Below are 230,686 nucleotides of genomic sequence, written 5' to 3' on the forward strand. Positions count from 1 at the left end.
GCCTGGTGGAATACCTGCACGTTTACCTGTAACCGTAATGGGGCTGCTGTTGCTGCCCCATAAGAGGACTATCATGGCAAAGCTCAATATTTTGGCTTTCGGTGCCGACGCCAGTGGGCAGCAATTGGCGACTGCGGCTATCCAACACGCCATCGATATCGCCGCGCCGGGGGATACCGTTGTGGTACCGCCGGGCCGTTATCTGACCGGTGCGCTATTTCTGAAAAACCACCTCATCTTCGAATTGCAAACCGGGGCTGTGTTGCTCGGTAGCCGCGAACTAGAGGACTACCCATTGCGACAGACTCGGGTGGCCGGTATTGATATGGTCTGGCCGACAGGCATCATCAATATCCTGCAATGTCATGATGTCTGTGTTTGCGGTAGTGGAACCATCGACGGCCAAGGGGCTGTCTGGTGGCATAAATTCTGGGGTACAGACGAAAACGGCGGCATGCTGGCAGATTACAGCCAGCGCGGCTTGCGGTGGGTGGTGGATTATGACTGCCAACGACCACGCAATCTGGTGGTATACCGTAGCGAACAGGTGGAAATGAGTGGTTTTACTTCACGTGAATCCGGCTTCTGGAATATTCACCTCTGCTATTCACAGCATCTATACCTGCACCATCTGCAAGTAGAAAACTCTGGCGGTCCAAGTACTGATGGTATCGATATCGACTCCTCGCAGCAGGTGCGAGTGGAACATTGTCGGGTGTCCTGCAATGACGACAATATCTGCGTGAAAGCTGGCCGAGGTGCTGAGGCTGAGCGTATTGGTGCCACCGCGCGGGATATTGTGATCCGCGAGTGCGAATTACTGCACGGTTCTGGCATTACGCTGGGTAGCGAAACCTCGGGTGGTATCGAACAGGTATTGATTGAAAACATTACCTTCAGCGGTACTGGGGTAGGTTTTCGCATCAAGTCGGCCCGTAATCGAGGGGGCTTTATTCGCCATGTGCGCGTAAGTGGATTGCAAATGACGGATGTTCACTATCCATTTATGTTTCAACTCAACTGGTTCCCAGCTTACAGCTACAGCCCGATAACCGCCAATGAGTCGATGCCCGCTCACTGGCAATCGCTCAGCCAGAGCGTGGAAGGAGAAGCAGGGCTTACTCAGGTGGAAAATATTACTATTTCAACGGTGCGAAGTGTACTTTCGAGCAGTGAGGTATTTAGCCGGGCCTTCTTTATTGAGGGCAATAGCGAAAAACCAATCGACAATCTGCACTTTAGCAACGTCACGCTAGTGGCGCAGGAGTTTGGCAAGATTGCCGGAGTAAACAATCTGCGGCTGGACAACGTACAAATTAGTGCCAACCAACCAACCCAGGCTGAAAACGACGAGTATGCACGTTAAGTTTAATCGGGCGTTAGTTGAAGGGGCGCTGAGTTTTTATTTTTAGCTTTATTATTTTACAGATAATTGCGCTCAATATAATTATTACCAATGTTATTTCAAGCATAACGGATACAAATAGCGCCTCTGACGAAAGCGTGTGTGAATTTAGTTGAAATTGAGGTGGGCCTCATTTCAATATTCAACCCGGTCTTATTCTTGAAACGGGTAATGGATATTCGGTATATAAGTTTTATTTACGAACGACCTGTACGATTAACTGATTGGATCTCTCTGGGCTGGACAGAAAATCAATAATTTCGAGTATATAGCCGAGGGGGTTATAAAATTGCCAACAGGGACGAACTGTATAATAACAGTATGAGTATAGCTTTAGAGCAGCCTATAACGTCAATGCTTGGATACTTTTCATAGAAATAGGAAATGTGTCGGTAAGGAGTGATAGCAGTGAAAGACAAAGCCAATTTTGTATAGGGCTTGGGCATATATTCTGATAAATGTTCCATTAATCCGGTGATTGTTGGTCACGGAATAAAAAATCGGTCAGAAACCGATTTGAGCAGTGCTCGAACAGGCCCGAGAGGCGAGTCTCAGAGATGATATGCATTAAGCCCAGAAGAGAATCAGTGGTTGGGATAAACGAGGCAATCCTACGCACATAACTTACGGGACGACAGAGAGTGGTATTTTCGTATTCAAAGGAGAAAAAAGAGTGAAAAAGGTTGCGGTTTTACTGGCCCCAGGGTTCGAGGAAGGGGAGGCTATAGTTACTATAGATATTTTACACCGATTAAAGATAAAGGTAGAAACACTCTCCTGCACTTCAAGTAAAAAGGTAGTGAGTTACCATAACATCCCAATGGTGGCAGACAATACGTTGAAAAAGGCTTTCGACACAAATTATGATGCCGTGGTGTTGCCCGGTGGGCCGGAAGGCAGCGTGTTTCTTGCAAATAGCCAGGAAGTGGTGAGTTTTGTGCGTCGCCATGACGAAGCAGGCAAATTAATTTGTCCAATTTGCTCAGCCTCTGCCCGAGTATTGGGGGGGAACGGCCTACTCAAAGGTCGGCGCTACGTGTGCTCTGGCGATTTATGGCAAAATGTCAGTGATGGTGTTTATGTTGACCAAAATGTTGTGGAAGACGGTAATTTAATCAGTGGAAAAGGGTTTGGTTTGGTATTTGATTTTGCTTTTACCATCGCAACCCGTTTGCTGGGTGACAGTGTCCCAGCAAATGTTCATGCTGAACACATTTATTATTCGTGGCAGGAATAGAGGTAGTGATAGTGTTGTTGCCATAACTTGCTGTTTCCTTGAACTCTTGTCGGAATTTCGCTCAATGAGCGGGAGTGCTTACCCGTCAAATCGACAGTAGGGTTGAACAGCCGCCTTAGTGACAATGGCGAAACTCGGCAGTGTAACCAGTAGGTGCCCAGCCCCAATCCATTGGGAGGATATTCCCTACTCGAAAAACGTTTGTTCAAAAAAGCAAAGGATGGTGTTGGCTTTTCTGTCAGTTACGCGTTCCATCAAAACTTCAGGCAGGGCATGCACCCAGCCCAATTTTTTCGTCCGTTCCTTACGGAATCAACTTATGTGCCTTAAGCTGGTCGAAGAGTTCAAAGAAGCTGTCACGCGTACTGCGATAGCCGGTAAAGCCAGCCTTGCGGCTTTTACTTATATCGGTGAACACTTCCATCGGCCTGCCGAGATCGGCATCGGTGTGCCACCATGAGGCTAAGCGACTGACATCCGGCTCCTGCAGATGATAACGCTTGGCGACCTCGCGCCACTGCTTGTCCGCCTGCTGCATGCGATCTTCCAGTGGCTGCGGCACACCGCTGAACGGTACCGCTTCGATACCAAAGTAGTCAGCGACTTCACCCCACATCCACTTCCAGCGGAAAACGTCGCCGTTGACCACATTGAAATCTTCATTCTTCGCATTGTCACTGGTGGCGGCCCACAGCAGCTGATCGGCTAGCAGATGTGCATCGGTCATATCTGTAATACCCTCCCACTGCGCCTGTGAGCCAGGGAAGACAAACGGCTTATTGTTGGCTTTGCAGAGCGTGGCATAAACCGCCAGTGTCTGGCCCATGTTCATTGCGTTGCCGAGCGCAAAACCGATAATGGTATGCGGACGGTGGACGCTCCAATTGAAACCGTATTTTTCAGCAGCGGCAAAAAACTCATCTTCCTGCGCGTAATAGAAGTTGTCGACCGGTTGGCGGCCCTGCTCTTCGCGAAATGGCGTCATTGGCACTTCGCCTTTTCCGTACGCGTCAAACGGACCGAGATAGTGTTTCAGACCGGTGATCAGTGCTGCATGACCGCCTTTCAGGCGGTTGCCAAGGGCATCAAGCACGTTGCGTACCATCGCGGCATTGACGCGGATGTTCTCTTTTTCATTTTCCTGGCGAGCCCATACGCTAAAAAAGACGTTGTCCACACTGATATCCTTGAGCGCTTGTTTGACCGCCTTAGCGTCAGTGAGGTCAACTTGAATCGCCTGACAGCTTTCTGGCACTGGCGTGCGGCCTCGTGACAGCCCATAAACCTGCCAACCTTGTGCGATAAGGGTTTCAGTTAGAGCTGTGCCGTTGATGCCGCTGGCGCCAACAATAAGTGCGCGTGATGTCATATAAACTCCGGTGATAATCCATGCTAAAGGACGAATGTTAAAAAAGTGTATCAGGGAAACAGCGAAAGCAATCGGGTACAGTTGCTCACCGGCATGTAGGGTACAAGAGTTGAGCCGAAAATGCTGATGGTGCTATTAGTGTGTGATGGGGAATACCATCATGCACTAAGTGTCAAAGACTCGACTGAATATCCAGCTTCACTATTTCCGCTATTGATAACAGTGCCCACATGATAACGGCTTAAAAAAATAAACTCATCTTTAGTAATAGCACACATCCTGCTCTGCTCTGGTTTTATGTGCATAACGTAAAATAACGAACTGAATCGAATCAGCTTTTAACTGAATTTCACTGCGCAATATCACTAAATAAATGCAATTAAGATAATAATTTACATATAAATGTGTATTAACCCACAAATTAATCCATTGTAACGTGCCAATGTTCCGTGAATTGAAAGCTGTCACATTTTTATACCGTGGTCGTCACTAGGCTTAAGTTGCTTTAACTTAATCAATTCAGCAAAAGGTATAAAGAATGAAAAAAATCATTGTAACGGGCATGGTAATGGGGCTGATGTCATGGCAGGTCGCGGCACAATCTTTCGTGCTGACCGATGCTGAAGCCGGTATGGACAAGGGTGACTGGCAAACTAGCAGCAAAAAGCTGAAGCTGGCGGGTGCGGATTTCAGCATCGAGCAGAAAGTGCTGCACGGCGGTAAACAGGAAGGTTCCAAAGTCCTGACTATCACCAGTAAAGGGCTGACTATTGCACTCAGTCCGACACGCGGCATGGATTTACTCTATGTCAGCGGTGATAACATTCGACTTGGCTGGGATTCACCAGTTAATGAAGTGGTCAATCCGGCGTTTATCAATCTCGAAAGCCGCAACGGTGTAGGCTGGCTGGAAGGATTTAACGAGATGATGGTGCGTTGCGGCTTTGAATGGACTGGGCACCCTGTGGTTGCTGACGGTATGATTTACACGCTGCACGGCCGTGCGGGTAATACGCCAGCATCGAAAGTGGTCGTGGACATTGCAGACACTGCGCCCTATGAAATTACAGTGCGCGGCCTGATTAAAGAACACACGTTCAAGAAAGCTAAACTGGAAACCTGGACTGAACTGCGTTATGTACCAGGCAGCCACTCCTGGACCATACACGACACCCTGACTAACCAGTCCGACTACCCGCATGACTACCAGATAATCTATCACAGCAATTTTGGTCAGCCGCTTCTCGAGCAGGGTGCGCGTTTCGTCGCCCCAGTGAAATCTATTTCACCTTTCAATGACTACGCCCAAAAAGGCATGAAAGACTGGCAGACTTACGCGGGGCCGACCAAGAACTTTGATGAAATGGTGTTTAACATGGTGCCTTACGCCGATGCGCAGGGCAAAACTCTGGCTGGCATAGTCAATCAAGCGGGTAACAAAGGTGCGTCGATTGAGTTTAATACCCATCAGTTGCCACTGCTGACTCTGTGGAAAAACACGGATACGTTGAAACAGGGTTATGTCACCGGCATCGAACCAGGCACCAACTACGCTTATCCGGTGACCATCGAGCGGAAACAGGGCCGAGTTAAACAGTTGCAACCGGGACAGAGTACGGTGTTTGAACTGACCTACTCACTGTTGCCGGATGCTGATGCAGTGAGTAAATTTGAACAACGCGTTAAAACAATTCAGGGCACACAGAAAACCGAAACCAGTGATAAACCTATCGCTGTTGAGTGATTATCCTGAAATATGCGTTTTTCTCAAGGCGCCTTGATGGCGTCTTTTTCCATTTAAAGTGTGTAGCACTGTGTCGTCAACGATGACACCCTGCATATTTGCATCTGTATGAACAGTAAGGTCCTATAGGGGGCAGTAGAACAACAGCCTCATTTTTAGAACTTCATCAACCCTAGCTCGCACAACTGCATTTACACCCATAATCGCTGTTGAGCGAGTGTTTGAAAAGCTGGCTGAGCGTTTTTCCTGAGTTGCTGATGTCCAGTTTGTAACGCGTTTGCGAACTTTATCGGGTGGTTGCAAATACAGTCATCGCCGTTGATGTGTTAGCAAAAGGCGATATGATGACCATAATCTCCATGCTTCACATCAGTTCAACCATCAATCAGAGGACAGGGATGGATATTATCCTTTTGAAACACCTTCTCACTCAATGCGTTATTTTTCTCCAGTTCGCACTGGAGGCGATGTCAGTATTGTGTGTGTTTATTGGCTTACTAAGAACGTTCTACGTCATGGTTGTCTACCGTGGGAGTACGCTCTTCAGTTCGAGAACCCGCCTGTCTTTAGGCAGTGGGTTGGCTATTGCCCTGGAATTCCAACTGGCGGCAGATATTTTGGCGACAACGGTGAATCCTGAGATGGAGGAACTGATAAAGCTGTCTGTTATCGCGGTTATCCGTACTTTCCTGAATTATTTTTTATCCAAAGAACTCGATGCGCAACCGAAAGAAAATGCGGGTAACGAAGAAAAAGCATAGTGAGTGTGTGATATTGGTATGAGCTGAACGCGTTTCTGAGTGGTCATTAACATCAGGATAAGGGAACGTTCGGGGACGCTCGCGCAGTTCATTGCGTAAAGTGAGGTACCTGACACTGAAATTTAAAACTATTCTTTACTGTTGGGGGGATGTATTTCCCGATTCACACGTACCTTTGCCTGATCATCCTTAGCCGTTTATCCGCGGTTGTGAGAATTGTGTCAGCCAATCGGTTTGCCGCCAGCAAATCCTCCCGACTGACGCCTGCTCCGGCAGGCGTAATAATAGTCATTATGCGCCCTCTTTGACCTGATAAACAACGTCGATCACGCTGCTGTAACCCCCAGAGTGTCTCGTTCACGACGCGGTGGATCTGATCGCCAAACTGTCTGGCAACTTCGCTTTAATCACCACAAAATATGATGTGTTATCAGTGAAAGTTGATATACCATATCTAGGATCATACAAAATGTAAAACTCCTATTTGCAACAATAGATAATGGATAAACCTACCATGAAGCCGCCCTTGAGAATTGTTTCTATTATCTTTTTGACTTTACTTGTAACCAGTTGCAGTTCGCTACGCAAGACGGTATATCCTCCTCCTTACCTTGGTTCGCCAACTGAAATCAGCACTTATGAAGTGAAAGGTTTACATTTTGTTACTACGGTGACTTTCAACGGTATGTTCGCTGAACAGCAAATTAAAGAATACGCGGAAAAGCATCATTACCGTTATTATGTCATTATTCGAGGAAACTCCGGAGCTAACGATTTCGTGGAAAAAATGAGTGCTAAAATGTACCGATAAATTATTTAATAATTACTCTTACGAATTATACTTTGGCAAGTAATGGGTATGAAAAAGACCCCATTCTTACAATAGATTATTTGTCACTACTGATTTTTTGTATTTCACTCATATTAGGTGGTTGGATTTAATCCTATATTTCCAGACGTAAGATCATCCTTATGTTAGTTATCCACGCTGGGATCGATATTTCCATAGCGAGTGATATTGCCGATGTGTTATCCATTTTTAGCCCGGCCATACTCCACTGGCCCTTTCACGATCTCGACTCCCATTGCTTTCTTTCCATGAAGGTTTTGAGGCTCGTGTATTTGTGTGATGGCTGTGGTCAGTTTGGGGGCGGAGGATAGCACCTTTACCGGCAGTCACCGCCGTCATTTTCTGCTCCAGACTTTGCTGCACAATGGCAATTTTATCTTGAGGAGTATGATGTCTGCAGCGCTTAGCACCAGTGAACACTTCAACAGTAAGAAGGCAAGAACTTTTAGTTGACCAAGCCAAACACGCCAGCAACTAGTAATGAATTTTTTGATAGCCGCGTGAGCAAGATCCATTTATGCTCGCTGGTGGGGCCGCAGTCACTCTTTGTAAAGAGAATTTAAGGCTAAACAGAGAGTTAAACATTTTATCCTATCCAGGGTAAGCGAGTAACAATGCAGATAATGAATTTAAAACAAGCCAGAATAACCAGTTTTATCTTTGTGATGGGGGGCATACTGCTGCTGTTGCCGCTGAATCTTCTCTCCTGTTTTATGGCCGGTTTTCTGGTCTATGAGATTGTGAACATCCTCACACCACATTTTCAAAAAGTGATCGGCGATAAACGGGCGCGATGGTTGGTTGTGGCAGTGATCAGTACTCTTGTCGTCAGCTTGCTGACCACAATTATCGGTACTATCGTTGGTTATCTGATGCAGGATATGAAGAATATCTCCGGTATCAACACCCGTATTGCGTTCATACTGCAGGATGTCCAGCAGGAAGTGGCAAAATATCTGCCGGGCTATCTGCCGTTGAGCGTGGTGGAACTGAAAAACGAGATCCTTAGCCGTTTGCAGCAACATCTTGTGCTGTTGCAGACCATGGGCAAAAGCATCCTACATGGCTTGGTCACCATGTTGATCGGTATGGTACTTGGGGCGATAGTTTCTCTGTGCAGCATTGATAGTACTGGGGATCGACCATTGCTAAAGAGTGAGTTGATGAAAAGGATCTCGCTGCTGTCACAGGCGTTTCGCAACATCGTATTTGCTCAGGTTAAAATATCGACGATTAATACCGTCTTCTCCGCTATTTTTCTCCTCGGTGTGCTACCTCTGTGTGGGATTTATATTCCATTAGCGAAAACGTTGGTGGTGTTTACCTTTATCTTTGGCCTGCTGCCAGTGATAGGCAATCTTATCTCCAATACTATTGTTTTTATTTCTGGTCTGTCGGTATCACTCGGTGTTGCGTTGATTGCGCTGCTTTACCTGATTGTGATCCACAAGTTTGAGTATTTCCTCAATGCTCGTATTGTTGGTACTAAGATCAATGCCCATTCTTGGGAGATCCTGCTGGCAATGTTGATATTCGAAGCGGCATTCGGGCTAGCGGGTGTAGTTGCCGCCCCTATCTATTATGCCTACTTAAAAAGTGAACTCAGAGAAGCGAAGCTGATATGAGTGCTATCCGGCTGCTGCGAATTTAAACGCGGCAGCGGTGTTATTGATCCATGCATAAGCGTTGTCATGCCGGTCGTGGTCAGGGCTCAGCCATACTGTTTATTCAGTTAAAGCCTTGGGGGAAATGCCATGAAAGCATCTTCGATTTACTTGTGGATCGGCCGATATCAACGATTTTATCGATCAAGATCAGGTCAAGCGCATCTATATTCAGGTTACTGTTCGACGCAATAAAACCATAGTCTTCCCACACGTTCTTCAGTAGCACGTCTATTTCTATTGGTTCATTCAGATGTTGGATAAATTCAGCAATAGCCGGGTTGGAAATGTCACCCCTGATCTTCGTCATTTAACACCATCAATATCTTTTCTGATGGATTAAACACAATCGTAAGATTAAGTATATATATCATCTATAACTCTAATGGGCTAAAAAACCTTTTAATCGGCGCTAAATCAAAAATGGCAATACTGTCTTCGGCTAAGCCTCTCTTATAAATTTTCTTTTTGAAATATTTTTTATGACTGACAGCTCTTTTTTGTGGCAAAGGAAACAGGGTCAACCAACACTGACATGAAGAACGATATCACTCAATGGGCATTAAGGGCCACTACAGGCAGAATTAAACATTTAATCACTGCAGACAGTCTCATACTATTAAAGCACCTCCTTACCACATTTTACTTTACAAGTTGATTATACTAATTTCTTTACTTTAAAGATAATTTCTAAGAATAATAAAATGTATAAATTAAATTATCGATATAAAAATCTATGTTTAAGCTAAATAAATGCTCAAATATACTTTCTTTAAAACCTTGTTATGATTGTGTCATCCTGATTTAGCCAAGGTGTCGTAGCCAACACCGGTTTATATCACCTTTTTTGTTCAGGGGAGCAACAGCATTAGCACCGCATACCGATATTCAGTAAAAATAGAGTTTTCTATGACCGTATGACCGAGGTAACCGACAGTGATTTTATCCTCTGTCGATAAACAACCGCGTTTTTAGGTGGGCAATATTTAATCGCTCGATTTAAATCAGTATGTACATATTAATAATAAATTAATTATCGTTAATTATATTTTATTTATCTGTATTAACGCTCCCTATTATGTAATAGCGGGGGCATTTATCTGTGGTTAAAACAACCACGTTATATATCGGGTAACCGAAAATCAATATCACCATGAAGGAATTGTTCCATGCGTAAAACTATTTTCTCTCTGACTCCCGCCGCGTTGGTCTTACTGGCGGTAGCCGGGAATGCACAAGCAACCTCTAACGCCCAATTGACGGTTACCGCTAACGTTGTTGCGTCAACCTGTGATGTTTCTTTGTCGACCAATAATCTGGACCTGGGTAACTATGCAGCATCTGCATTTAGCGGTGTTGCCACCCCAATCCCTGCCAGCAAAAAGTCATTCACTGTGGGCTTGAACAACTGTGATGCGCCGGGTGCTGCGGGTGATAAAGCCTATTTGGTGGTGAGCGGGCCAGTTCTGGGGGGGAACCCGAACATGTTTAACTCTACCGGTACTAACACCGGCATCATGTTGAACCAGGTTGCGACACCAACCACCTATATCAACAACAATGAGAAGCTGTTGGTAGCGACTGCAGGCTCAACGCCAGCCGCAGGTGACTTTAATACCAAGACACTGAATCTGCAGGCCGGTCTGGCGTCAACCACCGCAACGGGTATCAGCATCGGTGCGGTTAGCGCGCCTATCCTGTTTGCCTTTGCCTATAACTGATTGTCCTGATGGCAGGTGGCTTCAGCCACCTGCCATTGTGACCTTTTTCCTTTTTACTCTGTAACGAAAGAATAACGCGCCTGACACTGTTTATTCCGATGATGATGGCGCTGCTGTTTTACCCACCCGACGTATTTACCCACAAGGCGCCGGTAGTCGTGCTGTCACCGTACGTAACACTTGCCTTACCGGGTGCGGGCGTCGTGTATTCAAACAGCTTCTGCCATGATTTTTTCTGATTTTGATGGACAGGTTCACGTCATGCACAACATAACAATAAAAAACAGGCGTAACAGGCCCATCGTGTCGTTCGTTATGGCCGGAGTCTGGCTGCTGGCCGGGGCATTCCCTGTCTGGGCGCGTGACTATTTTGACCCCCGTCTGTTGTCATTGGGCGGCGCGCAGTCGACCAGCACCGACTTGAGTGCATTTGAATCCGCCGGCCAGGTCGCAGAGGGCCATTATCTGGTCACATTGTGGATGAATCAGTCGGATCAGGGGCAGCACACCCTTAACTTTAAAAAGAATGCACAAGGTCAGGTGCAACCGGAACTGACGCCCGCGCTCCTCCATGAATTGGGGGTCAATACTGCGGCGTTGCCGGGGTTCAGCGCATTGCCACCGGACCAGCCGGTCAATGATTTGGCCGCCCTTATTCCTGATGCACAGGTGCACTTTGACTTATCCCAATTGCGGCTGGACATCAGTGTGCCGCAGATTGCCATGCAGCAAAACGCCGCCGGTTATGTCGACCCCGCATTGTGGGACGACGGCGTGCCCGCGTTGCTGATGAACTATAGCCTGAATGGCAGCCGAAACTGGCAACGTGCGCGGGCTGGAATGGACAGCAGCGAACAGACCAATCTGTTTGCCAGTTTGCGTAACGGGCTGAACTGGCAGGCCTGGCGTTTGCGCAGTGACATGACCTATACCCGCAGCCAGAACAGTGGCACTGCGTCGTCGAGCCAGCAAAACACCCGCTTTTCCAATACCTATTTACAGCGCGATATTCATGCCTTGCGCGCTGAGGTGCTGGCGGGGGAAAGCAGTACCGGCAATGAGGTGTTCGACAGTATTCCGTTTCGCGGTATTAAGCTGAATTCCAGCGAAGAAATGCTGCCTAACAGCCTGCGGGGGTTTGCCCCGGAGATTTCCGGTATTGCGCAAAGTAATGCGCGGGTGACGGTCAGCCAGAACGGCAATGTGGTGTATCAAACCTATGTTGCACCGGGGCCGTTTCGCATTAATGACCTCTATCAGACCAGTCAGGGCGGGGATTTGACGGTCACTATCACTGAGGCTGACGGCACGGTGCGCAGCCAGACAATGGCGTTCTCTTCTTTACCGGTGATGCAACGCCCCGGCGCCCTCAAATATGAGTTTACCACCGGGCGTTACGACGGCGGGATAACGCAAGGCTCGCGTGAGGCCACGTTTGCACTGGGCACCTTTATTTATGGTTTGCCCTATGACATCACCCTGTACGGCGGTGGGCTGATGGCTGACGACTATCTCTCTTTTGTGGCGGGGTCGGGCCTGTCACTGGGGACTTTTGGCGCGCTTTCAGCCGATGTCACCACCTCCACAGCCCGATTGCAGGGGCAGGATGAACAGCAACAAGGCCGCTCTTATCGGCTGCGTTATGCCAAAAGCCTGTTGAGCACCGGCACCGCTGTGGATTTGGCGGCCTACCGGTATTCGACCCGCCACTATTACAGTTTCTCGGATTTCAACAATCTGGGGTATGAACTCAATGACAGTCAGGTGCCCTGGGCCTTAGAGCGTCAGCGTTCCAATTTTCAGATGCGCGTCAGCCAGCAACTGGGGGACTGGGGGGCTTTGTATCTGTCGGCCTCCCGCAATGATTTTTGGGGCAATAACCAGGTGAATAACACGGTCTCAGCCGGTTACAACACCAGTTACCGGGGTGTCAGTCTCGGTGTGGCTTACAGCATTGACCGGATAAAAGGTGACGAGGGGTGGCCTGAAAATCGGCAGTTATCCATGAACATGCAGGTGCCGTTTAGCCTGTTTAGTTCATCCCCGGCGGTGAGCCGCCACTATGTTAACTATCAAATGACGCATAATAATCAGGGGCAGGTACAGCAGCAGGTTGGGGTCAGCGGCAATGCGCTGGATGACCGTCTTTCTTACAGCGCGATGCAGAGCCAGTCAAATGGCAGCAGTGGTGACAATTCCACCCTGAATGCGGGCTATCAGGGCAGTAAAGGGATGGCAAACATGGGGTACAGCTACAGCAATCAGTTCCGTTCGCTGAACCTCAGCGGTAACGGCAATCTGGTTGTCCACCCGGAAGGGGTGACGTTGGGGCAAATGCTGGGCAGTTCGGTGGCGATAGTGAGTGCGCCAGGCGCGGAGGGTGTCGAGGTGATGAACGGGAATGTGCGCACCGACAGCCGGGGTTATGCGGTGGTGCCGTATTTATCGAACTACCAGAACAACAATATCAGCCTGAACCCGGCCACGTTGCCGGATGATGTCGACATGGCGAAATCGAGCCTGAAGGTCTACCCGACCAAAGGGGCGGTGGTGATGGCGAAGTTTGATACGCGGGTGGGGTATCAGGCGCTGGTGACGTTGCGCCGGGGGGAAAGCAACATTCCGTTTGGGGCACTGGTGACGGTGGAAGGCGGTTCCGGGAGTGAAAACAACACCGGTATTGTTGGCGACGCCGGTCAGGTGTACCTGAGTGGGCTGCCGGAAAAGGGCCGACTGATGACGAAATGGGGCCAGGGTGCGGACCAGCAGTGCCGCGCAGTGTTTGATTTGGCGGGCAGTGCAGCAAGCTCGGGGAGTAACCCTGTTCGCCAATTAACAGCGCGTTGTGACGCGAGTTAATCGCCTGGGTATCCGGTAAGCATGAATTTGTTGGGGAGAAAACACCATGAAAAATAACCGTCAATGTGTGCGACACAGAATATCTCGCTACTCCCTTGGCCTGTGCCTGCTGGCGCTGATGGGGCAGTCTGCGGTGGCGGACACCATTACCATTGGTAAAGGCAGTGGTATTGTGTGGGAGGGGTTGCCATTTAGTGTCTCAAATATCGTAACAGTACAATCGGCGAGCACTTCTTCCAGTCTATATTATGGGGTGGCTTCTTTTGTTAAAACGCCTCAGTCAGGTGCTGGCTGTACTATCGGGGCATTAACGACTATCGCGGGCTACCAGGCATATAAAATTGCTCCAGGTGTTGGGATTGTTCCCAGAGCGAATATCAGTGCAAATTATACGTTGGCGAACAATACGTCAGAGACACTCACGGGTACGATGGGTTTACCGGAAACACGGGCGGTGACCTCGAATGGGAGTATTATTACCAATCCACTGTCAACGGGCAGGCAATGGTGCGTGCCGCCAAGAATGAGTGCTGTTGATTATTTCTATAAGGCGGGTACGCCTATAAATGCGACTGCAGCAGGAACTGTGATTATTGTAGCCGATGGAACGCAGACCAGTCAGAATAATATCGCCCTTGATTTATGGTTTGAAACCATTACATATAACTCAATCGCAAATAAACAAGTTATTCCTGCAGGTACGGTATTACGTATTTCAACATTGGAATGTACGGTCAATACACCAGTCATGATTGATTTTGGCACTGTTGCTAAAAATCTCCAGAGCGGTGCTGAACTGAGCTCCTTGTCATACCCGTTTATAACGCAATGCTCACAACCCTCGGCTCAGGTTAATGCCAACATTAATGTACAATTTAGGGCATTAACCAGCTTATATGGCGGTGTAGCAGCTCGCCTGGCATTAAATGAAGGCGGTGGTTATATTACCGGTGAAATTAATAATGCGGTGACGGGCAGTGGGAGTTGCAATTCAACCAACGGGGTGAAATTTAATAGTACACCACTAAAAATAGGCAGTATTACCAGTGCTCAGACGAGTCAGACAATTACCAATCAGGTGACGTGGCGCTTATGTTCGGGGGGCAGTTCACTGCCGACGGGGACTGTAAGCGCGGCAGCCGAAATGCTGGTGACGTTTAACTGATTTAAGTATTAACGTCGTAGTAACCTTGGGCTATCACGTTAATTCTTTTCGCGAAAACAAGGATAAAAATCGCTGTTCAATCAGATAGTCTCGTTTTCCGATTCACTATCGATTATTGGAAAGGTTTAATCTAAATAATTATTACGACGATTAGACTTATTCGCTAATGGGATATTCTAGAGAGCATTTAGACGGTCATAGATATACCCTATGACCGAAGGGTTAAATTCTATGGGAGTTAACAGAGTAAAAGAATATGAAAGTATAATTCATACTGCAATCTGTGTGGCTATTGCCAAGAGCGTGATCTGGTTTTTAAAAATTACAGTTCCTTATTAGTGTGGGTCATTTTTTTTGGCACTATATTATGGCATTTTTATAGTTATTATTATAATGAGGTGTAAAATGCAGGTGTTTATGGCTAAAGAGGCCGTAGAAATGGGAATTGTCATTGGAGTAAGGCTTAGGCATTGCGGTGAGGGTTGGATTATTGAAATAAGCTTATATGGGACCGATAATATTGAAATTATTGAACTCCAGCGGGGAGGTGCACGGATTTTTAAAACACTAGATGCTGCTATGAAAATGATAGATAGAATAGGCTATGTATCAGAAATTAAAATTGCGGCATGAAGATATATACGCTGTCATTGTGTTATGTATTGTGACGATCGATATTCAATATGGAAGTATTTTGGATTATCGATCACACAATGAAGCTCTTCCATTCTTGTGTTAATGCCACAAAATACTCTCATATTGTAGAGTCATTAAATTATGCGCATAATTTATAGTTGGAGTGCGTGATGGGAAAACGTGCTGTCGTCCTTTTTTGAGGCTGGTTACGCATTATAACAATTTGAGCGGCTACCCCTTCGCCAAATCTAAAGCCCAAGCTTATTGCAAGCTTGGGCTGTATGCTTTTTCAGATGGTGCATAGAGAGCCGATATTACTTGGCCTGCGCCTCGAGAGTAAATGTCTCTTGTATCGCGGCCGTCTCATGAACCATGACGGTTTCTGTGCGCGCTTTTGCCACGCCACGACAGCCTTCACCGTAGTGTTCACCTTCCCAACGCCCAACTAATGCTGCACCAACGGCGTTACTCATCACGTTAGTGGCAGAACGGCCCATATCAAGGAAGGGATCAACGCCCATCAGTAGAATCAACCCTGCTTCCGGGATATTGAACTGGCTCAATGTTGCGGCAATAACCACTAACGACGCACGCGGAACACCTGCCATGCCCTTTGAGGTTAACATCAGAATCAACAACATGGTGACTTGCTCACCCATGCTCAGATGGATATTACATGCCTGAGCAATAAATATGACCGCGAACGAACAATATGCCATGGAGCCTACAAGGTTAAAGGAATAACCAATCGGCAACACAAAGCTGGCAATTTTGTTGGACACGCCAAACTCTTCTAATTTTTCTAACGTGCCAGGGAAAGCGGCTTCAGAACTTGAGGTGGTAAAGGCTAACAGCGCGGGTTCGCTGATACCTTTAATTAAGCGCAATGTGCAGCGGCCAATCAGAAGGATTGAACAGCCAATCAAAATAAGCCACAGCAGGCCGAGGGTGAGATAGAACTCGCCCATAAAGATGCCAGCACTGACTAATACACTTAAGCCACGCTCAGAAATCATGGCTGAAATGGCAGCAAATACCGTCAGTGGGGCAAACAACATGACATAACCTGTGAGCTTCAGCATCAGGTGTGCTAACGAGTCTAATACCGAAACGATAGGGGCAGCTTTTTCACCGATGGCGGACAGACTAATCCCCATAAATATTGAGAATACAACAATTTGCAGGATTTCATTACGTGCCATCGCATCCACAATACTGGTTGGGATAGCGTGTGAGATAAACACCTTAGCGGAGAATGGCACTGGTGCGATACCGTCAACAGCACTGGCCGTTGCTGCCACGAAGTTAATCCCATCACCCGGTCTCAGCAGGTTAACAATTACCAACCCGAGTAGAATGGAAATGAATGCAGCGCAAATGAACAGGAACAGCGTTTTTGAGAAAACGCGCCCTAAGGTTTTGGCATCACCCATTTTTGCAATCCCAACGACTAATGTTGAGATGATCAACGGAGCAATGATCATTTTGATCAATCGCAGGAAAATGTCGGTGAAAATAGATATTTCAGATGAGTACGACTTGGCGAACTCAGGGCTGCTAAAGGAATTAATTAAAAACCCGACAATAATACCTATTATCAGACCCAATATGATCATTGTGGTCAAATTTTTTGATTTCATAAGGATTCCATTTATAAGTAGAGTGGTATCGTTGTTCTAAAATCATTTAATAACGGTACTGATGTTGTATTTGCCTCTATATTAATCACGGCGCAGGGAGAGACGAATAACGCAGCTCAGTGCACCGGATTATTTGGGTGTTTTTCTATTAATACAGCTAATGGAACTGATACGGCTGATACTATGCTAAATAGTAAACTCGAGCTTCAATAATGGCGCATGTTGCTGAGCACCATAGACATCAGTATCGCCTACCGCGCCCGATACCAGGTTGCGCGGCATGACCACCTTGACAGCATTAGCGGGATCGAACCAAACGATACGATGGACAAATTTGGGTTCAATTTTATAGAGCTGCGCAATCAATTCTTTTTTAAATTGCCCTGACGCTTTAATGCTTGAATATATTTCCTTGTCTTTAAATAAAATATCCAGCACCAATTCATAAGGACCGGCATTTTTCGATCTGACGACGTGTGCCAAATCTAAAATTGATTTTTTCATGCTACCACTCCTTCGGTTGTTACATTTTCCAGGCGGAATTTAAATGCAACTTCTGGCGTGTATTCCATCAAATGATAAATGGAGAATTCATAAACCAGTCCTGCACGAATATCTGACGGAGAGAATGGGAAGGCCAAATTACCCGCAGTAGCTATTCGCCCGGCATAACCATAATGAAGCAGAGTAGAGCGGGCGAGTGAACATATGCTATCGGCCATGGCTTGAGTCGGTGCGACAACATCCAGCAAAATACCCAATTCATATGAAGTGGTATCCGGCTCTGGCTCCATTTTACCCATGACTCCGTTCTTACCGTACAGATGGAAATTGAGCTTCACCGCGTCAGGATCGATTTTCAGGTTTTTTTCGACACTGTTGCGCACTTCGACCAAAATATTATCGATACCGGCAATCATGATGGAATCACGGGTGCCAGCAATACTCAGGGTACGATAGCCTACTGGGCGCGCGCCTTCTAACTTCACGGTGTATGGCGTGTTTTCATGTACTGATCCGCTGACACGAACCTGTCCATTGCCGACATTTTCAAAGCGGCAGGCTTTCAGGTTCAACACGCCGCCGGGGCCGGGCAAGAAGTAAGGGTCTGACTTTTCATACAGGGTATGTGCTGCGGCCGAGGTTTCAGTAAATTGGCGTTTCTCGTTGAAGGTTTTTAAAGTGAAGCCAGTTTCGTCCAGAATACCCATTGCACAGTCAGAACCTGATCCCGGAGTTGCTGCAATAGCAGCACATTCCAAAATCTTGCCGCAATGCAACGCCAGACCTTCATCGAATCCTTTCATAATCGGTAACGCTGCAAAGCAGGCGGGATCATAAGCACGGCCACCTAACACCACTTGCGCGCCAGCTTGCAATGCTTCCTGAAAAGGCTCGATCCCCATTTGAGCAACGATATAGGTCGTGGCATCAATGGCTTCATGAGTCAGTTCTGGGACAAAATCCAGCGATTGAATCTTGCCAGCATCAAGGGCGGCATGGACCACCTCTTTACTGACGTCGGCAGGGATAACGGCCAGCGTAAAATTGAGAGATTCCTCTTTGGCAATCTCTAAAATTATCTGGCGGCACCACTCCAGATGCGGTGCAGCCCCTGAACCACCCGCAGTACCGATAACCACAGGAATACCATTCTTCACCCCTGCGGTAATCATATAGCGCAGATCGCGTTTTACCCCAGCGCGGTCGGTAAAAGGTTTACCGGCACCCAGATAGTGAGGGCCGGGATCAGAGGAACCCGCATCAACGGCGATTAAATCAGGCGACTCCTCCATCGCTTTCATAAAGCTCTCTTCCGGGAATCCGTACCCCAAGATGGCCGTTGGTGAGAGAATTTTAAAAGTCTTAGACATATCAGTTAGCCTTTGCATTAAGTTGCGCGATGGTGCGAGACATCTCGTTGAACACAATGTTCATCCCTTCATCAAAACCCATCCCTGGTTTGATTAGCATACGCATTGGACGGGAGGCGATAGCGACATGCACACAAGTGCGGGCGCTGATATCAGTTTCGTTACAGGTACCACCTTGGTACGCTTCCATCCCTTTTTTATTGCAGTAAAGAACCGCGTCCACGATGTTGTGAATACTGCCTAAATCAGGGGTTTTGATCTGCACCATGTGACAACTACCCGCATCAGTAAAATCGATGATGTCTTGATAGGTGTTACACCATTCATCGGCCACAATTTTGACTTTCGAACCGAGTTTTGCCAGATTGCGGGTAATTTCAGTTAACAGGCGGATTTGGTCTGGCTTATTGCCTGCATCAACCGGCCCTTCGATATACAGATCCAGATCGCCGGCTTGTTCTTGCAGACTGGCGATGTACTCGGCGCACCGCATTGGGTCCATGTCAAAAATCAGGCCAATGGTGCCGTAAACATCGATATGCAGATTCGGTTTGTAGCTAGGGTCAACGCGCAGTTCAGCTACGCGTTTGGCTAACCAACTCACATAATCACGCAGTTTTTCGCCATTGCGGCCCAGTTTTTCATCAACGTTGTTGATAAGGCCGTGCGGCAGTACATCGACGCCTTTAACGATCATTTTATCCACGGCGATATAACGATCATCGCCACTTTGACCAAACAACGGAATAGGTTTGGCAACCAGCGGCAGGTGCCATTCGTCACACACTACCTCGGCTTTTAAACGCCCGGTGGCTAACGCAGTGGCATCCAGCAATGCCTGGGAAAGCCCATAACGAATGGCGGTATGTAGCTGTTTGCCATCAATGGTCACGTCGTCAAAGAAACGGGCATTCAGGCGAAACTCACTGACATCGCGCCCTTCCAGTAGGGGTTTGATATGTTTTTCTAAGAAAGGAACGAAATTTGCTGCAATAAACAAAGGATCACGACCACCAGCGCCTGAGTATTGCACTGCGGCACAGTCACCCACTGCCACGGCCCCATTTTCTAAAATTAATTGGACATTGACGCATTCACCCGCCTGCCGAATGGCAGTAAATCCCTCAGTAACAGGCTTGCCTTGATAGATAAACCCATCCAATTTCGCGCCATTTTTGATGGCTTGTTGGTCATCGAAGTAGAAAGATGAGTAACCGGCGGTGAACAGAGCGTGTTTGATTTTCATTATGGTCTTCCTATTAATTTACTGTGGGATACAGCGTTAATGTCATCAATGATCATTTGGAATGAAGGTGCACGACCTTCTTCTTTAGCGCGTTCAGCAACAAAGTCATGATGGAGCGCTAGCACATCTTTAGGCAGTGGAACTGAACCCGGATCGAAGACACGAATGGCACCGTGGTTATCGCGGATGGGCATCATCTTGCCGGAGTTACAGGTGGCGGGTGCAAATGGCACATCAAGCACACCCGCTTCAAAGGCACGCACGGTACCTATCGCAATATCGCCCTGTCCCAATTCCAGCACTTTGTTCATAACGGCGCGAACTTCGCGCTTAATCAAATCGACCTCGCGGTCAACCTCCAGACAAGGTGGGAATTTTTGGTCGCGTACCATGTTCAGCATTTGGTTCGAGGCTCTTAGCCCTTGACCATTTGCCTCAGCGGTTGGGATCCCGTAGGCCTCATGTGGGCTTTTGGTAATAACCTTGGTAGCGCCTGCCATGCCCGCCACTGCGGCCCCCCAAGAGATAACCGCAAATGCGCGGGATTCATCTTCCGGGAACCCGCCCATCCATTGATGGAACACGGTACTCAACTCGTAATTGTCGTAGCCATTGGCGTGGAAATATTCATGGGCTAGCTCGCGTAATGATTGAATAGCCGCAATATCTTGCACAATGTTACCCACCTGGCCGTAGCCCACGGTGATAGACCGGACACCTTGTTCCAGCGCGAGTAACCCTTCAATAATCGCGACCGCATGGGACACAAACGGCGGGATTAAGGTGCCGGTCAATGGGCCAAATGGTTCGCGGTTGATACGAATGCCATGTTCTTCATACACCCCAATCAAGCGATCGCAGTATTGCCAGTCACGAATGGATTTCTCCAGCGTTACGCGTTTTGCATAAGGGATGTTGTAGGAGATACCGCCGCCTTCGTAACTGGTAAAGCCACTGGCCATCGCTATTTCGGCCAGCAGCCGTGCATCAGGTGTTCCGTGCCGGATCTGTAATGGTTTAGACAAGCTTTCAGTAATGCTGCGACAAGCTGTGACACCGTGGTTGACGACCGGTAAACCATTGAGTTTTGATGTCCCTGCTTCGATAGATTTTTGGATGCCGATGGCCGCATCTTCGTAACGATTAAGGCGGGTATAGGCATCAATCGTGGTGGGCAGGAGGTCGCAATCTTTTTGCAACGCTGTCAGCAGTGCGATATGTTCTTCGATTAATGCGACCCCAGCACGAGGTTGGCTCAACGTAATGCCTTGGCGGTCTGCTTCAAATAACGCCCTGGCAAAATTTTTCGACTCAGGAATTGTTTGCTGATACTTAACGCCATCTTCAAATTTCTCAACGTCTTTGCCGGTGTGCCACGTTTGTAAAACGTGAAAACGTTCTGACATAAAGTGATCTAAAGAAATCTTTTTGTTGCGAAGTTCCATCATGACTCCAGTTTTTACTTGTTCAAAATTCGAACGCCAGTTTGGGCGGCAGCTTTAGGAAAGCGACGGGCGACATTAGCCAACAGGGGAAGTAAACCTTGTGTATCTCTGTAATACTCAAACTTGCTGGGGAGCAGTACTTGCTTGCCCTCATCATCTAAATTGCGATATTTCAGCCAGTTATGAATATCGAATGATTCTGCCCGGGAGAGCCACCCGCCAGTGCCAATGACCTTTTTAACCAGGCTTAAGTCGCGGCCGACCTGTAGGTCAATGTTGCCTGCACAGGTACAAACCTGTGTTTTTTTGCCCGCATGACGTTCAGTGGCATATCCGACACAAATCCCAGCCAACAGTTGGTCGAAGACAATTTCTTCATCGCTACGGGGTAAATAGCCCGGATGCGCAGTGACATGGGTTAAATATCGATAAAAAGCATCAATTTGGTTTTGTTGATGTGAGAAGTAATGAGCAATCATCGGCATACCGGTTTCGCCAGCATTCATCGCTGAAACGCGCATCCCCAGGTCACCTTCTACGGTTCGTTTAATCAGCGGTTCTGGGATCCCGTGTATCACGGTATCGGGCAACATATGACTGTTATAGGAGGAATAAACATCGGTGGTAGCACCCCCCATATCTATCAACATGAACGTTTCCCAATCGGGCACGTATTGGCGAATTTGTTGTACCAGTTCGAAGACTGAATAGGGCGTAGGCAGAGGGTCTTCACCCGTTTGATCAACGATGACGTCTAAACCTTTCCCTCTAATAATCTTTTTGAGGAAAATATTACAAATAGCTTTACGTGCATCAAACGGATTAGGGCTGTCGAGATTAGGCAGCACGTTATTAACGATAGTTAAATCTTTATCACCGAGGATCTCCAACACGTCATCTTGCAGGTCACGATTTCCGGCATAAATAATGGAACACTTCAATTTAGATTGCGCCAATAGTTTTGCGTTCGACAGGCCATGAGAGTAGTCACCGCCGTCAGTACCACCGGTAAATAACAGGATATCCGGCGGTGATGCTTCTAAAGCCCGCACATCTGATTTATTCAGGTTATAGGCGAAGTGTTGTGACACTTTAGCCCCCGCAGAATGCGCGGTGACTTTGGCCGATTCGAGGGTGATATTGGGCACCAGCCCAATAGCAGCAACCGCTAATCCACCTTTGGCCGATGAGGAATAATCAATATTGACCTGCCCTGACGCTAATAAAGGCCGTGCATCGGCAACATTTAGGATCTTGTTCAATACCGAAAAAAATCCTTCAGCCAAATGGTGTGGCGTAGTAGGAGATAACGCATAATTCTTCACATCAATATGGTCATCATCTCCCACCTCGAACACTGCTCCTTTTGTCCAGGTGGAGCCGATATCGATAGAAACGGTGATCATTGCACGCCCCCAGCCGCTGCTTCTGATTGCATAGCATGTTCGATATCGCCTTTCATCAAAGAACAGACTAATTCCAGATCAGTGTCGGGTGCGAAGACGCGGTTGAATCCCATCTCTTTGAATTTTGACTCAATTTCTGAAAAGGCATGTTTACCAATAACCAAATTTCCGCCGACATACAGCAATATTTCGCCAATTCCGCGTTCAATGCAGTTCTCACGCATACCAATACAATCCACTTCACCGTGTCCATAGATAGAGGAGATGACAATGGCCTGAGCACCGGTTTCAATGGCAGCATCAATATATTCATCTTGACTCACCATCACTCCGAGATTGATGACGTTGAAGTTGTGCACTGTAAACACTCGGTCTAGCACCTTATTACCAACAGCATGGCAATCAGCACCAATGACGCCAATAACAATTGTTGGATTTTGCATGTTAAGTCCTCTATGTAGATTACGATCCGTATATTGGTTTTGTGAGTAGAGAGCCAAATTTATGCTTTTAGCTTTCCACGCGTAAATCAAGATTATTTATTTTATTCTTCAGGTATCGATGGCAATTCACTGGGAATTGGCTGGCTTATAATGTGCTTTTCTAACAAATCGAATACAATTGATTTATTGTCAGGACATCTTGAAAAAAATAAAAAAGTAAAATTAATTATTTCAAATACCCGAAGTTAATTTAATAAATCCTTTAAAATCATGGTGTTGATTTTATTATTTATTAATTGTTACTATATGGTTATAATTATCATTAAAAATCAATGTGATTATTTAGAGTGAAAGTGTGATCCATTTAAAACTTATGACTTAATTCTGTTTATGTGACATTCATCATATTTGAATCTCTAGGGGTTAGCTTGGTTTACTGCTAATTACCCATATTTGATGGACTAATATAAAATATTTTATAGATGTGAGGGTTATAATGTTAAAAGTAATGATGAGTTACTATCACATGAGATAAATATTAAAAAATGATTTGTGCGAAAATAGTATTCTTATCAACGTACACCACCCGCCACCATTTTGACGATATGAATATGTGGATAGTGCTTAATTATCTGTTGTTGATGCAGTGTGCTGATAAGGCGGTCTACGTCGTGCTGTTGATGATTGAACAACAAACCGATAACGCTGCCGCTATGGGCTACGTTCAAACCATAGATTCCGCTGTGCTCAACGATATCCAGTAATTGATGAAATTTAGGCTTAGGCAGCATTGACTGACTGGCGGTGGCACTTAGCGTGGTGGCTTCGCCCAAACGATAGTGGCACTGGGTGTCGTTAGCCTGCTGAAATTGTTGCATAGCACAGGCTAAATTGGTTGCCTGTTTAAGTAATAAGGGTTGGCGATTTCGTTTATGGAACTCTTCGGTTAACAGCGTTTGTGTACTTTCAAGCAGCAGAATGTCGATGCCGGGTCGCCAGGTAAAGGGATGATGACTTTGCGCGGTCTGGTGATCAAAAAGGGTGAGATCTTTAAATATCGTGCTGTCGGTGGGTTCAAGTGCTACACAGAGTTTGGCCAGTGACTCGTCACTCAGTGATTTGCCCAGTAAGCGGCTGGTCGCGATAGCCGCTGCGGCAATATCAGCGGTGCTACTGGCTAATCCTTTAGCCACGGGAATAGTGGATTCAAATTCAATACATATATTCTCGCTGTATTGCGCAGGCTCGCCAAAATGCGCTAACACTTGCCTGACCATTTGGCGCATACGCGGTCGTTCACGCCAGCCCGGTTCCCCTTCAGTGACTGAAACGGTGCTAAACCAGTTAATCGGGCAAGAGATAAGTTTTTCTCCGCCAAAAATCCACCCTTGGATCAGTTCACCACAAGAGGCAGGGCAACGGGCTTCAGCCATGAAAAAGAGCCTGTTGCCAGATGTGGTCTGGATACCGGATATAACTGACGGGTTGAATACCGTTCTTATGCACGACTGGCCCCCAGGACCAAATAACTATTGCTGACCACATACTTAGATTACCTGCAATAGTGGTTCATGACTGATATCAATTTGGCGCGCAGTAAAAGCCAGAACATCACTAAGATTGACCACATGACCAATGACTAACAGCGCGGGGGCATGTAATTTTTTGCGTACAATTTCATCTTTTAGCGTGGTCAGTGTTCCTTTCGCTATCTCTTGTCGTTGCTGACTGGCATACATCACGGCGGCGGCGGGGGTGTCAGGGGATTTACCTCCGTCGATTAAGCGTTGGCAGATCTCCTCTTGTCGCGTCATCCCCATTAATACGATTAACGTCCCATCCAGTTGTGCCAAAACATCCCAGTTTTGTGGTTCATTTCCCTGACACATATGCCCGGTAACCACATGAAAGCTGGAAGCGTAGTGACGATGAGTCACGGGGATACCGGCATAGGCTAAACCGCCAATAGCGGAGCTGATACCCGGAATAATTTCAAAAGGGATCTCTTCATGAGCAAGTGCCTCGGCTTCTTCTCCGCCCCGGCCAAATACATAAGGGTCGCCCCCTTTAAGACGAACAACATTTTTACCCGCCAAGGCATGCTCAACCAGGATTTGATTAATTTGCTCTTGCGGGACTGGATGATGGTTTGAGGTTTTCCCGACATTAATAATCTGGCAATGGGGTGGTGCTTGAGAAATTAACTCAAGATTAACCAGACGGTCATGCACAATAACTTGTGCTTCACGAATGGCTAGCAATCCTTTTACAGTGATTAGAGATGCATCCCCCGGCCCTGCGCCAACTAACAATACTTTTCCTTTACTCATTCGAGCAACCTTTATGAACGATAAGGTTTATAATTTTATATAAAATTAATCACCAAAAATGCGTTATATAAAAACGGAATATGATCATTAAACTCCGCATCATTATTCATAAATATTGGATTATATATTTGACCTTGCTCCCAATATTTAATCATTTTATGGAATGATCTCTTTCAAATATTTTGTGTTTGATTATTAACACTCTAACTACATGATTTTTATGTTTAATTATTTTATTGTTTTATTTGTGTTAACGCTGAAGTATCAATATTTAAATGTGCAATGTCCTTCGTTATAGTTTTGGTTCATCCGCTTATTTTTTATCTTTAATATGATATTGTTATTAATAATTATGAAGGCTATCACAAAAATGATGGAGAGCCATGTCTATCTAAATAGAAATGTGTATTTTAAAAATCAAAAAAAGAAGAGTTGTCATCAATATTTGAATATTAGTTGTACCCAAGTATGCACAACTATTTAATCGGTTTTTTATGAAATAACGGGTGAGCCATAATGCGGTGTAAAATTCCTAAAACTGACTTATTAGTGACATTTGAAGCGGTTGCTCAATATGAAAGCTACACGCGAGCGGCAGAAAAGTTAGCATTAACACAAAGTGCTGTTTTTCGTCAAATCACAGCACTGGAGGAGCTACTTAATGTGTCATTATTCCACCATGTTCGTAAACGAATTTTCCTCAATGATGCGGGTCGTTATTATCTTGGCTTAGTCAGAGATACATTGGAGCAACTGGAAAGGGATACGCAAAGCATTATGTCTTACCAATCGACTCAGCAAGTGTTGGAGTTGGCGGTGACGCCAACATTTAGCACTCATTGGCTCATTCCAAACCTCAGTGACTTCCACGAGAAGCATCCTGAAATTGTCCTCAATTTAGTGGCGCTGACTACACCTGCTGATTTTCTGAATCTGAAATATGATGCGGCAATTATGCGTGAGGATTTCTGTAGCCCGTGGGCTGAAAATGAGCATTTGTTTGAAGAAGAACTGGTTCCTGTATGTAGCCGGATGTTATGGCGAGATGATAAAAAAGTGATGCGTGCGGAGCAGTTGATGGATGAATTTACGTTGCTTCATCAAACAACTCGTTTAGATTCGTGGCATGACTGGTTTACATTGTCGGGCGTTAATAGTCCTAAAGTACGGATGGGGCCGCGTTTTGATCTTTTATCAATGTTGATTTCTGCTGTGCGTTCCAATCTTGGTGTGGCTTTATTACCTCGGTTTGCGATTCACAAGGATTTGGAAAATGGCGATATGGTCATTCCATGTGATTTACCCATGAGCACTGGGAACCACTTTGTACTGACCTACAAAGAAGGTAAAAGAGGGCTGATAAGTTTGCAGAAATTAAGTCGTTGGCTCCATGATAAATCGAAGGAAGAAGAGCTAAAAAGAACATGGGGTAATTGATTTTTTTAAATTGACGGGTACGGATCCATACTATTTTTTAAAATATAATCTATATATTAGGTATGACACTCAATTAGTATCATGTTCTAACATTATGGTAATAATTGAGTTTCGTATTTTACTATATTATGATTATAGCGCAGCCATTTTGGTATGTGCATGTTTCTAATGGATTATTATCTTGGTCTTTCCCTCATTTTTTACTGTGACAATTGAGGGGGAGTTAATCACCAATAAGCATTATGTGTTGCAGATAGAACAATTGCTTTTTATTTTACTCTATTAATAATAGCACTGTGACATAGGCAGTTTGCTGAGGTTGTTTTTATTCTTTGATTTTTAGATGCAAAGGGTCAGCGATATTTTCTTACTATTTCCCATTCAGCTAATCGAGTGAAAATAATGTATAAAAATGATTTTTTCTACCAAGATCTCTTCCCTCTTTCTGAGGACAGCACAGAATATTATTTATTAACAGATAAGTATGTTTCCACTATTGAGGTTGATGGCAACGAAGTATTAAAAGTTGAACCTGAAGCACTGACATTAGTCTCCCAGCAAGCTTTCCATGACGCTTCATTCTTCCTGCGCCCAGCACATCAGCAGCAAGTTGCCGCTATTTTGCATGATCCACAGGCGAGCGAAAACGACAAATATGTTGCACTGCAATTATTGAGAAATTCTGAGATTTCAGCTAAAGGTATTTTGCCGAACTGCCAGGATACGGGGACATCCACCATTGTGGCGAAAAAAGGCCAACGGGTTTGGACTGATACCGATGATGCCCAAGCACTATCACGCGGCATCTATAACACCTTCCGTCAGGATAATCTGCGCTACTCGCAAAATGCGGCGTTAGATATGTATAACGAAGTGAATACCGGTACCAATCTTCCTGGGCAAATCGATATTTTTGCTACTTCGGGTATGCAATATTCGTTCTTATTTGTGAATAAGGGCGGCGGTTCAGCCAATAAAGCGGCGCTTTATCAGGAAACAAAAGCGGTGTTGGAACCGGCAAAGCTCAAAGCATTTTTAATTGAGAAAATGAAGAGCCTGGGAACGGCTGCCTGTCCCCCTTATCATATTGCTTTTGTCGTCGGAGGCACCTCCGCTGAATTAACCTTGAAGACCGCCAAACTCGCCTCGACAAAATATTACGATAACTTACCTGGTGAGGGTAATGCACACGGCCAGGCTTTCCGTGATAAGGCACTGGAGGACGACCTGCTACAGGCTTCACGCGAATTTGGCTTAGGCGCTCAGTTTGGTGGCAAATATTTCGCTCATGATGTTCGGGTTATTCGCTTGCCGCGTCATGGTGGCTCTTGCCCGATAGGGATGGCTATTTCATGTTCTTCTGACCGAAATATTAAAGCCAAAATTAATAAAAATGGTATATGGCTGGAGAAATTAGAACGTCACCCTGAGCGATATATACCTGAAGATTTGCGGATTAATAATGAAGGGACCGTCGTTAACATTGATCTTAACCGCCCGATGGATGAAATTCGTCAACAGCTTTCACTTTACCCAGTATCCACCCGCGTATCACTCAATGGCCCGTTGATTGTTGCCCGCGATATTGTGCATGCCAAACTGCAACAGCGTTTGGAACAGAATCAGCCATTACCTCAATACATGAAAGATCACCCCGTCTATTATGCGGGACCTGCAAAAAAACCGGATGAATTGGTGTCCGGCTCGATGGGACCAACGACTGGAGGGCGCATGGATCCTTATGTCGATCTGTTCCAATCCCAGGGGGGCAGCTTAATCATGTTGGCAAAAGGCAATCGTAGCCAGCAGGTTACCGAATCATGCCATAAACACGGTGGTTTCTATTTGGGCAGTATCGGCGGTTCTGCGGCCATTCTGGCGCAGGAGTATATCGAAAGCCTGGAATGCCTCGAGTATCCCGAACTGGGAATGGAAGCGGTGTGGAAGATGGAAGTCAGGAATTTTCCGGCTTTCATATTAGTTGATGACAAAGGCAACTCATTCTTTGATCAAATTCAAATGAAGGCCTGTGCTGGCTGTCAGAAATAACGTTGTGTTGAGGAAACCACGATGCATGAAGAACGGTATCAGCAGCGGCAGCAGCATCTTAAACAACAAGTAGAGGAGCGGGTTGCTGCCGCGACAAAAAGCGGCGGGATCATTATGGTATTTACCGGTAATGGTAAAGGGAAAAGTACCGCCGCATTTGGAACCGCAACCAGAGCCGTTGGCCATGATATGCGAGTAGGTGCGCTTCAGTTTATCAAGGGGGACTGGGAGTGTGGTGAACGTAACTTGCTAGAACGTAATGGGGTTGAGTTTCATATCATGGCAACCGGCTTTACCTGGGATACTCAAGATAAAGCGGCTGATACCCAAGCAGCCAGGCTGGTGTGGGAGCAGGGCGTGCGGATGTTATCTGACCCTGGTTACCATCTTGTGGTTTTGGATGAGCTCACTTATATGCTCACTTACGGTTATTTGAGCTTGGACGAGGTGTTGGCGGCGCTAAAAAATCGGCCGGCACATCAAAGTGTGGTCATCACCGGGCGAGCCTGCCACCGGGAAATTATTGCACTGGCAGATACAGTCAGTGAGTTACGGCCAGTGAAGCATGCATTTGATCATGGCATTAAGGCGCAGAAAGGTATTGATTGGTGATGGAAGCCTGATTATCAGGACTCATGCGCTTACTTATTCATCAATCTGTTGTTTTATGAAGCGGAATACAAATAATTTGTTGATAACGCTTGATTGTTTGTTCTGAGTTATACTATATTGCGCGCCAAGGAAACGTACTAACGTTCCAAAAAATTTCGCCGGCATAGCTCAGTTGGTAGAGCAACTGACTTGTAATCAGTAGGTCCCGAGTTCGACTCTTGGTGCCGGCACCAATTAAAAACCCGTTATCTGAATAAGATAACGGGTTTTTGCTTTTATACTGCTTGCTCAATTGCGGCGGGGTTACCCCTACCGCAATTGAGCCGATGTTAGCTATTCTTCGCCAATTGAGCGACTAATCGATTCACGCCATCACTCATATTGCTAAACTTAGTCAGTTGGGTACGGGTGACCACGATAAAAACCCCAATGTTCTTTTCTGGAATCATCGCCATATAGGTAATAAATCCACCGCCGCCACCGGTTTTTTGCATAATCCCCGGTAGTTCCGCATTGGGTGCCATGTAGACCCAGCCTAATCCCAACGCATCTGCCTGACCGGCAACATCCATACCTTTTAATGACACCAAATCACGGCGTTGGAAATAGAGCGCTTGTTCGCGTTTTGCAGAGCTTTTGCGCGCGCTGTTATCCGAAGCTAAGAATTGCTGCATCCAGCGCTGCATATCTTCTGGCGTTGAGTAAATCCCACCACTTCCGGCAGCCGCAAGGGTGTTTTCACAACGGCTGCTGCCTACCCCTACCATTAGGCGATTACATTGTTCCGCCGTGGGTGTCAGGGTGGTATTTTTCATCCCCAGTGGCGTAGTGATTTTATCACGCAGTAAACTGGTATAAGGCTTGCCTGACGCCCGTGATAGTGCGTCGGCCAACAAGTCGTAGGCCAAATTGGAATAGGCCGCTTTTACTCCTGGCGGTACGGTAACCTTGGCCTGATTCATCCACTGCCAGCGGTTATCTTTAGTCGGCCAAGTAAACACGGGTCTTTTTTGCGGGCCACCGGGTTGTTCGCGCGGCAAGCCACTGGTATGACTGGCCAGATTTAGCAAGGTAATGGGTTGTTTTGCATTATAAGCAGGAACACGCGCACCCTTAGGGGCGTATTTTCGCAGGGGGTCGGTCAATTTTACTGTGCCGTCATCGGCCAGTTTTACCATCACTTCGCTGGTCATTAGCTTGGTAATCGATGCAATACGAATCAGTGAGTCTGGCCGTGGACGCAGATTGTTACCGGGTTTGGTTTCACCAAAACTGCGGTTGACCACTTGATTGTTATCAATAACCACCAGAGCCATCCCCATGGCACCACTGTTATAGAAAATATGTTCGGCATATTGATCAACAACTTGTGAGGTCAAAAGCTCTGTCTTGGCATAGCTGTGCAATGGAATAGTGAATAGAGCAGCGGCCAGTAGCGGGGCAGTGAAATGTTTCAACAATCTTTTATCCATGTTCAAAAAACAAAGTAAGTGGTCGTACACTTATAGTAATCGGATATTTGTATAAAACATGCTGAAATTTTCAGACAGACGAATAATTTACATTACCGGGAATCCTTTACCGGAGGTTACGGTAAAAACGCGGGGAAATTGAACAATAACAGCGCTAGGGTTAGCGTAAAATAGAACTATAAGGGGATGTAGCGTGGTAAAAAACGCATCGATGTTGGCCGATGCGTTTTGTGGTTATTGCCAGGAATCAATTAGCTTTCAGTCACAGGCTTAGGGGCCACATTGGATGATTCTTTCATGCCAAGGTGATTGTTGCCCCAACACTGTTCATACTTCCAGCCGGTCAGTTCTTCAGCAACCGCCCTGGCGTGGGCCGGAATATCCGCCATGGCACCACCACCTTTAATACGGTCAATTTCTTCCAGCAGGATTTTGTGATTCTTACGATCCAGTTTCATTTGCGTGGTGTAGTAGATAGCCACCAGTGCCAGAGCGATAACGCCGATGGCAAATACCCCTACAATGGCTTGTACGGCAACTTCTGGCTGACTCGATTGCCCGGAGACAAAACCAAAGCGACTTAATGTCCAGCCCATAGCGAAAACAATAATCGAACGTACCATTTTACCTGCAAAGGTCATGGCACCGGCGTAGATCCCTTCACGGCGACGGCCGGTCAATACTTCGTCCACATCCGCCAGGAAGGTATAAACCGTCCACGGAATATAATAAATCCCCCCGGTGCTTAAACCGAAAACAGCGGTAATACAGAACAGCACAATGACCGTTGTTGTTTGCGACCAACCAGTGAAATAGAGCGCCGCATAAGCAATCACACTGACGATAACCACTTGCAGAGCAATGCGAAACGGGCGAGCAAAACCCATTTTGACGCAGATACCGATAAAGATTGCAGTGGAAATTAACTGCATGATTGAACTGAAACTATTGAGCTGAGAAACCAATGCAGCATCTTGACCCAAACCAAAAATAATAAAGTAGGTAAATGCAGAAGCAAATAACCATTCCGCGCCAAAGCCAAACAGGTACATCCCTAGATGCTTGCGGAAAATACGCAGATGGAAAGTAGACGCCATATCAACACACAGCTTTTTCAGCGCCTGACCGAGACTGCTGGTGGTTTCACGGACCACTTCGCTGGCTGGGCGTTCCCATGATGAGCTGTATAGCCAAATCATCGCACCGCACATAATCAGACCGTAGGCGATACCGGTATACAGGAAGGGCGTGGCGGAGTCTTTACCGTAAATGGCAATAAACTGGCCAGGAATGAAGGCGGCCAAAAAGTTGGCTACTTTGCCAAAAATGGCTTTAGAACCGGTTAATTTAGAGCGTTTGGCAAAATCAGTGGTCATCTCGGTCGCCAATGTTTCATATGGCACCATGATGGAGGTATAAATCAGTTCAAACAGGGCGTAAGTCAGTAGGTAATACCAGAAGCCAAAACCGCTCATCCATAACATTGGATAGACAAGTACCAGCGGAATACCCAGCAAGATAAAGAAGCGCCGACGACCAAAGATACGGCCCAACCGAGTGTTGTAGAAGTTATCGGTGATATAGCCCATCACCGGATTACTAATCGCGTCAAGAATACTGGCGATTGAAAAAATAGTCGCGGCTTCTACGACAGACAGTCCGCAAAAGGTGGTATAGAAGTACATCAGCCAGGCTCCGCTGATTGCCAGTGCCCCACTTCCCAGTAAGTTGGCACTCCCGTACGCCAGCGTATGCCTTGTTGAAATCTGTTTACTCATTTTTACTGCCACCTCAAATTAAAACAATGTTTCATTAATAATGGATAAGCGTTTCTTTATAAAGGTATGGCGTTTATAAAAATGAGTGTTCGATCACGAAAAAGGGTTTTATGGACAGGAACGACGTGTATTTCAGTAAAAATTGATAAGAATCAAATTAGTGGGTAGTGTGGATAATCAGCAAAAAAACAGCCTATCCAAGATAGTGTGAATAACTAATAATGCCCTTTTGTGGCAATAATGACCGTGATAGGTGTGGCAAGATTTTAACCAGCAGAATTAAATATCATCACTAGAATTAGCGCTATGACTTACAGTGTGGAAATATCATTTCTGTGAACGGGTGAATTATTGTGGGTATAGCCCATGAATGAATGTTGGCCGCAATGGCGGCTGGCGGTGAAGGATGTAAGATGGCAAAGAAAAACCCCTATTATGATGCCAGTAAGCCACACCACACTGAGTTTGGATTCCAGAACCTGGAGCCGGCGGCTCATCATCCACAAGATTTGAAGCGTTGGCGCGAAGAACGAAAACGGCAGTCGCTCCCAAAACCGCCACAGCAAGGATATGCGCAGTTTGTCACTGACTGGTGGCAAGCGGCTGATTTTAGCGGGCAGCAAGATGCACTGTGGTGGCTAGGCCATGCGTCATTGTTATTGCGGGTCAGTGGGAAAACTGTTTTGTTTGATCCGGTACTCTCTGGCCGCGCTTCTCCGCTTAATTTTTACGGGCCAGCACGGAAAACACCTGTACCTGCCAGCGTAAAGGAATTACCCCATATAGATGTGGTGGTGATTTCTCACAACCATTACGACCACTTGGATGTGACAACGATCAGCCAATTATTGCGCCGCTTCCCTGAGGCGATTTTTCTGGCGCCGTTAGGGTTGAAAAGTTGGTTACGGCAACATGGTGCTCGCCATGTTCATGAACTGGATTGGTGGGATAAACACCTCGCGGCTGAATTTGAGTTTCATTGCGTCCCCGCACGACATTGGAGTATGCGTACACCTTGGAATCGCAATCAAAGCTTGTGGTCTGGTTGGGTGGTCAAACGTAATGATATTAACTTCTACTTCACCGGTGATACGGGTTATTGCCAACAATTGCTGACCATTGGCGCTAGGTTAGGGCCATTCAATTATGCCGCCTTGCCCATTGGTGCTTATGCTCCACGCTGGTTTATGCAGGCGCAACATATGGATCCACAGCAGTCGGTGCAGTTATTTAAACAATTACAACAGCCTAAGACGGTTCCTATTCATTGGGGGGTGTTTGAACTGGCCGATGAATCACTGGATGAACCACCACAGCAACTCAAGCTGGCATTAACTGAGGCGGGAGTGGAACACGATAATTTTACACCGATTAAAATTGGTGCGCGAATATTGCTGGGGTAGGAGAGTTTCAGCGAGTTACTTTCAACCCGCTGAAACTAAATGCTATTTGTTAGATGTGTAACAACTATCGAACTAGATCCTAAATTGATTCACCGCGCTGGTTAAATCAGTGGCTTGAGCTTGCAACGCTGCAGAGGCTGCGGTGGATTCCTGCACTAATGCGGCATTTTGTTGCACCATGGTGTCCAATTGTGCAACCGCACTATTTATTTCGTGAATGCCGCGCATTTGTTCGTCTGCTGCGTTAGTGATTTCCGACATTATGGTGGTGACATCCGATACGCTGCTGACAATTTCGGTCATGGTATTACTGGCTTGGCGTACCTGACCAGAGCCAGACGCCACACTGCTAACTGTCGATTCGATCAGCGTTTTGATCTCTTTCGCTGCTTGTGCACTGCGTTGTGCCAATGTACGAACTTCCCCTGCGACTACCGCAAAACCACGGCCTTGTTCACCGGCTCGTGCTGCTTCTACTGCGGCGTTAAGTGCCAGGATATTGGTTTGGAAGGCAATACCGTCGATCACACTGGTGATATCGCCGATTTTGCCTGATGCAGCTTCAATCGATTCCATTGTGGTGATGACTTTAGCAATTACGTCGCCACCACGTGAGGCATCACTAGCTGCCGACAGTACCGCAGTATTAGCCTGCCGTGCCGCGCTGGCGGAATGTGCTACCGTCGCCGAGATTTGTTCCAATGCGGCTGAGGTTTGCTGCAAACTTGCGGCCGCGGACTCTGTTCGGCCAGACAAATCCTGATTGCCTGCCGCTATCTCATTGGCAGCAATTCGCACTGATTCGCTGGTATCACGGATTTGCGCCATGACGACACTCAGTTTGTCGGCAAAATTGTTGAATGAAAGGGCAATTTTTGCCACCTCATCATTGCCTTCTACTGGCAGCCGCTGAGTTAAGTCTTCCGAACCAGAACTGATAGCATCCATGGCTTTATGTACATGGGTCAGCGGTGCCAAAGCACGTTTGGTAATGAGGCTAATGATAACAACAGCAATTAAAATAATGATTATCAGCGTTACCAGCGATGTAGTCAGTAATGACCGCATACCAGTAGTGGCCTGAGCTTTGTCCAGTGCGACAACAGTAAACCATTGAGTCCCTGGTACTGGCTGGGCCAGCAGCAATTTGCTGTTGTCGCCAATATTGGCCGCGACAGGCTCAGTTGAGGTTAACAGTGTTTTGAGGTCCAGTGTCGGTGCAATATCGCTCAGTGGCTTAAGGGTTAGCTTGGCATCTTGATGAGCGATAATAGTGCCATCAGCATCAATTAACATACCAAAACTGTCTTCAGTCGGATGGATGGATTTCACGTTTGCAATAACGCTGTCCATGGTGACATCAGCAGCCAATACCCCTTTAACGCTGCCGTCCTGAATAATCGGCAATGCGAAAGTTACCACTAGCTGATTGGTTCCAGCATCAATATAGGGTGGGGTGACCATGGGTTTACCCGCTTTAACCGCTTGTAGATACCACGGCCGGCCAGTGGGGTCGTAGCCAGCGGGAATGCCATCTGGATTGGAGAAAATAGCGGTTTTGTTGGCGTAACCGATATAAACGTTAATGAAGTTACCGGCGGCCGCAACTTGTCGCAGTGCCGCTATCGGGTCAGCCGCCAGTGCGCTGTCTTTTAGTGACACAATCATTTGTGTTTTAGAGGCAACCCAATCGGCGATTCCAACACCATGGCTGGCGGTGACGGCGGTCAGGGTGTTATCTATCGCACTATTGTTATATTTGTTGGCAACCGAGTAGTTAAAATAGGTGTTAATGGCCAGGGAGCCTGCCACGATGATGATACAGGCAGCCAAGATACGTGAACGAATGGAATCAAGCATAGAGCGTCCTAAATAAGAGGGATGGCATGATCCAAGTAACGGCTTGGCAGAGATAAACTTGAGCTGAGTCACAGTAACAAACTGTAATTAATACGCCATTGTTAATACTTCTTTATGTAATAGTGACAAGGTGAGGGGATTTTATTGGCATCTATATCCAATAAAAACATAAACTTGATTATTCATTGCCACTTAATTTGGAGGCAATAATTCAAATAAAGTTGAAAAAAATAGTGGTATTAAAAGTGTAAAATTAGCATCAATGCGAGTAAAACAGCAGTTCACAGGCCGCATTGATGCTGAAGTATTGCAATAACAAGACCATTACCAGGTTAAAATTTATACTGTAAACCTATGGCGATGGTCTGATTTTGGTGAGCAATACCGGCGCTATTAGCTGCATTTGCTAAAACACCTGCACCAGAATCGATTATTTGTGTATCTCCCTTTCCTTCGGCGTGCCTGTTCCAAGACGCTTCCACAAATAATTTGGTGTTATCGGTCACGTAGTAACCCACATCAACCACTACCGCGTAATAGCGAGAACCTTTGCTGCTGTCTTTAAATGAAAGTTGGCGTAAATAGTGTTCATCATTACCATAGGCATTTACCCAACGGCTGTATTTCAGCAAAGTATTAAACTCAAATTTTTGGTAATGATAGCGACTGACTAAGCCAAGATAGGACATTTCAAATTTTTGTTTATAACCAATGCCGGTAACACTATCAGATGCTGTAAATAGGTTATTGCCATTATTGTAATTATAGTTTCCACCATAAGAGGTCCAACTATTGTTATTGCGCTGATAACCGCCCATCAGACCAATACGGTAATTTTTTTGTTTTAAAAACCAAAATTTCGTATTAAGATCGATTTCATTAGCATAATTCAAATGGGTTTTTTCATGATGAGACCAATCAGTCCACTTAGATTGCCCTGGCATCGTCCAATCATAATCATCCATGACCCCAGTGCCGGAGGATAATGTGGACCATCCTCGTGCGGTTAATGTTAACCGTGATAACAGATCCCACGATATATCTACTTTTACAATAGGTATATTTTCTGCTTTCCAGTCTATCTGACTTAGCTTGTGGCCATTATATTCGGGCTGATAAACAAACTCTTGCGATTCTGCATTCAATAATCCCAATGAGGTGCTAATAGCCAGATCCTCTGTTACATCCGAGTTATAGCTGGCTACTGCCGTATGGCAGGTGATAATCAGCGGTAATACAGAAAGACTTCTCTTTACCCATCTATTCTTTTCCATCATTAACCTTTAATTTTGTTAAAAATCGATGGTAAAAGTTAACATTGATGGGAGATTAAATTTTTAAATTAAAGATTAAAAGAAAATTAAAAGGATTAAACGATGACTTAATAATGAACCAAGATGACGCATTAATATGAGCCGGGCCTGATTACCCGGCTAAATCGTTTTCAAAACTCATTAACCAGCCATTCATCGGCCTCATCAAACATTTCTTCAACTAACCGGTTCAGTACTGATTTTTCTTGTTTATTAGCATCTGTGTTGATGCCATTGGCTTGCATTGGTTTAACCTTAACTTCAGCATCAGGAAACACCCGATGCACGCGCTTGGTTAACTCTGCCTTAATCATTTCAGCGGCGTTGGGCAGGCCGGCGACATTCCGTTTGTCATAAATCAATTCAACACGCATGACTTTTTCCTGAATGAATGGATACTGTGTTAATATACAGTATTGGTGGGCGCCAGACAACGCCGTTTTACACGCTTTGAAGCGGAAAAATAACATTTACTGGTTTTTTAATGCAAATAAAATAACCGCAGGTGATTAAAGATGGAAATCACTGGCGGTTATTTTTTGTGTGGATGTTTATCTGGTTGTTTATACAAGTGATTTATATTTTCCAACCGCAGTCGGGTATCGGTATTTATCAAGGTGGGACTAATTTATTTCCAGCCAACGAGCATCAACCACCACACCCAGTATCTTACAGTTACCATTGAGTTCGATTAATCGGTAGGAGGGATTCAATGGTTTCAAATACTTAACGCCAGCATCAACAATGAATTTCTTAAATGTTGCTTCGTTATCGTCAGTCAGTGGAAGGCAACGGTGGATTAACCCTGGTGCTCCCTGCGTGGTCAAGTTGGATAATGACGCCGTGTTAAACGGCTATATTGACCGTCGGGATTGCGCCATTGCGGTCACAACGCACCAAGTCAGTGCCTCGGGGCGTGGTAAGTGCCAGGATCTGGTGGATTGCTCCGCTGAGTCGACAAACAGCGTGATTAGCCAGTCCACGGTGTTGCAGATTGCGCAAAAGCTGTCCGAACCCAACGCACCGAGCTAACAGCAATTCGCTCCGATTATCGTGCATGGCCAACAAGGGATAACTGGCCATTGATCGATTTACCTGAACTGCCACAATGGCTTTTAATTGAAGCGGTCAATCAAGGTTATCGAGTACCTGATTGGCCGGTCGTAAAATAGTGCCAGTGCGCGAAGCCGGGCTTAATAGCCCGGTCTATTCATATTGGCTCTACTGAGTAACAGCTATGAGTTCAGTTCGCAGCCACAACTGGCTCGTTAGTGACCCCATTTCATGTTAAATTCGCTATCTTGGGCCATTGCGTTGCATAAGTGCCTTGGTTACAGGTGGCTAACGGGAATCTAGGTATCAGTATGTTTACATATAAAGAAATATCAGCGCTGAACGAACTGGAATTGATCGTTTATAATTACATCATAAAAAATACTGACAAAGTGATGTATATGACCATCAGAGAACTGGCTGATGCAGCGGGTGTTTCTACTACCACGGTTTTACGATTCTGCAAAAAAATGAATTGTGATGGCTATTCTGAATTCCGGGTGCGGTTTAAATTATATGTAGAGCATGACGAAAAACCACCGGTTAGTTTTGGTATTAGTGAGATAATTAGCTATTTTAAAAGTATTAATAATAGCGAGTTTGATGATTTATTGGATACGGTTGCAGCGCAAATAGCCGCCACGCCCCGAATTATCTTTGTGGGTATAGGAACATCTGGGGCATTAGGGAAATACAGCGCGCGTTTCTTCTCGAATATCGGTAAGTTCAGTACTTATATTGACGATCCTTACTATCCTATTAACAGCGATATGTATCAGGATGCCATTGCCATCATGTTCTCCGTATCGGGCGAGACGGAAGAGATTATTCGAATTGCCAATCAGTTCAGCTTACATAACTGCAAAATAATTAGTCTAACAAATAGTGATAATTCAACACTTGCCAAAATGGCTGACCTTAATATCTCCTATCATATGCCCCCTATTGTATTGGAAGGGAATTATAATATTACCACTCAAATCCCTGTATTATATATAATAGAAACCATTGGCAAAAAACTCCCGCAACTAATTAATAAGAAAGCACCATAAAACACCGTGTTTTTTGAGTGTGACATATTCCAATTCACGGTTTTTGTTATATCGTGACTTCGCTTTTCTTTTTGCTAGAATCTAATCTCAATCGGCTACGAATATTAATAATAAGCCAATGACGTTCTGGTTATCTTAGGCTCAGTACCCGCGACAGGAGATTAATAATGGCAATAGATTACGTACTGACCGCTCAGGAAATTATCCAATATATTGGTGGTGATGGTAATGTGATTAACGTCACACATTGTGCGACCCGCTTACGGTTTATATTGAAAGACAATAAAATTGTCGATAAAGAACGCTTAAATCGTGTTAAAGGTGTCATCACCGTTATTGAAGCGGGTGGGCAAATGCAAGTGGTGATCGGTAATCATGTCGGTGATGCTTATAAACATGTCATCAGCTTGATTAATATCGATGAAAGTACCCCGGTTGTCGCACCCAAGGTCGGTATTGTCAGCCGTTTGATGGATATTATCTCCAGTATTTTCGCTCCATTCCTTTATCCGTTAGCCGCCTGCGGTATTTTACAAGGGATTATTTCATTTCTTGCCGCGATTGGCTGGATGGATGCGGCGAGTGGCACCTACCGAATTCTGAATTTTGTTTCCTGGACTGGTTTTACCTTCCTGCCCGTGCTGGTGGCCTTTACCGCGGCCAAGAAATTCAATGTTAATCCTTTCACCGCGGTCATTACCGCTTGTGCACTGATCAGCCCTGATTATATGAATATGCTGACGGCCAATAAAATTACTACGCTGAATTCGGCCGATCCAGCCGTTCAGCAGCTAATGCAAGAAGCACTGAATAATCCGCAAGTTGCCCATATTTTAAACACTATTGCGGGTATTCCCTTATCATCGCCAACCTTGGATTTCTTCGGTATTCCAGTGCAATACCTGAGTTATACCGCCTCGGTTATTCCGATCATTTTGATGGTATGGGCCATGTCTTACGTGCAGCGCTTCTTTGAGCGGATCCTGCCAATGGTGGTGCGCAATCTATTCACCCCAATGTTCTGTATTGCCATCATGGTGCCACTCACGTTATTGGTGTTCGGCCCGGTGGGTAATCTGATCGGCGGTGCGATTGGTGGTGTTTATAACACGCTTTATAACCTTAGCCCGGCAGTGGCTGGGTTTATGGTCGGCGCTTTCTGGCAACCGCTGGTTACACTGGGTGTGCATTGGGGGATCACGCCAGTTACCGTTGGTAACTACGCGACGCTGGGTTATGACACCTTTACTGGTCTGCAAGCTTCCGCCGTCTTTGCCATGGCGGGCACCATGTTTGGCGTTTACTTAAAAACCCGCAATAGTGAGATGAAGGGTATTTCACTGTCGGCAGGTATCACCGCGTTGTTCGGTATTACCGAACCGGCAATTTATGGTGTGGCATTACGTCTAAAAAAACCGTTCTTATGCAGTTGTGCTGCGGGCGGAATCGGTGGTGCTATCGCAGGGGCGTCTAATGCGGTGTCATGGAGTTACTGCTTACCGGGTATTGCGGTATTACCGGTCTTTTTCAAAGAGGGCCATATGGCGCAGTTCCTTGGTTTCTTGCTGTCGATCACAGTAGCGTTCGTGTTGGGTACACTTTTCACTTGGTTGGTTGGGTTTACTGATGAACCTGAAAGTGTGCAACAGCAAAACAGTGCTAAAGCATCTGGCGCGCCGCTTGCTCAGGCGCAAATGAATCGGGGCTAACCGCTTAACCGTTGAGGCGGTTAGTCCGTTATTGATTTTCATTTTAAGGGCGCACAGTTGCCCACAGTATTAAGGGAGAAAATAATGAGCTACAAACAATTACCGAAAGATTTCTTATGGGGTGGTGCAGTTGCAGCCCATCAGGTTGAAGGCGGCTGGGATAAAGGCGGCAAAGGTGTGAGCATCGCCGATGTATTGTCGGGTGGCGCGCATGGCGTTGACCGGGTGATGACTGATGGTGTACAGGACGGCTACCGTTATCCTAACCATGAAGCCGTTGATTTTTATGGCCATTACAAACAAGACATTGCGCTGTTTGCTGAGATGGGCTTCAAATGCTTCCGTACTTCTATTGCCTGGACGCGTATCTTCCCGAACGGTGATGAGCAGCAACCCAATGAAGCCGGGTTACAATTTTACGATGATATGTTTGATGAGTTACTGAAATACGGTATCGAGCCGGTTATTACTTTATCTCACTTCGAAATGCCCTGGCATCTGGTGAAAGAATACGGTGGTTGGAAAAACCGTCAGGTGGTCGATTTCTTCGTGAAGTTCAGTGAAGTGGTGATGGCGCGTTATAAAAGCAAAGTTAAATACTGGATGACCTTTAACGAGATCAATAATCAGCGCAACTGGAAGTATCCGCTATTTGGTTATTGCTGTTCGGGCGTGGTGTTTACCGAGCAAGAAAATCCAGAGGAAACGCTGTACCAAGTGCTGCATCATCAGTTTGTTGCCAGTGCCAAGGTCGTCAAGCTTGGTCATGCCATTAATCCTGAGTTCAAAATTGGTTGTATGGTGGCGATGGTGCCGTTGTATCCGTTCTCCTGCCATCCTGATGACATGATGTATTCAGTAGAAGCTATGCGTGAGCGTTATCTGTTTGGTGACGTTCATATGCGCGGTTACTACCCTTCCTATATTCTAAATGAGTGGGAACGTCGCGGATTCACCATCAAAATGGAAGAGGGTGATCTTGATACTCTGCGTGATGGCTGTGCTGATTATATGGGGCTGAGTTATTACATGAGTAATGCCGTTTCTGCCATTAACCCTGGCAGCGGTCATTCACTTTCCGGCTTTGAAGGCAGCGTGCCAAATCCACACGTTAAAGCGTCAGACTGGGGATGGCAGATTGACCCTGTCGGCTTACGTTATTCGCTGAGTGTATTGTACGAGCGTTACCAAAAGCCGTTGTTTATTGTTGAAAATGGTTTTGGCGCGATCGACAAAGTGGCTGCCGACGGTATGGTCCACGATGATTACCGCATTGCTTATCTCAAAGCCCACATTGAGCAAATGAAAAAAGCGGTATTTGAAGATGGTGTTGATTTAATGGGCTATACCCCATGGGGCTGTATTGATTGTGTATCATTCACTACGGGTGAATATAGCAAACGTTATGGCTTTATCTACGTGGATAAAAATGATGATGGCACTGGCACTATGGCGCGTTCACGCAAATTAAGTTTTGACTGGTATAAGCAAGTGATTGCCAGCAATGGTGAAGTGCTCTAAACCCGCGATAATCCCGTAATGTTGGAAAGGCTGATTATAATTTTGGCCTTTCCATTAATTTCCCCTTGCCCAATTTTATCCCTCACCTCAGGCGTAATAAACGCAGTTTGTTACATTTCGTATTAATGAAAAATATGTTTAAAATCAATTTGTTACTTTTTATTTATCGTGTCTGTAGGATATAGCTGACATATCCTTAAAAAAAGCTGGGTTATTCTCTTACCCTAAGCGATAACATCATGCTTTGCATGGGGATATTCGCCAGGGTTAATTCAGTTTTTTTGTGTAAAAAGGATTAGAAATGAAAGGGCAGTTATTAGTTGTAGCGCTGTTGGCCGCTAGTTTTTCAGTCTGTGCGTCGGAACATGCACATTGGGGATATGAAGGTCAGGAAGATCCTGCACATTGGGGAAAGCTCTCACCGGATTTCTCTCTGTGCGAAACAGGTAAAAATCAGTCGCCAATTAATATTCATGGTGCATTGAAAACCCATCACGACCAACTGGAGTTGACGTTCCAACCAGGTAAACAGCAAATCGTGAATAACGGCCATACGATTCAAGTTAATGTCAGTGCGGGCAATACCTTGAAATTGGACGGTGATACTTTCACATTGCAACAATTCCATTTCCATGCGCCAAGTGAAAACGAGATTGATGGCAAACAGTTCCCGTTAGAAGCCCATTTTGTTTATAAAGATAAAGATGGGGCACTGGCGGTGCTCGCACTCATGTTCCAAGAGGGGCAAGCCAATCCGCAACTGTCACAGGCATGGCAGCAAATGCCAACAGCCATTGATCAAATGGCAATATTAAATAAGCCTATTGATATTAACTCATTGTTACCTAAACAATTTAATTTCTATCGGTTTAGTGGTTCACTGACCACACCACCTTGTTCTGAAGGTGTCAGTTGGATGGTGCTTGAGCAGCCTGTGAGCGCTTCTGCTGAACAAATTAATCAATTCCGCTCTGTAGTTCATCATACGAATAATCGCCCTGTACAGCCACTTAATGGCCGAGTCATTATCGATTAAAACTATGTATGAGTCGCACTATCCTGTCTTCTGGCAGGTAGTGCGTGTAGTCTTTTGTTGTCTGGTTATTTCACTTGGTTATCGTGGAGCACTTAGATGAAAAGGGATAGCGGTACCTGAACGAATCTAATCGAGGATAAAAGCTACTGTCCCCAAAAAGCGCTGAGGTACCATTCCAATTTATGTCAGTGATGGGCAGATACTACGGATTAAATACCACAGAAGATCGCATGGACTTCAATAAGTCCAGCGCGGCAGCAGCTAAATATCTGGCAGATCTACTCAAAGATTTTGATGATGATGTGAATAAGACTGTAGCTTCCTATAATTGGGGACAGAATAACGTCAAGACTATCTCCAGAAGATTATGCTGGGCTTACCCTGCCATTTATTCACAGTCTGGCACGTTAGCTGCCAACACCGCTGATATTAATGCGTTAACTCCAGCGTCTATCGCCTCCCAATAAGCTATGTTGGCGGTGCTGATTAGATTGTTAGCGCTATTGTTCAAGTTATGAGAGATAGCAAGGCAGAGGTAGAACTGACGATTATTGATAGTAGAACTGGAGAACGTCGAGTTATTACTGAGAATCAAAGTGGAAAGGTAACAACTTCCATAAACTATCCATAACCTGATAGTATGTGAAAAATAAAATTTTAGGGGATAGAAATAAGTACTTGGCAAACTTTGTTATTTTTCTTCTTTGTTTTTTTAGTGGCTTTATTTTATTCATTCAAAAAAGAACCATCCAGAAAGCGGACTGTAATGAGGTTTATTGCAATAGGGATTGCGGTCTGTGCAGGGATAATATCCTTTATACTTTATAATAAAATGCAAGAGTTAAAAGGGTATCCCAGTGATGTAAATAACTTTTATGCGAAGAATGGAACGCTATGTTTTAGTTATCAAAACGTATCAAGAATGCTTAATGAGCAAAGGCAGCTAGAAATTTCTAGCTTCAGGATTGTTAATTCTAATTTAGTCATTATAGAAACTCCAAATAATGGCCGGTTCAAAATAACAAAGGGATCTGGTCAGGATGGTTTTTATATTAATCCACTTGAATGAAAACGTTATAAGTAATCGCTGAAGATACCGACCCGCCCTGTGCGGGTTTTTTCACTTCTGGAGGGGATCATTGATCAGCAATGTACTTTCTGAGTTGTTGGGGACCGGTGGTGATAGTTGACGGTGGTCCGAGCATCAGGTACCGCAGCAGCGCATGCAGCAGAAGAAAACTCAATTATTGAATGATGCAACAGTGAAAATCACACTGTTACAAGATGCGGTCGATACGGGCATGGCAACGGATGTAGAGAAAGAACAGCTTACGGTATGGAAAACTTATCGCGTCTTGCTGAGTCGTATTGATATATCAAAAGCGCCAAGCATTGAGTGGCCAGTTGCACCTGACGCATAAATACAAAACCAAGCTTAATGGCCCGGCTATTCATTAGCACGACGAGTGAAAACGCCTTTAATTGTGCTACGTTGATTGTCAGAGTAGTTGACCTTTTTTTGCCTACACATTTCGCTTTGAACACTTCTTAATCTAAATCAAATTAGACTATCATGCTTTGTAATTGGCTTTATTTAGATTAAAAAGCATTTAAATTAAAATCATCGATATAAAAAACTATATTTTTGGCTAAAAAAAGCTCAAATGTATTTTTTTTATAATATCGTTATCATTATGACCTTCTGATTTTTTAGTTAGCATGCCTATCTGGTTTACTTTTGTATATAACAGATTTTTATTATGGGGCGATTTAGCTAGCCGTCATTATTGATTTTTTTAAGTTTTTCCTGTGGAGCGAAAGAATATAGAATGAATCGTCTAAAGCTACTTACTCTTATGATGATGTTAATAGGAAATTCTGCTTTAGCAGACACAATTACCATCGGTAAAGGTAGTGGTATTGTATGGGAGGGGATGCCGTTTAATGTGACCAATAATGATACTGTGTACACTCCTTCGTCTCCAGTTAATAATAACTCTATCTTTCCCATAGCGTTTATTACAGGGTTGAATAATGCGTTCGAGTGTCAAGATAGTAGTGATCTTACGATGATTGCCGGGTATCGAGCTATCCGAATCGCACCTGGTGTTGGGCTAATCCCTAGAGCAACTATTAATGCCAGTTATGTGCTGGCTAATGGCACGCCAGAGATACTCACCGGTACGATTGGGTTACCAAACACGCAGGGAACCACATCGCCGAGTGGGAATTCAATCACCAGCCCTGACGGATATGCCTGGTGTTTAGCCCCTAGAATGACCAGTATAATCAACTTTTACAAAATCGGCACTGCTATAAGGGCAACCGCGATAGGAACCTGGGTGATGGTGGCTGACGGTACACAAACCAGCCAAGACAATATTACATTACCTTTTTACTCATCTTTTTGGACACAAATGCCTACAGCTATTCTAAACCAACAGATTTTACCCAGTAATATTTCATTACGTATTTCGACCCTGAAGTGTACGGTCAGTACTCCTACCCAGATTAATTTTGGTGCTGTGGCTTTAAATCGTCAAAGCGGTGCCGAACTGGCTTCACAGACCAATTCCTTGATGGCCCAGTGTACGCAAGACAGCTCTGCGGGTATTGCTGCCAATATTAACGTGCAGTTCCGGGCACTCACCGGCCTGTATGAAAGTACGCCAAGCCGCCTGGCACTCAGTCAGGGAGGTGGCTATATTACCGGTGAGATTAATAATGGTGTCACCGGCAGTGGTAGCTGTAATGCAACCACCGGGCTGCCCTTTGATAACACCCTGCTAAAAGTGGGTAACATCACCAGTACACAAGCAAGCCAGACCACCAGTAATCAGGTAACGTGGCGTTTATGCTCGGGGGGCATTTCGCTTCCGACCGGGTCGGTGGATGCAGCCGCAGAAATGTTGGTGACGTTTAACTGAGTGTAATATTGAAAGTCAGCTTACTTACTCAATATGAATAAATGCACTCAGTGAAGCGGCTGGTTTTATTAAGCTAACTCGGCCTGATACCTGATGTAATCCCCCAAAGTATAAAATACAAAACCGGGCTTAATGGCCCGGTCTATCAGCTATATTCCTAGTCTCTTTCATGTCGGGGTTTTTCCCTTGGGTTTCCCCTGAGTTTCCCTACCACTAATCCCACAAACAAAAAAACCAACCCTAACGGATTGGTTTTCTTAAGGTATTTTGGTCGGCATGAGAGGATTTGAACCTCCGACCCCCGACACCCCATGACGGTGCGCTACCAAGCTGCGCTACATGCCGATGCTATGGCACTTATACTACATTTTACCGTTATTAATGCAAGGCTTGGCAAAACGTTCGCTTGTTTTTTGAGCGTGCTAACATCTGTTTTTTGAGCTAGTTCGCAATAAACCGTTTTATATCCGTCAACACCTGCAGCAGTAATGGGAGTTGAGGCTTTTCATGTTTGATTTCATTGCCTTGCTCATCATAGGTGCGGTATTCACCGTTATTATCTAATACAATAGTCTGCGTTGGCGTAGTAATGACTAACATGCCATTGTCACCGGTCGCCACCCAGTTATTATTGCGCTGTGCGGCGAACAAATCTTCCCCTTGCGAATAATCCTCAGATGCAGTTTTGACGTGTAATAACCGTTGCATCAGTGTTGTCATGATATCTTCATGATTGGTCAGTTTATTCACGGCCTGCGCTGGCGTACCCGGCCAGTGAACCACTAATGGCACTTGTAGTTGCTGGCGGTTAAAGCTGGTGCCTGCACCCCAGGTATCATTACCTCTGTCATTAAACTCAACACCATGGGCCGCAGTAATAATAACTACGGTTTTATCGAGTTGGTCGCGCTGTTTAAGCGTCTCCAGGATGGCTGCAATCTGCTGATCCACATCTTTTGCACCTGCCTGATAATGGCGGATAAAATCAGTCGGTAACGCAACCTTCTGCCCGGCAACCTGGTCTTGTGCTTCAACGGCTCCATTGAGGTTAATGTATGAGAACCACGGAGCACTATTGTTGAGCGTGGACAACCATTGTTGCCACTGCGCCGTAGTTTCGCTATCCGGTTGTACAGCGGGGGCCGGTAATGTGAAATCAGCTAATAGCGCCTGACGATAGAGTGGCGACTCAAAACCATCGGATGAGAACAGACCAAACTGATAACCCTGCGCGCTTAATGCCGTAATAAAGGCCGAAGGTTCGCGTGCGGAGAGAATGCCGTCTAAATAAGTAGGCGAAATGCCATAAAACAGGCCAAATAAGCCCGTATCCTGACGGTTGCCTGAGCTGTAGTGGTTGTCAAACTGAATATTTGAACGACCAAATTCTGCCAAGGCAGGCATATCTTTTTGCAAGCTGCTGGCACGGATGCCATCAACCACAATGAGTAACAGATTATAACCACTGCCTTTATCGCTGAAAGTAATCGGGTTGAGTGGATATTCAACCGCCAGTGCATCTGGGTTGCCTTGCTCCACCAGACGGCGTTGATATTCCTGCTGATCGAGCAAACCGTGTTTCTCAAGGAACTTACGTGCAGTCATCGGGTAAGATAGCGGCAGGTTTGCGCGTTGCATACTGATTGGGCGATAGAAATTGGCATCAGCCCAAATATAAATCAGATGAGAGGCAAAGAACGCAGAAATAAACACTGCCACCAATGGCTTAACAAAGCGTTGCCGGTTAAGGCTACGTAGCTTTTGCCAGGCCCAAGTGCCGAAAAGCATCTCGACCAGGAAAATGACTGGCACGGCAATAAACATTAATTGCCAATCACGCGCCAACTCGGTTTGGTCTGGGTTAACCACTAATTCCCATACCACCGCATTAAGGTGTAAATGGAAACGGGTGAAAACTTCAGTATCAACCAACAGCAGGGTCAGGCCCGCAGTGGCAAAGGCGGCAGAAAGAAAACGGAGTAGTCGCTGCGACATCACCACAAAGGTGAGTGGGAATATCACCAACAAATAAGCAGCAAAAACGATAAAACTAAAGTGCCCGAGCCAACTGACGAGGGCATAGACACGGCCAACCAGCGATGAGGGCCAATCGGAGACAAACAGATAGCGGCTACCCAGCACCAGGCTGAAAATAATATTAAACAGGGCGAACCAGTGCCCCCAGCTAATCATCTGGGAGACTTTTTCACGATAGCGCTGACGATTTGTCACCATATTGAGATTACAGTCTTGGCCGATAAATTAATGAGATTTATCTTCACTTATTGAAGCCTGAAGAGCTTCAGCGAAAGAACGTGCCAATACTTTACGTTGCGCTGGGGCCACGCTGGTATTGATCAAATTTGTTACCATATTCCCCAACACCATCAAAGAAAGATCGGTTGGAGTGCGGTTTTTTTCCATTACGCTGACTAATTCAGACAGCAGTTTTTCGACTTGTTCGTCGCTATAACGGGATGATTGTGCCATAAAAAGTGTGCTCAATACCTGACAAAGTCCCACATCTTACCGTATAGAGACGCGCTTTTCCGCTATTTTATAGCATTAAGAATCATTAGCCATTAATTGAGGGGCACGAATGCTTTTGAGTTGCAGCTCTTTGGCATCAGTGATTGAATACGCCCCTAGCCAAAAGGAGTATTTATCATGAGTCTGGATATTGACCAGATAGCCTTACATCAGCTTATCAAGCGTGATGAACAAACGCTTGATGTGGTGTTGCGCGATTCTCTGTTACCTGCCAATGCTGTAGTTGAAGAAATGATGGCCGAGCTGCATCGTGTCTACAGCGCCAAAAGTAAAGCTTACGGGCTATTTAATGAGCAGAGCGAGCTGGCCGAAGCGCTGAAACGAAGCCGTAAGGGTGATGAAGACTTCCTCAGCTTTAGCCGTGCTGCCACCGGGCGGTTACGTGATGAGTTAGCCAAATATCCGTTTGCCGAAGGCGGTGTGGTGCTGTTTTGCCAATACCGTTATCTGGCCGTGGAGTATTTGCTTATCTCGGTGCTGAGCAGTTGCCATAGTATGCGAGTGAATGAGCAGCTTGATCTCAGTACCACCCATTATCTCGATATTAACCGTGCTGATATTGTTGCCCGTATCGATTTAACCGAATGGGAAAATAACCCAGAATCCACTCGTTACCTCACGTTCTTGAAAGGGCGGGTAGGGCGCAAAGTGTCCGATTTCTTTATGGATTTCTTGTCTGCGGCTGAGGGACTGGATACCAAAGCACAAAACCGGGGCTTATTACAGGCGGTTGATGATTACTGTGCGGATGCTGAACTTGGCAAAAATGAGCGTCAGGCATACCGTCAACAGGTTTATAGCTATTGTAATGAGCAGTTGCAAGCAGGTGAAGAGATTGCGCTGCAGGCGCTTTCTCAAGAGCTGCCAAAGCTGGGTGAAAAAGATTTCCAGCAATTCTCGGCTGAACAGGGCTATGCACTGGAAGAGAGTTTCCCGGCAGATCGCGGTACTTTGCGCCAGTTGACCAAATTTGCTGGCAGTGGTGGTGGGCTGAGTATCAATTTTGATGCATTGCTGCTGGGTGAGCGTATTTTCTGGGACGCGGCGACAGACACGCTGACCATCAAAGGCACACCACCTAATCTGCGAGATCAGTTACAGCGGAATTCAGGCAAAAAGTAGCGGTTACCCTGTGACGCTAGCCAATAAAAAACGCCGCATAAGCGGCGTTTTTTATTTCGGCGTCCCGAATATCGAAAGCGACGCGATTAAACGCGAACGAAGTCGATATGAGTCAGTTTTGGCTTGAAAGCGTGACGCTGAACAGCCTGTACTTTAACTTTGGTTTCTTTACCGTCAACAACCAGAGTCAGTACGGAATCATAAAAGCCCGGTTTCAATTCAAGGTTCTTGGTGGTGTCATGGTCAAGAGCAATAGAGATAGCTGCTTCAGAACCACCGTAAATGATTGCCGGAAATTTATTTGCTGCACGCAGGCGGCGGCTCGCACCCTTACCCTGGTCGTTACGTACTTCTACATTGATAGTGGTCATTTTGTTTTCTCTTAAAGAAAATTTACCCTGCTACAGGCGACCCAGCAACAGGTTCGATACTCGGCTTTGATTGGGTAAACCCAGAGCAAAGCGGGCGGCATTCTAGCGAAATATCAGCCAGACAGCAAATAAAACTGCGAAAATCTCAGGCTAAATGCGGCTTAGGCAAGGGAGTCAGCCCGCCGGAAACGCCCCTGATAATCAAATATCTTCTCTCTAATTTGCCACCATTGCCCACGGCGGCGGGCAACGACAAAATCGGGATAACGTAACAGGGCTTGTTGCGCGATGATATCGGCCGCGGTTTGCCATTTCAGTGCCACACCGGGTGCCCGTTGGTGTGGGCGCAGGAAAATTTGTTCAAATGCCATACGCTGCGCGGCGGTGGTTAAGCGAAAACGTTCGCTGGTATCAGTGCCGTCTTCGTCGTAGTAGGTGATTTTCAGCCACTCGCCTTTGGCGTCATGACCCATCTCCAGACTCATCCCGCCACAACGCAGCACCAGAGCGTCTTTTAATTTTAAGGCGGCTTTTAGCATATCATCGGGATCGACCAGAACTTCCTGGCACTGGTGACAGCGGCGGGCAGCAATGTCATTTTCCGCCCCACAATGCGGGCAGGACTTAAAGCGAAAACGATAATCACATTGCGCCCGCGTGCCTTGTTCGTCTTCAAACCAACCCTGACAGCGGCGACCATAGTGTTCAATGATGTCACCTGACTCGGTGCATTTTCCCCAGAAGATATTGGCGAAGCCGCAATCCGGGCAAAATACCTGAACCGGCTGACTGCCACTATGTGGCTTGCTGGTACCCACTTCAGGGGTAAAAAGGTCATGGGGATTGCCAGCGTAGTCCAGAATCAGGCAATCTTCTTTACCCGGTGATAAGCGCAAGCCACGGCCAACTATCTGTTGATACAGGCTGACTGATTCAGTCGGGCGAAGAATGGCAATCAGATCAACATGGGGGGCATCAAAGCCGGTTGTTAACACCGCCACATTAACCAGATAACGCAGTTGTTGCTGCTTAAAGGCGGTGATTAACGCATCGCGCTCATTTGGTGGCGTATTGGCACTCACCAGTGCAGCCTCGCCTTTAGGCAGTAAACCATACACCTCTTTGGCGTGTTCAACTGTCGCGGCAAAAATCATTACCCCGCGACGTTGAGCGGCATATTCAATTATCTGATTAACAATATGCGGAGTAATTCGTTGCTGCTGTTTAAGTTCACGGTCTAAATCTGCCTCTCGGAACATGCCGTCACTGTTGCTGGTCAGGCGACTGAAATCATACTGCACCACGGGCATATCCAACCGCTCTGGGGGGACCAGAAAACCGTGCTTGATCATGTAGCGCAAGGGTAATTCATAAATACAATCGCGGAACAGGGACTTTTCATCACCACGGATAATACCGTGATAATGGAATTGATAAATCCAGCCTTTTCCCAACCGGTAAGGTGTGGCGGTCAGCCCCAGTAAGCGCAGCCGGGGGTTGGTTGCGCGCAAATGCTGGATAATTTGCTGATACTGGCTGTCATCGTCATCACTGATACGATGGCATTCATCAATAATTAGCAGCGAAAAGGCACTATCAAACAGGGGCAGGTTCCGTGCTACCGACTGCACACTGCCAAACACCACTTTCCCTGCGCTTTGGCGCTGTTGCAAGCCAGCGGCGAAAATATCTGCCTCTAAGCCGTAGGCGCAATATTTGGCATGATTCTGTGCCACCAGCTCTTTGACATGTGCCAGTACCAAAACGCGCCCACGGGCCAGTTTCGCCAATTCGGCGATCACCAGGCTTTTGCCCGCCCCCGTCGGTAGAACAATCAGGGCGGGTTCACTGTGGCGGCGAAAATGGGCAAGGGTGGCATCCACCGCCTCTTGCTGATAGGGGCGTAGTGTAAATGCCATTAGCGCGCCTGCCCGATGGTTTTCAACCCATGCTCCTGCAACACTTTCCTGCGCGTATGCGTGACATTTCTCTCTCTTATTATAATTAAACGCTTTCTAATATTATGCCTGTCTGAGGCGGTTGGCGCGAGGCCCCAAGTTATCCTTGGTGGGGTATCGTGATAGATTGCGCCATCTAAGGGGATAAGCCGTTTCTCAATAACGGCTTTTTACGTAACTGTTTCTAGGATGATATGGCAACCGCCGCTATACTGATGGGTCTGGTAGGCAGCAAATGATTTTCTCCCAACTGCTTCATTCATTTCACACCGTATTATGCGCATCCTGCTGTCGTTGGCAGGTGTGATTGCGGGTATCGTGCCCATCAACGGCACGACAATACAACAGGCAAAGTAGATTCAATGCGATTGGACAAGTTTTTATCTCAGCAATTAGGTGTCAGCCGGGCGTTGGTAGCGCGCGAGCTGCGGGCAAAACGGGTCACTATTGATGGCGAGGTGGTCAAAAGTGGTGCGATTAAGCTGACACCGGAACAAGACGTGAGATTTGATGGCAACCCATTACAACAAACTGTTGGCCCACGTTATTTTATGCTGAACAAACCGCAGGGTTATGTGTGTTCAACAGAAGACCCAGACCACCCGACCGTGCTGTATTTCCTCGATGAACCCGTGGCATACAAACTCCATGCTGCCGGGCGGTTGGATATCGATACCACCGGATTGGTGCTAATGACTGACGATGGCCAGTGGTCGCATCGGATCACCTCACCACGCCATCATTGCGAAAAAACCTATCTGGTAACACTGGAACATCCGCTGGCTGATGACACTGCACAACAGTTTACGGAGGGCGTGCAGTTGCATAATGAAAAATCGCTGACCAAACCGGCTCAACTTGAGGTCATAGAGCCTCAATTGGTGCGTTTAACCCTCAGTGAAGGGCGTTATCATCAGGTGAAACGGATGTTCGCGGCGGTGGGGAATCGGGTTGTAGAACTGCACCGTGAGCGAATTGGCGACATCAAACTTGATGACGATTTAGCGCCAGGCGAGTACCGCCCGTTGACCGCAGAAGAGATTGCCAGTGTCGGCGCACCTCATCTGTAATTGATTTTCTATTACAGCGCGGGCTGTCTTGCCGTTGATATTACACTAAATGTTTCGAGTTGCAGGAAGGCGGCAAGCGATAGAGTCCCGATGAGTTGACGGGAGTCAATGATTCGGGTGAAAGAGCGTAGCCAACGCACATGCGGCTTGAAGTATGACGGGTATAACCCGCAGTAGGTTATTGAAGGAGTTGTTGAACGTGCATGCCAGTACTCAACATGAAGAGAAGAACCGGACATCCCACGTTGGCTTGATCTTTATCCTTGGTTTGCTATCGATGCTAATGCCTCTGGCCATTGATATGTATTTGCCGAGTATGCCGATTATTGCACAAGAGTTTGGTGTCGAGAGCGGTGCGGTGCAGATGACCCTTAGCGCCTATGTACTGGGGTTCGCCATCGGGCAAATGTTCTATGGGCCAATGGCGGATAGCATTGGGCGCAAGCCGGTTATCTTTTGGGGTACGCTAATATTTGCGCTTGCAGGTATGGCCTGTGCCATGGCGCAATCAATTGAACAACTGATTAACTTGCGTTTCCTGCATGGTTTGTCCGCTGCCGCCGCGAGTGTGGTGATTAATGCACTGATGCGCGATATGTTCACCAAAGATGACTTCTCACGCATGATGTCTTTTGTGGTGTTAGTCATGACCATTGCACCCTTGCTGGCACCGATTATCGGTGGTGCATTGTTAGTGTGGTTTAGCTGGCACGCTATTTTTTGGACGATGGCGGGTGCTGCATTGGTTGGTGCGATTCTGGTTGCACTGTTTATCAAAGAAACCTTGCCACGAGAGAAGCGGCAAAGGTTCCATTTGCGCACCACCATCGGTAATTTTGCTACGTTATTCCGCCATAAACGGGTACTGAGCTATATGCTCGCCAGCGGTTTTTCTTTTGCCGGTATGTTCTCATTCCTCAGTGCTGGTCCCTTTGTCTATATTGATTTAAATGGTGTTTCCCCGCAAAACTTTGGCTATTACTTTGCGTTGAATATCGTTTTCTTGTTCTTGATGACATTGATTAATAGCCGCAATGTACGCCGCTTCGGGGCGCTTAAAATGTTCCGATTTGGCATGCTAGTGCAATTTGTGATGGGTATCTGGCTGCTGGTGGTTTGCGCCACGGGTATGGGGTTCTGGGCGCTAGTATTGGGTGTCGCGGCTTATGTCGGTTGCATTTCCATGATCACTTCGAATGCTATGGCGGTCATTTTGGATGACTTCCCACATATGGCCGGTACCGCCTCTTCTCTGGCAGGGACCTTACGCTTTGGTATTGGTGCGGTAGTGGGAACGCTGTTGTCGATGGCACCTTCCCGTAGTGCCTGGCCGATGGTCAGCTCAATGGCATTTTGTATTATTGTTGCCATGCTGTTGTATCTTTATGCCAGTCGCCCACATAAAAACGCGGTGAAATAACGGTAATCACACCCATTATCAAGGCTAAGCTATGGGTGCTTATCCGTTAATGGTTGCAGCAGAAGGTGAAGGGCCGCCTGAGGGTGTTCCCTTTACCCCATTATTTATCGTCAGTTTATTTATTGCTCCCTTATTCGATTATTTCCCTCATTTATTCCCGTCAAAATCGCCCGAATTGCCACTTAAAAACGCGCAGTTCTTGCGCTCAATCAATATAGTAAGCATGCATATCATTATTTATTGCATAGTTATGATTGGCACCATATTGTTAACTTTTTGAGCGTTCATATAAAAAATCGTCAATTGTGATTAACGCATTTTTATCAGATATTTCTGTCATCTAAACCGTTACGCGGATCCGTTAATCTATATATTTATCAATTAATTAATGTCATTCTGAGTCATAGAAATAACAGCTAATTGTTCGTTAAATGTAAAATTTTGACAGGCATTAAGTAATGGGTTTGCAAGAAAAATGGTTGAGATGGTCGCCATAAAGGTATAAATATAACGAAAAATGGGATCTAAATCTCAAACTGATAGTTTCAGTCTGATATGAAGGGCTGACGCGCGATTAAAAAAACAACACAAAAATGGCTTTGTTGGTTTTAAGTTTCTAAATTGTTATCAATGTTGTGTTTTGATGGGGGTTGAATCAGGCACAATGCCAACTTAACGGCTATAACTTTAATGAGTGTGAGTCATTGTGGTGCTTTTGTAATTTTTTGATTTTTTATTTTTACTAGGAAAAACACGTGAATAATATTCAACTTTCGGTAGTACATCGTCTGCCGCAAAGTTACCGTTGGTTATCTGGCTTTATCGGGGTCAAAGTTGAACCGATACCACTGACAACGATAGACGACAACAATAATAACCTTATGGGGCTGAAGTTACTCAGCCACGATGGTAGCGATGCGCAGCTTATCATGCAGCGGCTCCACCTCTCTCTACAAGAGATACAAGTGGATTCTGCGATAGTTGAGTGGGAAGGTGAACCTTGTCTATTTGTTCACACTCAAGATGAGAGTGCCACCATGTGCCGTTTGAAAGATGTCGGTGTTGCCATTGCCGAAACCCTGACCGCTTTGTATCCCTTCTGATTCGCTATTGCGCGTTGGTCGGTATTTTGTGTCACGGTGCTTTGTTATGGCCGCAACCTGACCTCAATCTGACGAGTCCGCAAATTGTAACAATAGCTGAGTATACTGCTGTTGGGGCGCGGCAAATATGGCCTGACAGTCACCTTGCTCCACCACCTCGCCTTGCCTTAACACAATGACCTGATGGCAGAGTGAGCGCACTACCTGCAAATCATGGCTGATAAATAAATAGCTGAGCTGATAACGCTGCTGAAGGGATTTCAGCAACGCCAATATTTGTGCCTGTACCGATTTATCCAATGAAGAGGTTGGCTCGTCGAGAATAAGCAACTGAGGTTGCAGGATCAGCGCACGGGCAATCGCAATACGTTGGCGCTGGCCACCAGAAAACTCGGTTGGATAGCGATAACGGGTGACCGGATCTAATCCCACTTCTTCCATCGCCTTGATCACCCGTTGTTCACGGTGCACGGCACTGAGTCTTTGATGGACTTCCAGCCCTTCAGCAATGATCTGCTGGACATTCAGGCGTGGATTTAGCGCAGAGTAGGGGTCTTGAAATACCACCTGAATTCGGCTGCGATAGGGCAGCATCTGTTTAGGGGTAAACTTGTGTAATGGCTGCCCGCTAAACCAAATCTCACCCTTTGAGGGTAACAAACGCAGTAATGCCAACCCTGATGTACTTTTCCCTGAACCTGATTCACCCACTAAGCCAAGGCTCTCACCGGGATTAAGGGTAAAACTGAGATCTTTCAACGCATAGTGGTAATCGACTGTGCGCCGTAATAAACCACGCTTGATAGGAAAGGCTACCTGTAGCCCTTTTACTTCAAGCAAAGGTTGTAGACCTGGCGTGAGGGGCAGTGGATCACCTTGTGGCTCGGCGTCTAATAATTGGCGTGTGTAGGGGTGTTGTGGGGTGCTAAACAGCGCCTGACGGCTATTCTGCTCCACCTTGCGGCCTTCACGCATCACTGCCACGTTATCTGCCAATCTGCGCACGATATTCAGGTTATGGGTGATAAATAGCAAACTCATGCCCATCTCTTGCTTTAACTCTTTCAGCAAACTCAAAATCTGGGCTTGAACCGAAACATCCAGCGCAGTAGTCGGTTCATCGGCAATCAGTAATTTAGGTTGGGTCAATACCGCCATTGCGATCATCACCCGCTGGCGTTCTCCACCAGAAAGTTGATGGGGGAAATCGCCCAAACGCCCTTTGGCATTACGAATGCCCACGCGATCGAGACATTGAATAATCTCAACTCTGGCCGCCTCCCGGCGCATACCGCGATGCAGTGACAACACTTCGGCCAACTGTTTTTCAATGGTGTGCAGGGGGTTAAGTGACACCATTGGCTCTTGAAAAATCATTGAAATCTGATTGCCGCGCACTTGCCGCAGCGTTGGTTCATCAGCATGCAGCAGTGATTTCCCGGCAAACAAAATATCCCCGCCGGGATAGACCACCGGAGGTGAGGGCAGTAAACGCAATATCGACAGGGCCGTGACACTTTTGCCTGAACCCGATTCGCCAACCAGTGCCAGTGTCTCACCGGCATTGATTTGCAATGACAGCTCGCTGACCACCTCGCGATCAATATTCGCCTGACGAAATGCAACACTGAGATTTTGAATATCCAGAAGTGGTAAGGTCGCCATATCAGTACACCTTGCTTGGGTCAAAGGCGTCACGTACTGCTTCGCCGATAAAGATCAACAGCGACAACAGCACTGCCAATACCAGGAATGCCGTGATGCCAAGCCAGGGAGCCTGAAGGTTATTTTTGCCTTCTAATAGCAAACCGCCTAATGACGGTGACCCCATCGGCAGGCCAAAACCGAGGAAATCCAGTGACGTTAGCGTTGTTATCGAACCGCACAGGATAAAGGGCAGGAAGGTCAGTGTTGCCACCATGGCATTAGGCAGCATATGGCGCGACATAATAACCCGGTCACCCACCCCCATGGCCCGCGCTGCACGGATGTAGTCATAATTTCGGGTGCGTAGAAATTCAGCCCGCACGACACCCACTAATCCCATCCAACCAAACAGCACGGTGATGGCTAACAGCCACCAAAAGTTGGGTTGGACGATACTGGACAGCAGAATCACTAAAAACAGTGTCGGCATCCCCGACCACACCTCGATAAACCGCTGACCCCACAAGTCAATTTTGCCGCCGTAATAACCTTGTACAGCGCCAGCACAAATACCAATGACGCTGGAGAACAGGGTTAATGTCAGGCCGAATAGCAGCGAGATACGAAAACCATAAATGACTTTGGCCAATACATCGCCGCCGGTACTGTCGGTACCCAGCAAGTTGGTGCGGCTAGGTGGTGAAGGGAAAGGGACATCGGTTGCAAAGTTGATGGTGTTATTACTAAAGCGAATCGGTGCCCAGATAGCCCAGCCATTGTGATTAATTCGACCAATTACATAGGGGTCTTGATAATCTGCCGCAGTGGTTAAAATACCGCCAAAGGTCGATTCGCTATAATTAGTCATAAAGGGCATATAAATTCTACCCTGATAGTTCACCAGCAGTGGTTTGTCATTGGCAATCAGTTCGGCAAACAGGCTGATAATAAACAGTGTCAGGAAGATCCACAGTGACCAGTAGCCACGGCGATTATTACGAAAACGCGCCCAGCGGGCCTGATTAATAGCACTTAGCCGTATCATTATTGGCGGCCCTCAAAATCAATCCGTGGATCAACCAAGGTGTAGGTGATATCACTGAGGATATTCAGCAGTAAACCAATCAGGGTGAAAATATAAAGGGTGCCAAACATCACTGGATAATCGCGCTGCAAAGTGGCGTCATAGCCCAGTAGTCCTAGCCCATTGAGTGAGAACATCACTTCGATCAACAGTGAGCCGGTGAAAAACATACTGATAAAGGTGGCGGGGAAGCCTGCGATGACCAGCAACATGGCATTGCGGAATACATGGCGATACAGAATTTTTTCTTCGGGTAACCCCTTGGCGCGCGCAGTAACGACATATTGTTTACGGATTTCATCAAGAAACGAGTTTTTAGTTAGCATCGTCAATGTGGCGAAACCGCCTATCACGGTAGCCAGTACCGGTAAGGTGATATGCCACAAGTAATCCGTTACTTTGCCGTACCACGGCAGGGTGTCAAAGTTACTGGAAACCAGCCCTCGCAGTGGGAATAGATCGAAATAACTGCCACCGGAAAACAGTACCACCAGTAAAATCGCAAACAGAAACGAAGGAATGGCGTACCCGATAATAATCAGCGTACTGCTCCAGGTATCAAAGGCTGTGCCATTGCGCACCGCCTTTTTAATGCCTAAAGGGATCGAAACCAGATAAATAATCAGCGTGCTCCATAGCCCGAGTGAAATAGAAACCGGCAGGCTATGTTTCACTAACGACATGACTGATTCGCCCCGGAACAAACTGTCGCCAAAATCAAAGCGAACATAGCTCCATAGCATATCGAAATAGCGCTGGTGCAGCGGCTTGTCAAAACCAAAGCGTTGTTTGATTTCGGCAATGACTTCTGGGTCTAACCCACGTGAACCACGATAGTTGCTATCACCCACTTGTGCTGCATTGAGACCGACTTTGGCACCACCCAGCCCGCCATCACCGCCCCCAGCCGTAAATCCACTGGAGTGACCCAATTCGATATTGGCAATCGCCTGATCAACTGGCCCGCCGGGCGCAATTTGGACGATAAAAAAGTTGATAGTAATAATTGCCCACAGCGTGGGAATAACCAGCAATAGTCGCCGTAACAGATATCCACCCACAGCAGCCCCCTAGTGACGTTCTGTTGGCAGGCGAGCTGCCTTGTTGACATCAAACCACCAGCTATCGAACCCGAGCGAATAGGTGGGGCGGTCTGCCGGCATCGAGAATTTATCCCAATAGGCAAAGCGGGCATGATTGGAGTACCACATCGGAATCATCAGGTAGTTCCAAGTCAACACCCGATCAAGTGCCCGGCCAAGGGACTGTAACGCCTCAGGCTGGTCCTGATGTTTGATAATCTCAGCAATCAATTGGTCAATAGCCGGATCTTTAATACCTGAAGAATTATAACTAGAGTCGATATAAGCCGAGCTCCACCAGATTTGCAGATTTGGGCTAGGGTAGGGGAAGGCACTGTAAACTGTCGGGATCATATCGTAATCCCGACTGCGCAGGCGGTTAACAAACTGAGAACTGTCAACTTCGCGAATATTCATGGTAATGCCCAAACGCTGCAAATTATGCTTAAACGGTTGAACATATTGGAAGTTACTGCCACTGAGTAACAGCAATTCAAACACAAAAGGCTTACCGGTTTTACTGTTAACCAATTGCTGGTTTTTCACTTCCCAGCCTGCTTCGCTGAGTAGTTCACGCGCTTTTAACAGATTATCCCGCGAATCGCCGCTGCCATCGGTTTGAGGTGGCAGATAAATCTGCGTGAACACCTCTGGTGGTACTTTGCCCTTCAACGGAGCCAGCCAAGCCAGTTCAGCGCTATCTGGATAACCTTTTGCCGCATATTCAGTATTTTGGAAGAAGCTATTGGTACGCTGATAGCTATTGAAATAGAAGGCTTTATTCATCCAGTCAAAGTCAAAAGCTAACGTAAGGGCTTGACGAACTCGTCGATCGCTAAAAATCGGGCGTTGAACGTTAAATGCCAACCATCTCGTATTTTGTGCCGAGTTATCGACAATATCCTGCTTGGCGATATAGCTTTTCGCAAAGTTGCCACCCACATATTGTGTCGCCCAACTCTTCGGTGAGGTTTCTTCACGGAAATCAAATGCGCCGGCTTTAAAGGCTTCCAATGCAACTTTATCATCCAGGTAGTAGTCGTAGCGGATAGTATCAAAGTTATATTGGCCGCGATTAACTGGCAGATTGGCTGCCCAGTAGTCTCTCACCCGTTCATAGGTAACAAACTGGCCCATCTTATATTTGCCGATGCGATAAGGGCCGCTGCCAACGGGGGGTTTGCTGAGTGGGTCACTCAGTTTATGGTTTTGCCAGAAATGAGCAGGCATCACCGGTAAACCAAACAAACCTAACATTTTATCTTTATTCGGTTCCGGGAATTCAAAACGCACCGTCAGCCGCGAAATGGCTTTCACCTGCACGCCTTTATAAATAATACGAAATTGTGGCACCCCTTCGGTCATAAACTTATTGAAGGTAAATGCGACATCTTGTGCGGTAATCGGGGTGCCATCATGAAAACGGGCGCGCGGATTTATATCAACTTCAATCCAACGGAAGTCAGGTGCAAAGCGGGCGGATTCGGCAATTAATGGATAGTAACTGCCAATCTCATCGTCTGAGGTACCAAATAGTGAGTCATACAGCCGCTCAGTGCGCATCGCTGGATTGCCACGTAACGCATAACGGTTAAAGTTATCGAAGGTACCAATGGCGGATAGCGTGATATCTCCGCCTTTGGGGGCGGCTGGATTGACGTAATCAAAATGGCTGAAATCGGCTGAATACTTAGGTTCACCCAGTATAGCAAAAGAGACGCCTTCTTTGATGGTTTCAGCCTGTAGGCCAAAACTCAGGGCTGAAAGTACCAAGGCAGCAAATAGGCGTGACAACATATTGGCGGTAAGCTCCTGCGTTTCATTCCGATAATAATAATCTTAAACGAAATTACCAGTTTGCAGGGGATTAAAGCAAACATTAAGCCAAATATCCTTGTTACTTTAAGCCGTAGCAGTGGTAGTGGCGGCGACTCTGCCAAATAACGCACTTGAATCAGCTCATTGAGGCCATACGAGCTCAGTTAGACCGTGGCGTCAATGACTTTGGATAGGGTTTTGGGCTTACTATCTTTTTTATTACAAAATGCAACGAGAGCCTCAATAGATAGTGGTTTGCTGAGTAAGTAACCTTGTAAGTACTTAACGCCGTGTTGCGCCAAATATTGGAGCTGTTGCTCTGTTTCAACACCTTCAGCGACAGTTTCAATATTGAGCTTATTTGCCAACATTAATACTGAGTCTAATACCGGTGCTGCCACGGTATTAATACCAATGGTACTGACAAATCCACGATCAATTTTAATATAGTCTAAAGTAAAACGTTCTAAATAGATCAGGGCGCTGTGGCCGGTACCAAAGTCATCGACAGCGATTTGTATCCCCTGAGAACGCAGCCAGGCAAACTGTTTAATCGCCAGTTCTTCTTCAACCATGCCTCGCTCGGTAATTTCGAATACCGGTGCCACGATATCCGTATTTAATTGTTTTAACATCTGAGAAACATCTTTGCGGAAACTATCATCAGCAAGATGGACCGGGGAAATATTAAAGGCCAGTTTAGTCCCAACTTGAAGGTGGTCTGCCATTAATTTACTGTCTCTGACAATTAACTCAAATAGGTGGCGGGTTAATGGTTGGATCAGATGCTGAGTTTCCGCATAGGGAATAAAAAGATCCGGGGATATTCGCCCTTCAATCGGATGTTGCCAGCGAATAAGCGCTTCCAAGCCAGATATTGAACGGTCGTGTGAGCGAAATACCGGCTGATATTCAACGAAGAATTCGCCGCGCCTAATACCGCGCAAAATTTCAGCTTCAGCACTTTGGCTGGCGATTAAAATATAATAAGCAAGGATGCCGACCAGACCGGAAAGTAATAGCCCCCCTAACAGGGTTATGCGAATATCATCAGCCGTCAGGCTGGTATGATAAATCAATATTTTAATCGGGTAGCCCGGTAGCTGAACTTCACGCGCGGCTCGAGACGGTAACTGGCTGATGGGTAAAACCTTAGTGTCAAAAGTCGTTACCGCGAACCCATCAATAATAATGGCTAAACCATTTACTTGATTACTAGAAGAGTTAAGTAATAAATAGGGGTGTAAGGTTAATTCCAATGTTGCCAATACACCGGTATTACCACGCCCAGCCTCGCGCAACCACACCCCGACCGCCGGTTTACTTGGCATCATCGGTGTTCCTTGCTGAATTTTAAAATCCAGTGGCTGGGATAAGTTTATTTTAGGATATAGCGCACTGCCCGCGACGTGCATATCGCCTGTTGCTGAAGAACAATAAGCGATACCGTCCCTAACCAATAAAAATGCTCTGACACCATTAGTAAATGCAGCCCGATAGTGGAGTGCCGGACTGGCTTGCTCACAACTCTTGGCACTTAGCGGGATAAGTTGAGACATGGTGGTAGTCAGTTCATTTAGAAACTGAGATGCATAGGAGATAATATGATCACTTTGTGTTGTTAATTTATGCTCGCTACTGCGATAAAGTAATGACAACGTAATAACGACAAAGCAAATAAAGAAACAGAGTGAGAGGATGACACTTTTTTTTACAAGATGGCGTTTGGATAAAATATTGCGGGAGAACGCACTGTTTGAACCCATGTTACGCCGCTCCTCAGCATGATCGATAAAGTGTGATGAGTATAAGTTAAGTTAACAGCGCAACGCCATCAGTTTGCCAATGTGCATTGTTAACAGTAATTAGCCTAGCCAATTGAATCTCCATTCATATAAATCAAAGATGCGGTTTAAATGCATCAAATAAATGAAACAAGCAAAGTTCATTTATACCGAGATATTTAGCAATATGCTTCGGTAAAACAAATCTCCAGCTTATTAACTCGTTCTACATGATTTTATAAAATGAATCGCTGGTAGAGATACCTGAACACCAGGAAGCTCATGGTTAAGCGGGAATAATCTTACACAGAAAATTCTTGGATTTCGCGCCTCTCAGACAAAAAAGGATGTTTCCTACAAATTGGCTGGAAATTTGGCCGGATACGAATCGATGAGGAGGTATGCTTAGACAATAAAAAACGCTACCAATGGCAGCGTTTTACAGTTTCGTTTGGTATCTCGGACAACAGGAATAAAATCAGCTAACTGCGCGAACCGCTGCTTAACACACGACGCCCATCGCGATAACGCTTATTCCAATAATCTTCGTTTAGGCTCGATATCGTCACGCCGACACTGGTCGATGCATGAACAAATTTATCATTACCTAAGTAGATACCGACATGGCGGCCAGTCGAACCTGCACGGAACAGCACCAAATCACCGGGGCGCAATTTAGTTCGTTGGATTTTTTTGCCAAGATCTTGCTGCTCAGAGGTTGAGCGTGGCAAATCCATACCAAATTGTTCACGGAAAGTGGTTTGTACAAATGCGGAGCAATCAATACCGCGTTTGCTGCTACCGCCTAAACGATAACGAACACCTTTCCACCCTGCATACTGTTCTAAAATCTTCGACTTGACGTCAACGTTGCGTACCATCGCTTCGAATTCATCCTGAGAGGCTTGCAGTAAAAGCCCATCTTTGTCATTAACTGCACGCATCTCAGTTTGCGCATTATGTAAGTTCGAAGTCTGTGATGAACTACACGCGGATAACATTACCGCTACTGCAACCGCAGGAATTACCCGCAGAATATATCTCATAATAGGTTGAGACTTGACCATTGTTGTTGTTTTCCCTTGCTGTCCTTACGACGGATGTCGCTACCAAAAAAACCAAACGAATCGAGATTATTGATTGAGATCCGATTAGACAATCACTTAACTGAATAACTGTGCTAGAACGCACAATATTAATCATGCAAGAGGCGAATGACCCAAATCCGAACACAAACGTTTTCGAGATTACCGTAATGATTAATAAAAGGCGAGACCTTTTACAACCATTATTATAGCTAAAGGTTATGTAACATAATGTAAGATTTCAGATTAAAAGTGGATAGCTGGATTTGTAGCCGTTTGGTAACAATAAAGAACCGAAAACGTTAAGGTGAGAGAAAGGCAAAAAATAGACTTTTTTGCCTTAATATAAGGCTGATAGCGTTATTGGCTTTTCGCCCCTGGGAGATTATGGTTAATGACATTAATTATCTTGTCACTTAATGGTGTCAGCAATACCCAGCCCATCCCAACCAGCACTATCGACAGTGAGCCGACAGCAATGTCAGTAAACCAATGTGCGCCAATCATCACCCGTGGCATTGAGAAGATAACGACGATCAGCAGGGCGATGGCAAAAGCACCTTGGGAAAAATAGCGCAGCATAAAGCAGGCAAAAATCATCAGCATCATGCCATGGTCACCGGGGAAACTATCACTGGATGCATCTTTGGTTGGAATACCGGTTAATTCACTGACGCGATTGATATTGTCAAACGTCAGGGTTGGACTAGGATGCGAGACGGGCAGTAGATGGCCTAATTGATTGAGGACCACCGCAGTTAATAGCATTACAACCCCGGTGACTATCAGGCGGCGACGGCCTGCTGGCGTTTCCTTCATATAGAAGTACAAATAAAGTAGCCCCATACATACAAGGGAAATAACATCGAAAATCCGGTTGTTAGTGATTGCCACCAAATGCAGAAATAGGGGGCTGGACAGCAGATGTTGGTTAAAATAGTAAAATATTGCTGAATCTATTTTAAACCAAATGCCATGGTTCGCCGGGATATACCAAGATAGAAACAGGGCAATCCCAATAAAATTGAGCAGTAATATTGTCGGTAAATTACGACGGGTCATGCGGAACCTATAAATTGTCAATGTATAAATTGTGTAACAAATAAAAATCGAGGCACATTATAGCCCCTTATGTAGTCTGATATTCAGTAATTCATGCTGAAGCGTATTCCAATCCGCTTCAGTGGCACTAATCAGTTCAATCCGGCTGTCCAGCGGTGCTATTTGGCGTGTTTCTATTTGCAAGTCCGCGCCTTGTCGATTAACCACCAAGGTGCCTTCAGCAATACGCATAACCCCTTTAACCCGCTCCACCGGATTTAACCGTATCCATTCCAACAATGGGACGGTATCAAACACCGTTTCTGCATTAAATACCCAACCACAGCTATGATAACCTTGCCCCTGATTTAGTGCCCGCCGCCAAGGTTCGATACCTTTCAAACTGAGTGCTGCGAGACCTTTTTGCCGTACTGAGCCGTGGTGATGTGTACCGTCGGGTAATTCATTATTATTACTGTGGGCGATATCCAACAGTGCCGCATCTATCTTCCCCTGTTCGGCATAATAGAGCGGGCGTGATAACGCTTGAAGTTCATGCCATTGTTGCAATACGTTGTTGTCCTGTGGGGTATAGGTATCCTGTTTATTTGCCACAATGATATCTGCGGCCGCCAGTTGGTCGCGGAAGTTCTCATTTTCTGCATAACGCGGTTCACTTAACTGGCGGGCATCCACCAGACAGAGGGTGGCACGCAGGTCAATCCAGGGTTGGTAAACATCAGAGGTTAGTAAAGACAAGATCTGTTTTGGATGCCCCAATCCAGTCGGCTCGATTAATAACCGATCCGGTTTTGCCTGCTGTAGCAGCATATTCAAACCCACTTGCATCGGTAACCCATTAACACAACACATGCATCCACCCGGTATTTCTTTTAATACCGCACCGCTGTCGGCTAGTAGCGCACCATCAATACCGATTTCACCAAATTCATTGACCAATACCGCCCATTTCTCATTCTCCGGTTTTTGTGACAATAAATGGCGGATTGTGGTGGTTTTGCCACACCCCAAAAAGCCGGTAATCAAGTTCGTTTTTGTCATCAGAGATCTCCGATCATAAATTTATTTTCAATAACCCCTCAAGAAAAGGCTCAAGTGTGTCGATGTTATTAGAAGAGGGTATAACACCAGCCAAGCTTATTATTAAACGAAAAAGGCTGAAAGACAGACAATTTCCTAGGCGTCTTAGGAACCTCGCCTAATAGCCTTGCCAGGTTAAGCAATATAATTCACTTCTACGAGGGATTTTAGTGGGTTATAGGCGAAGTCGGGCAATAAAAAATGCTCTGTCGTTCCCATCGAATTGGCTGGAATCCTCTATCATTTAAAATGACAGATATGAAAGTCGAGGTGGTTATGATGAATCTCCGAGTGCTTATTATGGTAGCAATAATGTCTTCATGGATAGTTTCTTTTGCTGCAAGTAGTGCGCAATCTGGCCGATCTGCCTCAGGAACAATCACATTTTATGGAGCCATTGTAGATAGTCCATGTGATACCGCTTTCATCGATAGTACCATTACAACGCGTTGTTATCGTAATGGTCAAACGCTGACTCAAAGGCAAACTGTCTCTGCCAGAATGCCTCTTACTGCCCGTTTACCCGGTAATTTAGCGTCCTCCCGTATGGAGTGGCTGAACCCGCAGCGTAATCTGGGAATCCTCACTGTCACTTATCTCTAATCTATTCAAACATTATGATGTATACATACAAGCACGGCTTATCACAGTGATAAGTCGTGCTAGATGCATGATGCTATTTGAATAAAATCATCTTGCCTGGCGGCAATGATATTGTTCGACCACATGATATACTCCTCCTTATTCAGACACCCTTTGGTCAGGCCAATTTGGTATTGTTTAGCCAATGCCTGATGCAGGAAATAAGGCTATGCGGTTATATCAGGAAGTAGGCAGTCAATTGCGCGAGGCAATTGTCAGCGGGCAATATAGCTTGGGCGATCGTTTACCGCCTGAACGTGACATCGCCGAAAATTTCAGTGTCAGTCGCAGTGTGGTTCGTGAAGCACTGATTATGCTGGAGTTGGAAAAATTGGTTGAGGTACGCAAAGGTTCAGGTGTCTATGTGGTTAATGTGCCTGCGATGCCAGCAAACGGTGAGTCTGCTGTTACTGCGGATTGTGGTTACGGCCCATTTGAACTGTTACAAGCCCGCCAATTACTGGAAAGCGAAGTTGCTGCTTTTGCTGCCATGCAGGCGACTAAAGCCGATATCATCAAAATGCGCCACGCTATCGAGCAGGAAAAGACCGCACTGGCCGCCGGAGCTGTGGATGAAAGTGCCGACGAGCTGTTTCATTATCTGCTGGCGCAATCAACGCAAAATAGCGTGCTGGCCAATATGGTTACTGAGGCCTGGCAAGCGCGCAAAACCAGCGCTATGTGGCAAGTCGCTCACAGTCACACCCTTGATTTTAACTACCGGTGGCAGTGGCTGGAAGATCACCAGAAAATCTTACAAGCGGTGTTACGCCGTGACAGCAAAGCAGCCAAGCAAGCCATGTGGCAGCATTTGGAAAATGTAAAACTGAAGTTGCTTGAGCTTTCAGATGCGGATCATCCAGATTTCGATGGTTATTTGTTTGAGTCTGCACCGTACCAGCTTGAAGAGTAATTTACCCTTCGGCCTTGAAGCTACAGGGGTGTTGGCTGCGCTCACGCACCCGAATCACTTACTTGAGTAAGCTCATCGGGATTCATTTGCTTGCCGCCTACCTGTAACTCCAATGACTTTGGGTAAACCCTTCGGCTTTGAAGCTACAGGGGTGTTGGCTGCGCTCACGAACTCGATTGGAATTAATGAGCCTCATTCGGTAAGCGGGCTAAATTAATCCTGCTGCGCCAAACGTTTTACACTCTCTTTTGCGCCAAATTGTTGCAAGCTGAGATAAGCCTCGGTAACCGCATCAACAAATACCTGCTGCTGTGGTAAGGACTCGCCAAACAGTGATTTCAGCGATAGCAAACTCTGTACCCGGGCCACGCCATCTTCACTACTGGCGACACACTTTTTAAAACTGTCAGCCATGGGATCACGGATATCGATGGCCTGGCCGTTATCGTCGATACCCCCTACATAGCGCATCCAACCGGCGATACCCAATGCCAGACAGCGGTAGGCTCCGCCATGTTGTAAATGCCAACGCACAGAATCGAGCATCCGTTGAGGTAGTTTTTGGCTGCCGTCCATCGCAATCTGCCAGGTGCGGTGCTTTAACGCCGGGTTACTGTAACGCTCAATCAATTGATCAGCATAGGCGTTAAGATCCACCCCGGTGACGCGCAAGGTTGGCGCTTGTTCATCCATCATCAGGCGGCGAGCGGTTAGGCGATAGTTACTGTCGTCCATGCAATCATTAATATGTTGATAACCAGCCAGATAACCCAAATAGGAGAGATACGAGTGGCTGCCGTTTAACATGCGCAACTTCATTTCTTCGAACGGCAAGACATCATCGACTAATTGCACTCCAGCCAGTTCCCAGTCCGGGCGTCCCGCGACAAATTTGTCTTCAACCACCCACTGAATAAACGGTTCACAGGCAATGCCACAAGGGTCTGCTACGCTCAGGGTATCGGCAATTTCCTGCAAGGTTTCGGTGGTGGCAGCCGGAACAATACGGTCGACCATGGTGTTAGGGAAGGTGACATGTTGACTGATCCAACTGGCCAGTTCCGGGTCTCGGGCCATAGCCAGACCGAGGACGGCATTTTTCACTACGTGACCATTTTCTGGAATATTATCGCAAGAAAGCACCGTAAAAGGCGGCAGGCCACGTAAGCGGCGTAAGCGCAGGGCCTCTACCAGAATACCGGGAGCAGAGGTCGGCGCATCGGGTATCGCCAGATCTGCGCGGATAAACTCATTTTGCAGATCCAATTGGCCGCTACCTGGTTCGATGCAGTAGCCTTTCTCAGTAATCGTCAGGGAAACAATGGTTACTTGTGGTTCGGCCAGTTTCTCCAACACTTGGATTATGCCATCTAAGCGGGCATGGACTGACTCACATACTGAGCCGACAACAATGGCCTGATTACCTTGTGCCCCTTTTTCCAGTACGGAAAAGAGATGATTCTGTTGGCGTAAATTTTGAATCAAAACGTCGCCACCAAACAAGCTGACTTCGCAGATGCCCCAATCGCCTCCTTGCTTATTTAATACTCGGTCAGTGAGCAGTGCCTGATGGGCGCGATGAAATGCACCAAAGCCAATGTGAATAATGCGGCTTTTCAGTGCTGTTCTATCATAAGTAGGCTGCTGTACGGTTGAGGGAAGGGGGCTGTTGGCAATGGTGTTCATACGTGGCTCCAAAATCATTCACCCCACGATTATTACAAAGGGGCTGACATAAAAGGTGGCAAATAAAAAGTTGTTAGACCAGTTTTAGTCGGCTGTTTGTAGGAAAGAAGCCACACCATACTGACCTTTTTCTTTTGCTCGTTGCCATGAATATCGGCTTGCAGTGTAAAGCCATATGACAGAAAATAAAATTGGTAAGTCCAATATTGGTTATATTCGTGAGGTGGATCAACCAATGAGGTTTTGCTTTTTGACACCCGGCGGTTAAAAAGTAAGGATAAAGCTGAGTGATACCTATTGGAAATCGGTATAACAACATTTTTAGCACCTGAACAGTTTACGCAGAGAAGGTAAAAATAAATGGAACAAACATGGCGTTGGTATGGCCCGCATGATCCGGTGTCGCTGGATGATATCCGTCAGGCAGGGGCAACTGGAGTAGTGACTGCATTACATCATATTCCGAATGGCGAAGTATGGCCGGTGAGTGAGATCAAACAACGCCAGGCAGAGCTTGCCGCAAAAGGTTTGGTATGGTCGGTGGTCGAAAGTGTCCCGATTCATGAAGAAATAAAAACTCACAGCGGCAACTATCAGCAACATATTGAAAATTATAAGCAGACGCTGCGTAATCTGGCGGACTGCGGTATTGATACCGTGTGCTATAACTTTATGCCGGTGCTGGACTGGACACGCACGGATCTGGAGTATCAACTGCCAGATGGTTCCAAAGCATTGCGTTTCGATCAGATAGCATTTGCAACCTTCGAACTGCATATCCTTAAACGTCCGGGCGCGGTGAATGATTACACGGCGGAAGAACAGGCGCAGGCAGCAGATTACTTTGATGCGATGTCTGAGGCGGATATCGCCAAGCTGACGGGCAATATTATTGCTGGTCTGCCGGGGGCGGAGGAAGGGTATACACTGGATCAATTCCGCGCACGTTTGGCCGAGTATGACGGTATCGATAAAGCGCAACTGCGTGAAAATATGGCTTACTTCCTACAGGCGATTATACCGGTTGCCGAACAGGTCGGTCTGCGTATGGCTGTTCACCCAGATGATCCGCCGCGCCCAATCCTTGGCCTGCCGCGTATTGTTTCCACCATTGAAGATATGCAGTGGCTAAAAGAGACGGTTGATAGTATTCATAACGGTTTTACTATGTGCACCGGCTCTTATGGGGTGCGGGCAGACAATGATCTGGTGAAGATGATCGAAACCTTTGGCGACCGTATTCATTTTACGCATTTACGTTCGACCTGCCGCGAAGGGAACCCAAAGACCTTCCATGAAGGCGGCCATCTGCAAGGCGATGTAGACATGTATTCAGTCGTCAAAGCCATCTTGACCGAAGAGCAACGCCGCCAGGCTGCTGGTGATATGCGCCCGATCCCAATGCGACCAGACCACGGTCATCAGATGTTGGATGATTTACATAAGAAAACCAATCCGGGTTATTCGGCGATTGGCCGTTTGAAAGGGTTAGCTGAGGTGCGTGGTGTGGAGTTGGCGCTGAAGCGGGCGTTCTTCCCTGAGCTAAAATAGCCTGCCATCTTTCAATACATTAAGGGCCAGAAATGGCCCTTAACTGTTTTATACCCAACCATACCCAATAGATTTCAAGATGCAGGAAGGCGGCAAGCGAGATACAAATCGGTCGGGAACCGATTTGTACAGCATTTATGCTAGCCCGCAGGGTGAGGCTCATTAATCCCGATGAGCTTACATAAGTAAGTGATTCGGGTTATTGAGAGCAGCCAACACACCTGCAACTTGAAAGATGAAGAGTATTGGGTGTTATTCAGCGCGGCCCATATAACGACGCTCCGCAATATGAATACGGATTTTCTCACCAGGGCTGATATATTCCGGCACCTGAATAGATAAGCCTGTGCTCATCACCGCAGGCTTGTTACGGGCGCTAGCAGATGCGCCTTTGATGCTGGGTGCAGTGTCAACAATTTCCATATCAACAGTCTGTGGCAATTCCAGCGCCAATAATTGGCCATCCATCGTCAGAACCTGCATGCCTGGCATCCCCCCTTCAGGAATAAATAACAGCTCTTCTTCGATCTGCTCTTTCTTGAAGTTATAAGGGGTGAAATCTTCATCATCCATAAAGACATATTCGTCGCCATCGATGTAAGAGAAGTTCACTGACCGGCGGGTCAGGGTGATGGTATCGAGGATCTCATCACCTTTAAAACGCTCTTCTACTTTTAAGCCGGTACGCACGTCGGAAAAACGCATTTTATACAGCGTACTTGCGCCACGGGCGCTTGGGCTTTGCACATCAATATCTTTCACCAGCAACAATTTGCCGTTGAGGTTGACCGCCATACCACGTTTTATTTCATTAGCTCTTGCCATTTATTAACCGCCAATCAGGATTGAAGATAAGTTGCGACAAGTTACTCGCGCCGCGAGTTTCAGGCAAGCAAATATCACCTTCATTGTTGAAGTCTCAGGGGGTGTTTGCTGGCGACCTGACGGCAACGCTAAACTCTGTGGCTATGGTGCTAAAAAGAGTGATATTCCCGGTGTAAAACCGGGCCTAGCGATAGACCGGTAACCAGCCCAATAGTGCGGCAATATGGGTAACGGCATTGATCAAACCAAACAGGATAATAAAGCCAATCATCAAACGCCCACCGGGAGCGCGATAAGCCGCCTGTGGGAAGCGTTTACGGCTGGCCCGCGCCATCAGTGCTGGCACAATCACCGCCCAAATGGTGGCCGCTAAACCGGCAAAGCCAATGGCATATAAGAAGCCATTTGGGAACAACAGCGCGCCGAGGGTAGGTGGCACAAAAGTGATAAGCGCTGACTTGGTTCGCCCGTTACGGGTATCACTAAACTTAAAGAAGTCAGCGATATAATCAAACAGACCCAGCGACACCCCAAGGAATGAACTGGCCAGTGCCATATAAGAGAAGGCATTAAGTAACTGGCTGGTGGCCTGACTGGCTGAAATGGTGTCCATCTGTTTTAGCAGACTACCAATATTGCCACCGTCGGCAATAACCAGTTTGAACGCGTCACGGCTGATATTGCCTTGAATGGCATACTGCCATAGGACATAAATGATTAACGCGATCAGTGTGCCGTACAACAGGCTACGTACCACCGCTTTGCTGTCTTTGTGATAGTACTTCACCAACCCCGGTACATTGCCGTGGTAACCAAACGAGGTTAACAAGTAGGGCAGTGCCGCCAGCGCATAGGGCAAATAGTGGGCACTGCTATCGGTTTGATTAAACAACACGGCACTTTGCACATGGCTGAACATGTCACCAACCGACATGATAAATGTAATAACCATACCGCCGATCAATATCGTACTTAAGCGATCTACTGCGCGGGTGGATAACCAAACGATAAATGCGACCAATAGCGCAAAGATAAATCCGGCTCCGGTCTGACCAATTCCCGCGACATTTTGCAGGGTGTGGGAAATGATTGAGCCACCGGCAGAGATATAAGCGTAAGTCAGAATATAGAGCACAAAGGTTATCGACAACCCATTGATGGAACTCCAGACCTTGCCAAGCAGGTCTTGCACCATGGTGTGAAAGCTGGCCCCACTAGGATAATTCAGGTTAGCTTCCAGAATCATCAGGCCAGAAATCAGCATACAAGCCCAAGTATAAATCAGCAGCATAACTGAGCCGCTAAACCATACCCCGGCTGTTACGATTGGGATTGAGAACATCCCCGCACCCACAGCGGTTCCGGCGACTATCATCGCACCGCCAAGGACGGAAGGGCGCGATAACGGTTGGGATACATCCATCGACATCTGTAACTCCAAGTATCCTTTATCCTTGACGCTGCGGTAACGCCAATGATTTTGGGTATCAATTATAGGTTAATAGTTCTTTTGTACTAGCTTGATGGTACAGGTTGGTGAGGGAACTGTAAACAGATGAATATACTCACAGGGATTGCATGGTTAGTGATTAGTCTGGTAACAGCATTATCTTGTGACTGAATATCGTACAAATTAGAATTTTTTAGGTTGAAAAGTGAACTGAAAATGAGTGGATGCAAAGAGGCGGCTGTGGTGTGGGTCTGTCATTGCCCCATTAGGCACGGATAGTGCTGGTAGTTAATGGGAGGGATTGCTATTGTCGGCTATTATTCCACCAGCCTACAGGAGCTTGCTGATGGATTGTCGCTCAGATTGCGGTGCCTGCTGTATTGCTCCTTCTATTTCCAGCCCGATCCCTGGTATGCCATTCGGTAAGCCTGCCAATACCCGTTGTCTGCACTTGGACGATGCTATGCGTTGCGCCATTTTTCATTCTCCTTCTCGCCCGGCAGTATGTGCCAGCTTACAAGCATTGCGGGAGATGTGTGCTGATACCCGAGAACAAGCGTTGGTCTATTTGATTAAGCTGGAAGCGGATACCGCCCCTTCGTGATAGAACGGGCGGTATTATTACGTCAAGTCTGATAGGCGCGTTACTTCTTATTAGTCATCGGTGTTGCTTCGATGACGAGTGTTTCCAGTGGTTTTAGCGTAACAATCACCGGCTTACTGTAATCGAGTGGCAGAGTTGCATTAGTGCCATATACCGTTTTAAGTGTGAAGCTCGTTACTTCGCCGCTCGGAATTTCGAAGTTTTTAGTGAGATCTAAATAGTAGCTTTGTTCTTTGTCGGATGGATTACGCAATCCAAATACCGCTTTATCTTTATTCCATGAGGCCCAGCCATAAACGTCCAGCGCTGTAGGGTCACCGCCAATCCAATGGGTATCAACCAGCACATCGCTATTTTTCCGTGACCATTTAGCGGCGGTCGCCAACGTATCCCATTTGTTGTTATTTAACATGGATGGCGTGATGTAAAGTTCTTGTAGTTGGGTTCCCGTTGCAAAGTAGCTCCAGACCTGATCAGCAAAGTCATGGTCGGTCTGTACTTTTTCCAACCCAAAATAGGCATTTTCCGCGCTAACAATGCCGTGGTACATCAGCGAGTTTATCGGGAATAGCGGGCCTTTGCGCACGATGGAGCGGTAGGTTTCAGCATCACGGTAAGTCATCCATTGCTGAGCGGGGGAACCTTTGCCAAACAGGTTGATATCATCGCCCTGACGCCAGATAGCGTCCGCGTAGAACAGCCATGAGGGGCTGGCATCGGTGCCGGTGGTCAGGTTGATAAACAGATCTTTATTGGCCTCGCGCATGTTTTTAATCAGCTCGATGGAGGCGTCAAAATCAGAGGCGAACTGGCTGCCTGGGATATACGAATTGGCGTTACCCATACCGTCTAGCTTGAAGGAGGTGATATGTTCGTTTTTGATAAGCTTAATGATTTGCTCATTAAAATTACGGAAGTAATTGGGGCCGGAGAGCGCGAATTTCCCATCAACGGTTTCGAAGCCGTTTTCTTTGGCGTGTGAGACGCGAATATCGCGCGGTTTGTTATAGCCTCCCCAAGGTGACAGCCATAAACCTACCGAGGTATGTAAGCTGTCAGCTTTCTGTTTCACCCCCCCGAATCCCTTACTAAATGCTGGGCCAAACAGCCATTTACCGGTGCGGTCATCCCAGCCGTCATCCAGTAGAAAACCATCAAGTTTTACCCCGCGTTTTTTAATCAGTTCGTCGGCGTAGGTATCCATCCGGTTGAGCACTTCTTGTTCTGTGTAGGTGGTGAAGAAACCAATATCCATCCAGCTATTGTAGTGAAGGTAGGGCTGATATGGGCGCGCGCGCATGCTGTTGATAAATTGGTTGAAGCTGCGACGTAACTGGTTGTTTTCTTCAAAAGTGCCGAAATACAGGGTGAAGCTGACGGGCGTCTCCACTTTAATCGGTGTTTTTAACGCAACATTCAGATTGGTTGTCGTTTCATATGCATAGGTATTGACGATCGGTTTTTCCGGCAGAATAAAGAAGCTGTCAGCGATAATGGGAGAGCTATTAATTGCGCCGTCTACATAAGGTGCCTGGGATTGCCCTTTGGTTGGGAAGAAGGTGATTTTCGCAACATCCCGTGCCTGACCTTTGGCCTGAATCCGGTAGTCAATACTGGCGTATTGACCTTTTAGTACGTTGAGCACCACGGTGACATCAAAATCTTTATGTTCATAGTTGATATGAATTGCATCATCTTTTTGGCTGACATTTTTAATTTTAAAATCGGCCGCGTGAATAACCTCTTCGTTGGGCAGTGTTAGAAAGAACAATTCTACAGGCGCAAGTTTGCGGCCTGAAAGCTTATCTTTTATCACCACCGCTGAGTTTGCATCGTCAAAAGAGAGGGCGATTTTATTGTTATTCAGCAAGTATTCGGAGGCAAAGGCGGCATTGCTCATCAGCAATAATAATAACGAGCTCTTTATGATTGTTCTCATACGATATCCTTGTTATTTGAGGTCCAGAAAGGTTATTTACATTTTGAGTCGGTGCTTTGAGTCTGATAATTATTAAAATTCATGATGTTACCCGACGATAGCCGGGCAACATTTTGATGACACAAGATTTATAGCGAGGTTTCAGTTTCGGGGATTAACTTATTAGCTGATCCGCAGACGATGATTTTACTGCGCACAACGTCTTTCATGGCATCCATACCGACGCGCATGTAATAGCGCGGGTCGTTACCTTCTGGGTTATCACCAAACCATTTTTTTACCGCCGCCGCGAAGGCGATTTTCAACTCAGTTGCTACGTTTACTTTGCAAACACCCAGTTCAATGGCTCGTCTGACATAGTCATCAGGGACATCGCTCGCGCCGTGTAGAACCAATGGAATATCGACGGTTTCATGGATTTCTGCCAGGCGCTGGAAATCAATTTTGGGCTGTTTGGCGTACAGGCCGTGGGCTGTTCCGATAGCAACCGCGAGGCTATCGACACCGGTAAGTTCCACAAAGCGACGCGCTTCTTGCGGGTCAGTGAGAAAAGCGCTCTCCTCATCGACATCCATATCGTCTTCCACCCCTCCCAGACGCCCTAACTCAGCTTCAACACTACAATCGTGGCGATGACAAAAATCGACGACACTCTTCACCAGAGACACATTCTCAGCAAATGGGAAGTGGCTACCGTCAATCATCGCACTGCGTACACCGGCGTTGACCTTGCGGCTGATATCGTCTAGTGATTCGTGATGGTCGAGATGCAGCGCGAGCGGCATGCCATAACTTTCAGAGTAGGCTTCGCACAATGCGTAGATTTCTTCAAAAGCGATGTGCTTAAAGGTGCCGGGCGTACCCGCAAGGATCACCGGTGATTGCATCTCTTTGCAAACTTCTAGAATGGCCTGAATGGTTTCCGCGTTATGGATATTAAAAGCAGGTACGGCGTAGCGCCGAGCCTGCGCATCCTGCAAAAGATATTTGGTAGAAATAATGCTCATGTAGTGATCCTCTCAGCCTTTCCAGGGATGAATAACGACGCCTTTCACTACACGGTTTACCGTGCCGCTGGCGGAAGGGGTGTCGGGGGTGATACCTGCTTTGATAGATTCGCTGAGAGCGAAAATCTGTGTGTACATCAGGAAGCAGAACGCCTGTTCGACATCAATAAACTCTCGGGCTGCGGGTAACAAAATATGCGGACCTGCGCCGATTGCTGGGCTGGATTCGGCACAAATCGCTACGACGCGCATCGCTTGTTGGTCGCGGCGCAGCTCAGCCAGTAAGTCGAGGTCGTATTGGCGGGTATAAGGGTGGCTTGAAACAAACACCACAACCAGCGTTTCAGCGTTAACCAGTGATTTTGGTCCGTGGCGAAAGCCGGTGGGGGACTCATAAAACGCAGCCAATTTACCTGCCGTTAGCTCCAGCACTTTCAGTGCTGATTCGCGCGCCACACCTTGCAATCCGCCACTGCCGAGGTAAACAATCCGTTTAAAGGGCAGGTCACCAAATACGGCAGTGCTAAAGTCGCCCTGCGAAGCAACTATCTGCTTACAGCGCGTTGCTACATCCTGAAAGCTGGTGCTGTTGATGACATCGGGGGCGAAGACGGCCAAACAACTGGCCATCATGGTACTGATGCTACTGGTCATGGCGAAACCACGGTCATGGGTTTCAGTTGGCATTAACAGCGCCAGTGCGTTATCACTTTTCAACGCATTGTGATACAAGCTGCCGGCTTCATTGCAGGTGATGACCAGATGGTGGCACTGGCTGACGAGTTGGTTGGCTAAGTCTACTGCGGCGACGCTTTCAGGGCTGTTACCAGAGCGTGCAAAGGAGATGAGCAGTGTCGGGCGTTGGGGAGATAAATAGTCAGCAGGATTAGTAACGAGGTCTGTTGTGGGCACTGCGACAAAATTTCTCCCGCTATGGCGCGACAGCCACGGCGCAATAATATCGCCGATAAATGCTGAGGTACCGGCACCTGTCAGGACAATCTGTAGGTCAGATGTTTGTAGGAGCGGCGCAAGGAAAGTGTCGATATCGCTACGTTGACGTTCAATGTTTTTTAACGATCGGATCCAGCTTGCTGGTTGCTGGCGGATCTCTTTTTCAGTCCAGGTTGATGTGCCGCAAGTATCGGCAGATTGGGTTTCGCTCATAACTCAGTCCTTAGTAGTGCATATTCAATGGGTCAGTACAAAGTAGAACATGACAATCTTTCGTTTCATTTCATTTCATCAATTTTATGTCTAAGTGAAAATCTATAGAAAAGAAAACGAAAGGTCAATATAAGAAAAGTAATAAAACGAAAAACGTGATCTGAAAGTGGGTTACTGGTTGTTACTATTTTGATTTATATGAATATATTATATTTATTTAATAAATGGTTTAGAGTCAGAAGAAAGGAAAAGAAAGGTTTGTGGCAGAATTAGCCACAAACCAAAGTGATATGTAATGAAAGGTCTACAGGGCGATTCGCTGTCCATCAATCCAAATGGTTTGTAGCATGAGCCGTGAATCCAGCGCGATAATGTTGGCTCGTTTACCTGCCGCCAGAGAGCCGTATGTGTGGTCAAGCCCCAGCATTTTGGCCGGGTGCAGCGAGGCCATATGAATCGCATCCGCAGCAGGTACACCCACGTTATTGACCAGATTTCGCACCGCTGCATCCAACGAAAGTGTACTTCCGGCCAGCCCGCCAGAGGCAGTACGGACAATACCCTGTTGCATTGTTACTGGATGACCGCAAATCGCATAGTCGCCATCAGGCATTCCAGCCGCGCTCATCGCATCGGTTATCAGCAATATTCGAGGCTTGGCGCAGGTACAACAAAGGCTCATTACTGCGGGGTGAACATGGTGGCCATCTGCTATCAACTCAAGCCATGCTCGCTTATCGGTGAGCCCTGCGCCAACCATGCCGGGATTACGATGATGGAGACCTGTCATACCGTTAAAGCAATGCACCAGTCCATCGGCTCCCACATCAAACGCACGAATAGTTTCTTCATAGTTCGCCGCGCTGTGGCCGAGCATGACCTTTATCCCCTGGCTTTTTAGATGCTTAATTGCCGCCAGCGCACCCGATTTCTCTGGTGCCAATGCCACAACACGTAATGTGTTTTGTGACACGTCAATCAACCTATTTAGCTCGGTAATGTCCAGCTCACGGAACAGCTCCGGTGGATGTGCCCCTTTGTTCTGCGGGGTGAAGTAAGGGCCTTCAAGATAGCTACCCAACACCGTCGCACCTTGTCCACCTTGATGGTAGCGCTGCGCAATACGCCGCAGTGCACACTCTATTTCCCCAAGGGGCGCGGTGACGGTGGTCGGCAACCAGCCGCCAACCCCTTCGCGTGCTTTATACAATGCGAGCTGATCCAGTACCTCTGGCGAGTCATCCATGACATCGACACCATCACCGCCGTGGACATGAATATCGATATAGGCTGGGCACAGTAGTTCAACGTCGCGCAGCGCAACCCCTGTGGGGATTGGCTCGATGGCAACGATGGTGTTGCCATCTATGCGTAACTGATGATCGTCGAGCCAGCCTTGCTCGGTCAGCACCCGCCTGGCTCGCAACAGTACTGTCATATTCCTTCCTCGACAGGCGCGGCTTCGCGATAACGGCCCATTTCGTCCACCAGACTGGTCAACCCTCGGTGACCACACTCTAGCGCCTGAAGGCGGAACTCTTTACTACTGAGGCCATCGCGCTCCAGCACCATCTCCAGCAAAAGCTGTAAATTTACCCCAGTGATCACTTCACGTTCTGCTTTCTGCATTGCCAGCGTCGAGGCAACGCGGAAGGGAGTACCTCCGAGCAAATCCGTCAAAAAAATTAGCCCTTCTTTTTCATCCAGATTAGCTAATGCCTCTTCAAACTGAGCGGTAAGCAGCGCGGTGGAGGAGCTTTCAGGAAAATCGATGGCTATCACTTGCTGTTGTTCGCCAAGTATTTGTTTCATCGCTTTTTCCAGCCCGGTGGCAAACCCACCGTGACCGCTAAGAATAATGCTTAACATGGCGTTTCCTCTTGCTTATAAAAAGTGACCAAACTTTCCGACAACGCCTAATACCACGGTCAGCCCGATGAGTCGCAGAGGGCTCCAGCCACGGCGCACTAGCCAGTACATCGTGAGGGTGTATACCAGTGGGAGGAAGGCTGGCATCAGTTTGTCGATAACATCGGTTTGCAGCTTAACCACGGCATCGCCTGCGGTGATTTCAAGCGTGGTGGACAAACGAACGTAGGTGGCGACAAGTGCACCGATCACCGTCATCCCAACGATAGAAGCCGCTCGCCCCACTTTAAGGGTATTGGCTTTGATAAGCGGGATAGCCGCGACACCCATGCGATAGGCATAGTGAGCAAGCCCGAAACGAAGCCCAAGATGGACGACATTAAACATCACGAGAAACACGATCGCGCCGAGGATCGAACCTTGCAGGGCTAAACTGGCTCCAATACCGCCACAGATGGGGAGCAAGGTCAGCCAGAACATCGCATCACCAATTCCCCCCAGTGGCGCACCAACGGCGATTTTCGTACTTTGAATACTGTTCACATCCTGCTTTGAACGTTCCATCGCCAGGATGATGCCGATGACAAACGTCACCAGGAAAGGATGGGTGTTGAAGAACCCCATATGGCCTTTCATCGCCCGCGCCAGATCATTTTTATTGGTGTGGATCTTTTTCAGTGCAGGCAATATGCCATACAGCCAGCCGGAAGCTTGCATACGCTCATAGTTAAATGAGGCTTGCAGCAACATGGAACGCCATGCCACGCGGTTGATATCTTTCTTTGTCAGTTCCGCACCGATACTTTGGTCTTCATAGATATTGTCGTTGCTATCAATGACCGCCTTTTCAGTGGCGTTAGCGCTTGGCAGAACCTGAGTATTAGATGCCATCTTCAAATTCCTCTTTCTGAGTGCTGGAAGTCTGCTGTGGAGTTGAGTCTTTACGCATGAAATCGATTAACGCCATTGCCAAGGCTGCGGCGGCAATCGCCAGTACCGGCAGTTTCAGCCAGGCCGCAGCAACAAAGCCAAGAATGAAGTAAGGGATATAAACGTTTTTCATCATTATTTTCAGCAATACGGCAAAGCCGATTGCAGGCATGATGCCACCTGCCACACCAAGGCCGTCTATCAGGCGGGCTGGCAAGACATCAATGACCGTCTTCGCATGCTCAGCACCAAAATAGATGGGCAAGAATGCGCACAGAAAATAGAACGTACCCAGAGCCAGCAAGGCCAGATAGTTAACGCGTTCAATGCCGTCGGTATCCGCATTTGCCGCCATCCGGTCACAGCGCGCCATCACACCAGACATGATAGAGAACAAGAAGGTGATGCCCATTTGCACCGCCACGGCGAACGGCACTGCAACTCCAACCGCGACCTCCGGTTTTACACCGGCAGTAATAGCAAAGGCTGTGCCGACAATAGTACCGATAATCACATTCGGCGGTTGGGCACCGGCCAGTGGAGCAAGCCCCATCCAGACCAGTTCCAGAGTACCACCGGTGAGTATCCCCATATGAAGGTCGCCAAGGATCAGGCCAACCAGCGGCCCCAGGACCACCGGGCGGTGCATATGTGTCAGGCCGTTGAACATATCCAAGCCAGCAATAAAGGCCAGAATCCCCAACGCGGATGCCTGTAATAAGCTAATTTCCATAGAAAATACCTCAGAGGAGTTTGTAGAGATCCTGAGCGGGCTCGGTCGGCACGCCCTGAATAAAACATTCCACCCCTGCTTTTCTCAGGCCATAGAAAGCGGCAATATCCTGATCATCGACAGAGACGGTTTTCGCTATTTGTTGTTTACCTTCGGCATAATGCATGTTGCCGACATTGATTCGGGTCACGGGTACGTCACCGTTGACCAGTGTTAGAAAGTCTTCGGGATTTTTGCAGACCAGTAAAATTTTCTGCCGATCGGTTGCACGATGAATATTGTCGATCACTTTTTGCAGTGGCCAGAAGCGCACGGCAATTCCTTCTGCCAGAACCATTTCCATCAGGTTTTGTTGAACCTGATCTTCGGCAACTTCATCATTGGCAACCAACACCAGATTTGCGCCGGCAAAACCAACCCATTGAACGCCAACCTGGCCGTGAATCAGGCGCTCATCAATACGACTTAATACAATGTTTGGCATGTTTTCTTCCTTATTATCATTGTGTTAATGGGATGGCGATGTTCCCATGCAGGCGGCATGGTACTGGCGCAATACATCCTGAATATGGTCAATAATCAGTTCGTGCGGTGTTGCCGCAAGCTGGCCTTCACGGACCTTAACGTATTGAAGTGGCAGATACTGGCTGATCAACGGCAAGGGCAGCGGTTTATCCGTTAAATTATTTACTAACCGAGCATAAGCCTCGTCAATGTGGTGATCAGGCCAGTAGTAACGAACGCGATCAGAATAGCTGTAGCCGCGCGCCAGACGACGTTCATCGTTATTACCGTGGTAATGCTGTTTCCAGTGCTCCGGGTGTTCCTGCATGACGCTTTCCAGTACATCTCGTAGCCCCGAACATTGGTATGCGGGGCGTAGTTCCTGCTCGATAGCGGCCAGTGAAAATAGCGCTTCACGCAGCGCGAAAGTAAGTGCCGGACCGACTTTCAAAATGGCAAAGTGGTGCTGAACTAGCTGTTGTAGGGCGAACGGAGTTTGGTAATCAGTGGAGTGAGCTTCAAAGACCATCGTGTCAAACTCTTCGATAGTCCGACTCAGAGCAAGAGATTTCTCAGGTTGATAATCAATAACATGAGTATGATCGAATTCTACACCGGGTTGGACGACTAGCCCGATAATGCGTGGCCACAGATCGTGCAGACCTTGTTGTTCAAAAGCATGACGATGAGCCTCGAGCGTTGCTTTTGCCGCCTGGGGGGAGGTGACCACCAGCGTTGACAGCGTTTCATGTGCTCCTCCTGGAACAGGGACTTCCGTTCCAATAACATAAACCAGATCAGACGAACCTTGTTTTTCTTTGCGGGTCTGTTCTGCAATTAAGGCAAGCCTTGCTGCTCTCCCGGCGACGATTTCGTCTGTTAATGGCTCGGGGTCATCTGCACAAGACATACTGCAATCAAGGTGAATTTTCTTAAAGCCAGCTGCGACATAATGGCGAATAAGTTCTTCTGCATGAGACATGGCCTCTGCGGCAGGGGCGTTTTGCCAGCGATTTGGCCCCAGATGATCGCCCCCTAACACCAACTGATTACGAGGGAAGTGATGTTTATCCGCCATTTGCTCAACAAAACCACGGAAATCATCTGGGGTCATACCGGTATAGCCGCCATACTGATCCACCTGATTGGAGGTGGCTTCTATTAATAAGATGGATTGCGCGTCTCGGGCGTGGCGCATTGCTGCTTCCAGAACCAATGGGTGAGCAGAACAGACGGCAAAAATGCCACATCGCTTATCGTGCTTATGGTCGGCCACAAACTCGGTTAAATGTTTCACTTTCCTCTCCGTATGGGGTTTTGATTACTTGTTACTTTCGGTTTGTTTCATTGATACTGCTTTATGGGTTGATAAAAACAAAACGAAAGATAACGGAAATGAGATCTGTTTCGCAAAAGAAACATAATGAAAGGCTTTTTTATCGGGTGGTTGCACGGTTTGGCGTAATGTAAAGACTTGCTTTCCGGCAAAAGAAAGGCGTTAATAGATGAAGTGAAATGAAACGAAAGGCTTTTGGGAAGGATCTGATATGAGCAATACCGATTCAGTAATGGACAAGCGTATAACGGGCACCAGTGAAAGGCGTGAGCAGATCATTCAGCGGCTTCGTCAGCAAGGAAGTGTTCAGGTTAATGATTTATCGTCATTCTTTGGTGTTTCTACAGTGACTATCCGCAACGATTTGGCCTTTCTGGAAAAGCAGGGGATTGCTGTACGTGCATATGGCGGTGCGCTGGTGTGTGATGCTGGCACACCTGGCGTTGAACCCACGGTAGAAGATAAAAGCTCCCTTAATATTTCTTTAAAGCGTGATATTGCTCGCGTTGCTGCAAATCTGATTAAACCTGGGCACCGTGTGATTCTGGACTCGGGCACGACCACTAATGAAATAGCGCGTCATATGCGTAATCATAAGGAGGTCATTGCTATGACAAACGGCATGAATGTGGCGAACGCGCTACTTGAGGCTGAAGGGGTGGAATTGCTGATGACAGGAGGGCACTTACGCCGCCAGTCCCTTTCCTTCTATGGGGATCAGGCTGACCAGTCCTTGCAAAATTATCATTTCGATATACTTTTTCTCGGTGTAGACGCCATCAGTCTTGAGCGTGGTGTGAGCACGCATAATGAAGACGAAGCGCGCCTAAATCGCCGGATGTGTGAAGTCGCGGAACGCATCATTGTGGTCACTGATTCCAGTAAATTTAACCGCTCCAGCCTGCATAAAATAATTGATACCCAGCGCATACATATGGTTATCACTGATAAAGGTATTCCAGAGGAAAGTTTGAATGGATTACGCAAAGGTGGGATTGAAGTGATCCTTGTTGGGGAGTAAAAACCGTTTCTTGGCCGCCGGTTAGCCTACCTCTATTAAAGTAAAGCCCCAGCCAAGAGGCCAGGACTTTGTCAGTAATCTAAGGGGAAGCGTGCCGTTCGGGCCGCAAACGGCGTGAAACGCCGGAGTGCCCGTTGGTACGCTCAACCTTTGGTTCTTCTCGCGACTATGCCCCAGCAGGAACGGCATGGGCGGTGTTTTTCAGCACCGGGCCGGTATATTTTTCAATTTCAAGCTGCGCCATTTGCCCACAATTACCTTGCGCCAGACTGGAAGAACCAATATCGAAAGTCAGGCAGTTGATATTGCCGTTCTTACAAAGGGAACCCGGCACTGCTGGGTCCGCCGGGTCAAACCATGCCCCTTCGCTGATACGCACCACCCCTGGACGCACATCTTCAGATACCACTGCACCTACTAATATTTGCCCGCGATCATTAAACGCACGGACTAAATCGCCATTTACAATGTTACGCCCTTTGGCATCCTGTGGGCTTATCAGTATCGCTTCCCGATCGGCCACGGCGTATTTTTCACGCAGTGGCGTGTTATCTAACTGTGAATGCAGCCGGTTGATCGGGTGTGCGGTGTTTAGCGACAGTGGATATTTCTTCGCTTCTACCCCACGATACCACTCATGAGGTGGCATCCAGGTCGGGATCCCCTGACAATCGGCGTATTCCATTTTGGCGATTGTATCGGAGTAGATCTCAATCTTGCCAGATGGGGTACCCAGCGGGTTGAGCAACGGATTCTCACGATAATCAGCAAAGCGTACCCACTGCTTGTTCGCTTCAGGAATAGGGAAGCGAATATAGTTGTTCGATTGCCAGAACATATCGAATGGCGGTAGGGCGACCCTTGCGGTACGGGCCTGTGACTTCATATCGTCGTACATGGTTTTCAGCCACTGAGTTTCGTCTTTGCCCTCGGTAAAGGCATCAATTACCCCCAGCTTGGTGGCCATCGCGGCGAAGATATCAAAATCATTACGCGCTTCATGCTGTGGCGGCACGCACTGGTGCATCGGGAAGACATAAAGTTGCGAGTAATCGCCGCCCATCTCCAGATCGTTACGCTCATAGCTGGTGGTTGCCGGTAATACAATATCTGCGTGTTTAGCGGTGGCGGTCCAATAGGGTTCGTTAACCACGATGGTTTCAGGGTGCTGCCAGGCTTTCACCAGATTGTTGGTATCCTGATGCTGATGGAAAGTATTACCACCGGCAACGTAGACCATTTTCACATCAGGATAGGTGACCTTGGTACCATTGAAATCAATGACTTTCCCTGGATTGGCCAGACATTCGGCAATCCGTGCCACCGGAATCGGCGACGGTGCGTTCTTCGGTGCATTACCGGCAGAAATCCCCGGTAAAATGCCGCCTTTGGCCGTTGGGCTACCGCCGGAGGAGTAGTGATAGCTGAAACCAAAGCCGCCACCCGGCAGGCCAATTTGGCCAAGCATTGCCGCAACGGTGACCAGTAACCAGTGTTGCTGCTCACCGTGATGCTGGCGCTGAATCCCCCAACCGCCCATAATCATGGTGCGCTGTTTAGCCATATCTCGCGCCAGCTGGCGCAACACATCGGCGTCCACGCCACTGATATCCGCCGCCCATTCTGCATTTTTCGGCTGACCGTCAGTTTCACCGAGCAGATAGGCCTGGAATTTATCAAAACCAATAGTGTAGGTTTTTATAAAGTCAGGGTTATGCAGTTTCTCAGTCAATAACGTATGGGCGATACCGATCAACATGGCGCTGTCGGTATACGGCCGTGGCGCAATCCATTGTGCATTGGTGAATTTGGCACTGTCGTTATGTACCGGGTCAATACTGATAACCTTAGTACCTTTCTTCTTCAGCGCTTCAAAACCAGTTTGCCCCACATGGTCGGGGATATTCCAACTGTTTTTCAGCGTGATCATCGGGTTACAGCCCCATAGGATCACCAGTTCGCTGTTATCTACCACGTTTGGCCAGGCTGTCTGCTGTTCGTAGACCTCCATTGACCCCATGACGTGGGTCATAATCACCTGTGCTGCACCGGTTGAATAGTCACCGGCATAACCCAAAAAGCCCCCACTCAGGTTCATTAAGCGTTGTAGTAGCGTGCGGCTGTTATGCAGCATTCCCACACTTTTCCAGCCATAAGATCCGGCATACAACGCTTGCGGGCCGTGGTCTTTTTGCACCCGTACAATTTCGCCGCACACCAGTTCAGTGGCTTTATCCCAACTGACCCGTACCCACTCATCACGACCACGCAGTTCGGTATGGCTGCCGGGGCCGCCCTCCAACCAACTTTTGCGCACCATCGGGTATTTGATGCGGTTATCCGCATGCACCTGATAGGGGGCCATGGTGATCAGGTCATTTGGCCATGGATCATCTTTGACTGGCTGGACACCGATCATGCGGCCATTCTCGACGATAGCTTCAAATGCGCCCCAATGAGCTCCGGTCAGGATGCCTTTTTGCGCCTGATGTAGCGCCAGGAACTGAGGTAATGCCTGACTGATGGCTTGGGCTAATGCAGATTTGGGCCACAGGCCACCAACGATAGGCAATACAGCCAGTGCGCTGGTTCCCAGTAAGAAGCGGCGGCGGCTCATTTCTAATGGTTGTTGTTCGTATTTAGTCATTTTCGCCTCTTATTTACAGCTTGGCCGGCATATCACTGGCATGTTTTTGTACATACTGTGTCATCACACGCAACTGTTCCTGAGTCAGGGAAGTGCGTGGTGCCATGCCTTTGATTACCCCAATCCATTGGTTTGCGTTAAAGCGATCCAGTGCGGTTAAACCGTGGCAACCGGTACAGTTGGCCGACATCATATCAGCGGCATAGCGCCAAATTTTTTGTTGATCATCAACGAGTTGTTTCTTCGGTAACCACACCTGTAGTGCAACTTGATGCCAAACCAGCTTGGTTTCTGCATCGGTTTGCGTGTTCAATGTTTTCAGCGCTTTTTGTGCATCTTCGCCCAGTAATACGCTCAGAATACGTTTCCCTTGTGCGGCATAGAACACTTCTGCCACGCCATCTTGTTGCCAGCCTTTAACATCAACCAGCACCTGATCACCTTGTTGTTTTACCACTTCAACTTGTGTTGAAGGCATCAGGTTACCGGCGTTATGGCTGTCGCCAGCATGCATAAAGAAGGGTTCGGTGGCGATGGTATATAAGGTGGTCGCTGTTGCAGGGGTTTGTGCTGCCGCCGTTGCCAATTCAGCTGCGCCCGCTTGGGTCACCTCACTCATATCTGGCAGGATATGGGCCACACCTTTATGGCAATCGATACAGGTTTCACCTTTCTTAATCGCTACTGGATGCTGAATGCGGGCTTCAGCACTTTGCCCGGTGATGTCCATCGCATCAAAGCTGTGACATGAGCGGCATGTCGCCGAGTCAGTCTCTTTTAGCGTTTTCCATACCGACTGCGCCATCGCGAGTTTATGGGCTTCATATTTCTCAGGTGTATTGATTGTGCCAGCCACTTCACCATAGATATCTTTGACCGCACGGATTTTGGTCCACAGATAATCGAGTGGCTCGTGAGGCACATGGCAGTCAGCACATTCAGCTCGGATGCCTTTGGTGTTTTGGAAGTGAATACTGCCTTGATATTCAGCCAGTGGCTGTTGCATGGTGTGACAGGACACGCAGAACGCGGTGTCGCTGGTTTTATGAAAAACAGTGGCGGTACCCGCTAACAGTGCAGCACCGATAATGATGCCGATCAGCAGGAGCCATAACCATCCCCACCGGCGTCGCTTAGCGAAACCAGTTTGTTTCTTGCTCATAATTTTCCCCACTTAATATATCTAATAGTTATTGGTAAAACGACGTTATCCAATGCCTTAATGGCCAAAAAAGCCAGATAATCTACCAGCAGACGCTTATTCACTAGCGATAAGTTTTCCCCATAAAATAAGTAGGTCTATTGTAGGGAGATTTGGTGCTGATGACTAACCCGTTGGAGGTATTTAGCGATATTAGTTCAGATTTGCTGAATATAAATGCGAGGTATGAGTCAGTTTTAGCGCTATAGCACAAATAACTCTCTGAATTAAAGGGTTATATACTTTGTTATATACCCTAAATAATTCAAGTTACAGGAAGGCGGCAACGAAATAACCCAAGGAGTTGAGATAACTCAATGACTTGGGTGAGTGATGGCAGCCAACACACATGCAGCTTGAAGTATGACGGGTATAGCGCTAGTTTTTAGTTGAAGGGATAATAGAACTGCTTATTTAACCATAAATCGATGGCATGACGGCTGGCTTCAAAGTGGGGTTCGGGCAATTCCCGTGGATTGCACCACCGCCATTGCTGACACTTGTCAGGCTCTTTCAGCTCTGGTTGCTCGCCGGTATGTTGTGCCAGCAAGCAAACGGAAACGGTATGTTTACCCTCTTCACGCCAAGTGGCGATATTATTGCACAGCGCGATAACATTCATCTCTTTGATATTTAAGCCTGTTTCTTCAGCTATTTCGCGCTTCGCCGCCTGTTCAAAAGACTCTCCAGCCTCCATATGTCCACCGGGAATCGACCAATAAGGGGCATGCTGACCGCAACGCTTACCCAGTAATACCTCACCTTGCTGATTAACGATAATGACACCCACACCGACTGCAACGGACATTGTACGGACTCCTGTTAAATGAAGGTCAGCAAGCATCAGCTATTGTGGCTGTTTTACTGCTGACAGAGTTATATTCACCATGAAAATGTGCGGGCTGTCAAAAATCCATCAAGAATAGAAGCAGAAAACTTGCATATATTCTGCGCTGGAAACACACTGATTGAAACGTTTCAGCGTTATCTCGTCACCAGATGATAAAGGGTAACGCTCCTTTTTCTCATTAAAGCTGAAACGATTCAATTTCAGCAAGAGAGGAGACTTATGTTCCAGTTATCTACGCAAGATATCCATCTGGCTGCCCAGGCAGACAGCAAAAAAGAAGCTATCACTCAGGTTGCCGCTGCGCTCACTCAGGCCGGTTGTGTTGCCGCCGCTTATGTTGATGGCATGCTGGCCCGCGAGCAGCAAACCTCGACTTATCTGGGTAATGGCATTGCCATTCCACATGGTACCACTGATACCCGCGACCTGGTGCTGAACACCGGTGTGCAGGTTTTCCAATTCCCGCAGGGTATTGCATGGGGTGAGGATCAAACGGCTTATATCGTTATCGGTATTGCCGCGCGTTCAGATGAACATCTGTCATTGTTACGCCAACTTACCCACGTTTTAAGTGATGATGCCGTTGCCGCGCGCCTGGCGAAAACCACCTCGGCTGAAGAGTTACGCAGTTTGCTGATGGGTGAGCAAAAGGCCGCTGAATTCCATTTCGACACGTCGCTGATCGCAGTCGATGTGGCGGCTGACAATCTAATCACGCTGCAAGCGCTGAATGCCGGTCGTTTGCAACAAATCGGCGCAGTAGATGCCCGTTTTGTTAGCGATGTCATTACCCGTGAGCCACTCAATTTGGGGCAGGGTATCTGGCTGAGCGACAGTACCGAAGGCAATTTGGTCAGTGCTGCCACAGTTAGCCGCCCGGTCACTGCATTTGAGCACCATGGTGAAAAAGTGGCTCTGTTGCTGACGCTCTCTGTGGCTGATGATCAACCGCTGTCGGTATTAAATTATTTAAGTGACTTATTGTTAGCGAAAAAAGCTGACGCGTTGCTGAAGGCTGATGCCGCCGCCTTGTTGGCGCTGCTCACCAGTGAGTATGTCGAGCAGGATGAAGTATTAAGCGCTGAGTTTGCAATCCGCAATGAACACGGGTTACATGCGCGCCCAGGGACGATTTTAGTCAATACAATCAAACAGTTTACCAGTGAAATCACCGTGACCAATCTGGACGGCACGGGTAAACCCGCTAATGGACGTAGTCTGATGAAAGTTGTGGCTTTAGGGGTTAAAAAAGGCAATCGCCTGCGCTTTACCGCCAGTGGTGAAGATGCACAAGCAGCATTAGATGCTATCGGTGAAGCTATCGCCGCTGGCTTGGGCGAGGGTGCAGCATGAGCAGAAGAGTTGCAACTATCACGCTGAACCCGGCATACGATCTGGTGGGTTTTTGCCCTGAAATTGAACGCGGTGAAGTTAACTTGGTGAAAACTGCCGGTTTACATGCTGCGGGTAAAGGGATCAATGTTGCCAAAGTGCTGAAAGACTTAGGGATTGATGTCACGGTCGGTGGTTTCCTGGGTAAAGATAACCAAGACGGTTTTCAACTGTTATTCAGCGAACTGGGCATCGCTAACCGCTTTCAGGTGGTGCCGGGCCGTACTCGTATTAACGTCAAACTGACGGAAAAAGATGGCGAAGTGACAGATTTCAACTTCTCTGGTTTTGAAGTCAATAAACCGGATTGGGATCGTTTTGTAACTGACTCGCTGAGCTGGTTGGGGCAATTCGATATGGTTGCGGTCAGTGGCAGCTTGCCTGAAGGCGTTAACCCTGATGACTTTACCGATTGGATGAAGCGCCTGCGCAGCCAATGTCCGTGCATTATTTTCGATAGCAGCCGTGAAGCATTGGTTGCAGGTCTGAAAGCCTCACCTTGGTTGGTGAAACCTAATCGTCGTGAGTTGGAAATCTGGGCGGGTCGACCATTGCCTGAATTGGGTGATGTGGTCGATGCCGCGCACGCTTTGCGTGATCAAGGAATTGCCCATGTGGTGATTTCTCTCGGGGCCGAAGGGGCGTTGTGGGTCAATGCGTCGGGTGCCTGGTTGGCAAAACCACCTGCCTGCGAAGTGGTCAGTACCGTCGGTGCTGGTGATTCGATGGTCGGTGGTCTGATTTATGGTTTGTTAATGCGCGAGTCCAGCGAACACACGCTGCGTCTGGCAACAGCAGTTGCTGCTTTGGCCGTGAGTCAGAGCAATGTTGGTATTACGGATCGCCCGCAGTTGGCAGCCATGATGGCAAAAGTCGACCTAAAACCCTTTAATTAATCCCTGGAGGCGAAATGAAAACGCTACTAATAATAGACAGTTCGCTCGGGCAGGCCAGAGGCCACCTTGCGACACTGATGTTGGGTGCTGCGGCGGCAAAAGCAGGACTGAGCTGGGTTGAGAATGCCGCCGATGCAGAGTTGGTGATCGTCGCTGGGCAATCAGCCCCGGCTGACAGTGCGCTGAACGGTAAAAAACTCTATATCGGTGATGTGGAAAAAGCAGTGCGCGATCCTGACGCTTTCCTGGCGCAAGCCATTGCGCAGGCTAAGCCCTATCAGGCTGCGGTTGCTGTCGCACCTGCGACTACCACGGTGGCTGGCCCGAAACGTATTGTCGCTATTACTGCCTGCCCGACAGGCGTAGCACACACCTTTATGGCTGCTGAAGCCATTGAAAGTGAAGCGAAAAAACGTGGCTGGTGGGTGAAGGTAGAAACCCGAGGCTCCGTTGGTGCCGGTAATGCAATTACACCAGAAGAAGTGGCTGCGGCAGATCTGGTGATTGTTGCTGCAGATATTGAAGTGGATTTGGATAAGTTTGCTGGCAAACCGATGTACCGCACCACGACAGGTTTGGCACTGAAGAAAACCGTACAAGAGCTGGATAAAGCACTGGTTGAAGCTGAAGTTTATCAGCCAAAAACCGGCAGCAGTACTGGCACCAAAAAAACAGAAACCGGTGGTCCTTATCGTCACCTGTTAACGGGCGTGTCTTACATGTTGCCAATGGTAGTTGCTGGCGGCTTGTGTATCGCTCTGTCATTTGTGTTCGGTATTAAAGCCTTTGAAGTGAAAGGCACATTGGCTGCGGCCTTGATGCAAATAGGCGGGGGTTCTGCTTTTGCGTTGATGGTGCCTGTTCTGGCCGGTTTCATTGCATTCTCAATTGCTGATCGTCCGGGTCTGACCCCAGGCTTGATTGGCGGTATGTTGGCAGTGAGTACGGGGGCGGGTTTCCTCGGCGGTATTATCGCCGGCTTCCTGGCCGGTTATGTGGCGAAAGCAATCAGCACTAAACTGCGCTTGCCGCAAAGTATGGAAGCACTTAAACCGATATTGATTATTCCACTGGTTGCCAGCCTGATAGTGGGTTTGATTATGATTTATGTGGTCGGTACGCCGGTGGCAAAAATCATGGCAGGTCTGACTCACTGGCTGCAATCCATGGGTACCGCCAATGCCGTGTTGTTGGGGGCTATCCTCGGTGCCATGATGTGTACCGATATGGGTGGGCCGGTGAACAAAGCCGCCTATGCGTTTGGTGTGGCACTCCTGAGTTCTTCTGTTTACGCACCGATGGCCGCTATCATGGCCGCAGGGATGGTTCCTCCGCTGGCGATGGGGCTGGCAACACTGTTGGCACGTCACAAGTTTGACAAAGGTGAGCAGGAAGGGGGCAAGGCTGCACTGGTTCTGGGGCTGTGCTTTATCTCTGAAGGGGCAATTCCGTTTGCCGCCCGTGATCCGATGCGTGTCTTGCCGTGCTGTATCGCTGGTGGTGCCCTGACAGGTGCACTGTCTATGGCATTCGGTGCACAACTGATGGCCCCACACGGCGGTTTGTTCGTGTTACTGATCCCTGGCGCAATTCATCCAGTGCTGCTGTATCTGGTGGCAATCATTGCCGGTACGGTATTGGCAGGTGGTCTGTATGCGATGTTGAAACGCGCTGATGTCGTGGTCGCAAAAGCGGCATAAGCCTGGCATCATAAGCTTCACCCATAAAAAACCGGCCTTATGTGCCGGTTTTTTTTATGTTTACTCACTGTGATTCGGCTAAATGCCAGTCAGCTAAACGTTAGCTTGTGAGTTCAGCTTGTGACTTCAGCCAGGCTATCTCTTCAGCCCAAATATCAGGATTGACCGTTTCTAAAATCAGCGGGATATTATCAAAACGGGGATCTCGCATAATATAGCTGAAGACGGTTTTACCGATATTGCCCTCACCGAGACTGTGGTGTCGATCGACTCGGCTGTTAAATTCGCTTTTCGCATCATTAAGATGCATACCGCGCAGATACTGGAACCCGACGATATTGCTAAGTTGTTTGAAGGTATGTTCGCAATCGTCTTCTGTGCGCAGATCATAACCGGCAGCGAAAGCATGGCAGGTATCAATGCAGACGCCGACGCGGCTCTTATCTTCTACCCCATCAATGATGGCGGCCAGATGCTCAAACTTAAACCCCAAATTACTGCCCTGACCGGCGGTGTTTTCAATCACGGCCGTCACCCCCTCACTAACATCAAGCGCCATATTGATGGATTCGGCGATACGTGCCAGACACTTATCTTCATCAATTTGCAGTAAATGGCTACCGGGATGGAAATTGAGTAATGACAGGCCCAGTTGTTGGCAGCGGGCCATCTCATCAATAAAGGCTTCGCGGGATTTATCCAGCGCGTCGGTGACGGGGTGACCCAAGTTAATCAGGTAGCTGTCATGTGGCAGAATTTGAGCGGAGGTATAACCGTATAGCTCGCAAGCTTGTTTAAACTTTTCTATGACATCTTCAGCCAGTGGGGCGGCACGCCACTGACGTTGATTCTTGGTAAACAGGGCAAAGGCAGTGGCCTCAAGTTCGTGCGCCCGAATCACAGCCTGATCTACACCACCTGCTGCGCTGACATGTGCACCGACAAATTTCATTCCATTCTCCTTTGATAATCGGGCCATTATGGCACTGATAACGTCATGATTGAATGGGTGAAGTCGCAAGGAAAAGAAAAGGGCCGCGAACGGCCCTGAAGTTAGATACTTCATGCAGCGATATGCTGAACCAGCAAATTGATGCCGGTCCCACCGACGATCAGCCAGACAAACAGTAGCAGTGCCAATAATAATGGTTTTACACCGGCCTGACGGATGGAACCCACATGTGTAGTCAATCCGAGTGCCGCCATTGCCATCGCCAGCAATATGGTGTCCAGCGTAATGAGATGGCTCACCCAAGCCGCAGGTAATAGATTCAGTGAGTTAAAACCGGCCATCAGAATAAATATCACCGCAAACCAAGGAATAGTGATGGCACTTTTTTCACGTTTTTCACTACGGGTTTTGATGTTGCAACGCGCCAAATAAGCTGAGAGTAGCAACAGGAACGGAGCCAGCATCATCACGCGGATCATTTTAGTAATCACGGCGGCATTTTCAGCCTGATCACCGATGGCATGCCCGGCGGCAACTACTTGTGCGACCTCATGAATCGTTGAACCGGCAAAAATACCAAAGGTTTCCTGACTAAATGGCAACCATTGGTAATGCAGGTTGAGTTGATACAGCCACGGGTAGACAAAAATGGCGAGCGTGCCGAAAATCACCACAGTAGCGACAGCAACCGCCACTTTACTGGCATCGGCTTTCAGCACCGGCTCGGTAGCCATAATGGCTGCAGCGCCACAAATACTGCTACCGGCTCCAATTAACATCACGGTTTGCTGATCCAGACCAAATACCCGTTTACCCAACCAGCATGCCAGCACAAAGGTCGAACTGAGCGTTAAAAGGTCAATAACCATACCGGTAGCCCCCACATCCGCCACTTGTTGAAAGGTCAGCCGGAAGCCATACAAAATGATACCCAGTCGCAGTAAATGCTGTTTGGCAAAGACCACACCGTCTGAGCAGGCCGGTTGTACCCACGGGTACAAGGTATTACCTACCACGATGCCAAACAGAATGGCCAGCGTCAGTGCCCCCAATCCCATATTGATAAACCACGGCATATCACCCACGTTGAGTGCCAAGCCGGTAATCACGCCGGTTAACACCAAGCCCGCAATATAGCGGCTTAGGGGGAACTGATGTGCTCGACGGAGTTCTTTAGTATGAGAAGTCGCCATGTTTGTGTCCTGTGTTCTGCCAAGATTGCGCACAGTTTAATGGTTTTACTCATAATAGATAAATTCATTATATATTTATAATTAATCGATATAAGTGGTAAGGAAGATGATGACTGCGCCCAACGCCAGATTATGCCTTTATAGATGTGTCGCTGTGTTTCAGCGGTGTAGCGTGAATGATGCTGAAATTTGGTATGATATGTGCAATGGAAATGAGAACAGGCGATGGCTACCCCCTCTAAACACAAGGACCTCAGTTGTGAAATGAAGAAAGTAAAACATGAAAAGTCACTGTGGGTGATATTAGTGATTGCCTCACTTATTTATTTATTGACACCTCCTTATTTACTCGCTTATTTTTTCAAGTTATATAACTTGAATCCTTTCCATATCGCTCCCTTGCCACATTTTAATCCCTTCAAGAGTGAACGTAGGATTCCTTTATCTCAAACGTTCAGCTATTTATTATTTATCTGGTTGATTTTAAACGCGGTTATCAGTGCCGTAGTGGCGATTATTTATCGCATATTCTTTTATTCAGATGATAATGAATAGTATTCTTACTGCTTAATTTCATCCGCCGATAACCTCCCGATTTTGCTCAAAGGTGTTAGTCTTATACGGTAATAGAGGCTATATACCCGCTATCTTTCACGTTGCAGGTGTGTTGGCTGTGCTCGCTTACTCGAATCACTTACTGGTGTAGGTTCATCGAGGGTTCTCTTGCTTGCTACCCGCCTGCATCTTGAAATCTATTGGGTACACTTTTGTCCGTCAGTTATTGTATTAACAACTAATTAGGCAGCTCGTTTCATCCAGTCACTGACGAACAGAGTGATGATAGCGTCCTCCATTTTTTACTACAGAGACCGTTATGCACATAACCTTACGTCAACTTGAAGTCTTTACTGAGGTGCTAAAAAGCGGGTCTACGACCCAAGCCTCGGTTGTGCTCGCGCTTTCACAATCGGCAGTCAGCGCTGCGTTGGCGGATTTGGAAGGGCAATTGAGGGTGCAACTGTTTGATAGGGTCGGTAAGCGTTTAGTCACCAATGAGCATGGGCGGTTGCTTTATCCCAAAGCATTGGCATTGCTGGATCAGGCAATTGAAATAGAACAACTTTTTTTGCAAGACTTAGGCGCGTTGCGGATTGCTGCTAGCAGCACTATTGGCAACTATATGCTACCGGGCATGATTGCTAAATACCGGCGTGATTTTCCTGACACACCGTTGGAATTGAATATTGGTAATAGTCAGGATGTGATTGAAGCAGTGGCAGATTTTCGTGGTGATCTGGGGCTGATTGAAGGGCCGTGCCATATGCCGGAACTGATGACCAAAGCCTGGCAACAGGATGAGTTGGTGGTGTTTGCGGCCCCGGATAATCCGCTATGCCACAAAATGCTGGCATTGGAAGAACTGGCCGATGCGGCTTGGATCCTACGAGAGCGCGGTTCTGGCACCCGCGAAGTGCTCGATCACTTACTGTTGGCGAAATTACCACATTTCAAATTGGTCATGGAGCTGGGGAATTCAGAGGCGATTAAGCGGGCGGTGCGTTATGGCATGGGGATCAGTTGCTTGTCGCGCCGGGTGATTGCCGATCAACTGGCTAGCGGTGAACTGATCGCACTCAATATTCCTTTGCCGCCACTGATACGCACCTTATATCTGATTCATCATCGGCAAAAACATATCTCTAACGCCTTGCAACGCTTTCTCAGCTACTGCCAGGAAGAGGTCTGAACCGCAGCATTAGCCGAGAGCGAGTTACCCCTGTAGGGAGAAGGATTTTAAGCGTTTTGCACCAATGATATTGGCTATTGCGGCAAGAATATCCGATAGGGCGAGGCTTTTACTGGCGAATGAGCTTTTGCTAATAATTGCACCGGGATCATGAAGGTATCTTATATCAGCGCATTGTTACTATCCGAGTCGGTGGGATTTGTTACAATCCCGCCTTATTTTTTAAGGGTGGATTAGGGTAAGAATGACTCAGCAAAATACTAAAATCCCAGTGCAGCAGGGTGCGCAGCGTTTACGCCGGGAGCTTAAATCACGGCATTTAGCCATGATTGCTATCGGTGGATCTATTGGTACCGGTTTGTTTGTTGCCTCCGGGGCAACGGTATCGCAAGCAGGCCCAGGTGGAGCATTGCTCTCCTATGCATTGATTGGCCTGATGGTTTATTTCCTGATGACCAGTCTTGGTGAACTGGCGGCGTTTATGCCGGTATCAGGCTCATTCTCAACATACGGTTCCAAATACGTTGAGGAAGGCTTCGGCTTCGCCCTTGGTTGGAACTACTGGTATAACTGGGCCGTTACTATCGCTGTTGACTTGGTCGCGGCACAATTGGTAATGAATTACTGGTTCCCAGACGCTCCCGGCTGGATCTGGAGTGCGCTGTTCCTCGCCCTGATGTTTTTACTGAACTACATATCAGTAAAAGGCTTTGGTGAAGCGGAGTACTGGTTCTCACTGATTAAAGTCACCACGGTCATTATTTTCATCATTATTGGTGTAATGATGATTAGCGGCATTATGAAAGGCGGTGAGAGTGCAGGTTGGCACAACTGGACCATCGGCGATGCCCCCTTTGCGGGTGGCTTCTCGGCGATGATTGGTGTGGCAATGATTGTTGGTTTCTCCTTCCAGGGCACTGAACTGATCGGTATTGCGGCTGGTGAATCAAAAGATCCAGGCAAAAATATTCCGCGTGCAGTGCGCAAGGTGTTCTGGCGTATTCTGCTGTTCTATATCTTTGCCATTTTGATTATCAGCCTGATTATTCCGTATACCGATCCAAGTCTGTTACGCAATGATGTTAAAGATATCAGTGTTAGCCCATTCACGCTGGTATTCCAGAATGCAGGTTTGTTGTCAGCGGCAGCAGTAATGAATGCGGTTATCCTGACGGCCGTTTTGTCAGCCGGTAATTCGGGGATGTATGCCTCAACCCGTATGCTGTTTACTCTGGCTTCAGAAGGTAAAGCGCCACGTATCTTTGCCAAGCTGTCTAAGGGGGGAGTGCCACGTAATGCACTGTATGCCACCACGGTAGTTGCTGGATTGTGCTTCCTAAGTTCAATGTTTGGTAACCAGACCGTGTATCTGTGGTTACTTAATACGTCAGGTATGACAGGCTTTATCGCTTGGTTGGGCATTGCTATCAGCCATTACCGTTTCCGCCGTGGTTATATGATGCAAGGCCGTGACTTGAACGACTTACCGTATCAGTCCGGTTTCTTCCCAATAGGGCCAATTTTTGCCTTCGTACTGTGCTTGATTATTACCTTAGGGCAGAATTATCAGGCCTTCCTACAAGACCGCATTGATTGGTATGGCGTGACTGCAACCTATATTGGTATTCCATTATTCCTGGTGATTTGGTTCGGCTATAAATTGAGTCGTGGTACTAAGGTTATCAAATACCAAGAGATGGAATTCCCGAAATGGCGTGATGACAGTGAAGATAATCTTGAGCCGACAAAACCGGTGATGACTTCTGACTAGCTTTTAGTCGCAGTCGAAATTAAGCCATAGTGATGGCAGGGCGATAATCTTATCGCCCTTTTTTTTGGTTGTGGATTGGTTATTATTTGAGCAGGTAATTTCGCTAATTTCCCTTTATTCTCCTTCTGAGTGGAAGTGGTAATCAGGCTTATTGATTAAATAATATTATAAAATAAGCATTTACATCGAATTATATTGAATTGCTTATCGTAATCTTATTGATAAGTATTATCATTTGTTTTATTGTTAGCGCCATCTTACAAGGAAGAGTTAGGGGATGAGGGTGCAATTGTTGTCACGGAGTATGGACAAAGGCTTAAGTATCAGCCTGTTGCCAGGCTGCACACTAACGACAGGTCATCGTGCTTTGGCTGTGCTGGTAAAGGCAACAAGGCCGATGTTACCGGTAATAATATAGGCTTGGTACTTTAAGCCATGGGTTGTTAGCGATGTTCGTTCACCTGATTCACTTACTTATGTGAGCACTGAAGGGCGCGATTTATCCGTGACGCTAACTACTTGGATATATTTTGGTTGTAACAGGTTTCATAAAATAATAATTCGGCAGAAAGAGCCGGAAGCGATATTTCTGCTGTAGTGAGCTATTGCCGACATTTATAAAAATAAATTTTCACCTGCCCGCCAGGCGGCATTACTGCAAGTAAAAATCGCTGGCGGAAAAGGTTGTGGATAAATTTACACCTCATGGAGATCGTGTAATGGTTAAGGTTAATAAGGGTTTTAGAAAATCTCACAGTGCGGCATTAGTGATAGCTGCAATTATCTCATCTCAGGCATCTGCCGCTGAAACAAAAAGCCCCACGACAACTGACACGATGGTTGTTACGGCATCAGGCTTTCAACAACGTATCCAAGACTCTGCGGCGTCTATTTCTGTGGTTACTCGTGAGCAGATTGAAAATAAAGCCTACAGTGATATTACCGATGCGTTGAAAGATGTTCCCGGCGTTGTTGTAACCGGTGGTGGTAGCCACAGTGATATCAGTATTCGTGGTATGTCTGCTAAATACACCCTGATTCTGGTGGATGGTAAACGTGTTGATACCCGTGGCACTCGCCCTAACAGCGACGGTTCCGGTATTGAGCAAGGCTGGCTGCCACCGCTTGCCGCCATTGAGCGCATTGAAGTTGTACGTGGCCCAATGTCCTCATTATATGGTTCGGATGCCATGGGGGGGGTGATCAACGTTATTACCCGTAAGGTGGGTAAAGCGTGGCATGGCACGGTGCGCGCAGATGCCACCTTGCAGGAAAATTCAGACTCTGGCGATATATATCAGACTAATGCTTACGCTTCTGGCCCATTAATTGATGGCTTGCTGGGATTAAAAGTTAGCGGGCTTCTCTCGCATCGTAGCGAAGATAAGATAGTCGATGGCTACAATGAGCAGCGCCTGAGAAACGGTGCGGCGACATTTACATTGACCCCTGATGATCAAAACGAGTTTGATTTTGATATCGGCCATTATGTGCAGGACAGAAACTCAACTGCCGGGCGTTCAGTCGCCTTAAACGGTAAAAGCAGTGATGTGCAATATGACCGTAATAATTATGCAGTTACCCACCACGGTTATTATGATTTCGGTAATTCCACCAGTTATGTTCAGCGAGATGAAACCCGTAACCCATCGCGTAACATGAAGAGTGTTGATAATCTTTTTAATAGCCAAACCTCATTCCTGTTCGATAGCCATACCTTAATTCTTGGCGGTCAGTATCGCTATGAAGAGTTGAGCGACAAAGGTAACCAATTAGCCTCCGCCAAAGATTTGACTAAATTAACTCGCTGGAGTTGGGCGTTATTTGCTGAAGACGAATGGCAGATGACCAATGATTTCGCGTTGACCGGCGGTGTCCGTATGGATCAGGACGAAAACTACGGTACTCACTGGACACCACGGTTATACGGTGTCTGGCATTTGGCCGAACAATGGACATTAAAGGGCGGGGTATCCGGTGGTTATCGCTCACCTGATTTGCGCCAGGCAACAGAAAACTGGGGGCAAATCACCGGGGGCCGTGGCGATCCGGCCATCATTATCGGCAACGCCAACCTGAAACCAGAAAGAAGTCTCAGCCAGGAAATTGGCGTGCTGTGGGATGATCAGGGCGGTATGAATGCCGGTGTTACACTGTTTAATACTGATTTTAAAGATAAAATCACCGAGGTGCGCCGTTGTACCGATACCACGGGCAATGCATCCGGCCAATGTATGATCAATGGTACCAACTATAAATTTATTAGTGATCGTACCAACGTGGATAAAGCCATGACCCGAGGTGTGGAAGCGACCTTCGGTTGGGAAATCAATAAAGCCTGGTCACTGACATCTAACTACACCTTCACACAATCTGAACAGAAAAGCGGGCAATTCTCTGGTCAGCCGTTGAACCAGATGCCTAAGCACATGTTGAACGGTACACTCAACTGGCAAACAAGCGAAGAACTGGCTACCTGGATACGTGCCAACTACCGTGGCAAAACCTCAGAGTACCTCAGCCGCACCAGTATGGGAGCGAGCACACCATCCTATACTTTTGTCGATTTAGGGGCTAACTATCAACTAACCAAAGAGTTCCGTTTGATGGGCGGGGTGTATAACGTACTAGATAAACGAGTGGATATCGAAGTTAACGATAAAGTGCTGGATGGGCGTCGTTATATGGTTGGTGCCAGCTACGATTTCTAATCTCCCTTTGTCCTTGAAGCCACAGGGTTGTTAGCAGCGTTCACTCACCCGAATCACTTGACTGCGTAAGTGATTCGGGATTAATGAGCCGCCTCCTTGAGGCTCACCCTGCGGGCTAGCATGAATGCTGTTCAAATCGGTTCCCGACCGATTTGTCATTCACTTGCTGCCTACCTGTGACTCCAATGACTTTGGGTACTCCCTTTGTCCTTGAAGCCACAGGGTTGTTAGCAACGTTCACTCACCCGAATCACTTGATTGAGTAAGTGATTCGGGATTAAGGCGCCTTTTGAGGCCCCTCCTGCATAATTAACTCAAACCAATATCAATCACTTTTTGGAATGCGGCGCGTTGTGACACACTGTGATACCAACGTTCCACGTTCGGCAGTGGTGGGCGCTCGATAGACAGGTTAAACCAGGCATAGGCCAGGCATCCCAACGGGATATCCCCGATACCGAATTTATCACCAGACAGATAGGCTTGTTTCTCAAGCGCTTGATCGGCAATCGCCATCAGGGTATTGAGTTGTGTCATACCTTGGGCAATTTTCACTTTATCCTGCTGTTCTGGTGGTGTGCGTACCAACCCGATAAACACGGCTTTAAACGGCTCCGCCATGCTGGAGGTGGCCCAATCCATCCACTTCTCTGCGCTTGCACGTAACCGCGCATCAGGTAAATAGAGTGTTCCATCGCCATATTGTGCGGCCAAATAGCGGACAATAGTATTGGATTCCCACAAGATGAAATCATCATCTTGCAGGCAAGGGATCAGACCATTTGGATTCATTGAACGATAAAGGGGATCGTTTAGCTTGCCATATTGCCCGCCGACATCAATACGCTGATAGCTAATGCCCAGTTCCTCCAAACACCAAAGTACTTTTTTGACATTGGTCGAGTTATTCCTGCCCCAAACAGTCAACATATAATCCCCTCTATTTATTTGATTTTTATCTACCAATCCACTCAGAGCAAAGGTATTTAACGCCGTTGCCAATGGTGGATATCCCAGTCATGCAGAATCGCCAAATCCACTAATTCAGTACCGGGATTAATCACCGCCGCACGATCGACATATTCCAGCAGCGGTTTGTCATTAATTGAGTCGCTGTAGCCGTAGGTATGCTGAAAATCTAACTCAGGTGACGCCATAAGCCACTGTTTTAACCGTTCTACTTTGCCTTCACGGTAAGTCAGCGTGCCATAGGTCTTGCCGGTATAGCGGTTATTTTCCACCGCAACACCGATAGATAATGCCGCATTGGCCGCGAAATGCTGCGCAATCGGGGTTACTAAGTGTTCGCCAGTGGCTGAAATAATCACAATATAATCCCCGCGATCACGGTGCCAGGCCAGTAGTTTCCTGGCTTGCGGATAAATCCGAGGCAGAATGTCACGCTCGATAAAACGCTCAACCCAGCCAGCAACTTCAGCCGTATGCTTGCCTATCAAAGGCGACAAGGTCGACTCCATATAACAGGACATCGACAGTTGCCCCTGATAGTACTGTTTCATCAAATACTGTTCTTGTTCTGCCAGTTCGCTGGGGGCCAACCCCTTATCAACCAGCCAACGGAGCCAAAGGCCAGAACTATCATCGCTGATCAGCGTTTCATCGAGATCAAACAAGGCTAAGTCCATTAAGTCACCTCCAGGCGGACAAAAGGAGTGAAGTGAAACCTAACAGTGCATGTGCCGGACATCTGCAACTCCCCAACGGGAAAAAGGGTATCAAGCGTTAAGCTAATACTTTATAGCAAAACATGGAAGCTTACTTCGTGCCACAGGGTTGTTAGCTCACCCCTATACACTTATGGGCGGCAGATTATCTGAATATTAAGACAAAGTAATGACTCTGATACTCAATATCACAAGGCGGTGGTGCGGCATTGGTATCAGTAATGAAAGAAATAACATAGAACGGATTGGTATTGGTGAGTTACTGAGTTTCGGTGTTAATTATTTATATCGTTTGGATATAGATTGTTAAGTATCTAGTCGAGAACGCTCTTAAAACTGCTTTTTATCCTTAACACGACAGGTTATTAACGCGGTTTGTCACTAAACGCCTGATGGCTAAAGAAAGAGTGTTGTCGTCTGTCTGCTTTCACCCCACAGCCCAGGAGCTGATTATGCTGATTATTCGTTTATATGGTTGTCCAGTTTTCATTGGTTCTGAGCAAAAAAAACAACCGATTGAAAATCCTGGAGTGAAACATGAGTCATCAAACACTAAGCAACCCATTATTAGCTAATCCATCGGCAGTTAGCCGATTATCTGCCGACACATTACCACTATTGGATCTTTCTCTGCTTAATGGCAGTGAAACTGAACGCCAGGCATTCTTAGTCGCTTTACGCCATGCCGCACGAGATATTGGATTCTTTTATCTCACCGGACATGGCATAGACCCCACGTTATTACAAAAAATCCAAACGTTATCCCGTGAGTTTTTTGCCCTGCCTGATGAAGACAAACTGGCGGTGGCCATGGTGCGCTCTCCGCATTTCCGTGGCTATAACCGCGCGGCTTCTGAGTTAACGCGAGGCCTACCGGATTGGCGCGAGCAGTTCGATATTGGTGCGGAAAGAGCACCATTACCGCAAACGCCAGATACGCCAAGTTGGGCGCGGCTGCAAGGCCCAAACCAATGGCCAGCGGCATTGCCGGAATTAAAACCAACACTACTGCAATGGCAGCGGGAAATGACCGGAATGGCACTGTGCTTGCTGCGGGCTTTCGCGCTGGCATTGGAACTGGATGAACATGCATTTGATGAGTTGTATGGCGATCAACCTAATGAACATATCAAGTTGATTCGCTATCCAGGGCGTGAAACCACACAAAGCGGGCAGGGTGTCGGTGCGCATAAAGACTCCGGTTTCCTCAGTTTCTTATTACAAGACAAGCAACGCGGTTTGCAGGTGGAGGTAGAGGAAGGGCGCTGGATTGATGCCGCACCACAACCCGGCACCTTTGTGGTCAATATCGGGGAACTGCTGGAGCTGGCCAGTAATGGTTATCTGCGCGCCACGGTTCATCGGGTGGAAACCCCCCCGGCCGGTACTGACCGCTTGTCCATTGCCTTCTTCCTTGGTGCGCGTCTGGATGCGGTGGTTCCGTTGTATCAACTGCCCGCAGATCTGGTGGCGCAAGCGCGTGGGCCAGCCAGCGACCCAGACAACCCGCTGTTTCGTGATGTTGGGCTTAATTATCTCAAGGGCCGTTTGCGCTCTCATCCCGATGTTGCCGAGCGTTACTACCCTGCGCAACTGAAACTGTAGGGATTGGAGAAGTTCATCGCGGATCGTCTGCTGGCAATCTATCCACAGCACTGATTTTTTGGGTAGCTTGAATTAAAAACTTTATTTTTGGGATGATGATAATGACTAAAACACGTATTTCTGGCCTGATTAGTACCGCCTTGCTGACCGCATTGGTGTCTTCTTTTAGTTTATCGGCGCAGGCAGCCGAAGCGCTGCGGGTCGCCGCCGATCCGGTGCCTCATGCGGAAATTCTGCAATTTGTGCAAAAACTCGATCCCTCTCTGAACCTGAAAGTCATTGAGATCCCTAATGGGGTGAACTCGAATGAGTTGCTGGCTCACGGTGATGTTGATGCCAACTATTTCCAGCATGTGCCTTATCTACATTCGCAGGAGCAGGCGCTGGGGCAAAAATTTGCTGTGGCCGCAACGGTGCATATTGAGCCACTTGGCGTCTATTCCCACAAACATAAAACCTTTGCTGATGTTCCGCAAAATGGCACGGTGGCAGTGCCGAATAACGTGACTAACCTCAGCCGTGCGCTCTATTTACTGAAAGATCAGGGGTTGATTACCTTGAAACCGGGCTTTGCCGATCCGGCTAAAAATCAGGCGACGCCGAAGGATATTGCGGACAATCCAAAGCATCTGAAAATTTTAGAAATTGAATCACCACAAATTCCTCGCTCATTGGATGATGTTGATTTAGCAGTGATTAATGGTAACTATGCGCTGGAAGCAGGGCTTAATCCGGCGAAAGATGCATTAGGGCTGGAGAAAGCAGCCGGTAACCCTTATGCCAATATTCTGGTTACCACGCCAGCGCTGGCCAGTGATCCACGGATCAAACAATTGGCGAAAGACTTGCAGTCACCCGAAGTGGCAAAATTTATCACTGAGAAATACGCCGGTTCAGTTATCCCTGTGGCAGGCGTTAAATCATGATTAGCATCGAACGCCTGAGTAAAACCTATCCGCAAGGAGGGCTGCCAATGGTGGCCCTGGAGGATGTCTCGCTTGAGATCCCAACAGGCTCGGTGTTCGGCATTATTGGCCGCAGCGGGGCGGGTAAAAGTACCTTAATCCGTTGTTTAAACCTACTGGAACGGCCCACTTCGGGCCGTATTCAAGTGGATGGCCGGGAATTAACCACACTTTCTGACCGTGAGTTGCGCCTGCAACGGCAAAATATCGGCATGATTTTCCAAAATTTCCATTTACTCCATTCGCGTAATGTATGGGACAACATCGCCGTTGGCTTGGAAATTATTGGGATGCCCAAACCACAACGCCAACAACGAGTTGCCGAGTTATTGGATTTGGTTGGTTTGATTGACAAGGCTTATGCTTTCCCCTCGCAGTTATCGGGCGGACAAAAACAGCGCGTGGGAATTGCCCGAGCGCTGGCCGCCAAACCGTCATATCTGTTATCTGATGAAGCGACTAGCGCGCTGGACCCTGAAACCACGGCATCGATCCTGGCATTGCTCAGTGATATCAATCGCCAACTTGGATTGACCATCGTACTGATCACTCACGAGTTGGAGGTGGTGAAATCCATCTGTGATAGTGCAGCACTGTTGGAGCGGGGGCGGGTGGTAGAAACCGGCGCTATTGCTGAATTACTGGCATCAAAACATTCCCGCTTAGGGCGCTCGTTATTGCCCGCCCGTGGCCCGGCGTCGTTGTCTGGTGCGCCAGTGGCGGAGTTAACCTTTTTCGATACCTTATCGGCGTCCCCCGTGCTCAGTGAGTTGGCGCAGCAACATGCGGTGGGAGTAACCCTACTTGGCGGTGGGGTGGAATCGATTGGTGGTCAGCGGGTTGGGCGCTTGCAGGTTGATTTCAGCCACCCAGATGGCGGGTTGAATTTAGCTGAGGTCTTACAATTTCTTAATGAGCGTGGCGTGAGGGCAGAACTGATATGAACAGCGGCATGAGTTGGCAGGATCTGCTGGCACTGGTCACCAATGCAACCGGTGAAACCATTTATATGGTGGTGATTGCCACCTTTTTCACCGTGCTGATTGGCTTACCACTCGGTGTTTTATTATTTATTTCGCGCCCCAATGGGATTTTGCCTGCCCCGCGCTTGAATACTTTAATAGGTGCCATTGTTAATCTGGGGCGCTCAATGCCCTTTGTGGTGTTGCTGATTGCATTGATTCCAATTACCCGCTGGATTATCGGCACCACATTAGGTAGCACGGCTGCTATTGTACCCATCACGTTGGGTGCAATTCCGTTTTTTGCCCGAGTGGTAGAGGCAGCCTTAGATGAAGTGGATAAAGGGCGGATTGAGGCAATTTTATCGATGGGAGGCTCGGCTCGCCATGTGATTCAAAAGGTTTTGCTACCGGAGGCGCTCCCCGCTTTATTGGCCGGAATTACCTTAACTGTCGTGATGCTAGTGGGGTTCTCATCAATGGCGGGTGTTATTGGTGGCGGTGGGTTAGGTGATTTAGCTATTCGCTACGGTTATCAACGCTTTAATAATGAAGTGATGGTGGCCACATTAATCATATTGGTTATTTTGGTTCAGGGCGTACAAAGCCTGGGCGATAGGTGGGTTAGATCGCTGGCTCACCGGCGCTAAAATTTATCACCACTTGGGTTTGACGCGATAGCCAAAATAATTGAAGTTGCCGCTACCAACGCGGCAACTTCAAGCCAGCAGGGGATTAGCCGTTTAGTGCTTGATCCAAGTCCGCAATCAGATCCTCGGTATCCTCAATGCCCACGGATAAACGCAGTAACTGTGGTGTAATGCCGTGTTTCAACCGAGTTTCTAAGGGGATGGAGGCATGAGTCATACTGTAAGGTTGGCTGATTAAACTTTCTACCCCACCCAAACTTTCGGCCAGCGTAAACAGATGTGAGCGTTTGATTACCGCACGGGCGTATTCATCATCCCCTTTCAATCGCACAGAAATCATGCCGCCGAAACCCGCCATCTGCCGTGATGCCAGATCATGTTGTGGGTGGCTTTTCAGCCCTGGGTAATAGACATTTTCAACGTGTGGTTGCCCTTCGAGCCACTCGGCGATCCGCTGAGCACTGTGATTATGTCGCGCCATGCGCAAAGCCAAAGTGCGCAGTCCGCGTAACGTCAGGAAGCTGCTGAAAGGATCCAAAATTCCGCCCACCGCATTGTGCAGAAAGCCTAACTGCTCTGCCAGTTCGGGGTTATTGCCCACCGCCGCGACGCCAGCGACCACATCAGAATGGCCATTAAGGTATTTGGTGGCTGAATGCACCACAATATCAAAACCCAGTTCCAGCGGGCGCTGGATATAGGGTGAGGCAAAAGTATTATCTGCCACACTGATAAGTTGATGCTTTTTGGCAATCGCCGCAATCGCCGCCAGGTCAGCCAGTTTCAGCAATGGATTGGTCGGTGTCTCAACCCAGATCATTTTGGTTTCTGGCAATATAGCGTGTTCTAATGCCTCGGTATCAGCAGGGGAAACATAAGTCACCCGCAAACCAGCCGTTCGGCTACGAACTTTTTCCAGCAGGCGATAGGTTCCGCCATATAAATCATCCACCGCAATGATATGGCTACCCTGATCCAGCAGCTCAAGCACAGTTGAACAGGCCGCCAGACCAGAGGCGAAGGCGTAACCCCGGCTACCGCCTTCCAGTTCTGCAATCGCCTTTTCCAACGCAGTACGTGTCGGGTTACCGCTGCGTGAATATTCATACCCGGTATGTTCGCCGGGCGCGGGTTGTGCAAAGGTGGATGTTGCATAAATGGCTGGCATCACAGCACCGGTGCTATCAGGGGTATAACCGGCATGAACGGTTAGGGTATCGAACTTTGCCATAATAAAAATCCTTAATAAGAGAAGATTAAGCCAGTTTTTGACGCCAGGTATTCAGGACATCGGTGCGAGTAATCAGGCCGAGGAAACGTTCTCCATCCAGCACCACCGCCACATGACCATCATTGAATGTAGCCAGCAGAGAGCGGTAATCAGCCTCTTTTTGTAATGTGTTAACTTGATGGGTCATGGCGGCACTGGCCGGTAATTTGAAATGACTGGCATCCGCTTGTACGGTGTTCAGCAAGTCCCATTCATCGATTAACCCGACCACCTTTTCGCCGTCTAACACCGGTAGCTGTGAGATGTCATACAGGCGCATCCGGGCGTGAGCGACAGCCAGCGTGTCCTGCGGTGAAACAGAAATTGTTGCGCCATCCTCATGACGATAAGTGATGAAATCGCGCAAATCGCCATGCTGTGGCTTGCTCAGCAAACCTTGTTCCATGAGCCAGTAATCGTTGAACATTTTGGACAGGTATTTGTTGCCGCTATCGCAGACAAAGGTGACCACCCGCTTTGGTGTGGTTTGCTCGCGGCAATAGCGTAATGCTGCGGCCAGTAGGGTGCCGGTAGATGACCCTGCCAGTACCCCTTCTTCCCGTAATAGCGCGCGTGCGGTGCTGAAGGCTTCAGCATCATCGATGCGATAAGATTTTTTTACCTGAGAGAAGTTGCTCAGCGGCGGGATAAAATCCTCACCAATCCCTTCGACCAGCCAGCTACCGGCATCGCCAATCTGCGCACTGTCGACGTAATCTGCCAGAATGGATCCCGCGGGATCGGCCAGTACGAACTCGGTGGTGGGTGAAACCTCAGCAAAATATTGGCTCAGGCCGCTCAGGGTGCCGCTGGAACCGACACCCACCACGATGGCATCGACCTGTCCATCCATCTGTTGCCACAGCTCCGGGCCGGTTGATGTCCGGTGTGTCGCGGGGTTTGCCGGATTATTGAATTGATCAATATAGAATGAACCTGGCGTTTCCTGCGCCAGGCGCAGAGCATAGTCTTGATAATAAGCCGGATGCCCTTTACCTACATCCGAGCGGGTCAGTAGCACTTGTGCGCCCAATGCCCGCAGGTGGAAAATTTTCTCCTGGCTCATTTTGTCCGGTACCACTAAGAGCAGTTTGTAACCTTTTAACGCCGCCACCAACGCTAACCCAAGGCCGGTATTGCCTGCGGTGGCCTCAATGATGGTTCCGCCGGGTTGCAGTAAACCCTCTTTTTCAGCGTGCTCAATCATTGAGAGCGCCACACGATCTTTAATCGATCCACCGGGGTTTTGATTTTCCAACTTTACAAACAGTTGGCAGGGGCCGGTATCAAAACGGGTCAGCTCCAACAGCGGGGTGTGGCCGATAAGGTCAAGTACTGAGCGTGGGATAGCCATTGCATCCTCCTGCATTATTTGTTTAACAACTGATGGGCTGGATAATAGCGCTAGCAGCTTAAGCATTAAAAAGAACAAATAACCCGCCTATATTACCTTTTGGAATATGTTTATGGTTTTTTAGACGTTTAGGTGCTTAGGTGTAAGGATGTTCAGACAGGAAGATGGTTAGCCGTATAGCCATCGATACTGGTTAAAGACAGGCTCTTTACAAAACAAAACGTAAAACTACGCCCAATTGGGCCAGCAATGGGATAAATTTAGAAAAGGGACTGAAATATGACTAAGCTACTATTTCAGTCTAAGTGAAAAGACGTTATTTTTTCGCTAATTGGACAGTGGTTGGTTCTGGGAATACCGCTTATTTCCAATTATTTGCAAGGATACTCTGGCGACCTCATGATGAAATTTATCCTCCCTTTTAAGATAAAGAAATTTACTTTCAGTGCCGGTTTATTGCTTCTGGCGCTGCCCGCCGCGCAGGCGGCTGATGACCCAGCGGCTCCACCGGTAGATGCCAAAGCCTATGTGTTGATGGATTACAACAGTGGAAAAGTGTTGGTAGAAGGGAACAGTGACCAGCGCCTTGATCCGGCCAGTTTGACGAAGATTATGTCCAGTTATGTGATTGGGCAGGCCATTAAAGCGGGGAAAGTGCACCCTGATGATTTAGTGACAGTGGGGAAAGATGCCTGGGCTACGGGTAATCCGGCATTACGTGGCTCCTCACTGATGTTTTTGAAACCGGGCGATCAGGTAAAATTGTCCGATTTGAATAAAGGTATTGTGATTCAGTCAGGCAATGATGCCAGTATTGCGTTGGCCGATTATGTGGCTGGTAGTCAAGACAGTTTTGTTGGCCTGATGAACAATTATGCCAAAGCCTTAGGTCTGTCGAATACTCACTTTATGACCGTCCATGGCCTTGATGCGCCAGGGCAGTACAGCACTGCGCGGGATATGGCGGTATTAGGTCAGGCATTGATCCGTGACGTGCCAGAAGAATATGCGCTGCACAAAGAGAAAGAATTCACTTTTAATAAGATCCGTCAAATTAACCGTAACCGCCTGTTATGGAACACTAATCTCAATGTAGATGGTATGAAGACCGGTTTTACTTCGGGGGCAGGGCACAATCTGGTTGCCTCGGCAACCGAAGGGCCAATGCGTTTGATCTCGGTGGTGCTAGGCGCACCTAGTGATCGGGTTCGCTTTAGTGAAAGTGAAAAACTGCTGAGTTGGGGGTTCCGTTTTTATGAAACCGTCGTGCCGATTAAAGCCACCAATCCTTTCGTGACGCAGAAAGTATGGTTTGGTGATACTGGTAAGGCAGAGCTTGGAGTTGCAGAGGATGCGGCTATTACTATCCCGAAAGGGAAAATGAAGGATCTTAAAGCCAGCTATAAATTGGATCAGGCAGAACTGCGCGCTCCGCTTGCCAAACATCAGGTGGTCGGAACCATCGAATTTCAACTTAATGGCAAGACAATTGACCAACGCCCGCTGGTGGTATTAAACGAAGTAAAAGAGGGCGGTTTCTTGAGTCGTATTTGGGATTTCGTGATGATGAAACTCAGTCAATGGTTTGGTGGCGTATTTGGCTAAGCTAAATAATATGATTGATTAATAAGAGAAAGGGCTACTGAAAAGTAGCCCTTTTAGCTGAATACGTAGCATATAGACTGCGGTAAATCAGTTACAGGCGACGATCTTAATTGCCAGGCCACCACGGGACGTCTCGCGGTATTTCGAGTTCATATCTTTGCCGGTCTCAAACATCGTTTCGATGACTTTATCCAAACAAACACTGGGTTCGCTGGTTCGGCGCAGCGCCATGCGCGCAGAGTTAACGGCTTGTACCGCAGAAATTGCGTTGCGCTCAATACATGGCACTTGAACTTGCCCGGCTACTGGGTCACAGGTCAGCCCCAGGTTATGCTCCATCGCGATTTCTGCTGCAATGCATACCTGAGCAGGGCTACCGCCCATCAACTCAGCCAGACCGGCTGCGGCCATAGAACAGGCAACGCCCACTTCGCCCTGACAACCCACTTCAGCGCCGGAAATAGACGCATTCATTTTATACAGCGCCCCAATCACACCAGAGACCAGGAAGTAGCGACTGTACGAGTTCTCATTTACCGGACGAATGAATTTGTCGTAGTAAGATAAGACTGCCGGAATAATGCCACACGCACCATTCGTCGGGGCAGTTACAACCCGCCCGCCCGCCGCGTTTTCTTCATTGACGGCTAATGCATACATATTGATCCAATCGACAACCATCATTGGATCCGAGTTATTTTTATCCGTACTCACCAGCATTCGGCGCAAAGATGCGGCGCGGCGCGGCACTTTCATTGGGCCAGGCAATAACCCTTCAGTATTGATGCCGCGTTCAATGCCAGCACGCATCACTCCCCATATTGCGGCAAAGTGAGCACTTATCTCAGCTTTGCTGTGTAATGCCAGTTCATTTTGCATCACTAAGCCGGACAGTGATAAACCGGTATCCTTACAGTGCTTTTGCAAGTCTCGTGCAGAATTGAACGGGTAAGGCACAGTAATCGCTTGGCTATCTTCTTGGCCAAAGTGGGCTTCATCGACAATAAAACCACCGCCGATGGAGTAATACGTTTTACTGAAGATACAGTCATTACCCGCATGAGCGCTGATGATCATGCCATTTTCGTGCAATGGCAAGTTAGTGCTATGGAAGTTCATCCCGCCATTGGCTGGAAAATCAACTTCGTGGCTGCCGTTTGCCAACAGCAGACGTTCCCGCAACTCTACATCGCGGATAAAACCTGAGATTGCATCAATATCAACGGTATCGGGCAGATTCCCCGCCAAACCCATAATAATAGCAATATCGGTATGGTGGCCTTTACCAGTAAGAGACAAAGAGCCATAAACATCAACAGTGATTCGGGTGACGGCAGAAAGATGCCCCAGTTCGATGAGGTCATCGATAAACAGCTTGCCAGCCTTCATCGGGCCGACGGTATGAGAGCTGGAAGGACCAATACCAATCTTGAAAATGTCAAAAACGCTGACCATATATTCGCCCCTTAAAGGTTCTAATTATTAAAATGATGACATTGCCGTGGTAGGAAGCCGGAGCGGAAGCTCCGGTTTTTGAAACAATTTATAGCAGCAGGTCATGATAACTGGCTGGCCGTGGGAAGTTGGCCAGCCCCAGAATCATTTACCGAACAGACTGAACAAGATTGCAGAGATAGCAATCAGGCCCATGATAACCACGAATACGTTACTGATATGGCCGCTGTACTTACGCATCGCAGGAACTTTATGGATTGCGTACATTGGCATCAGGAACAACAGCATCGCGATGATTGGGCCACCTAAGGTTTCAATCATACCCAAAATGCTTGGGTTCATGGTTGCGACGATCCAGGTTGTTACCAGCATGAACAGTGCAGTAATACGGTTCAGTTTGTCATGATTGATGGTTTTGCCTTTGCTACGCAGAGACTTAATCATCATGCCATTAAAGCCTTCACGTGCGCCCAGGTAGTGCCCCAGGAAAGACTTGGTGATTGCGATAAAGGCAATAACCGGAGCCATGTAGGCAATTATTGGGGTATTAAAGTGGTTAGCCAGGTAAGACAGAATAGAAATGTTCTGGCTTTTCGCATCAGCCAGGTCCGCTGGGGACAGGCTCAGTACGCAACTGAAAACGAAGAACATGACGGTGACAACCATCATGATGTGAGCAAAAGCCAAAATGCGTGAACATTTTTTCTCTGCATCTACGCCGTACTCTTCACGTTTTGATACCGCAAACGCCGAGATGATAGGGGAGTGGTTGAATGAGAACACCATGACCGGAATAACCAGCCACATGGTCATCCACAGACCGCTACCAGTACCGTTGCCGTCCATTGATACATGTTCAAATATTGCACCGGTCCAGTTAGGGATCAGGTACACCGCCAACAGCATCAATGCTGCAACAAACGGGAATACCAAGATGCTCATCGCTTTTACAATGGCGTGCTCACCAAAACGCACGATAGTCATCAGGCCCACGATCAGAATCAGGGACAAAATGGCGCGCGGTGGTGATGGCAGATGCATCTGGTGGGTAATGAAACTATCAACGGTATTGGTGATCGCCACACTATATACCAACAAAATCGGGTAGATAGCGAAGAAGTAAAGCAGGGTAATCAACTTACCTGCGCCAATACCAAAGTGCTCTTCAACCACTTCGGTGATGTCTTCACCTGGGTTTTTGCCTGACAGTACAAAACGGCATAGACCACGGTGAGCAAAGAAGGTCATCGGGAAAGCAATGATAGCCATCACAATAAGAGGTAACAGGCCGCCGATACCAGCATTGATTGGCAGGAACAATACGCCTGCGCCGATTGCAGTACCGTACAGGCCCAACATCCACATGGTGTCACTTTTACGCCATGTACTTGATGAAACTTTTCCCGGGGAGGCAATAGTGCCCGTTTGAGTAGTGTCCATAAAGATCTCCATTGTGAACACGTTAATTTAAAATTAAGAGCCGAAAGTTAGGTACCTGCTATGCATTATCGAGTTACATAATCAGGTGAAAAATTCAGTCAAAACGATTCGTTTAAAATTGGTGCCCTGGTTATTACTTTGGTGTCGTAAGTGTGCTTTATACCTAAATTGTTAAGTGCAAAATTTAACCGATATTAAGAAGATGAATTCGCGTTATCGGATATTTTTGGTGTTCTTGTGAGAACAGTAGTTTTTGCTGGCGGCAAGATAGCGATTTGCAGTGAAAACTACCGTGATCATGCTCGCAAATGCTTAATAAACTCGCCGTCGATCACTTGTTACGAATTTAAAACTGATTGTTATATGAATGTTTATGATTTATCACTAAAAATAATGAAAAGTAGATTTCCCCTTCTGGTCGATAAATAAACAGACAGTTTTTTATTCCTTGTTTCTTGGCGTGCAATATATTTTAACCCTGCTTAAGGATCTAGCGGAAATCGATTTTTTCACTGATTTATTGATGAATATCATTAATTTAAAACGATTAAAATAATGTAACAAATTGATTTTTAATGAAATTAAATTTATTGAAGTGTGATGATGGTTTCTGGTTTTGATGAGAATATAAACAGGTAAATAAGAAGAAAACAGACAGTAGGCATAGGCAGAGTGAATAAGTCAGTGCGTGATTATTAGTGCCATGTCATTTATTTGTCATATGAATTTTTAGCGTCGCTAATTTGTCTGACAATAGATTAACGCTATTTTTTTATTTATATGCGTTAAATGAATACCAAATGTTAAATTAATTTACCTTAAATCCAATTACCATCGGAGGTTAATTAAATAATGGAATTGTGTTTTAAACGTTAGATGGACAAGAAGGGATTTAACCATAAAAAAAATATGGTTATTGGGTGTTGTTGTATATTGATTAAATATAATTCAGTTTCTGCCTGATAATTCACGTATAGATTTATCAACCCGGTATTTACCGGGTTAAGATTTTTGCTATGTAATCAAGCCTAACAGTCGATTTTGATGCCATGCTGTAAAAAGAACTGGCTGAATTCAGCATCAGGTTGGCGGTCTGTGACTAATGCATCAAACAGGGTCAGCGCCCCAATACTGGCAGGTTTTACTTTGCCGAATTTGCTGTGGTCGGCCACCAGAATTTTCTGTTGGGATTTGGCAATAGCCCGATGTTTTAACAGAATCTCATCGAAGTTGAAACAGGTTGCACCATACTCAACAGAAACACCTGCTGCAGAGATAAAGGCTTTATTTGGGCAGGCATTGTCCAGTTCATTGTGCTGGCTGATTGGTGTGAAAATATAGTTATTGGGTTTGAATTCACCACCGCACAGGATCACTTTACAGTTAGGCTTATCTTGTAAGGAAAGGAAGGTGTTAAGAGAGTAACAAATGGCGGTAAAGACCAGTTCTTCGTCTATCTCGTCGATAATAGAGGGAATTGTGGTGCCGCAGTCAAAAAAAACCGTATCATTTTCGGCGATCAAGCGTGCTGCTAACTGACCAATACGGCGCTTTTCTTCCACCTGTTTGGCCTGCTGGTCAGAAACAAAATAGTTATTGGCGCTATTGCTTCTAGGGTCCATCACCACATAACCACCCAATAAAATCACGGCAGTCGGCTCGGCGCTAAGATCACGGCGAATAGTCATCTCAGAGACTCGCAACAGATTAGCCGCGTCCTTGAGATGGATTTTGTCGGAACGCTTTAGGGCCTGAGTAAGTTTATTGATTCGTTCTGCACGGCGGGTTTCCATAAGCTATTCCTGACAAACAATTATCAAAACGATACGTTGCGCTATAGTTTCTTATAATACAACGTATTGCAATAAATAAGCCCGGCAGTAGCCGGGCTGACAGTCGATTTGTATCTAAACAATCGATGAGTAGACTTACAATTAGTTAGTAGCTTGATGCCACGGCCTGTTGGCCCGAAACGATGGTTACACCAGAGCTGGTACCAATGCGTGTTGCACCTGCTTTGATCATGGTTTCTGCTGTCTTTTGATCACGAACTGCACCCGATGCTTTAACGCCCATTACCGGGCCAACCGTAGCACGCATCAATTTAACATGTTCTTCTTTAGCACCACCGGTGCTGAAACCTGTTGAGGTTTTCACAAAGGCAACGTCAAGCTCACGACACATTTCACAAACTTGTACGATTTGCGCATCGCTTAACAGGCAGGTTTCTAATATTACCTTCAACGGTGTAGCGGCGCAATTATCACGTACGGCCTTAATATCGGCTTTAACTTCTGCAATTTTTCCACTTTTCAGCCAACCAACATTGATAACCATATCAATCTCTTGCGCCCCAGCATTAATCGCTGCCTGAGCTTCAAAGGCTTTGGTTTCAGTCAGGCCTGCACCCAGCGGAAAACCAATGACTGAGCACACCTTAACCTGGCTACCGGCCAACTGTTGAGCTGCTACTGGAACGTATCCAGAATTAACACATACAGCATAGAAATGATGCTGTTTGGCTTCTTCACACAGTTTGATAATTTGGGCTTCCGTGGCATCCATTGCCAATAGGGTATGGTCAATGTAATTAGCGTAATTGATCGTCATGATTTTTATCCTTTGGTTCATCTATAAGTGACTACTGCTGTTATAATAGTAACATTTAAAGAGAAAAACAAAGGTAATTCTCACATATTTAGCTGTTTTACATTTTATTTTGTTATTTTTTTTACATGAAAGATGTTTAAATGAACAAATAAAACACGCTATTTTTTTATTATTAATTGATTTTAAAGGATTATTTCATGACGTGGTAGAGGGCGATAGAGATTGCCGATTTTTTAGACCAACCGGCAATGTGAAATTTATAACGTAACCAGGCTAGCTTCTAACCCATCCTCGGCTGATCGGCATGGCAAAACTAATATGATAGAGGCGTGCCATACCGCTTGCGATAGCGTCACCGAACAAATTCCATACTAGCTGTGCGAATAGGCAACCGACAATCCCTAATAAGAAGGCTCCCACCATATCTAATGGCCAGTGAACACCCAGATAAATACGTGACCATGCAATGGCAGTGGCGACAATCATCATGCTGACGGCAGACCAACGTTTGTGCCAAAAAACAAACGCTAAGGCAAAGGTGAAAATAGCAGTGCCGTGATCACTCGGGAAAGAACTGTCTGGCGCATGAGGCATAAAGTTATAGCCAAAACCGACGACAAAAGGACGATCATGCGGGATAAGTATTCCGATACACGTCGCTGAAAGCATAGAGAAAGCAAGGGCCATCGCAGCCTTGGTTACTACAGTTCGCTGCAAATTGATGCTATCTTGCGGCCCCCATAACCACAGCCCCACGAGTAACACAGGGATGATCATGATCAGGTCACGTGCGATGAACGTCGCAAAAGAAATCATCCATGGCGATGATGCTGGCGTCGCATTTATCATGGAAAAGAAAAAATAGTTCATTTGTTCCATTATTCGGTACCTTTATCGCGGCGGCAAAAACCGCTAATCATCCAAAACAAAGTCAACTGACTCAGCCATACCCACCAACCTGCCCACAGGTTATGAGTAAGAAAATGTGCCCCGCGCATAATTTGACCAAACCCCATCAACATGCCAAGACCAATACCGAGTAACCAACACAGCATTGCCAGCCGTGGTTGCTCGGGGTAGAACAGGAAAAATAGCGCCATTACGGCAAAACCGCTGGACGCATGACCACCAGGGAAACAATGACCTGGGCCTGCACCGACCGGCGTTGTGCCCATCAGCACATAGCTGATAGCTTTACCGCCATACTCCACCAGATCCCAAGGGCAGGAGTGCGCGCTGAAGGCCTTTAGAACACCAACTACCAATGGACCGATACCAAACAACAACATGGTTGTTATCAAGCGCCCGTTACGGCGATAAATGCCCCATAGCAATGCCACCACGGCAGTACTGATAATGGCTATTTTCAACAACCGGTGATTGAGTAAGTCCAGCCAGTAGTTGTTTTCCCATGGAAAGTTTTGCCCGACGGGATCAAACCAGTAATTACTGATAAACCAATCAAGTTGTTCGTTGCTCGATAACCACAGAAATAGTGATCCACTGAGTACCAACCCCAAAACCTGCCAAAAATAGAAGGATAACGGCAACGAGTAAAGGGAGTTTGTCTTAATTATCCATGCTGTTGAGGCATTATTTAATGTCACTGGAGTGACATCGGCTTGGGAGGTGGGTTTGCTGGTCTTCACGACGTAACCTGAAGCTGAAATGGGGAATGTTAATACTGTAATATTACTGTCTTAAGAAAGCCTTAAGGGGCAGATAGCGCCATATGGATGGGATCAGAAATAAGCAGAACTCAAATTTCAGGCAAGAAAAAACCCGATTAGTCTTGAACCTAAGAAGGCGGGACTATCGGGCTCCTCAATATGGGGACATCAAAGAAAAGCAGTGGCATTAAATCAGACCCCAGTCCAGCAAGAAAGTTCTGGGAAAATAAAAAAAGTATAAAATAATGTTTAGCTTTTTCCGCAACGGCTTTTTTAGTGTACTAGCCTAATACTCCCGGCCAAACAATAACGATCAACGAGCCTGCCAATGTTAATAGTACGTTGGCGATGGCATAAGTCCCTGCGTATCCTAGTGCCGGGATGTTACTGCGGGCAGTATCGCTGATGATGTCCATGGCCGGTGCGCAAGTTCGGGCACCCATAATGGCACCAAAAAGCAGAGCCCGGTTCATGCGTAATACATAAGCACCAAAGAGAAAACAGATAACAACCGGTACCAGGCTAACTATCAGGCCGGAAATCAACATCTGCCCGCCGACCGCGCCCAAGCTGCTATTAATACCGCCACCGGCACTTAGCCCCACTCCTGCCATAAAGACCATTAAACCAAACTCTTTCACCATATTCAGCGCACCTTGCGGGATATAGCCAAAAGTAGGGTGGTTGGCACGTAAAAATCCGAGCATGATACCTGCCATTAACAGGCCGGCAGCGTTACCAATACCGAAACTAAAATTACTGAATTGGAAGGTAATTAAACCAATCATCAATCCTAAAATAAAGAAGGCACAGAACGCCAACAGGTCGGTGACCTGGCTGTGAATGGAGATAAAGCCTATCTTTTCTGCCACGCTTTTGACTCGCCGCGCATCACCGCTGACTTGCAGCACGTCGCCTTTATTCAATACCACGTTGTCATCAATGGGCATTTCAATTTGGCTGCGGATCACCCGGTTTAGGAAGCAACCATGGTCGGTCAATTTTAAATGGCTGAGTCGTTTGCCGACGGCACTGCTATTTTTAACCACGATTTCTTCGGTAACAATGCGCATATCCAGTAGGTCACGGTCGAAAACTTCTTTACCGTTACGAAAACTGGGGTCAAGGCGGGAGTGGGCGTCGGGGTAACCGACCAGTGAGATCTCGTCCCCCACTTGCAGTACTGCATCGCCATCTGGATTCGCTAAAATACCATTGCGACGAATTCGCTCAATATAGCAACCTGTTTGGCGGTAAATGCCTAATTCACGTAAATTTTTACCATCCGCCCATGCCACCAATTCTGGGCCAACCCGATAGGCGCGGATCACCGGTAAATAGACCTTGCGCTGGCTATCAGTATCCAAACCGCGCTCACGGGCAATTTGCTGAGCACTGGTTGGCAAGTCCTGATGTTGGAGTTTGGGCAAATAGCGAGCGCCCAGAATCAGGCTCACCAGCCCGATAAGATAGGTCAGGGCGTAACCGAGGCTTAGATTATCCTGCGCGTGCTGCAATGCCGGATTATTGGCGATAGTGTGGCGTAACGTATCACCTGCACCCACCAAAACCGGTGTGGATGTCATTGAACCGGCCAACATCCCGGCAGTCAGGCCAATATCCCAGCCAAATAATTTACCTAGCCCCAAAGCCAAAATCATTGCGCTACTTACCATGACCAGCGCGAGCATTAGATAGTTTTTGCCGTCACGGAAGAAGATAGAGAAAAAGTTTGGTCCGGCTTCGACACCGACACAAAAAATAAAGAGCATAAAGCCCAAATTCAGCGCTTCGGTATTGATAGTAAAATGCTGTTGCCCAAGCAACAGTGATACCACCAACACACCAATAGCGTTACCTAATTGAATAGGACCAAGTCGCAGTTTACCCAGGCACAATCCCAAGGCTAAAACCACGAACAACAACAAGATGTAATTGCCGTTTAACAAATTTGCGACGTTTATATTCACTATTATGACTTTCTATTTAGCTCGGATGATCCACGATGTACAGGCTCTTGGTTTAAAGGCAGAAGGAGGCATTGCTTTAAACTCAGAATATTTATCGCCAAACAGGCTATATATGTGGGCGATAGCGGGGTTATTCTAATCGGTCTGCTGCGAGACAGCCAGTAGTAAGCAGGAAGTTTGGTATCGGAAGAAGGATATGCTTTATTACCCGCACTGGAAGGTATTATATGTGGTTAATGAGCCGCTTAGTCCGGTTTGTTGGGTCTGTTTTTACGGTGTTGCACTTGAGCACTGGCAATAAAAAAAGGGTGTCAAACACCCTTTTCGGATAAAGCCTAAATCATACGGGCTGAGAAACTCTCTGTTGCTGTCAACCAGATTACTGGAACAGGCTCAGATTTTCTTTAGCGTATGCTTCAAAATCTGTGCAGCCGCCAATGTGTTTCTCATCAATGAAGATTTGTGGCACGGTCTCTACCGGCTTGCCGACTGTTTTTTCCAAATCAGCTTTGGTGATACCTTCCGCGTGAATATCGATGTAACGGAATTTAAAATCGTCGCGTTCAGTTTCCAGTTTTTCTGCCAGTTCTTTGGCACGGACACAGTAAGGACATCCAGGACGCCCGAAAATCACAGCAAACATGTAAAACTCCTTGATTAAATTGAGCTATCCCCGTCATTTTTCAACCGGGTGTAATCACTTCGCCAACAGCTCTCTATGTATTCAACTGTTAAATGACTTCTGCGCATTACTCACTCTCACTGGGGTCTACTATGCCCTCTGGCGCAGTGAAAAAAAAGCAGGATTTGCCTGTTAGTTTGATTAATGGTACCTATTTGCTTATCGGGACTGTTACAAGTTGTGAGGATTCAATACACTAAGTAAACGCTTGTGCAGAGCCTATCGGAGGTAAAGATGCGCTCGTTAGGAGATATGCCCCGCATTGTGATTGTTTCAGAAGTGCTGGGGATGCTATTACTGGTTGTTGCCTACCTAAGTATTAATGGCTATCTGTCATTACCGGATTCAATGGGGGCACCGATTGTCGCCATTATTATGATTTTTGTCGGAATTGGGCTGATGCTCCCCGCTGCTGCGTGTATTGTTTGGCGCGTCGCGAGTGGTTTTGGCCCGCTCTTAGGCAGCGCCGACAGAATATCAAGACCACAATCCAAGAAAGAATCCGAGGCTGAACAGGCAAAAAAGGATAACAAACCCGATTAGGGCAATTACTGAGTCAGTATAGGGGCATTAAATTTGTCGGTATTGATCATAGCGCTGTCGGTCAATATTCCGTAAGCTATGCCACTTTTCGTCTTATGAGAATCGTGAGGTAGGTTGTTATGGATTCACTCATCGTCCCGGATTTAGCCCTATTACGGCGTTGGCTGGATCAACTCGGTATCTCATTTTTTGAGTGCGACTCCTGTCAGGCGCTGCATTTGCCGCATATGCAGAACTTTGAAGGCGTGTTTGATGCCAAAGTTGATTTGGTTGATAACATCATTTTGTTCTCGGCGTTGGCTGAAGTCAGGCCGACGGCGTTGATCCCATTAGTGGCGGATCTGAGCCAAATAAATGCCAGCTCGCTGACAGTTAAAGCCTTTATCGATATTCAGGATGATAATCTGCCAAAATTGATTGTTTGCCAGTCATTGACGGTAGAAGTCGGCGTAACATTTGCTCAGTTTGGCTACTTTATGCAGCAGTGCGAAGAGCAGATTTCGATGATTATTCTGGAAGCACGCGCCAATGACTTATTGTTTATTAGCACGGGTGATGACGATGAATCACCTCAGATAGCGACCGCTTATCCGGTCATCCACTAATACCCCCTTCATTAATAAGTGTGCTGCTGTTATGGGGAGCACACTGCTATTTCCTCTGTAAACCATAAGATATTCTGCTTTTTACCCTACTTTGCCAGATATTTATCGCCGTTTATGCCGTTAATGGCGCATTACATAGATAGAATGTGCATAAAAAATCGATAAAAGGCGTTTTTTACCCTAGAGTCTGGTGTGGATTGCCAAGTGCGGTTATGCTGCTGTTTCTGCTAGGAGCATAATATTCCGCCGTATAAACAGTGATTATTCTTGTTAGGTTAATAATCACTCACCGTGCATAGTCATGCATCTGGTGCTGGTGGCAATAGCACTTAGCAGGGCAAAGGTGTTGTATCCCCTTGGATACAAATTTAGCGCACTATCTCACCCCCTATTCTGGAGGAGTTACGGATGTTCACCCAACGTAAAAAGTGGTTATCGGGTGTTGCTGCTGGCCTGTTAATGGCTGCGTCCGTCTCAGCATCTGCTGAGGAAAAAACACTGCATGTTTACAACTGGTCCGATTATATCGCCCCCGATACGCTGGCTAATTTCCAAAAGGAAACCGGCATTAAGGTTGTCTATGATGTGTTTGACTCCAACGAGGTGTTGGAAGGTAAGTTGATGGCAGGGAGCACTGGATTTGATTTGGTGGTGCCGTCAGCCAGTTTCCTTGAGCGCCAATTATCCGCAGGCGTCTTTAAGCCGCTGGATAAAAGTAAATTACCTAATTACAAAAACCTCGATCCCGAATTGTTGGCGCTGGTCGGCAAGCACGACCCAGAAAATAAATACGCTATTCCTTATCTGTGGGCGACAACAGGTATCGGCTATAACGTTGAGAAAGTGAAAGCTGCACTGGGTAAAGATGCGCCAGTGAACAGTTGGGATCTGGTGCTGAAACCTGAAAATCTTGAGAAGTTGAAAAGTTGTGGTGTCTCATTCCTGGATGCCCCAGCCGAGATTTTTGCAACTGTGCTCAATTACTTGGGTAAAGATCCAAATAGTCTTCAGGCGACTGATTACACCGGTCCCGCCACTGAATTATTGCTGAAATTGCGGCCGAACATCCGTTATTTCCACTCATCACAATATATTAATGATTTGGCGAATGGTGATATCTGCGTTGCTGTCGGTTGGGCCGGTGACATCATGCAGGCATCTAATCGGGCTAAAGAGGCGAAAAATGGCGTGAATGTGGCTTATAGCATTCCGAAGGAAGGCGCATTAGCGTTCTTTGATGTGTTTGCAATGCCATCTGATGCCAAAAATCAGGATGAAGCCTATCAATTTCTAAATTACCTGATGCGACCTGATGTGATCGCCAACATCAGTAACCACGTGTTCTATGCCAATGCCAACAAAGCAGCTACACCATTGGTGAACGAAGCGGTACGTGATAATCCAGGTATTTACCCGCCTGCTGACGTGCGCGCCAAAATGTTCACGCTGAAAGTACAAGACCCGAAAATTGATCGCGTGATCACCCGGGCTTGGACAAAAGTGAAAAGTGGTAAATAAACCATTAGCGTGGGTTAGTCGCTTGCGCTCAGCGCGTGGCTGATAGCACATTGATGGAAAGTAAAATGAACAAGGGTAGGGGCAGGGAGGTTATCTTCCTGTTCCTGTTTTTTATTGTGCCGCAGTTTAAATGCGGCCTGTTCTGCTTTTACGGAGAGCACGCTGAGTGAATGATGTAATTCCCCGCCCGCAGCAAAAATCCCAGAAGGTGTTTACACCCTTGCTGGAGATCCGCAACTTAACCAAGTCATTTGATGGTCAGGCCGCTGTAGATGACGTCAATCTGACTATCTACAAAGGTGAGATTTTTGCGCTGTTAGGGGCTTCAGGCTGTGGTAAATCCACCTTGTTGCGTATGCTGGCCGGTTTTGAGCAGCCGACCCACGGGCAGATAGTCCTCGATGGTCAGGACTTGTCTCATGTGCCGCCTTATCAGCGCCCGATCAACATGATGTTCCAGTCTTATGCATTATTTCCGCACATGACAGTTGAGCAAAACATCGCGTTTGGCTTGAAGCAAGACAAGTTACCTGCTGATGAAATCAAAAGTCGTGTTGCAGAGATGCTGACATTGGTGCATATGCAAGAGTTTGCTAAGCGCAAGCCACACCAACTCTCTGGCGGGCAGCGTCAGCGCGTGGCTCTGGCCCGTAGCTTGGCTAAACGACCAAAACTGCTGCTGTTAGATGAGCCTATGGGGGCGCTGGATAAAAAACTGCGTGATCGGATGCAACTGGAAGTGGTCGATATTCTGGAGCGGGTGGGCGCGACCTGCGTGATGGTTACCCATGACCAGGAAGAAGCCATGACGATGGCCGGGCGCATTGCCATCATGAACCGTGGCAAGTTTGTGCAAATTGGCGAGCCGGAAGAGATTTATGAACACCCGAACAGTAGATTCAGCGCTGAATTTATCGGCTCGGTGAATGTATTTGAAGGGGGGCTAAAAGAGCGTTTAGATGATGCGCTGGTGATCGACAGCCCTGGATTGCGCCATCCATTGAAAGTGGATTCTGATGCCTCCGTGGTAGACGGTGTCCCGGTATTTGTTGCTCTGCGCCCGGAAAAAGTGATGTTGTGTGAACAGGTGCCAGAAGATGGCTGTAACTTTGCGGTCGGTGAAGTGGTACACATTGCTTATCTGGGGGATTTATCCATTTATCATGTGAAGTTACACAGCGGGCAGATGCTGAGTGCGCAGCTACAAAATGGTCATCGCTACCGTAAAGGGATGCCGACGTGGGGCGATGAAGTGCAACTGTGTTGGGATGCTGATAGCTGCGTGGTTTTGGGTAATTAAGAGCCTTGGGGAGTTAATATCGTGATACCAGAATCCACCCGTGGAGCAGCAGAGCCGCCGACCCGCGCTATCGGGCCGGTTAAGGCACTGATACAACGCTTTCAGATGTCACATGGCCGTAAACTGGTCATTGCCATGCCTTATTTGTGGCTTTTCCTGTTGTTTATGTTGCCGTTCTTGATTGTGTTCAAAATCAGTTTGGCCGAGATGGCACGCGCCGTACCCCCTTATAGCGATCTGGTTACCTGGCTGGATGGCAAGTTGGATATCTCGCTCAATCTTGGTAACTATCTGCAACTGCTCGATGATCCGCTGTATATAGATGCTTACCTGCAATCACTGCAAGTGGCTGCTGTGTCAACGCTATGCTGTTTGATTATTGGCTATCCATTGGCCTGGGCGATTGCACACAGTAAATCATCCACTCGTAATATCTTATTGCTGTTGGTGATTTTGCCGTCATGGACCTCATTCCTTATTCGGGTTTATGCCTGGATGGGTATTCTAAAAAACAACGGGATCTTGAATAATTTCCTGATGTGGACCGGGATTATTGATCAACCGCTGATTATTCTGCACACCAATCTGGCGGTATACATTGGTGTGGTCTATTCCTATCTGCCATTCATGGTACTGCCAATCTATACTGCGCTGACCCGACTGGATTATTCGTTGGTGGAAGCGGCGCTGGATCTGGGGGCAAAACCATTTAAGACTTTTATCAGTGTCATTGTGCCACTGACCAAGGGTGGCATTGTTGCCGGCTCCATGTTGGTGTTTATCCCCGCAGTGGGTGAGTTTGTTATCCCTGAACTACTCGGCGGGCCGGACAGCATTATGATTGGCCGTATTTTGTGGCAAGAGTTCTTTAACAATCGCGATTGGCCGGTTGCCTCGGCGGTTGCGACGGTGATGTTAGTGTTACTGATTGTACCCATACTCTGGTTCCACAAGCATCAGAATAAAGAGATAGGAGGCTCGGTATGAATAACCTACCGGAAGTGCGGTCGGTCTGGCGTCGGGTGATCCTTGTCATCGGTTATACCTTCTTGTATGCGCCGATGTTGATGTTGGTTATCTACTCATTTAACAGTTCTAAACTGGTAACCGTATGGGCTGGGTGGTCAACTCGTTGGTATACCGAGCTATTTAATGATTCAGCGATGATATCTGCTGTTGGCCTGAGTCTGACTATTGCCGCTGCCTCCGCCACGATGGCGGTGGTTCTGGGGACGATAGCCGCCGTGGTCATGGTGCGTTTTGGCCGTTTTCGCGGTTCAACCGGTTTTGCTTTTATGCTGACAGCGCCGCTGGTGATGCCTGATGTGATTACCGGTTTATCATTGCTGCTACTGTTTGTTGCTATGGGGCATGCTATCGGCTGGCCAGCAGAGCGTGGCATGTTCACCATCTGGCTGGCGCACGTCACCTTCTGTACCGCTTATGTGACGGTAGTGATAAGTTCTCGCCTGCGTGAGTTGGACCGTTCTATTGAAGAAGCCGCCATGGATTTGGGAGCCACACCGCTGAAAGTGTTTTTCGTGATTACCGTGCCGATGATCGCACCGGCATTAATCTCCGGTTGGTTATTGGCCTTTACTTTATCGCTGGACGATTTAGTGATTGCCAGCTTTGTTGCCGGTCCTGGGGCGACGACGTTGCCGATGCTGGTCTTTTCTAGTGTGCGGATGGGGGTTAACCCAGAGATTAATGCCCTTGCCACACTTATCTTGCTGGTGGTTGGGATAATCGGTTTAATCGCGTGGTGGTTTATGTCCCGTTCGGAAAAGCAGCGGTTACGTGAATTACGAAAAGCTGCCCGTAGCTGATAGCCATTAAAACTGTTAGGCTTCACCTTTCTTTAACGCCGCTGACCAGCGGCGTTATTGTCAGAGATAACATTAGGTTGCAGCAACCGGACCGAGGGCAGATAGGGCAACATGAGAAAACTATTTTCATCTTTAGCATTTTCATCCTCTGCATTTTTATCTTCTGCAACAACGCCAGTACCGGTTCTCATCGCCGGTATTACCATTATTGCTACCCGTATCCTCGGTGTATTGCTATTGGTTGCTACTCTGGGGTGGAGGGGCGTCGGCGAATTTATCAGTGAAAGCCTGCAAAGCTGGGATTTTGGCTCGATCTTCTTCGCCAGTGTGGTGCTGTTGCTGTTAGAAATTGTCTGTGGCGTTGCGGTATGTTATCGCAAAAACTGGGCGCGTTGGTGCTATCTGGTGTGTCAGATTATCACTATTATTTATTTGCTAATGGTGTCACTGGACTGGTTGTATTTAGATGTTTTTCGGGTTGAGGGTGATACCGGCAGCGAAATTCTACATAGCCTGCTGTTACAGAAAATCCCGGATGTGGTGATTATCGGTTTGCTATTTTTCCCCTGGCACCGCTATTTCGCTCAGTCAAAATGAGTGTTTAGTGTTGCACAATGCTACAATTCGCCCATCAACAGCTTCGGCTGCAAATTATTTAACTTCTCAGATTATAACGGTCAATATTAATGCATTGCGCACAGTATACGGCGGGTAGTTGCCGTTCCTGCCAGTGGCTGGATAAACCCTATCCACAACAACTGGCTGACAAACAACATCATCTGGAAAGTCTGTTAGCCAGTCACGCTGTGGCTCAGTGGCTAGCCCCGGTTTCCGGGCGTGAAAACGCTTTTCGTAATAAAGCGAAAATGGTGGTCAGTGGCAGCGTCGAGCGGCCACTATTGGGGATGTTGCATCGTGACGGTACCCCGGTCGATTTATGTGATTGCCCACTCTATCCGGCCAGTTTTGCGCCAGTTTTTGCCGTGTTGAAAACATTTATTGGCCGTGCTGGTCTCACACCCTATAACGTCGCACGCAAACGCGGCGAGCTTAAATTCCTGTTATTGACCGAAAGTACGTATAGCGGTGAGTTAATGCTGCGCTTTGTGTTGCGTTCTGAAACCAAGCTGGCGCAATTACGCGCAGCTCTGCCGTGGTTACAGCAGCAATTGCCTCAACTGGCTGTTATCTCGGCTAATATTCAGCCAGTGCATATGGCAATCTTAGAAGGGGAACAAGAAGTCCCGTTGACTGAACAGCAGGCGCTGCCCGAACTGTTTAATCAGGTGCCGCTGTTTATCCGCCCACAAAGTTTTTTCCAGACCAATCCTCAGGTTGCCGCTTCACTGTATGCCACGGCACGGCAATGGGTGCGGCAGTTAGGTATCAGCAGTATGTGGGATCTGTTCTGCGGCGTCGGCGGTTTTGGTTTGCATTGTGCCAGCGCCGAGACGCAACTCACCGGTATCGAAATCAGCGCGGAAGCTATCGCCTGCGCACGCCAATCGGCCCAGCAGTTAGGGTTACAGAATGTCAGTTTTGCCGCACTGGATTCTACCTGTTTCGCCACCGCAGAAACGCAAGTGCCGCAGTTGGTCTTGGTTAACCCACCACGGCGCGGTATTGGTGCTGAACTGTGTGACTATCTTGCTCAGATGGCGCCTGAATTCATACTCTATTCAAGCTGTAATGCACAGACAATGGCAAAAGATATCAGCCTGTTAGCCGATTACCGTATTGAGCGGGTGCAGTTGTTTGATATGTTTCCGCATACTGCTCATTACGAAGTCCTCGTATTGCTTACCCTGCGTCCTTGAAGCTGTAGGGTTGTTGGCTGCGTTCACTTACCCGAATCACTTACTTGAGTAAGCTCATCGGGATGCGTTCGCTTGCCGCCTACCTACAACTCCAATGACTTTGGGTATGTCTTGCGTTCTTGAAGCTGTAGGGTTGTTGGCTGCATTCACTTACCCGAATCACTTACTTGAGTAAGCTCATCGGGATGCGTTCGCTTGCCGCCTACCTACAACTCCAATGACTTTGGGTATGTCTTGCGTTCTTGAAGCTGTAGGGTTGTTGGCTGCGTTCACTTACCCGAATCACTTACTTGAGTAAGCTCATCGGGCTGCGTTCGCTTGCCGCCTACCTACAACTCCAATGACTTTGGGGGAGTTATTAAATCAGTTTGGGAACCACTTATCATTGATAGCTTTATATGTTCCGTCAGCTTTAACGGCATCAATGGCTTTATTCAATTTCTCCAACAATGCAGTGTTATCCGGGCGTACCGCAATACCAAGGCCCGTGCCAAAGTATTGAGGGTCGGTCACATGTTCGCCAACTGATGCCAGGTTCGGGTTGGTTTTCAGCCACTCATTCACTACCGCAGTATCACCAAACACCCCATCAATACGGCCATTTTTCAGGTCAATGATGGCATTCTGGTAGCTGTCATAAGCCACGGTCTGAATTTCAGGATGTTTGTCCTGCAAATACTTCTGATGAGTGGTGCCATTTTCCATCCCGATTTTCTTGCCTTTCAGATCGGCAAAAGAACTGAATTTACCTTTTGGTGCAATCACAATGGCGGAGTTTGCATAGTAAGGTTGGGTGAACGCGACCTGCTTGCTACGCTCAGGGGTGATATCCATGCCGGAAATGACGGCATCATAACGTTTGAATTTCAGCGCCGGGATGAGGCTATCAAAAGCCTGATTGGTGAAGGTACATTTGGCCTCCATTTGTTTACACAACGCTTTTGCCAGGTCCATATCGAAGCCGACGATTTCGTTATTGGCATCCATTGATTCAAATGGCGGATAGGTGGCTGAGGCAGCAAAACGAATAGTTTCTGCGGCAGTCGCGCTGAAAACCATACCACTTAGCAGGGTTGCCAATAGTAACTTTTTCATGCTTAAACTCCTGTCTGAATTATTTTAAATAAAATGAGCCATTAGTTATTGATTTTATTATAACTGGTGATTTTTCATCACGATTTATTCGGATGAATCATGGTATTCACATTGCCATTTTATGAATTTATATGCAAGTAATGTGATTAAAAATTTAATTTTATTTTTAGGCGAGAAGGAGAGGAGAAGGTTAAAGAGCAGGGTGTTCAAGTTCGGCTGACATGAGATCGGATCTGTTTTCGGTTGATCTTCGTTTTGTACCCACCGGGTGTTAGCAACCTCAACCGGGCCGGAGGGCAGGCTGGCCCTCTTGCACCAGTAGCATGCGCGCAATTCGCCGTACCCTCCGGCAGCCGTTGGCCTTATCTAGCCTCGCGTAAATCATTAATGTAAGAGTGACCTTACGTTTGGAAAGTTAGCGAATAATAAAAAGGTGCTACTCCAAAAATGAAAAGCACCCTTAATTCAGCGTTGGTGATCAATATTCACTGTGCGTGACAACAACCACATCAATCGTAGTATTCAGGCGCGTGCCTGAACGTTTGCCAGGCATCCGGGTCATGGCCTGTCACCACTTGCGCACTTGTGCGGCTAGCCAACATGCGCATCTTCTGCACCGAACGCACCGTCTCAACGGCTGAGGACATAAATCCTGGCAGAGCTTTTTCTTCCCAGTGATCCGTGGTGTATGCTGCATCAATAGTCAGTAGCATCGGACCTGAGTTGGGCAAGGTGACCAGTATTGACTGATGCCCAGGCGAATGGCCGGGTGTAAATACTGTTTTCAGCGTACCGTCGCCATAGATATCATAAAAATCATTGTTTTCGCCTTCCAGAAACGCCCATTTCAGACCCGGCCGGTCAAAGTCGTTTCTGATATAGCCTCCCGCAGCAAACCAGTCAGGAGTAAAGGCATACTCGTACTCACGGCGCTGAACGATGTGTGTCGCATTGGGGAATCGGCCAATCGCACCGGTATGATCAAGATGCAAGTGCGACTGCAAGACATACCGGATATCTTCGGGATTGATCCCCATTTTTTTAAGCTGCGCTACACAGCCCTCATCTTCACGCATTACCGGCCAATAAACCTCGGTAATCCCGCCCCAATACCCTTTGGGATCAGTGGCGGTTTCGACAGCATTCCCGCCATCAATCAGCGTGTGACCATCAGGATGGGTCAGCAGGAAGAACGGGACAGGGATTTCATAATCCGCTCCACCTCCTTGATTCATTTTGATATTGTGGACTTTGCACTTCAGCGAGCCAGTTTGAAACATATACAAGCGAATATCGGTCATTTTATTCTATCCTTTCACGTTTCACTTCGTAGGGTATTGGCGATGACGATCAAAAAGCTTCCTGGTAAAGCGCCAAAGCATCAGCCTCTTTTACCTCGACCGGATTATTGGTCAGAAGACGGGTCTGTTTCATCGCATCTGAGGCTAGCAACGCCAGCGTATCCTCTTTCACCCCGACGTCGCGCAAACGTCTCGGCGCACCGCTTTCATCCATGATGCTGATCATTGCATCAATAAACGCGTTGCAACGCGTCTGTACATCTCCTTCTCCGCCCACATTGAGTACGTCGGCCAGTTCCGCATATAACAGTGCCGCAGCTTTAGCGTTGTAACGCAATACAGCTCCAAGCATCAGTGCATTAGAGAGGCCGTGGGGAATGTGATAATGGCCGCCAAGTGGATAGGCCAGTGCATGTACCGCCGCGACCGGCGAATTGGCGAAAGCCTGGCCGGCCAGTGTTGCGCCCAATAGAATGGCTTCGCGGGCCTCTCGGTTCGAACCGTCACGACAGGCGGTGACCAGATGTTTATAAATCAGGCGTAATGCTTCTCGAGCCAACGCATCGGATATCGGATTTTTTTTGTGCTTACTGGTGTATGACTCAATTGCGTGCACCATCGCATCAATACCCGTTGCTGCGGTGTGTGTCGCAGGTAATCCGACGGTTAACTCCGCATCCAGTAAAACCAAATCACAATAGAGCTGGCGAGCAACTACACCCATCTTGGTTGTTTCACCTGTAGTAAGGATCGCAATATTGGTCACCTCCGATCCCGTACCCGCGGTTGTTGGGATCTGCACCAGAGGTAATCGTTCGCCCTGAACATTATCAATACCGTACAACCCGCTGAGACCCTGTTCTGACTGAGCCAGAATTGCCACCAGTTTTGCCACATCTAGCGAAGAACCGCCGCCAAGACCAATCACGATATCGATGTGCTGATCCTGTGCAAGACGCGCGGCGTCAAGGACAATGGCTTCCGGTGGGTCAGCGATAACCCGGTCGAAAACCACCACATCGAAACCGTAGTCGCGTAGACTTTTTTCCACAGGCCGCAACAAGCCTGCTTTGACCAGCCCTCCATCCGTTACGATCAGTGCTTTACGGGCGGTAAAACGGCCTGACAGGATCTCGCCCAGGCGTTGTGCGCCTGACCATTCCACCAATATTGATGGTACTGTTCTGAATTCAAAGGGTTGCATAGCATTTGACATAATACTTTCCCTCTTTCCTGGTGAATTAACATGTGTGAGTTTTAATAGTAAAACGCGGTGCTCACCCTACCGATGTGCAGAAATATTTGATCTCAAGGTATTCGTCGATACCGTATTTTGAGCCTTCTCTGCCGATCCCTGACTGCTTCATTCCTCCAAATGGCGCGACTTCGTTGGAGATAAGTCCGGTGTTATGACCCACCATGCCGTACTCCAGCGCCTCCGCGACCCGCCACATTCTTTTGCTGTTTTCGGTAAAGAAATAAGCTGCCAGACCGAATTCAGTGTCATTGGCCATTGCCACCGCCTCTTCTTCTGTATCAAAACGGAACAGCGGCGCAACCGGGCCGAAAGTCTCTTCCCGCGCAATAAGCATGTTACGAGTGACGTTGACAATCACCGTTGGCTCAACAAACAGCCCACCGGAGACATGCCGATTGCCGCCTACTAATATCTCCCCCCCTTTATTTTTTGCATCCTGAATGTGGCTCTCGACTTTAGCCACCGCATCTTCGTCAATCAGCGGGCCAACCTGAACACCTTCATTAACGCCGTTACCTACAGTCAAGCCTCTGACACGCTCCACCAGGCGCTGTGCAAACCGGTCGTAGATACCGGACTGCACCAGAAAACGGTTGGTACATACACAGGTTTGACCGGCATTGCGGAACTTGGATTGCACTGCACCGTCAACTGCGGCTTCAATATCCGCATCATCAAAGACGATAAATGGCGCGTTACCCCCCAGTTCCAGCGACACACGTTTCAGCGTTGGCGCGCATTGTGCCATCAACAAGCGCCCAATCGGCGTTGAACCGGTGAACGAGAGTTTTCTGACCACATCGCTTTTCGTCAACTCGCCGCCAATGATTTTTGCATCGCCCGTGACGATTTGCAGAACACCCGCCGGGATCCCCGCACGTATTGCCAGTTCGCCTAACGCTAATGCGGTCAAGGGGGTTTGTTCTGCTGGTTTGACGATCATTACGCAGCCCGCAGCCAGCGCAGGCGCGGCTTTACGGGTGATCATCGCCGCAGGGAAATTCCAAGGGGTAATTGCTGCGCAAACGCCAACTGGTTGTTTTAGTACCACCAGTCGCTTATCGGCTTGTGGCGAGGGGATCACGTCGCCGTAACTACGTTTGCCCTCTTCGGCAAACCAGTCAATAAATGACGCGGCATACGCCACTTCCCCACGGGATTCTGCGAGGGGTTTACCTTGCTCAGCAGTTATGATGGCGGCAAGATCAGCACTGTTTTCAGTGATAAGATCAAACCAACGACGCAATACCACGCAGCGCTCTTTGGCGGTTTTCTCACGCCAGAGTAAAAAAGCTTGCTGCGCGGCGGAGATAGCTTCTTCGATAGCGGCCTGTTCAAGCAGGGGAACATTGGCTACTATCTCGTCAGTGGCTGGGTTCGTGACTGGATATGTTGCGCCGTCAGCGGCAGAACGCCATTCTCCGGCGAGCAGGCAGGTTTCCTTTAACAACGATGGATCGCGTAAATCGAGCATGTTTCCCCTCCTTCTACAGGAATTTATATTTGTAAGTTCAGTATATTGAACTAAATTCACTATATTGAATTGTGGCATGAAAATTAAATAAACGTCAAATTATTGTTAAAAAGTGAGATCCATGTCGAAAAATACAGAGACAGAGACGTCCGGGAACAGTGCGCCTGCATTACGCCGCGCCATTCTGATTCTAGATGCAGTAAGCGAGCATCCTACTCCCCCGACTTTTACTGAGATCGTGACAATACTCGGTCTGCCTAAAAGCTCTGCACATGGCCTATGTGCCGCGCTGGTGGATTTGGGGATGTTAATTCGTACCGACGCTGGAACCTATCGAGTTGGGGGGCGGGTGATGAATTGGGCTAACGCCTTTCTTGGCCAGACCGATCTGGTCGAGGAATTCCAGCGACTCCTGCAAGAACGGCGTGAACTGAGTGATTTCACTGTCACCATGACGGTATTAGATGGTCAGCAGGTGGTTTATGTTGCCTGTTCCAACAGCAAGGCCGCGTTGGGGTTTACATTTCGGATTGGAATGCGTCTCCCCGTGCCCTTTACGGCAACGGGCAAAGCGATTCTCAGTACTTTTAATGATGAGGATATCCGCCGCCGCTTTGAAACTGGCTGGCCTCAGTTGCTCACGGCTCACAGCGTGGCGTCACTCCCGGCACTTTTACAGGAATTAACACTCGTCCGCCAACGAGGCTACTCGGTAGATGATGGGCAGATCCGTGAAGGGATGTTTTGTATTGGAGCCCCAGTATATGATTTTTCAGGTCAAGTGGTGGCTGGTCTGGCCGTGAGTATGTTAGAACAAGAAGCGACAGAATCAACCATCGAGACTATCGGCAGTAAACTGGTGGATATTGCCGCTTCCCTTTCGGCCAGATTGGGGAATCGTCGCGTTTAACACGAAGGCGATAAGAAGCATAAGCAATGGAGTAGGGGACTAAAGGTAAGTCGCTCATTTAGGCCGTCTGCCAGTATCCCCTGTTCAGGGAACATAATGTCCATCATTTATGCGGTGCTGACGAAATCTTGGCTTGTTTGGGTGGGCAGGATAGGATTGCTGGGAACGTGATGGTGATAGCACTACTGAAGATAGTGAGGGCCGGGAAGCCGAGTGCAAGTGCGGATTGTTAAGGCCCACGGTTATGGGCCTTAACTCAGTTGAGGCTGTCGAGCTAAGATTATCGCTGAACGATTATCAACCGAAAGGTAACTGGTTCAGTCCTAACAACCCAATTAGATCACTAAGCCGTAATGGGTTAATAAATAGCGTTAATTCCGCCGCTCAAACGCCAGCGCTCTGCGTTCTACCAACCGCATCAGCAACGTCAGCAAACCATTCACGCACAGATAGACAATCCCGGCGGCACCAAACACCATCACGTCATAGGTACGGCCATACATCAGTTGGCTATAGCCCATAACTTCCATCAATGTGATGGTATAAGCCAGTGAGGTACTTTTAAATACCAAGACCACTTCGTTGGAATAGGATGATAATGCGCGCTTAAAGGCGAATGGCAGTAGGATGCGTAGCGACTGGGGTTTTGACATCCCCAATGCTTCGCAGGATTGCCACTGACCCGCTGGAATTGCCCTAACTGCACCGTAGAACAGTTGCGTGGTATAGGCCGCACTGTTCAATGCCAACGCAATCATTGCGCACAACCAAGGTTGCGACAACAAACTCCATAACCACGGATATTCACGGATAGCAGGGAATTGGCCTGGGCCGTAATAGATCAAAAAGATTTGCACCAGCAGCGGGGTGCCGGTGAACAGTGTGATATAAATTTTAACCAGTGGCGTGATAATGGGTGTTTTTAGCGTTAACACAATGGTAAACAGCAGTGACAACACCAGTGCCACCAATAGCGATGCAATCGTCAACGTCAGGCTGGTATGCAGCCCTTTAAGGATCTCAGGTAAATATTCCAGCATCAGGATGGGCTCCGTTCAAAACGAGTGGTACGGAGTTCAATCCATTTGAGCACATACTGGCTCAACAGAGTCACCACCAGATAGATTGCCGCGGCAATCACATACCAAGTGAAAGGTTCCTGAGTCCGGGTCGCAATACTTTTGGTTTGTAGCATCAGGTCATTAACGCTGATAAGCGACACCAACGCCGTATCTTTCAGCAGCACCAACCATTGATTGCCCAAGCCTGGCAAGGCATGACGCCACATCTGCGGCATGATCAAACGGAAGAAGATGGCCGCCTGACTCAAACCCAATGCCTGACCGGATTCCCACTGCCCAATAGGTACTGCTTTCAGCGCACCGCGTAAGGTTTGCGAGGCGTAAGCAGAATAGAGCAGGGCGAGTGCGATAACGCCACACAAGAACGGACTCACCTCAAAATTATCGATATTGAGCTTAATGGGTAGCTCAAACAGATAAAGATTCAGGGTAAAACCGTCTGACAGCATCATCAGCAATTGGGAGGAACCGAAATAGATAAACAGAACCACCAGAATCTCCGGTAGCCCGCGCAAAATGGTGACCCAGCCGGTAGTCAGGTAGCTGACCACTTTCACCCGTGATGATTCACAGACGGCAAACAGCATCGCCAGAACCAGACCGAGGGCCAGTGCACAAACGGCAAGGCCGACGGTCATACCGGCGGCGCTTGCTAAAGGTTGAAATTCATTCATGGGTGCTTAGATTACTGCTGGAACCATTTTTTATAAATTGTCTGATAGGTGCCATCTGCTTTAACTTTTGCCAGTGCAGCATCTAACTTACCCTGTAACTCGGTGTTGTTCTGACGCACCGCAATACCTAAACCGGTACCGAAATAGTCAGCGTCAGTCACTTTGTCGCCCACTGCAGCCAGTTGGTTATTCTGCTTCAGCCACTCGTTGACAACCGCGGTGTCACCAAATACTGCGTCCAGACGGCCATTTTTTAAATCAAGAATAGCATTCTGATAGCTGTCATAAGGTACGGCGGTAATTTCAGGGTGTTTTTCCATCAGGTATTTCTGATGGGTAGAACCGTTCTGCATCCCGACTCGTTTACCTTTCAGGGCAGCCAAATCAGCCACTTTACCTTTCTCAGCGATAAACAGTGCGGAGTTATCGTAATAAGGTTTAGTAAAGGCCACTTGTTTTTGGCGCTCAGGCGTAATATCCATACCTGAAATAACCGCATCAAAACGTTTGAATTTCAGGCTAGGGATCAAGCTGTCAAAGGCTTGGTTAGTAAAGGTACATTCGGCTTGCATCTCTTTACACAGCGCATTAGCCAGATCGATATCAAAGCCCTGCATTTTATTATTAGCATCAATAAATTCGAATGGCGGGTAAGTTGCTTCAGCAGCGAAACGGATCGTTTCCGCAGCAGAAGCAGACAGACTGATACTGGCAAGGACAGCCGCAATTATTAGTTTTTTCATCGCAAATTCCCAAATAGATATCAATGTGACAGATAGCTGGCAAAAGCTTCGGTTGTTGGTTGTGTAAAGTGGCTGGCATCGCCTTGTTCCACCACATGACCGTTTTCCATGTAAACCACACGGCTGGCCGTTTTGCGGGCCACTTCAACCTCATGGGTAACAATCACTTGAGTGATACCGGTACCGGCCAATTCACGGATGATACTGACGATTTGTGCAGTAATCTCTGGATCAAGTGCTGCTGTAGGTTCGTCAAACAGCAAAACCTGCGGCTCCATCATCAACGCGCGGGCAATCGCCACTCGCTGTTGTTGACCACCAGAAAGGTGCAGGGGGAAGCGGTCAGCAAAATCAGTCAAACGCAAACGTGACAGCAGCTTCTGCGCACGCGCCATGGCTTCATCTTTTGATAGACCCAGCACACGACAAGGGGCTTCAATCAGGTTTTGTACCACTGACAGATGTGGCCAAAGATTATATTGCTGAAAGACCATACCCACATTCTGGCGCAATTCGCGAATCGCTTTTGCACCGGGAGCCTGAGTAAAGTCGAAGTGATTACCGGCGATCTGCAAAGTCCCTGAACGGGGCATTTCCAACAGATTGAGTACGCGCAGTAATGAGCTTTTACCGGCACCGCTTGGCCCTAATAGCACCAAGGTTTCGCCTGCCGGGCAGTCTAATGTAATGTCGAACAGCGCCTGATGTACGCCGTAATAACAGTTAATTCCGTTAAGTTGAATACTCATGCGCCAAATCTGAATAGCCAATGATGCGGTGAATGGTAACTTCCGCGGCATACTTATGCAATCTTTGTGCGTTAAAATTTATTAATAACCCGAATGAACCCAGCAAAACAGCATAACATTTGGATATGACTGATATCCGAGGGAATTTGTCACGCGATGCATAAATCTGACAGAGCTATCCCCGTCATCTTTCAAATTGCAGGGGTGTTGGCTGCTCTCGCTAACCCGAATCACTTACCAGTGTAAGCTCATCGGGATGCACTCCTTTGCCGCCTACCTGCAATCCGAAATCTATAGGGGATACTCATTTTCTTTCAAATTGCAGGGGTGTTGGCGGCATTTTGGGCTGGTTAGCGATCACCCAATAGCTGCCGCAGGCTTCCTGCCGGTGCAGATACCCCCATAAAACGGATATCATCGACAACCCAACATGTCCCTTCACGTATCATCAGCACTTCGTCTTGCCACATCACCGATTGACCGCCCGCAGTTTGATGCGTCAAATTAACTCGCAGCGGAATATTTCTGGCATCGGTATTGGGAATGGTTGAGGCACTGGCAACGTCAGCACTGGTACTCCCTTCTCGCAGGCTGGTGAAAATATCGCCATTTATGGGTTGAGTTTTATTCACCGGGGCCGTGGTGCGGCTGCCCGCCTGCTTTCTGGCAATCTGAATTTGTTCGTACAACGCCTGACTCAAATAAGGGCGAAATTGTGCCGCGAGACTATCATCAGGCAAGCCACTTTGCTGACCAATTTGTTGCACGCGGAGGTCATAGAATTTTTGCGCTACAGTATCCGGCCCACCTTCAACACAAGGTGCCGTACGGCTGCTGATATCCTTATAAGCGGGGTCAACGCTGCTGGTACAGGCGCTGAGTAGCATGGCAAGAGGAAGAACCAGGGCAATATTTTTCTTTTTCATATGATGACCTTCGGTGAAAGAATCTGTTATGAAAGTTATTTCAGTATATACCCAAAGTCATCAGAGTTGCAGTTGGTCAGTAAATCGACCATTTCCACCAATTTGTACCTATGGTGCTGTTTTACTTAGCGCATAACTTACCGTGCTCTTTCAGCCAGCGAGCGGTACGGATAATCCCTTCGTCCAGCGAGACAATGGGCCGATAGCCTAATTCGTCTTCAGCTCGGTGGGTATCCAGCGTGAGATCAAAATTGAGCTTAGCGACGCCATAATGTGTCAGCACCGGCTCTTTTTCTGCTTTATTACCCAATTTCTCCATGGCTCTGGCCATGATATCCATCATCGGGTAGGGCACGGAGCGGATACGGCATGTCATATCCAACTCTTCCAGCAAATGCTGCACGATGGTGCGTAAGGGGCGGGGTTGCTGATTGGTAATATTATAAGCTCGGCCAGACAGCGTATTCTGGCTCTGCGTCGCCAGCCACATCGCATGCACCGCATTTTCCTGGTACGTCATATCCACCAACGCATTGCCGCCACGGGGCAACAGCAGGGTGCCATAATACTTAATCATCTGTAACAGGCGCGGCAGCATCACTGTATCGTGAGGGCCGAATAACCCCTGCGGGCGCAAAATAGTGAAATGCGTTTGTGGATTGGATAGTGCCAATTGCTTGATAACCTCTTCACCGGCGGCTTTACTGCGAGCGAACTCGTTAGCAAAACGCACTGGGCGGAAGTCCTCCTGAATATTTCGATGGTGGTGATAATCGAAATAGATAGCCGGTGAGGAGATATGAATAAAGTTCTCCACACCATAGGCTGCGGCCCATTCACCCAAACGGCGCGTGGCGCGCACATTTGCCAATTCGAAAGCCTGCTCGGTGCCCCAAGGAGAGGTAAAACTCGAGCAATGCCAGAGGGTATCAACGTCTGCCAGCATGGCTTTCGCCTGCGAGGAAACCAGATTCGTCAAATCTGCATGAATAAATTCAGCACCTATTTTTGTCAATAATGCGCCCATCGCCGGATTGTTGCCGGTGGCGATGACTTTAATACCCTGACGACGGAGATATTCAACGGCATTTCGGCCTAACCCACAGGTTGCACCGGTGACCAATACCTTCATAGCGAATTCGGTTCCCACCAAAAATCAGAATGCTAGCGTTTGGAATCATTCGCCCAGCAAATAAGATGCCATTCTTTCGTGAAATGCGGTGCTATGCAATCAGAATCCCCTGCTTACTTGAATTTGCAGCGTTATTAGCTGCAACGCCCATTAATTAGGGGATGAATCACGTAGTTTGATTTAAGGCTCTGATTCGTTTTGCGCCGGTTCGGTACGTTCACGATCATATTGCTCGGCCAGCGCCGCAATGCGTTTTGCCATCCCACGGAAAATAAACAGATGTGCTGGCATCATGACAAACCAGTACAGTAAACCGCTAAAACCGGCCGGATGCCACCATGCCCGCACATCAATGCTTCGGCAGCCGCCTAAATCCTTGATAGTAAAAGTGAGACGGCCCAGACCGGGTGCCTTCATGCCGAACATCATAGCTAACTGGCGTAATGGTTTGATTGTAATGACTTTCCAACCATCAATCAGGTCGCCTACCGCCAGTGTTTCCCGCTCCGGGCGGCCATACACCACGCCACCACCGGCGATGTCATCCATCCAGGCGCGGATTTTCCATAACGGGTTGCCATAAAAATAACCTTCTTTACCGCCGATTTGTTGCACCACGTGCCACAGCGCCTCACTGGAGGCGGTAGTCGATAGCTGGCAACCGGCTTGTTTAGGGTAAAATCCGTAGCCGGGCCGCCAGCGGGCGCGGGCCTCGGGGTCGTAGCCCCAGTCGGCGGAATCAACCACTTCATCTTCACGGCGCAGTGTCTCTTTGACTGCATCGTCAAAACTTATCAGTTGTTGTGGGATCAGCGCCTGCAACGCCTCACCATTGGCAGGTAAATCATGGTTCAACCCGGCAATCAATGCGCTGGCAATCGACGTGGGTACCGAGGTGACCAGATTGATAAAATAAACTGAGATAAACCGCGTAGGGAGCGGGATCGGAATCAGCCAACGCCGTTTACCACTGATCGCAATAAAGCGCTCAAACAGGGTCTGATAACTGATGTACTCCGGCCCGGCAACCTCGAAAATTCGGTTATCTTGTGCCGGATGGTTGAGTAATTCAGTCAAATAAACCAGCAGGTTATCCAGTGCAACGGGCGAAGATTTAGAACGTACCCAGCGCGGTGGGGTGAGGATGGGCAGGTTATAAACCATATCGCGCATCACTTCAAACGCCGCCGAACCGGGGCCGACGATAATACTGGCACGTAGTTCGGTAACCGGAATGCCGCTTTGACGCAGCAGGTCACCGGTTAACTTGCGCGCAATCAGATGAGGCGAGCTGTTATCCTCGGGCTGTAATGCCCCTAAATAAATAACCTGTTTCACCGCAGACGAGGGCGTTGCGGCGCTGTGTTGTAGCGCCGTTTTCAGGTTATTAGCAGCAATACGTTCCTGTTCAATCAAATCCTGCCCGTCGCCCATACCATGAACCAGATAATAAACGACATCAATATCTTGCAACGCTGCACTGAGGGTGGCTGGCTGATAAAGATCAACAAAGCGACAATCGACTCCCGGCCACTGTTGCTCTTTTAACCACTCAATGCGGCGAGCCGCGGCAATGACATGGTGCCCTTGTTGGCTGAGCTTTGGGATCAGGTGCTGGCCAATATAGCCACTGGCACCTAATACCAATATCCGTTGCGGTATCATGAGCGCTGCTCGGCCAAAAATTCACGCCACAACGCGACCACTTTCTCCAGATCGTGGCGGCTGATATTAAGGTGAGTAATCATACGAGTTAATGGGCCTGCACTGATCAACACACCACGTTCACGCATCCAAGGGCCAAGTTTAGCGGTAGCCTCAGCGGATTGCTTAATATACAGTACGTTGGTTTGCGCTCCCGGTGCAGCAATTTCGATATCCAGTGATCGCAGTTGCTGCTCCAACCATATTGCATTGTCGTGGTCATCTTTTAATCGGCTGACATTGTGCTCTAAGGCATACAAGCCTGCTGCGGCCAGAATACCGGCCTGACGCATGCCGCCGCCGGTCATTTTACGCCAGCGGCGGGCGCGTTGAATATATTCAGCACTGCCACACAACAGCGAACCCACCGGTGTGCCTAACCCTTTCGAGAGGCAAATCGTCAGGGTATCGCAATACTGGCTGATCTCGCTTAGTGGCACATTTAAGGCGACGGCAGCATTAAAAATACGCGCGCCGTCGATATGCAGCGCCAATTTCTTCTCGCGAGTCAACGCCCAGGCTTGCTGTAAATAACTCAGGGGGAGCACTTTGCCACTATGGGTATTTTCCAGACTCAACAGCCGGGTCTGGGCGAAATGAATATCATCGGGTTTGATGGCTGCCAATACTTTATCCAGTGGCAGGGTACCGTCATCATTGGCTTCAATAGGTTGTGGTTGAATGCTACCAAGCACTGCCGCACCACCGGCTTCATACAGATAATTATGGGCTTTCTGACCGACAATATACTCTTCACCCCGCTGGCAGTGGGTTAATAGTGCCACCAGATTAGCCTGGGTGCCGGTTGGCAGAAACAGTGCTGCTTCTTTACCTGACAGGCTGGCGGCTTTAGCTTCCAAGGCATTAACCGTTGGGTCATCGCCATAGACATCATCACCCACTTCAGCGTTAGCCATCGCATCGCGCATCGCGGTGTCAGGTTGAGTTACTGTGTCACTACGTAAATCGATCAGCATAATTTTCTCGCGGTCAGAATAAGAAGATATTCTTCATCATAGCGAGATTGATAAAACAAGGAAGGAGTGAAAGGTATTATTTATCCACTTGGCGAGGAATATTTATCTTGATAATCGATAATTAATTAAAAATTGCATTATTGGCTGATTTGTTAGGATTTTTCTCGCTGGGCATAAACCAAACACGAGGATGTGTTAATTTTCGCCAGGCATTTTCCTTGTTTATCGGTAAAAAAACGCTTTTCCAATTCGTGGGCAGCGGCCTTATCCAATAAGGTAAAACCGAATTGCTCCAGCAATGTATCTATACCACTGGCAGCGATACCAAATGTCCACTCTTCGCCAATACTGCGCACACGCTCAACACTTTCTTTTGCTCCATAGTCCGTCTCGCGTTCTGCACCCGTTAATACCGAAGGTTCAGTCAAAACATCAGCGTAAACAAAGTCGCAGATAATTTGGCTACCATCACTACTGTAATTGCTTATGGTACTAAACAGAGCCTTAACCTGCTCAGGGGCCAGATACATCGATAACCCCTCCAACAGAAACAGGCATTTCTCACCCGCTTGCAACGGGATATTCGCCAGAATGTCCGCCAGGCTTTGCTGATTAAAATCGAGAGGTAAAAAAGTTAAATTGGTAGGCGGAGTGATATCGCACTCACTGAGTTTCTCTATCTTACATTGCTGCATGGTTGGATGATCGATTTCATAAATTCGACTATGTTGCAGCGCCTGATAGAACCGAATCGCTCTTGAATCAAAGCCCGCCCCCAGAATAAATATTTTACTAAATCGACCTGCGGTTTTCTTAAATAGATCATCGATATACAAGGTTCTGGCGACAATATAGGGGTAAATTCCTGCCGGGGTGGCGATATGTAAACTATCATCGCCCAATAGAAAGGTTTTCTGCATCATAGAAAAAAATGAATGCAAGGTCTGGCTTAGGATAACCGCCACGTAATCATCACTTTTAAAATAAGGCCGTTTATCACCGTATGACTTTGCCCGCAGTAAACAGGTTAATTCAGCTGTAGCCGAAACGCCTGATTTAGCTCTCTTTGGCATAATGACACCACCATAAATAAAGTTAGTGTGCGATTTATATCGCTACCAACAATTATCCTGATAAATAATGGCAACCACTTTTTAAAAGACTGTACGCTTCTATTTGCTATTTTTCTGATGAATGAGCAAAAAATGTCGCTTATACCACATAAAACATAAGGATATTTATGCCTGCGGGTGGGGTACAAGTAGGTAGCACTGAAAGTGGTTCAACAACCAATCTCAGTGCTAATCATTATATGACTAGATGATTTAGGGAATCAGCGTAGCCAGTTGGTTTTTGCCAGTTCGACCACCTCATCGCCACGGCCATTAATGATTGCCCTTAGCATGTAGAGGCTGAATCCTTTGGCTTGCTCAAATTTGATTTGTGGTGGCATTGATAGCTCTTGTTTAGCGGTGACCACATCGAGCAACACCGGCCCAGGATGAGCGAAAGCACTCTTCAGTGCGTCATCTAATTCAGAGGCTTTCTCGACCCGAATCCCTTTGATACCGGCAGCATTGGCAATGGCGGCAAAGTCTGGGTTGTGCAAGTCCGTGCCATCCGTCAGATAGCCACCGGCTTTCATCTCCATCGCGACAAATCCCAGAACACTGTTGTTAAACACCACAATTTTCACCGGCAGTTTTAATTGTGCCAGAGTGAGGAAATCACCCATTAGCATGGTGAAACCACCGTCACCACACAAGGCAACCACTTGCCTGTCAGGGGCGGTTGCTTGCGCGCCAATGGCTTGTGGCATGGCATTAGCCATCGATCCATGGTTAAACGATCCCAGTAAACGCCGCTTACCGTTCATGGTCAGATAGCGGGCAGCCCATACCGTCGGTGTGCCGACATCGCAGGTGAATATTGCGTCATCAGTGGCATGGCGGCTAATCTGTTGTGCCAAATATTGCGGGTGGATGGGTTGATTGTCATTGGCGGTCGCTAAACTATCCAGATCTTTACGGGTGGTACGGTAGTGCTCTAATGCTTTTTGCAAAAATGTGCCGTCACTTTTGACGTCTAGCTGTGGCAACAGTGCGCTAAGCGTGGTTTTGATATCGCCGACCAGCGCCATATTGACCGAGCAATGCGCACCAATACTGCCGGGGTTGATATCAATCTGGATGATATTGGCGTTGGTTGGATAAAATGCACGGTAGGGGAATTGTGTTCCCAGCAGAATCAGGGTGTCGGCATTGATCATGGCATGATAGCCGGAGGAAAAGCCAATCAGCCCAGTCATGCCAACGCTGTAAGGATTATCCCACTCAATATGTTCTTTCCCGCGCAGGGCATGTACTACCGGGGCTTGCAGCATTTCAGCTAATTTCACCACTTCATCGTGGGCATCAGCACAGCCGCTGCCACACATTAGCGTGATATTTTTCGCCTTATTAAGCGTTTGCGCCAAAATGTTTAATTCGCTCATCAGCGGCTGAATGAGCGGTAATTTTGGTGTTTGCCACACGATGGCGGCGTCTTCTGGCGCGGGCTGTAACGCCACGTCACCCGGCAATACGATCACTGAAACGCCGCGATTGAGGATGGCTTGACGCATGGCGATTTCCAGTACCCGTGGCAACTGTTCCGGGTTAGAAACCAGCTCACAATAGTGGCTGCATTCGCGAAACAGTTCTTGCGGATGGGTTTCCTGGAAATAACCACTGCCAATCTCACTGGAGGGAATATGCGCGGCAATAGCCAATACGGGGACATGATTACGATGGCAGTCAAATAGGCCATTAATCAGATGCAGATTACCCGGACCACAGGAGCCGGCACAGACCGCCAACTGCCCGGTGAGTTGAGCCTCAGCCCCGGCGGCAAAGGCGGCCACCTCTTCATGGCGAGTACCCAGCCATTCGATAGTACCCATCCGATGCAGGCTATCACTCAGGCCATTGAGTGAGTCGCCGGTGACCCCCCATATTCGCTTTACACCTGCTTGTTCCAACGTTTTTGCGACCAGTGTTGCCACAGTTTGCTTCATAGTTGTTCCCTCAAGGATTAATGGCGAGTCATTATTCTATGAGGTCAAAGTATGGCGCGTTTGGCAATAATTGCGCCATTAATGGGATTAATGGGTGTTCAGGCCAGTTGGACATCACCTTGTAGCTGGCAGCTACACGCCAACACATAACCTTGAGCAATCTCTTCTGCTGTCAGTGTCATGGTGCTGCTGGTGGTATATTTGCCATGCAGAATACGGGTTTTACAAGAACCGCAAACACCCGCGCGACAGGCGGCCATCACCGGCACTTTGTGTTGTTCCAAGGCGAATAGCAGGGACGTACCCACCGGGACTTTAACACTGCGCAAAGGATGGCTGATGGTCATCGTCAATTCATTACCGCTATCGACAGCGTCATCACGGGTGCGGAACTGCTCTTTCTGGAAATGATCTGCTGGAACTGATTGTTCACGGCAATACTGCTCAACCCAATCCATATAGGGCGCGGGCCCACAAGTCATCACCCGGCGGCGAGCAATGTCAGGTGCTACCTGTTGCATTATTTGTGCATTGATTCTGCCAGCAACGAACCCATCGGTGGCCTCTGATTCAGCCATTAACGTGAGCTGTAATTGTTGTGGGTAGCGCTGTAACAAGGCTTGCCAGCTATCGGCAAAAATGACATCTGCTGGTGAACGCACATTAAATATCACCCGGATATCTGCTTGTGCACGCCGTGCCAGTAAGTCACGGCACATTGACATCACGGGAGTGACACCGCAGCCAGCGGCCAGCATCAGGTAGTGGTCATCGTCAGCGTCAGCACAAGTAAAATCGCCCTGAGCATCGGAAAGCCACAGGTAATCGCCCACCTTGACTTGCTGGGTCAGCCAGCGTGATCCTTCCCCATCAGCCAGACAGCGCACGGTGAGCTGAATAAACGGACTTAAACTGGGTGTCGAGGAAAGCGTATATGCCCGCAGCGTTTCATCACTATTGCGAATGCTTACCAAGGCATATTGGCCCGGTAAATAAGGATAAAAATCGTGATTAATTAACCGCAGGCTCCAGACATCGGGTGTTTCTTGCCAGATGGAGTGAACTTGCATGCGGTTAGGGCACAGAGCGGTAGGGCAGTCGGTTGGGATAAAATCAGTCATCAAAGCCTCACAACAAATCAGGTCATTTTCTGGCAAAAACCATCAATAGCGCCCGACCAGTGGCAATAAACCGTTCTGGTCGGGCAACGTACTCATCACTGAGTCAGCCAAAATATTGAATTAATTACCCAAAATTGCATTCATATCTTGTTCTACCGTGGTGATTGGCCGCATACCAAACTTCTCGTAAAGGATGGACATCAGGTTGTCAGTCAGGAAACCTGGTGCGGTTGGGCCGGTATAAATATTTTTAACACCCAATGACAGCAGGGTCAGGAGGATGACAATGGCTTTCTGTTCAAACCATGACAGCACCAGACTGAGTGGCAGGTCATTGACGGTACAACCCAGTTTTTCTGATAATTTAACAGCCAGCATGATGGCGGAGTAAGCATCGTTACATTGGCCGACATCCAGCAGGCGTGGCAAGCCTTCCAAGGTGCCAAAATCCAGTTTGTTGAAGCGATATTTGCCGCAAGCCAGTGTCATGATGATGCAATCTTGTGGCACACTGCGGGCAAAATCAGTGAAATAACTGCGTTCTGTACGGCTACCGTCACATCCCCCGACCAGGAATACATGACGCAGCTTTTTAGTGGCGACTAAATCAATAACGGTATCTGCTGCATTCAGCAAGGTCTGGCGGCCAAAACCGACAGTAATCAAGTGTTCCAGCTCATTATACGGGAAGCCAGCCATCCCCAATGCCTGTTCAATTACGCGGGTGAAATCCTCCCCATCCAGGTGATTAACACCCGGCCAGCCAACAATACTGCGGGTCCAGATACGATCACCGTAATTGCCCACGTTTGGGTCAATGATACAGTTAGATGTCATTAGGATCGGGCCGGGGAATTTGGCGAATTCGGTCTGCTGATTCTGCCAGCCACTGCCGTAGTTACCCACCAGATGTGGATAGCGTTTTAACTCTGGGTAGCCGTGAGCTGGCAACATTTCACCGTGGGTATAAATATTAACGCCGGTTCCCTGCGTTTGCTCCAACAGCATTTGTAAGTCTTTGAGATCATGACCGGAGATTAAGATAGCTTTGCCCGCAACTGGGCGCACATTCACCGACGTTGGCTGTGGATCACCATAGGCTTGGGTTTCGCCGTGGTCCAAAATGGCCATCACATTGAAGTTCATTTTGCCAATGCCCATCGCGTTATTCAGTAGTGTGTCGACATCACGCGGTTGAGTACCTAACCAGGCCATATAGGCATGGTAATCAGCATAAATCTGCTCATCAAACTGCCCAAGAACGTGGGCATGTTCCATATAGGCCGCAGCGCCTTTCAGGCCATACAAACACAACATCCGCAAGCCGTGAATATCGTCACCGACTTCAGCTTTATCGTTGTTCAGCGCAAATTGCAGCGATTGTTGTTGCAGGGTAGGGATATCGTCGGACAGCAGTTGCAGCTCGGCCAGCGGGTGATCAACCGTGATAGTGCTATCAAGCAAGCGGCAACGAATGGCCAGTGATTGGCGCAATAAGATGGCTTCTTTTGCGTAACCGACGATTCTGTCTGAGTCGAAATTCACATTGGTCAGGGTTGAGAAAAAAGCTCTGGGCGCAAAGCTATCAATCTGATGATCGACAATACCCAGTTCGCGGGCGGTCAATGCCCATGCGGAAAGCCCTTGCAGTACGGCAACTAAGAGGTCTTGTAAATCAGAGGTTTCAGCGGTTTTTCCGCACATCCCCTGCGCGTAAGAGCAGCCGTTACCCGCAGGTGTTCGGATAGTTTGTTCACATTGCACACAGAACATAATTATTTTTCCTTTTAAAGTTGCATTTGTAATGCGTGTTTAAAAGCATAGTGGTGCCCTGTAGGTTTAAAAAGGCTTTTTTAATGCAACTTTCACTTGTTTTGATTTGGCGCAACTTTTACTGCGAATGAGAATTTATTCACTATCAAGTTGGGCGCGCGCGCAGTGAATCGGCTGATCCACTGCGCGGGGAGATAAAATGATTAAGAAAAGAAAGCGATCAATACTGGGGCCAGTAAGCTTAGCAAGAAACCGTGTACGATAGCGGCAGGAACCATCTCTAGCCCGCCACTGCGCTGCAATACCGGCAGGGTGAAGTCCATCGAGGTGGCACCACATAAGCCAAGCGCCGTGGAGCGGCTACTGCGGACCAAGGTTGGAATTAGCATAATTGCCACTAATTCACGCGCTAGATCGTTAAAGAATGCGGCACTACCAATTACAGGCCCAAATGCATCGGTCAGCAAAATACCTGACAGTGAATACCAACCAAAGCCAGAGGCCATCGCCAGCCCGGTTTTAACCGGCAAACCGATCAATAGTGCAGCAAGCGCACCACCAAGCAAGGCACTGATCGCCACCACAAATGCCACAATAGTGCCACGGCGGTTTAACACTATCTGGCGCAGCGTCATGCCACTGTTACGCAATTGAATCCCCACTAAAAATAGCAGGAAAATCAGCGCTAACTCGCTGCCTTTTGCGGCAAACTGCAACCACTCCCATTGGCTTAGCCCCAACAGGAAGCCAACAATAACCACGCCGCACAGTTTTAATGACTCTAGCGCCATATGCAGCCGTGAAGGTAATGCTTCCTGCCGATGAGTATTCTTCCAGGGTATTTTGCGTTCGAGCAAAAACAGTGCGAGCAAATTGGCACAAAAAATACACAGAAAAAAGATGCCGGTGTACTGGAAAATGAGCAGCAGATTAGCGCTGAGGTTTTCCAAAAAGGCCAGGCTGATCCCCATAAAAAATAAAATAACGTAAACCATCCAGCTTAATAAGCGGTTGATCAATTGAATTAATGGTTTGCGACTAAGTGGGATCAGATACCCAATAATTAACGGCAAAAGAATGATCAGTAATCCTGAATACACGAGTTATACCGTCCTATACCCTTCTTCATTGACGTTACTGCTGTGTTAGCGATACTCACTCACCCGGATCACTTACCTATGTAAGGTAAATTCATCAGGATGAATGAACCTCCTCGAGGCTCACTCTACGGGCTAGCATGAATGCTGTTCAAATCGGTTCGAGGCTGATTTGCCATGCGTTTGCTGCCTTGCTGTAACGCCAATGACTTTGGGTGTCATGAGCAGATGAATAATGGGCTGTGGCGCAATAAGCTATCTAAAATCAGAGTCAGAGTAAAGCAGCACGCAGGGTACCGCAGCACTTGACTCATAAGGTTTTTTGCCCCTGGCGTTAAGACAATCGACTATGATTGCTGAGTTAACAGTGTTATCTGTAGTATCAGTATGAATAAATTCGCACCGGAGGCGTAGCATGTATCTTGAACGTGTTGATATTGTCGGTTTTCGCGGTATTAATCGTATTTCATTGAGCCTTGACGATAATACGGTGCTGATCGGTGAGAACGCCTGGGGTAAATCCAGCTTATTAGACGCGCTCACGTTGCTTTTGTCCCCCGAACCCCAACTCTATCATTTTACCGTACAGGATTTCTATTATCCGGCAGGGGACGAGACGGCTAAAGAGCGCCACTTACAGGTTATCTTTACCTTTTGTGAGAAAGACATTGGTCATTGGCACTCCCCACGTTACCGCCATTTAGCTCCATTATGGATAAAAAATGATGATGGTCTGCATCGTATTTATTATCGGGTCGAGGGGGAGCTGGCTGATGATGGCACAGTGTGTACCTGGCGCACGTTCCTTGATTTAGAAGGCCAACCATTGTCTTTGCACGATATCGAAAAGTTGGCTCGTGGGGTTATTCGTATCCACCCGGTATTGCGATTGCGTGATGCGCGCTTTATGCGCCGGCTCCGTAGCAGCGCCGAAAGCAGCCATGCGCCTGATAAAGTGGCGTTGAACCAGCAATTGGATCAATTAAGCCGTGAGCTAGTCCGTAACCCGCAGAAACTGACTAATTCAGAATTACGCCAGGGACTGGAGGCGATGCGCCAACTGCTGGAACACTACTTTGCCGAATCTGGATCGCAGTCCGCTGGTTTGCGTAATCACCGTTATCGGCCACAACCGGAACGTGAAGCTTGGCTGGCTCTCGATAATATAAACCGGATAGTGGCTGAGCCGAACAGCCGCAGTATGCGGTTGATACTTTTAGGGATGTTTTCTACGTTATTGCAAGCTAAAGGGCCATTGAGCCTCGATCCCCATGCTCGGCCACTGCTACTGGTAGAAGACCCTGAAACTCGCTTACATCCGATAATGCTGTCTGTTGCTTGGGGGTTGCTCAGCCAACTCCCTCTGCAACGGATTACGACGACAAATTCTGGTGAGTTAGTGTCATTAGTCCCGATAGAGAGCATTTGCCGATTGGTGCGCGAATCGGCAAAAGTCGCGACTTACCGTATCGGTCCTCGTGGCATGAGCCCTGAAGACAGCCGCCGTATTGCTTTCCATATCCGGTTCAATCGGCCATCAGCCCTATTTGCCCGCTGCTGGCTGCTGGTGGAAGGTGAAACAGAGATCTGGTTGCTTAATGAGCTTGCTCGCCAGTGTGGTTACCACTTTGAAGCTGAAGGTGTAAAGGTTATTGAGTTTGCTCAGAGTGGTTTGCGCCCGTTGCTTAAGTTTGCCAACCGGATGGGCATTCAGTGGCATGCTCTGACTGATGGCGATGATGCCGGTAAAAAGTATGCCGCCACAGTGCGTAATATGGCGGATAATGGGCGCGACCATGAGCGGGATCGCCTGACCATACTGCCGGCACCGGATATGGAACACTTTTTATACCGCGCCGGTTTTGATGATGTCTATCATCGAATCTCAGCAATTCCTGCCAATGTCAAAATGCAACCGCGCAGAGTAATTGAAAAGGCAATTCACCGCACCTCCAAGCCAGACTTGGCTATTGAGGTTGCCAGTCAGGCCAAAGAGAGGGGGGTAGAATCCGTCCCGCCATTGCTGAAAAAAATGTTCTCACGCGTCGTTTGGCTGGCGCGTGGCCGAGCCGATTAGCACCAGATAATGTCAAAACTGATTATGCCGCGTCACGAACAAAATGCGCGGCTAACGCGCCCTCTAATTGTGCGAGTAACGCATAGCGGCGGCGATATTCTGCCCGTTTTTTGCTAGCAATATCGTCAATCGGTTTACGCGCGATTTTGGTTGGTAAATTGAAATGGCCTTCTATGCACGGTTCCCCGCCAACAGACAGCCAAAAACTGTTGTAGTCAGCATGCAATTTTTCTTTTTTCTTGGCCCGATAGCGCCAGTTTTGATAAATGTGCGTTTCATTCCCCACCGCTTTAATTTGTGTTATCCCCATTAACTCTGCCAGACAGCATGCGGCTTCCAATACCAAACGTTTAGGAAATAGGCCATGACAAGCTTTAGTGCTGGTGTGAATTGCGCTGTGTGGTGTTCCATTATCTGCACCTTGTAACCCACCAATAAACAATGTTTTTTGCTGTTGGTAGTAAAACAGACTGAAAGTCAGTGCTGCCAGCGTTTGCTGTTGCTCATTTGCCAGCATCAGCGTAATTTCTCCTTCTTTATTGAGTTTGGGAATAACGCCCAAATAAAGAGAATACTTTTCCTCATTCTTGCCAATTAATTCAGCCAGTTTATAGGGTGACGTATGCAAGTAGTTGCGACGTAATGCCGCAGGCATACATTGGTTAATCAATAGGAAATGATCCTGCAATACCCCCAGTTTTTGACGATTATTTAGCGTGTTAGTCAGATAAGGGCGATGCAACTTACAAGGAAAATCGGGTTGTGTGCGCAGTATACTGTTTAGAAACGGTTGCTTAACCAGTACGCCCAATAAACGAAAGGTTAGTTTTGGGCTGATAAGGGTTCGGGCGATAAATTTAAGCCGAAACTGCAACCCTTGCCATGAGCCACCCAGAGCCTGACTACCTTTGAATAGCAATGTAATTAACCCCCAACGGTTAATATTATTGGGTATCGATGAGGTGTTATTGATGTTATGCATGATTAAATCCGTAATATCACTGTATTCCTGACGCCATTCAAACAAACGGGAACTAAACAGAGGGTCAATGCATCTTAGATTTCGCCTATAGCACGGCTGTATTGATATTTGGTTTAGTTAAATGAGAATTTCCGATGCTATTTTCAGCAGATTGAAAAATTAACGAATAAGGAAGGTAATTGATTTGATGCAGTTCAGTCGCAGTCAGCGCCGATGGTTTACCGTAATTGCCGTGTTAATTATGGGTGGTTTTTTCCTCATCAGACATCTGACGGCCCCGGCCCCGGTGCAATACCAAACAGTAAAAGTTGCCAACCGTGACTTGCAACAGAATGTTCTGGCAACCGGTAAACTTGATGCGGTGCGTAAAGTTGATGTGGGTGCACAGGTCAGTGGCCAGTTGGAAAAACTGTATGTGGAGATTGGCGATCAAGTTAAGCAAGGGCAATTGCTGGCGATGATCGACCCGCAACAGGCACAGAACCAAATTAAAGAAGTGGAGGCGACACTACAGGATTTGAATGCTCAGTTGGCACAGGCAAAGGCTGAAATGCAACTGGCCGCGGTCACACTGCGCCGTCAACAGGATCTGGCAAAATTACAGGTGGTATCACGTCAAGACTTGGATCAGGCCAGTACCAGTTTGGCAGTGAAAAAAGCGCAGGTAGAGACGATTAATGCGCAAATTAATAAGACTAAAGCCAGTTTGGATACAGCCAATATCAATCTCGATTACACCAAAATTTCAGCTCCAATGGATGGCGATGTAGTGCAAATCACCACCTTGCAGGGGCAAACAGTGATCGCTGCGCAACAAGCACCGAATATTCTGACGTTGGCGGATATGAGCACTATGTTGGTGAATGCGCAGGTATCAGAAGCGGATGTCATTCATCTGAAACCGGGGATGAAAGCCTCGTTTACCGTACTGGGTGATCCCGGCAAACACTTTGATGGGGTGTTGAAAGACATTCAACCAACACCAGAAAAAGTAAATGATGCCATTTTCTACTCGGCACGTTTTGAGGTGCCGAATCCTGATCGCTTATTGCGCCTGCAAATGACTGCGCAGGTTTCAATTCAACTTGCCAACGTAAAACAGGCGATGGTTATTCCGTTATCGGCCTTAGGTGATGAATTGGGAACTAACCGTTATCAGGTTGCGGTGCTGAAAGACGGCAAAGAAGAGAAACGGGAAGTGACGATTGGTATCCGTAATAACGTTGATGCACAGGTGATTTCTGGTTTGAATGTTGGTGACGAGGTCATCGTTAGCCGCGGTGGCACGGAGGAAGCCTAATGACGGTATTGCTTGAGTTAAACGGCATCCGTCGTAGCTATCAGTCCGGTGAAGAGACCGTGGATGTATTACAGGATGTCTCACTGACAATTAATGCCGGTGAGCTAGTGGCAATTATCGGTGCCTCTGGTTCGGGTAAGTCGACGCTGATGAACATTCTGGGCTGTCTGGATAAGCCGAGTGCTGGTGTTTACCGCGTCGCAGGACAGGATGTGGCAGTATTAGATAATGATGCACTAGCGGCTTTGCGCCGTGAGCACTTTGGTTTTATTTTCCAGCGTTATCATTTGCTGCCGCATCTCAGTGCTGCACACAATGTGGAAGTTCCGGCGGTCTATGCCGGTTTGGGTAAAAACGAACGTCGCGAGCGGGCCAATATGTTACTCACCCGCCTGGGGCTGGGCGACCGTGTCGGGTACCAACCCAACCAACTATCCGGTGGGCAGCAGCAACGTGTCAGTATCGCCCGCGCCCTGATGAATGGCGGGCAGGTGATTCTGGCTGATGAGCCAACTGGTGCACTGGATAGTCATTCCAGCGTTGAAGTTATGGCTATCTTAAAACAGCTACAGCAGCAGGGGCACACGGTCATTATTGTTACTCATGACCCAACTGTTGCGGCTCAAGCTGAGCGGGTTATCGAAATAAAAGATGGCCGCATTATGGCGGATTCAGGTTCGAAAACGGTGCAAGCAGTGGCCGCTTCTGAGGCAATTAGTCTGACGCCACCGGCACCGTCATGGCAGCAACTGGCAGGCCGTTTTCGCGAGGCATTATTAATGGCCTGGCGTGCCATGTCGGCGAATAAAATGCGCACGGCCTTGACCATGTTAGGCATCATTATCGGTATTGCCTCCGTTGTCTCTATCTTGGTGGTTGGGGATGCGGCGAAGCAACTGGTTCTTGCTGATATCCGGGCTATTGGCACTAACACTATTGATGTCTATCCCGGTAAAGATTTCGGCGATGACGACCCCAGTACCCGGCAGGCATTGGTTTATGACGACATGGCCGCACTGAAAGCACAGTCCTACGTTAGTGCTGTATCCCCGACCATCGCAGGCAGTATGCGGCTCCGCTATGGCAATATTGATGTTGCCGCCAGCGTATCTGGGGTTAGTGAGCAGTATTTCCGGGTGTTCGGTATGAAACTCGAACAGGGAACGGCCATTACCCATGAGCAGGTTGAACGCCAGTCGCAGGTAGCTGTTATTGACCGCAATACCCAACGCCGTTTGTTCCCTCATATGAAGGATGTTGTAGGGCAAGTCATACTGGTGGGGAATATGCCTGCCACTGTCGTTGGGGTGGTGGAAGAAAAGCAATCCATGTTTGGCAGCAGTAAAGCGCTGCGCATATGGGTACCTTACAGCACCATGGCGAGCCGTCTGATGGGGCGTGCCTATTTTGATTCGATAACCATCCGAATTAAAGAGGGATATAGCAGTAAAGAGGCGGAGCAGCAGTTGGTGCGGTTGTTGACGATGCGCCACGGTAAGAAAGACATATTCACCTATAACATGGATAGCTTGTTGCAAACGGCGGAAAAAACTACCCGCACTATGCAATTGTTCCTGACACTGGTGGCAGTAATTTCATTAGTCGTGGGGGGGATTGGCGTGATGAATATTATGCTGGTTTCGGTGACCGAACGTACTCGAGAGATCGGTATCCGCATGGCTGTAGGGGCGAGATCCAGTGATGTTATGCAGCAATTTTTGATTGAAGCAATTCTGGTTTGTCTGGTCGGTGGAGCACTGGGTATCTCGCTATCTTTTGCTATTGGTCTGGTTGTGGAGATGTTCCTGCCTAACTGGCAGATAGCTTTCCCGCCGGTTGCATTGTTCAGTGCATTTTTGTGCTCTACAGTGATAGGCGTGGTGTTTGGTTATCTACCCGCGCGCAGTGCCGCTCGGCTAAACCCGATTGATGCATTGGCCCGTGAATAAATTAGCTTGTGAATAGATTAGTCAAAGGATTGATCTTGGTTCATATGGCCGCATATTAGAAGTATTAGAAATAAAAATGCCAGTCATCGTTGGCTGGCATTTTGAATCGTAATCGATGTTAGTAGCAACACGCCGCCTGGGAAATACCGTTGGCACCAGACTGTTTCGGTGATGGTATGCCCGCAGGTGCAGGCGAGTGAATGCGTGGTGTCAGGCCAATGCAGCGAGTTCCTGCGGTATGGCTTCTTGCAATATGACATCTAACCCGAGTGGAACTATCAGGCTGGCATGGTTTCCTTTTGGTCCCTGATGGACATCAAAGTTAACCATCTGACCGGCTTTTAATGTGCGGTAGCCATCCATCTGAATAGTTGAATAGTGAGCGAAGATATCTTCGCCGCCGCCCTCAGGGCAAATAAAGCCAAAACCTTTGGCATTGTTGAACCATTTAACAGTACCCGTCTCCATACTTCTACGTTCCTCGCAAGGCTATTCTAGTTTGAGATGAGGTAATCACTGGTTAAAGTGAGCGCGAATTGGTTAAAACTCCAACAGCTCACGAAAATACACTCTAGTGGAAATGGTCTTAACGTCAAGGGGAGGGCTTTTGTCTGACCGAGGCAGTTATTCAAAGTTTGATGTAGCTAACGCTATTGCGTTTATCTGGTTACAATTTAATCACTTTTAACGCAAAAAAACCGGCTTCTTTCTCTGGCGGCGTTATGGCATAAGTGATGTTAAAATAATTATAGATATCTGCACGAAATGGTCTTATAACCGGAGTGAGGTATTGCTCCTGTATGGTTCTGTGAAACGATGGGCAGGCAATGGGCAACAATAACGACTGGCTGAATTTTGAACATTTAGTCAAAGATAAACAGAAAGAGGCGCTCAAACCGCCGTCTATGTATAAAGTTATACTTAACAACGACGATTACACACCGATGGAATTTGTGATTGACGTTCTGCAAAAGTTCTTTTCTTATGATATTGAACGTGCAACACAACTGATGCTCAATGTGCATTATCAAGGAAAGGCGATTTGCGGTGTTTTTACTGCCGAAGTTGCAGAGACAAAAGTCGCACATGTGAATCAATACGCCAGGGAGAACGAGCATCCATTGCTTTGTACGCTGGAAAAAGCCTGATTAAGGCAATTATTGGGAGGTGCCTATGCTCAATCAAGAACTTGAACTCAGTCTCAATATGGCTTTCGCCAGAGCGCGTGAGCACAGACACGAGTTTATGACCGTGGAGCACCTATTGCTGGCATTGCTAAGCAATCCGGCTGCGCGGGAAGCGCTGGAGGCGTGTACGGTTGATCTGGTGGCGTTACGCCAGGAACTGGAAGCGTTTATCGAACAAACCACACCAACATTACCTGTTAGCGAGGAAGAGCGTGACACTCAGCCTACGCTCAGTTTCCAGCGCGTGTTACAACGTGCAGTTTTCCACGTCCAGTCATCTGGGCGCAATGAAGTTTCGGGTGCCAACGTGTTGGTCGCCATCTTCAGTGAACAAGAATCTCAGGCGGCCTACCTGCTGCGTAAGCATGATGTCAGCCGTCTGGATGTAGTGAACTTTATTTCCCACGGCGCTCGTAAGGACGAACCGGGTCAGGCACCGAATGCAGAAAACCCGGTAAATGAAGAGCAGGCAGGAGGGGAAGACCGTATGGAAAACTTCACCACCAATCTGAATCAACTGGCTCGCGTGGGGGGCATTGATCCACTTATCGGTCGCGACAAAGAACTGGAACGTACTATTCAGGTATTGTGCCGTCGGCGTAAAAATAACCCGCTGTTAGTTGGGGAATCCGGTGTCGGTAAAACGGCTATCGCGGAAGGTCTGGCCTGGCGTATCGTGCAGGGCGATGTTCCTGAAGTGATGTCGGAATGTACATTGTACTCACTGGATATCGGTTCACTACTGGCCGGAACTAAATACCGTGGTGACTTTGAAAAACGTTTCAAAGCGCTGCTGAAACAGTTGGAAAATGATAAAGACAGCATTCTGTTTATCGATGAAATTCATACCATTATCGGCGCAGGTGCTGCCTCCGGTGGGCAAGTTGATGCAGCTAATCTGATTAAACCACTGCTTTCTAGTGGCAAAATTCGGGTCATTGGTTCCACCACTTACCAGGAATTCAGCAATATTTTTGAAAAAGATCGGGCGCTGGCCCGGCGTTTCCAGAAAATTGATATTACTGAGCCGACGCCGGAAGAGACCGTTCAGATTATTAACGGCCTGAAGCCGAAATATGAAGCACATCATGATGTGCGTTATACCGCGAAAGCGATACGCGCAGCGGTGGAGTTGTCGGTTAAGTATATTAATGACCGCCATTTACCGGATAAAGCCATTGATGTGATTGATGAGGCTGGTGCGCGTAGCCGCCTGATGCCACTTAACAAACGTAAGAAAACTGTCAATGTGTCAGACATTGAATCCGTAGTGGCTCGTATCGCCCGTATTCCTGAGAAAACCGTCTCTGCCAGTGATCGTGATGTGCTGAGAAACCTGAGTGACCGGCTGAACATGTTGGTGTTTGGTCAGGATAAAGCCATTGATGCGCTCTCTGAGGCGATCAAAATGAGCCGCGCAGGATTAGGGCATGAGCATAAGCCGGTGGGATCATTCCTGTTTGCAGGCCCTACGGGGGTGGGTAAAACGGAAGTTACGGTGCAATTGGCCAAAGCGTTAGATATCGAACTGCTGCGTTTTGATATGTCCGAATATATGGAGCGCCATACTGTCAGCCGCCTGATTGGTGCGCCTCCAGGTTATGTAGGCTACGATCAAGGTGGTCTGTTGACCGATGCGGTTATCAAGCATCCTCATGCAGTTTTGCTGCTGGATGAAATTGAAAAGGCCCATCCAGATGTGTTTAACCTGTTACTACAGGTGATGGATAACGGCACTCTGACGGATAACAATGGGCGCAAAGCCGATTTCCGTAACGTCATTTTGGTGATGACCACCAATGCTGGTGTGCGCGAAACGCAACGTACCTCCATTGGTTTTAAACAGCAAGATAACAGCACTGACGCGCTGGAAGAGATCAAAAAAGTGTTTACCCCGGAATTCCGTAACCGGTTAGATAACATTATTTGGTTCAACCACTTGTCACCTGCCGTTATCCAGCAGGTCGTCGATAAATTTATCGTTGAGTTGCAGGCGCAATTAGATGCTAAAGGCGTGTCATTGGAGGTCAGTGAAGAAGCACGTAATTGGTTATCTGATAAAGGCTATGACAAGGCGATGGGCGCACGACCAATGGCGCGGGTAATTCAGGAGAATCTGAAGAAACCGCTGGCCAACGAGTTGTTATTTGGTTCTCTGGTTGATGGTGGCTCGGTCACTGTTGGGCTGGATAAAGAAAAACAACAACTGGCTTATGAGTTTCAGAGTGCGCAGAAACGTAAAACTGAAGGTGCCGTTCATTAAATGTAATATGCCCCCAATAGCGAGTATCGGGTGATATAGACGTTACACCGTTACAGCGTCAAGTATATCGGGCAATAAAAAAGGGCGATAAGCTATAAACTTATCGTCCTTTTTGTTTTCCACAATTAGTGACTTTGCATTTCACTATTGATTTCACGATGAATAAACCTACTCAATCGGTAAACAAAAGAAAACGCAAAACGCCCTTGCCATAAATGGGAAGGGCGCCGGAGGGGGACTACATCCTCAGAGCTCGCCAGTCTTAAACTGACGACAGATTAGCCGATTAACGGCTACGGAAGACAATGCGGCCTTTGCTCAGGTCGTACGGGGTCAGCTCTACAGTGACTTTGTCACCCGTCAGGATGCGGATATAGTTTTTACGCATTTTACCGGAGATATGAGCGGTTACCACGTGCCCGTTTTCCAATTCAACGCGGAACATGGTGTTCGGCAGCGTATCAAGAACGGTGCCCTGCATTTCAATATTGTCTTCTTTGGCCATCGAATCCTCTAGGTGTAACTACCTTAGTTTTTAACCGGCAAGATAATGCCGAAAAACCCACATTATGTAAAGAAGTGTTGGCGGTCATCGCACCATTTCAGCAAAATTAGTCTGCCGGTAAGAGGGGATAAAGCCTAATGTGGGGTACTTTCTCAACGGTTGATCTTTACTGCATCGTGGATGAAAAATTCAACGATTGCGGTAACCAGCATTCAGCCGGTAGTGGACTAAACTGGAGTTGACTCAACTGCTGCATAAAAAAGTTTCGTGGGATCTCAATCGCACCCAGCGACGCAGTGTGAGCGTTGAGGACCTGACAGTCAATCAGTTCTCCACCCTGACGGGTAAAATGATGACAAAAAACCATTAATGCGCTTTTTGAAGCATTGTCAGCTCGGCTAAACATCGATTCTCCACAAAACAGTTTACCCATTGCAATGCCATACAATCCGCCAACCAGTTCATTTTCCAACCAAACTTCAACCGAATGCGCGTGCCCTAGGGCATGTAATTGGCAATAAGCTTGCTGTACATCTTCGCCAATCCACGTCCCCTCATCACGTTGCGAAGCACAAGCTTTGACGACATCGGCAAAAGCATGGTTAAGCGTGAGGTGATAAGGGCAACGGCGCAGAAAGCGGCGCATACTGCGGCTAATATGCAAATCTTCTGGGAATAACACCGCGCGCGGGTCCGGTGACCACCATAAGATCATCTCCCCAGGGCTAAACCAAGGGAAAATCCCTTTCTGGTAAGCTGCCAGCAGGCGAGGAGCGGCTAAATCGCCCCCAAGAGCCAGCAAACCATTAGGTTCGCGCAGTGCCAGCTCAGGTGAGGGAAAGGCAAATGATTGAGAAGAGAGCTGTGTGATGCGCATAAATCCCCCTGGTAATATCTTCAAGCCCATCGCCTTCGAACTTAAAATCACAGCATTGTTAGCTGCCATGCTAAGTTCGCTGGGTATAATAAATAACAATGAATACCACTTTTTCTTCAGTGGTTTTTATTCATATTAGCGCGAATGATGCTAATTACCTGCTCGCATTCAGGTGACTCACCCACAATTCACGCACTGCACTGTTCAATGGCGTTGATGGAATTGGTAATAGCGCCCTTTGTTGTGCAGTAAACTATGGTGATCACCTTGCTCAACAATCTTGCCACCATCCATCACACAGATTCGGTCCATATATTCCAGCCCGTACAAGCGATGAGTGACAATGATCAGGCTCTTGTGCTGACAGTGCTGGCGGAGTAGCGCCAGAATTTGTTGTTCCGTTTCAGCATCTAACCCCTCAGTCGGCTCATCAAGTAGCAGCAGTGGGGCCGGATGTAGCAAGGCTCGAGCAATCCCCAAACGCCGTTGTTCACCGCCAGAGAGTGGCCGACCGCCATCCCCCATCCAGGCATTCAGCCCCTCACTGTTATCCAGCAAATTAGCTAACCCGACTTGTTCCAAAACCGTTTTCAACTGTGTATCAGACGCAGCGGGGCAAGCCAGTAACAGGTTTTCACGTAGCGTACTGCTAAAGACATGTACCCGCTGGCTAACCACTGTCATCATCTGGCGCAAGGTGTTTTCGTCATAATTGGCCAAGGGTTCCCCATTAAGCGTGATACTGCCTTGGCTGGCATCCCAGGCACGGGTTAATAATTGTAACAATGTGGATTTTCCACAGCCAGTGCGCCCAAGTAGCGCAATATGCCCCCCTGCGGCCAGTGACAGCGATATATTCTGTAGAACGGGTAATGGCTGCTGCGGGTAGGTAAAACTCAACCCTGTCACTTCTAGCGCCACCTGTGAGGTAACCACTGGGCCATTGGTCGGGAATGTCACTTCAGGCTGTTGTTCCATCAATTGCGCTACGCGGGTCGCGGAAGCGATAACTTGCCCTAAGTGTTGGAATGCACCAGCCACCGGCAGCAAGGCTTCAAATGCGGCTAAAGAGGTAAAAACAAAGAGTGCCAGTAATGCCCCGGGTGGGTTATTCCCGCCAATACCGTCAGCGGCGAGCCATAAAATTAGCGTGACCGTCAGGCCAGTAGCCAGAATCATTAACGCCTGCGCTAAACCAGCCAAGGATGCTTGCTGTTGTTGGCGCTTCATCCAGCGTTGCTCAATATCTTGCAAAGAAGCACGGAATTGCTGCAACGCACCGAATACCAACAACTCGGCCTGCCCTTGTAACCAAGAGGTCAGTTGCGAACGATAAAGACCACGCAGGTCCGTCAGGTCACGACCAATGGGCTTACCGGCACGATAGAAAATCAATGGAACTAACAGTAATAACCCCAGCAGGATGGCACCCAGTGTCAGGGCCAGATTGACATCCAGATAGCTCAGACCAAACGTCACGGCGGCAATAATTGCGATGGCAGCCACCAGCGGTGAGATGACGCGCAGATAGAGATGATCGAGGGTATCGACATCGGCGACCAAGCGGTTCAGCAGTTCACTTTGGCGGAAACGGGCAATCCCGGCAGGGGAGAGTGGCAGGATCTTCTGGAAAGCGAAGACCCGCAGATGTGCCAGAACACGGAATGTCGCGTCATGGCTGACAACTCGCTCCGCGTAACGGCCTGCCGTACGGGTGATTGCCGCCCCTCGGACGCCGGCAGCTGGCAGCAAGTAGTTAAACGTATATAATCCAGCAGGGCCAGCGATGGCGGTACCTGCAAGGAACCAACCTGATAATGTCAGTAAGCCGATACTCGCCAGCAGCGTGACAATTGCCAGCACGATACCCAGACAAATCAGGAACCAATGGCGGCGATACAACGCCAAAAAAGGAAGAAGTACGCGCATAATTAAAGCTCCTCACTGCGATGGGACAGCAGATTGGCAAATGAACCGTCAGACTGGCTGAGTGTGGAGTAATCACCTTTCTGAATCAAAAGGCCACGATCCATTACCCAGATTTGATCATAACCTAGCGTATCTTCTAACTGATGGGTAACCAGCAGCGTCGTCTGCCTGCGGGAGGCTTCCTCCAGCGCTTTCATCACCAACTGTTCGCTGTGAGCATCAAGGCTGGCGGTGGGTTCGTCCAGCAGCAATAAGCGGCACGGGTTCAGTAAGGCACGGGCAACGGCAACACGTTGTGCCTGCCCAACGGAGAGACGTGCACTATGGTCGCCGACTTCAGTATTCAGCCCTTGTGGCAAATCAGCCAGGAATTCATTGATATAGGCACGCTCCACCGCCTGTTGCAATTGGCTGTGTGACGCATCTGGTTGGCCCAGCATAATGTTGGCCGCCAGTGTCTGCTCCGGCAAATGTGGGTTTTGGCCAACCCAGCTTAATTGCCTACGCCATGCCTGTGCTTCCAGTTCGCGTAATTCAACCCCGTTAACTTTCAGCGAGCCGCGATAAGGTAAAAAGCCCAGCAGCAGGTTGAGTAATGAACTTTTACCTGCGCCACTCAGGCCAACAATGGCAACGCGTTTGCCTGCGGGTAATAAGAACGTCAACGGCCCTGCCAATCGGACGCCATTCGGAGCCAGGATTTCCAGTTGATCGGCTTCCAGGGTGATAGCTTGGTTACCTGTCAGCACTTGGTCACCTTGACCAATTGCTTCGCCTTCGCTACTCAAAAATGTGACCAGCGATTCCGCTGCGCCCACCGCCTGAGCTTTTGCGTGGTAAAACGTGCCTAAATCTCTCAGTGGTTGGAAGAATTCGGGGGCCAGAATCAATACCAGAAAACCAGCAAACAGGGTGACGCCCAAACCATAACTACCAAAGTTCAGTTCGCCTAAATAGGAAAAACCAAAGTAGACGGCAACCACGGCAATGGAGATGGCGGCGAAAAATTCTAGTACGGCTGAAGATAAGAATGCCATACGCAGCACTTCCATGGTGCGGCGGCGGAAATCTTCTGAGGCGTCGCGAATGTGGTCTGTTTCTGCTTTTGCGCGGTTAAATAACCGTAACGTGTCTAATCCGCGTAAGCGATCAAGGAAGTTGCCACTCAACCGCGCCAGTGCGACAAAATTACGCCGATTGGCGTCGGCGGCACCCATCCCGACCAGCGCCATAAACAGCGGGATCAAGGGCGCAGTGACAAACAAGATCAAACCTGCCACCCAGTTGATAGGGAAGACGGCAATCAGGATGAGCAGTGGAATAAATACGGCCAGATACATCTGCGGCAGATAGCGGGAGTAGTAGTCCTGCATATCTTCAATCTGTTCCAGAATGATGGTCGCCCAACTGCCGGCGGGCTTACCTTTCACCCACGCAGGGCCGAGCTGTTCTAATCGGTCCAAAACGACATTACGGATCTGCTGGCGAACTTTCATTCCGCAGATAAATCCTACCCGTTCGCGCAACCAGCTGATCACCGCGCGCAATGCAAAAGTACCTGCCAGTAACCAAAAATCAGCAGTTAATGCCGCTCGGGGGAGTTTGTCGATAATCAGAGATTGCAGCAGGGTGGCCAGTAACCATGCCTGAGCGATGATCAATAACCCGCTGAGGAGGCCAAGTAACATGGACAGGCGGAGCCAACGTTGCGCGGGGGCGCTTTGTTTTTTCAGCCAACGAATCAACTCATACTGTCTTGTTTTATTCATCAGGCAATTTATCTGCGCAGGGAGCTAGAAAATATCAAAAAGTGTCTGTCACCGTTGACGGTGGCAAACTCGCGAAAGGCAATATTACCTTGTCATGACGCGAGGTGAAACCATTAGGTTGTGATAGCCGCCGCATTCCACAACAGGAGTAATTAACTGTTTTTAATTGGGATGCAGGTGAGTGAAAATAAAAAACGGGTGGTTTACTTATCGTAAACCACCCGCCACATAGCGCTTTGATCCCCGTGCGGAATCGTTATTTATCGTTTACTAGCCCATCCAGATAGCGTTCTGCGTCCAGCGCCGCCATACAGCCGGTACCGGCTGAGGTAATTGCCTGGCGGTAAATATGGTCCATAACATCGCCCGCAGCGAACACACCCGGAATAGAGGTTTGTGTTGCGTTACCCTGAATACCTGACTGAACTTTGATGTAGCCATTTTCCAGTGCCAGTTGATCACCAAAGATGGCAGTATTAGGGCTATGGCCGATGGCAATAAACACCCCTGCAACTGCAATTTCTTCAGTTTGATCACTCTTGGTTGACTTCAGGCGCACACCCGTCACACCCATTTCATCACCCAGCACCTCGTCCAGCGTGCGGTCAGTGTGCAATACGATGTTGCCGTTGGTTACTTTTTCCATCAGGCGATCAATCAGGATTTTCTCTGAGCGGAAGCTATCACGACGATGAATTAAATGAACTTCAGCCGCGATATTCGCCAGATACAGCGCTTCTTCAACGGCAGTATTACCGCCACCGACTACCGCCACTTTCTGATTCCGATAGAAGAAACCATCACAGGTTGCGCAGGCAGAGACCCCTTTTCCTTTGAATGCTTCTTCTGACGCCATCCCCAAATAGCGGGCAGAGGCTCCTGTAGCAATAATCAGCGCATCACAGGTGTACTCAGCACCATCACCAAACAGGCGGAATGGGCGGTTTTGCAAATCTACGCTGTTGATATGGTCGAACAGAATTTCTGTCTCGAATTTTACGGCATGCTCATGCATCCGCTCCATCAGAGCAGGGCCAGTCAAGCCTTCAGGATCACCGGGCCAGTTCTCTACGTCGGTAGTGGTGGTCAATTGACCGCCTTTCTCCATTCCGGTAATCAATACAGGTTTCAGGTTGGCGCGCGCAGCATAAACCGCCGCAGTGTAACCCGCAGGGCCAGAACCCAAAATAATCAATTTGCTATGTTTAGCCGTGCTCATGAATACCTCTTTCCCACAATGGCGGACAATGTTAGCGATTGTAGGGAAAATTGTGCATTAAAAAAAGCAGACAAAAATGTTGTTAGCGATTTGTTTGATAGGTAATGCCTATTTAATGAACTAAATGTATTAAGAATCGGCAGTTAGCGGTGAAGCGAAGTCAGGTCGTGGGTAAATTGGACCAAAATTCAATTTTACGTTGTGCACCAAATCGTGCCGAAAAGCGTTAACCCTATAAAATATGTGGGCTGTAAGCCGACAGCTAAAAAAATAGCCGTAATCCGACAGTGCCTTTTTGCACCATTTTATAGCAAATTTAGGGCGAAAAAATAGCGAAGGGAAACACTCTGGGATTTTAATTCTGGCACGTTCTACTGATTTAACTTCTTTTACTTTGACAATCGGCTGCGCATTTGCGAAAACATCATAGGAAGAAGAAATTATCTGCGCGCCATAATTTCAGATTTGGTGTCAGTGATACCAAGCGAAAACCCTGGAACGTTTTCGATTAATGCTGGGTGGCGGGTGGAATAAGTTCTCGAACAACGGTAGGGGGACGTTTCTGCCGTGGTTCGCGATGTGCTACCTCTTCCTCAACGCTAATAATCATCGAGTACCTCGCATACAGTTGGACAGACAGGGTGTGAGATAACAACGTGTTGATATATTTGCATAAAACAGGCTGCGGGTCGTTGTCTGTAGCAGGCTCTGAGTATAAACACGATAAGAGCATGTCACAGACTCAAGGAAATTAAGAGAGACTATAAGATGATAGATAATAAAAAACGCCCGGGGAAAGAGCTTGATCGTATTGATCGTAACATCCTGAATGAATTACAAAAGGATGGACGTATCTCTAACGTTGAGCTTTCAAAACGAGTCGGGTTATCACCAACGCCATGTTTGGAACGAGTTCGCCGCTTAGAGCGTCAGGGTTTCATTCAAGGTTATACCGCACTGCTTAATCCACAGTATTTGGATGCGTCATTGCTGGTTATCGTTGAGATTACTCTGAATCGTGGCGCTCCGGATGTGTTTGAGCAATTTAATGCCGCTGTTAAAAATCTTGAGGAAATTCAAGAGTGTCACCTGGTTTCCGGCGATTTCGACTATTTGTTGAAAACCCGCGTACCAGATATGTCCGCTTACCGTACATTACTCGGTGAGACCTTGCTTCGCCTGCCGGGCGTTAATGACACTCGTACCTATGTGGTCATGGAAGAAGTGAAGCAGAGTAACCGCCTAGTCATTAAAACGCGGTAAACAGGCAGGTGCAAAACCTGAGTAATTTGGTTACACTCCTGTTTATTCATACAGTTTCAACGCCGGGAGGGTTCTCGGCGTTGTCACTCATACCAGTTAACAGGAACCTGGAGAGCCTTTCTTGAGCCAGGAATATACAGAAGATAAAGAAGTTACTCTGAAAAAACTCAGCAGCGGGCGTCGTTTACTCGAGGCGGTTTTGATTGTGGTAACGATTTTGGCAGCCTACCTGATGGCCGCGCTGCTCAGTTTCAATCCTTCGGACCCAAGCTGGTCCCAGACCGCATGGCATGAGCCTATCCACAATCTTGGTGGGGGTATTGGTGCCTGGATGGCCGATACACTGTTCTTCACCTTTGGTGTTTTGGCTTACGCAATCCCTGTGATTATGGTGATGTTGTGCTGGGCAGCTTTCCGTCAGCGCGATGCCAGTGAACACGTTGACTACTTTGCCCTTTCCTTGCGCCTGATTGGTACATTAGCCCTTATTTTGACGTCATGCGGCCTGGCTGCATTGAATATTGATGATCTCTATTACTTTGCTTCTGGCGGCGTCATTGGCAGCTTGTTCAGTAATGCCATGTTGCCGTGGTTCAACGGTGTAGGGGCAACCCTGACGTTGCTCTGTATCTGGGCTGTTGGTCTGACGCTGTTTACCGGCTGGTCATGGTTGGTCATTGCCGAGAAAATTGGCGGGGTGGTCTTAGGCTCACTGACGTTTATGACCAATCGCTCACGTCGTGAAGAACGCTATGACGATGAAGATGACGATTATCAGGTTGAAGATTCCGACGTTGCTGAACAAGAACAGAGTGCGGCTTCAAATAAAGCATTAGCCGTAGGCGCGGCTGGTGCCGCACTTGCCGCATCTGCATCTCATGCTGATGACGACGTGTTATTTTCCGCGCCATCAGCAACCGACACCGCCAATGCTTCTGAGCAGAGCTTACCGCCGGTGTCTGAAACCAATGATGATTATGATCCATTATTAAGTAGCTTACGTGCGACTGATAATGGCTATCAGCCAACACCTTCCGGGATGCCATCCGAGTCGATTAATAGCCATAGCACGGCACCGATGACGCCTAACTCGGCAGCGACACCGCCGTTATATTCGTTTGAAATTCCGCAAGAGACGCCATCACCGGTTCAAACTCGCGTGGCTGCGTCTGTTGAACGGCCAGAACCGCAAATCGGTGCTTGGGATGTACCACCTGCGCCTGTCAGCCATTCACCGTTCGATTTCTCAACCGCGCAGCGCCAGAGTGATCAGGTCGATAGCGCTCCTTATAACAACAGCGGTTTTGGTCGTGCTCTTGACGGTTTGGCTGCGGTGAGTTCGGGCAGTGATCCATTGATTAGTGATCCATTGATCAATAGCAGCTTGTCAAATAATCCATTGTCTCATCACGGTGTGTCGGGAACTGCTGTCGCCGCTGCAAGCGCAGCAGCGACGTTTATGCCAGCATTTACTGCCACCAGTGACACCAGTTCTCAGGTAAAACAGGGTATAGGTCCTGAGTTACCACGGCCTAATCCAGTGCGTATTCCAACGCGGCGTGAGCTGGCCTCTTACGGTATCAAGTTGCCTTCACAACGTATGGCGGAGCAGGAACAACGCGAACAAGAAGCGCAAAATCCTCAGGTTAATGCAGCTTCGTTCAGCAACGAGCCTCTATCAGAAGATGATGATGCGTTGCAGCAAGCCATCTTGCGTAAAGCGTTTGCCGACCAGCAATCCGAGCGTTACGAGCAATCATCAGACGCAGAGGGTAATCCGTTTACCGCCCCTGAGCCAGAAGATGAGCAAGCGTTGGAAGAAGCCGCATTACGGCAGGCCTTTGCAACACAACAGCAGCATCGTTATGGGGTGGTTCAGCACGAAGATTCTACTGACCACGAAGATTCTACTCATCACAAAAATAGTGCCCCTGAAGGAATGCAGCCGGTTGATACCCGTCGTGCTTATACATTCTCGCCGGTTGCCGATCTTGTTGATGATAGCCCTCGTGAGCCGCTGTTCACGCTTTCTCCCTATGTTGAAGAAACCCCCTCTTCAGCGGTGTCACAAACTATTTTGCCTGAGCAGTCGCCGCAATATCAGCAGCCGCCAGTGCAGCAAGCACCTTCAGGGCAAGTCACGCCAGTTCAAGCACCCTATACTCAGCCTGCCGTGACCCCAGCTTATGCTCCGACACCGGTGCCATCTGCTGTTGTGCCAACTGCGCCAGTACCACCTGTCGCACCCATGCAACCAGCGCCGGCAATGGACAGCTTGATCCACCCGTTCCTGATGCGTAATGATCAGCCGTTGATTAAACCGACCACACCACTGCCTACGCTTGATTTACTCTCTTCTCCACCCGCGGAGGAAGAGCCGGTTGATATGTTTGCTTTAGAGCAAACGGCTCGTTTGGTTGAAGCGCGATTAGGTGATTATCGGGTCAAAGCGGAAGTGGTGGGTATCTCTCCAGGGCCGGTCATTACTCGCTTTGAGTTGGATTTGGCTCCAGGTGTTAAAGCGTCGCGCATTTCCAATCTTTCCCGCGATTTGGCTCGCTCTCTCTCTGCGATTGCCGTGCGCGTGGTGGAAGTTATTCCGGGCAAACCTTATGTCGGGCTTGAACTGCCAAATAAGCATCGCCAAACGGTCTATCTGAGGGAAGTGCTCGACTGTGCCAAATTCCGTGATAACCCTTCACCGCTCGCTATAGTGCTAGGTAAAGACATCGCCGGGCAGCCGGTGGTCGCCGATTTAGCCAAAATGCCACACTTGTTGGTAGCCGGTACTACTGGTTCTGGTAAGTCGGTTGGGGTGAACGCGATGATCCTCAGTATCTTGTATAAAGCCACACCGGATGAGGTGCGCTTTATCATGATTGACCCGAAAATGCTGGAGTTATCGGTGTATGAAGGCATCCCTCATTTGCTAACCGAAGTGGTTACCGATATGAAAGATGCCGCGAACGCCTTGCGCTGGTGTGTCGGTGAGATGGAACGGCGCTATAAATTGATGTCGGCGCTGGGCGTGCGTAATCTCGCAGGCTATAACGAACGCGTAGCTCAGGCTGAAGCTATGGGGCGGCCAATTCCTGATCCGTTCTGGAAGCCATCTGATAGCATGGATATCTCACCGCCGATGTTGGTGAAACTGCCTTATATCGTGGTGATGGTGGATGAGTTTGCCGACCTTATGATGACGGTGGGCAAAAAAGTTGAAGAGCTGATAGCACGTCTGGCGCAGAAAGCCCGTGCTGCGGGTATTCATCTGGTGCTGGCTACCCAGCGCCCATCGGTTGATGTCATCACCGGTTTGATAAAAGCCAACATTCCAACCCGTATCGCATTTACGGTTTCCAGTAAAATTGACTCACGCACCATCCTCGACCAGGGTGGCGCGGAATCACTGCTGGGGATGGGGGACATGCTGTATATGGCACCCAACTCTTCGATTCCTGTACGTGTGCACGGCGCTTTTGTCCGTGACCAGGAAGTGCATGCTGTGGTTAATGATTGGAAAGCCCGTGGTCGCCCTCAATACATTGAGAGTATTCTTAGTGGTAGTGAAGAGGGGGAAGGCGGTAGTCTTGGGTTAGATAGCGATGAAGAACTGGATCCATTGTTCGATCAGGCGGTGAGCTTTGTGTTAGAAAAGCGCCGGGCGTCAATCTCTGGCGTGCAGCGCCAGTTCCGTATTGGGTATAACCGTGCTGCACGTATTATTGAACAGATGGAAGCTCAACAAATTGTGAGTACGCCGGGCCATAACGGTAATCGTGAAGTATTGGCGCCACCACCTCATGAGTAACCTTTTACCCTGAGGCTGTTAACATAGACAGGGCCGCTTTGCGGCCCTTATGCAAAGAAGCGTAACCCCATATTTATCAGAGTATTTTATAAGGTATTTCGAATAATGAAAAAACTGCTTGTTGCTTGCTGTCTGTTATCGGGTTTAATTTCAGCTTCAGTTCTGGCAGATGCCAGTACCGATTTGCAAGGTCGCTTGAGTAAGGTGAACAGCTTCCATGCTAATTTTTCGCAAAAAGTGACCAGTTCTGATGGTGCAGCGGTGCAGGAAGGTGAAGGGGAGCTGTGGGTAAAACGGCCCAATTTGTTTAACTGGCATATGACCTCACCGGATGAAAGTGTGCTTATCTCCGATGGGGAAACCTTGTGGTTCTACAATCCCTTTGTTGAGCAGGCTACGGCAACCTGGTTGAAAAATGCGACCGGTAACACCCCGTTTATGCTGATTACCCGCAATAACCCAGATGATTGGAAACAGTACAATGTTAAGCAGAAAGGCGATGATTTTGAACTGACACCCAAAAGTGCCAGCGGCAATCTGAAGCAATTTGCCATCACGGTTACGCCAACGGGGACTATCAAGAGCTTTACTGCGGTTGAGCAGGATGGGCAGCGCAGTGCTTACACTTTGAAAGGCCAACAAAATAGCTCGGCTGACGCCAGCAAATTTAAATTTACCCTACCAAAAGGTGTGACGCTGGACGACCAGCGGCAGTGAGGTTTGCGTGAGTAATATGTCTCTCGACTTTTCCCAAAATGAGTTTCAGCCACTGGCCGCGCGGATGCGGCCTTTGACGTTGGATCAATATATTGGTCAGCAACATTTGCTGGCTCCGGGTAAACCACTACCACGGGCAATCGTTGCGGGGCAGTTACACTCGATGATCCTCTGGGGGCCGCCTGGAACGGGCAAAACCACATTGGCAGAAATTATTGGCCGTTACGGTCAAGCTGATGTGGAACGCATTTCTGCCGTGACCTCCGGTATTAAAGAGATTCGTGAAGCCATCGAACGCGCACGGCAAAACCGTGATGCTGGTCGGCGCACTATCTTGTTTGTCGACGAAGTCCATCGTTTCAATAAAAGCCAGCAGGATGCTTTTTTACCGCATATTGAAGATGGCACTATTACCTTTATTGGTGCCACCACTGAAAATCCCTCGTTTGAATTGAATTCGGCACTGCTTTCCAGAGCGAGGGTTTATTTGCTTAAGGCATTAACCGCCGCAGATATCGAAAAAGTGATTGATCAAGCGATGTCAGACAGTGGCCGTGGCTACGGCGGGCAGAATATCAAACTACCAGACGATACTCGCCGTATGATGTCGGAGTTGGTCGGTGGTGATGCTCGTCGGGCGCTGAACAGCCTTGAGATGATGGCAGATATGGCTGAAATAGATGCCAACGGGGTGCGAGTATTAACCCCTGATTTGCTAAAGGAAGTGTCCGGTGAGCGTAGTGCCCGTTTTGATAACAAAGGTGATCGTTATTATGATCTGATCTCGGCGGTGCATAAGTCTATTCGTGGTTCGGCCCCGGACGCGGCGTTATATTGGTACGCACGTATTATCACCGCAGGTGGCGACCCACTTTATGTCGCCCGCCGTTTATTGGCTATTGCCTCGGAAGATGTCGGTAATGCGGATCCACGCGCCATGCAAGTGGCTATATCGGCGTGGGACTGTTTTACCCGAGTCGGCCCGGCAGAAGGTGAGCGGGCGATTGCTCAGGCAATTGTTTATCTGGCTTGTGCCCCAAAAAGCAATGCTGTTTATTCTGCGTTTAAAGCAGCGATGCAGGACGCGCGTGATAAGCCCGATTTTGATGTGCCAGAACATCTGCGCAATGCACCAACCAAACTGATGAAAGAGATGGGGCTTGGGGCGGAGTACCGATATGCCCATGATGAACAGCATGCTTATGCTGCTGGTGAGAACTATTTCCCGCCAGAAATGGCCGCGACTCGCTACTATTCGCCATCATCCCGTGGTCTGGAAGGTAAAATCGGTGAAAAGCTGGCATGGTTGGCTGAGCAGGATCAAAATAGCCCGATAAAACGCTACCGCTAGTCTTGCCGTTGCGGTAAGGTTAGCGCTATATGGTAAGTGGCTGTTTATACCGCTTATGTCATGAAATTCTCCTTTAATAACCATTATGCCCAAAATAGTTGAAGTTGCGGGTAGGCAGTAAGTAAGCGAGTCTCGATGAGTTTACTGAGGTAAGTGATTCGGGTGAGAGAACGCTGCCAATACCGCTGCAACTTCGAAGATGAAAGGCATTCTATAACTACAAGCACAGGACTAGCATGCTCGATCCCAATATGCTGCGCAATGAGCTAGACGCAGTCGCCGAAAAACTTGCTCGCAGAGGTTTTAAACTTGATGTTGAGATGTTGCGCCAACAAGAAGAGCGCCGCAAAGTTTTACAGGTTGAAACAGAAAGTCTGCAAGCAGAACGTAACTCCCGATCGAAATTGATTGGTGCAGCCAAGGCGCGTGGCGAAGATATCGAACCATTGCGTCTGGAAGTGAATGTGCTGGGTGAGAGGCTGGATGCGGCTAAGGCCGAGCTGGACAAGTTACAAAACGAAATCCGCGATCTGGCGTTGTCTATTCCTAACCTGCCGGATGATTCTGTCCCTATGGGTAAAGATGAGAAAGACAATCTTGAAGTCAGCCGTTGGGGTGAGCCACGTAAGTATGACTTTGAGGTGAGAGATCACGTCTCGCTGGGCGAAATGACCGGTGGCCTTGATTTTGCTGCTGCAGTGAAGTTGACTGGTGCACGGTTTGTGGTGATGAAAGGGCAAATAGCCCGTATGCACCGTGCGTTATCCCAGTTTATGCTGGATCTGCATACCGAAAAACACGGTTATCAAGAAGCTTATGTTCCTTATCTGGTTAACCATGCCACGTTGTACGGGACTGGCCAGTTACCGAAGTTTGGTGAAGATTTATTCCACACCAAACCGCTGGAAGAAGAGTCAGATAGCAGTAACTATGCGCTGATTCCTACCGCGGAAGTGCCGCTGACCAATCTGGTACGCGATGAGATTCTGGAAGAAGACACTCTGCCATTGAAAATGACGGCCCATACCCCGTGCTTCCGTTCTGAAGCGGGTTCCTATGGTCGTGATACCCGTGGCTTGATTCGTATGCATCAGTTCGACAAAGTTGAGATGGTGCAGATTACTCGCCCGGAAGATTCGATGGCGGCACTGGAAGAGTTGACCGGTCATGCAGAGAAAGTTCTGCAATTACTGGATTTGCCATACCGTAAAGTGCTGCTGTGTACTGGTGATATGGGCTTTGGCTCCAGCAAGACTTACGATTTGGAAGTATGGCTACCAGCGCAGGATACTTACCGCGAAATCTCTTCTTGTTCTAACATGTGGGATTTCCAGGCGCGCCGTATGCAAGCTCGTTGCCGCAATAAGATCGATAGAAAAACCCGTTTAGTTCATACCCTGAATGGTTCTGGTTTGGCGGTTGGCCGCACGTTGGTTGCTGTGCTGGAAAACTACCAGCAGGCAGATGGCCGAATTGAGGTTCCAGAAGTATTACGCCCATATATGGGTGGCCTGGACTTTATCGGTTAATAACATATGGATTAATCACTAATCCACTATGCAGAAAGCGCCTTAGGGCGCTTTTTCTTTTTTGGTGCATCGCCAAAGCGTACAGACTGAAGATTGTCAGTAGGTGCTTCCAACATATCGTGCTATCCCCTCGTGCGCAGTAATTGACTTTTATATCGCCAGTGGCATGATGCGCTCACTTTTATCGTCCCGACGGCTCCTGTCTTATTATGTCCGCATATTCTCGCCCGGTTCTGCTGCTGCTTTGTGGGCTTTTGCTGTTTACGATTTCTATCGCAGTGTTAAATACATTGGTTCCCTTGTGGTTATCCCATCAACAATTGCCAACCTGGCAGGTGGGGATGGTTAGCTCGTCTTATTTTAGTGGGAATCTGGTTGGGACACTGATTGCAGGGCGCTTGATCCAGCAACTTGGATTTAATCGCAGCTACCATTACGCCTGTATTTTATTTGCGTTGGCGACTTGCGGATTAATGCTATCAGTGGACTTCTGGAGTTGGCTGGGGTGGCGCTTTTTGGCCGGCGTGGCATGCGCCCTGATTTGGGTCATTGTCGAAAGTGCGTTACTGCGCAGCGGCACGTTAGCCAACCGTGGGCAACTGCTGGCAGCTTATATGATGGTCTACTATCTGGGGACCGTCGCTGGGCAATTATTATTAGGTGTCGTGTCAACGCAATTACTCAATGTTATCCCTTGGGTCAGTACATTGGTCATTACTGCCATGCTACCACTGCTGTTTGCTCACTTCTCGCATCAGGGTGGCAGTGAGTCCCCACACATTGCCATTTGGCCGATGCTTAAGCGCCGTAGCGCTCGCCTGGGTATTAATGGCTGTATTATCTCAGGGGTGGTGCTAGGTTCGCTCTATGGCTTGCTGCCGCTCTATTTATCGCATCAGGGCATGAGTGATGCCAGCGTCGGATGGTGGATGGCTTTGCTGGTTAGCTCCGGCATTATCGGTCAATGGCCGATAGGAAAAATGGCGGACCGTTATGGACGTTTGTTGGTGCTGCGCATTCAGGTGTTTGTCGTCATCCTCGGCAGCGTAGCCATTTTAGGTAATTATGCCTTGGCTCCGGCATTATTTATTCTGGGATGTGCCGGTTTTACCCTTTATCCGGTCGCTATGGCTTGGGCGTGTGAAAAAGCCAGTGCTGATGAGTTAGTGGCGATGAATCAGGCATTACTGATGAGTTATACCCTCGGTAGCCTGACCGGCCCAACCATGACCTCGCTGCTGATGCAGCGCTATTCTGATAATTTACTGTTTATCATGATAGCCGGTGTTGCCTTAGTGTATTTGATGATGCTGCTGCGTAAGCCAGATCAGCAACAGACACCTTACGCTGCCATCTAACAGCCAAAAAAATACCGCCAGTGGGATAACCCACGCTGGCGGTATCTAGGGATATGCGTTGATTAACTGACCACACCCTTCTTACTTGAAGCTGCCGCGACCTAAGCTGCCTGCAACAACAATGACTTGTTTGTACATCAATACATTACTTTGTGACCATAGCTTTCGAGAATGCCTTTCACCCGATCCATGATCTCAGCGGTAGGGGGCTTCACCCCATCCAGTTTGTATTCTTCGCCCATGGCGACCCATTTGTGCTTACCCAACTCATGGTAAGGTAGCAATTCGATTTTCTCGATATTGGTCATGTTCTGGGTAAACTCGCCCAGCATGTGTGCTGATTTATCATCATCTGACCAACCCGGCACCACCACATAGCGGATCCAGGTTTTTTGGTTACGTTTTGCCAAATAACGGGCAAATTCTAATGTTCGATGATTAGATACACCCACCAGATTCTGATGCACACTGTCATCCATCTGCTTTAAATCCAGCATCACTAAATCTGTGGCATCAAGTAACTCATCGATTACCGGATCATAACGGCGTACAAAACCGTTGGTATCCAGACAGGTATGGATGCCTACTTCATGACACGCGCGGAACCAATCGCGCACAAACTCGGCCTGCAAAATGGCTTCGCCACCCGAGGCAGTCACACCGCCGCCAGATGCATTCATAAAATGGCGGTAGGTGATGGCCTCTTTGACTAATTCTTCAACGGTAACTTCTTTACCGCCGTGGGTATCCCAAGTATCACGGTTATGGCAATACAGGCAACGCATTAAGCAGCCCTGGAAGAATACGATAAATCGGATACCTGGGCCGTCAACAGTGCCACAGGATTCGAATGAGTGAATACGACCAAGTACTGACATAGCAGGATTTCTCCAACGCTGGATGAATAAAGGCCCCACTAAAGTGGAGCCTTTAAGTTTATGCCATTTTACTGCGGCAGGGAATTATATCGACTGTGTAAAGGTACGAGTAATTACATCCTGCTGTTGTTCTTTAGTCAGCGAGTTGAAACGCACTGCATAACCCGATACACGGATAGTCAACTGCGGATATTTTTCCGGGTTTTCCATCGCGTCTAACAACATTTCACGGTTCATCACGTTCACGTTCAGGTGTTGACCACCTTCGATGGACGCTTCGTGATGGAAGTAACCATCCATCAGACCAGCCAGGTTAGCTTTACGCACTTCATCGTCTTTGCCTAATGCATTTGGCACGATAGAGAAGGTGTAAGAGATACCATCTTTCGCGTAAGCAAACGGCAGTTTAGCAACGGAAGTCAGAGAGGCAACAGCACCTTTCTGGTCACGACCATGCATTGGGTTAGCACCTGGACCGAATGGCGCACCAGCACGGCGACCATCTGGGGTGTTACCGGTTTTCTTACCATAAACCACGTTAGAGGTAATGGTCAGCACGGACTGAGTCGCTACTGCACCACGGTAAGTACGCAGCTTCTGAATTTTCTTCATGAAGCGCTCAACCAGGTCACAAGCGATATCATCAACGCGTGAATCGTTGTTACCAAACTGTGGATACTCGCCTTCAATGTTGAAGTCGATAGCCAGGCCATCAGCATCACGAATGGTGCTTACTTTGGCATATTTGATAGCAGACAGGGAGTCAGCAGCAACAGACAGACCTGCAATACCACACGCCATAGTACGGTAAACATCACGGTCATGCAGTGCCATCAGCGCAGCTTCATAGCTGTACTTGTCATGCATGTAATGGATGATGTTCAGCGCGGTAACGTATTGTTTAGCCAGCCAATCCATAAAGTGATCCATGCGTTCCATGACTTTGTCATAGTCCAGCACTTCATCCATCATTGGCGCTTCTTTCGGGCCAACCTGGATCTTCATTTTTTCATCAACGCCGCCGTTGATTGCGTACAACATGGTTTTCGCCAGGTTGGCACGGGCACCAAAGAACTGCATTTGTTTACCGACAATCATCGGGCTAACACAACAAGCGATAGCATAGTCATCGTTGTTGAAGTCAGGGCGCATCAGATCATCGTTTTCATATTGTACAGATGAAGTATCGATGGAAACTTTAGCAGCATATTTTTTGAAGTTCAGTGGCAGCTTTTCAGACCACAGAATGGTCATGTTCGGCTCTGGAGAAGGCCCCATGGTGTACAGGGTATTCAGGAAGCGGAAGCTGTTTTTGGTCACCAGAGTACGGCCATCAACGCCCATACCGGCCAGAGACTCAGTTGCCCAGATTGGGTCACCAGAGAACAGTTCATCATACTCAGGGGTGCGCAGGAAGCGAACCATACGCAGTTTCATAACCAAATGGTCAATCAATTCCTGCGCTTCAATTTCAGTCAGTTTACCTTCGTTCATGTCACGTTGAATGTACACGTCAAGGAAGGTAGACACACGACCGAAGGACATTGCAGCACCGTTTTGGGATTTAACCGCAGCTAAATAGCCGAAGTAAGTCCACTGTACTGCTTCACGGGCGTTAGTTGCCGGACCGGAGATATCACAGCCATATTTGGCCGCCATTTCTTTGATTTGAGCCAGAGCACGATGCTGTTCAGCAATTTCTTCGCGCAACTGGATAGTCATTTCCAGGTCTTTACCGTTTTCCAAATCATTTTGCAATGAATTGAACTGAGCCAGTTTGTCTTTCATCAGGAAGTCGATACCGTAAACGGCTACACGACGATAGTCACCGATGATACGGCCACGGCCATAGGCATCTGGCAAACCAGTCAGTACACCAGATTTACGGCAGTTCAAGATGTCTTTGGTATAAACGTCGAACACACCTTGGTTGTGCGTTTTACGGTAATCGGTGAAGACTTTTTTCAGTTGAGGGTCAAGTTCACGACCATAAACTTTGCAAGAGCCTTCTACCATTTTGATGCCGCCGAATGGGATCAGCGCACGTTTCAATGGTTTTTCAGTCTGCAAGCCAACGATGGTTTCCAGATCTTTATTAATATAGCCAGCATCATGAGATGTGATGGTCGCAGCTACGTCGGTATCGAAATCAACTGGCGCATGGGTGCGGTTTTCCAGTTTGATGCCTTCCATAACTTGCGCCCACAGCTTGTCGGTCGCATCGGTAGGGCCGGCAAGGAAGGACTCATCGCCTTCATAAGGAGTGTAGTTCTTCTGGATGAAGTCACGAACGTTTACACCGTTCTGCCAGTCACCCTTGGTAAAACCCTGCCATGCTTTGGCCAATTTTTCATTAAGTTCGGTCATAATGCATCTACCTTTTAATGTGAATTTCTTCGAAAACCAGACGTAGCGACCACATATTAATGTTGCTGGTCACCGCGCAGATAAATTACCCAGTAAGTCAACCCAACCAATAATCCGCCACCAATGATGTTGCCGATAGTGACTGGGATCAGGTTATCAATAATAAAGTTACTTACGGTTAAGTGAGCAAATTGCTCAGGTGCTGACCCTATGGATTGCCAAAATTCAGGCGAAGCGAAGTTTTTAATCACAATACCCATAGGAATCATAAACATATTTGCGATGCTATGCTCAAAACCGCTGGCAACAAACATTCCCACCGGTAAGATCATCGCGAACATTTTATCCATTATGGTACGGCCGGAGTAACTCATCCATACCGCCAGACAGACCATCAGGTTAGCTAAAATACCTAAACATACGGCTTCAATAAAAGTATGGTGCAATTTATGGTCGGCTGTTTGCAAAACATTCAGACCCCATTGACCATTTGCCACAGTATGCTGGCCTGCGAACCAAATAAGACACACAAAGAACAGTGCACCGAACAGATTCCCAATATAGACATTAACCCAGTTACATGCCAGTTGACGCCATGTAATACGGCCACTGGCTTTAGCAACAGTGGTGAGTACGGTAGATGTGAACAGATCACCTCCACACACTACCACTAACATTAGCCCCAGGGAGAAACAAATACCACCAACCAACTTGGCAAAGCCGAAAGGCACGCCTGCGGTACCGGTAGTCGCTGTAATATAGAAAACAAACGCAATTGAAATAAACACACCAGCAGTAATCGCTAAATAAAACGTTTTTAGCGGATGCTTGGTGGCTTTATAGACACCGGCATCTTCGGCTACTTTAGCCATTGCCGCAGGTAATAATGCATCGAAGGGGTTGTCAGCTTTCACACTAACTCTCTCTTAAGGGTTAATAAAGCACAACGAGATACTAGCAAAGCAGTATAGCGTGAAAATTGATATGGATCATATTGCGCGAGTTTAGTTCGCTGTAAAACACCATAAAATATAGGGATAATGGCCTTAATTAATTGATTTGTAAGTGAAAAAAATATTTTAAGATTTGCAAATATTTTTGATTGGACTGTTTTAAAGCCGTTGAGAACGTTAAGTAAAAAGGGTGTTTGTAGCTATATTTATTATTCTCGTTAATTAAAAATTAACTATTCATTCACCTGTTTGTCTATTTTATCCCGCAGCTAAATAATGTTTGTCTAAAGGTGCTATTGCGGCGTCAGAAAATAACGTTTTTTTATGACAAAAACAATTGTTGGGCACGGCGTTTTGTATTTATTTTCGTCAGGATTAATTGCAGTACTAAATTAAGCGGCGTTGCCAAAGGACAACGCCGTGAGTCGTTTTCTGCCGATTAGCATTTAGCTATTTGTCGGCAGAAAATGCTTACTCGCTTTTAGCCCAATAGCGGCGTTTAGCGGCCTGTAACTTTTCATAAGCCCCTAACAGTGCCTGATGAGCAGGTAACGCTTTCAGATCCTCATCAACACTGAACAGACCATTGAAACGATCCTCACTAACCATGGCTGCTGAAGCGGCATCCAGCGCCTCCTGACCATACATTTTCACAAAGGCGGTGTAATATTGTGCCGCTTCACGATCCGGCTCCTGAGTCAGTAACAACAGGGTTTGCAGGCAACGGTAATAGTTCGCCTGTTTTGCTGTAAAGACTGAAGAGTTAAAATCTTGCGTCCATTCAACCCAAATCAGCGCTTGTTCCAGATCACCGCCAGCTAATGCCAGCATGGATTTCAGCTCACCCACACGCAGGGTATACCAGCCGTTATCTTTACCTGAGGCGATACCCAACAGTTCACGCACGCGGGCGAAATCGTCCAACCCTTCGTCATCTAACTGCTGAATGAGTTCCAGATATTGCTCTGGCTGCCAGTCACTGCCTGGTAGGGCCAGCAGCGTGTCTCGCAGATGTACGCCCATGGTGTTGTTTGCCATCAGCAGATCTTCAGCGGGATAGATATCTGACATCCCCGGCACCAGAATTCGGCAGGCATAAACCCCCAAATGCTCGTAGTCAGCAATATACACTTCGGCATCTTCTTGCTTGAAGATAGCCATCAGGGTAGCGAACTCTTCTTCTGTGCTGCCTTTAAAGCTCCAGTCCACAAACGGGTAGTCGGCCTCGTCTTTGAACATATCCCAACTGATCAGGCCGCTCGAATCGATAAAGTGGGTTTCCAGATTGGTGTGCTCTGCCACCTCTTCGTCATCGAAGGTCGGCGCGGTAAAGACGTCCAGGTCTTTCAGGCTACGGCCCTGTAATAGCTCAGTCACGGTGCGTTCCAGCGCGACACCAAAGTCTGGATGTGCGCCGAATGAGGCAAAACAGGTACCATTTGACGGGTTAAACAGCACCACACAAATAACCGGATAAGCGCCGCCTAAAGAGGCATCGTAAGAGAGGATGGGGAAACCTTCCTCTTCCAGTTTAGCGATGGCTTCCACTACACCTGGATAGCGATTTAATACCGCCGCGGGGATTTCAGGCAAGCTGATGGATTCTGCAATAATGCGGTTTTTCACATTACGTTCAAACACTTCTGACAGGGCTTGTACCCGGGCTTCGTTTGCCGTATTCCCCGCAGACATGCCATTTGAGACATACAGATTACCGATAATATTCATTGGAATATAAACGGTTTCTAAATCTGACTGGCGGGTAAATGGCAATGAACAGATCCCGCGTTTGGCATTACCTGATTGCAAATCCACCAGATCACTGGCGACCAATTCCTGCTCTGGATCGTAAAACGCCAGCAGGCGCTCATCGAGAATGCCTTCTGGCAGCAAGTTATCTGCTGGGATTGGGAACCACTTCTCGTTGGGATAATGAACGAAATCACCTTCGGCAATGGCTTTGCCCAGATAGAAGTCAGCAAAGAAATAGTTGGTGGATAACCGCTCGAAATATTCACCTAAGGCCGAAGCCAGTGCCGCTTTTTTACTGGCACCTTTGCCGTTGGTAAAGCACAACGGGCAATCACGGTCGCGGATATGTACCGACCAAACGTGAGGAACCGGGTTAAGCCAAGAGGCTTCTTCAATATTAAAACCGAGGTCACTCAGTTTTTGCTGAAAGCGAGAGATTGAGTCTTCCAGCGCGGCGTCTTTGCCGGGAATAAAGGTTTGGGTCATTGTCGTCACTTTTTGGCGGTACTAAAAACGCGCAATCATACGGGGTTTTAGTTAATAGCTCCATGTATTCCTAAAGCGCAGCAAATGTCACAGTTTCAGTATGGATATTCCGCATAATTCACTAGCTTATAAATAACGGAGTCATAATGTGAAATCTATAAAGCTAACTGTCTTAGCCGGAATCTTAGCAGGGATCAGCGGTTCGGCCTTTGCTCTACCCAATATCACCCTATTGGCAACCGGGGGAACTATCGCTGGTGGCGGAGATTCAGCCACTAAATCTAACTATAAAGCCGGTAAATTGGGGGTTGATGCCCTGGTAAACGCCGTGCCGGAAATGAAAAAAATCGCCAATATTCAAGGCGAGCAAGTGGTTAATATCGGTTCTCAAGATATGAATGACGAGGTTTGGCTGAAGTTGGCGAAAAAAATTAATGCCGATTGTGCCAAAACTGACGGTTTCGTGATTACACACGGCACCGACACTCTGGAAGAGACTGCTTATTTTCTTGATTTAACGGTTAATTGCGATAAACCAGTGGTGATGGTCGGGGCGATGCGCCCGGCAACAGCACTGGGGGCGGATGGTCCGTTGAATCTTTATAATGCAGTGGTCGTCGCCAGTGACGCCAATTCAGCTAAACGCGGTGTGCTGGTGGCGATGAATGACCAGGTGCTAAGTGGTCGCGATGTGATGAAAACCAATACCACCTCGGTGCAGACATTCCAGTCACCTAACACCGGATCGTTAGGTTCTATTTATGACGGTAAAGTAAATTATCTGCACCAACCAGCACCAAGACAACCCGCTTTTGATATCAGCAAACTGAGTGAATTACCAAAAGTTGGTATTATTTATAACTATGCCAATGCTTCTGATTTACCAGCTAAAGCACTGATTGCTGATGGCTATAAAGGGATTGTCAGTGCCGGTGTCGGTAACGGTAACCTTTATCATTCTGTCTTCGATACGCTGGCGACAGCAGCACACAATGGGGTTGCTGTTGTGCGTTCATCTCGCGTGCCTACCGGGTCTACTACGGAAGATGCAGAAGTTGATGATACCAAATACGGATTTGTTGCATCTGGCTCACTCAATCCACAAAAAGCGCGTGTGTTGCTGCAATTGGCATTAACCCAAACGCAAAAACCGCAAGAGATCCAAAAGCTGTTCCACGCATATTGATCCAATAAGTCTTTGACGGGGGCTTCGGCCTCCGTATTGGGTTGAGACACTGCACCATCAACGGGCAAAATGAGTTATCTATCGTGCATTAAGACCTTAGTTCGATAGCTTTTGGTGAATAATTCCAAATTAATGGCATGATAACGCATAGCCTGCTATCGCTGAGGTTGAGCGTTTCTCTCTTGCCAGTGAATAACCGTTGCAGCAGGCGGACTCGGATGATAAAACCGAGTAATGATAACGATGGCAATCTCAGTTGAGTGTGGTGAGGGGAAATGACACAAGTTTATAATTTTAGCGCAGGGCCTGCGATGTTACCGGTTGAAGTTTTACGTCGTGCGGAACAGGAATTACGTAACTGGCATGGCTTGGGGACGTCGGTGATGGAAATCAGTCACCGTAGTAAGGAATTTATTCAGGTTGCTGAAGAAGCAGAAAAAGATCTGCGCGATCTGCTACAAATCCCGGCCAATTATAAAGTGTTATTTTGCCATGGTGGTGCGCGCGCGCAGTTTGCCGCAGTGCCACTAAATTTGCTCGGCGACAACAACAGTGCTGATTATATTGACGGTGGCTATTGGGCACACAGTGCAGTCAACGAAGCACAAAAATACTGTGTTCCTCACGTTATCGATGTCACAACCCACGATAATGGTCTAACGGGTATTTTGCCGATGAAACAATGGCAGTTGAGTGATAATGCTGCTTATGTACATTATTGCCCGAATGAAACCATTGATGGGTTGGCTATCAATGAAGAGCCGGATTTTGGCGACAAGGTTGTCGTTGCCGATTACTCCTCATCTATTCTTTCTCGCCCGATTGATGTCAGTCGTTATGGCGTTATTTATGCTGGCGCACAGAAAAATATCGGCCCAGCGGGCCTGACAGTGGTTATCGTGCGCGACGACTTGTTAGGTAAAGCTCGCACTGAATTACCATCGATCCTTGATTATAAGGTGCTGGCTGATAACGATTCCATGTTCAATACGCCGCCAACCTTTGCCTGGTATCTCTCTGGCCTGGTGTTTAAATGGCTGAAAGAGCAGGGCGGTTTGGCTGAAATGGAGAAACGTAACCAGGCGAAAGCTGAACTCTTGTATGGTGCGATCGACAAGACCGGCTTCTATCGCAATCAGGTGGCTCACGCCAACCGCTCTTGGATGAACGTACCCTTCCAAATGAAGGATGCCTCCTTGGATAAAGTGTTCCTTAGCGAGGCACAAGAGCAGGGTTTGCAAGCATTGAAAGGCCATCGTGTTGCTGGCGGAATGCGGGCTTCGATTTATAATGCGATGCCAATTGAAGGCGTTAAAGCCTTAACAGATTTTATGGCTGACTTTGAACGCCGCCACGGTTGATTGCTCTGGGCGGATGTTTGTCTGCTCCGACTGAGTTATCACCCTTATTTAAAATATATTTATTTGTCATATACCGTAAATAATTCGAGTTGCAGGAAGGCGGCAATTGAGCGAGTCCTCGGAGCTTACACAAGTAAGTGACTGGGGTGAACGAAGACAGCCAACACCCGTGCAACTTGAAGTATGACGGGTATAACAACAGCCCCGACCTGTGCGGGGCTGTTGCACATAGAAGACTGGAGAGTGCTTTTCCCATGCTGGAATCCCTGACTTTACAACCCATTGCCCTGATCAATGGCACCGTTAACTTACCCGGTTCTAAAAGTGTTTCTAACCGTGCACTTCTTCTGGCAGCGCTGGCCGAAGGGACAACCCAGTTGAATAACTTGCTAGACAGTGACGATATTCGCCATATGCTCAATGCGTTACAGGCATTGGGAGTTAATTTCCGTCTTTCTGCTGATCGTACCCAATGTGAAGTAGATGGTGTGGGCGGAAAGCTGGTTGCCGACCAACCCTTGGAACTGTTCTTAGGTAATGCGGGCACGGCAATGCGCCCATTGGCTGCGGCACTTTGCTTAGGTAACAGCGATATCGTATTGACCGGTGAACCGCGTATGAAAGAGCGGCCAATTGGTCATCTGGTTGATGCCTTGCGTCAGGGTGGAGCGCAGATTGATTATCTGGAACAAGAGAACTACCCGCCGTTGCGTTTACGGGGTGGTTTCCGTGGTGGAAAACTGACCGTTGATGGCAGTGTCTCCAGCCAATTTTTGACGGCATTACTGATGACGGCCCCCTTGGCTGAGCAAGATACCGACATTCAGATTCAAGGTGATCTGGTTTCTAAGCCATACATTGATATTACCCTGCATCTGATGAAAGCCTTCGGTGTTGATGTTGTGCATGAGAACTATCAACTGTTTCACATAAAGAGCGGCCAGACATATCGCACTCCGGGCACTTATTTGGTTGAGGGCGATGCGTCTTCTGCATCCTATTTCTTAGCGGCTGCGGCAATTAAAGGTGGCACTGTGCGTGTCACGGGTATCGGTAAAAAAAGCGTGCAGGGTGATACCAAATTTGCTGATGTGCTGGAAAAAATGGGCGCAAAAATTAGCTGGGGTGATGACTATATTGAATGTAGCCGTGGTGAATTACAGGGTATCGATATGGATATGAACCACATTCCTGATGCAGCCATGACTATTGCTACCACCGCTCTGTTTGCCAATGGCCCGACGGTTATTCGTAATATTTATAACTGGCGGGTAAAAGAGACTGACCGTTTATCCGCGATGGCCACTGAGCTGAGAAAAGTGGGTGCAGAAGTCACCGAGGGTGAAGATTATATTCGTGTGGTCCCGCCCGCGCAGTTAATTGCTGCTGAAATAGGGACTTACAATGACCATCGTATGGCGATGTGTTTCTCGCTGGTGGCGTTATCTGATACACCGGTGACGATTCTTGATCCCCAATGCACTGCTAAAACCTTCCCTGACTACTTTGAACAATTGGCCAATCTGAGCCAGACAGCCTGACCTTTTTACGCTGAATTTATTGACCTCTAATGGGTACCAGTCGGTACCCATTCCTTATTTTATCAACGGATAGCACTTTTCTTTATTGGCAAATAAGAATAAATGTTTTTTCTGGCTATCTTTCACATCTCTTCTACACTCCAGCCACGGCTTATGGTTTTATTTTCAGCAACTGAACCACGCGGGGTAACAGTTCACATCGATGCGGCGTATAATGCTGCTCCTGTGTTTGCCCTGCTGGGTAGACAAGAGGTTTTGCCTACCGAAAGGAGAGAGAAATGACGGCGATAGCCCCGGTGATAACCGTTGATGGACCAAGTGGTGCAGGTAAGGGTACGCTTTGCAAAGCATTGGCTGAATCGTTGAACTGGCGTTTGCTGGATTCGGGTGCGATTTACCGAGTTTTGGCTTTAGCTGCTCTGCATCATCAGGTTGATATCAGCACCGAAGAGGCATTGGTTCCACTTGCCGCACATCTCGATGTTCGTTTTGTCTCACAGAATGGGCAGTTAAAAGTCATTTTAGAAGGTGAGGATGTCAGTAATGAAATTCGCACTGAAACCGTAGGGAATACCGCCTCTCAGGCGGCTGCTTTCCCGCGTGTTCGTGAAGCATTACTACGTCGTCAGCGAGCATTTCGTGAAGCACCGGGCCTGATTGCCGATGGTCGCGATATGGGGACGGTGGTCTTTCCTGATGCGCCGGTGAAAATATTTCTTGATGCAAGTTCGCAAGAACGTGCACACCGACGTATGCTACAGTTGCAGGAAAAGGGGTTTAATGTTAACTTTGAACGTCTTTTGGTCGAGATACAGGAGCGGGACTCTCGCGATCGTAACCGGTCTATTGCACCTTTAATCCCTGCGGCGGATGCGTTGGTACTGGATTCAACCAGTATGTCCATCGAGCAGGTGATCGAACAGGCGCTGGCTTATGCCCAACGAATTTTAGCGTTGCCGTTGAAAAAATAACGACAATGCGGTCAGTTCTGAGCTCTCAACGATTTATTTTTTAATTAAAATTATTTTTGATGAGCACTTTAACCTTGCTGCAAGGATCTGTGGCGAGGCATGTGAAACAACCCCATCCGGCGGGATGCTAGATGGACGTTAAACTTAAGAATCCTGAAGATTATTAACATGACAGAATCTTTTGCTCAACTCTTTGAAGAATCCCTGAAAACAATTGAAACACGTCCGGGCTCTATCGTCCGTGGTGTTGTTGTTTCTATCGATAAAGATATCGTACTGGTTGACGCCGGTCTGAAATCTGAGTCAGCAATTCCAGCAGAACAGTTCAAGAACGCGCAAGGCGAACTGGAAATTCAAGTTGGTGACGAAGTTGACGTTGCTCTGGACGCTGTTGAAGACGGCTTCGGTGAAACTCTGCTGTCCCGTGAAAAAGCTAAGCGTCACGAAGCATGGCTGATGCTGGAAAAAGCTTACGAAGAAGCTGCAACCGTTACTGGTGTGATCAACGGCAAAGTGAAGGGCGGCTTTACAGTCGAACTGAACGGCATCCGTGCGTTCTTGCCTGGTTCACTGGTTGATGTGCGTCCAGTTCGCGATACTCTGCATCTGGAAGGCAAAGAGCTTGAGTTCAAAGTCATCAAGCTTGATCAGAAACGCAACAACGTCGTTGTTTCTCGTCGTGCAGTTATCGAATCTGAGAACAGCGCTGAGCGTGATCAATTGCTGGAAAACCTGCAAGAAGGCATGGAAGTTAAGGGTATCGTTAAGAACCTGACTGACTACGGTGCATTCGTTGATCTGGGTGGCGTTGATGGCTTGCTGCACATTACTGACATGGCTTGGAAACGTGTTAAACACCCAAGCGAAATCGTCAATGTGGGCGACGAAATCACTGTTAAAGTTCTGAAATTCGACCGCGAACGTACTCGTGTCTCCCTGGGCTTGAAACAGCTTGGCGAAGATCCATGGGTTGCTATCGCTAAACGTTACCCAGAAAGCACCAAGCTGACTGGTCGTGTAACTAACCTGACTGATTACGGCTGCTTCGTAGAAATCGAAGAAGGCGTTGAAGGTTTGGTACACGTTTCAGAAATGGATTGGACCAACAAAAACATTCACCCGTCTAAAGTTGTTAACGTTGGCGACGTAGTGGAAGTTATGGTTCTGGACATCGATGAAGAACGTCGTCGTATTTCTCTGGGCCTGAAACAGTGCAAATCTAACCCATGGCAGCTGTTTGCAGAAACCCACAACAAAAACGACCGCGTTGAAGGTAAAATCAAGTCTATCACTGACTTCGGTATCTTCATCGGCCTGGACGGCGGCATCGACGGCCTGGTTCACCTGTCTGACATCTCCTGGAACGTTGCAGGCGAAGAAGCAGTTCGTGAATACAAGAAAGGCGACGAAATCGCAGCTGTGGTTCTGCAAGTTGACGCAGAACGTGAGCGTATCTCCTTGGGCGTGAAACAACTGGCAGAAGACCCGTTCAATAACTACCTGTCTGTTAACAAGAAAGGTGCTATTGTTACTGGTAAAGTAACTGCAGTTGACGCTAAAGGTGCTACAGTTGAATTGGCAGGCGGCGTAGAAGGTTATCTGCGTGCTTCCGAAGCAACTCGCGACCGCGTTGAAGATGCAACGTTAGTTCTGAACGTAGGTGATGAAGTTGAAGCCAAATATACTGGCGTTGACCGTAAAAACCGCGTAATCAGCCTGTCTGTTCGTGCTAAAGACGAAGCTGATGAGAAAGATGCTATTGCTACAGTTAACAACAAGCCAGAAGAAGGTAACTTCTCTAGCGCAATGGCAGAAGCGTTCAAAGCTGCAAAAGGCGAGTAATAACGGGGGGCGGTTTTTCCGCCCCTATACGGTAGTTTAGCTGCAAAGCTTGGAGGTAATATGACCAAGTCTGAACTTATTGAAAGACTTGCTGGCCAGCAATCTCATGTACCGGCTAAAGCCGTTGAGGATGCAGTGAAAGAAATGCTTGAACATATGGCTGGAACACTAGCTGAAGGTGAGCGCATTGAGATCCGAGGATTTGGCAGTTTTTCTCTTCACTACCGTGCTCCGCGTGTTGGCCGTAATCCAAAGACTGGTGCTAAAGTTGAGTTGGAAGGTAAGTACGTTCCGCACTTTAAGCCAGGTAAAGAATTGCGTGATCGCGCTAATATCTACGGCTAAGTTGTTTACAACTTACCGCGTTATTATCTATACCTAGTTTATTGATGTTGCAGCTATAACTGTTGCAGCAGCAATGATGAAAGGTATAAACGCTGATAAGAAACGGTGCCTCTAACGGCACCGTTTTTCTTTTTTTCTTTCTAATATCACGCGCTAAAATTAGCTGGATACATACCAAAACCCTATAACGAATAGATTAAATATTGCCTATTCACTTATTCATATATCCTCATCTATCTCTATCTCTATCTCTATCTTCACTCCCTTTTACCTGTAATAAGTTCAGCTTCATTTTCGATACATTCCGCAAAGGTGTTGTTATCAATGCAACAAGCTAAGACTGTTTGCGAAGCCGCTCTGAACTTCCACTTTATGTACTGGCTGTACTGCCCTTTGATGTAGAAAATCAGCATATTCACGATGAGGTAAGCGGATGGCAATGAGGCTATCCGGCAGTAAGACAATGGATGGTTTCTTATCACTTTATCAATCGATCATGCTGCGGTAGCTATTGTCATTGGCGTCTTACCCCTTATTTTTCTACCTCAGTTACCGGGAACTTTCATCATTGTAGGGTTGCTAGTGTTGGGGGGGCTGCTGTGGTTAAGCGGCCTTATATACTGGCAGTGTGCGGCATTGGTTGTTATCAGTTTCGCGTGGGGAAGTTGGCACGGAAATAGCGTATTAATGCAAATTGAGGCGTTAACTCAAGGTGAGCTGCGAGTTATTGCAACCATAAATAACGCCTATCTGACCTCGGGAGAAGGGAATAAGGTCTTGTTGGGCATTCAGCAAGTTAATGGGCAAAGGGTATTTCCGCCGATTGCAGTATCCGTAAAGTGGCCGGAGAAGCTTGAACGCCATTGTGCCGGGCAGCAATGGGTGTTGAGGCTACGAATGCGGGCGGTGCATAGCTTACTCAATGAAGGGGGTTTTGACAGCCAGCGCTGGGCTATCGCCAACCAGCGTCCATTGCAAGGGCGAGTGATTAAGGCTGAATTGCGTGATGCCCGCTGTAATCTCCGCCAGCGGGTCATCAGTATTATTGAACAGCAACTACAGCAGTATGATCAGCGGCAGATACTGCTAGCTCTGGCTTTTGGTGAAAGAGAACAGTTGGATACACGCCTGTGGGCGCTTTTTCGTAATACCGGAACGGCGCACCTGATGGCGATATCGGGTTTGCACATCGGGCTGGCGGCGCTGTTTGGCGGGATACTGGCTCGTGGGAGCCAGTTCTTTCTACCTGTCCGTTGGGTAGGGCCAGTGTTTCCGCTGTTGATCGGCTGGTTTGTAGCAATGGTTTATGTTTGGTTGGCGGGCACAAATCCACCGGCAATGAGGGCGGCTATAGCATTAACCCTATGGTTACTGCTGAGGCTGTTTGGCGTTTTATGCAGCGGCTGGCAAGTGTGGCTCTGGGTGTTGGCGCTAATATTACTCAATGAACCATTGGCGGTACTGTCAGACAGTTTCTGGCTCTCCTGTCTGGCAGTATTCAGTCTGATATGCTGGTTTCATTGGGTGCCAATTGTACCGCGTTTTAGGCGAGGATGGCTTGGGCTGACTAGCCGCTGGTTCCATTTGCAATTTGGCATGATGCTACTATTGATGCCACTACAGATAGGCCTATTTCATGGCGTCAGCTTGTTTGCTATCCCTGCAAATTTGTGGGCGGTGCCCATCGTATCCCTGCTTACTGTGCCCTGCGTATTGTTGGCCTTGGCCTGCATACCATTACCTACCGTGGCTGGCCTGTTTTGGTTCTTGGCTGATATATCGCTTAGCGCGGTACTTTGGCCACTCAATCACTTAAAAGCCGGTTGGTTACATACCGGGTCAGCATCCGTTGTTGTAGCTTATGCGGGGTGGTTGGCAATACTTATTTGGCGTTTTCAATGGTGGCGAAGCTATCCGATTGGGGTGATAGTGCTGTGTGTCAATTTGGTGTTATTCACTCAGCGGCGTGATGATTATCGCTGGCGCGTTGATATGCTGGATATTGGGCACGGTCTGGCAATAGTGATAGAACGCGCAGGGAAAGCAATTATCTTTGATACGGGCAATCGTTGGCGCACTGGCAGCATAGCAGCCACGGTTATTCTCCCGTATTTGCGCTGGCGGGGTATTGTGGTTGAGCAAATTATTCTCAGCCATGACCACCTTGATCACACCGGGGGGCTAGCAGAATTAAAGGCAGCATTCCCGCAGGCGAAAGTCCGCGCACCTTTCTCCCTAACTGGCCTGATAGCCGATTTGCCCTGTCAGCAAGGGGTAAAATGGCAATGGCAAGGTTTGAATTTTGAGGTTTTGTGGCCAAGAACTCAGGTGATTAATGCCCAAAATAATGACTCATGTGTCATTCGCATTGATGATGGTCAACAGAGTTTGTTACTGACGGGCGACCTTGAAACGCAGGGGGAACGGTTGTTAGTTAAAAATCATCGAGCTAAACTAGCCTCAACATTGCTGCAAGTTCCTCACCATGGCAGTAACACTTCTTCTACCGGCCCATTTTTGCGGGCAGTGAAGCCAGAATTGGCTTTTGCTTCTGCCGCACGCTATAACCAATGGCACCTGCCTGCTAAAAAAGTGATTAAACGCTATCAAAAAAATAGCATTATTTGGCGTGATACCTCGGTATCTGGGCAACTAACTGTGTATTTTTACAGCGATAGTTGGCAAATTAAGGGCTATCGGGAACAAATAATGCCACGTTGGTATCACCAGCGGTTTGGCGTTGGAGGCCATAATGAGTAGAATGGGCCGCTATTTCTTCTGGTGCTGGTATTTGCATGATGAATGATAAAGATCTATCCACATGGCAGACGTTCCGTCGCCTCTGGCCAATGATCTCTCCTTATAAGACCGGTCTTGTTGTCGCGGCGATAGCATTAATCCTTAATGCTGCCAGTGACACGTTTATGCTGTCGTTGCTGAAACCGTTGCTCGATGATGGTTTTGGTAAAGCGAATAGCTCAATTTTAAAATGGATGCCATTGGCTGTTATCGGCTTGATGGTGGTTCGTGGAATAACCGGCTTTATTTCTAGCTATTGTATCTCATGGGTCTCTGGTCAAGTCGTGATGTTCATCCGTCGCCGCTTGTTCAGCCATATGATGGGGATGCCGGTATCCTTCTTTGATCAGCAATCGACTGGCACGTTGTTGTCCCGTATTACCTATGATTCTGAACAGGTAGCGGCATCATCTTCTGGCGCACTGGTTACCGTGGTGCGTGAAGGGGCCTCTATTATCGGTTTGTTTATTATGATGTTTTATTACAGTTGGCAGTTGTCGCTGATTTTAATCGTCATTGCACCGATTGTTTCTGTTTCTATCCGATTGGTCTCTAAGCGTTTTCGTAATATCAGCAAGAACATGCAAAGCACCATGGGGGAAGTTACCACCAGTGCAGAGCAAATGCTGAAAGGGCACAAAGAGGTGTTGATCTTTGGTGGCCAGAAAGTTGAAACCGAGCGCTTTGATACCGTCAGTAATCGCATGCGTCAGCAGGGGATGAAGCTGGTCTCTGCTTCTTCCATTTCTGACCCCATCATTCAGTTGATTGCCTCATTTGCGTTGGCATTTGTGTTGTATGCGGCCAGTTTCCCAAGTGTTATGGAAACCCTGACAGCCGGTACTATCACCGTGGTGTTCTCGGCAATGATTGCTCTGATGCGCCCGTTGAAGTCTCTTACCAATGTGAATGCACAGTTCCAGCGCGGAATGGCAGCTTGTCAGACGCTATTTACTATTCTGGATATGGAGCAGGAAAAAGACGAGGGGAAACTCGAAGTTGAACGGGCAAAAGGCGATATAGAGTTCCGCCATGTGACTTTCTACTATCCAGGTAAAGATACCCCAGCTCTGAATGATATCAACATACACATTGAAGCGGGTAAAACCGTGGCATTGGTAGGGCGTTCAGGCTCCGGTAAGTCAACTATCGCCAATTTGCTGACCCGTTTCTATGATGTTAGCGAAGGCAGTATCTTGATGGATGGACACGATCTGCGTGAGTACCGGCTTGGTGCTTTGCGAAACCAAGTCGCATTGGTGTCGCAAAACGTTCACCTGTTCAATGATACGGTTGCCAATAATATCGCTTATGCCCGTGACGAGCACTATAGCCGCGCTGAAATCGAAGAAGCCGCCCGAATGGCATATGCCATGGACTTTATCAATAAAATGGAATTTGGCCTCGATACCGTTATTGGCGAGAACGGTGTGATGCTCTCAGGTGGGCAGCGTCAGCGTATCGCTATCGCTCGTGCGTTATTGCGCGATTGCCCGATACTGATTCTGGATGAAGCTACCTCAGCGCTGGATACTGAATCTGAACGGGCGATTCAGGCTGCATTGGATGAATTGCAGAAAAACCGGACTTCACTGGTTATTGCCCATCGCTTATCCACAATTGAAAAAGCCGATGAAATTTTGGTCATTGAAGAGGGCCGCATCGTTGAACGTGGTGTGCATGCCGAGTTGCTAGCGAAGCATGGTGCATATGCGCAACTTAACCGTATGCAGTTTGGCCAATGATTGAGCGTATCTGGTCTGGGCAGTCTTGGCTGTATTTGCTCCTGCTGCCGCTATCCTGGTTATATGGTGCGGTCACCGCGCTTATCCGGGCCAGTTACTCTCTTGGTTGGCGCACCGCGTGGCGTTCACCGGTTCCGGTGATTATTGTCGGCAATCTTACTGCTGGCGGTAATGGCAAGACACCCGTCGTAATCTGGCTGGTGGAACAGCTACAACTACGGGGTTACCGTGTTGGGGTGGTGTCTCGTGGTTACGGTGGTAAGTCTGATGTGTATCCGCTACTGCTATCCAATGCGACGTCCACGGCGCAGGCGGGTGATGAGCCAGTGCTGATACACCAACGTACTCAGGCACCGGTGGCGGTCTCGCCAAAGCGCTCAGACGCCATTAAGGCACTACTAAATGCCCATGCCCTGGACTTCATCATCACCGATGATGGATTGCAGCATTACGCGCTACAGCGTGATTTTGAGCTGGTGGTGATCGATGGTGTACGCCGCTTCGGTAATGGCTGGTGGCTACCGGCAGGTCCGATGCGTGAACGGGCGGGGCGCTTGCACTCAGTGGATGCGGTCATCACCAATGGTGGCATTGCAGCTACTGGTGAAATACCGATGCAGTTGGTGGCGCGGCAGGCGGTCAATCTGGTTACCGGTGAACGGTTGCCCGCACAGCAACTCCAGCATGTCGTTGCTATGGCGGGTATTGGTCATCCTCCTCGGTTCTTCGCCACACTGAATATGCTGGGGATTGAACCTAAGAGTGAGTATGCTTTTGCTGACCATCAGGATTATTCATTAGCACAACTTAGTCCGCTAACGAGTGGCCCGCAAACATTATTAATGACTGAGAAAGATGCCGTAAAATGTCGGGCTTTTGCTCAGCCTAATTGGTGGTACCTGCCAGTAGATGCACAGTTACCGCCGGATCAAGCTGAACAATTGCTATTAAACATTCAGGCATTATCGCGCCACACCAGGTAGACCAACTTTATAGACTCAGTAGTGTTAGCTTAAGGGCTGTCGCGCACGCCATAATCGAGCGCTGCTGGGTTTCCTCATATAGCTGTAGTTCATCAATTACCGTAGCCCCCAGCGCCCGCTGGAAATCCTGCTTGCTGGAGTGCCCTGCAAATTGACTGTGACCTTTATCCCCTAAATTTGATTGAAAAATACCTGCGGCACTGACGGGGAGAAAATCTTCATAAACTAAAGGTTCATATTGGATAAATTCACCGTCAATCAATTCGTCTAGTGTCAGATCTTGCATTGATACAGTAGGCGCGTTGAGGCCTTTCTCAGTAGGAAAATAGCGGAAGAAAGCGAGTTTTTCAGCGCGCATTGTCGGGTAATCATCTGGGAATTGGCTAAATTTCTCATTGAGAATTGCCATGTATTGCGGGGCATTTTTTTCATTTGCGGGAACCTGTAATTGATCTTGTGCCGCTTGTAGCAGGTTATCATAGAGATTACGGCCCTTCGCTGTCAGCGCTGCCCCCCGTTGTTCTATTTCACCAAAACGTGCGGTGTGATGCCCTTGAATGATTTGCCCATCTGTTGCAAAAAATGAAACGTCCTCCTCAAGGGCCTTAAAGCTGGTTTGCCGTAATAATATCGGGCAGCGGCGCGGAGGTGGTCCTTCGATTACTGCTTTGGGGGGAATCTGATGTGCTGGCATCGCCATTTGTACGGCATCGATATTCAACGTCCGTGGGGTTAGGTGGTTAATATGTGGTCCTTTGAAAGCCACCACATCGGCAATTAAACGATGCTGGTCGTGCAGTTGTTGGTAAACATCAGCACTTACCGTTGCTTGATTATGCCAGCGGAATGTCTCTAATGACTGAGTAATAAAGTCATCAGCTTCATTGCTGGTCAGCCCGCCGGAAGTTTCATGCTGAGTAATTAATTCGATAGCCCGTGGGGTAAATATCACTCTTTTTGCCAGAATATCGGCAGCTTGTTGCCGCAACTCTGGCTGCTCAATTAATTCAAGGCGCAATAATGAGGTGAAAATTCTAAAGGGGCAGGTTTGTAGCGACGTTTCATGTATCGCGCGGAATGCCGTCGAGTGAACCGGAACGCCTGCTGGCGCCAGGTCATAATAGCCAACAGGTACCATGCCCATCACCGCAAACAGTCGGCGCAGGGTAGCAAGTTCAGCGGCGGTTCCCACTCGGATTGCACCGTGTCGCTCCATGTCGAGGCGTTCAATCTCTCCAGTTTGACGCAAATGGCGGGTCAGTTCCGGTTGCTGACTCATGGTTTGCTTGTTGATATCAGCAACCAGTTCTAGCAAGGCACTGTATAGCGGTACTTCATCCTGATACATATCCGACATGGCACTGGAGAATCTGGCGCGAATCTCATCGGGATGGACGAACGGCGGGTGAGTCATAATCGGATAGCTCCTTCATGCTTATTCAGTTTTTAGTCTAGATTGATATCGATAATTAATGGGGTAAGCAGTGGAGAATATTGGTTTTTTCTGCGTGGCATCTCATTGATGCTATTTACTGATCTATCTCCCCAGATAAAATAGTTGCGTAGCGTGGTGTTTTATGAGTTAATAGCCGCTGGCCTGTGCTACAGACCTATTTATGTGTAAGAGTGTTCGAGACTAAAGTAAAGCAGTTCCTCCCAGACGTTATCTTGTTGATGCCGATCCAAAGACGAACCTTCCAGTATCTCTGATAGTAACTCCCATAAGTAATGTTCTGATACAGGCCCGCTATTACTCATAGCGCGAGTGCCTTATGGCAGATTTAATGTTATTTGAAAGAAGAAGTTGAAGGTGAAGTTTATGTCTAAGAAGACAGGTCAGGTTAAGTGGTTCAACGAAAGCAAAGGTTTTGGTTTTATTGAACAGCATGATGGCGGTAAAGATGTGTTTGTTCACTTCTCCGCGATCGCAACTGATGGTTTCAAAACCTTGGCTGAAGGCCAGCGTGTTGAGTATACCATCCAAGACAGCCCGCGCGGGCCGGCTGCTGCAAACGTTGTTGCTCTGTAATTTAAGAGAAAGAATGTTTAGATTATCTTAGAAAGTGATGATGCCGATGTGCTAATCATCGATCTGGATAGCAAAATTCTAAAGCCCGCACTTATGCGGGTTTTTTCATAAAATCAAGCTCATAGAGGTTTAATCAGAAAACTTTAGGATGGGCAACTGCATCTAAACAATAAATAAAAATGAGTTGTTAGGATGCCCAGTAAAAGGAAATTTATTATGACGTTAAAAATGGGTCGCGTGAAATGGTTCAACCAATCAGAAGGTTACGGTTTCATTTCACCACACGATGGTAGTTTGGATGTGTATGTCAGCAAGACGGCTATCGCCAACACCAAAAATAAATCACTGAGCGAAGGGCAGGACGTTGAATTCTCTACTTATCGTAGTATTCACGGGCCGTCAGCAGCAGATGTGATCGCTTTCTAAGTAAACGACGAATAACTCGTTTGCTTATTAGAAAACGGCTACCTTTTGGTAGCCGTTTGTATTTATACCCTGGGGTATTTTTGGCCTCTATTCGACAGGTTGCTTTGTCGCCGGGCGCTTTTGCAGGTGCTTCTATTTGTTTTTATGCGGCTTAGTTGCTGAAGTTAGCAAACAGCGCAATAATTTTATGGAATACTTTCATTTCTTACTCGATAGGTCTATTTGTGTGATGTGAGTCACAAAATTCTACTCCTCGCCATTCAACATATCAATAACAAAACCAGCATTTATCCCACGAAATTGCTATCTATATTTACTTATGTGGTTGCTAATTAACATAACTGCTTGTTATTAATCGCTGATATCACTGGCAGCATCGGCACAGTTAACCTGCATCAGCAGATATGGTATCCTCGAGCACTTTCCCGCTGGCTAAACTCCATTCTGGAGGATGTATGGACCACCGCTTACTCGAAATCGTTGCCTGTCCGGTCTGCAACGGTAAGTTGTATTTCAATAAAGAAAACCTTGAATTGGTATGTAAAGCTGACAATCTGGCTTACCCGGTGCGCGATGGCATTCCGGTATTGTTGGAGAATGAAGCCCGCCCACTGTCAATTAATGAGAAGCACGCATGAGTTTCATCGCTATAATTCCCGCTCGTTATGCCTCAACCCGTTTACCCGGCAAGCCATTGGCTGATATTGCGGGCAAACCGATGGTGGTTCATGTGATGGAACGAGCAAAGGCATCAGGTGCCGCACGGGTGATAGTAGCAACGGATCATCCTGAGGTGATGAAAGCTGTTGAGGCTGCCGGTGGCGAGGTGTGTATGACCCGTGCCGACCATCAGTCTGGTACCGAACGTTTGGCTGAAGTCATTGAATATTATGGTTTTTCAGATGACGATATTATCGTGAATGTTCAAGGGGACGAACCTCTGATACCCCCGGTAATTATCCGTCAGGTGGCTGATAACCTGGCCGCTTGTAGCGCTGGCATGGCAACATTAGCGGTACCGATTGAAAGTAGCGAAGAAGCATTTAACCCTAATGCGGTGAAAGTGGTGATGGATCAGCAAGGCTACGCGCTCTATTTCTCCCGCGCGGCAATCCCGTGGGAAAGAGAGCGTTTTGCTCAGTCAAAAGAGACTATCGGTGATTGTTTCTTACGCCATATTGGTATCTATGCTTATCGTGCCGGCTTTATCCGCCGCTATGTTAACTGGGCACCGAGCAAACTCGAACAAATCGAGCTATTAGAGCAACTTCGTGTGCTGTGGTATGGCGAAAAGATCCATGTCGCGGTAGCGAAAGCGATACCAACAGTTGGGGTTGATACTCAGGCTGATCTGGATCGGGTGCGCGCTATCATGCTTCATCAGTAACCATTACGAGTACAGAACGGTTGGTGCCAGGTGCGATCGGGCCTGGCATTTTTACGCTGTATCTGATGGTTTGATTTTTATTATGAATAATACTTGATCTGCATTCTGGAAATATCCCGCCCGCCATCCCATTATGAACCATCAATTTCGCCAGATAATTGGACTGAGCATAATGGAACAACTGAAAGCTGAATTAAGTGTGGTGCTAGGGGAGTCTATCACCCGCCTTGAACGTATCAGCGAGCAGCCCTATGCCCACCTGTATGCGATGTATAACCAGCAGGGGCAGGCTATCCCGTTGTTGGCGAAGAGCTATGTTTGTCAGGGCATTGCACAACAAGAAGCCTATAAACTGTCCATGCTGGCTAGAGAAGGTGATATCCGCGTACCGACTGTGTACGGGCTGGTGATGACCCATCAATCCCCGTATAAAGAAATTCTGTTGATGGAGCGCTTACGTGGCGTTTCGGTGGAAGCACCCACTCGGACGGGGGAGCGCTGGGATGCTTTGATGGATCAGATAGTTGAAGGTGTGCTGGCCTGGCATCGTATTGATAGCCATGGTTGTGTGGGCAATGTTGATAGCACTCAGGAAAATGATTGGTTCAGTTGGTATCAGCAGCGCGTCGAAGTGCTGTGGGTCACACTGTCTAATATGAATTCACCGGTCATGACATTGGAAGATCGCGCGGTACTTTACCGTGCAAAGGCATCATTAACGGCACTTTTTACCGATTTCGATGATAGCTCAGTGCTGGTACACGGTAATTTAACTCTGCGCAGTATGCTAAAGGATGCGCGCAGCGACCAGTTGTTGGCGATGCTTAATCCTGGCCCGATGTTGTGGGCACCACGGGAGTATGACTTGTTCCGTCTCAGCGAAGAGGGTATGCCGAGCCAGTTATTCTACCGTTATCTCAATAAAGCACCGGTTTCTGAATCCTTTGTTGCTCGCCGTTGGCTCTATACCCTATGGGAGTTGGTGGCCCGCTTTATTCATACCGGGAGTTTGGATCGCTTGTTGTTTGATAATGCCGCCAGGCAACTTCTCCCTTGGCTAGATTAATAGCCTTCATCTTTCAAGTTGCAGGTGTGTTGGCTGCGCTCAATAAGCCGAATCACTTACTGGTCTTGACCTTAAAAAATAAGTAAGCTCATCGGGATTTTTTCCCTTGCCGCCTTCCTGCATCTCGAAATCTATTGGATATTGGCGGGTGACAATGAGTTATTAACAGCAAAATTATTCATCCTTGCTATCCCCGCTTAATTTTTGCCACAACAGCCCCAATGTTTCATACCATGCGCGCTCAGCGTGGCCTAACCAGGCTGCCGCTGGAATAGCGCGCTCCCAGCTATGTAATGGTGTGGTAATGGCTAGCTGATTAGCCGGCGCGGGGATAGGATGTAACCCAATGGCGGTAAAGAATTTAATCGCTCGGGGTAGATGGTTTGCCGAGGTGACCAGCAGAAAGGGTTTATCCCCCACCAGAGCAGCCACCGCAGCGGCTTCTTCAACGGTATCTTTCGGTTGTTCCAACGCAATAATATCCGCCACCGGAACACCTAAGCTTTCTGCCACCTGTGCTGCTGTTGCTGCACTGCTTTGTTTGTTTGGCCCCGCACTGCCGGTAAAGACCATTTTTGCACTAGGATGTGCGCGATATAACCTGACACCCTCGGTGACCCTTGGCAGGCTATTTGCGAATAAATTGGCGCTTGGTGCCCAATTCGGATTAAACGTGTAGCCGCCGCCAAGCACAACAATGTAATCTACCGGGTCGTTTCCCTGATAAGTCGCGTAGGGCTTTTCGAGTGGCAATAGCAGGCGGTCAGCGACAGGTTGCAGGCTAATAAGCAATAATACCAGCCAACTTAACGCAAAAAGCGTTTTGCCACTTTTCTGCCAGCGGGTAAACCACAATAAGATTAATGCCAACCCCATGATGATGAGCAGCAAAGGCAGTGGCATTAATAAGCCGCCAACAAATTTTTTTAAGGTGAAAAGCATAAATATAGGGACCTTTTGGCTGAAAAACCGGCATTTGGCGATGATTACAGGCCAAGAGGATTTATTCTAAGTCAGGCTGTGCCAAAATAGCAGGTTGGTAGGCATTCTTTTTACTGTGGCTATTGATTTGCGAGTTTCTATATCCTAAGTAGTTCGAGTTGCAGGAAGGCGGCAACTGAGCGAGTCCCCCGGAGCTTACACAAGTAAGTGACTGGGGTGATCGAAGGCGGCCAACGCACATGCAGCTTGAAGTATGACGGGTATACAAAGCCGTTAAATCAATAGTTATAGCGGAGCAGTTGTTCATGCAGGATCGCAATTTCGATGATATTGCTGAGAAATTTTCCCGCAATATCTATGGTACGACGAAGGGAATGATTCGTCAGGCAGTGGTTTGGCAAGATATCACCGAGCTGTTAGCGCAGTTGCCGCCACGCCCGTTGCGGATTTTAGATGCGGGTGGGGGCGAAGGGCATATGGCTTGCCAACTGGCGGCATTAGGCCATCAGGTTCTATTATGTGACCTGTCAGCGGAGATGATCCAGCGTGCGAAAGCTGCGGCCTTGGAAAAAGGTGTGAGCCACAACATGCAATTTGTACAAAGTGCGGCTCAGGACATCACCCAACATTTAGAACAGCCGGTTGATCTGATATTGTTCCATGCGGTTTTAGAATGGATTGCAGAACCCCAACACGTTCTGCAAGTACTCTTTAATGCGTTAGCCCCCGGTGGCGCGCTCTCATTGATGTTTTTCAATGCCAATGGGTTGGTGATGCGTAATGCGGTATTGGGTAACTTTCAGTTGGCGATACCGGGTGTAAAAAGGCGTAGGCAGCGTTCGCTGTCACCGCAATACCCTTTAGATCCACCAACGGTATATGGTTGGCTTGAGCAAATGGGTTTATCCATTAGCGGTAAGACGGGAGTACGGGTGTTTCACGATTACATGAAAAATAAACAGCAACAAGTTGATGAGTTTGCTGAATTATTGGCGCTGGAACAGCGCTATTGCCGGCAGGAGCCCTTTATCAGCCTGGGGCGCTACGTGCATGTCATGGCGTTTAAGCCGAATCTGAAGGACCCACTATGAGTGAATTTTCCCAGACAGTACCCGAACTGGTCGCCTGGGCGCGGAAAAATGACTTTTCAATTACTCTGCCAACGGATCGTCTGGCCTTTCTTTTAGCTATTGCCACGTTAAACGGCGAGCGGCTGGACGGCGAAATGAGTGAAGGGGAGCTAGTTGATGCATTTCGCCACGTCTGCAAAGGTTTTGAACAGACCCATGAAACCGTGGCTGTGCGCGCCAATAACGCTATCAATGACATGGTACGCCAGCGGTTACTGAACCGCTTTACCAGTGAAATAGCCGATGGTAATGCCATTTATCGGCTGACTCCATTAGGCATTGGTATCACTGATTATTATATCCGTCAGCGTGAATTCTCCACCCTGCGCCTGTCAATGCAGTTATCGATTGTCGCGCAAGAGCTACAACGGGCGGCAGAAGCGGCAGAAGAGGGGGGGGATGAGTTCCACTGGCACCGTAATGTTTTTGCTCCGCTAAAATATTCAGTTGCTGAAATTTTTGACAGCATCGATATGACGCAACGCCTGATGGACGAACAGCAACATAGTGTGAAGGAAGATATTGCCGCATTGCTAAATCAGGATTGGCGGGCGGCTATTGCCAGTTGTGAAATGCTGCTGTCAGAAACCTCCGGCACACTACGGGAATTACAAGATACGCTGGAAGCAGCAGGTGATAAGCTTCAGGCTAACCTGTTACGTATTCAAGAAGCCACTATCGGCAATGCAGGCCTGGATCTGGTGGATAAGTTGGTCTTTGATTTACAAAGTAAACTTGACCGCATTATCAGTTGGGGCCAGCAGGCGATTGACCTGTGGATCGGCTATGACCGGCATGTGCATAAGTTTATCCGTACTGCAATTGATATGGATAAAAACCGTGTCTTCGCCCAACGCTTGCGCCAGTCAGTGCAGAATTATTTTGCTAGCCCATGGGTGCTCACCTATGCCAACGCGGATCGCTTGCTGGATATGCGTGATGAAGAACTGGCGTTGCGCAGTGAAGAAGTTACCGGGGAGCTGCCACCGGATCTGGAATTTGAAGAATTTAATGAGATCCGTGAACAATTAGCCGCCCTGATTGAGCAAGCATTGCTGGTATACCAGCAGCAAAAAATGCCACTTAATCTGGGGGAAGTGATGCGCGACTACCTCGCGCAATATCCGCGTGCTCGTCATTTCGACGTGGCTCGTATCCTGGTCGACCAGGCAGTTCGCCTTGGTGTGGCCGAAGCCGATTTCTCAGGGTTACCAGCGGAATGGTTGGCAATCAATGATTACGGAGCCAAGGTGCAGGCACATGTCATCAACAAATATTGAAGTAGTAATGCCCGTTAAACTGGCTCAGGCATTGGTCAATTCACTGTTTCCAGCGCTCGATAGCCAGTTACGTGCCGGTCGCCATATCGGGATTGATGAGCTGGATAACCATGCTTTCCTGATGGATTTTCAGGAACAACTGGAAGAGTTTTATACCCGCTATAACGTGGAATTAATCCGTGCACCGGAAGGTTTCTTCTATCTGCGCCCCCGTTCTACCACACTGATCCCACGCTCGGTGCTATCTGAGCTGGATATGATGGTTGGCAAGATCCTCTGTTATCTGTATCTCAGCCCGGAACGTTTGGCCCATGAAGGCATTTTCGCGCAGCACGAATTATACGAAGAGCTGCTAAGTCTGGCCGATGAGAGCAAATTGCTGAAGTTTGTTAACCAGCGCTCAACTGGGTCGGATTTGGATAAGCAGAAGTTGCAGGAAAAAGTACGAACGTCACTTAACCGGCTGCGTCGGTTGGGGATGATCTACTTTATGGGCAATGACAGCAGCAAGTTTCGTATCACTGAAGCGGTGTTCCGCTTTGGTGCTGATGTGCGTAGCGGAGATGACCCACGGGAAGCCCAGCTACGCATGATCCGTGATGGCGAAGCCATGGCGGTGGAAAACAGTCTGTCACTCCATGATGAAAGCGATGAAACTGATATCACCATGGGTAATGCAGCGGACAGTGCAGAGGATGAACAGGAATGATTGAACGCGGTAAATTTCGCTCGCTGACCTTGGTTAACTGGAATGGTTTTTTTGCCCGAACATTCGATCTTGATGAGCTGGTAACCACCTTATCTGGCGGCAATGGTGCGGGTAAATCCACCACTATGGCCGCTTTCGTCACAGCACTGATTCCTGATCTGACACTGCTGCACTTTCGTAACACCACCGAAGCGGGTGCCACCAGCGGTTCCCGCGATAAAGGTTTGCACGGTAAATTGCGGGCTGGGGTCTGTTATTCAACACTGGATGTCGTCAACTCCCGCCACCAACGTGTGGTTGTCGGGGTGCGTTTGCAACAAGTGGCAGGGCGTGACCGCAAGGTTGATATTAAGCCGTTCACCATTCAAGGGCTGCCGACGGCTATCCAACCTACCCAGATCCTCACCGAGGTGGTGGGTGAGCGTCAGGCGCGCGTGCTGTCATTACAAGAGCTGAAAGAGCGCGTCGAAGCGATGGAAGGGGTGCAGTTCAAGCAATTTAACTCCATCACTGACTACCACTCTCTAATGTTTGATTTGGGTGTGATTCCAAAGCGTTTACGCTCTTCTGCCGATCGCAGCAAATTTTACCGTTTGATTGAAGCATCGTTGTACGGCGGTATCTCCAGCGCGATTACCCGCTCACTGCGTGATTACTTATTGCCAGAAAACAGCGGTGTGCGGAAAGCCTTCCAGGATATGGAGGCTGCGTTGCGTGAAAACCGCATGACCCTTGAGGCTATCCGTGTCACTCAATCTGATCGTGATCTGTTTAAGCATCTGATTTCAGAGGCAACGTCCTACGTTGCTGCTGACTATATGCGTCATGCCAATGAGCGGCGGATCCATCTTGATGGCGCGTTGGTATTGCGCCGTGACTTGCTGACCAGCCGCAAGCAATTGGTGACTGAACAGTATCGTCATGTGGAAATGTCACGTGAATTAGCCGAGCAAAGCGGTGCGGAATCGGACCTGGAAACCGATTATCAGGCGGCCAGTGACCACCTGAGTCTGGTGCAGACCGCCATGCGCCAGCAGGAAAAGATCGAGCGCTATCAGAGTGATCTGGAAGAGTTGACTTACCGGCTGGAAGAGCAAAATGAAGTTGTCGCCGAGGCCAGCGAACAGCAGGCCGATAACGAAGCCCGCGCTGAAGCTGCTGAGTTGGAGGTGGACGAACTGAAAAGTCAGTTGGCCGATTACCAGCAAGCGCTGGACGTTCAGCAAACCCGTGCTATCCAATATCAGCAAGCTTTACAGGCTTTAGAACGTGCGCGCGCATTGTGCCAATTGCCAGAATTAACCGCTGATAATGCCGAAGAGTGGCTAGAAACCTTCCATGCCAAAGAGCAGGAAGCGACCGAATCTTTATTACAACTCGAGCAGAAATTGAGCGTTGCGGATGCCGCGCACAGCCAATTTGAGCAGGCTTACCAGCTAGTGGTGGCTATCGCCGGTCAGGTCAGTCGCAGTGAAGCCTGGCAAGCAGCGCGTGAGTTGCTGCGTGACTGGCCGTCTCAGCAACATTTGGCTGAACGTGTGCAACCATTGCGGATGCGCTTGTCAGAGCTGGAACAGCGTTTACGCGCTCAGCAAGACGCAGAACGCTTGTTGCACGAGTTCTGCAAACGCCAGGGGCAAGTATACCAGCCGGAGGAGCTGGAAGAGTTGCAGCGTGAGCTAGAGTCACAGGTTGAAGAACTTTCTCTCAACGTCAGTGATGCGGGTGAACGGCGCATGGAAATGCGGCAGGAACTTGAGCAAATTAAGCTCAAAATTCAGCAACTGACGGCGCGTGCCCCCGTCTGGTTAGCAGCACAAGATGCCCTGAGCCAACTCAGCGAGCAGAGCGGTGAGGCGCTGGAAGATAGCCGTCAAGTGACCGAACACATGCAGCAACTGCTGGAGCGTGAGCGTGAGACCACGGTGGAGCGCGATGAAGTCGCCGCAACCAAACGTGCTGTTGATGCGCAGATTGAGCGGTTAAGTCAGCCAAGTGGTGCTGAAGATGCGCGGATGATCGCTCTGGCTGAGCGCTTCGGTGGTGTGCTGTTATCTGAGATTTATGACGATGTGACTCTTGATGATGCGCCATACTTCTCCGCGCTGTATGGCCCGTCTCGCCACGGTATTGTGGTGCCGGATTTGTCATTGGTACGCGACCAATTGGCAGGGCTGGAAGATTGCCCGGAAGATTTGTATCTCATCGAAGGGGATCCGCAGTCATTTGATGACAGTGTCTTTGCTGTCGAAGAACTTGAAAAAGCGGTGGTGGTGAAAATTGCCGATCGCCAGTGGCGTTACTCCCGTTATCCAGAACTGCCGCTGTTTGGCCGCGCTGCCCGTGAGAACCGGCTGGAAGCGCTGTATCAAGAACGTGATAGCCTGGCTGAGCGCTATGCTACGTTGTCATTTGACGTGCAAAAAACGCAACGCTTGCACCAGGCATTCAGCCGTTTTATCGGTTCTCATCTGGCCGTGGCATTTGATGCAGATCCTGAAGCTGAAATTCGTTTACTCAATACCCGTCGTGGTGAAATAGAGCGTGCGCTGAGTGCACACGAAGAGCAAAACCAGCAACAGCGCCAGCAATTTGAACAGGCGAAAGAGGGGATTTCTGCTCTTAACCGCTTGATCCCACTTATTTCATTGCTACTTGATGATACGCTGACTGACCGTGTCGAAGAGATAACTGAAGAATCGGCGCAAGCACAAGAGGCGGCTCGCCATATTCAGAAACATGGCGCTTCCCTGACTAAACTTGAACCGCTGTTAGCGGTACTACAAAGTGACCCGCAACAACACGAACAGTTGCAGGAAAACTATGTATTGGCGCAAAACAGCCAGCGTCAGGCTAAACAACAAGCTTTCGCACTGACTGAAGTTGTTCAACGTCGTGCGCACTTTAGCTATACCGATTCTGCGGGCATGTTGACGGAGAACTCTGATCTCAACGACAAACTGCGCCAGCGTTTGGAGCAAGCTGAAGCGGAACGCACGCGTGCTCGTGAGCAATTACGGCAGTATCAAGCGCAGTTTACCCAATACAATCAGGTGTTAGCGTCGTTAAAAAGTTCTTATGACGCCAAGCGCGACATGCTGAAAGAGTTAAGCCAGGAACTGGTGGATATCGGTGTTCAGGCTGATGCTAATGCAGAAGCCCGCGCGCGTACCCGCCGTGACGAATTGCATGCGGCATTGAGTGCTAACCGTTTACGCCGCAATCAGTTGGAAAAACAGCTAACTTTCTGTGAAGCTGAGATGGATAGCCTACAGAAGAAACTGCGCAAGCTGGAACGAGATTACCATCAGATCCGTGAACAAGTCGTCAATGCCAAAGCGGGTTGGTGTGCGGTAATGCGGATGGTGAAAGATAACGGCGTTGAGCGCCGTTTGCATCGCCGTGAACTGGCTTATATGGACGGTGACGAGCTGCGTTCAATGTCAGATAAAGCCTTGGGCGCATTGCGTCTGGCGGTGGCTGATAACGAACATCTGCGCGATGTGCTACGTTTATCTGAAGATCCGAAACGGCCTGAGCGTAAGATTCAGTTCTATATCGCGGTCTACCAGCATCTGCGTGAGCGTATTCGTCAGGATATTATTCGCACTGATGATCCGGTTGAAGCCATTGAACAGATGGAGATTGAACTGGGCCGTTTGACCGAAGAATTAACCGCTCGTGAACAGAAGCTGGCGATCAGTTCCAAAAGTGTATCGAATATTATCCGTAAAACTATTCAGCGCGAACAGAACCGCATCCGTATGCTGAATCAGGGCTTGCAAGCGGTGTCATTTGGTCAGGTCAAGAGCGTTCGACTGAATGTGAATGTGCGTGAAGCTCACGCGACCTTGCTCGATGTGCTATCCGAGCAGCAGGAACAGCATCAGGATCTGTTTAATAGCAATCGTCTGACCTTCTCTGAAGCATTGGCGAAACTCTACCAGCGGTTGAACCCACAAATGGATATGGGGCAGCGCCTGCCGCAGACTATCGGTGAAGAACTGCTTGATTACCGTAACTATCTGGAACTGGAAGTCGAAGTTTATCGCGGTTCAGATGGCTGGCTGCGGGCAGAAAGCGGCGCGTTGTCAACCGGTGAGGCTATCGGTACGGGTATGTCGATACTGGTCATGGTGGTACAGAGCTGGGAAGAAGAGTCGCGTCGTCTGCGCGGCAAAGATATTTCTCCTTGCCGTTTGCTGTTCCTTGATGAAGCGGCGCGTTTGGATGCTAAATCTATCGCGACATTATTTGAACTGTGCGAGCGGCTGGAAATGCAATTAATAATTGCAGCGCCAGAAAATATTAGTCCAGAAAAAGGGACTACGTATAAATTGGTACGAAAAGTCTTCCAAAATCATGAGCATGTACATGTGGTTGGCTTACGTGGCTTTGCCAATGAAATACCTACATTGCCACCGATACCTGCCGAGATACAACCCGGTGGCTAATTGTTGCTCAGAAAGAAGGCAACAATAATAAACCCCATTAAATGGCCGCTAACAAGCGGTCATTTTTATTTCTCCCACATCTTAGGGTTATATTTTATAACCGCAGGAAATCTGTTAGCGTAACGTGATGGTTAAATTTTATCGTTGACCACGCAATGGGCATTTCTGTTTGTATAATAATGATGAAAACCCGAAACTATTGAAGTTGTAGCCAACGAGCAAATCTCGTTGAACTGATCGACGCTCAGGGATTCGGGTGCCAGAGCAGCAACAAAGCTGCGACTTCAAGGAAGAAGGGTAACGACAGACTATGACGTACTTAGATAAGCAGACCGGGGGCATAGAATGTCGATAGGGAAACGAAATCCGCAACGCACATTAGCGTTATACTGCGCTTTAATTTATAGTCTGATGCCAATATTTACCGCATCAGCCACGGCACCTGTGATGCCGCTAGACTCCTCCTCAGCCCTGCCGGCAAATGGTGCGACCATGTCGGTTGCACAAAGCCGTTCGCAACTATTGTCAGTGCTACCTAAAACGGTGACACCTTTCTATACTTCTGAACTGGCGTTGCTTTATGCCGCTAACCGTATGCAGCCTATGTGGCAAGATAGGGCTGCGGTGCAGCATTTTCAGCAGCAATTAGCCGAAGTGGCACTCTCTGGTATCCAGCCGCAATTTATGCAGTGGGTAAAATGGCTCAGTGATCCTGACATTACCGGTCAAGCCCGTGATGTTGTTTTATCAGATGCCATGTTGGGATATTTGCACTTTATCTCAGGTGTTGGTGCGAACGGCAGTGTCTGGTTATACAGCAATGTGCCCTACAAGATGGCGATGCCACCGGCGACAATTTTAAATCGTTGGCAACAAGCGGTGCGTGAAGGCACCACCGCACCCTATCTGGCATCGCTGGCTCCTCAGCATCCTCAATACGACAAAATGCATCAGGCATTGAAACTGATGCTGGCAGACCGACAACCCTGGCCACAGATGTCCAATGGCCCCAGCCTGCGCCCAGGCCAGTTAAGTGATGATATTCCCGCTCTGCGGAAGATTCTCGACAGAACCGGCATGCTACATCCTGTCGCATCACAACCAGCAAAAGCGCCAGAAGTAATTCCGGTGGATAACCCCTCGGTGGCCGTGGTCAATGATGACCTCTCGGTCGATGAAGAGAAGAGCCGTGCCTTGGCTCACAGTCTGGTGGTTAGCCCTTCAGCAGCACCCGTGGCAGACGCCTCTGTTGCTGGTGCTACCGGCGATGTCGCTGCACCGTCATCAGCACCGCTTACCGTGACCATAACCGACAATATTTACACGCCGGAGCTGGTGGAAGCCGTTAAACGTTTTCAACAGTGGCATGGGCTAAGTGATGATGGCGTTATTGGTGTCCGAACGCGTGAATGGCTGAATGTCTCACCACAAACGCGGGCAACATTATTGGCATTGAATATTCAGCGTTTACGTATTTTGCCGGGGCGAGTTGATAACGGCATTATGGTTAACATCCCAAACTATTCGCTTAATTATTATAAGAATGGTGCTGAGGTTCTCTCATCCCGGGTGATTGTTGGCCGTCCAAGCCGCAAGACACCGCTGATGAGCAGTGCGTTAAATAATGTGGTTGTCAATCCACCGTGGAATGTACCAACGTCTTTGGTGCGCCAAGATATTGTGCCCAAAGCACGCTATGACGCCGGTTATTTCCAGCGCCATGGTTATACCGTACTGTCAGGCTGGAGTAATGAGGCTGAAGTCGTTGATCCATCAATGATCGATTGGAGCATGATTTCACCTAATAACTTCCCGTATCGCTTGCGTCAGGCACCAGGTGCCAGCAACTCATTAGGGCGCTTCAAATTCAATATGCCAAGCTCTGACGCTATCTATTTACATGACACGCCAAACCATGGCCTGTTCCAGAAAGATATCCGTGCACTTAGCTCCGGCTGTGTCCGCGTCAATAAAGCCTCGGATCTGGCAAATATGTTATTACAAGATGCAGGCTGGAATGATGCGCGGGTTTCCTCAACGTTAAAACAAGGCGATACCACGTACGTGAATATTCGCCAACGTGTCCCGGTGCAGTTGTATTACCTGACAGCATGGGTGGCGGATGACGGTAAGCCACAATTTAGAACAGATATTTACAATTATGATAAGACGGTGAGATCCGGTGCACAAATCTCACCTCAGGCTGAACTTTTACTGCAATAAATGCAGTAAAACTCAATAACTAATGGTCTTAATATCGGGTTGTCATAGGGGGCCCTAGATTGGGGTTCTCTATAACCGAACTTAAACGTACAGCGAGTGCGTGCCGAATGCGGGTTGACTGGTTTTCCGTAGGCGGTTATGGTTCGGGACGGCACATTTGGTTAGTGCTTTCTTTTGACATTCTTGCCGGGTATTAACAGAGATCATGGATAAAATTGATAATTATCGCCGTAAATGGCTAACGTTAGGCGGGGCAGCGTTGGGTATATCGCTGCTTCCAGGGCAGGCATTCGCCACCCTTTCGACTCCTCGCCCACGGATCTTGACCCTGAATAACCTCAATACAGGCGAGTCCATAAAAGCCGAATTTTTTGATGGTCGGGGCTATAACAAAGATGAACTTTCCCGCTTAAATCACCTCTTTCGCGATTACCGAGCCAATAAAGTAAAAAGTATTGATCCACGCCTGTTTGATCAGCTATACCGCCTGCAAGTGCTGCTTGGCACAACTAAACCGGTGCAGCTTATTTCCGGTTACCGCTCACTTGATACCAATAATGAACTGCGCGAACGCAGTCGCGGTGTGGCTAAGCACAGCTTCCATACGAAAGGGCAGGCAATGGATTTTCATATTGAAGGCATTCAATTGAGTAATATCCGCAAAGCAGCATTAAAAATGCGTGCGGGTGGTGTAGGATATTACCCTCGCAGTAACTTTGTGCATATTGATACCGGGCCGACAAGAAACTGGTAACAGGCATTTTATGCAAATGAATTAAATATATACCTAACAAGTTTCAAGGTGCAGGGCGGTGGCAAACAAGGGACGAATCGGTTGTGAACTGATTTGAACAGCATTTATGCCTGCCCGCAGGGGGCCTCAAGGATGAAGCTCGTTAATCTCGATGAGCTGACCCGTCAGTGACTCAGGTAAACGAGGCCCACACGTAAGTAGGTTGAACGATAACGGGTATATTGCTGATTGCATTTGGGTGGAGTTTTATGAAATATCAAATTATTCCGGTGACGGCCTTTAGCCAGAACTGCACGTTAATCTGGTGTGAAGCCACAAAGCAGGCCGCATTGGTGGATCCCGGTGGTGACGCAGCTAAGATCATTGCTGAAGTTACACGTCAGGGGGTAACGGTCAGCCAGATTTTATTGACTCACGGCCATCTGGATCATGTGGGTGCTGCCACTGAGTTAGCCGCTCATTTTGATATCCCGATTTATGGCCCTGAAAAAGAAGATACTTTTTGGTTAGAGGGGTTACCAGCACAAAGCCGAATGTTTGGTTTGAGTGAGTGTGACGCTTTTACCCCAACCCGTTGGTTGGAAGAGGGTGACAAAATTACCGTAGGGGAAGTGGAGTTATCAGTATTGCACTGCCCCGGTCACACGCCAGGCCATATTGTTTTCATTGACCAATCAGGGCGTTTGGCACTGGTCGGTGATGTTATCTTTAACGGCGGTGTTGGGCGTAGTGATTTCCCACGCGGTGATCACCAACAACTGATTAATTCCATTCGGACTAAATTATTGCCTTTGGGCGATGATATAACATTTATTCCCGGCCATGGCCCAATGTCTACGCTAGGCCACGAACGGCAGACTAATCCTTTTATACGTGAAGAACCTGCTATTTGGTGATGTTGACATTATAAACAGCCATAACTTCAAAGAAGGCACCGTCTGGTGCCTTTTTACGTTATATTGAATACGTGATTCACATATTTTGTGAACTTATAGTTATTTATATATCAGTACTACGAACATAATGATGATGACAGTTGGCGCTATATTATCTTTGCGAGTTGATAAAGCCTGACTAACAAACAGTAGTAACGTTTATTGACTCGGCACCGTTTGTGCTGCCGTTTTGAGTTCGTAATATTACGAGCGCCTTTCAATGGAAGCCACTATGCCATTTCGTCGTTTCAGACTGAGTAAATTCCTGTCCCGGCTAACATTTTCTTGCATGGTATTACTCTTATTTCTGTTGTTGGGTGCGGCTGTGATTTATGCGCAAACCAAAGTAAATATGTATCAGGATGCTGAAGCTAAGTTATTACAGGGCAGGGAGCGATTCGAACAAGTGCTTAATAACTTGCAGCATGCGGCGCTTCAGGTAGAAACTGGATTAGGCAAGCCTTGCATACAAGTTGTTCAGAACCTGCGTGATCAAGTTGTCACGATACCGGATGTGCGTTCAGTCTCTTTAGCTAAGGGGACTACCATTTATTGTTCCTCGATCTATGGCCCGCTTTCCACGCCGTTTGACTTAGATGTTTTTGTTGATGGGCAACTGGAGCTAATGCAAGGCAATGATGTCACTCCAGATCGTGCTTTGATGGTGTATCGCCTCGCTCGTGGGAGTTACAGCATACTCGTTGCTGTTGATGGTTATTATCTGCGCAGTATTCTTAACTTATTGAGTGGTGATATAGCGTTGAGTCTGAGGGTGGGAGATAAATGGATGGATGCTGCGGGTATCGTACATTCAGGCCTACCTCCTCAAGGGAGTGAACCTCTATACCTGGCCTCAGACAAATTTGCATATTCATTAAGTACCACACTTTCTAACCAGCAATATTTGGCCTATGCCTGGCAATATAATCAAGGTAGCCTGATATTTTTCATCTTAACGAGCATTGGTGCTGCGGTGCTGGTTTTCTGGTTATCGGGTAAGGCAGTATCACCTACGCAGATTTTAAGACAAGCGCTAGAAAACAACGAGTTTGTTGCTTATATGCAGCCGATAGTATCAGGCAAAGAGCAATGCTGGGTTGGCTGTGAAGTCCTAATGCGTTGGCAGCACCCTGTTAATGGTTTAATTCAACCCAACAAATTCATTCCGATGGCTGAGGACAGCGAATTTATTGTGCCGATGACTCGCGCTATCATGCAGCAAGTTAGTGCCACTTTTGCACCTTACGTAAATCAGTTACCGGAAGGTTTTCACTTTGGTTTTAATATCAGTGCCAATCATTGTCGTGATCTGAGTCTGGTCGATGATTGCCGCTCTTTTATTCAGGCATTTGGTGGTAATAAAATCAATATCACATTGGAATTAACCGAACGGAAGTTAATCGTTGCCGATGAGATTACTGATAGATTATTTGCAGAACTGCACGCGTTAGGCGTGTTTATCGCTATCGACGACTTTGGTACCGGGCATTCAAGCCTGACTTATTTGCAGAACTTTAAAGTGGATTTTCTGAAAATTGACCAAAGTTTTGTTGGCATGATTGGTTCCGATGCATTGTCGAGTCACATTGTCGGGAATGTTATCGATCTGGCTACCCGATTGGGGCTACAGACCATTGCTGAGGGCGTGGAAAACGAGACTCAAGTGCGCTATTTACAGGCCCATAATGTCGACTATCTGCAAGGTTATATGTATGGGCGACCAATGCCGATGAGCGAATTTGCCAAATATATGTTCCATTAAGGCTAATTACCGCGGGCATTTGAAACAAGGCAAACGTGACTTGCTGCTAAAAAGACAGAACCCCACAAAAGTGGGGTTCTTCAGTAAACTTAAGGGTACTACGCCAGGTCACCGATACTGAATCACAATACAGCTACGATAGCTTCACACAGTGGGGCCATGTTATCCGGTGTCATACCTGCAACGTTCACCCGGCCAGAGTTGACGGCATAAACAGCAAACTCATTGCGCAGGCGCAGGACTTGTTCTTTGGTCAGGCCGCTGAACGAAAACATCCCATTCTGGTTAATGATAAAGCTGAAATCTTGCTTCGCGCCTTTTTCCTGCAACGTATTGACAAACAACTGACGCATACGATGGATGCGCTGACGCATATCGGTCAGTTCTTGTTCCCAAATGGCGCGCAATGCGGCGTTGCTTAGGATGGTCGCAACCACTGAGGCACCGTGGGCTGGTGGGTTGGAATAGTTAGCACGGATAACGGCTTTAACCTGGCTGAAGGCGATATCGGCCACGTCACTGCTAGCGGCAACAATGGTGCAAGCTCCGACGCGCTCATTATACAAACCAAAGTTTTTCGAGTAAGAGCTACAAACGATCAGTTCCTGATGTTTGGCGGCGAAAATACGCAGGCCCTGAGCATCTTCTTCCAGACCTTTGGCAAAACCTTGATAAGCGAAGTCAAACAGTGGCAGCCAGCCTTTAGCGACTGACAGCTCAGCTAATTGGCTCCACTGGGCTTCAGTTGGGTCGATACCGGTAGGATTATGGCAGCAGCCATGGAACAGCACTACGTCGCCTGCTTGGGCTGCTGAGAGGCTTTTTAATAGCCCATCGAAGTCCAGCGCATGGTTCGCAGCATCATAATAGGCATACTCAACCACTTCAAGCCCGGCAGCGGCGAAGATATTTTTATGGTTTGGCCAGCTAGGATTACTCACCCAGACACGTTTGGCATTAGTCTGATGGGCGATAAAATCAGCAGCAATACGTAACCCACCAGTACCACCTGGGGTTTGAGCGGTACGTGCGCGTTTGTCAGCGATAATCGCGCTATCTGCACCAAACAACAGCTCTTGGGTGCAACTGGCGAAAACCGGCAGGCCATCAATCCCCAGATAGTTTTTAGTAACTTCGTTTTCCAGCAAATACTGCTCAGCTTTCTTCACGCTGGTCAGCACCGGCGTTTTACCGGTTTCGTCTTTGTAGACACCAATCCCAAGGTTAATTTTATGAGGGCGGTCATCCGCGCGGAAAATATCGGTCAGGCCCAAAATCGGGTCAGCAGGTGCAGCAGTGATTTTTTCAAACATGTCAGAGGCTTCCATGGCTTAGCGTTAAGCAAACAGAACCATCAGCGTAGCGCCAGTTGCGGCCTTTGCCAACCGTTTGCGATAAAAAGAAATGAATGTTGTGAGACGAGGGAGTTCAGGGTGAAAAATCGGCAAAATAGCGCATTCAGCAGCGTAATATCCCTTTATTAGCTAAGGATAAAAACAAAAAGACAGAGCCGAAGCCCTGTCTTTTTTTCAACTTATGTCAGCAGATAAACTGCGTGATTAAGTTTAACTTAGAACTGGTATACCAAGCCAACACCAACAACGTCATCAGTGTTCAGGCCATTTGCACGGGTGAAATTATCTTCATCCAGCAAGTTGATTTTGTAATCAACATAGGTAGTCATGTTTTTGTTGAATGCGTAGTAAGTACCAACAGAAACATATTTCAGCAGGTCATGGTCTTCGCCGTTAGCGTTAGTACCAAGGCCGTTCAGGTCCTTACCTTTAGACTGGACGTAGCCCAGGGATGGACGCAGACCGAAATCAAACTGATATTGCGCAGTGATTTCAATGTCACGGGTTTTGTTAGCGATAGTCTCGCTAGCATCGCCATATGGAGTCATGTTCAGCGTTTCAGCATACATTGCAGCCAAGTATACGTTGTTAGCATCGTATTTAGCACCAACGTTCCATGCCTGAGCTTTATTGCCTTGAGCAGTAGAGAACGCGTCTTGCTGGTTAGTACGGTTAGAAGAAGAGTAACCAGCACCAAAGTGAACGCCGTAACCGATATCATAAGTAGAAGAGATACCGAAACCGTCACCATTCTGATCTTTCAGGTTGTCACCAGTGTAAGCACCGTCTTTAATAGCGCTGCGACCATCTTCGTTTTTGCCTTGATATTGCAGGGCAAAGTTCAGGCCATCAACCAGACCGAAGAAGTTGGTGTTACGGTAAGTTGCCAGACCAGTAGAACGGCCAGTCATGTAGTTGTCAGAGTTGGAGATTGAATCACCACCAAACACTGGCAGCATGTCGGTCCATGCGTTAACGTCATAGATTACGCCGTAGTTACGGCCGTAGTCCAATGAACCGAACTGATCAAACTTCAGACCAGCGAAGCCCAGACGAGTTTTGTTACCTTTGTCGCCTTGAGATTCAGCGTGGTTCGCTTGAACGTTATATTCCCACTGGCCGTAACCGGTCAGTTGGTTAGTAATTTGGGTTTCACCTTTGAAGCCGAAACGAACATAAGTTTCGTCGCCGTCTTGGCCAGCGTTGTCAGAGAACTGGTGACGCGCATCAACTTTACCGTACAGGTCAAGTTTGTTGCCGTCTTTGTTGTAGATTTCTGCTGCATTAGCTGCGCCAGCTACTAACAATGCTGGGATTACTACTGCAAGAATATTGCGCTTCATCATTATTATTACCCTCATTGGTGTTATTCGGACACCTGCCACTGCCGCCAATAATTTTTTTGGAACTATTGTTGAGAGTTTGGTGTCGTCTGTGTCTGAACGCAGTGTTCCATTCACAGACCTTATAATCCACACCGAAAATGCTACCAATTGCCTGAATGTGTTTCATTGAGATACTATGTGTTACAAGATGTAAATATCAGGGAACTTTGTGACTTAGATCGAACTTTAAAAAATGACAAAAGCCAGCAGAGCTGGCTTTTATTTATACAAATAGACAATTTTTTTAGATGACGAATTTAGAAACTGGCATTTCTCGGTGTGCGAGGGAACGGGATAACATCCCGAACGTTTTGAACCCCAGTTACATAGGAGATCAAACGCTCAAATCCAAGGCCAAAACCTGAATGTGGTACAGTGCCGTAGCGACGCAGATCACGATACCACCAATAATCTTCTTTATTGAGGCCCATCTCTGCCAACCGCGCGTCCAACACATCTAAACGTTCTTCACGTTGGGAACCACCGATGATTTCACCAATACCGGGTGCCAGTACATCCATCGCTGCAACGGTTTTGCCGTCTTCGTTCATTCGCATATAGAAAGCTTTAATGTCTTTCGGGTAGTTTTTAACTACCACGGGCGCCTTAAAGTGTTTCTCAGCCAAATAACGCTCATGTTCAGAAGATAAATCTATCCCCCATGACACGTCATTTTCAAATTTCTGGCCCGATGCCAGTAAGATCTCGATAGCATCGGTGTAGTCAACCTGAGCAAAATCAGAAGTGACAAAACGCTGCAAGCGATCTACGGCATCTTTATCAACCCGCTCAGCAAAGAACTTCATGTCATCAGCACGTTCATTGAGTACCGCCTGGAAAACGTACTTCAGCATTTTCTCAGCTAACGCGGCGACATCATCTAAAGAAGCAAACGCGACTTCAGGTTCAACCATCCAGAACTCTGCCAAATGGCGGCTAGTATTGGAGTTCTCTGCTCGGAAAGTGGGGCCGAAAGTGTAAACTTTTGACAATGCACTGGCGTAGGTTTCCCCGTTTAGCTGACCGGACACAGTCAAGAATGCTTCTTTACCGAAGAAATCCTCGCTGAAATCGACAGCACCGGTATCTGTACGTGGCAAGTTCTCCAGATCCAGCGTTGATACACGGAACATTTCACCGGCACCTTCAGTATCTGAAGCAGTGATCAGTGGGGTAGAAACCCAGAAGTAGCCGTTTTCATCGAAGAAACGGTGAATGGCCTGTGCCAAGGTGTGGCGAACACGGGCAACCGCACCAATCAGGTTAGTGCGTGGGCGCAAGTGGGCCACTTCGCGCAAGTATTCTATGCTGTGACGTTTTGCCGCCATCGGATAGGTATCGGGGTCATCAACCCAGCCGACCACTTTGATTGCGGTTGCCTGAATTTCAAAGCTCTGGCCTTCACCTGGTGATGCTACCACCGTACCGGTAACTTCGACTGAGCAACCGGTAGTCAGATGCAGCACTTCATCCTGATAATTAGGCAAAGTATTATTCACGACGGCCTGTAACGGGTCAAAGCAGGAACCGTCATAAACGGCAACGAAGGAGATACCCGCTTTAGAATCTCTCCGGGTACGCACCCAACCGCGTACGGTGACTTCACTGTCAACCGCAGCACGGCCTTGCAGTACGTCGACTACAGGCACTACGCTCATAGATTTCTCTCTTTAATAGTTTTGATATAGAAATAGTTAACAACCCAAGCGAATGGGGATATTGCTATGTTACTTGCGGCAGTGCAGGACACAAGTAGAAATCACCAGATCAGTGCAACATTTCTGTCGTTATCCTTAATAAAGGCGGCACAAATCAGGGTTGGGTATAATTGGGGGAGTGGTGCGAGGGTAAACGGCTAAGTAAAGCGGGTCGTCAGGCTGTATTAATGCCCCGACGAACCCTCATTACTTTGGTCTTTACTAATGGGTCTTCACTAACTGGCCTTTTTAACTAACGGCAGGGCGAATGCTTCGCGTAACTCATCAACAAAAGCCGGGTCATGGCAAATGGTTTTACCTGGGCTATCTGAGAGTTTTGCAACCGGCTTGTTATTGCATTCAACCAGCTTAATAACAATATTAAGCGGTTTAACGCCGGGAATATCGCAGGTTAAACGGGTACCGATACCGAACACCAATTTAATTCGTTGATAGAAATGGCGATAGAGTGACAACGCTTTTTCCAGATCTAAATTATCTGAAAACACCAATGTTTTACTCATTGGGTCAATACCCAGTTTTTCATAATGGGCAATAGCTTTTTCACCCCATTCAACCGGGTCACCTGAGTCATGGCGCAATCCTTGATAGCGATTGGCGAATGTCTGATCAAAATCGCGCAAAAAAGCATCCATGGTAATACAGTCAGTCAATGCGATGCCAAGTTGATTCGGGTACTCATCTAACCAGACTTGTAGCGCCACGCGCTGACTATTGGCCAGTATCGGGCTTATCTGCTGATGAGCCTGGAACCATTCGTGGGCTTGAGTGCCTACCGGCGCTAATGCCAGTTTCCGTGCTAAATCGTAGTTGCTGGTACCGACAATGTAGGGGAACTCATCTTTTAAGCTGCTGACAATAGCATGCTGTATATCGCGTGAAAAACGACGACGGGTGCCAAAATCCATTAATTTGAAATGGCTAATATCGATGTCCGCGCTGAGTGTCTTAAACTGCTTAAGTTTGCTGCGCAGTTGCTTGATGGCCTCGGCCGTTGTGACATGAACAGAACGGCGACGATGAACGATTTCACTGATCACTGCCAGCAAAGGGACTTCCCATAAAATCGTTTCACACCACAAACCGGCAATCCGAATATCTAATTTACCGTCATTATTGGATACGGTGACCTGCTCAGGGTTAAAACGAAAACCCCGTAGCCAATTGAGATAATCATCCTGGAAGAAGGGTAACCCCGAGAGGTAGATAAACTCGTCATCGGTTAACGCCAATTGTTTCATTAACGCTATTTGATGACGGATTTCATCGGCATATTCGCCCAGCAACTCATCACCACGGCAGCGGAATTCAGCGGCAACGGTAATATGGCGATAGCGATGGAACACAGCTTGCTGCATATGAAGCTTATAAGCATCCGTATCAAGCAGTGAAGTCAAAATCGGTGAGGCGTCTCGGGTCATGGCGCTATACAGCATCCTCGTAGGATTACTTTCCACAGTCGGTGTAATCTAAAGTTGCAGGAGTATACCGGTATTATCCTGTTATTGAAGCTTCATCACACCATAAATTCTAACCAGAGGTCTAGGATTAAACGTGCCATCAGCGATGAAAAGGGTGCTTTGTGAAACGATTAATCCAATTAAGGCTAGTTTTTTAGCTATTTAGATAATACAGGGGAAATTGTATTAAAATATATAGGGTTATTAATCTGAATAGAATATCGGCAATAGCAGTGCACATATTCTAAATAGCATTGAGTATCCAACGCGTTTTTCTCCTGGCTAACATCAACCAAATTTTTTGGTTTCAGGCTGAATGTAATAAATTGTGGTCTTGCGAGACGGCTCGAAAAAAGATCATTCAATGCTTTATTTGCCGTATTAGTAGCGGCTCTTGCCTAGGTTTTTTTTACAATTGTGATACATTGAAAACCTATCTGAGTCTGGGGCTAACTGGCTGGTAACATTGTCCTGATAGCAGTCATTCCAGCCCTTAACGACTATTAATACAGACCTGATAATCATATTCACTGATGACGTCAAAAGGGTTCCTATGACACAACAGCCGCAAGCTAAATACCGTCACGATTATAAATCGCCGGACTACACCATTACCGATATTGATTTGGACTTCGCACTGGATGCGCAAAAAACGACGGTAACGGCGGTCAGTAAAGTAAAACGCCAGGTAGCGGATGTGACGCCGTTGATGCTAAATGGTGAGGATCTCACGCTAATCAGTATCAGTGTTGATGGGCAAGAATGGCCTCATTATCATCTACAGGATAACGCGCTGGTTATTGAGCAATTACCCGCACATTTCACACTGACAATCGTCAATGATATTCATCCTGCGACCAACAGTGCGCTTGAGGGACTGTATCTTTCCGGTGACGCATTGTGCACCCAGTGTGAAGCCGAAGGTTTCCGCCATATTACTTATTATCTAGACCGTCCTGATGTCTTGGCTCGTTTTACGACTCGCATCGTGGCGGACAAGTCTCGTTATCCTTATTTATTGTCTAATGGCAATCCTGTGGGGCAGGGCACACTGGAAGATGGCCGTCATTGGGTAAAATGGCAAGACCCATTCCCTAAGCCTTGCTATCTGTTTGCACTGGTTGCCGGTGATTTTGATGTCTTGCGCGATAAATTCATTACCCGCTCCGGGCGAGAAGTCGCATTAGAGCTTTTTGTTGACCGGGGTAATTTAGACCGCGCAGATTGGGCAATGACGTCGCTGAAAAATTCCATGAAATGGGATGAGACCCGTTTTGGCCTGGAATACGATCTCGACATCTATATGATTGTCGCGGTTGATTTCTTCAATATGGGCGCGATGGAAAATAAAGGCCTGAATGTATTTAACTCAAAATATGTTCTGGCAAAAGCTGAAACAGCAACAGATAAAGATTATCTGAATATTGAAGCGGTTATCGGACACGAATATTTCCATAACTGGACAGGTAATCGAGTCACGTGCCGTGATTGGTTCCAGTTAAGCCTGAAAGAAGGCTTGACGGTATTCCGTGATCAAGAGTTCAGCTCTGATTTAGGTTCACGTTCAGTTAATCGAATCGAGAATGTGCGTGTAATGCGTGCCGCACAGTTTGCCGAAGATGCCAGCCCAATGGCCCATGCGATTCGGCCAGACAAAGTTATTGAGATGAACAACTTTTACACACTTACCGTGTATGAGAAGGGTTCTGAAGTTATCCGTATGATGCATACCCTGCTGGGTGAACAACAATTTCAGGCCGGTATGCAACTCTATTTTGAACGCCATGATGGCAGTGCAGCAACGTGCGACGATTTTGTACAGGCAATGGAAGATGCATCGAATGTCGATCTCTCTTTGTTCCGCCGCTGGTATAGCCAATCGGGTACCCCTATTCTGACCGTCCGTGATGACTATGATGCTGAAAAGCAGCAATACCATCTGCACATTAGCCAGAAAACCGCACCTACCGCTGACCAGCCTGAAAAACTGCCATTGCATATTCCATTGGATATTGAGCTATATGACAGTAAAGGTAATGTGATTGCACTACAGAAAAATGGCTTGCCAGTTCATCATATCCTGAATGTGACAGAGTCTGAGCAGACATTTACCTTTGATAATGTTGAGCATCCGCCAATCCCCTCTTTGCTGCGTGAATTCTCTGCACCGGTCAAATTGGATTATACCTACAGCGATCAGCAACTCACGTTCCTGATGCAGCATGCACGTAATGAATTCTCTCGTTGGGATGCGGCACAGAGTTTGTTAGCAACCTATATCAAACTGAATGTCGCCAAGTACCAGCAGAAACAGCCACTGAGTTTGCCGACTCACGTTGCAGATGCTTTCCGAGCAGTATTGCTTGATGAACATCTTGATCCGGCTCTGGCAGCACAGATCTTGACCTTACCGTCAGAAAATGAAATAGCAGAGTTGTTTACGACTATTGATCCGCTAGCGATCAGTGCGGTTCATGAGGCTATTACACGTTGCTTGGCTCAGTCATTGTCTGATGAATTGTTAGCTGTATATGTTGCGAATATGACTCCTGTATACCGTATTGAACACAGTGATATTGCCAAGCGTGCATTGCGTAATACCTGCCTGAACTATCTGGCTTTTGCTGATGAAGAGTTTGCTAATAAGCTGGTCTCGTCACAATACCACCAGGCGGATAATATGACTGATTCGCTGGCTGCACTGGCGGCGGCAGTAGCCGCACAGTTACCTTGCCGTGATGAGTTGCTTGCTGCCTTCGATGTACGTTGGAATCATGATGGTTTGGTTATGGATAAATGGTTTGCACTGCAAGCGACCAGCCCGGCGGCTGATGTTCTGACACATGTGCGGGCTTTGCTTAAGCATCCGGCGTTTAGCTTGAGCAACCCTAATCGGACTCGTTCGTTGGTTGGTAGTTTTGCTTCAGGTAATCCGGCAGCATTCCATGCCAGCGATGGTAGCGGTTATCAATTCCTGGTGGAAATTCTCAGTGACTTGAATACTCGTAATCCGCAGGTTGCGGCACGCTTAATCGAGCCGTTGATTCGCTTGAAACGTTATGATGCGGGCCGTCAGGCTTTGATGCGTCAGGCGCTGGAGCAACTGAAAACGCTAGATAATCTGTCCGGTGATTTATACGAGAAGATAACAAAAGCACTGGCGGCATAGCGGCTCAATCAGCTAATAGCGCTGCTGTTTGCTTATGTTAGCTTCATACTAAAGAGGGCAGTGATGCCCTCTTTTTATCGCCCTTGGCCTACAATGTCCTTAACCTACAACACCCTTAATCTACAATTAGTTAACACCTTGCTATCAACATAGTTAAACAAAGAGATTCTTTGCGTGGCTTTACTGAGCAATCGTTTACTTTCCTGATAGATAAATTTACCATTCCCGCGTCTATCCATAGGTTGCAAGCCGGTCAGGAGATCACATGTACTACCCACTCGTCAAAAAAGCACTATTTCAGCTTGATCCAGAACGTGCCCATGAATTCACCTTCCGCCAGTTAAAGCGTGTTACCGGTACACCGCTCGAATTCCTGGTGCGTCAGTCGGTGCCAACCAAACCGGTGAGTTGCATGGGCCTGTCATTTAAAAATCCATTAGGTTTGGCGGCGGGTCTGGATAAAGACGGTGAGTGTATTGATGCTCTGGGCGCAATGGGGTTTGGTTTTATCGAAGTGGGTACGGTGACCCCCCGGCCACAGTCAGGTAACGATAAGCCAAGATTGTTTAGGATCGTTGAGGCTGAAGGTTTGATCAACCGGATGGGATTTAATAATCACGGGGTTGATAACTTAATTGAAAATGTCAAAAAATCACATTTTGGCGGTATCTTAGGTATTAATATCGGTAAAAATAAAGACACTCCGGTAGAGCAAGGTAAAGAAGATTACTTGATTTGTATGGATAAAATTTATCCTTATGCCGGATATATTGCGATTAATATCTCCTCACCCAATACTCCGGGGTTACGATCTTTGCAGTATGGCGAAGCATTAGATGACTTGTTAGCGGCAATTAAAAATAAACAAACTGAATTGCATCAGCGTCATCATAAATATGTTCCTGTGGCAGTGAAGATCGCGCCGGATCTTACAGAGGAAGAATTGATCCAAATAGCCGATAGTTTGGTTCGCCATAATATAGATGGTGTTATTGCCACTAATACAACGCTAGATCGTTCCCTCATTCAGGGATTAAATTATTGCGAACAAGCCGGTGGTTTAAGTGGTAGACCATTACAATTGCGCAGCACGGAAGTCATTCGTCGCTTATCCCAAGAGCTGCAAGGGCGTCTGCCAATTATTGGTGTAGGTGGAATTGATTCGGTTACTGCCGCTCGGGAAAAAATGGCAGCGGGTGCTTCACTGATTCAAATTTATTCTGGGTTTATCTTCCGTGGGCCTGGTTTGATTAAGAATATCATCACTCATATCTAATTATTTAACTTCATTACTGGCCGGGGGGTTTATTTCTTCCTCCGGCTCGTCTATATTTTACTCCGGTAGATTAAATATACAGCGAAAGCCCTATACCCTAAATAATTCGAGTTGCAGGTAGGTGGTAATCGAATAACAAATTGGTCGTGAACCGATTTGAAAGCGGCTTACACTGATCTCGTAAAGGCGAGCTCCATGGATGGGCTGAGTAACTAGAGTCGCTAACGCGCATGCTGCTTGAAGTATGTTGCGTATATATGAAATTAGTCCCAGTTGATGGGCAAAGAACTCAGTTATTGAGTCAATGATGTTAGCAGCATGACGGGAAGGAAAAATATGCGAATTAAACCAGATGATAAATGGCGTTGGTATTTTGATACCGAACACGACCGACTGATGTTGGATTTAGCTAATGGTATGATATTTCGTTCGCGTTTCCCGTCTAAAATGTTAACTCCAGATGCTTTCGATGAATCCGCATTTTGTGTAGACGATGCCGCGCTTTATTTTGAATTTGAAGATCAGTGCCGCCAAATTAAACTAAGCCATGAACAGCGTTCTGAATTGGTGTTAAATGCATTGGTCGCATTTCGTTTTCTAAAACCGTTAATGCCCAAAAGTTGGCATTTTGTACAACATTCTAAAGCACTGATGCCAAAAAACGGTGAGTTGGCGTTAGTGAAAGTATTGGATAGCGGAGAGGATGTGCGTTTGTTAGTGGTTGAGTCTGGCGACTCGGCCAGTTTGTGTTTATTAGCACAATCGCAAGTCTTATTAGCTGGGCGGCAGATGGTATTAGGCGATGCCATTAAGATAATGAATGACCGTTTGTTACCACTTATCATCGCAGAGGTTTATACCGCCCCAGCTTTCGACAGAGCGGTATAATTCCCTTTCATACCGCAGTAAGGTTGTTAGCTGCGTGCAGAGAGTAAGATTATCGGGATTATCTTATTTACCGCTGAGGGTAATATCCCCTTTGGGAATACAGCTACAACAAAGAATAGTTCCGTCGTTGCCAATGGCACTCTGTTTTAAAGGTGCAACGTCACCATTGACTAACGTAATTCTGCAACTGCCGCATATCCCAGCCCTACACGAGTAAGGGATGCGGATATTCTGCTGTTCCAATTGTTCCAACAACACCTGTTGATTATTGCCATTAAAGCGAATGCCGTTATATTCAATCGATACCGCTTTGGATTGATCGAGTGGTGCCGCCAGACTTTCAACGATGGCCCCTGCGCTGTATGGACGTGGTGGTTTCGTTGACAGGATTTCTACTTCATCACCTATTCGAATGATACCGCTGTTCCTGGCCACCATATTCTGGCCAAAATCGATATCGCCATTCTCCGCCGTTCGGAATGTCTGTAGTGTGCGTAATGGCTCACCGGCAGGGTGTTTCCGCCCACGCTCAACGCTGACAGTGGTTAATACACAACGGCTGCATGGCTTAACTAAATCAAAGGTGATATCTCCAACGCGAATAACCTGCCAACTGTCTTCGGCAAACGCACTGGCGCCCGTCACGACTAAATTCGGCCGAAACTGTTCTAATTTAATACTGCCGGGGCAGCGCTGCTGAAGTTCTTTAAATGATGCTTCGTTAATGAGCAGATAAGGAAAGCCATCAGCAAAGGACAGTGGAATCTCTGGCATCGGCTTCACCCGGCGGGTTAATTGCACGCCAAGCCAGCGTAATTGCACTTCACGCTGAAAATAACCACTAAGCCAGTTGTTGATGGTTTCGGGGGCAATTAGCGCCGTAAAATGATTCCCCCATACTTCTGTTGGTTCAGCATTGGCTAAAAAATCATTAAAGCGGATACTGGCACTCTCGCCATCGGGCGCAGTGAGATATAAACCGTCGGGCATTAATGCCGGGGTGAACAGCACCATCTTCGGATTTTGGCGCGCAGTAATAAAAGTGCCATCCGGTTCGGTAATCATAAATACGCGGTCAAAGGCCAACCCACTGCTGCTAACTTGAGCATGAGAAAGCTGCAAGCCGCGCATGGATTTCACCGGATGAACGTAGAGTCGGGAGAGGGTAATCACCATTGCCTCCGTGCGAGTATTAAATAAGAAGGAGCAACTTTATGACAAGCTGCTGGGATTAGCTATAATGCGCAACAATTTTCTTTTTGGTGATAGTGCGATATGAACTCTCTGTTTGCCAGCACGGCGCGTGGACTGGAAGAACTGTTAAAAAGCGAACTCGAAGCGCTGGGCGCTCACGACTGTAAAATAGTGCAGGGTGGGGTACATTTTCAGGGTGACGATCGACTCATGTACCAAAGCCTGCTGTGGAGCCGCCTGGCTTCGCGCATCTTGTTACCGCTTAACGAATTTAAAGTTTACAGCGATTTAGACTTGTACCTCGGGGTGCAGGCGATCGACTGGCCGTCAATCTTTGGTGTGGATAAAACCTTTGCCGTGCACTTTAGCGGCGTGAATGATGAAATCCGCAACAGCCAGTACGGTGCATTGAAAGTAAAAGATGCCATTGTTGATAGCTTTACCCGCAAGTTGGATCAGCGCCCAACGGTTGCCAAGCAGCAGCCGGATATTCGGGTGAATGTTTTCCTGCAACGGGATATGGCCAGTGTGGCATTGGATCTCAGTGGTGAAGGGCTGCATCAGCGTGGTTACCGTGATCTGACCGGTCAGGCTCCCCTGAAAGAAAACCTGGCAGCGGCAATTATCCAGCGCTCAGGCTGGCAGTCAGGTACACCGATGGTCGATCCGATGTGTGGTTCCGGTACATTGCTGATTGAAGCGGCGATGATGGCCTCTGATCGCGCTCCAGGTTTGCATCGCACTCATTGGGGCTTTACCGCCTGGAGTGCCTTCAACGAAGTGCTATGGCGTGAATTGACCAGCGAGGCGCAAGTGCGTGCCCGCAATGGTTTGCAGGAAACCACCTCCCGCTTCTTTGGGTCAGATATCGACAGACGAGTTATCGAAATGGCGCGAGCCAATGCCCGCCGTGCTGGTGTATCGGAGTTGATTACCTTCAATGCCCATGATGTCAGTAAGTTAGTGAACCCATTGCCAGAAGGGCCGGTAGGCACAGTTATCAGTAACCCACCTTACGGTGAGCGCTTGGAAAGTGAACCGGCATTGATTGCATTGCATAATATGCTGGGCCGTATCATGAAATCAGCGTTTGGTGGCTGGCGTTTATCGCTGTTCAGTGCGTCGCCGGAATTGCTGAGTTGTCTGCAACTGCGGGCAGAACGTGAATTTAAAGCGAAAAATGGCCCGCTGGATTGCGTGCAGAAAAACTATCAGTTGGCGGCGAATCCACAGGGTGCGGCGGGTGTTCAGGTGGCAGAAGATTATGCCAACCGCCTGCGTAAAAACGTGAAAAAGCTGGATAAATGGGCCAAACAGCAGGGTATCGAATGCTACCGTCTGTATGATGCCGATTTGCCTGATTATAATGTGGCCGTTGACCGTTACGGCAGTAAAGTGGTGGTGCAGGAATATGCGCCGCCGAAAACGATTGATGCGCAAAAGGCCCGTCAGCGCTTATTTGATGTGATTAACGCCACCCTTGCGGTACTGGAGCTCCCATCAAATCAATTGGTATTAAAAACCCGTGAGCGTCAGAAGGGCAAAAACCAATACGAAAAGCTGGCACAGAAAGGTGAATTCCTGCTGGTAAGTGAATATAACGCCAAGCTATGGGTTAACCTAACTGATTACCTCGATACCGGTCTGTTCCTTGATCATCGCATTGCCCGCCAAATGCTGGGCAAAATGAGCCAGGGTAAAGACTTCCTTAACTTGTTTGCCTATACCGGTACCGCCAGTGTTCATGCCGGATTAGGTGGCGCGCGCAGTACTACGACGGTTGATATGTCGCGTACCTATCTGGAATGGGCTGAGAAGAACCTGCGAGTGAATGGCTTAACCGGCCAACAACACCGCTTGATTCAGGCTGATTGCCTTTCATGGCTCAGTAACACCGATGAGCAGTTCGATGTGATCTTTATTGATCCACCGACTTTCTCCAACTCCAAGCGTATGGAGACCACCTTTGATGTTCAGCGCGATCACTTAGTGCTGATGAAAGAACTTAAACGGTTATTGCGCCGTAAGGGAACAATCATGTTCTCGAACAATAAGCGCGGTTTCCAGATGGATTTGGACGGGATAAAGGCGTTAGGGCTGGAAGCGAAAGAGATAACAGCTCAGACACAATCAGAAGACTTTGCCCGTAATCGTCAAATCCACAACTGTTGGCTGGTCACCCACGGCCACGAGGAAAAGTAGAAACTATGTCGTTAATTAGCATGTCCGGTGCCTGGTTGTCCTTCAGCGATGCACCTTTATTGGATAATACTGAATTGCATATTGAGGCAAACGAGCGCGTTTGTCTGGTGGGCCGTAATGGCGCAGGTAAATCCACCTTATTGAAAATTTTGAGCAAAGAAGTCGCACTGGATGATGGCCGCATCATTTATGAGCAAGATTTGATTGTGGCGCGTCTGCAACAAGACCCACCACGCAATGTGGCCGGTACCGTATTTGATTTTGTGGCGGAAGGGGTGCAGGAACAGGCCGAACATTTAAAAGCCTACCACGCAACCTTGCATCAGGTTGAGTTAGACCCAAGTGAGAAGAACCTCAACCGTCTGGCGGCATTGCAGGAGATCCTAGACCATCAGGGCTTGTGGCAGTTAGATAGCCGCATTCAGGAAGTGCTGGTTCAGCTTGGTTTGTCTGCTGATGCCGAACTTTCATCACTGTCAGGTGGTTGGTTGCGTAAAGCGGCATTAGGCCGTGCGCTGGTAAGTTCGCCGAAAGTGCTGCTGCTGGATGAACCG

184 protein-coding genes, 2 tRNA genes and 4 pseudogenes (2 of these 190 running past the window's edge) are annotated in these 230,686 nt (G+C 47.8%); 96 read left to right on the forward strand and 94 right to left on the reverse strand.

Features of this window, described 5'->3' with window-relative positions; translation table 11 throughout:
* From bglB to EL015_RS07455, 5 genes and pseudogenes are all read left to right on the forward strand, one after another.
* Positions 1–32, forward strand: partial view of a beta-galactosidase BglB gene (gene bglB / locus EL015_RS07435; RefSeq protein WP_005192377.1) — the 3' end only. The gene continues 1,108 nt to the left of window position 1, outside the view; the window shows 32 of its 1,140 coding nt (coding positions 1,109–1,140); the start codon falls outside the window, past its left edge; the stop codon is at positions 30–32.
* A gap of 41 nt (positions 33–73) precedes the next feature.
* Positions 74–1,366 (forward strand): glycoside hydrolase family 28 protein, encoded by a 1,293-nt coding sequence (locus EL015_RS07440; protein WP_032907902.1) that lies wholly within the window; start codon positions 74–76, stop codon positions 1,364–1,366.
* A gap of 179 nt (positions 1,367–1,545) precedes the next feature.
* Positions 1,546–1,629 carry an oligogalacturonate-specific porin KdgM family protein gene (locus tag EL015_RS22165; RefSeq protein WP_071843581.1) on the forward strand — a complete coding sequence of 28 codons (84 nt, stop codon included), beginning with the start codon at positions 1,546–1,548 and terminating at the stop codon, positions 1,627–1,629.
* Between the two features lie 105 nt (positions 1,630–1,734).
* Positions 1,735–1,860: pseudogene (locus EL015_RS22170) on the forward strand (oligogalacturonate-specific porin KdgM family protein); the annotation flags it as partial.
* Between the two features lie 218 nt (positions 1,861–2,078).
* Positions 2,079–2,642, forward strand: a complete 564-nt coding sequence (locus EL015_RS07455) for a DJ-1 family glyoxalase III (protein ID WP_005192373.1) — start codon at positions 2,079–2,081, stop codon at positions 2,640–2,642.
* Positions 2,643–2,946: 304 nt separating this feature from the next.
* Here EL015_RS07455 and EL015_RS07460 read toward each other — a convergent pair whose 3' ends face one another.
* Positions 2,947–4,011, reverse strand: coding sequence for an SDR family oxidoreductase (locus EL015_RS07460; RefSeq protein WP_005192371.1), 1,065 nt, complete (start codon positions 4,009–4,011; stop codon positions 2,947–2,949).
* Between the two features lie 538 nt (positions 4,012–4,549).
* Here EL015_RS07460 and EL015_RS07465 point away from each other — a divergent pair.
* The 4 genes from EL015_RS07465 to EL015_RS07480 all read left to right on the forward strand — a co-directional run bounded on the left by EL015_RS07465 (position 4,550) and on the right by EL015_RS07480 (position 8,991).
* The gene (locus EL015_RS07465) at positions 4,550–5,755 is read left to right on the forward strand and encodes an aldose 1-epimerase family protein (protein WP_005192367.1); all 1,206 of its coding nucleotides are present in this window, start codon (positions 4,550–4,552) and stop codon (positions 5,753–5,755) included.
* Between the two features lie 398 nt (positions 5,756–6,153).
* Positions 6,154–6,516: a DUF1622 domain-containing protein gene (locus tag EL015_RS07470; RefSeq protein ID WP_032907905.1), complete on the forward strand. Its 363-nt coding sequence runs from the start codon at positions 6,154–6,156 to the stop codon at positions 6,514–6,516.
* A 514-nt stretch (positions 6,517–7,030) separates the two neighbouring features.
* Positions 7,031–7,327, forward strand: coding sequence for a YdgH/BhsA/McbA family protein (locus EL015_RS07475; RefSeq protein ID WP_032907899.1), 297 nt, complete (start codon positions 7,031–7,033; stop codon positions 7,325–7,327).
* A gap of 653 nt (positions 7,328–7,980) precedes the next feature.
* A complete protein-coding gene (locus EL015_RS07480) occupies positions 7,981–8,991 on the forward strand; it encodes an AI-2E family transporter (protein WP_005192362.1) in 1,011 nt (336 codons plus the stop codon).
* Between the two features lie 103 nt (positions 8,992–9,094).
* Here EL015_RS07480 and EL015_RS07485 read toward each other — a convergent pair whose 3' ends face one another.
* On the reverse strand, positions 9,095–9,340 hold the full coding sequence (locus EL015_RS07485) for a hypothetical protein (RefSeq protein WP_005192359.1): 246 nt from the start codon (positions 9,338–9,340) through the stop codon (positions 9,095–9,097).
* Between the two features lie 859 nt (positions 9,341–10,199).
* On the opposite strand from EL015_RS07485, the gene EL015_RS07490 reads away from it, so the two are divergent.
* The 4 genes from EL015_RS07490 to EL015_RS07505 all read left to right on the forward strand — a co-directional run bounded on the left by EL015_RS07490 (position 10,200) and on the right by EL015_RS07505 (position 15,408).
* On the forward strand, positions 10,200–10,751 hold the full coding sequence (locus EL015_RS07490; RefSeq protein ID WP_042568297.1) for a fimbrial protein: 552 nt from the start codon (positions 10,200–10,202) through the stop codon (positions 10,749–10,751).
* 303 nt (positions 10,752–11,054) lie between these two features.
* A complete protein-coding gene (locus tag EL015_RS07495) occupies positions 11,055–13,610 on the forward strand; it encodes a fimbria/pilus outer membrane usher protein (RefSeq protein ID WP_241971670.1) in 2,556 nt (851 codons plus the stop codon).
* 46 nt (positions 13,611–13,656) lie between these two features.
* Positions 13,657–14,775, forward strand: coding sequence for an adhesin (locus EL015_RS07500; protein WP_241971675.1), 1,119 nt, complete (start codon positions 13,657–13,659; stop codon positions 14,773–14,775).
* A gap of 417 nt (positions 14,776–15,192) precedes the next feature.
* A complete protein-coding gene (locus EL015_RS07505; protein ID WP_125461919.1) occupies positions 15,193–15,408 on the forward strand; it encodes a hypothetical protein in 216 nt (71 codons plus the stop codon).
* A gap of 317 nt (positions 15,409–15,725) precedes the next feature.
* Here the strand turns inward: EL015_RS07505 and EL015_RS07510 are convergent, their stop codons facing one another.
* From EL015_RS07510 to cobA, 9 genes are all read right to left on the reverse strand, one after another.
* On the reverse strand, positions 15,726–17,051 hold the full coding sequence (locus EL015_RS07510; protein WP_032907380.1) for a dicarboxylate/amino acid:cation symporter: 1,326 nt from the start codon (positions 17,049–17,051) through the stop codon (positions 15,726–15,728).
* Positions 17,052–17,237: 186 nt separating this feature from the next.
* On the reverse strand, positions 17,238–17,555 hold the full coding sequence (locus EL015_RS07515) for a DUF4387 domain-containing protein (RefSeq protein WP_032907378.1): 318 nt from the start codon (positions 17,553–17,555) through the stop codon (positions 17,238–17,240).
* Entirely contained in the window at positions 17,552–18,925 is a 1,374-nt protein-coding gene (locus EL015_RS07520) for an acyclic terpene utilization AtuA family protein (RefSeq protein WP_032907376.1), read from the reverse strand. Before EL015_RS07520 ends, EL015_RS07515 begins: the two co-directional genes overlap by 4 nt.
* A 1-nt stretch (position 18,926) precedes the next feature.
* Entirely contained in the window at positions 18,927–20,171 is a 1,245-nt protein-coding gene (locus EL015_RS07525; protein WP_032907374.1) for a methylaspartate ammonia-lyase, read from the reverse strand.
* A complete protein-coding gene (locus EL015_RS07530; protein ID WP_032907373.1) occupies positions 20,171–21,616 on the reverse strand; it encodes a methylaspartate mutase subunit E in 1,446 nt (481 codons plus the stop codon). The genes EL015_RS07525 and EL015_RS07530 overlap by 1 nt, the downstream gene beginning before the upstream one ends.
* A gap of 14 nt (positions 21,617–21,630) precedes the next feature.
* Positions 21,631–23,022 (reverse strand): methylaspartate mutase accessory protein GlmL, encoded by a 1,392-nt coding sequence (gene glmL, locus EL015_RS07535; protein ID WP_032907371.1) that lies wholly within the window; start codon positions 23,020–23,022, stop codon positions 21,631–21,633.
* Positions 23,019–23,465, reverse strand: a complete 447-nt coding sequence (glmS, locus tag EL015_RS07540) for a methylaspartate mutase subunit S (protein WP_005190158.1) — start codon at positions 23,463–23,465, stop codon at positions 23,019–23,021. The genes glmL and glmS overlap by 4 nt, the downstream gene beginning before the upstream one ends.
* A gap of 572 nt (positions 23,466–24,037) precedes the next feature.
* Positions 24,038–24,898: a GHMP family kinase ATP-binding protein gene (locus EL015_RS07545; RefSeq protein WP_005190156.1), complete on the reverse strand. Its 861-nt coding sequence runs from the start codon at positions 24,896–24,898 to the stop codon at positions 24,038–24,040.
* 114 nt (positions 24,899–25,012) lie between these two features.
* The gene (gene cobA / locus EL015_RS07550) at positions 25,013–25,795 is read right to left on the reverse strand and encodes a uroporphyrinogen-III C-methyltransferase (RefSeq protein WP_005190153.1); all 783 of its coding nucleotides are present in this window, start codon (positions 25,793–25,795) and stop codon (positions 25,013–25,015) included.
* 516 nt (positions 25,796–26,311) lie between these two features.
* Between cobA and EL015_RS07555 the strand changes: the two genes are divergently transcribed.
* From EL015_RS07555 to EL015_RS07570, 4 genes are all read left to right on the forward strand, one after another.
* Positions 26,312–27,232 (forward strand): LysR substrate-binding domain-containing protein, encoded by a 921-nt coding sequence (locus EL015_RS07555; protein ID WP_032907370.1) that lies wholly within the window; start codon positions 26,312–26,314, stop codon positions 27,230–27,232.
* Positions 27,233–27,634: 402 nt separating this feature from the next.
* The gene (locus EL015_RS07560) at positions 27,635–29,281 is read left to right on the forward strand and encodes a fumarate hydratase (protein ID WP_005190140.1); all 1,647 of its coding nucleotides are present in this window, start codon (positions 27,635–27,637) and stop codon (positions 29,279–29,281) included.
* A 21-nt stretch (positions 29,282–29,302) separates the two neighbouring features.
* Entirely contained in the window at positions 29,303–29,893 is a 591-nt protein-coding gene (cobO, locus tag EL015_RS07565) for a cob(I)yrinic acid a,c-diamide adenosyltransferase (RefSeq protein WP_005190137.1), read from the forward strand.
* A gap of 157 nt (positions 29,894–30,050) precedes the next feature.
* Positions 30,051–30,126, forward strand: a tRNA-Thr gene (locus tag EL015_RS07570).
* A gap of 96 nt (positions 30,127–30,222) precedes the next feature.
* On the opposite strand, the gene ampH is transcribed toward EL015_RS07570, so the two are convergent.
* Both ampH and EL015_RS07580 read right to left on the reverse strand, forming a co-directional pair.
* Positions 30,223–31,365, reverse strand: coding sequence for a D-alanyl-D-alanine-carboxypeptidase/endopeptidase AmpH (ampH, locus tag EL015_RS07575; protein WP_005190133.1), 1,143 nt, complete (start codon positions 31,363–31,365; stop codon positions 30,223–30,225).
* Positions 31,366–31,616: 251 nt separating this feature from the next.
* A complete protein-coding gene (locus EL015_RS07580) occupies positions 31,617–33,143 on the reverse strand; it encodes an MFS transporter (RefSeq protein ID WP_032907368.1) in 1,527 nt (508 codons plus the stop codon).
* A 374-nt stretch (positions 33,144–33,517) separates the two neighbouring features.
* Here EL015_RS07580 and EL015_RS07585 point away from each other — a divergent pair, with 374 nt between their 5' ends.
* Positions 33,518–34,546, forward strand: coding sequence for an MBL fold metallo-hydrolase (locus EL015_RS07585; RefSeq protein WP_005190128.1), 1,029 nt, complete (start codon positions 33,518–33,520; stop codon positions 34,544–34,546).
* Between the two features lie 72 nt (positions 34,547–34,618).
* Here EL015_RS07585 and EL015_RS07590 read toward each other — a convergent pair whose 3' ends face one another.
* The 4 genes and pseudogenes from EL015_RS07590 to EL015_RS21895 all read right to left on the reverse strand — a co-directional run.
* The gene (locus EL015_RS07590) at positions 34,619–36,406 is read right to left on the reverse strand and encodes a methyl-accepting chemotaxis protein (protein ID WP_005190125.1); all 1,788 of its coding nucleotides are present in this window, start codon (positions 36,404–36,406) and stop codon (positions 34,619–34,621) included.
* 332 nt (positions 36,407–36,738) lie between these two features.
* Complete coding sequence (locus EL015_RS07595) at positions 36,739–37,683, reverse strand: omptin family outer membrane protease (protein WP_005190122.1); 945 nt, start codon at positions 37,681–37,683, stop codon at positions 36,739–36,741.
* A 167-nt stretch (positions 37,684–37,850) separates the two neighbouring features.
* Positions 37,851–38,093: a DinI family protein gene (locus EL015_RS07600; RefSeq protein WP_005190119.1), complete on the reverse strand. Its 243-nt coding sequence runs from the start codon at positions 38,091–38,093 to the stop codon at positions 37,851–37,853.
* 249 nt (positions 38,094–38,342) lie between these two features.
* Positions 38,343–38,501, reverse strand: a pseudogene (locus EL015_RS21895) (LexA family protein); the annotation flags it as partial.
* Here EL015_RS21895 and EL015_RS07610 point away from each other — a divergent pair.
* From EL015_RS07610 to EL015_RS07655, 10 genes and pseudogenes are all read left to right on the forward strand, one after another.
* Positions 38,500–38,736 (forward strand): annotated as a pseudogene (locus tag EL015_RS07610) (phage baseplate assembly protein); the annotation flags it as partial. The pseudogenes EL015_RS21895 and EL015_RS07610 overlap by 2 nt on opposite strands.
* Positions 38,736–38,891 (forward strand): annotated as a pseudogene (locus tag EL015_RS21900) (phage tail protein); the annotation flags it as partial. The pseudogenes EL015_RS07610 and EL015_RS21900, both read left to right, overlap by 1 nt.
* 192 nt (positions 38,892–39,083) lie before the next feature.
* Positions 39,084–39,824: a MurR/RpiR family transcriptional regulator gene (locus tag EL015_RS07620; protein WP_032907362.1), complete on the forward strand. Its 741-nt coding sequence runs from the start codon at positions 39,084–39,086 to the stop codon at positions 39,822–39,824.
* 167 nt (positions 39,825–39,991) lie between these two features.
* Positions 39,992–41,533, forward strand: coding sequence for a PTS transporter subunit EIIC (locus EL015_RS07625; protein ID WP_005190103.1), 1,542 nt, complete (start codon positions 39,992–39,994; stop codon positions 41,531–41,533).
* Between the two features lie 84 nt (positions 41,534–41,617).
* Positions 41,618–43,054, forward strand: a complete 1,437-nt coding sequence (locus EL015_RS07630; protein ID WP_005190101.1) for a 6-phospho-beta-glucosidase — start codon at positions 41,618–41,620, stop codon at positions 43,052–43,054.
* Between the two features lie 301 nt (positions 43,055–43,355).
* A complete protein-coding gene (locus tag EL015_RS07635; protein WP_005190097.1) occupies positions 43,356–44,090 on the forward strand; it encodes a carbonic anhydrase in 735 nt (244 codons plus the stop codon).
* A 230-nt stretch (positions 44,091–44,320) separates the two neighbouring features.
* Positions 44,321–44,557 carry a transglycosylase SLT domain-containing protein gene (locus tag EL015_RS21905; RefSeq protein WP_032907392.1) on the forward strand — a complete coding sequence of 79 codons (237 nt, stop codon included), beginning with the start codon at positions 44,321–44,323 and terminating at the stop codon, positions 44,555–44,557.
* Between the two features lie 299 nt (positions 44,558–44,856).
* Complete coding sequence (locus tag EL015_RS07645) at positions 44,857–45,159, forward strand: hypothetical protein (RefSeq protein ID WP_230830737.1); 303 nt, start codon at positions 44,857–44,859, stop codon at positions 45,157–45,159.
* Positions 45,160–45,313: 154 nt separating this feature from the next.
* On the forward strand, positions 45,314–45,511 hold the full coding sequence (locus tag EL015_RS07650) for a tail fiber assembly protein (protein WP_005190091.1): 198 nt from the start codon (positions 45,314–45,316) through the stop codon (positions 45,509–45,511).
* A 648-nt stretch (positions 45,512–46,159) separates the two neighbouring features.
* The gene (locus tag EL015_RS07655; RefSeq protein ID WP_005190086.1) at positions 46,160–47,017 is read left to right on the forward strand and encodes a hypothetical protein; all 858 of its coding nucleotides are present in this window, start codon (positions 46,160–46,162) and stop codon (positions 47,015–47,017) included.
* Positions 47,018–47,285: 268 nt separating this feature from the next.
* Here EL015_RS07655 and EL015_RS07660 read toward each other — a convergent pair.
* The 3 genes from EL015_RS07660 to EL015_RS07670 form a co-directional block, all read right to left on the reverse strand.
* A tRNA-Pro gene (locus EL015_RS07660) sits at positions 47,286–47,362 on the reverse strand.
* Positions 47,363–47,458: 96 nt separating this feature from the next.
* Complete coding sequence (yejM, locus tag EL015_RS07665; protein ID WP_005190083.1) at positions 47,459–49,252, reverse strand: LPS biosynthesis-modulating metalloenzyme YejM; 1,794 nt, start codon at positions 49,250–49,252, stop codon at positions 47,459–47,461.
* A 27-nt stretch (positions 49,253–49,279) separates the two neighbouring features.
* On the reverse strand, positions 49,280–49,507 hold the full coding sequence (locus EL015_RS07670; RefSeq protein ID WP_005190080.1) for a YejL family protein: 228 nt from the start codon (positions 49,505–49,507) through the stop codon (positions 49,280–49,282).
* Between the two features lie 177 nt (positions 49,508–49,684).
* On the opposite strand from EL015_RS07670, the gene yejK reads away from it, so the two are divergent.
* On the forward strand, positions 49,685–50,689 hold the full coding sequence (gene yejK / locus EL015_RS07675) for a nucleoid-associated protein YejK (RefSeq protein ID WP_005190077.1): 1,005 nt from the start codon (positions 49,685–49,687) through the stop codon (positions 50,687–50,689).
* A gap of 86 nt (positions 50,690–50,775) precedes the next feature.
* On the opposite strand, the gene rplY is transcribed toward yejK, so the two are convergent.
* Positions 50,776–51,060 (reverse strand): 50S ribosomal protein L25, encoded by a 285-nt coding sequence (rplY, locus tag EL015_RS07680; protein WP_004700538.1) that lies wholly within the window; start codon positions 51,058–51,060, stop codon positions 50,776–50,778.
* Between the two features lie 161 nt (positions 51,061–51,221).
* Positions 51,222–52,979 carry a DNA repair helicase RadD gene (gene radD / locus EL015_RS07685; RefSeq protein ID WP_005190074.1) on the reverse strand — a complete coding sequence of 586 codons (1,758 nt, stop codon included), beginning with the start codon at positions 52,977–52,979 and terminating at the stop codon, positions 51,222–51,224.
* Between the two features lie 401 nt (positions 52,980–53,380).
* Between radD and rsuA the strand changes: the two genes are divergently transcribed.
* From rsuA to EL015_RS07705, 4 genes are all read left to right on the forward strand, one after another.
* Positions 53,381–54,088 (forward strand): 16S rRNA pseudouridine(516) synthase RsuA, encoded by a 708-nt coding sequence (rsuA, locus tag EL015_RS07690; RefSeq protein WP_005190071.1) that lies wholly within the window; start codon positions 53,381–53,383, stop codon positions 54,086–54,088.
* Between the two features lie 199 nt (positions 54,089–54,287).
* Positions 54,288–55,508 carry a Bcr/CflA family multidrug efflux MFS transporter gene (locus EL015_RS07695; RefSeq protein WP_032907357.1) on the forward strand — a complete coding sequence of 407 codons (1,221 nt, stop codon included), beginning with the start codon at positions 54,288–54,290 and terminating at the stop codon, positions 55,506–55,508.
* Positions 55,509–55,539: 31 nt separating this feature from the next.
* Complete coding sequence (locus EL015_RS07700; RefSeq protein ID WP_005190065.1) at positions 55,540–55,788, forward strand: hypothetical protein; 249 nt, start codon at positions 55,540–55,542, stop codon at positions 55,786–55,788.
* 475 nt (positions 55,789–56,263) lie between these two features.
* Positions 56,264–56,611, forward strand: coding sequence for a YejG family protein (locus EL015_RS07705; protein ID WP_005190062.1), 348 nt, complete (start codon positions 56,264–56,266; stop codon positions 56,609–56,611).
* Between the two features lie 63 nt (positions 56,612–56,674).
* Here the strand turns inward: EL015_RS07705 and yejF are convergent, their stop codons facing one another.
* The 8 genes from yejF to EL015_RS07745 all read right to left on the reverse strand — a co-directional run bounded on the left by yejF (position 56,675) and on the right by EL015_RS07745 (position 67,214).
* Complete coding sequence (gene yejF / locus EL015_RS07710; protein ID WP_005190060.1) at positions 56,675–58,276, reverse strand: microcin C ABC transporter ATP-binding protein YejF; 1,602 nt, start codon at positions 58,274–58,276, stop codon at positions 56,675–56,677.
* Position 58,277: 1 nt separating this feature from the next.
* Complete coding sequence (locus EL015_RS07715; protein ID WP_032907355.1) at positions 58,278–59,303, reverse strand: ABC transporter permease; 1,026 nt, start codon at positions 59,301–59,303, stop codon at positions 58,278–58,280.
* On the reverse strand, positions 59,303–60,403 hold the full coding sequence (locus tag EL015_RS07720) for a microcin C ABC transporter permease YejB (RefSeq protein ID WP_005190057.1): 1,101 nt from the start codon (positions 60,401–60,403) through the stop codon (positions 59,303–59,305). Before EL015_RS07720 ends, EL015_RS07715 begins: the two co-directional genes overlap by 1 nt.
* Positions 60,404–60,412: 9 nt before the next feature.
* On the reverse strand, positions 60,413–62,221 hold the full coding sequence (locus tag EL015_RS07725; RefSeq protein ID WP_005190054.1) for an extracellular solute-binding protein: 1,809 nt from the start codon (positions 62,219–62,221) through the stop codon (positions 60,413–60,415).
* A 185-nt stretch (positions 62,222–62,406) separates the two neighbouring features.
* The gene (locus tag EL015_RS07730) at positions 62,407–64,008 is read right to left on the reverse strand and encodes a cyclic di-GMP phosphodiesterase (protein WP_005190051.1); all 1,602 of its coding nucleotides are present in this window, start codon (positions 64,006–64,008) and stop codon (positions 62,407–62,409) included.
* Between the two features lie 500 nt (positions 64,009–64,508).
* Positions 64,509–65,093 carry a bifunctional murein DD-endopeptidase/murein LD-carboxypeptidase gene (mepS, locus tag EL015_RS07735; RefSeq protein ID WP_032907353.1) on the reverse strand — a complete coding sequence of 195 codons (585 nt, stop codon included), beginning with the start codon at positions 65,091–65,093 and terminating at the stop codon, positions 64,509–64,511.
* 378 nt (positions 65,094–65,471) lie between these two features.
* On the reverse strand, positions 65,472–66,173 hold the full coding sequence (locus EL015_RS07740; protein WP_005190048.1) for a phosphatase PAP2 family protein: 702 nt from the start codon (positions 66,171–66,173) through the stop codon (positions 65,472–65,474).
* A 57-nt stretch (positions 66,174–66,230) separates the two neighbouring features.
* Positions 66,231–67,214, reverse strand: coding sequence for a CobW family GTP-binding protein (locus EL015_RS07745; protein ID WP_032907351.1), 984 nt, complete (start codon positions 67,212–67,214; stop codon positions 66,231–66,233).
* A 315-nt stretch (positions 67,215–67,529) separates the two neighbouring features.
* On the opposite strand from EL015_RS07745, the gene EL015_RS22070 reads away from it, so the two are divergent.
* Together EL015_RS22070 and EL015_RS07755 are read left to right on the forward strand one after the other, a co-directional pair.
* The gene (locus EL015_RS22070; RefSeq protein WP_032907383.1) at positions 67,530–67,856 is read left to right on the forward strand and encodes a fimbrial protein; all 327 of its coding nucleotides are present in this window, start codon (positions 67,530–67,532) and stop codon (positions 67,854–67,856) included.
* A gap of 208 nt (positions 67,857–68,064) precedes the next feature.
* Positions 68,065–68,808 carry a GntR family transcriptional regulator gene (locus EL015_RS07755; protein WP_032907350.1) on the forward strand — a complete coding sequence of 248 codons (744 nt, stop codon included), beginning with the start codon at positions 68,065–68,067 and terminating at the stop codon, positions 68,806–68,808.
* 213 nt (positions 68,809–69,021) lie between these two features.
* Here EL015_RS07755 and EL015_RS07760 read toward each other — a convergent pair whose 3' ends face one another.
* Positions 69,022–70,494, reverse strand: a complete 1,473-nt coding sequence (locus tag EL015_RS07760; RefSeq protein WP_032907347.1) for a mannitol dehydrogenase family protein — start codon at positions 70,492–70,494, stop codon at positions 69,022–69,024.
* Positions 70,495–70,854: 360 nt separating this feature from the next.
* Here EL015_RS07760 and uxuA point away from each other — a divergent pair, with 360 nt between their 5' ends.
* Positions 70,855–72,045, forward strand: coding sequence for a mannonate dehydratase (gene uxuA / locus EL015_RS07770; protein ID WP_005190025.1), 1,191 nt, complete (start codon positions 70,855–70,857; stop codon positions 72,043–72,045).
* Positions 72,046–72,297: 252 nt separating this feature from the next.
* Here uxuA and yeiP read toward each other — a convergent pair whose 3' ends face one another.
* Complete coding sequence (gene yeiP / locus EL015_RS07775; protein WP_005193072.1) at positions 72,298–72,870, reverse strand: elongation factor P-like protein YeiP; 573 nt, start codon at positions 72,868–72,870, stop codon at positions 72,298–72,300.
* A 184-nt stretch (positions 72,871–73,054) separates the two neighbouring features.
* Complete coding sequence (gene mtr / locus EL015_RS07780; protein ID WP_032908000.1) at positions 73,055–74,299, reverse strand: tryptophan permease; 1,245 nt, start codon at positions 74,297–74,299, stop codon at positions 73,055–73,057.
* A gap of 367 nt (positions 74,300–74,666) precedes the next feature.
* On the opposite strand from mtr, the gene EL015_RS07785 reads away from it, so the two are divergent.
* Positions 74,667–74,924, forward strand: coding sequence for a YkgJ family cysteine cluster protein (locus tag EL015_RS07785; protein WP_005193063.1), 258 nt, complete (start codon positions 74,667–74,669; stop codon positions 74,922–74,924).
* Positions 74,925–74,964: 40 nt separating this feature from the next.
* On the opposite strand, the gene EL015_RS07790 is transcribed toward EL015_RS07785, so the two are convergent.
* The 9 genes from EL015_RS07790 to kbaZ form a co-directional block, all read right to left on the reverse strand.
* Positions 74,965–76,863, reverse strand: coding sequence for an alpha-amylase family protein (locus EL015_RS07790; protein WP_032907999.1), 1,899 nt, complete (start codon positions 76,861–76,863; stop codon positions 74,965–74,967).
* A 128-nt stretch (positions 76,864–76,991) separates the two neighbouring features.
* On the reverse strand, positions 76,992–77,870 hold the full coding sequence (gene kbaY / locus EL015_RS07795; protein WP_005193058.1) for a tagatose-bisphosphate aldolase subunit KbaY: 879 nt from the start codon (positions 77,868–77,870) through the stop codon (positions 76,992–76,994).
* Positions 77,871–77,882: 12 nt separating this feature from the next.
* Positions 77,883–79,037 (reverse strand): SIS domain-containing protein, encoded by a 1,155-nt coding sequence (locus EL015_RS07800; RefSeq protein ID WP_005193056.1) that lies wholly within the window; start codon positions 79,035–79,037, stop codon positions 77,883–77,885.
* A gap of 304 nt (positions 79,038–79,341) precedes the next feature.
* Positions 79,342–80,475: an N-acetylglucosamine-6-phosphate deacetylase gene (nagA, locus tag EL015_RS07805; protein WP_032907998.1), complete on the reverse strand. Its 1,134-nt coding sequence runs from the start codon at positions 80,473–80,475 to the stop codon at positions 79,342–79,344.
* On the reverse strand, positions 80,472–80,906 hold the full coding sequence (agaF, locus tag EL015_RS07810; RefSeq protein WP_005193054.1) for a PTS galactosamine/N-acetylgalactosamine transporter subunit IIA: 435 nt from the start codon (positions 80,904–80,906) through the stop codon (positions 80,472–80,474). Before agaF ends, nagA begins: the two co-directional genes overlap by 4 nt.
* A gap of 15 nt (positions 80,907–80,921) precedes the next feature.
* A complete protein-coding gene (agaE, locus tag EL015_RS07815) occupies positions 80,922–81,797 on the reverse strand; it encodes a PTS N-acetylgalactosamine transporter subunit IID (protein WP_032907997.1) in 876 nt (291 codons plus the stop codon).
* A complete protein-coding gene (gene agaW, locus EL015_RS07820; RefSeq protein WP_005193049.1) occupies positions 81,787–82,569 on the reverse strand; it encodes a PTS N-acetylgalactosamine transporter subunit IIC in 783 nt (260 codons plus the stop codon). The genes agaE and agaW overlap by 11 nt, the downstream gene beginning before the upstream one ends.
* 10 nt (positions 82,570–82,579) lie before the next feature.
* A complete protein-coding gene (gene agaV / locus EL015_RS07825; RefSeq protein WP_005193047.1) occupies positions 82,580–83,053 on the reverse strand; it encodes a PTS N-acetylgalactosamine transporter subunit IIB in 474 nt (157 codons plus the stop codon).
* A 24-nt stretch (positions 83,054–83,077) separates the two neighbouring features.
* Positions 83,078–84,370, reverse strand: a complete 1,293-nt coding sequence (gene kbaZ / locus EL015_RS07830; RefSeq protein WP_005193046.1) for a tagatose-bisphosphate aldolase subunit KbaZ — start codon at positions 84,368–84,370, stop codon at positions 83,078–83,080.
* Between the two features lie 250 nt (positions 84,371–84,620).
* Here kbaZ and EL015_RS07835 point away from each other — a divergent pair, with 250 nt between their 5' ends.
* On the forward strand, positions 84,621–85,430 hold the full coding sequence (locus EL015_RS07835; protein WP_005193042.1) for a DeoR family transcriptional regulator: 810 nt from the start codon (positions 84,621–84,623) through the stop codon (positions 85,428–85,430).
* A 166-nt stretch (positions 85,431–85,596) separates the two neighbouring features.
* On the opposite strand, the gene torA is transcribed toward EL015_RS07835, so the two are convergent.
* The 3 genes from torA to EL015_RS07850 form a co-directional block, all read right to left on the reverse strand.
* Positions 85,597–88,077, reverse strand: coding sequence for a trimethylamine-N-oxide reductase TorA (torA, locus tag EL015_RS07840; RefSeq protein WP_005193041.1), 2,481 nt, complete (start codon positions 88,075–88,077; stop codon positions 85,597–85,599).
* Between the two features lie 13 nt (positions 88,078–88,090).
* Positions 88,091–89,239: a NapC/NirT family cytochrome c gene (locus EL015_RS07845; RefSeq protein WP_032907996.1), complete on the reverse strand. Its 1,149-nt coding sequence runs from the start codon at positions 89,237–89,239 to the stop codon at positions 88,091–88,093.
* A 424-nt stretch (positions 89,240–89,663) separates the two neighbouring features.
* Positions 89,664–90,086, reverse strand: a complete 423-nt coding sequence (locus tag EL015_RS07850) for a nucleotide triphosphate diphosphatase NUDT15 (RefSeq protein WP_005192070.1) — start codon at positions 90,084–90,086, stop codon at positions 89,664–89,666.
* Positions 90,087–90,347: 261 nt separating this feature from the next.
* Here EL015_RS07850 and fruB point away from each other — a divergent pair, with 261 nt between their 5' ends.
* From fruB to fruA, 3 genes are read left to right on the forward strand one after another with little or no spacing between them, the layout of a single operon-like run.
* On the forward strand, positions 90,348–91,481 hold the full coding sequence (gene fruB / locus EL015_RS07855) for a fused PTS fructose transporter subunit IIA/HPr protein (RefSeq protein ID WP_005192062.1): 1,134 nt from the start codon (positions 90,348–90,350) through the stop codon (positions 91,479–91,481).
* Entirely contained in the window at positions 91,478–92,416 is a 939-nt protein-coding gene (gene fruK, locus EL015_RS07860) for a 1-phosphofructokinase (protein WP_032907860.1), read from the forward strand. Before fruB ends, fruK begins: the two co-directional genes overlap by 4 nt.
* 14 nt (positions 92,417–92,430) lie before the next feature.
* Positions 92,431–94,116 (forward strand): PTS fructose transporter subunit IIBC, encoded by a 1,686-nt coding sequence (gene fruA, locus EL015_RS07865; RefSeq protein ID WP_042568255.1) that lies wholly within the window; start codon positions 92,431–92,433, stop codon positions 94,114–94,116.
* A 100-nt stretch (positions 94,117–94,216) separates the two neighbouring features.
* On the opposite strand, the gene nfo is transcribed toward fruA, so the two are convergent.
* Together nfo and EL015_RS07875 are read right to left on the reverse strand one after the other, a co-directional pair.
* Positions 94,217–95,068 (reverse strand): deoxyribonuclease IV, encoded by an 852-nt coding sequence (gene nfo, locus EL015_RS07870; RefSeq protein WP_005192044.1) that lies wholly within the window; start codon positions 95,066–95,068, stop codon positions 94,217–94,219.
* A gap of 110 nt (positions 95,069–95,178) precedes the next feature.
* On the reverse strand, positions 95,179–96,261 hold the full coding sequence (locus EL015_RS07875; protein ID WP_032907858.1) for a YeiH family protein: 1,083 nt from the start codon (positions 96,259–96,261) through the stop codon (positions 95,179–95,181).
* Positions 96,262–97,135: 874 nt separating this feature from the next.
* Here EL015_RS07875 and yieE point away from each other — a divergent pair.
* The 3 genes from yieE (at position 97,136) to EL015_RS07895 (ending at position 102,490) form a co-directional block, all read left to right on the forward strand.
* Positions 97,136–98,008 carry a DNA-binding transcriptional regulator YeiE gene (gene yieE, locus EL015_RS07885; RefSeq protein WP_005192038.1) on the forward strand — a complete coding sequence of 291 codons (873 nt, stop codon included), beginning with the start codon at positions 97,136–97,138 and terminating at the stop codon, positions 98,006–98,008.
* Between the two features lie 244 nt (positions 98,009–98,252).
* Positions 98,253–99,779, forward strand: coding sequence for an amino acid permease (locus EL015_RS07890; RefSeq protein ID WP_005192036.1), 1,527 nt, complete (start codon positions 98,253–98,255; stop codon positions 99,777–99,779).
* A gap of 719 nt (positions 99,780–100,498) precedes the next feature.
* Positions 100,499–102,490: a ligand-gated channel protein gene (locus EL015_RS07895; protein ID WP_005192034.1), complete on the forward strand. Its 1,992-nt coding sequence runs from the start codon at positions 100,499–100,501 to the stop codon at positions 102,488–102,490.
* Between the two features lie 309 nt (positions 102,491–102,799).
* On the opposite strand, the gene EL015_RS07900 is transcribed toward EL015_RS07895, so the two are convergent.
* On the reverse strand, positions 102,800–103,420 hold the full coding sequence (locus tag EL015_RS07900; protein ID WP_005192033.1) for a glutathione S-transferase: 621 nt from the start codon (positions 103,418–103,420) through the stop codon (positions 102,800–102,802).
* A 56-nt stretch (positions 103,421–103,476) separates the two neighbouring features.
* A complete protein-coding gene (locus tag EL015_RS07905; RefSeq protein WP_005192032.1) occupies positions 103,477–104,136 on the reverse strand; it encodes an HAD family hydrolase in 660 nt (219 codons plus the stop codon).
* A gap of 576 nt (positions 104,137–104,712) precedes the next feature.
* On the opposite strand from EL015_RS07905, the gene EL015_RS07910 reads away from it, so the two are divergent.
* The 4 genes from EL015_RS07910 (at position 104,713) to EL015_RS07925 (ending at position 108,357) form a co-directional block, all read left to right on the forward strand.
* Positions 104,713–105,780, forward strand: a complete 1,068-nt coding sequence (locus EL015_RS07910) for an isopenicillin N synthase family dioxygenase (RefSeq protein WP_005192028.1) — start codon at positions 104,713–104,715, stop codon at positions 105,778–105,780.
* Positions 105,781–105,881: 101 nt separating this feature from the next.
* Positions 105,882–106,706, forward strand: a complete 825-nt coding sequence (locus tag EL015_RS07915; RefSeq protein WP_032907856.1) for a MetQ/NlpA family ABC transporter substrate-binding protein — start codon at positions 105,882–105,884, stop codon at positions 106,704–106,706.
* Entirely contained in the window at positions 106,703–107,689 is a 987-nt protein-coding gene (locus EL015_RS07920; protein WP_032907854.1) for a methionine ABC transporter ATP-binding protein, read from the forward strand. Before EL015_RS07915 ends, EL015_RS07920 begins: the two co-directional genes overlap by 4 nt.
* Positions 107,686–108,357: a methionine ABC transporter permease gene (locus EL015_RS07925; RefSeq protein WP_032907852.1), complete on the forward strand. Its 672-nt coding sequence runs from the start codon at positions 107,686–107,688 to the stop codon at positions 108,355–108,357. The genes EL015_RS07920 and EL015_RS07925 overlap by 4 nt, the downstream gene beginning before the upstream one ends.
* An 85-nt stretch (positions 108,358–108,442) precedes the next feature.
* On the opposite strand, the gene EL015_RS07930 is transcribed toward EL015_RS07925, so the two are convergent.
* Entirely contained in the window at positions 108,443–109,588 is a 1,146-nt protein-coding gene (locus EL015_RS07930) for a trans-sulfuration enzyme family protein (protein WP_005192017.1), read from the reverse strand.
* Between the two features lie 25 nt (positions 109,589–109,613).
* Positions 109,614–110,981: a pyridoxal-phosphate dependent enzyme gene (locus EL015_RS07935; protein ID WP_032907849.1), complete on the reverse strand. Its 1,368-nt coding sequence runs from the start codon at positions 110,979–110,981 to the stop codon at positions 109,614–109,616.
* A 399-nt stretch (positions 110,982–111,380) separates the two neighbouring features.
* Between EL015_RS07935 and EL015_RS07940 the strand changes: the two genes are divergently transcribed.
* Positions 111,381–112,586 (forward strand): serine hydrolase, encoded by a 1,206-nt coding sequence (locus EL015_RS07940; RefSeq protein WP_005192009.1) that lies wholly within the window; start codon positions 111,381–111,383, stop codon positions 112,584–112,586.
* An 87-nt stretch (positions 112,587–112,673) separates the two neighbouring features.
* Here the strand turns inward: EL015_RS07940 and EL015_RS07945 are convergent, their stop codons facing one another.
* The 8 genes from EL015_RS07945 to EL015_RS07980 form a co-directional block, all read right to left on the reverse strand.
* Positions 112,674–114,041: an L-serine ammonia-lyase gene (locus EL015_RS07945; protein ID WP_005192006.1), complete on the reverse strand. Its 1,368-nt coding sequence runs from the start codon at positions 114,039–114,041 to the stop codon at positions 112,674–112,676.
* A gap of 144 nt (positions 114,042–114,185) precedes the next feature.
* Positions 114,186–115,481 carry an HAAAP family serine/threonine permease gene (locus EL015_RS07950; protein ID WP_032907847.1) on the reverse strand — a complete coding sequence of 432 codons (1,296 nt, stop codon included), beginning with the start codon at positions 115,479–115,481 and terminating at the stop codon, positions 114,186–114,188.
* A 1,028-nt stretch (positions 115,482–116,509) separates the two neighbouring features.
* Entirely contained in the window at positions 116,510–117,274 is a 765-nt protein-coding gene (gene deoR / locus EL015_RS07955) for a DNA-binding transcriptional repressor DeoR (RefSeq protein ID WP_005192000.1), read from the reverse strand.
* Positions 117,275–117,419: 145 nt separating this feature from the next.
* The gene (gene deoC / locus EL015_RS07960) at positions 117,420–118,091 is read right to left on the reverse strand and encodes a deoxyribose-phosphate aldolase (protein WP_032907844.1); all 672 of its coding nucleotides are present in this window, start codon (positions 118,089–118,091) and stop codon (positions 117,420–117,422) included.
* 273 nt (positions 118,092–118,364) lie between these two features.
* The gene (gene ybjG, locus EL015_RS07965; RefSeq protein WP_032907841.1) at positions 118,365–118,970 is read right to left on the reverse strand and encodes an undecaprenyl-diphosphate phosphatase; all 606 of its coding nucleotides are present in this window, start codon (positions 118,968–118,970) and stop codon (positions 118,365–118,367) included.
* A complete protein-coding gene (locus tag EL015_RS07970) occupies positions 118,970–119,641 on the reverse strand; it encodes a phosphatase PAP2 family protein (protein WP_032907862.1) in 672 nt (223 codons plus the stop codon). Before EL015_RS07970 ends, ybjG begins: the two co-directional genes overlap by 1 nt.
* A 401-nt stretch (positions 119,642–120,042) precedes the next feature.
* Entirely contained in the window at positions 120,043–121,731 is a 1,689-nt protein-coding gene (locus tag EL015_RS07975) for an aspartate:alanine antiporter (protein WP_032907838.1), read from the reverse strand.
* A gap of 379 nt (positions 121,732–122,110) precedes the next feature.
* The gene (locus EL015_RS07980) at positions 122,111–122,374 is read right to left on the reverse strand and encodes a GrxA family glutaredoxin (RefSeq protein WP_004873700.1); all 264 of its coding nucleotides are present in this window, start codon (positions 122,372–122,374) and stop codon (positions 122,111–122,113) included.
* 273 nt (positions 122,375–122,647) lie between these two features.
* Here EL015_RS07980 and EL015_RS07985 point away from each other — a divergent pair, with 273 nt between their 5' ends.
* From EL015_RS07985 to rlmC, 8 genes are all read left to right on the forward strand, one after another.
* Positions 122,648–122,956, forward strand: a complete 309-nt coding sequence (locus EL015_RS07985) for a YbjC family protein (protein WP_032907836.1) — start codon at positions 122,648–122,650, stop codon at positions 122,954–122,956.
* 119 nt (positions 122,957–123,075) lie between these two features.
* Positions 123,076–123,561: a type III secretion system chaperone family protein gene (locus tag EL015_RS07990; protein ID WP_005191982.1), complete on the forward strand. Its 486-nt coding sequence runs from the start codon at positions 123,076–123,078 to the stop codon at positions 123,559–123,561.
* Between the two features lie 408 nt (positions 123,562–123,969).
* Complete coding sequence (gene potF, locus EL015_RS07995) at positions 123,970–125,079, forward strand: spermidine/putrescine ABC transporter substrate-binding protein PotF (protein WP_005191979.1); 1,110 nt, start codon at positions 123,970–123,972, stop codon at positions 125,077–125,079.
* A 166-nt stretch (positions 125,080–125,245) separates the two neighbouring features.
* Entirely contained in the window at positions 125,246–126,379 is a 1,134-nt protein-coding gene (gene potG / locus EL015_RS08000) for a putrescine ABC transporter ATP-binding subunit PotG (protein ID WP_005191974.1), read from the forward strand.
* Between the two features lie 21 nt (positions 126,380–126,400).
* Entirely contained in the window at positions 126,401–127,366 is a 966-nt protein-coding gene (potH, locus tag EL015_RS08005; RefSeq protein ID WP_005191971.1) for a putrescine ABC transporter permease PotH, read from the forward strand.
* Positions 127,363–128,208, forward strand: coding sequence for a putrescine ABC transporter permease PotI (gene potI, locus EL015_RS08010; protein WP_032907834.1), 846 nt, complete (start codon positions 127,363–127,365; stop codon positions 128,206–128,208). Before potH ends, potI begins: the two co-directional genes overlap by 4 nt.
* 111 nt (positions 128,209–128,319) lie before the next feature.
* The gene (locus tag EL015_RS08015) at positions 128,320–128,805 is read left to right on the forward strand and encodes a YbjO family protein (RefSeq protein ID WP_032907831.1); all 486 of its coding nucleotides are present in this window, start codon (positions 128,320–128,322) and stop codon (positions 128,803–128,805) included.
* Between the two features lie 89 nt (positions 128,806–128,894).
* Complete coding sequence (rlmC, locus tag EL015_RS08020; RefSeq protein WP_050074048.1) at positions 128,895–130,025, forward strand: 23S rRNA (uracil(747)-C(5))-methyltransferase RlmC; 1,131 nt, start codon at positions 128,895–128,897, stop codon at positions 130,023–130,025.
* A 363-nt stretch (positions 130,026–130,388) separates the two neighbouring features.
* Here rlmC and artJ (EL015_RS08025) read toward each other — a convergent pair whose 3' ends face one another.
* From artJ (EL015_RS08025) to EL015_RS08045, 4 genes are all read right to left on the reverse strand, one after another.
* Positions 130,389–131,120, reverse strand: coding sequence for an arginine ABC transporter substrate-binding protein (gene artJ, locus EL015_RS08025; RefSeq protein WP_005184791.1), 732 nt, complete (start codon positions 131,118–131,120; stop codon positions 130,389–130,391).
* Between the two features lie 509 nt (positions 131,121–131,629).
* A complete protein-coding gene (gene attM, locus EL015_RS08035; RefSeq protein WP_005184788.1) occupies positions 131,630–132,421 on the reverse strand; it encodes an AttM family quorum-quenching N-acyl homoserine lactonase in 792 nt (263 codons plus the stop codon).
* Between the two features lie 49 nt (positions 132,422–132,470).
* Positions 132,471–133,637 (reverse strand): iron-containing alcohol dehydrogenase, encoded by a 1,167-nt coding sequence (locus EL015_RS08040; RefSeq protein ID WP_050413740.1) that lies wholly within the window; start codon positions 133,635–133,637, stop codon positions 132,471–132,473.
* Between the two features lie 61 nt (positions 133,638–133,698).
* Positions 133,699–135,153 (reverse strand): NAD-dependent succinate-semialdehyde dehydrogenase, encoded by a 1,455-nt coding sequence (locus EL015_RS08045; RefSeq protein WP_005184784.1) that lies wholly within the window; start codon positions 135,151–135,153, stop codon positions 133,699–133,701.
* A 121-nt stretch (positions 135,154–135,274) separates the two neighbouring features.
* Between EL015_RS08045 and EL015_RS08050 the strand changes: the two genes are divergently transcribed.
* Positions 135,275–136,063: an IclR family transcriptional regulator gene (locus EL015_RS08050; RefSeq protein WP_032906193.1), complete on the forward strand. Its 789-nt coding sequence runs from the start codon at positions 135,275–135,277 to the stop codon at positions 136,061–136,063.
* Between the two features lie 371 nt (positions 136,064–136,434).
* Here the strand turns inward: EL015_RS08050 and artM are convergent, their stop codons facing one another.
* From artM to EL015_RS08115, 13 genes are all read right to left on the reverse strand, one after another.
* Complete coding sequence (artM, locus tag EL015_RS08055; protein ID WP_032906190.1) at positions 136,435–137,103, reverse strand: arginine ABC transporter permease ArtM; 669 nt, start codon at positions 137,101–137,103, stop codon at positions 136,435–136,437.
* On the reverse strand, positions 137,103–137,819 hold the full coding sequence (gene artQ / locus EL015_RS08060) for an arginine ABC transporter permease ArtQ (RefSeq protein WP_005184781.1): 717 nt from the start codon (positions 137,817–137,819) through the stop codon (positions 137,103–137,105). Before artQ ends, artM begins: the two co-directional genes overlap by 1 nt.
* Positions 137,820–137,830: 11 nt before the next feature.
* Positions 137,831–138,562 carry an arginine ABC transporter substrate-binding protein gene (gene artJ, locus EL015_RS08065; protein ID WP_005184779.1) on the reverse strand — a complete coding sequence of 244 codons (732 nt, stop codon included), beginning with the start codon at positions 138,560–138,562 and terminating at the stop codon, positions 137,831–137,833.
* A gap of 20 nt (positions 138,563–138,582) precedes the next feature.
* Positions 138,583–139,311 carry an arginine ABC transporter ATP-binding protein ArtP gene (gene artP / locus EL015_RS08070; RefSeq protein ID WP_050074082.1) on the reverse strand — a complete coding sequence of 243 codons (729 nt, stop codon included), beginning with the start codon at positions 139,309–139,311 and terminating at the stop codon, positions 138,583–138,585.
* 350 nt (positions 139,312–139,661) lie between these two features.
* Complete coding sequence (locus EL015_RS08075; protein ID WP_005184775.1) at positions 139,662–140,237, reverse strand: lipoprotein; 576 nt, start codon at positions 140,235–140,237, stop codon at positions 139,662–139,664.
* Positions 140,238–140,358: 121 nt separating this feature from the next.
* A complete protein-coding gene (locus tag EL015_RS08080) occupies positions 140,359–141,369 on the reverse strand; it encodes an NAD-dependent epimerase/dehydratase family protein (protein WP_005184767.1) in 1,011 nt (336 codons plus the stop codon).
* 180 nt (positions 141,370–141,549) lie between these two features.
* Positions 141,550–143,034 (reverse strand): DUF2867 domain-containing protein, encoded by a 1,485-nt coding sequence (locus EL015_RS08085; RefSeq protein WP_032906187.1) that lies wholly within the window; start codon positions 143,032–143,034, stop codon positions 141,550–141,552.
* Positions 143,031–144,050, reverse strand: a complete 1,020-nt coding sequence (gene ltaE, locus EL015_RS08090; protein WP_005184761.1) for a low-specificity L-threonine aldolase — start codon at positions 144,048–144,050, stop codon at positions 143,031–143,033. Before ltaE ends, EL015_RS08085 begins: the two co-directional genes overlap by 4 nt.
* Before the next feature lie 152 nt (positions 144,051–144,202).
* Positions 144,203–145,123 carry a class I SAM-dependent methyltransferase gene (locus EL015_RS08095; RefSeq protein WP_005184760.1) on the reverse strand — a complete coding sequence of 307 codons (921 nt, stop codon included), beginning with the start codon at positions 145,121–145,123 and terminating at the stop codon, positions 144,203–144,205.
* A gap of 260 nt (positions 145,124–145,383) precedes the next feature.
* Complete coding sequence (poxB, locus tag EL015_RS08100; protein WP_005184758.1) at positions 145,384–147,105, reverse strand: ubiquinone-dependent pyruvate dehydrogenase; 1,722 nt, start codon at positions 147,103–147,105, stop codon at positions 145,384–145,386.
* Between the two features lie 98 nt (positions 147,106–147,203).
* Entirely contained in the window at positions 147,204–148,226 is a 1,023-nt protein-coding gene (hcr, locus tag EL015_RS08105; RefSeq protein ID WP_032906186.1) for an NADH oxidoreductase, read from the reverse strand.
* A 120-nt stretch (positions 148,227–148,346) separates the two neighbouring features.
* Entirely contained in the window at positions 148,347–149,999 is a 1,653-nt protein-coding gene (gene hcp / locus EL015_RS08110; RefSeq protein ID WP_005184753.1) for a hydroxylamine reductase, read from the reverse strand.
* A 203-nt stretch (positions 150,000–150,202) separates the two neighbouring features.
* Positions 150,203–151,099, reverse strand: a complete 897-nt coding sequence (locus tag EL015_RS08115) for a LysO family transporter (protein WP_005184751.1) — start codon at positions 151,097–151,099, stop codon at positions 150,203–150,205.
* Positions 151,100–151,511: 412 nt separating this feature from the next.
* Here EL015_RS08115 and EL015_RS08120 point away from each other — a divergent pair, with 412 nt between their 5' ends.
* The gene (locus EL015_RS08120; RefSeq protein WP_005184749.1) at positions 151,512–153,173 is read left to right on the forward strand and encodes an ATP-dependent endonuclease; all 1,662 of its coding nucleotides are present in this window, start codon (positions 151,512–151,514) and stop codon (positions 153,171–153,173) included.
* Between the two features lie 22 nt (positions 153,174–153,195).
* On the opposite strand, the gene EL015_RS08125 is transcribed toward EL015_RS08120, so the two are convergent.
* A complete protein-coding gene (locus EL015_RS08125) occupies positions 153,196–154,155 on the reverse strand; it encodes a VirK/YbjX family protein (RefSeq protein WP_032906185.1) in 960 nt (319 codons plus the stop codon).
* A gap of 187 nt (positions 154,156–154,342) precedes the next feature.
* Between EL015_RS08125 and macA the strand changes: the two genes are divergently transcribed.
* Both macA and macB read left to right on the forward strand, forming a co-directional pair.
* Positions 154,343–155,455, forward strand: a complete 1,113-nt coding sequence (gene macA / locus EL015_RS08130; RefSeq protein WP_032906184.1) for a macrolide transporter subunit MacA — start codon at positions 154,343–154,345, stop codon at positions 155,453–155,455.
* Positions 155,455–157,404 carry a macrolide ABC transporter ATP-binding protein/permease MacB gene (gene macB / locus EL015_RS08135; protein WP_005184744.1) on the forward strand — a complete coding sequence of 650 codons (1,950 nt, stop codon included), beginning with the start codon at positions 155,455–155,457 and terminating at the stop codon, positions 157,402–157,404. Before macA ends, macB begins: the two co-directional genes overlap by 1 nt.
* Before the next feature lie 210 nt (positions 157,405–157,614).
* Here macB and cspD read toward each other — a convergent pair whose 3' ends face one another.
* Positions 157,615–157,872, reverse strand: coding sequence for a cold shock-like protein CspD (gene cspD / locus EL015_RS08140; RefSeq protein ID WP_005184741.1), 258 nt, complete (start codon positions 157,870–157,872; stop codon positions 157,615–157,617).
* Positions 157,873–158,231: 359 nt separating this feature from the next.
* Between cspD and clpS the strand changes: the two genes are divergently transcribed.
* Complete coding sequence (gene clpS / locus EL015_RS08145) at positions 158,232–158,552, forward strand: ATP-dependent Clp protease adapter ClpS (RefSeq protein ID WP_005184739.1); 321 nt, start codon at positions 158,232–158,234, stop codon at positions 158,550–158,552.
* Positions 158,553–158,577: 25 nt separating this feature from the next.
* The gene (gene clpA / locus EL015_RS08150; protein WP_005184736.1) at positions 158,578–160,854 is read left to right on the forward strand and encodes an ATP-dependent Clp protease ATP-binding subunit ClpA; all 2,277 of its coding nucleotides are present in this window, start codon (positions 158,578–158,580) and stop codon (positions 160,852–160,854) included.
* Positions 160,855–161,140: 286 nt separating this feature from the next.
* Here clpA and infA read toward each other — a convergent pair whose 3' ends face one another.
* The 5 genes from infA to trxB form a co-directional block, all read right to left on the reverse strand.
* Positions 161,141–161,359 (reverse strand): translation initiation factor IF-1, encoded by a 219-nt coding sequence (gene infA, locus EL015_RS08155; RefSeq protein ID WP_002211347.1) that lies wholly within the window; start codon positions 161,357–161,359, stop codon positions 161,141–161,143.
* A gap of 166 nt (positions 161,360–161,525) precedes the next feature.
* A complete protein-coding gene (gene aat, locus EL015_RS08160; protein WP_032906183.1) occupies positions 161,526–162,236 on the reverse strand; it encodes a leucyl/phenylalanyl-tRNA--protein transferase in 711 nt (236 codons plus the stop codon).
* 204 nt (positions 162,237–162,440) lie between these two features.
* Positions 162,441–164,165 carry a heme ABC transporter ATP-binding protein/permease CydC gene (cydC, locus tag EL015_RS08165; protein ID WP_032906181.1) on the reverse strand — a complete coding sequence of 575 codons (1,725 nt, stop codon included), beginning with the start codon at positions 164,163–164,165 and terminating at the stop codon, positions 162,441–162,443.
* A gap of 2 nt (positions 164,166–164,167) precedes the next feature.
* On the reverse strand, positions 164,168–165,934 hold the full coding sequence (gene cydD, locus EL015_RS08170) for a heme ABC transporter permease/ATP-binding protein CydD (protein ID WP_005184719.1): 1,767 nt from the start codon (positions 165,932–165,934) through the stop codon (positions 164,168–164,170).
* A 256-nt stretch (positions 165,935–166,190) separates the two neighbouring features.
* Positions 166,191–167,153 (reverse strand): thioredoxin-disulfide reductase, encoded by a 963-nt coding sequence (trxB, locus tag EL015_RS08175; RefSeq protein ID WP_005184715.1) that lies wholly within the window; start codon positions 167,151–167,153, stop codon positions 166,191–166,193.
* 768 nt (positions 167,154–167,921) lie between these two features.
* Here trxB and lrp point away from each other — a divergent pair.
* The 6 genes from lrp (at position 167,922) to EL015_RS08205 (ending at position 177,179) form a co-directional block, all read left to right on the forward strand.
* Entirely contained in the window at positions 167,922–168,416 is a 495-nt protein-coding gene (gene lrp / locus EL015_RS08180) for a leucine-responsive transcriptional regulator Lrp (RefSeq protein WP_005184714.1), read from the forward strand.
* A 121-nt stretch (positions 168,417–168,537) separates the two neighbouring features.
* Positions 168,538–172,224, forward strand: a complete 3,687-nt coding sequence (locus tag EL015_RS08185; protein ID WP_005184712.1) for a DNA translocase FtsK — start codon at positions 168,538–168,540, stop codon at positions 172,222–172,224.
* A gap of 105 nt (positions 172,225–172,329) precedes the next feature.
* The gene (gene lolA / locus EL015_RS08190; RefSeq protein WP_005184709.1) at positions 172,330–172,941 is read left to right on the forward strand and encodes an outer membrane lipoprotein periplasmic chaperone LolA; all 612 of its coding nucleotides are present in this window, start codon (positions 172,330–172,332) and stop codon (positions 172,939–172,941) included.
* Between the two features lie 7 nt (positions 172,942–172,948).
* Positions 172,949–174,292: a replication-associated recombination protein A gene (locus EL015_RS08195; protein WP_032906179.1), complete on the forward strand. Its 1,344-nt coding sequence runs from the start codon at positions 172,949–172,951 to the stop codon at positions 174,290–174,292.
* 236 nt (positions 174,293–174,528) lie between these two features.
* The gene (serS, locus tag EL015_RS08200; RefSeq protein ID WP_005184702.1) at positions 174,529–175,821 is read left to right on the forward strand and encodes a serine--tRNA ligase; all 1,293 of its coding nucleotides are present in this window, start codon (positions 174,529–174,531) and stop codon (positions 175,819–175,821) included.
* Between the two features lie 209 nt (positions 175,822–176,030).
* Positions 176,031–177,179 carry an MFS transporter gene (locus EL015_RS08205; RefSeq protein WP_005184700.1) on the forward strand — a complete coding sequence of 383 codons (1,149 nt, stop codon included), beginning with the start codon at positions 176,031–176,033 and terminating at the stop codon, positions 177,177–177,179.
* Between the two features lie 137 nt (positions 177,180–177,316).
* On the opposite strand, the gene pflA is transcribed toward EL015_RS08205, so the two are convergent.
* From pflA to ycaO, 4 genes are all read right to left on the reverse strand, one after another.
* Positions 177,317–178,057 carry a pyruvate formate lyase 1-activating protein gene (pflA, locus tag EL015_RS08210; protein WP_005184698.1) on the reverse strand — a complete coding sequence of 247 codons (741 nt, stop codon included), beginning with the start codon at positions 178,055–178,057 and terminating at the stop codon, positions 177,317–177,319.
* An 84-nt stretch (positions 178,058–178,141) separates the two neighbouring features.
* Positions 178,142–180,424 (reverse strand): formate C-acetyltransferase, encoded by a 2,283-nt coding sequence (pflB, locus tag EL015_RS08215; protein WP_005184696.1) that lies wholly within the window; start codon positions 180,422–180,424, stop codon positions 178,142–178,144.
* Between the two features lie 56 nt (positions 180,425–180,480).
* The gene (gene focA, locus EL015_RS08220) at positions 180,481–181,338 is read right to left on the reverse strand and encodes a formate transporter FocA (protein ID WP_005184695.1); all 858 of its coding nucleotides are present in this window, start codon (positions 181,336–181,338) and stop codon (positions 180,481–180,483) included.
* Between the two features lie 510 nt (positions 181,339–181,848).
* Entirely contained in the window at positions 181,849–183,615 is a 1,767-nt protein-coding gene (gene ycaO, locus EL015_RS08225) for a 30S ribosomal protein S12 methylthiotransferase accessory factor YcaO (protein WP_005184688.1), read from the reverse strand.
* 148 nt (positions 183,616–183,763) lie between these two features.
* Between ycaO and ansB the strand changes: the two genes are divergently transcribed.
* The 9 genes from ansB (at position 183,764) to lpxK (ending at position 196,388) form a co-directional block, all read left to right on the forward strand.
* Positions 183,764–184,801 (forward strand): L-asparaginase 2, encoded by a 1,038-nt coding sequence (gene ansB / locus EL015_RS08230; RefSeq protein ID WP_005184681.1) that lies wholly within the window; start codon positions 183,764–183,766, stop codon positions 184,799–184,801.
* Between the two features lie 275 nt (positions 184,802–185,076).
* Positions 185,077–186,162 (forward strand): 3-phosphoserine/phosphohydroxythreonine transaminase, encoded by a 1,086-nt coding sequence (gene serC / locus EL015_RS08235; protein ID WP_005184678.1) that lies wholly within the window; start codon positions 185,077–185,079, stop codon positions 186,160–186,162.
* 254 nt (positions 186,163–186,416) lie between these two features.
* Positions 186,417–187,703 carry a 3-phosphoshikimate 1-carboxyvinyltransferase gene (gene aroA / locus EL015_RS08245; RefSeq protein ID WP_005184677.1) on the forward strand — a complete coding sequence of 429 codons (1,287 nt, stop codon included), beginning with the start codon at positions 186,417–186,419 and terminating at the stop codon, positions 187,701–187,703.
* Between the two features lie 278 nt (positions 187,704–187,981).
* Positions 187,982–188,674, forward strand: a complete 693-nt coding sequence (gene cmk, locus EL015_RS08250; RefSeq protein WP_005184674.1) for a (d)CMP kinase — start codon at positions 187,982–187,984, stop codon at positions 188,672–188,674.
* A gap of 168 nt (positions 188,675–188,842) precedes the next feature.
* On the forward strand, positions 188,843–190,516 hold the full coding sequence (gene rpsA / locus EL015_RS08255) for a 30S ribosomal protein S1 (RefSeq protein WP_004391091.1): 1,674 nt from the start codon (positions 188,843–188,845) through the stop codon (positions 190,514–190,516).
* A 60-nt stretch (positions 190,517–190,576) separates the two neighbouring features.
* Entirely contained in the window at positions 190,577–190,861 is a 285-nt protein-coding gene (gene ihfB, locus EL015_RS08260; RefSeq protein WP_005184672.1) for an integration host factor subunit beta, read from the forward strand.
* Between the two features lie 477 nt (positions 190,862–191,338).
* On the forward strand, positions 191,339–193,621 hold the full coding sequence (locus EL015_RS08265) for a ComEC family protein (RefSeq protein ID WP_032906176.1): 2,283 nt from the start codon (positions 191,339–191,341) through the stop codon (positions 193,619–193,621).
* Positions 193,622–193,656: 35 nt separating this feature from the next.
* Positions 193,657–195,405: a lipid A ABC transporter ATP-binding protein/permease MsbA gene (msbA, locus tag EL015_RS08270; RefSeq protein ID WP_005184668.1), complete on the forward strand. Its 1,749-nt coding sequence runs from the start codon at positions 193,657–193,659 to the stop codon at positions 195,403–195,405.
* Positions 195,402–196,388 carry a tetraacyldisaccharide 4'-kinase gene (gene lpxK, locus EL015_RS08275; RefSeq protein WP_032906174.1) on the forward strand — a complete coding sequence of 329 codons (987 nt, stop codon included), beginning with the start codon at positions 195,402–195,404 and terminating at the stop codon, positions 196,386–196,388. Before msbA ends, lpxK begins: the two co-directional genes overlap by 4 nt.
* 7 nt (positions 196,389–196,395) lie before the next feature.
* Here lpxK and hglS read toward each other — a convergent pair whose 3' ends face one another.
* Positions 196,396–197,802, reverse strand: a complete 1,407-nt coding sequence (gene hglS / locus EL015_RS08280) for a 2-oxoadipate dioxygenase/decarboxylase HglS (protein WP_005184664.1) — start codon at positions 197,800–197,802, stop codon at positions 196,396–196,398.
* A 405-nt stretch (positions 197,803–198,207) separates the two neighbouring features.
* On the opposite strand from hglS, the gene cspE reads away from it, so the two are divergent.
* From cspE to EL015_RS08310, 5 genes are all read left to right on the forward strand, one after another.
* Positions 198,208–198,417: a transcription antiterminator/RNA stability regulator CspE gene (gene cspE / locus EL015_RS08285; RefSeq protein ID WP_032906172.1), complete on the forward strand. Its 210-nt coding sequence runs from the start codon at positions 198,208–198,210 to the stop codon at positions 198,415–198,417.
* 216 nt (positions 198,418–198,633) lie between these two features.
* Positions 198,634–198,843 carry a cold-shock protein gene (locus EL015_RS08290; protein ID WP_005159937.1) on the forward strand — a complete coding sequence of 70 codons (210 nt, stop codon included), beginning with the start codon at positions 198,634–198,636 and terminating at the stop codon, positions 198,841–198,843.
* 455 nt (positions 198,844–199,298) lie between these two features.
* Positions 199,299–199,481: a Trm112 family protein gene (locus EL015_RS08295; protein ID WP_005184660.1), complete on the forward strand. Its 183-nt coding sequence runs from the start codon at positions 199,299–199,301 to the stop codon at positions 199,479–199,481.
* Entirely contained in the window at positions 199,478–200,230 is a 753-nt protein-coding gene (gene kdsB / locus EL015_RS08300) for a 3-deoxy-manno-octulosonate cytidylyltransferase (RefSeq protein WP_032906169.1), read from the forward strand. Before EL015_RS08295 ends, kdsB begins: the two co-directional genes overlap by 4 nt.
* 172 nt (positions 200,231–200,402) lie before the next feature.
* Positions 200,403–201,296: a YcbJ family phosphotransferase gene (locus tag EL015_RS08310; RefSeq protein WP_032906223.1), complete on the forward strand. Its 894-nt coding sequence runs from the start codon at positions 200,403–200,405 to the stop codon at positions 201,294–201,296.
* A gap of 174 nt (positions 201,297–201,470) precedes the next feature.
* Here the strand turns inward: EL015_RS08310 and elyC are convergent, their stop codons facing one another.
* Entirely contained in the window at positions 201,471–202,238 is a 768-nt protein-coding gene (gene elyC, locus EL015_RS08315; RefSeq protein WP_005184653.1) for an envelope biogenesis factor ElyC, read from the reverse strand.
* A gap of 305 nt (positions 202,239–202,543) precedes the next feature.
* Between elyC and cmoM the strand changes: the two genes are divergently transcribed.
* The 8 genes from cmoM to EL015_RS08355 all read left to right on the forward strand — a co-directional run bounded on the left by cmoM (position 202,544) and on the right by EL015_RS08355 (position 215,485).
* Positions 202,544–203,329 carry a tRNA uridine 5-oxyacetic acid(34) methyltransferase CmoM gene (cmoM, locus tag EL015_RS08320; RefSeq protein ID WP_005184651.1) on the forward strand — a complete coding sequence of 262 codons (786 nt, stop codon included), beginning with the start codon at positions 202,544–202,546 and terminating at the stop codon, positions 203,327–203,329.
* Complete coding sequence (mukF, locus tag EL015_RS08325) at positions 203,326–204,648, forward strand: chromosome partition protein MukF (protein WP_032906166.1); 1,323 nt, start codon at positions 203,326–203,328, stop codon at positions 204,646–204,648. The genes cmoM and mukF overlap by 4 nt, the downstream gene beginning before the upstream one ends.
* On the forward strand, positions 204,629–205,357 hold the full coding sequence (gene mukE, locus EL015_RS08330; RefSeq protein WP_032906164.1) for a chromosome partition protein MukE: 729 nt from the start codon (positions 204,629–204,631) through the stop codon (positions 205,355–205,357). Before mukF ends, mukE begins: the two co-directional genes overlap by 20 nt.
* A complete protein-coding gene (gene mukB / locus EL015_RS08335) occupies positions 205,354–209,811 on the forward strand; it encodes a chromosome partition protein MukB (protein WP_032906162.1) in 4,458 nt (1,485 codons plus the stop codon). Before mukE ends, mukB begins: the two co-directional genes overlap by 4 nt.
* A 345-nt stretch (positions 209,812–210,156) precedes the next feature.
* Complete coding sequence (gene ldtD / locus EL015_RS08340; RefSeq protein WP_032906160.1) at positions 210,157–212,034, forward strand: L,D-transpeptidase; 1,878 nt, start codon at positions 210,157–210,159, stop codon at positions 212,032–212,034.
* A gap of 205 nt (positions 212,035–212,239) precedes the next feature.
* Positions 212,240–212,788 carry a peptidoglycan L,D-endopeptidase MepK gene (gene mepK, locus EL015_RS08345; RefSeq protein WP_005184643.1) on the forward strand — a complete coding sequence of 183 codons (549 nt, stop codon included), beginning with the start codon at positions 212,240–212,242 and terminating at the stop codon, positions 212,786–212,788.
* A 248-nt stretch (positions 212,789–213,036) separates the two neighbouring features.
* Positions 213,037–213,684, forward strand: coding sequence for an MBL fold metallo-hydrolase (locus EL015_RS08350; protein ID WP_005184641.1), 648 nt, complete (start codon positions 213,037–213,039; stop codon positions 213,682–213,684).
* 271 nt (positions 213,685–213,955) lie between these two features.
* The gene (locus EL015_RS08355; RefSeq protein ID WP_032906158.1) at positions 213,956–215,485 is read left to right on the forward strand and encodes an EAL domain-containing protein; all 1,530 of its coding nucleotides are present in this window, start codon (positions 213,956–213,958) and stop codon (positions 215,483–215,485) included.
* Positions 215,486–215,607: 122 nt separating this feature from the next.
* On the opposite strand, the gene EL015_RS08360 is transcribed toward EL015_RS08355, so the two are convergent.
* The 4 genes from EL015_RS08360 to pncB form a co-directional block, all read right to left on the reverse strand.
* Positions 215,608–216,798, reverse strand: coding sequence for an amino acid aminotransferase (locus tag EL015_RS08360; protein ID WP_032906157.1), 1,191 nt, complete (start codon positions 216,796–216,798; stop codon positions 215,608–215,610).
* Positions 216,799–217,055: 257 nt separating this feature from the next.
* Complete coding sequence (ompF, locus tag EL015_RS08365; RefSeq protein WP_161597804.1) at positions 217,056–218,183, reverse strand: porin OmpF; 1,128 nt, start codon at positions 218,181–218,183, stop codon at positions 217,056–217,058.
* A 299-nt stretch (positions 218,184–218,482) separates the two neighbouring features.
* Positions 218,483–219,883 (reverse strand): asparagine--tRNA ligase, encoded by a 1,401-nt coding sequence (gene asnS / locus EL015_RS08370; RefSeq protein WP_005184633.1) that lies wholly within the window; start codon positions 219,881–219,883, stop codon positions 218,483–218,485.
* Positions 219,884–220,158: 275 nt separating this feature from the next.
* A complete protein-coding gene (pncB, locus tag EL015_RS08375) occupies positions 220,159–221,364 on the reverse strand; it encodes a nicotinate phosphoribosyltransferase (protein ID WP_042570000.1) in 1,206 nt (401 codons plus the stop codon).
* 592 nt (positions 221,365–221,956) lie between these two features.
* Here pncB and pepN point away from each other — a divergent pair.
* The 3 genes from pepN (at position 221,957) to EL015_RS08400 (ending at position 226,736) form a co-directional block, all read left to right on the forward strand.
* On the forward strand, positions 221,957–224,572 hold the full coding sequence (gene pepN / locus EL015_RS08385) for an aminopeptidase N (RefSeq protein ID WP_005184628.1): 2,616 nt from the start codon (positions 221,957–221,959) through the stop codon (positions 224,570–224,572).
* A gap of 265 nt (positions 224,573–224,837) precedes the next feature.
* The gene (gene pyrD / locus EL015_RS08390; RefSeq protein WP_005184626.1) at positions 224,838–225,848 is read left to right on the forward strand and encodes a quinone-dependent dihydroorotate dehydrogenase; all 1,011 of its coding nucleotides are present in this window, start codon (positions 224,838–224,840) and stop codon (positions 225,846–225,848) included.
* A 336-nt stretch (positions 225,849–226,184) separates the two neighbouring features.
* Positions 226,185–226,736, forward strand: a complete 552-nt coding sequence (locus tag EL015_RS08400) for a cell division protein ZapC (protein WP_005184625.1) — start codon at positions 226,185–226,187, stop codon at positions 226,734–226,736.
* 63 nt (positions 226,737–226,799) lie between these two features.
* On the opposite strand, the gene EL015_RS08405 is transcribed toward EL015_RS08400, so the two are convergent.
* Complete coding sequence (locus EL015_RS08405) at positions 226,800–227,912, reverse strand: YcbX family protein (protein ID WP_005184623.1); 1,113 nt, start codon at positions 227,910–227,912, stop codon at positions 226,800–226,802.
* A gap of 99 nt (positions 227,913–228,011) precedes the next feature.
* Between EL015_RS08405 and rlmKL the strand changes: the two genes are divergently transcribed.
* Complete coding sequence (gene rlmKL, locus EL015_RS08410; RefSeq protein ID WP_032906155.1) at positions 228,012–230,132, forward strand: bifunctional 23S rRNA (guanine(2069)-N(7))-methyltransferase RlmK/23S rRNA (guanine(2445)-N(2))-methyltransferase RlmL; 2,121 nt, start codon at positions 228,012–228,014, stop codon at positions 230,130–230,132.
* Between the two features lie 5 nt (positions 230,133–230,137).
* A protein-coding gene (locus EL015_RS08415; protein ID WP_032906154.1) for an ABC transporter ATP-binding protein crosses the window boundary here: on the forward strand, positions 230,138–230,686 show its 5' end (the start). Its footprint extends 1,365 nt past the window's final position; only the first 549 of its 1,914 coding nucleotides appear in the window; it begins with the start codon at positions 230,138–230,140; its stop codon lies off the right edge, out of view.

Source organism: Yersinia intermedia (assembly GCF_900635455.1).
Lineage (GTDB): Bacteria > Pseudomonadota > Gammaproteobacteria > Enterobacterales > Enterobacteriaceae > Yersinia > Yersinia intermedia.

Coding starts and splice junctions, on each gene's coding strand:
- EL015_RS07440 (WP_032907902.1), top strand. CDS start 74: ATGGCAAAGCTCAATATTTTGGCTTTCGGTGCCGACGCCAGTGGGCAG.
- EL015_RS07460 (WP_005192371.1), bottom strand. CDS start 4,011: ATGACATCACGCGCACTTATTGTTGGCGCCAGCGGCATCAACGGCACA.
- EL015_RS07465 (WP_005192367.1), top strand. CDS start 4,550: ATGAAAAAAATCATTGTAACGGGCATGGTAATGGGGCTGATGTCATGG.
- EL015_RS07470 (WP_032907905.1), top strand. CDS start 6,154: ATGGATATTATCCTTTTGAAACACCTTCTCACTCAATGCGTTATTTTT.
- EL015_RS07475 (WP_032907899.1), top strand. CDS start 7,031: ATGAAGCCGCCCTTGAGAATTGTTTCTATTATCTTTTTGACTTTACTT.
- EL015_RS07480 (WP_005192362.1), top strand. CDS start 7,981: ATGCAGATAATGAATTTAAAACAAGCCAGAATAACCAGTTTTATCTTT.
- EL015_RS07485 (WP_005192359.1), bottom strand. CDS start 9,340: ATGACGAAGATCAGGGGTGACATTTCCAACCCGGCTATTGCTGAATTT.
- EL015_RS07490 (WP_042568297.1), top strand. CDS start 10,200: ATGCGTAAAACTATTTTCTCTCTGACTCCCGCCGCGTTGGTCTTACTG.
- EL015_RS07500 (WP_241971675.1), top strand. CDS start 13,657: ATGAAAAATAACCGTCAATGTGTGCGACACAGAATATCTCGCTACTCC.
- EL015_RS07505 (WP_125461919.1), top strand. CDS start 15,193: ATGGCTAAAGAGGCCGTAGAAATGGGAATTGTCATTGGAGTAAGGCTT.
- EL015_RS07510 (WP_032907380.1), bottom strand. CDS start 17,051: ATGAAATCAAAAAATTTGACCACAATGATCATATTGGGTCTGATAATA.
- EL015_RS07515 (WP_032907378.1), bottom strand. CDS start 17,555: ATGAAAAAATCAATTTTAGATTTGGCACACGTCGTCAGATCGAAAAAT.
- EL015_RS07520 (WP_032907376.1), bottom strand. CDS start 18,925: ATGTCTAAGACTTTTAAAATTCTCTCACCAACGGCCATCTTGGGGTAC.
- EL015_RS07525 (WP_032907374.1), bottom strand. CDS start 20,171: ATGAAAATCAAACACGCTCTGTTCACCGCCGGTTACTCATCTTTCTAC.
- EL015_RS07530 (WP_032907373.1), bottom strand. CDS start 21,616: ATGGAACTTCGCAACAAAAAGATTTCTTTAGATCACTTTATGTCAGAA.
- glmL (WP_032907371.1), bottom strand. CDS start 23,022: ATGATCACCGTTTCTATCGATATCGGCTCCACCTGGACAAAAGGAGCA.
- glmS (WP_005190158.1), bottom strand. CDS start 23,465: ATGCAAAATCCAACAATTGTTATTGGCGTCATTGGTGCTGATTGCCAT.
- EL015_RS07545 (WP_005190156.1), bottom strand. CDS start 24,898: ATGGCTGAAGCCCGTTGCCCTGCCTCTTGTGGTGAACTGATCCAAGGG.
- cobA (WP_005190153.1), bottom strand. CDS start 25,795: ATGAGTAAAGGAAAAGTATTGTTAGTTGGCGCAGGGCCGGGGGATGCA.
- EL015_RS07555 (WP_032907370.1), top strand. CDS start 26,312: ATGCGGTGTAAAATTCCTAAAACTGACTTATTAGTGACATTTGAAGCG.
- EL015_RS07560 (WP_005190140.1), top strand. CDS start 27,635: ATGTATAAAAATGATTTTTTCTACCAAGATCTCTTCCCTCTTTCTGAG.
- cobO (WP_005190137.1), top strand. CDS start 29,303: ATGCATGAAGAACGGTATCAGCAGCGGCAGCAGCATCTTAAACAACAA.
- ampH (WP_005190133.1), bottom strand. CDS start 31,365: ATGGATAAAAGATTGTTGAAACATTTCACTGCCCCGCTACTGGCCGCT.
- EL015_RS07580 (WP_032907368.1), bottom strand. CDS start 33,143: ATGAGTAAACAGATTTCAACAAGGCATACGCTGGCGTACGGGAGTGCC.
- EL015_RS07585 (WP_005190128.1), top strand. CDS start 33,518: ATGTTGGCCGCAATGGCGGCTGGCGGTGAAGGATGTAAGATGGCAAAG.
- EL015_RS07590 (WP_005190125.1), bottom strand. CDS start 36,406: ATGCTTGATTCCATTCGTTCACGTATCTTGGCTGCCTGTATCATCATC.
- EL015_RS07595 (WP_005190122.1), bottom strand. CDS start 37,683: ATGATGGAAAAGAATAGATGGGTAAAGAGAAGTCTTTCTGTATTACCG.
- EL015_RS07600 (WP_005190119.1), bottom strand. CDS start 38,093: ATGCGTGTTGAATTGATTTATGACAAACGGAATGTCGCCGGCCTGCCC.
- EL015_RS07620 (WP_032907362.1), top strand. CDS start 39,084: ATGTTTACATATAAAGAAATATCAGCGCTGAACGAACTGGAATTGATC.
- EL015_RS07625 (WP_005190103.1), top strand. CDS start 39,992: ATGGCAATAGATTACGTACTGACCGCTCAGGAAATTATCCAATATATT.
- EL015_RS07630 (WP_005190101.1), top strand. CDS start 41,618: ATGAGCTACAAACAATTACCGAAAGATTTCTTATGGGGTGGTGCAGTT.
- EL015_RS07635 (WP_005190097.1), top strand. CDS start 43,356: ATGAAAGGGCAGTTATTAGTTGTAGCGCTGTTGGCCGCTAGTTTTTCA.
- EL015_RS21905 (WP_032907392.1), top strand. CDS start 44,321: ATGGACTTCAATAAGTCCAGCGCGGCAGCAGCTAAATATCTGGCAGAT.
- EL015_RS07645 (WP_230830737.1), top strand. CDS start 44,857: ATGAGGTTTATTGCAATAGGGATTGCGGTCTGTGCAGGGATAATATCC.
- EL015_RS07650 (WP_005190091.1), top strand. CDS start 45,314: ATGCAGCAGAAGAAAACTCAATTATTGAATGATGCAACAGTGAAAATC.
- EL015_RS07655 (WP_005190086.1), top strand. CDS start 46,160: ATGATTGCCGGGTATCGAGCTATCCGAATCGCACCTGGTGTTGGGCTA.
- yejM (WP_005190083.1), bottom strand. CDS start 49,252: ATGGTGACAAATCGTCAGCGCTATCGTGAAAAAGTCTCCCAGATGATT.
- EL015_RS07670 (WP_005190080.1), bottom strand. CDS start 49,507: ATGGCACAATCATCCCGTTATAGCGACGAACAAGTCGAAAAACTGCTG.
- yejK (WP_005190077.1), top strand. CDS start 49,685: ATGAGTCTGGATATTGACCAGATAGCCTTACATCAGCTTATCAAGCGT.
- rplY (WP_004700538.1), bottom strand. CDS start 51,060: ATGACCACTATCAATGTAGAAGTACGTAACGACCAGGGTAAGGGTGCG.
- radD (WP_005190074.1), bottom strand. CDS start 52,979: ATGGCATTTACACTACGCCCCTATCAGCAAGAGGCGGTGGATGCCACC.
- rsuA (WP_005190071.1), top strand. CDS start 53,381: ATGCGATTGGACAAGTTTTTATCTCAGCAATTAGGTGTCAGCCGGGCG.
- EL015_RS07700 (WP_005190065.1), top strand. CDS start 55,540: ATGGGTGCTTATCCGTTAATGGTTGCAGCAGAAGGTGAAGGGCCGCCT.
- yejF (WP_005190060.1), bottom strand. CDS start 58,276: ATGGCGACCTTACCACTTCTGGATATTCAAAATCTCAGTGTTGCATTT.
- EL015_RS07715 (WP_032907355.1), bottom strand. CDS start 59,303: ATGATACGGCTAAGTGCTATTAATCAGGCCCGCTGGGCGCGTTTTCGT.
- EL015_RS07725 (WP_005190054.1), bottom strand. CDS start 62,221: ATGTTGTCACGCCTATTTGCTGCCTTGGTACTTTCAGCCCTGAGTTTT.
- EL015_RS07730 (WP_005190051.1), bottom strand. CDS start 64,008: ATGGGTTCAAACAGTGCGTTCTCCCGCAATATTTTATCCAAACGCCAT.
- mepS (WP_032907353.1), bottom strand. CDS start 65,093: ATGGTCAAGTCTCAACCTATTATGAGATATATTCTGCGGGTAATTCCT.
- EL015_RS07740 (WP_005190048.1), bottom strand. CDS start 66,173: ATGACCCGTCGTAATTTACCGACAATATTACTGCTCAATTTTATTGGG.
- EL015_RS07745 (WP_032907351.1), bottom strand. CDS start 67,214: ATGACAAAAACGAACTTGATTACCGGCTTTTTGGGGTGTGGCAAAACC.
- EL015_RS22070 (WP_032907383.1), top strand. CDS start 67,530: ATGATGAATCTCCGAGTGCTTATTATGGTAGCAATAATGTCTTCATGG.
- EL015_RS07755 (WP_032907350.1), top strand. CDS start 68,065: ATGCGGTTATATCAGGAAGTAGGCAGTCAATTGCGCGAGGCAATTGTC.
- EL015_RS07760 (WP_032907347.1), bottom strand. CDS start 70,494: ATGAACACCATTGCCAACAGCCCCCTTCCCTCAACCGTACAGCAGCCT.
- uxuA (WP_005190025.1), top strand. CDS start 70,855: ATGGAACAAACATGGCGTTGGTATGGCCCGCATGATCCGGTGTCGCTG.
- yeiP (WP_005193072.1), bottom strand. CDS start 72,870: ATGGCAAGAGCTAATGAAATAAAACGTGGTATGGCGGTCAACCTCAAC.
- mtr (WP_032908000.1), bottom strand. CDS start 74,299: ATGTCGATGGATGTATCCCAACCGTTATCGCGCCCTTCCGTCCTTGGC.
- EL015_RS07785 (WP_005193063.1), top strand. CDS start 74,667: ATGGATTGTCGCTCAGATTGCGGTGCCTGCTGTATTGCTCCTTCTATT.
- EL015_RS07790 (WP_032907999.1), bottom strand. CDS start 76,863: ATGAGAACAATCATAAAGAGCTCGTTATTATTATTGCTGATGAGCAAT.
- kbaY (WP_005193058.1), bottom strand. CDS start 77,870: ATGAGCATTATTTCTACCAAATATCTTTTGCAGGATGCGCAGGCTCGG.
- EL015_RS07800 (WP_005193056.1), bottom strand. CDS start 79,037: ATGAGCGAAACCCAATCTGCCGATACTTGCGGCACATCAACCTGGACT.
- nagA (WP_032907998.1), bottom strand. CDS start 80,475: ATGACAGTACTGTTGCGAGCCAGGCGGGTGCTGACCGAGCAAGGCTGG.
- agaF (WP_005193054.1), bottom strand. CDS start 80,906: ATGTTAAGCATTATTCTTAGCGGTCACGGTGGGTTTGCCACCGGGCTG.
- agaE (WP_032907997.1), bottom strand. CDS start 81,797: ATGGCATCTAATACTCAGGTTCTGCCAAGCGCTAACGCCACTGAAAAG.
- agaW (WP_005193049.1), bottom strand. CDS start 82,569: ATGGAAATTAGCTTATTACAGGCATCCGCGTTGGGGATTCTGGCCTTT.
- agaV (WP_005193047.1), bottom strand. CDS start 83,053: ATGCCAAACATTGTATTAAGTCGTATTGATGAGCGCCTGATTCACGGC.
- EL015_RS07835 (WP_005193042.1), top strand. CDS start 84,621: ATGAGCAATACCGATTCAGTAATGGACAAGCGTATAACGGGCACCAGT.
- torA (WP_005193041.1), bottom strand. CDS start 88,077: ATGACTAAATACGAACAACAACCATTAGAAATGAGCCGCCGCCGCTTC.
- EL015_RS07845 (WP_032907996.1), bottom strand. CDS start 89,239: ATGAGCAAGAAACAAACTGGTTTCGCTAAGCGACGCCGGTGGGGATGG.
- EL015_RS07850 (WP_005192070.1), bottom strand. CDS start 90,086: ATGTCCGTTGCAGTCGGTGTGGGTGTCATTATCGTTAATCAGCAAGGT.
- fruB (WP_005192062.1), top strand. CDS start 90,348: ATGTTCCAGTTATCTACGCAAGATATCCATCTGGCTGCCCAGGCAGAC.
- fruK (WP_032907860.1), top strand. CDS start 91,478: ATGAGCAGAAGAGTTGCAACTATCACGCTGAACCCGGCATACGATCTG.
- fruA (WP_042568255.1), top strand. CDS start 92,431: ATGAAAACGCTACTAATAATAGACAGTTCGCTCGGGCAGGCCAGAGGC.
- nfo (WP_005192044.1), bottom strand. CDS start 95,068: ATGAAATTTGTCGGTGCACATGTCAGCGCAGCAGGTGGTGTAGATCAG.
- EL015_RS07875 (WP_032907858.1), bottom strand. CDS start 96,261: ATGGCGACTTCTCATACTAAAGAACTCCGTCGAGCACATCAGTTCCCC.
- yieE (WP_005192038.1), top strand. CDS start 97,136: ATGCACATAACCTTACGTCAACTTGAAGTCTTTACTGAGGTGCTAAAA.
- EL015_RS07890 (WP_005192036.1), top strand. CDS start 98,253: ATGACTCAGCAAAATACTAAAATCCCAGTGCAGCAGGGTGCGCAGCGT.
- EL015_RS07895 (WP_005192034.1), top strand. CDS start 100,499: ATGGTTAAGGTTAATAAGGGTTTTAGAAAATCTCACAGTGCGGCATTA.
- EL015_RS07900 (WP_005192033.1), bottom strand. CDS start 103,420: ATGTTGACTGTTTGGGGCAGGAATAACTCGACCAATGTCAAAAAAGTA.
- EL015_RS07905 (WP_005192032.1), bottom strand. CDS start 104,136: ATGGACTTAGCCTTGTTTGATCTCGATGAAACGCTGATCAGCGATGAT.
- EL015_RS07910 (WP_005192028.1), top strand. CDS start 104,713: ATGAGTCATCAAACACTAAGCAACCCATTATTAGCTAATCCATCGGCA.
- EL015_RS07915 (WP_032907856.1), top strand. CDS start 105,882: ATGACTAAAACACGTATTTCTGGCCTGATTAGTACCGCCTTGCTGACC.
- EL015_RS07920 (WP_032907854.1), top strand. CDS start 106,703: ATGATTAGCATCGAACGCCTGAGTAAAACCTATCCGCAAGGAGGGCTG.
- EL015_RS07925 (WP_032907852.1), top strand. CDS start 107,686: ATGAACAGCGGCATGAGTTGGCAGGATCTGCTGGCACTGGTCACCAAT.
- EL015_RS07930 (WP_005192017.1), bottom strand. CDS start 109,588: ATGGCAAAGTTCGATACCCTAACCGTTCATGCCGGTTATACCCCTGAT.
- EL015_RS07935 (WP_032907849.1), bottom strand. CDS start 110,981: ATGGCTATCCCACGCTCAGTACTTGACCTTATCGGCCACACCCCGCTG.
- EL015_RS07940 (WP_005192009.1), top strand. CDS start 111,381: ATGATGAAATTTATCCTCCCTTTTAAGATAAAGAAATTTACTTTCAGT.
- EL015_RS07945 (WP_005192006.1), bottom strand. CDS start 114,041: ATGGTCAGCGTTTTTGACATTTTCAAGATTGGTATTGGTCCTTCCAGC.
- EL015_RS07950 (WP_032907847.1), bottom strand. CDS start 115,481: ATGGACACTACTCAAACGGGCACTATTGCCTCCCCGGGAAAAGTTTCA.
- deoR (WP_005192000.1), bottom strand. CDS start 117,274: ATGGAAACCCGCCGTGCAGAACGAATCAATAAACTTACTCAGGCCCTA.
- deoC (WP_032907844.1), bottom strand. CDS start 118,091: ATGACGATCAATTACGCTAATTACATTGACCATACCCTATTGGCAATG.
- ybjG (WP_032907841.1), bottom strand. CDS start 118,970: ATGGAACAAATGAACTATTTTTTCTTTTCCATGATAAATGCGACGCCA.
- EL015_RS07980 (WP_004873700.1), bottom strand. CDS start 122,374: ATGTTTGCTGTGATTTTCGGGCGTCCTGGATGTCCTTACTGTGTCCGT.
- EL015_RS07985 (WP_032907836.1), top strand. CDS start 122,648: ATGCGCTCGTTAGGAGATATGCCCCGCATTGTGATTGTTTCAGAAGTG.
- EL015_RS07990 (WP_005191982.1), top strand. CDS start 123,076: ATGGATTCACTCATCGTCCCGGATTTAGCCCTATTACGGCGTTGGCTG.
- potF (WP_005191979.1), top strand. CDS start 123,970: ATGTTCACCCAACGTAAAAAGTGGTTATCGGGTGTTGCTGCTGGCCTG.
- potI (WP_032907834.1), top strand. CDS start 127,363: ATGAATAACCTACCGGAAGTGCGGTCGGTCTGGCGTCGGGTGATCCTT.
- EL015_RS08015 (WP_032907831.1), top strand. CDS start 128,320: ATGAGAAAACTATTTTCATCTTTAGCATTTTCATCCTCTGCATTTTTA.
- rlmC (WP_050074048.1), top strand. CDS start 128,895: ATGCATTGCGCACAGTATACGGCGGGTAGTTGCCGTTCCTGCCAGTGG.
- artJ (WP_005184791.1), bottom strand. CDS start 131,120: ATGAAAAAGTTACTATTGGCAACCCTGCTAAGTGGTATGGTTTTCAGC.
- attM (WP_005184788.1), bottom strand. CDS start 132,421: ATGACCGATATTCGCTTGTATATGTTTCAAACTGGCTCGCTGAAGTGC.
- EL015_RS08040 (WP_050413740.1), bottom strand. CDS start 133,637: ATGTCAAATGCTATGCAACCCTTTGAATTCAGAACAGTACCATCAATA.
- EL015_RS08045 (WP_005184784.1), bottom strand. CDS start 135,153: ATGCTCGATTTACGCGATCCATCGTTGTTAAAGGAAACCTGCCTGCTC.
- EL015_RS08050 (WP_032906193.1), top strand. CDS start 135,275: ATGTCGAAAAATACAGAGACAGAGACGTCCGGGAACAGTGCGCCTGCA.
- artM (WP_032906190.1), bottom strand. CDS start 137,103: ATGCTGGAATATTTACCTGAGATCCTTAAAGGGCTGCATACCAGCCTG.
- artQ (WP_005184781.1), bottom strand. CDS start 137,819: ATGAATGAATTTCAACCTTTAGCAAGCGCCGCCGGTATGACCGTCGGC.
- artJ (WP_005184779.1), bottom strand. CDS start 138,562: ATGAAAAAACTAATAATTGCGGCTGTCCTTGCCAGTATCAGTCTGTCT.
- artP (WP_050074082.1), bottom strand. CDS start 139,311: ATGAGTATTCAACTTAACGGAATTAACTGTTATTACGGCGTACATCAG.
- EL015_RS08075 (WP_005184775.1), bottom strand. CDS start 140,237: ATGAAAAAGAAAAATATTGCCCTGGTTCTTCCTCTTGCCATGCTACTC.
- EL015_RS08080 (WP_005184767.1), bottom strand. CDS start 141,369: ATGAAGGTATTGGTCACCGGTGCAACCTGTGGGTTAGGCCGAAATGCC.
- EL015_RS08085 (WP_032906187.1), bottom strand. CDS start 143,034: ATGATACCGCAACGGATATTGGTATTAGGTGCCAGTGGCTATATTGGC.
- ltaE (WP_005184761.1), bottom strand. CDS start 144,050: ATGCTGATCGATTTACGTAGTGACACAGTAACTCAACCTGACACCGCG.
- EL015_RS08095 (WP_005184760.1), bottom strand. CDS start 145,123: ATGCCAAAGAGAGCTAAATCAGGCGTTTCGGCTACAGCTGAATTAACC.
- poxB (WP_005184758.1), bottom strand. CDS start 147,105: ATGAAGCAAACTGTGGCAACACTGGTCGCAAAAACGTTGGAACAAGCA.
- hcr (WP_032906186.1), bottom strand. CDS start 148,226: ATGACTGATTTTATCCCAACCGACTGCCCTACCGCTCTGTGCCCTAAC.
- hcp (WP_005184753.1), bottom strand. CDS start 149,999: ATGTTCTGTGTGCAATGTGAACAAACTATCCGAACACCTGCGGGTAAC.
- EL015_RS08120 (WP_005184749.1), top strand. CDS start 151,512: ATGTATCTTGAACGTGTTGATATTGTCGGTTTTCGCGGTATTAATCGT.
- EL015_RS08125 (WP_032906185.1), bottom strand. CDS start 154,155: ATGCATAACATCAATAACACCTCATCGATACCCAATAATATTAACCGT.
- macA (WP_032906184.1), top strand. CDS start 154,343: ATGCAGTTCAGTCGCAGTCAGCGCCGATGGTTTACCGTAATTGCCGTG.
- macB (WP_005184744.1), top strand. CDS start 155,455: ATGACGGTATTGCTTGAGTTAAACGGCATCCGTCGTAGCTATCAGTCC.
- cspD (WP_005184741.1), bottom strand. CDS start 157,872: ATGGAGACGGGTACTGTTAAATGGTTCAACAATGCCAAAGGTTTTGGC.
- clpS (WP_005184739.1), top strand. CDS start 158,232: ATGGGCAACAATAACGACTGGCTGAATTTTGAACATTTAGTCAAAGAT.
- clpA (WP_005184736.1), top strand. CDS start 158,578: ATGCTCAATCAAGAACTTGAACTCAGTCTCAATATGGCTTTCGCCAGA.
- infA (WP_002211347.1), bottom strand. CDS start 161,359: ATGGCCAAAGAAGACAATATTGAAATGCAGGGCACCGTTCTTGATACG.
- aat (WP_032906183.1), bottom strand. CDS start 162,236: ATGCGCATCACACAGCTCTCTTCTCAATCATTTGCCTTTCCCTCACCT.
- cydC (WP_032906181.1), bottom strand. CDS start 164,165: ATGCGCGTACTTCTTCCTTTTTTGGCGTTGTATCGCCGCCATTGGTTC.
- cydD (WP_005184719.1), bottom strand. CDS start 165,934: ATGAATAAAACAAGACAGTATGAGTTGATTCGTTGGCTGAAAAAACAA.
- trxB (WP_005184715.1), bottom strand. CDS start 167,153: ATGAGCACGGCTAAACATAGCAAATTGATTATTTTGGGTTCTGGCCCT.
- lrp (WP_005184714.1), top strand. CDS start 167,922: ATGATAGATAATAAAAAACGCCCGGGGAAAGAGCTTGATCGTATTGAT.
- lolA (WP_005184709.1), top strand. CDS start 172,330: ATGAAAAAACTGCTTGTTGCTTGCTGTCTGTTATCGGGTTTAATTTCA.
- serS (WP_005184702.1), top strand. CDS start 174,529: ATGCTCGATCCCAATATGCTGCGCAATGAGCTAGACGCAGTCGCCGAA.
- EL015_RS08205 (WP_005184700.1), top strand. CDS start 176,031: ATGTCCGCATATTCTCGCCCGGTTCTGCTGCTGCTTTGTGGGCTTTTG.
- pflA (WP_005184698.1), bottom strand. CDS start 178,057: ATGTCAGTACTTGGTCGTATTCACTCATTCGAATCCTGTGGCACTGTT.
- pflB (WP_005184696.1), bottom strand. CDS start 180,424: ATGACCGAACTTAATGAAAAATTGGCCAAAGCATGGCAGGGTTTTACC.
- ycaO (WP_005184688.1), bottom strand. CDS start 183,615: ATGACCCAAACCTTTATTCCCGGCAAAGACGCCGCGCTGGAAGACTCA.
- serC (WP_005184678.1), top strand. CDS start 185,077: ATGACACAAGTTTATAATTTTAGCGCAGGGCCTGCGATGTTACCGGTT.
- aroA (WP_005184677.1), top strand. CDS start 186,417: ATGCTGGAATCCCTGACTTTACAACCCATTGCCCTGATCAATGGCACC.
- cmk (WP_005184674.1), top strand. CDS start 187,982: ATGACGGCGATAGCCCCGGTGATAACCGTTGATGGACCAAGTGGTGCA.
- rpsA (WP_004391091.1), top strand. CDS start 188,843: ATGACAGAATCTTTTGCTCAACTCTTTGAAGAATCCCTGAAAACAATT.
- ihfB (WP_005184672.1), top strand. CDS start 190,577: ATGACCAAGTCTGAACTTATTGAAAGACTTGCTGGCCAGCAATCTCAT.
- msbA (WP_005184668.1), top strand. CDS start 193,657: ATGATGAATGATAAAGATCTATCCACATGGCAGACGTTCCGTCGCCTC.
- lpxK (WP_032906174.1), top strand. CDS start 195,402: ATGATTGAGCGTATCTGGTCTGGGCAGTCTTGGCTGTATTTGCTCCTG.
- hglS (WP_005184664.1), bottom strand. CDS start 197,802: ATGACTCACCCGCCGTTCGTCCATCCCGATGAGATTCGCGCCAGATTC.
- cspE (WP_032906172.1), top strand. CDS start 198,208: ATGTCTAAGAAGACAGGTCAGGTTAAGTGGTTCAACGAAAGCAAAGGT.
- EL015_RS08290 (WP_005159937.1), top strand. CDS start 198,634: ATGACGTTAAAAATGGGTCGCGTGAAATGGTTCAACCAATCAGAAGGT.
- EL015_RS08295 (WP_005184660.1), top strand. CDS start 199,299: ATGGACCACCGCTTACTCGAAATCGTTGCCTGTCCGGTCTGCAACGGT.
- kdsB (WP_032906169.1), top strand. CDS start 199,478: ATGAGTTTCATCGCTATAATTCCCGCTCGTTATGCCTCAACCCGTTTA.
- EL015_RS08310 (WP_032906223.1), top strand. CDS start 200,403: ATGGAACAACTGAAAGCTGAATTAAGTGTGGTGCTAGGGGAGTCTATC.
- elyC (WP_005184653.1), bottom strand. CDS start 202,238: ATGCTTTTCACCTTAAAAAAATTTGTTGGCGGCTTATTAATGCCACTG.
- cmoM (WP_005184651.1), top strand. CDS start 202,544: ATGCAGGATCGCAATTTCGATGATATTGCTGAGAAATTTTCCCGCAAT.
- mukF (WP_032906166.1), top strand. CDS start 203,326: ATGAGTGAATTTTCCCAGACAGTACCCGAACTGGTCGCCTGGGCGCGG.
- mukE (WP_032906164.1), top strand. CDS start 204,629: ATGTCATCAACAAATATTGAAGTAGTAATGCCCGTTAAACTGGCTCAG.
- mukB (WP_032906162.1), top strand. CDS start 205,354: ATGATTGAACGCGGTAAATTTCGCTCGCTGACCTTGGTTAACTGGAAT.
- ldtD (WP_032906160.1), top strand. CDS start 210,157: ATGTCGATAGGGAAACGAAATCCGCAACGCACATTAGCGTTATACTGC.
- mepK (WP_005184643.1), top strand. CDS start 212,240: ATGGATAAAATTGATAATTATCGCCGTAAATGGCTAACGTTAGGCGGG.
- EL015_RS08350 (WP_005184641.1), top strand. CDS start 213,037: ATGAAATATCAAATTATTCCGGTGACGGCCTTTAGCCAGAACTGCACG.
- EL015_RS08355 (WP_032906158.1), top strand. CDS start 213,956: ATGCCATTTCGTCGTTTCAGACTGAGTAAATTCCTGTCCCGGCTAACA.
- EL015_RS08360 (WP_032906157.1), bottom strand. CDS start 216,798: ATGTTTGAAAAAATCACTGCTGCACCTGCTGACCCGATTTTGGGCCTG.
- ompF (WP_161597804.1), bottom strand. CDS start 218,183: ATGAAGCGCAATATTCTTGCAGTAGTAATCCCAGCATTGTTAGTAGCT.
- asnS (WP_005184633.1), bottom strand. CDS start 219,883: ATGAGCGTAGTGCCTGTAGTCGACGTACTGCAAGGCCGTGCTGCGGTT.
- pncB (WP_042570000.1), bottom strand. CDS start 221,364: ATGACCCGAGACGCCTCACCGATTTTGACTTCACTGCTTGATACGGAT.
- pepN (WP_005184628.1), top strand. CDS start 221,957: ATGACACAACAGCCGCAAGCTAAATACCGTCACGATTATAAATCGCCG.
- pyrD (WP_005184626.1), top strand. CDS start 224,838: ATGTACTACCCACTCGTCAAAAAAGCACTATTTCAGCTTGATCCAGAA.
- EL015_RS08400 (WP_005184625.1), top strand. CDS start 226,185: ATGCGAATTAAACCAGATGATAAATGGCGTTGGTATTTTGATACCGAA.
- EL015_RS08405 (WP_005184623.1), bottom strand. CDS start 227,912: ATGGTGATTACCCTCTCCCGACTCTACGTTCATCCGGTGAAATCCATG.
- rlmKL (WP_032906155.1), top strand. CDS start 228,012: ATGAACTCTCTGTTTGCCAGCACGGCGCGTGGACTGGAAGAACTGTTA.